The following is a 230,686-nucleotide window of genomic DNA, read 5'->3' as shown; positions in this document are numbered from 1 at the left end:
AGTGCCAACCACCAATACAGCCAACAACATCAAACCCACAATCAACAACAACATGGGGCTCCAGCGCTGCCAAGTCTGCATCTCTACTCTTAGCACAAATGCCGCAATGAATAAGCAACCCACTAAATAACCCACATGGCGAGTCATAAAATAAAATGGGTTCCCCGTGAGCGTTTGCGCTTCAGGCATAGAGGCTGACATCACCATTACAAAGCCGAAGCTAATCAAAGACAACACAGCCGCGAGCAAAGCACGGTCGTACAATTGCACGCCCGGGACTTCGGTATCACGTTGCCAATTGGGTATTGCTAAACGCAAACGCCCAAATAGGCTAAGTTGTCTTGCATCACTCGCCATTAAGTTGTCCCACGAGGTTTCTAAAATCATCACCTCGAGCCATGAAGTTACTGTACATATCTAAACTGGCGCAGGCTGGCGATAATAAAACGATATCACCAGAGGTTGCCAATTCAGCGGCTTTCGCTACCGCAGCAGCCATAGTGTCGACTCTTATCGAGCCGTCTTTCAATGCAGCAATCTTTTTACCATCGCGGCCTAAGGTGATGAGGTGCGTCACTTTAGCTAAAGCCACAGCTAAAGGCTTAAAATCAGCCCCTTTACCATCACCGCCAGCAATCAAAATAATATCGCCTAAGTGGTCACTCAAGCCATCGAGCGCGGCGACTGTAGCACCGACGTTTGTCGCTTTAGAGTCATTGACATAGGTCACGCCATTCTTAACACCAACCACTTCACAGCGATGGGATAAGCCAGTAAAAGTACGCGCCACTTTTGCCATAACGTGCTTATCGACACCCACGACATCCACAAGCGCCATCGCCGCAAGTAGGTTGGCATGGTTATGGCTGCCAATCAGCGACACTTCAGTGATCGGCATTATTTCGCTGCTGCCGTGATAAATCTTGCTGTCGCTGATGCCCCATTCGTCCGCTTCTGGCGCCGCTAAACCAAAACTGTTTTGGTTCATTGGTTCTGGCGGTACGGTCAGTTTATCGTCACGATTAAAGAGTACGGCACGGGTTTGTTTGTATAAACGTAATTTAGCCTCGCGGTAGGCATCAATGTCACTGTATCTGTCCATGTGGTCTTCGCTGATATTCAAACAGGTCGCCACCACACACTTAAGACTGTGGGTGGTTTCCAATTGAAAACTCGACAACTCAAGCACAAATAAGTCCGCATTTTCATGCAGCAAATCCAGCGCAGGTACACCGATATTACCTCCGACGGCAACGGCAATACCCGCTTCCCTTGCCATCTCGCCCACCAGCGTAGTGACTGTCGATTTACCGTTAGAGCCAGTAATGCCAATCACACAAGGTTTACGGTCAGCAATCTCACGGGCAAATAGCTCAACATCACCAATCACTTCGATACCCATATCCACAGCGGCACGCACCTCTGGGGTATAAGTAGCAATGCCGGGACTGATAATGATCTGCGTCGCTTGCACAAGATAACGGCAATCGAACCCGCCAGAAATCAGCTTCACATCAGGAAAAGACGTCGCTAACGTTTCGGCACCCGGAGGCTGCCGACGACTATCCATCACCAATGGCGTAATGCCCTTTCCACACAAATAGCGCACCACGGACAAGCCCGTGGCCCCCAAACCTAACACTATGTGTGAATACTGATTTTGCATAACCAATTACCTTAACTTCAACGTGGCTAAGCCAAGTAAGACGAGGAATATCGAGATAATCCAAAAACGCACTATCACTCGAGGTTCAGGCCAGCCTTTTAACTCATAGTGATGGTGGATCGGCGCCATGCGGAAAATACGCTGGCCGCGTAACTTGTACGAACCCACCTGCAGGATCACCGACAGAGTTTCCATCACAAACACGCCGCCCATGATCACTAACAAAATTTCTTGTCGAACGAGGACCGCAATAGTGCCAAGTGCAGCACCTAATGACAGTGAACCCACATCGCCCATGAAGACTTGCGCAGGGTAAGTGTTGAACCACAAAAAGCCCAGACCCGCACCGACAATGGCGGTACAGACAATCACAAGCTCACCAGAACCGGGTAAATGCGGAATATGTAAGTAGTTCGCAAACTGAGCGTGACCCGACAAATAAGCGATCAACGCAAACGCCGCCGCGACCATTACCGTCGGCATAATCGCCAAACCGTCGAGGCCGTCGGTTAAGTTCACCGCATTGCTCGAACCCACAATGGTGAAGTACGCCAATACGATAAATACGGCGCCGAGTTGCGGCATCACGTCTTTAAAGAAAGGCACCACTAATTGGGTTTCGCCTGGATTGGCCGCCGTGGCATACAGAAAAAAAGCAATAAGCAGCGCAGCCAAAGATTGCAGAATGTACTTCCAGCGCGCGATCAAGCCTTTAGTGTCTTTACGTACCACTTTGCGATAATCGTCGATAAAACCGATCAAACCGAAACTGCCGAGCACAAACAGCATGACCCACACATAGCGGCTACCGAGATCGCCCCACAGCAACACGCTGATGAAAATAGCAGCCAATATCAGCAAGCCACCCATAGTCGGCGTGCCACGCTTACTAAAATGTGATTCTGGACCATCGTTACGCACAACCTGACCAATTTGCAGTAATTGCAAACGTTCAATCAGTTTAGGGCCAAACCATAAGCTAAAAACCAATGCGGTCAATAAGCCTAAAATGGCTCGAAATGTCACATAGGAAAACACGTTAAACCCGGTATGAAAACGGGTTAAATACTCGGCCAGATATACCAGCATTTACACTAACTCCCCACGCCCGAAGGCTACTGTTAGGCCATCCACGACCCGCTCCATGGCGGCGCTACGTGAACCTTTAACGAGAACCGTTACCTGTCCCGGCAACTGGTTTATATGCTTTATAAGTTTTTCTACTAACGTCGCCACACTGTCATAGTGCTCCGCACCGAAAGCTTGGCTCGTGTGCTGACTTAAAGTTCCGGTACAAAACAAGGCATCAATCCCCTGTTGCTTGGCCAGTTGCCCTAGTTCAGCGTGTAAAAGGGGCGCATTGTCGCCTAATTCTCCTAAATCTCCCAGTACCAGACAGCGATTTTCAGAAATTTCCTTTAACCAAGCGATAGCAGCGCCAACGGACACAGGATTTGCGTTATAGCTATCGTCGATTAGACGCACGCGTCCCAATTGACTCGGCTGCATACGTCCTTTCACTGGCGTTAATTGGCTCAAGCCTTCAGATATTTCAGTCAAACTCAATCCCAAAGCAATACAAACACTTGCAGCGGCGAGTGCATTACTCACTTGATGACGACCCGCCAACGGCAATACCACTTGGCAAGATTCACCTAAATAATTGAGCATAAAACGATAGCAACCATCCGCATTAGTCTTATGGCCTGTCGCTATCACGTCGATATGACGTTTAGCGGCGCCATCTTGCTGGGAGAAGCTCAGTTGCTTATAAGGTCTTGCCTTAACGCTCATAAAATCAGCGAAGGCATCATCGGCGTTAATGATGGCAGTGCCATCGGCCTGCAGATGATTAAAAATCTCTGACTTCGCCTGTGCGACACCTGCTTGTGATCCAAATCCTTCTAAATGGGCGCTGCCGACGTTATTCACCAGCGCGACGTTTGGACGCACGAGTCCCGAGGTGTAATCGATTTCACCTTTATGGTTAGCGCCGAGCTCGAATATCCCAAACTCATCCGCTGGCGTTAAACGCAGCAAAGTGAGCGGCACACCAATCTCATTATTAAAATTGCCAGCGGTATAGAGGATTTGATGCTTTGCCGACAGAATGGTCGCGATCATTTCCTTCACGCTGGTTTTGCCGTTTGAGCCAGTCAAAGCAACACAAATCGGATTGATCTGGTCACGAACATAAGCACCAATCGCGCCCATAGCTTTTTGGCAATCGGGCACAATCAGCTGCGGAATATCAAAGGCTAACTCGCGCTCAACCATTAACGCCGCTGCGCCGTTCGCAATAGCTGTAGCTGCAAAATCATGGCCGTCAAAGCGCTCACCCTTTAAGGCAACAAACAGGGTTGCAGCGCCGATTTTGCGGCTATCACTGCTTAAATCTTGGATGGTGACGTCGTCACCGACTCGATGCACGCCTAAGTGTTGACTTAGAGTCTCGAGAGAAAGAGGGATCATCTTGATTGCTCCAATGACCGATGTGCCAATACACATCCATCATAGTGTTGACTTAGAGTCTCGAGTGAAAGAGGGATCATCTTGATTGCTCCAATGACCGGTGTGCCAATACACATCCATCATAATGTTGACTTAGGGTCCCGAGAGAAAGAGGGATCATCTTGATTGCTCCGCTAACAGGCGTGCCAGGGCGCGTTCATCATAGTCATGACGCACACCTGCCGCCTCTTGGTAAGTTTCGTGGCCTTTGCCCGCAAGCAAGATCACATCGCCAGGTTTAGCCAATGCCACAACCTCTTTAATTGCTGCGATACGGTCAACCTGAGTCAATGCCTGCTGAGGGTGGGTTAGCCCTTGGATAATATCGGTAATAATTTGCGCGGGGTCTTCACTGCGCGCATTGTCGCTGGTCACCATAATGCGGTCAGCATATTGCTCTGCAGCTTGGCCCATCAAAGGACGCTTGCCCTTATCACGGTCGCCACCACAGCCAAATACGCACCATAAATCACCGGCACAATGGCGACGTAGCGCGTTTAACGCTTGTTCAATCGCATCGGGTGTATGGGCATAATCGACCACTAAGGTGATGTTATCCGCAGTAGTGAAACGCTCCATACGACCTGCAACGGGCGTTAAATATTGCACCTGCTCGGCTAACGCTTTCATATCAAAACCTTGCAGATACAAGGCCGATAACGCCGCGAGTAAATTAGAGAGATTAAAGGCACCAAGAAGTGGCGAGTGGATTTGAGTCTCACCCTCGGGCCACACTAAGGTTGCCCTGACACCTTGATCGTCAAACTTGGCATTTTTGGTATAAAAAGCCGCACCTTGATGACCTTCAATACTAAAACCCCAAATCTGCGCAGGCGCAGGCTTAAGCTCAGTCAACCAAGACGCGCCAACTGCATCGTCGAGATTCAATAAACCGTGACCTAAAGTGCTGAAACGAAATAGGCTTTGTTTAGCGGCGGCATAGCTTTCCATATCGCCGTGGTAATCGAGGTGATCGCGTGTCAGATTAGTGAACACGGCAACATCAAATGGTACTGCGTCGACGCGGCCTTGCACTAAGCCGTGACTTGACACTTCCATGGCGCAGACACTCGCGCCTTGGGCTTCAAACTCATTCAACTGACGCATTAAGGTAATCGCATCGGCTGTGGTGTTACCACTATCAACAAGCTCGCCCCAGAGACCATTGCCAAGGGTGCCCATGACGGCGGCTTTGCGCCCCAATGAAGTCACCAGTTGTGCAATGAGTTGACTCGTAGAGGTTTTACCGTTAGTTCCAGTAATACCGATAACACCAAGGGATGGCATAACGGCAGACTTGTGCGCTAAGGGATAACGCTGGGCGGCAATTGCCGATACCTGACGACTTAACTGAAAGAAATAAATCTGCACACCGTGCTCGGCATCATCACCCAGCAACACTTTGCCATGTTGGTCAGCATCATCCGTGTGAACTAATACGCCTGCGGCACCTAAATCTAAGGCTTTTTCAATAAACTGTCTGCCATCGACCTTATGTCCTGGCAGCGCCAAAAACACATCGCCGCGACGTATTGCACGGCTATCTAAGGTCAGATCATTGAAGGACTGCGCGCCAGCATAATGTAGCCAAGGCGCTAGCAAATCCCGTAATAACATCATTCTGCTCTCCCAGCGGCGATTCCCGCCAATTGCACTTGTTCTTTATCGGTAATGGGTTCAACGTTTAACATTTGCAGTGCGCCAGACATGACTTTGGCAAATGCAGGCCCCGCCACTGAACCACCATAATAGAGATCCCCCTTAGGCTCATTCACTACCACCACTATCGCTAATCTAGGATTATTCGCAGGAGCAACACCCGCAAATAAAGCAACATAATCATCACCATAACCACCAGCAACTGCCTTACGACTTGTGCCAGACTTACCTGCAACTGGATAACCGTCGATGTGTGCTAAGGTGCCAGTGCCACCTTTTTCCGTTACACCGACCAGCATTTGCATCACATCGTGGGCCACATTTTCAGAAATGACTCGCTCACCGACAGGTGGCTTTTTCAGTTTCATTATCGAGACTGGGAACAAAGTACCGCCATTGCCTAAGGTGGCGTACATACGCGCAAGTTGAAGTGTTGTTGCCGTTAAGCCGTAACCAAACGACAAGGTGGCACGTTCAAAGTCTGACCAACGGTGGCGATCTTGAATCAAGCCAGCGCTTTCACCCGTGAGGTTAATTCCCGAAAAACTGCCAAGTCCCATGGATTGATAAGTACCGAGCAGTTGCTGCACCGGAATAGACAAAGCCAATTTACTGATGCCGACGTTACTAGATTTAGCCAAAATACGCGCCAAACTCATATCGCCGTAGTTTGCGGGGTCACGTACTTGGCGACCACCTAAACGCATCCAACCCGGTGAAGTGGCAATAATATCGGTCGATTTAACTGTGCCAGCTTCAAGCGCTGCGGCTACCACAAATGGCTTAATGGTCGAACCCGGCTCAAAGGTATCTGTCATAGCACGGTTACGCATTCTGAAGGTTTGCAGATTGTCGCGCGCATTGGGGTTATACGAAGGCGTATTCACCATAGCCAAGACTTCACCCGTGTGAATGTCGAGGACGACAATCGAACCCGAAGTCGCTTGGTTCATCTCAGTGGTGCGTTTTAATTCGCGATAGGCTAATTGTTGGATCCTATGATCGATACTCAGCACGAGATCATTTGGACTCTCGCCTTCCTGCACTATATCGAGACGCTCGACGACATGACCATCGCGTGACTTACGCACTTTTTGTTTGGAAGGCGTACCTGTTAACCAACTATTATAAGCATTTTCAACACCTTCAATCCCAACATCATCTATGTTAGTGATGCCGATTAATTGAGCTGTGATTTCACCACCAGGATAATAGCGGCGAGATTCGGACTTTAGAAATACACCGGGTAATTTAAGCTGAGTAATATAGTCCGCAACCGCAGGGGTAATTTGGCGTTTCAAGTAGGTGAAGCGTTTGGTGGGGTTACTGCGCACTCGCTCTAACAAATCTTCGAGGGGCTCATGCAACACATCGGCTAAGGCTTGCCAGCGGCGCATATCGGCAAAACCATTACTATCATTGACTTGTTTTGGATCAGCCCAGACGGCTCGTACAGGTACGCTCACGGCCAGCATGTCGCCATTACGGTCAGTGATCAAGCCACGCTGCACTTCACGACTAGTGGTCCGCAATGTTCGCATGTCACTTTCGTGACGTAATTTGTCGGGCTCGATAATTTGAATGTAAGCTGCGCGTCCCACTAGGCTGCAAAACAACGCACACACAAACCCGACCACTACGTATAAACGCCAGTGGATCAATTGAGGTTTTTGCGGTTTGCTTACCCGTTTGATTTTCGCTTGCCTAGTCATATCTTCCCTATACTCACGGCACCTTTACCACAACTTCTTCGCTGGGTAACGGACGACTCATGTTGAGTTCCTTAGAGGCAATACGCGTAATACGACTGTGCTCAGTCTGCGATTGCTCTTCTAATAATAAATTGCGCCACTCAATATCTAATCTATCTCGCTCCTGCAGTAACTGGTCCCACTGGGTTGTCAGTTGACGGCTAACATGGCTGCTATAAACCACGGCAACCGCATTACTCAGCACAAGCAAGGCTAATAACAAGATCCATTTGTGCAGCCATAAATCATGTAAAACGATCCGTGGCAGATTAATCGAGGGCTTACTCACAGTGCGCCCCTTAGTAATCTAAACGCTCGGCAATGCGTAACACTGAGCTGCGAGCTCTGGCATTGCGTTCGATTTCTTCGTCGGATGGCATAATCGCCTTGCCCACGGCACGTAACTTACGCGACTTGTTAATTTGATCTTCAGTAACCGGAAAACCGTGCGGTACACTTTCGCCTTGGCTATGACGACGAATAAAACGCTTCACGATACGATCTTCTAAAGAATGGAAACTGATGACCGACAAACGTCCTTGGGGAGCGAGCACATTGACGGCTCCTTCAAGTGCCTGATCAATTTGATCTAATTCACTATTGATATAAATGCGGATCGCTTGAAACACCCGAGTCGCAGGGTGCTTATTGCGTTCTTTATTTTTAGTGATACGCGCAATTAAATCGGCTAAATCTTTGGTACGTAAAAACGGCGTTTTCTCACGATCGGCAGCAATACAACGGGCAATATGGCGAGCATTTTTCTCTTCACCGTAGGTTTTAAATACCCAAGCCATATCTTCAATTTCGGCACGAGCCAACCATTGCGCAGCCGTTTGGCCTTGGCTGTTATCCATACGCATATCGAGTGGACCATCGCGCAAAAAACTAAAACCGCGTTCAGCATCGTCGAGCTGGGGTGAAGACACACCTAAATCGAGTAATACGCCATCAATTTTGCCCACAAGCCCAAGCTCTTCGACATAATCGGCTAATTGGCCAAAACCACCATGCACGATTTGAAAGCGTGGATCATCGCTAAATTGTTTCGCCGCTTCAATCGCTTGAGGATCACGATCGATGGCGATCAATCGACCATGTTCACCGAGTTGTTGTAATACTTGTCTTGAATGACCACCGCGGCCAAACGTGCCATCGATATAGATGCCATCGTCTTTGATGTTTAAACCGCCAACCGTTTCTGCTAGCAGTACGGATAAATGGGCAAATTCTTGACTCATTACTCTCTTCTTATTTAGTTATCACGACTCGTTAAAGTGAAAAATCCGCGAGGCGCTCATTATTAACGAGATCCTCACTTCGAATCGTTTCCTGACATTCATCAATTTGCTGCAGCCAAGATTGCTCATCCCACAGCTCAAATTTATTCAATTGCCCCACCAGCATGATGCGCTTATCTAAATTGGCATATTGCCTTAACGGTGGCGGCAGTAATATGCGCCCATTACCGTCGAGCTCCACTTCGTGGGCGTAGCCGAGTAACAGGCGTTTTAAAGATCTCTGGGTTTTATCAGTATCTGAAAGCTTCAACAACTTAGCTTCGATCAATTCCCATTCGTGAATGGGATACAAGAGTAAACAGGCGGATTGGATATCGACGGTAATCACGATGCGGCCTTGGTGCTCAAGCTGCAAAGGTTCGCGGTATCGCACTGGAATAGCGATCCGTCCCTTTGTATCTAAGTTGATAGCACTGGCTCCACGAAACACGCTAATTCATCCTATCCTTTGATTTTTGATCCACAAATATCCACTATTTCCCACAACTGCTAAGTTTAGGGACAGTCGACAAGCATTGTCAAGGGATGGGATCCTTTTATAAATCCAGTCGGCAAGCGGGTTAGCCGCATGTTGAGCACTTAACCTCGCGACAAACTTTTGACAAGAAAAACCATTAGAGATTGACTAAACAGAGGAAACAACAGGAATAAATAGCGCCGATATATTCAGCAACCTTTTGCTTTCAGGTGCTTGCGATGAAAAAAATGGGGAATTATTTCTGTATTTGTGGGATTTTACGGGTCGAGAAATAACGTCAAACTCAAAAACGCAACAAAACAAACTTACGTCCATCCTTATTCGACAGTCAAAAAAGAGTTGAAATCAGCATAAAAATCTAAATTTTTATTCCAAATAAAGACGTTCATCTTTTTACTAATGGCTGAATATTAATGTCGCGATTGCGAGAAAGATCAAAAGTCCCACGTAAAATCCACCAAAAGAACCACTTTCTCCCTATACATTCACCTTATACCCGCACTAGCTACCTAATGGCTCGCCTTATTCGCCTTAACAAGTTAAACGGCGTATAGTCTAAATATTGACCTACTTCAGCCGATATCATATTAAGAGGTGTAATAACAAGGAGGCGTTATGAGTGGATTGGATAGCATTTATGCCATGCTGGCACAGCCAGTAAAAGCCGTGTTTCACCCTAAACGGGTTGTTGACCAAGTCAGCAGCGCAAGCGCAAATGCCCCCGATAGCCATGAAACACCGCAGTCGCAGTTACCTCCAGCGTTAGAAAGCCGCAATACTAAAGTCAGGGAAAGACGCAAAGAATCAGATAACAATAAAAATAAGAAACGCCGTGCATCGGATGAAACCGAAACGCTAAAACTAAAAGAAGGTGTCGTACTTGAAGTGACCGATGATTCCGCAGAAATCAAGAAGCCACCGAGCCAACATATCATTGATGTAGAAGTATAAATCCGTACTGATATAAAACGGAAAAGGCGCAATCCCATTGGATTAGCGCCTTTTTATTAGCCTCTTTTTAGCAGCACTATCGAGCATGCCTGAAATCAGGCCAAATTTCGAATCATGCGATACCTCAAATTAAGTTTTATCTCAAACCAATGCCGCCTCAAGGCGTATTGTTTAAGTTCGAGTTCTGGCCACCGCGTCCTGCCAACCTGCGTATAACTGTACTCGAGTCTGGGCATCGATATTAGGGATAAAATGCTTATCGATACAGGCTTTGTGCTCAAGCTCTATCACACTCTCCCAAAAGCCCACTGCCAACCCAGCTAAAAATGCCGCACCCAAAGCGGTTGTCTCACAAACGCTTGGCCTTAACACTTCGACATCGGTAATGTCGGCTTGAAATTGCATCAAAAAATCATTAGCGACCGCGCCGCCATCCACCTTTAAACGCTTAAGGCTGACGCCACTGTCTTTGGTCATGGCATCAAGTAAATCTTTACTCTGATAAGCGATGGATTCTAACGCCGCCCGAATAATATGATTACGATTCGCCCCGCGTGTCAGACCAAATAGCGCACCACGGGCATTGGGATCCCAATAAGGTGCACCCAATCCCACAAAAGCGGGCACCAGATACACGCCATTAGTATCGGCGACCTTAGAGGCAAAGTACTCAGTATCACTGGCGTCACGAATAAGCCCCAGTTCATCCCGCAGCCATTGAATGGTCGCGCCGCCCATAAAGACTGAACCTTCGAGGGCATAGTTCACTTCACCCTTAGGCCCCACGGCAACTGTGGTCAATAAGCCATGGTTTGAGCGCACCGCTTTTGTCCCTGTATTCATCAACAAAAAACAACCAGTACCGTAGGTATTCTTCGCCATGCCGGGCTCGACACATAACTGACCAAAAAGCGCAGCCTGTTGATCGCCCGCCATTCCTGCAACTTGGATTTCACTGCCTTCGCCAGCAATCCGTGTTGTACCATACACGCTGCAGGAAGGTTTAACTTCTGGCAACATAGACGCCGGAATATCTAAGGCTTCGAGTAACTTATTATCCCAAGTCAGGCTATGGATATTGAATAGTAGAGTGCGGGCAGCATTGGTGGGATCGGTGACATGCACCTTGCCCTCGGTTAACTTCCACACGAGCCAAGTATCGATAGTGCCGAACAACAACTCACCACGCTCGGCTTGCTCACGGGCATTGGGCACATTATCTAGAATCCATTTGATCTTAGTGCCTGAAAAATAAGGGTCGAGTAATAAACCGGTATTCTCACGCACATATTCTTCTAACCCTTGAGCTTTGAGTTGCTCACAAATCTCAGCGCTGCGACGGCACTGCCACACTATCGCGTTATAAATAGGTTTACCTGTGGCCTTCTCCCATATAACAGTGGTTTCCCGCTGATTGGTAATGCCAATGGCGGCCACTTCATCGCTGTGAATACCCGCACGCGCCAATACTTCAATTAACACTGAACTTTGGCTTGCCCAAATCTCCATGGGATCATGCTCGACCCAACCCGGATTAGGGTACAACTGGGTAAATTCCCGCTGGGACACGCTGACAATGTTTGCGTCGTGATCGAACACTATCGCCCTTGAGCTGGTCGTGCCTTGATCTAAGGCCACCACGTATTTTTTCTGCACGCTACTATCCTATCTGAACTCTCCGCCGCCTTTTTATGCTAGGGAGAATTAACATGATCCACCGACTTATGCAGTGAATATATTCGGAATTTACCGCCGTGACCAGCAAGCAAGCCGTAAAACAAGATAACGCCACCATGCTATAGCTATAAAAAAGCCCTGAAGATTCAGGGCTTTTTTTAACATACTGAACTTACATCTTGTAGCTCATTTGGATACCCGCAAGCCATACATCGCCGCTTGCTTCGCCGTTAAAGTTAACAGTCGCTAGGTTCAATAGGTTTTGCTGTTCATTGATTGGCGCATCGCCAGTCGCTTTAATATAAGTCACAGCAAAATCAACGTTCAGGTTCTTAGTTGCCTGATAACCTGCGCCCACAGAGAACCACAGACGGTCAGAGTCTGGAATTGTGGTTGTGCGCCACTCGTCATTTGCCGCCGTTTTATCTAAAGCAACACCGGCACGCACTAACCAGTCGTTATTCACTTGATAAGTCGTCCCTAGCGCGAAGCGCCAGTTATCTTCGAAGTGCTCTTCTTTAACTAAATCAGACTCTAAGCCGCCCTTAGGCTTAACTTCACCAGGGAAATAAGCCACTAGTTGATCGAATACACTCCAATCGGTCCAGTTCACACTCGCATGCATGGCCCAGTTATCGGTCAATTGGTGATGGGAAGCTATCTCTGCAAAAGCGGGCAATTCAAGCGGTAAATAACCTTCAATAGACACATCTTGGCCGCCAGTGTACAGCACACCTGAGGCATGGCCATCTAAATCCAGCTGCACGCCGCTGTGATACGCAAAGCCTAAACGGTGAGCAGGATTAATTTGCCAGCTTGCACCTAACTGCCAGCCGTAACCCACATCATCACCCTTCATGCTTTTCAGCTCAGTGCCACCTGGAGGTAACATAGCCTGCACAGGAGCCGGCAGAGCAGGTTTGATACCATCAACCCAACCTGGTAATGAGGCACCAATTTCGCCTTCACCATAAACGATACGTACACCAGCACCTACGCTAACTGCATCATTGATGCGGTACGCAATATTTGGATTAAACTCAACGGTTGTAACCGAAGTCTTGTTACCAAAAATAGCCGCAGCGTGAGTCGCAGGTAATTCAGTGGCTAGACCATAGTTAGAATTTACCGCTAGACCCCAAGTCCATTGATCATTTAACTGATTTGAGTAGTAAAAGTTTGGCACGAGTGCGTCATCGGCCACGTCCAGTGCATCACCAGCTATCACTTTAGGATTTGGGCCAATTAACGGCGAGCTAAGGCTGACATCACCAGTCACATCGACGTTTGGCATAACGTAAATGCCACCCGCGGACAACTGACGTCCTTCTAAATAAGTCAGCATTGCAGGATTTCGACCTTGAGCCGAAGCGTTATCCGCCATAGCTGCTTCACCCGCAAAGGCGCGACCTAAACCTGTAGCAGAGTATTCCGCAAGTTGAAAACCCGCGGCATGGAGTTGAGTCGTTGAACTTAACAAGGCTGCAGTGACAGCCAAAGTCAGAAGACGTTTTTGCATTGTTATTCTCTAATCATATTATTGTTATCTGTACTACTTAGATGAGTACTGCGGCGTTCAGGCAAAATAGAGCAAACACTCCATATTGAATGCGCAGCAGTTTACTTATGCAGAAGATGTTTGCAACCAAAGGAGATAAAACAGACAGAAACTCTAAAAAAATGAGTCTTTAAAACAGATTTAGTGACATACATCACCATTAAAACAAAAAACCACCTTTAAACACTCAAAAATCATTCACGACAGTCGTGAGATTTAAATTAAGAACTCAACAAATACCAATATTAAACAACAAGATAAAAAATTAAAACTTTGGAACACCTGTAAATCATTTAAACTCGACAAATTCAGCATAAATCACTGTGGAGAATAAAATTTTCTAGTATCAAAACGACAATAAAAATTTATGCTTTAAAATACAACTGATTAAATTAAGAGTGTATTGAGATTCAAAACAAAAACGCCTAGGTATTAACCTAGGCGCTTAAATATAGACTCAACACGAGTACAAATGTGCGCTGAAAGTTTAGCGGCGCCAACCTTGGATTTGAGTTTCGTACTGACTGATTTGCACAGCATGGGACAAGGTCAGCCCAATAGCATCTAACCCATTGAGTAACTTATGTCTCGCCGACTCTGCCAGCGTAAAACTAAACTCAGCACCTGACGGTGCAATCACTTTACAGCTTGTGAGATCAACCGTGATTTGCGCGCCTTCTTCTGCCGCCACTTCGTCCATCAACTGACGCACCTGCGCATGGGTTAACGCCACAGGCAATAGGCCATTATTGATTGAGTTGCCGTAAAAAATATCGGCAAAACTCGGCGCTATAATGGCGCGCAAACCAAAGTCCGCCAGCGCCCAAGGCGCATGCTCGCGGCTTGAACCACAACCAAAGTTTTCCTGCGACAAAAGAATTGAAGCGCCTTTATAACGAGGCTGGTTCAATGAAAACTCAGGATTAGGCACATCGCCCGCATCATCTAAATAACGCCAGTCATGAAATAAGTGCACCCCAAAACCATCGCGCGTCACCTTAGACAAAAACTGTTTCGGAATGATCTGATCCGTATCGATATTGGTGCTGTCGATCATGACCGCAAGCCCGGTATGGGTCGTAAAAGGTTGCATTAACTTCTCCTCTTGGGTTTACGGTAATTAGTAAGGTTTACGAATATCGACAAAATGCCCAGCCACCGCAGCGGCGGCGGCCATTGCAGGGCTCACTAAATGGGTACGACTGCCGCGGCCTTGACGACCTTCGAAATTACGATTACTGGTCGAAGCACAGCGATCGCCCGCCTCTAATCTGTCATCGTTCATCGCCAAACACATAGAACAACCCGGTAAACGCCACTCAAATCCCGCTTCAATAAAGATTTTATCTAAGCCTTCGGCTTCGGCTTGGGCTTTCACTTGACCAGAACCAGGTACTACAATCGCGGTGACGCCACTCGCGACTTTACGGCCTTTGGCATGTACTGCGGCGCTGCGTAAATCTTCAATCCGTGAGTTAGTACATGAACCGATAAATACTTTGTTGATGTTGATATCTGTCATTGGCGTACCCGCACTCAGGCCAATGTATTCTAGGGCCTTTTCCATACTAGCTCGGGTACTTGGGTTTGCTTCATCAAGAGGATCAGGCACTTTGCCATCGATTGCTACGACTTGGCCTGGGTTAGTGCCCCAAGTCAATTGTGGTGCGATATCGGCGGCATCGAGTACCACAGTCGCATCAAACACGGCGCCATCATCGGTTTTTATGGCTTGCCAATAAGCGACAGCCTCTGCCCAATCTTCGCCCTTGGGTGCAAACTCACGGCCTGCTAAATAGTCGAAAGTGGTTTGATCCGGCGCGACCATGCCCGCCTTAGCGCCCATCTCAATCGCCATGTTGCACACTGTCATGCGGCCTTCCATCGACAGGGCTTCAATCGCCTCTCCGCAGAACTCCACCACGTAACCCGTGCCGCCATCCATGCCGATTTTGCCAATAATAGCGAGGACGATATCTTTAGCGGTCACGCCATCGGTGACATGGCCACGCACTTCAATCTTCATGGTCTTAGCTTTTAACTGACGCAAAGTTTGCGTCGCTAAAACGTGCTCTACCTCGGACGTACCAATGCCAAACGCCAATGCCCCAAAGGCGCCATGGGTCGCGGTATGGGAATCACCACAGACAATCACAGTGCAGGGTAAGGTAATACCCAACTCAGGACCCATTACATGCACAATCCCTTGATTAGGATGATGAATGTCGTATAAACGCACGCCAAAGTCTTTACAGTTTTGCGCTAGGGTTTCAACCTGTGCGCGCGCCATTGGGCTTAGCGCATCCAAGCTGGCGCTACGGGTCGAAGTGTTGTGATCCATAGTGGCAAAGGTTTTTTCCGGTGCACGCAGTTTGCGGCTCGCCACTTTTAAGCCACTGAATGCTTGGGGGGAAGTCACTTCATGGACTAAATGTCTGTCGACATAAATGATCGGCGCTTCACCTTCAGGAGTCGCTACAACGTGGGCATCCCATACTTTTTGATACAGCGTTTTTGCCACCGCGTTTTTTGGCACAGTCGTCATTACACACCTTCCTTTATAGCATTGGCGATAAAGTCACCCATCTCGGCGGTTGATTTAGCTTGGCTACGCTTGTCGCTGCTCAATAGCTCACCAGTTAAGTAGCCAGAATTTAATGCTTTGCTTACGGCACGCTCAATCGCACAGGCGGCTTCTTCTTGCTTTAAGCTGTGACGCAACATTAATGCCGCCGACAGAATTTGGGCGATAGGGTTTGCAATGCCTTTGCCCGCGATATCTGGCGCACTGCCACCCGCTGGTTCAAATAAACCAAAGCCAGTGCTGTTCATGCTCGCCGATGACAACAAGCCCATAGAGCCCGTTAACATGGCGATTTCGTCGGATAAAATGTCGCCGAACAGGTTAGAACATAGCATCACATCGAACTCATCGGGACGACGTAGCAACTGCATGGTCGCATTATCGATATAAATGTGTTCAAGCTCGACATCGGGGAAGTCCACCGCCACTTCTTCGACCACTTGGCGCCATAACACTGAACAGGCGAGCACGTTGGCTTTATCCACTGAGGTCACTTTTTTACGGCGACCACGGGCGGCTTCAAAGGCGATACGGGCGATACGGCTAATTTCACGGCGGCTATAACGCATAGTATCGAAGGCTTCTTCATTCTCGCCTTCACCTTGGCGACCCTTTGGCTTACCAAAATAAATACCGCCGGTTAACTCGCGTACACATAAAACATCAAAGCCACGGGCGGAAATATCGCTGCGCAGCGGTGACATATGCTCTAGGCCGTCGTGCAATTTAGCGGGGCGCAGATTACAAAACAGTTCGAAGTGACCACGCAGAGGCAATAGCGCACCGCGCTCAGGTTGTTCATTTGGCGGTAACTTTTCCCACTTAGGGCCACCGACTGAACCAAATAGAATCGCATCGGCCGCTTCACAGCCCTTTAGCGTGGCATCGGGTAAGGGACAACCGTGGTTATCAATGGCAATACCGCCAACATCGAATTCAGTGTATTCGATATTCAAATCGAAACGTGCTTCAACCTCACGCAGCACTTTACGCGCCTCAGCCATCACTTCAGGACCGATCCCATCCCCTGCTAATACTGCTATTTGATAACTCATACGCCAGCCAACTCCTTTAAATGTAAATGCTTTATGCTCGACCTTGCTATTCTTTGGATGCTTTTAGCGACTAGACGCCGCCTAGCTCTCGATTTTTTTGCATGCTTTGTTTGTAATCGGCAACCTTGTCTGCGCGACACGTTAAGTTCATCACATGCACTAAAGCGCGTGCCGAGGCTTCAACCACATCGGTTGCCAAACCTACGCCGTGAAAGTTTTGCTCGTGGTAAACCGCAGTAATATCCACTTGGCCTAAGGCATTTTGACCTACGCCCTTAGCGCCTAGCTTGTAGCTGATGATATCGATTCGACGATCGGTTGCGCGAGCAATCGCGTTATAGGCAGCATCAACAGGACCATTACCCGTTGCGGCTTCGGTTTTAATTTCGCCGCCCACTTCGATACGCACAGTCGCCGTAGCAACGCCTTCAGTTGAGTCAGACTGCACCACTAATTGCTGCAATTGATAGTGATTGTCTTCTTCGGCCTGCGCTTCCATAAAGGCTAAGGCTTCTAAATCATAATCAAATACTTGGCCTTTTTTATCTGCCAATTTTAGAAACTCTTCATACAGAGTATCCATATTGTAATCGTGCTCGCTATAGCCCATTTCTTCCATGCGATGCTTGATCACATGGCGACCCGAGCGCGAGGTCATATTCAAGTTGTTGCGATTCAAACCTATGCTTTCTGGCGTCATGATTTCATAGGTATTTTGTGCTTTTAACATGCCATCCTGATGGATGCCCGACGAATGGGTAAAGGCATTCGCACCGACAATCGCCTTGTTCGCCTGCACTGGCATATTGCATAACTGGCTGACTAAATTAGAAGTACGGTGAATTTCTTTGGCATTAATGCCAGTTTCTAGCCCTAACATGCCCTTACGCGTCGCTAAAATCATAGCGATCTCTTCCAGTGAACAGTTACCCGCACGCTCACCTATGCCATTGATCGTACATTCAATTTGACGCGCTCCGTGCTGTACAGCGGTAATCGAGTTTGCCACAGATAAACCTAAGTCATCGTGGCAATGCACTGAGATCACTGCTTGGTCTATATTCGGCACCCGATTAAACAAAGTCTGAATGATATTGCCAAACTCGCTTGGCACTGTGTAACCGACCGTATCGGGAATATTAATGGTGCGTGCGCCCGCACGAATGGCGGCTTCTACCATACGACATAGATTATCGATGGGCGTACGCCCCGCATCCTCACAGGAAAACTCCACATCGTCGGTAAAACGGCGGGCATACTTCACCGCGCCTACGGCCATCTCTAACACTTGATCGAAGGAGCGCTTCAACTTGCTCTCAACGTGAATCGTTGAGGTCGAGATAAACGTATGGATACGGAATTGATCTGCGACAGACAAGGCCTGCGCCGCTGCATCTATGTCCTTTTCCAATGCACGGGATAAGGCACAAACACGGCTATTTTTGATGGTACGCGCTATGGTCTGCACTGACTCAAAATCACCGGGTGAAGAAACCGGAAAACCCACTTCCATCACATCCACACCGAGACGTTCCAGCGCCATAGCGATCTGTAGTTTTTCTTTGACCGACAAACTTGCGGCTAACGCCTGCTCACCATCACGCAAGGTAGTATCAAATATTATGACTCTGTTAGACATCTCGCTTCTCCATGGAACGTCACCGTTCGTTAGTTAATTTTTGCCGTATTCAGATACAAAAAACCCCGCAACATCGGTGCGGGGTTTGTGAATGCTTTGCCTCTTTATCGAGCGTGCAACACTAAGACCTCCGCGTATAAACCGCGAGAGAGAGAAGGAGGAGGTCGAGTTTGCGGCTAATAATATTCATTTAATCTGTATATTTATTCTGTTTGAATTATTAAGGACGGTTAATATTTAACTTGCCTAGCCGATAGTGTCAACCCTAATTTTTTCATGTTCCACTCATTCAACCTGTCTTAAGGCTAATAACGGTGAGTTTCATCCCCAAATTAGTGATCGATTCCACAGAATTAACCAGCTGTTTGGATTCAGAAATCACTGGGATGTGTTAACTTATTCCCCTTAGAAAAAAATAGTTTTTTATGCAAAAAACGATTAAGAAAAGTTATAATCCCGCCTTAGTGATTAAGGATATTAGAACTTACGCATTTTATATGGAGCACAAAATGGATTTTCGCGTCTTGGTACTGAGCCTGTTGTTATGGCTGTTTCCCTTTGGGGCCAGTGCTATAGACCAATTAGATGAACTCACTGAACTCGTCTACCAATATCCCAGTAAAGCACTCACTCAAATAACAGCGTTAGAAAAACAATTTGCGACCAGTGCAAGCTCAGATATCAATCGACTCAGATTAAGTGTATTGAAATGCCAAAACCTACTACAAATAGGGGAAAATGAAGCCGCTATCAACGTCGCTCAATTAGGCGAAGCAAACGCTAAACAACTTAAGCTAGATCAAGTACGACCTTACTTTTTGATTTGCCAAGCCGACGCCAACCTTAGCTATAACAATGTTCAAAATGCCCTACCTTTGCTTGATTCAGCCATTAACCTAGCGCGACGTTACCAGCAACCACAAGCCTTAGTCGATGCTTTACGCTTACGTGGCCAACTCGATACTGACACTGATAACTTCTCCTCTGCTATCGAAGATTTACGCCTCGCGATTGATATTTATCCGGATATTCATGCTCAAACCCAAAATTGGATTTGGCCACCACAGGCCTATGTGTATGCCGCGATGGGAAATTTACTTTATGCCACCCATGATTTCCCCCAAGCCATGTATTACACCAACTTAGGTATACAAAGTGCCGATGCAAAAGGGAAAGTTTTACACTTTATTTTACGCAATGCAGCTCGAATAGCGCTTGATAATCAAGAGTTTGATTACAGTGATAAACTCGAACAACAAGCTAAAGCGCTTTTACCTGAGCTCGGTTCGCCACTTGAACTCGCCTACAGTTATGCCATTTTGGCCTCAATCGCGCTCGATAAAGGCCGCATTGATAATGCCGAAGAGTACATTTCTATCGCGATTAATACGTTTAAAAAACAAAATCAACAATTAGCGACAATGCGTTCAACTCGCCTACTCGCCCAAATTCGTTTTGCTCAGCATCAAGAAGATGCCGCTTTAATTCTCATGAATCACGCAATTGAGCAAGCTGAAAATCTAAAACAGTATTCTGATCTCAAAGGATTTTACGGGATCATGAGCGATCACTACTTAGAAAAAGGGGATTTTAAACAGGCCTATTCTTTCTTACTCAAACGTTATCGAGCGGCCGAGCTCACCAATCAAGCGATGAATAATGCTCGGATATTGCAGTTTAAGGCCCGTCTAAATCAACAAGATCTACAGCAGGAGCCAAATAGCACTGCGCTAGAAAAAGATTCAATCCTACAAGAGCTAAATGTCGATTGGGCCTATAGCACACTGTTCTTAATCGCAATGGCATTATTGGGCGGAGCTATTTGGTATTTGATTGATAAACAGAATAATCGTGCCCCACATATTGAAGGTAATGAACCTGCGGAAACGCTGCTCCAACAAGTCACATCAGCATTAAACAGTGCCAAACAAGGTAATTACCCACTGTCTTTATTATTGTTTAATGCGAGTCAGATCCGTCAAGTTGACCTACCTCTCTTACAGGATGAGCTACAACACAGACTACGGGAGCAAGATAAGTTAATCCGATATTCGATGGATGAAATTGTCATTATCCTGCCGCATACCTCGGCAACTGGTGCTAAAAGAGTCGTTAGTCAGTTAGTTGCTTGCATTCAGCCTTGGCAGGGTTCAAGTAAGGTCAATATTGGTATAGCGGCGATGCAACAGTTTGATACCTTAGAGTCTTTAATTAAGCGAGCCAGCATAAATCAATTGGGCAAGGTTAAAGTCAATGAGAATAATCCAAACTATTATTCTCCCGCTAAATAAGCCGCGATTTCATCGAGAAAAGCGTCACCGAAACGGCTCAGTTTACGCTCGCCCACTCCGTTGACTGCGAGCATTTCCCCCGCGCTCGTTGGCATCATGGCTGCCATTTCTGCGAGGGTTGCGTCGTTAAAGACTAAATACGGCGGCACATCCTGCTGCTCAGCTATGGTTCTTCGCAGTAACTTGAGTCGTGCGAACAGCTTACGATCGTAGTTCAGCGGTGCCTTAGACTGGCTCGCCTTACGTTTTGTGGTTGTTAACTGAATACGCGGTTCAGCAAGCATTAGCGCCACTTCCCCTTTGAGCACAGGCCGTGCCGATGGGTTTAGGGTAATAGATGAACCGCGAGTCACATCTTGACTTGCCAGTCCCAGATGAATGAGTTGACGGATCACACTCAACCAATATTCATGGCTCTTGTCTTTACCAATCCCCCAAGTCGTGAGTTTGTCATGCCCTCGATCGACTATCGGCGCACCTTTCGAACCGCGCAACACTTCAATTAAATGATTGATACCAAAACGCTGGCCTAAACGGAAAATACATGACAGCACCTTCTGCGCATCTTCGGTGCCGTTATAACGCTTAGGCGGGTCGAGGCAAATGTCGCAGTTACCACAGGGCTCTAATGCACTCTCATCAAAGTAATGCAGCAACACTTGGCGGCGACAGGTCTGCGCCTCAGCAAAGGCAGCCATAGTATTAAGTTTGTGGAATTCGACCTGTTGCTGCGGTCCTGGCTCGGACTGTTCAATCAAATGTCGCACCCGACCAATATCGGCGGGATCGAACAACATAAAAGCTTCTGCATCGAGCCCATCACGTCCTGCTCGGCCCGTTTCCTGATAATAGGCTTCGATACTTTTCGGGATATCGTAATGCACTACAAAGCGCACATTCGACTTATTAATCCCCATACCAAAAGCCACAGTGGCAACCACAATATCAATTTGATCTTTAAGGAAACTATCCTGCACTGCACCACGGTCTTCCTGCGTCATTCCCGCATGATAGGCCTTGGCCTTAAAACCTTGCAGGCATAAACGGTCGGCCACTTCATCGACACGACGGCGACTGCTGCAATAAATAATGCCGTTAGTGCCATTCTGCTGTGTTAAAAAATGTCGTAACTGATTAGCTGCATTAAGCTTTTCGGCGACTGTATAGCGAATATTGGGCCTGTCGAAACTCGAGAGTAAACGGAACGGGTCAATCCCAAGTCGCTCGCAAATACTCTGCCGAGTCGCCTGATCCGCCGTTGCTGTCAGCGCCATCATAGGCACATAGGGGAAGAGTTGCTTTAACTGGCCGAGCGCCGCATATTCAGGGCGAAAATCATGACCCCATTGACTGATACAATGCGCCTCATCGATGGCAAACATCGCCAGCTGGAGCGACTGCATTCGCTCAATAAAATCAGCGCTTAATAAGCGCTCTGGTGACACATAAAGCAGTTTTAACTCACCGTGGCGCAGCTGCCTTAATACTTCGGCGCTCTGCTCTCGCGGCAATGAAGAATTGAGATAAGCCGCCGCAACACCGGTTTGCAACAAGCTATCGACTTGATCTTTCATCAAAGAAATCAATGGAGATACGACAATCGTAATGCCATCCATCAGCAACGCGGGGAGTTGATAGCACAGACTCTTACCGCCGCCCGTTGGCATGATCACTAAGCAATCTTGCCCGCCGCAGACACGTTCTATCACCTCCCGCTGACCGTCCCTAAAGTCACGGTAACCAAACACCTGTGCGAGGCGTTGCGAGAGCGGATCATCATGCGTGTCGAGTACGAGCTTTTCCATGGATCTTCTATGTCAAAAGTGAGGGGGCCTATTCTATACCCAAACTAGTTCAAAATGCAGGATTCAACGGTAATTTAAAGCGCTTTAGACGAGGCAATTCACCACGATTGCAGCTATTTTAACCCTAGTGGGCTAAGCCAAAAATAACGAACGCGGGGTAAAATACTTTAAAAACTGCCGAAACGGTGTCGTCATTTTAGCGACGGAGTTGCATTAGCCGTAAGCTTCACTGTAGATTAATTGCTCTAAGCCGCACTTTGTTTATCTCAGTGTTGATAACAAATCCAATTACGCCTAATACCGTCACTCAGTGACAAGGACCCCAAAATGACCAGCCCAATCCAAGCCGAGATATTAAGCCGAGTGGCAGAAGTCTTTGATCAACATGTCCCTTTTCATAATCTGCTCGGGCTCGATATTAAACGCTATGATGTCGATGGTGTCGAAGTGGTCATCAATATGAAACCAGAACTTATTGGCAATATTCATCAACAGATCCTCCACGGCGGTGTCACAGCTACAGTACTGGATGTGGTCGGCGGACTTACCGCATTTGCAGGACTGGTCGCAAGCCGTGAAGATTGGACGATTGAAGAATTACAACAACGCCTCCAAACTTTAGGGACGATTGATATGCGCGTCGATTATCTGCGGCCGGGACGCGGCCTCACCTTTACGGGGACGGGCAGCGTCATTCGTGCGGGTAATAGAGTTTCAGTATGCCGCATGGAACTACATAATGAGCAAGGCACGCATATCGCTTTTGGAACAGGGACTTATATGGTGGGTTAGGCGGTTAAATTTAGATGTGTATTACTGCCTTAGGGCTCAAAACTGACTAAGGTAAACGTCTTGATTAACAGGATGTTTACTGACTTTAATTGTCCATTCAATCTTTTGCGGAGATATTCTGTAACGAAAAGAACACGGCGATGCCCTTGAGTCAGCGGTCAGACACACCTACAATCGCCACCTTGTTGTTCTTCGAAGATGTCTCATGCCAGATCTTGAATACCGCAAAGGGATCCTACTTGCCGTCAGTGCTTACTGTATGTGGGGTTTTGCGCCTTTATATTTCAAATTACTCAACCATGTTTCCGCCACCGAAATTTTGCTCCATCGAGTGATTTGGTCATTCGTGTTTATGCTGATCATTATGCAGTTTATCGGCGGTTTTTCTCGCTTACGCTTACTGTTTAAACAGCCTAAACAGTTGATGGTTCTCACCATTACTTCCATATTGATCGCGGGAAACTGGCTACTATTTATCTGGGCGGTAAATAACGATCACATGCTCGATGCCAGCCTAGGTTACTTCATCAATCCTTTACTCAACGTCTTACTCGGTATGTTATTTCTAGGCGAAAGATTGCGTAAACTGCAATGGTTTGCGGTTTCACTCGCCAGCGCTGGCGTATTGATCCAGTTAATCTCTTTTGGCTCTATTCCCATCGTCTCACTGGCACTCGCGGGCACCTTTGGCTTTTATGCACTGCTGCGAAAAAAGGTCAATGTAGATGCCAAAGCAGGCTTATTAGTCGAAACTGCAGTGCTATTACCGGTTGCACTGGTTTATCTCATCGCAACCTTAGACACAGCCACGGCGAGCATGCTGACTAACGATTGGCAATTGAATCTGATGTTAATGGCGGCTGGGATAGTGACTACCATTCCTTTGCTGTGTTTTGCAGGGGCAGCGGTACGTATTCCATTGTCTATGCTCGGCTTTTTCCAATATATTGGCCCGAGTATTATGTTTATCCTCGCGGTGAGTCTATTCAATGAGCCCTTCGATGCCGAAAAAGGCGTGACCTTCGGATTTATCTGGAGCGCGCTGCTCGTCTTTACCTTAGATATGGCCTATAAACGCAAAACGGCGTGAGCATTATCACGCCGATAAACACAGTGGCAGAAGTGATGACATATGATGATTACTTCTGTAACTGTGCTAAAAACTCACTCCCTTGCGGTACTGTCAGTAATAAACTGTAGCCTTTAGTCGTTGGCACTAACACTAACTGCGATTTATCTGTTATCGCCAAAAATGCCCTGCCTTTCCCCTGCAACTTAAACCAGCCTAATTGAAACCCTGGCATGCCTATACCGTTGGTTTTAAAGCTCGGCGTTAAATCTACCTCTTGTTGCAAATCGACTATGCGTGCCTCGGCGGGCAATAAATCCGCGCGGGATAACTGCACTTTATAGAAGGGAACATCCACTGTGAGCTCTGTATCGGTTAACACTAATTCGGCGCTATTCGATTGATAGAAGACCCAAGAAAATCCGCCCATCATCACCAGTAATATACCTAAACTCGCCGACTTCGCTATCTTAGGCATATTTTTTAACCATAACATCAGCAAGATACCCGCTAAACCGAGCAATAAGACGATAAAACTGAAGATAGAGGTTTGGGTTAAAGGGGCGAGTTCAAAAAATTGAGGACTCATTGGCAGTATCTCCCGTACAGTGAAGTCTTAATCTGCCAACAAAGACATATTATGTCAATAAAAATGCCAGCGCTAATATGAGTACTAGGCTGGCATTGATTGGATTGATTTAGAACGGCTTAAAGATCGAGCGCGAGAATTTTTGAGCGGCGTTGATAGTTATACAACTGCTTCTTCTTCTGTGGCAGTGCTTCAACATCTTCAATCACAAAACCATGCTCGAGGAACCAGTGAATGCTCCGAGTTGTCAATGCAAACAAGCGTGAATAACCACGGTTTCTAGCCTGATTGATAATGTTCTTCAGCAGTAAGCTCCCTCTGTCGGCATCGCGATAATCGGGATGCACCACTAAACAAGCAAACTCACCCGCATTGTCCTCTTCAAAAGGATAGAGCGCAGCGCAACCAATCACTAAACCGTCGCGCTCAATCAACATGAACTGTTCGATTTCAATCTCAAGCTGCTCACGACTACGACGCACCAGAATGCCTTGTTCCTCCAATGGACGGATAAGGTTCAACACACCGCCAATATCGGCGATCGACGCACAGCGTAAACGCTCAGCACTCTCAGTGACGATTTGTGTACCAATCCCTTCGCGGGAAAACAGCTCTTGTAGTAAAGCACCATCTTCAAGGTAGCTAACTAAATGACAACGTGGCACACCATTGCGGCAAGCATCGATACTGGCTTTGAGAAACGCCATAGTGCCAACACAAGCAGAACCTTGCTCGGCCAGCTTGTTCATGATGTTTTGCGCATCATTTGGCATCAACTCGGCAATTACATCGCCATTACGATCGAGAATACCGTTCTGTGAGCTAAAGCCGATCATCTTGTCTGCTTTAAGCTTAATTGCCACTTGAGTCGCGATTTCCTCAGCGGTGAGATTAAAACTTTCACCAGTAACCGAAGCCGCAATCGGCCCCATCAATACGATACAGTGATTATCTAACTGACGTTTTAAGCCTTGCACATCAATACGACGCACTTTGCCACTCAGACAAAAGTCCACACCATTATCCACACCCAGTGGTTGAGCAATCACAAAGTTGCCGCTCACTAAGTTAATTTGCGCACCTTGCATCGGCGTATTACTTAAACTCATGGATAAACGCGCTGTGATATCAAATTGCAGTGCACCCGCAACTTGCTTAATCACTTTGAGCGAATCTTCATCCGTGATACGCACACCGTCGTGGTAGGCAGGCGCAATACCGTTGGCGGCTAATGCAGCATCAATCTGCGGCCTAGCGCCATATACCAACACCACTTTGATCCCTAAACTGTGCAGCAGGGCGACATCATTTAAGATGGCGCGGAATTGATTTTGAGCCAAAGCTTCACCACCCAGCATGACCACAAAAGTTTTACCTCTGTGAGCATTAACATAGGGGGCAGAATGACGAAATCCATCAACCAGTTCAGTGGTACGCACGCGTTATTTACACCTCATTTTTGAGCTGGCAGCGTCACTATGACACACCAGGAATGAATCGCTAACTTTCGCGTATGGTATTGCATTTTAATTCACATATAAAGAATTTATTCTCACTAAAGTGCAGATTTGATGATTTAAAGTGCTTAGAACAGCACTATTTTATATTTTCAGCAAGTGTTCACACTTTTTTAACTTCACAGGGGATGATTCAGCGGCATCAGTTTGCGAGGCAATTATCTCAACTTGATGACTAGCCACTAAAAAAATGCAAAAAAAAGCCCCTTAAATAAGGGGCTTTTCTCGAAACACTAACCAAGGATTACTTGATTTTGGCTTCTTTGTAGATAACGTGCTGACGAATAACTGGATCAAATTTTTTGATTTCCATTTTTTCAGGCATGTTACGCTTGTTTTTTTCAGTTGTGTAGAAGTGACCAGTCTTAGCTGTAGAAACTAATTTGATCTTCTCACGATTACCTTTAGCTTTAGCCATGATCTATTATACCTTCTCGCCACGGGCACGAAGTTCAGCAACAACAACTTCGATACCTTTTTTGTCGATCAGACGGATACCTTTAGTAGATACACGTAACTGTACGAAACGCTTTTCTTCTTCTAACCAAAAACGGTGGTTTTGTAGGTTAGGTAAAAAACGACGACGGGTCGCGTTTTTTGCATGCGAACGGTTGTTACCAACCATCGGCTTCTTGCCAGTAACTTGGCATACTCTTGACATGTCAATCTTCTCCAAAAACAATTTTAACGCTCGAGCATTAATGTGCCTCGTATGGCCGTCGCCCGAGGCACAAAGAGGGCGCATTTTATACACGATCACAGAGTGAAGATCAAGTGTTAGATTAATTAATCCAGCCTCGTTCTGCAAAAGAAACTATCTCTCGATCACCTACAACCATATGGTCCAACAAGGATACGTCTATGGTTGCTAACGCATTTTTTAATCGCTCAGTTATTCGTCGGTCAGCCTGACTGGGCTCGGCAATACCAGACGGATGATTATGACAAACTATAACTGCTGCGGCCTTTTTCTCCAGCACTAAGCTCACCACTTCACGTGGATACACTGAGGCTGAGTCTATTGTGCCGCGGAATAATTCGACAAATTGAATCACTCTATGCTGGCTATCCAGCAGTAAAACTGCGAACACTTCATAGGAGCGATCGGCCAATTGTCGCATTAAATAGTCCCGAGTTAAATCGGGATTTGTCAAAACCTGACCTCTTTGCAGATTTTCCTGCGCTACACGCCGCGCTAATTCGGCCGCAGCTTGAAGCTGGGCGTATTTTACAGGTCCTACGCCCGGAAGTCGACACACCTGATTTCTTGGGGCACAGAGCAGGTTTCTGAGGCCGCCAAACTCGCAAATAAGCGACCTAGCAAGGTCAACCGCGTTTAATCCAGCTAAACCGTTACGCAGCAATACTGCCAGTAATTCAGCATCCGAGAGATGCGCAGCTCCTTTTTGTAACAGTTTATCTCTGGGACCTTCACCCTCAGGCCAATCTTTAATCCCCATGTGACCTCCCTGTCATCTCACATATTTTCACTTTACTGAGTATGGACGAGATTTTTTGAACTGGGATAGTCACTAAAATTCACCACTTTGTGATATTGTTGCCGGCATTATTTCTATCTCGGATGATGTCTGTGAGTCTGACAAATAAAAACGTCCTGCTGGGCATTGGCGGCGGTATTGCGGCCTATAAAAGTGCTGATTTAGTACGTCGCTTGAAAGAACGTGGTTTTGATGTGCGCGTGGTGATGAGCCAAAGTGCGATGGAATTTATCACGCCTCTGACGCTGCAAGCGTTGTCTGGACATCCAGTGGCATCTAGCCTGCTCGACCCCGCAGCAGAAGCAGCCATGGGCCATATAGAACTTGCTCGTTGGGCAGATCTCGTCATCATAGCCCCTGCAACCGCAAACCTATTGGCGCGGATTAATGCAGGCATGGCCGATGAGCTAATCACCACCACGTGTCTTGCCACTGAGGCGCCAATTGCCCTGTGTCCAGCAATGAATCAGCAGATGTACCGTAATCTGGCTACGCAAGCGAATTTAACTAGCCTAGCATCACGTGGTTTTACCCTTTGGGGACCCGCCAGTGGCAGTCAGGCCTGTGGTGAAGTGGGTCCTGGACGCATGCTCGAACCGCTAGAAATTGCCGAGCTAGCCAGTGATTTTTTTGCAACAAAAGAAGTCTCTGCGCAGCCTCTTGCTGGCCAGTCGGTGCTGATTACCGCCGGACCAACCCGTGAAGCAATTGATCCCGTCAGATACATTTCAAATCACAGTTCTGGAAAAATGGGCTTTGCACTAGCCAAAGCCGCGGCAGATATGGGGGCAACAGTCACCTTAGTCTCAGGCCCCGTAAATCTCAACACCCCAGAAGGCGTAACACGCATTGATGTTGAATCGGCGCAAAATATGCTCGATGCTGTTATGGATAACGTTGATAAAAAAGATATTTTTATTGGCTGCGCCGCCGTTGCAGACTACCGCATTAGCGATATTGCTACCTGTAAGATCAAAAAATCGACCGAAGAAATGCAACTTGCGCTGGTGAGGAATCCTGATATCTTAGCCACGGTTGCGAGCTTACCTAACCGTCCTTTTGTGGTGGGATTTGCCGCCGAAACCCATGATGTAGAAGCCTATGCGCGCGATAAGCTCAAACGTAAAAACTTGAACATGATCGCCGCAAACGACGTTTCTATTGCTGGCCTAGGCTTTAATGCCGATGCTAATGCCCTGCGTGTTTTCTGGCCGCACGGCAGTCAAGATTTGCCTGCTACTGACAAACTCACGTTGGCACGGCAATTACTTTCGTTGATAGTGAAAGAAAAAACAAATACATGAAAACACCGATTGAATTAAAAATTCTCGACTCCCGTATCGGCTCAGAATTTCCCTTGCCCGCTTACGCCACCGCAGGCAGTGCAGGCATGGATCTTCGCGCCATGATAGACACGGCTTTAACCATTACACCGGGTGAAACTGTGCTCATTCCCACGGGGATTGCCATTCATGTGGCCGACCCAGGACTTGCAGCGGTGATTTTACCGCGCTCAGGCCTGGGCCATAAACACGGTATCGTACTGGGGAATCTAGTCGGACTCATAGATTCAGATTACCAAGGCCCCTTAATGGTATCTTGTTGGAATCGTGGTGACAGTCCATTCACCTTAGAAATGGGCGATCGTCTCGCGCAACTGGTGTTTGTTCCTGTGGTACAAGCACAATTCAAACTCGTTGATGAGTTCGACAGCTCAGACCGTGGTGAAGGCGGATTTGGCCATTCAGGCACTAAATAATCCCCTAAGTCGTTATTGAGCCAAGGATACTGCAATGGCTGTAAGCCCAAAAATTAATCGTCGTGAACACATTCTGCAATGTCTAGCGCAGATGCTAGAAACCAACCCAGGACAAAGGATCACCACAGCGAAACTGGCCTCAGAAGTCGGTGTATCGGAAGCCGCCCTGTATCGCCACTTCCCGAGTAAAGCGCGGATGTTCGAAGGCTTAATCGAATTTATCGAAGAGTCGTTATTGTCGCGCATCAATTTAATCATGGATGACGAAAAAGACACCATGAAGCGCTGCCAGTTGGTACTGCAACTGCTGCTGATCTTTGCAGAACGTAACCCAGGAATTTCCCGCGTTCTCAACGGTGATGCTCTACTCGGTGAAAATGAACGCCTGCGAAGCCGTATTGGTAACTTATTTGCCAAAATTGAAACCCAGTTAAAGCAAATTTTACGGGAAAAAACCCTGCGAGAAGGTAAAGGCTTCAACTTAGACGAAGCCATATTAGCCAATTTACTGTTAGCCTTTGCCGAAGGCCGCATCGCCCAATTTGTACGAAGTGAATTCAAACTCAAACCGACGACACACTTCGATGAACAGTGGCGTTTTATCCAGCACCAACTTTTACAAAGCTAATGATTTTTCAACATAAAGGACGGTAACTATCGTCCTTTATGTTCGGTATTCCTTCCTTGTTTCGCTCCATCTTTTGTTTTATCCTCAAAAAACATTTTAAAAACAAAAAACACAATGATTTTACAAGGATGTCAGATGAAACTCTTCCGATTAGCCATGTTGGCGACACTTTGCTTACCAATACTTCCAATATCTACCTTTGCAGCCAATAGCTCCAACGCGAATGCGTTATCGCAAGCACAGTTATTCAGCAAAGGTGATGAGTACTCGGATGTAAAAATATCGCCTACTGGTAAATACTTAAGCGCTATCACAAGTGTCGAAGGTAAAAACGTTCTCTTAGTCTTAGATGCCCAAACCAAAAAACTCCTCAATGCGATACGTTTTCCCGATAATGCTCAAGTCGGCGACTATGAATGGGCCAACAGTGAGCGACTGGTACTGGCAAAAGAATACCTAAAAGGCTGGCAAGACACACCTATCTACTACGGTGAATTGATGGCGGTAAATGCCGATGGTTCACGAAAAGCGTATTTATTCGGCTTCGAGAGTGGTGAGCAACAAACAGGTTCAAATATCAAGAAAAACACCCCTATGCGGGCGAGCGCTTTTATCCTCGATCCTCTGCCAGATGATGAACGCTACATGTTAGTCAATGCTATTCCATGGAATGATAGGATCAATCTTGACTTTGAACTATCACAAGATGTCTATCGCGTAGACTTGTTCAATGGCACACGTAAACGCATCACAGGCTCACCTATCGGCAGAGCCCGTTTTATGACAGATCATGATGGAGAGGTTCGCTTCGTTGCCGGTGAGGACAGTAAAAACATCACTAAAGTCTTCTACCGCAAAGATGGTGACTGGATAAATACTGACAAACTCAACCTAGGTCTTGCTGATTTTAAACCACTCTCCTTTGCCGATGATAAAAATACGATTTATGCCGCCGGTCGCTCCCAAGGTGAAACCTTAGGGGTTTACAAAATTAATCTCGAAACGGGCGATAAAACTGAAATCATTCAGGATGAAAACGTTGACCCTAGCAACTTTTGGATTAACGGCACCAATAAACAACTTTACGCCGTCGAGTTTGAAAATGGTTACCCAAGTTATGCCTTTGTCGATAATGAGGATTCGCACGCTAAATTACTAAAAGATCTGCTTGGTGCTCTCCCAGGTCACCAAGTACGAATTGTTAGCGAAACCCGAGATGCAGCAAAACTCGTCGTACTTGCGTTTAACGATCGAAACCCTGGCGATTACTACATATTTGATACGAAAACACTAAAACTTGAATATCTAGCCGCCGCTAAAAAATGGCTCGACCCAGAGCAAATGGCTGATGTTAAACCCATCAGTTTCACCAGTCGTGATGGTAAACAACTCCATGGATATCTAACGCTCCCCTTTGGTAAAGAAGCTAAAAACCTACCCTTAGTCGTCAATCCACACGGTGGTCCACACGGTATCCGTGACTGGTGGGGCTTTGACCCACAAAACCAATATCTAGCAAGCCAAGGCATAGCCGTTCTACAGGTCAACTTCCGTGGCTCAGGTGGATATGGCGATCAATTTGAACGCGCAGGCTATCAAAAATGGGGCTCAGATATTCAGCACGACATTATCGACGCAACCCAGTACGTTATTGACCAAGGTTTTGCCGATAAGGAACGCATCTGTATTGTTGGCGGCAGTTTTGGTGGGTACAGCGCCTTGCAGAGCGCTGTGCTTGCGCCAGATATGTTTAAATGCGCCATAGGTGTAGCTGGCGTATATGATCTTGAATTGATGTTTAATGAAGGCGATGTCGCCAACAGCCGTTCTGGTACTAGCTATCTCAAGGATGTGCTTGGCCAAGATAAAGCGGTACTTAAAGCAATGTCTCCTTCTGAAAACGTCGATAAACTCAAAGCAAACATACTATTGGTGCATGGTGGTGAAGATGAGCGAGCGCCAATTGAACAACTCGAATCCCTCGAAAAAGGCCTAAAAGCTCACAATTATCCTTACCAAAAACTGGTGATGGACAATGAAGGCCACGGTTTTTATAACGATGAGCATAGAGCGAAATACTATGAACAAATGCTCAGTTTCCTAAAAACCAATCTGAAACTTTAGAATTGACTCAAACTTGCCGACACTACTAGGCTAAACTCGATTGGCAGTGGCAGATTTAAAGCCAATATCCGATAAGGACTATCGGCTTTTTCATGTGGCCTATGCGCGTTTTTCGGTATGAATTGTCTGCAATTCGCGCTATCCTCGTCCCCCTATTCTTGCCCTAGCGAGAATAACAATAATTTGTATCTGATGCTGAACAGCCCTAGTACCACGCGATGATCAGCATAGGTTTTCTGTTATAGCCGCTACGACGTAGTGGAGGATAAGATGGCATTAAGTGAAGCAGCAGTAAAAGTACAAGCCGCGTTATTAGAACGTGGACTTGAAACCCCAATGCTCCCAAGCGTTTACAGCAGTGAAGAACGTAAAGACAAGATTGAACATCATATGAAAGAAATCCTGACATTAATGTCATTGGATCTGTCAGACGATAGCCTTGCCGATACGCCGCGCCGCATTGCTAAAATGTACGTCGATGAAATCTTCTCCGGCTTAGATTATGCGAACTTCCCTAAGATCACGGTTATCGACAATAAGATGGGCTTCGATGAAATGGTGCGAGTGCAAGACATTAGCCTTACCAGCACCTGCGAACATCATTTAGTGACGATCGATGGCACTGCCACCATAGCTTATCTGCCACGCAAAAAAATCATTGGTTTATCAAAGATTAACCGTATAGTACGTTTCTTCGCCCAACGTCCACAGGTGCAAGAGCGTTTGACTCAGCAAGTGTTAGTCGCGCTACAAACCTTGCTCGAAACCAAAGACGTTGCCGTTAAAATGGATGCCGTGCATTACTGTGTAAAATCCCGTGGCGTGATGGACTCCACCAGTTCGACCACTACCACAGCGCTGGGCGGTATTTTCAAATCCAACCCCGCAACCCGCGCCGAGTTTTTGCACCAGTCTAAATAAATGTATTGAAACTTAACGCTATTTAAAATGTGTCGAAATCAATAGCAATCAATACAGCTCAATAAAAAACGCTGCGATTCCTTCTATAGAATCGCAGCGTTTTTTGTTTTTATACCCACTCAATAAAACCCTTCTCAACCTAGCTAAGATCAATGCTGGCTGATTAACTAATTTCACCAAGCCAGCAATAGCCGCTTGCTCAATACAAGCTGCCAAACACTAGACTTAAATCCCGTATTGCTCGCGGTACTGGCTCACGGCGGCAAGTTGCACTTCCATCCCTGGTTTTTCAGACAAATAACTGATTAGGTCGGCGAGTTTAATAATTGCTACTATTCCGCAGCCAAAATCACGCTCAACTTCTTGGATGGCCGATAACTCGCCCTTGCCTTTCTCTTGCCTGTCTAAAGCAATCAACACACCCGCTAATTGTGCCTTATGGGCTTCGATGATTTCCATCGACTCACGAATCGCAGTACCCGCAGTGATCACGTCATCGACGAGCATCACGCGGCCTTTCAGCTCGCTACCGACTAAGCTGCCACCTTCACCGTGATCTTTTTTCTCTTTACGATTAAAGCAGTAAGGAATGTCAATATCGTGATGCTCACACAGGGCAACGGCCGTAGTCGTAGCAATCGGAATACCTTTGTAAGCAGGGCCAAACAGTAAGTCGTAATCAATGCCAGAGTCCACTAACGCAGCGGCATAAAAACGGCCTAAACGTGCTAAATCACGGCCAGTATTGAACAAACCCGCATTGAAGAAATAAGGACTGATACGGCCCGATTTAAGGGTAAATTCGCCAAATCGCAACACCTGACGTTCTAGGGCAAATTCAATAAACTCACGTTGATAGGCTTTCACAATATCTCCTTACGACTTTGTATTTTATTGGTTTTTTATTATGGGGAATTTTTATTCGGTACAAGGCTTGCACTACACTAGCATCTTGCTGCAGATAAAAAGCTGCAGTTAATAAAAAGCCCCGCACTCTATAACATGACGGGGCTTTTCATCACCACAATATTAGTTCAGTGCGGCTTTTTGCACATCGACGATTTCACGAATACTGTTCTTCGCCAATGCCAACAGTTCGAGTAATTCTTCGTGGCTGAATGGCTCGCCTTCGGCGGTGCCTTGAATTTCGATGATCTTGCCCGTTTCTGTCATCACCACGTTCATGTCAGTTTCTGCGGCGCTGTCTTCGATATATTCTAGATCGCTTATCGCTTCACCCTTGTAAATACCGACGCTGACAGCAGCGATAAGGAATTTCAGCGGGTTAGATTTAATGATGCCTTTACCACGCGCCCAGTTCAACGCATCCACTAAGGCCACACAGGCGCCAGTGATAGAGGCAGTGCGTGTGCCACCGTCAGCTTGGATCACATCACAGTCGATCACGATAGTGTTTTCGCCTAGGGCTTTCATATCCACACAGGCGCGTAGGGCACGACCGATAAGACGTTGAATTTCTTGCGTACGGCCTGATTGCTTACCGCGAGCGGCTTCACGATCCATACGGCTATGGGTCGAACGTGGCAACATGCCGTATTCCGCAGTCACCCAGCCTTGACCCTGACCTTTAAGGAAACGTGGCACACCTTCAGTAAAACTGGCGGTACAAAGCACTTTCGTTTCGCCAAATTCCACTAACACAGAACCTTCGGCATGGGCCGTAAACTGGCGAGTGATAGTGATGGGACGAGTTTGTGCTGGCGTTCTGTTACTTGGACGCATGCGAGATTCCTGTATTCTGAGTCATTGACCGATTTTGGCTGCATATTATAAGGGCTTGAGCCTTAGGATGCCATGCTTAGGGTGATTCTCTGGCAAACTCATCACACTCAAACGCCTAATCCGTGTCGCTATTGGCGGTATGCCTTTAATCCTAAAGCCATTGACTCTATAATCGCCTCTCATTATGACGATTAAACCATTAGGACAACCCATGATCCAAAGCATGACAGCCTACGCTCGCATCGAGCACAAAGCACAATGGGGCACTGCCTCCTGGGAAATTCGCTCAGTCAATCAACGCTATCTCGAAACTTACCTACGTTTACCCGAGCAATTCCGCAGCTTCGAACCCGTACTGCGCGACCGCCTACGTAAACGCTTAAGCCGCGGCAAAGTTGAAGTCAATTTGCGCTACGAACTGGCAGACAACAGCAATAACGAGCTGCAATTAAATCAAGCGCTAGCAAAACAACTATTAGGCGCCGCCACTTGGCTCAAGCAAGAAGCGGGACAAGGCGATGTCAATCTGACCGACATCCTACGCTGGCCGGGCGTACTAGCGAGCGGCGAACAAGATATGGATGCGATCGGCGCCGATCTGATGACAGCCTTCGATTCAGCCATAGATCAATTCATCGAAGCCCGTGGCCGTGAAGGCGAAGCCATCAAAGACATGCTGTTAAGCCGCTTAGACGGCGTAAGCGAGCAAATCGCCGTCGTACGCGAGCACATGCCAACTGTGATGCTGTATCAACGCGAAAAGCTCACCAACCGCCTTGCAGAAATCAAAGGTGAACTCGACCCTGCCCGCATCGAGCAAGAAATGGTGCTTCTGGCTCAGAAACAAGATGTCGCCGAAGAAATGGACAGACTCGAAGCCCATGTAGCCGAAGCTCGCCGCATCCTCAAAAAAGGCGGCAGCGAAGGTCGCCGTTTAGATTTTATGATGCAAGAATTTAACCGCGAATCGAACACGCTCGCCTCTAAATCTATCAGCACTGAAATCACCTCAGCCGCAGTGGAGCTTAAAGTCTTAATCGAGCAAATGCGTGAGCAGATCCAAAATGTTGAGTAATGATAGTTAACGCGTTTTAGATACCAAAAAGCCCTTAATGTAAGGGCTTTTTTGTATTTTATGGCACTGAGGGAATATCAGTTAAAGCACTCACTCTTAGCCAAAAATATCGAGTGCGAAGTGCTGAACTAGGCTCAGTGATAAGCCGTTTACGGTAACAGGATTTTTTGCAGCTCTTGGTGCGAGCTCACTTGATAGTGCGGGGCGATACCGGCGGGCACATCGTGGCCGTGGACGTTATACCAACAAGTATGAATACCTGCGTTGATACCGCCTTGGATATCTGAATGCGGGTTATCACCGACCATGAGCACAGTTTCGCGCTCAGGATGGCCCATGAGTTCGAAGGCATGTTCGAAGATACCCACATCAGGTTTGGCTATGCCGACTTTTTCTGAAATCACTAAAATATCAAAATGATGCTGTAATCCTGTACGCTCTAATCGCACGGTTTGTAGCTCAGTGAAACCGTTAGTGATGATACCTAATTTGGCTTTGCCTTGGAGCGCGGCTAATAACTCGCGGGCACCGGGTAGCGGCGAACAAATTTCGGCCATTGCTGATAAAAAGGCACTATTGAGCGTCATGGCCGTGACAGATAATTTGGCAGCCCAAGGTTCGAAACGTATGGTTTGCAACTCGGCGGCAGTTATCTTGCCATCTTGATAATCAACCCAAAGTGGTTTGTTAACTAACTGATACTCGTCAAAATCGGCTTGGGTAAAATCGACCCCAAACTCACTAAACATCAACTTAAGCCCTTTTAAGGCATCGAAATAAAATAGGGTTTCATCGGCATCGAACAAAATCCATTGGTAAGGCAAGGACATAGGAACTCTCTTTCTGACAAAATAGCTAAGACCCATCCCATGCCGTTCAGTGGCATCGAGAATGGTACATCGGCGATTGCGGCAACACTGTGGCTAACTGCCTAGCAGTAATCAAGATAAGCGATAAACATGAGCGATGAGCGCGAAAATAACTAGGCTTCACAGTCGACACCCGCAATCAGCAAGTGCATTAGTCTACCTTGCATCAAGGGCGATGATAACCACGATAATAAAAACTGACTGTTGAGGTATCATCAACAATAATGGCAGGGGAACGCAATAATCGAAGGACACCATGGAACACTTTTCAGCACTACCTATCTTTGTCACTGTAGTGGAATGCGGTAGCTTTTCGCTGGCAAGTCAAAAGTTTGGGCTGAGTAAATCGGCGGTGAGTAAACGCATTACCCTATTAGAACAAAGTCTGGGTATTCAACTTTTGCACCGTACCACTCGCAGCTTAAGTCTTACCGAAGCGGGCGCCCGCTATTTTGACTATGTTCGTCCTGCCGTTAAACTTGCAGAGGAAGGGTTAGACGCCATTTCTGAGCTACAACAAGCGCCTCAGGGCAATCTGCGTATCGCCGTCCCTATGGTATTTGGTCGTCTGTATATCGCCCCTTTGATCCCCGAATTTCTGCGCCGCTATCCAAAAATACAGCTGCAAATGCAGATGGATGATAAGACAACCGATTTAATTGCTGGCGGATTTGATCTGGCAATTCGCATCGGCGATCTGCCAGATTCAAGCCTTATTGCCCGTAAAATCGCCCCTTGTTTAAGTGTGATTTGCGCCTCACCCGAATATCTTGCTCGCCACGCTGCACCACACACGCCGCAGCAACTCAGCCAACATAACTGTTTGTTCTACTCATACTTTCGTGATGGTGTTGAATGGACCTTCTTAAGCCCGCAGGGCCCCACTCGTATCCAGCCGAACGGTAACTATCAAGTCAACAATAGTGATGCCATCCACCAAGCCACACTCGATGGTTTAGGCATAGCCAACCTGCCCCGTTTCATGATCGACGCCGACTTACAAACAGGCCGCCTACAAGCCTTGCTCACAGACCATCCCCTCCCAGAACATGGCATCTACGCGGTTTATCCGCAGCGGAAATATTTGCCGACTAAGGTGAGTGTATTGATTGAATTTTTGATGGAGCAGTTAGCAGAAAGACTGGGGAAGTAGTACCTAGCCCACTGCCAGTTTAGCCGCGTCATGCCACATTACATCAGGGATTGGCTGTTCTAATCGCCATGTGACATTCATGGGTTGTGAACCGTTATGGCTGACATAATGCACTTTGCCAAAATTCACGAATCCCATAGTGCGGCCATTTTCATCTTTTGATTGCTCTCGAACAAACAACAGCACGGTTTTCCCCAGCTTTTGTTGCTCAATATAACTTAAACCCCTACCTCGTTCTGGCCGTGCGCTATTTTGCGATTGCCAGTGGAATAGATGTTCGCTAATGGCATAGTCGTGATACATGGTTGTCGGTGAAAACTGCTTCTCCGATTTATTTAATGTGACAAATAAACACTCAAGGTTTTGCTCATTAATCGCAAGCACACCCTCCCGAGAAGGCGATTTAGCTGTAAATGTGCTTGCTCCTATCGCCGCTAAAATTTGCTCACGGGTATAACGAGAGTGCACTTTCAACGCTGTGGGTTGGAGTAATTCCAAATCCATTTCTTGATGGTGTATCCGGTTGATCAGTATCGCCAATACAGCCAATAACTCTTCCTGTAATGGCTTGTTGCGTAGCATCAGCAAGCTAGCTGTTAAACTTTTAACGTTTAAAGCCGTACCTGATTTATCCCAAAAGTTGTAGTGGCACATCAAAGCAAACTGATTTTGAATAGGATCTAGTCCGTCAAATACAAAATTATTTTGGCATAACTGTTTGATAAAGATTAAATAGGATAGTGAAGTACAACTGAGTAAATGAAAGTTTATCGCACGATAATAAGCCTTGGCTAAATCGGACTGCGCAGTAGGTTCAGCAATTTGATTACCCTGAACAGCCTCGACTAATAAAGTCCATCCACATTGGCCATTAATCTTTATTCGATAAACATCTTCCAAGGTCACTTGCGGGTTAAGGTGTAAAAAATTACCTAGCGTGAGCGGCAAGTTAGTCTGATGTTTAAAGCTTGCTATTAGACTGGTTAATCGATTGGCATTGAGCGTTGCGCGGCTAATATTACGCAAAATCATTGACTGCGCTTTTTCCTCAAGCTCAATTCGACACCCTAGCGGTAGATGCGGAAAGTCATTGAGAATTTCATCTTTTATCGACTGATTCGTTTTACCGACTAATGCTCTAAATTTTTGCGAGAAATCATATTCATCACGTGAATTTCCGACAAAATCTAATATTGTGCAGCACTGCTTATCATCGGTGAGACGCAAGCCACGGCCAAGTTGCTGCAGGAATATGGTCAAGCTTTCCGTTGGCCGTAAAAACAACAAGGTATCCACTTCTGGAATGTCGACACCTTCGTTAAAAATATCCACCACACACAAAATGGATAATTTGCCACTGACCAAGCTCTGCCGCTTTTGTTGCCGTTCAGAGCTATTATCACTGGTCAGCACATCGGCGCTGATCCCAGCCAAATTGAACTTCTTCGCCATGTATTCGGCGTGTTCCTTGGTTACACAAAAGGCTAACGCCTTGATATTGTCTATATCAGTTACGGTTTCAGCTAGGCTGCGAATAATGCGCGTCACGCGCTGTTCATTGTGAGTATATAAATTGCTCAGCTCAGCGATGTCATAACGACCACGGCTCCAATTTAACTTGCTAAGGTCGGTGTTATCGTCGATCGCAAAATATTGAAATGGACATAAATGCCTTTGATTAATAGCTTCGGGTAAACGTATTTCAGCGGCAATGACACCGCAGAAGTCAGCCAGAATATCGACACCATCATGCCGTTCAGGGGTTGCCGTGAGCCCAAGTAAAATAGTCGGCTCAAAATGAGCTAATAGCCCACGATAACTGCTCGCAGCAACATGATGGACTTCATCAATCACAATATAATCATAAAAATCAGCCGCTAATGGCAGGTTATCAAGTTGCAGATTCAAGCTTTGGATTGATGCAAATAAGTGTTTGTAACTATTAGGTTGATGCTCTGCCACCCATAGCTCGCCAAATTGATTATTCTTTAACACACCGCGATAAGCACTGAGGGCTTGCTGTAAAATTTCTTGCCTATGGGCAACAAATAGAAAATTGGCTTCTGGATACTGCTTATAAAACTGCGCGAAATCGAACGCAGATATAATCGTCTTACCCGTGCCTGTTGCCGCGACGATGAGATTTTTAAAACGGCCATGAACGCTTCGCTCTACTGCAAGCTGTTCGAGGATTTCTCGCTGATGCGCAAACGGCTTAATGTCAAAATGAAATGAGCTCGATTCAGTACCACTGCCTTTCGCTTCTTTCAACGCATTGTTTAACTTTTCTTTACTGTTCGCATCACCGCTAAAAAGCTCAAATTCGTTCGATTCCCAGTAAGTTTCAAATGTACTGAGTGATTTCTCAATGATGTGGGGAATTTCTTGGGTGGTGATCTTAAGGTTCCACTCAAGCCCACTGGTCAATGCCGAATGCGATAAATTTGAAGAACCGATATAGCCGGTATGAAAACCCGTATTTCGTAGAAATAAATAGGACTTTGCATGCAGCCTTTCACGCTTAGTGTTGTAACTTAATTTAACTTGGGTATTAGGTAAACCAGCTAGAAACTCGACGGCTTTAGCATCAGTCGCGCCCATATAAGATGTCGTGATGATGCGTAACTCTTTACCACTGCGTGTAAATTCCTCAAGTTCATGCTTGAAGATGCGAATCCCCGCCCACTTGATAAATGACACCAGCCAATAGATTTTATCCGAAGAGCGGATCTCACGCTTAAGCTCACTTTCAAGTGATAATCCCGCATTACTCCCGCAAAAAAGCTCGCTCTGAGTCAGCCCCGTTAATGGAAATATGGCGGCCGTATATTTAGGTAAGTCAGTCGCTATCGGGTTTTGTTTGTTAAAAAGAGCCTTGAGTATTCGACCTTGGCTATCGATAAGATTTTCATTAATAAAATCATCATCGTTAATGTGCTCTTTGAGCCACATCACTAACCGGTTAGCCAAACTGATTTGATTGAAGATTTGGTTTTCATCGGCGGGAACTGAATTAATCACATATTCAATTACTTTAGTCAGAAAACGCGAGAGCCAAATACTTGCCTCAGCAACTTCTAGCTTCCTTTCTCCAACAAAAAATATGTCCTTATCTAAGCGCTGCTCAACGAGTTGAGTAATAAGCTTTTCATAAATCCCGACCTGTTCCATAGCCAGATATGCCCCAAGACTAACAATCAAAGTTGTAGCGAATATATCACATAACAATTTGATTCAAATTGCGATTTGTGTGATGGCTTTATCCTTTGCGATAGTACGTTAATACAGCCTAGGCTTTAAACTAATCGATTACTTACGATAAAGGCCGTCATTACACACGGGAAAGATGTTCGGCAAGTGATCATTGAGCACCACCACAAAGGTAAACTTGCCTCTATTTTCCACTCTGCAATAAGTACCTCGTACTGCGGCCGCCAGCGGCGGCTTTAGCTAAAAAGCCTTGCTCGACCATTTGCGCAAGATGACGGGTGGCGGTGGCGCGGCTCACCTTTGCGACTTTTTGATACTGGCTACTATTAATCCCTAATTCAAAATCGCCATCTAACATCCGATTGAGCACTTTAGCTTGCTCCTGACTCAATAAAGATTGGTCGACACTTTGCCAATACTGAGTTTTCGACAGTGTTCTGCTCACATCTGCCATCGCATTGAGTAAGCAGCCATTGAGGGTTTCAAAAAACCAGACTAACCAAGGAGTAATATCGACATCACCCCTTTGAGTGGACTCTAAAATGTCATAGTAGGCTTGGCGACGGGCAAGAATACTGACCGACATAGCGTAAAAACGAATCGAGCGTTTCTCCGCTTGTGCCAAGGCCAAATCGGTCAATAGGCGAGTGATGCGCCCATTGCCATCATCAAGCGGATGCAGCGTCACAAACCAAAGGTGAGTTATCGCCGCGCGGATAAGCGGATCTAAACCCAGCTCTTGCCGTGATGCATTAAACCATTCGATAAACTGCGAGAGTTCAGCATCCAATGACGCTCTAGAGGGTACTTCAAAATGTACCGTTGGTTTATCAATCCGGCCTGAGACAACCTGCATAGGTGTATCGCCAAGCAGTGTTCCGCCAATAACGGGGTTAAACAGTGTATAACCCTGCGGAAATAACTGCTTGTGCCAGCCCAATATCCGTTCGAGGGTTAATTCAGTCTCTAAATTTTTTAAGGCATCGAGCATAATGTCAGCTAAACCATCGGTTTGTGCTGTTGTCGGATACGGTTTGTCTTCAGTCACGCCGAGTTTTTTAGCTAAGGATGAGCGCACCGAAGCCGCATTGAGCGTTTCACCTTCGATGGCACTGGAATGGATAATGTTAGCGAGTAAGGTGTCGAGTGCAGCGTCTGAAGTTAATAAGCTATCGTCGTGACTTAGCATTTGCTTGCCAAGCAACTGGCCCTGATTGAAATAGACCTGACGCAGCAAGGCATCAATGCTGCTGGTGTTCCAATGAAACTTAGGCCAATCGGCTTGCTGCCAAATCCACATATCTACCCCATGAGTCGAATAACAAGCCCATTCTACTCACATAATGAGGCGATTAACAAACCTATTCGCCTCATTTTATGAGTCGAATAGCACTAATAATCGCCTCATCAATACCAATATGGCTATCCAATGCAGGAAAATGAGCCTTGTTGGTAATCCGGGAGCTCTGTTTCTAAGCCTTGCGGTCAGCCACTTGCTATTATTGTGCAGCTACAGTGCAGCTATCATACAACTTAGTGGCGCCTTTACTGTGGTGCATTGGCGTTGCGCGTGACTTTTATGTATAGCCACCGACAAATATGTATAGCCACCGACAAAACCTTCGCGCTGAGATATACTGCCGCCGCTGATTTGACACGCCAATATGAAACGCCGAGGTGATAACTTACGGCTTTACCGCACCACTGATACACATTCTGAGCCTAACCTATGCCTGATAACACCAACAATTCACCAACCTCTACTCACGTACAATGTACTGCTAATGCACAGCGTATCGGCAATGTTCAACCTACTGGTAATTCACAGATTGCTACGCCAGATACAATGCATCCAGCCCAGTCGAATGCGCTCAGTGACGAACAGATAAAGGTGAAAAAGCAGAAGGTCTTTATCATAGGTTTGCCACGCACGGGCACCACGAGTGTGAGTGTGGCGCTATTGGAGCAAGGGCTAAAAGTGGCGCACATGGCCTTTACTAAACAGGCATTTATGCTGGCCGATGCAGTGTCTGACACACCTTGTTTCAGCGATTATCAGCAGTTGGATTTATTATTTCCCGAGGCTGTGTTTGTCTATCTCGACCGCGATATCAATACTTGGTTGCCTTCGATGCAGATGTTATTTGGTAAAATGGCGCCCCATTTGGATGAAAAAACGGGCCGCTTCCATCCAATATTAAAGCGCAGTTTTAGGCATACTTTCGCCATAGATAAAGTGGCGGAACCTGCCAGCAGTGAGCACTTAATTGCTTGTTATCAAAAGCATCAGCAAGAAGTGTTCGCTTACTTTAGTGGGCGGGAAGACTTTATTTCAATCGATGTTAGCCATGCGGGAAGCTTGAGTCAGTTACTGCAATTTTTGGGAATGGAAGCAAACGCGAAGAATAGCGATGTTACATTAGGTTTAAGCGAGCCACTGAGTTTCCCTAAACTTAACGTGGGCCGCAACGTGGCAAGTTGGGGCGAATATAAACACCCCAACAAGGTCAACACCAATAGCGCAGGCCCACAAAGCCGTAAGTTTTTCGACTACACGCTTTAACATTGGATCAGTACACAGATACCAATACACAGATATCCAAGCGCTGAATTAGAAATTAGCTTTAAGCACAGTCTCTTGGTCGAGCAAGCTTTGGTACAGGGTAAACTGATTGGCGGCGCGGTCCAGATTGTGGCCTTCGCGGTGAATATGGAAATACACATCACCGTTAAGATAATCCGTTAAAAAACGCACGCCTATCATCAAACAAATCACCCGCGCGCCGAGCCATAGACTACGTTTTTCGTCTTCCGTTAAAACGTCACCCAACTCGCTCAAGTAGCCACGGCAAATCGCGGCGAAGATGTCTTGGCGCACTTGGACTTTATCCAAGGCCGTAGAGTCTTCCTCCTCTGGCGAGCAGAAAGTGCGTACCATGTCGCCAAAGTCATACATCAGATGACCTTTCATGCAGGTATCTAAATCGATAATCGCCATGCTGGACATGTCGCGTTTATCAAAAAGCATGTTATTGATTTTAGTGTCGTTATGACAAATTCGTAGCGGCAGCTTTGGCGATATTTCTGCAAGTTCATCCAGCAAAGCCTGCTGAGATAACGCGTAATCAACCCAATGACGGCAGAGCGCTAAGCGATGTTGACTATCGAGTTCAGCGGCATGCTTTAGTAAGGCCATGCGTCCCGGTAGATGGTGAAATTGAGGGATCACATCTTCAAGCTCTGTCGCATCAAAATCACTCAAGGCTGAGGCAAAATGCCCAAAGGCCTTAGCCGCCATTTCCGCTTCTTGTTCCGACTTAACCACTTCAATGCTGAGACTATGAGGCAAGTAACTGATCGCGCGCCAAAATCCTTGCTCGCCTAAATCGATAGCCAGCTCACCCTCTTGGGTTAAACATGGGCTAACAACTTTAAGGCCGTATTGTTGCTGCAATGACTTAGCGCATAAATGATGGCTAATTTTATCGGCATTGCAGACCAAAGCGTTGGGTGTTTTAAATACCTCAGTGTTAATTCGCTGCAATACCAATTCGCCCGCAGGCCAGCGCACTAAAAGGGTGTCATTAATGTGGCCATTACCGAGGGCAGAAATTTTCGCCTCGGCAGATTCAATACCAAAATGAGGCAACACTGACTGCCTGATGAGTTTAATCACTCAATAACTCCGTTAATTTTTGTTTTACCCAGACAGTGTCCTGCGGATAAGTCACGCCAAGCCATGGCTCACAGGCAACATCGACATACACAGGCAAACCTTGCTCAATTCCCGCTTGTACTATGGCGGGTAAATAGCATTCAGACTTAGGTTGTTGACCCTGTTGCCCGATAAATTCGGTTAATTCACGTTTAATAACATCAAATATGTTTGGGGAGAAGCCCCAGCATGTCATAGAGACCAAGGACTGCGCCGGCAAATTAGCATGACCCTGCGGGCCATCACCCATTAAGTGGCCTGCTTGCTCGGCGATATTAAGCCATTCGGCGACCGATTTAAGCAGACCATTTTCAACCTGACACAAACCACGGTTAACGCCACCGTACTCCGACAACGTGAGTTCTATGGGATAGGCCACCATCATCCACTCAGTTGGCCTCGTGCTTAAGCCTTTGGCTAAGGAAGCAAAAGCACTATCACCATAAAAATCATCGGCATTGATAACGGCCATTGGCCCTTTAACGAGATGGCGCGCACTCCAGAGTGCATGGGCCGTGCCCCAAGGTTTAAGCCTGTGGCTAAGATCCGCCAACTGCGCCGTTTCGGGTAAATCCGTTAAGACTTGATAGCAAAAATGATATTCAAAATCGGCTGGCAAAAATCGTGTCAGGATCTCAGTTAATTCACTTTCTAACTCTGGGCGGATCACCAGCACAGCACGCTGAAAACCACTGCGAATGGCCGACATGATTGATAGCACCAACATGGGTTCACCCGCGGGGCCGAGTGCCGCCAATTGCTTATCGCCGCCGAAACGACTACCTAGCCCCGCAGCCATAATGACTAAGGTCAATTCTGTATTCATGCTGGATTGATATATTCAGTTCAAATTTAAAGGTGTTTCCCCAAACCGCAGCGACCTAAACAACCTAAAGTACGGTTTGAGAAAAAGAGGAGCAAAAGTGTAATCTACCCCTCTAATTGTGACTAGCATTTAAGCAGAATTTTTATCGACTTAGCTGCAGACTTTTTTAACGAGCAATATAATCGCCAAAGGTGCGATTTTGTTCCAATATCGCTTGGCTGCCCTTAAGACTGAACTTATAACCACACAGGCTAATATTACCTCGACGGGCGAGATCAATAATGATGGCCTGAGTGTCGAGTGGTGAGAATCGCGCCTCTGAAGCGGAATCCGCTTTCAGATCCACAGTCACAGGGCGATAGTCAGTGCCATTGTTAAAGGATAAGACGCTGCAAGTTTTATCTCCCTTTGCCGTCGCTAAGGACCACAGGTTTTGTGCTTTACCTTTCTCACCGAGCCAACGCATGATCAAGATGTCATCCTCCAGCGCCACAGAAAAACCGTCGGGTAACGCGAGCGTCACCCGCTCACCCGCATAGGGCGCAATCGCGTTAACTGTTACAACTTCTGCACCATCACCTGTCTCAGAGTCGCCATTTGGCCAAAGGCCCCACACCAAGGCAATCAAGAGCACCACACCACAGCCAATTCCTGCTGGGCGCCAATAACGGCGTTCCACTTTCGGCAGTTTAATCTTAGGCAACACCAAGAAACGCTTTAGTGGCGCCAAAAACTCAAATAAACCGCGAAATAGCTCAGTCATCGAACCAGAATCTTTTGCTTCGGCGCGGCGCTGACGCACTTCTTCGGCATGATCTCTATCGTTAAAGCTGTCAGGCTCGTCATCTTCTTCGGCGGTAAAACGCCAACCGGGTTCAGCACTACGCTCGGCAGGATCTAATTGCGCCGCAGTAAAGTCGACATGTTTCAAATCAACATTGTCCACATCGACATCGACCAACTCAATGTGGGTCTGTTCAACGCGGCTAGTATTAGCAGGACGGAAATCTGCATGGCTGTCTGGTATCACAAAATCGGCAGGATTCTGCGTCATTCGAGTTAACGCATCAAAGCGCAGCTCATCTTGACGCAACGCTTCTCGCTCTGCCTCCGCCGCGCTAACACTCGGCTCAACCCTCGGCGATGTTAAAACAGATTCAACATGGGTCGATAAATCGACCTCTGGCTCAGACACAGTCTCAGCACTAATGGTTTGGGCATGAAGCTGCTCAACATGTGGTTCATGCCTTTCAGCTTGAGGTTGTGCTTGAATATGAGAGGTAGATTTTGCCGATTGTCTTACGGCAACGTCTTGAGCAACAATAGGTTTAGGGTCAATGATGTTAGGATCTATGGCAGTTTTAGATGCCATGGCTTTAGGGTCTATAGTTTTAGGATCTACGATTTTAGGATCTATGGTTTTAGGTGCAATGGTTTTAGGAACGATAGTCGGTTCCACACGGCGCCTAGGCATTGCCTGTGATGTTGGTGCATCCAGCTCAGGACCGAAATAACCGTAGCGATAATCCACTATCGTTGGTGCAGGAAAGCGCCAGCCCCAAAATGTCAGTCCCGCGGCTAACACTAAACTCAATCCAATTAAGGCAATATGCACATCGGCCGCTAACAGGCCGATGAAAATTATTAACGGCAATAGAAATACGCCAATCAAGCCTTTTGACTTATCGGCATCGGCCAAACGACGCAAGCTGGTGAGCCCTAATAAAGGTAGACCCAACAATGCCAGCAAATACATCAGAAAATTAGCCCCAAAAGCAGCGGCGGCAAATGCAATACAGACGTAAACGCCAACACTGATTGCGACAAAACGGGGACGAGAATCACGCCCGTGAAGGCAGAAAAGAGATTTTAACAGCACGACCCTTCCTTTATTGTTGTAAAAACGAGATACAAAAAGACACTCATTGCCTTATTCGCACGAGCGTAACCAATTTACCCGCAATTGTCAGTGCCTACGACCCAAGTCGGATAAAAATGCACATAATATCGAAGTAAATCTAAAATAGGCTTAAATTGCCAGCCAACAAGCCCTAGTATTTCTATGGTCAAAATCGGTATAATACTCGGCTTTCTGGGCCCTTCTTGCGTTAACCCATTGGATATTTAGCTCATGACCGCACGCGGAAATTTATTTATTGTGTCGGCGCCAAGTGGCGCAGGTAAATCCTCGTTGATTTCAGCCTTGCTTAAAGACAAGCCAGCCGACATGCAGGTTTCGGTATCTCATACCACCCGCGCACCACGCCCAGGTGAAGTTGATGGTCAACACTATCACTTCGTTAATGTTGAGCAATTCAAAGCCTTAATTGCTGAAAATGCCTTTTTTGAATGGGCAGAAGTGTTTGGCAATTACTATGGTACCTCGCGCCATGTGATCGAGCATACGCTCACCCAAGGTATCGATGTTTTCCTCGATATCGACTGGCAAGGTGCCGAACAAGTTAAAGCCGTGATGCCAGAAGCCGTTGGTGTGTTTATTCTACCACCCTCTAAAGCCGAGCTAGAGCGCCGCCTCACAGGTCGCGGACAAGACAGTAGCGATGTTATCGCCAGCCGTATGGCACAAGCCGTATCGGAAATGTCCCACTATAAAGAATATGATTTTATTATCGTCAACGACGATTTTGACACTGCCTTAGCCGATTTGCGTGCCATCATTCGCAGTCAGCGCTTAACAGGTGCTAGTCAGATCCACGCGCAAAATGATATGCTTCACGATCTGTTGGCAGGATAGCTGTCATAGTGTACAATTTTGCGTCATTTTTTCCCTAGATAAACTGGAGTTTCAACACATGGCTCGCGTAACTGTAGAAGACGCCGTAGAACAAATCGGCAACCGTTTTGATATGATCTTGGTTGCGGCGCGTCGTGCTCGCCAAATCGCCGTGCAGGGTAAAGACCCTATGGTTGAAGAGATGAACGACAAACCCACGGTTATCGCCCTGCGTGAAATCGAACTAGGTTTAGTTAATGCTCACACCTTAGATGCCGATGAACGTCAAACGGTACGTGAACGTGAAGCCGCTGAAATTGCAGCGGTTGCAGCCATTGCTGAAGGTCGTTCATTATAGTTTTTGAGTAAAAACCTATTTAGGTAAAAGGAGAGCTGCCACTTGTATCTGTTTGAAGGTCTAAAGGAGTCTGCTTCCGGTTACTTAGAACCTGAACAGGTAGAATTGCTCAAGCAGGCGTACCAGATTGCGCGCGATGCCCACGAAGGGCAAATGCGCACGAGTGGCGAACCTTATATTACTCATCCGGTTGCGGTTGCCCGCATCCTTGCTGACATGCGTCTTGATCATGAGACGCTGATGGCAGCACTGCTCCATGACACCATCGAAGATACCCATGTCACCAAAGACGATTTAGCCGAACTATTCGGTGTCGCGGTGGCCGAACTCGTCGAAGGCGTATCAAAACTCGATAAGCTTAAATTTCGCGACAAGAAAGAAGCCCAGGCTGAAAACTTCCGTAAAATGATGATGGCGATGACGCAGGATATCCGCGTTATCCTCATCAAGCTTGCCGATAGAACCCACAACATGCGTACCTTAGGCGCACTGCGTCCCGACAAACGTCGCCGTATCGCCCGCGAAACCTTAGAAATCTACGCGCCCATCGCTAACCGTCTCGGTATCCATAACATCAAGACAGAGTTAGAAGACTTAGGTTTCCAAGCTTATTATCCAATGCGATATCGGGTGCTTAAAGAAGTCGTTAAAGCCGCCCGTGGCAATCGCAAAGAATTGATCCAAGGCATTGAAGCCGCTGTGTATACGCGCTTAAACGATGCAGGTATTCCAGGGAAAGTTAAAGGTCGCGAGAAAAACCTCTACTCCATCTATAACAAGATGCAGAGTAAAGAGCTGCAATTCCAAGAAGTGATGGATATTTACGCCTTTAGGGTGATAGTCGATTCCATCGACACTTGTTATCGCGTACTCGGCGCCATGCACGGACTGTACAAACCTCGTCCCGGTCGTTTCAAAGATTATATCGCTATCCCTAAAGCCAACGGTTATCAGTCACTCCATACCTCTTTATTTGGTCCACACGGCGTGCCCGTTGAGATCCAAATTCGTACCGAAGATATGGACCAGATGGCCGACAAAGGGGTTGCCGCACACTGGGCCTACAAAGGCGGTGCGCAAACAGGCCAAGGCACGACGACTCAAGTGCGTGCCCGTAAGTGGATGCAAAGCTTGTTGGAGTTACAACAAAGCGCTAGTACCTCATTCGAATTCGTTGAAAACGTGAAGACTGAACTCTTCCCTGAAGAGATTTATGTGTTCACCCCTGAAGGTCGCATTCTGGAATTACCCGTCAATGCCACCGCGGTAGACTTTGCCTACGAAGTGCATACGGACGTGGGTAATACTTGCGTCGGCGCCCGTGTTAACCGCCAAGCGTATCCGCTTAGCCAACCGTTAATTTCAGGCCAAACCGTTGAAATCATTACGGCTAAAGGCGCACGTCCTAATGCCGCTTGGCTGAACTTTGTGGTAACCGGTAAAGCTCGCGCTAAAATCCGCCAAGTGCTGAAAAGCCTTAAAGGTGATGATGCGATTGCACTCGGTCGCCGCCTGCTCAACCATGCGCTAGGCAAAACTAAACTCGACAGCATTGCGCCTGAGCAGATTGAAAAAGTGATCCGCGATACTAAACATACGACGCTCGATTCGCTGCTCGCCGACATCGGCCTTGGCAATGCCATGAGTATTGTTATCGCCCAGCGTTTGATTGGCGATAATCTTGAGAATCAAGAAAGTCGCGACGGCCACATGATGCCAATTCGTGGCGCCGAAGGCATGCTCGTTACCTTCGCTAACTGTTGCCGCCCCATCCCAGGTGATGCCGTGATAGCGCACGTGAGCCAAGGTAAGGGCTTAGTGGTACACATGGAAAACTGCGCCAATATTCGTGGTTATCAAGGCGAGCCAGACAAATATATTCCCGTACAATGGGATAATGTTGAAGGCGTTGATTACCAAGCCAATCTGCGGGTGGAAATTGTTAACCACCAAGGTGCACTGGCGAAGATCACCTCGATCATTGCCGCCGAAGGTTCAAACATTCACAACCTCAGTACTGAAGAACGTGATGGTCGCGTGTATTTGATCAACCTGCGGATTTCAGTGAAAGACAGGATCCATTTAGCCAACGTGATGCGCCGAATTAGGGTACTGCCCGAAGTACTGCGCACATCCCGTAATCGTTAATTAACTCAACACTAAAGAGAGCGTCATGGCAGAAAAAATCATCATAGCAACCGAAAACGCCCCAGCGGCCATAGGCACGTATTCACAAGCGGTTAAAGTCGGCAGCACAGTGTATTTATCTGGCCAGATCCCGCTCGTGCCAAGCACAATGCAAATTGTCAGCGATGATTTTGAAGCGCAAGTCGTGCAAATATTTGAAAACCTGACGGCGGTTTGTACTGCTGCGGGTGGTTCAATCAACGATATCGTTAAGCTCAACATCTTCCTGATTGATTTAAGCCACTTCGCTAAAGTGAATGAAATCATGAGCCGTTACTTCAGCCAGCCATACCCAGCCCGTGCTGCTATCGGCGTGAAGCAATTGCCGAAGGATTCTCAAGTTGAAATGGACGGCGTGATGGAGCTGTAAGCGCTAGCATTTCACCTTCTATAAACGAAAAGGCGCTACGGCGCCTTTTTGTTACCACCACAATCCTACACCCTACTTGCCACTCTCTTCATCTTGCTTTCATACCAATCACATTAAATATCTAATCAGTTCAGAGCCTCACAGGCATTTCAATCCAAGGCGCATTGACGCAGAAATGGTCATTCCCTTTTAAGTCAATGCAACACCGGAGTGGGATGCCTGTGTGGCTCCCGAAGGGCGGCTGATGTTCACTACATGGCAACGTGCTTTATACTGCGTTTAAGGCTTTCGGCAGAGCACCACTATGCCTTCAAGCCTTCGCCTTGTCTAAAGCGCGTTGAACTCCCGCTGAATGAACAGATATTTAATACGATTGGTATAACACTCAACTTGTAGGCTTTGCGCTCCATTCTCATATTTTACAATCTTGTAAACTATTTGCGCGAGCTCACAAAACTCGCCATACTGGGTACAGCCAAAAGAACAATAAATAACAGGGAATTGCCAATGGATACAGCGATTAAGACGCCAATTGAAATGCTGGCGCACTGGGCTAATACTCAGGGGGACCAAGTCTATTTACGCCAACCGATCAAGGGTCAATTCCTTGATTTTACTTGGGCTGAAGTTCAAGAAAAAGTTCAACAACTTGCCGGAGCCTTACATCACTTAGGCTTAGAGCGTGGTGATAAAATTGCCGTTCTCTCTAAAAACTGTGCCGAATGGTTTATCACCGACCTCGCGTTGATGCACGGCGGCTATGTCAGCGTACCTATTTACCCTACCGCCAACACAGATACTATTCGCTATGTGCTGCAACACAGTGGCGCAAAAGCCATTTTTCTCGGCAAGCTTGACCATTGGGCTGACCAAGAGGCTGGTGTCGGCGGCGAGCTACTACGCCTTGCCATGCCCTATGATACGATGCCAGCACAATATCAATGGGAACAATTGCTTAAGCTAGGCTATCCCTTAGTTAACGCCCCGCTGCCTACTCCAGATCAAGTGATGACACTCATCTATACCTCTGGCTCGACTGGCCAACCTAAGGGCGCGATTCAAACCTTCGCCAGCTATGGCTGGACTTGCCAAGCGGTAGTCCGTGACCTGCGCACCGATGGCGACGATAGACTTTTATCCTATTTACCCTTAGCCCACATCACAGAGCGCGTTGCGATTGAAGGATCATCCTTCTACTCAGGTAGTGTGGTGGCTTTCGTTGAAAGTCTCGACTCCTTCGTTGTCGATGTTCAACGGGCAAAACCAACGGTATTCTTCTCGGTACCACGGTTATGGAGCCTGTTTCAGAAAAACATTATCGACAAAATTGGGGTCAGTAAACTTAATCTATTGTTGAAAATCCCACTGCTTAGCAGCTTTGTGAAATACAAAATCCATAAAGGTTTAGGCTTGAACCATTGTCGTCTACTCGGCTCTGGCTCGGCGCCTATTCCGCCATCACTGATCCACTGGTATCACAGTATTGGTCTTAATATCTGCGAAGCTTGGGGTATGACAGAAAACTGTGCCTATTCGATCATCAACTATCCTTTTGATGCGCGTAAAATTGGTACTGTTGGCCGCCCAGTTGAGGATTGCCAGATCCGCCAAGGCGAGGATGGTGAGCTACTGCTCAAGAGCCCGGGATTAATGACAGCTTATTATCTGCAGCCTGAAGCTACTGCAGCGGCATTCGATGCTGATGGTTTCTTCCACACAGGCGATCTGTGCTCAATTGATGCCGATGGTTGTGTCACTATTACTGGCCGTGTAAAAGACAACTTTAAAACCGCCAAGGGCAAATATGTAGCGCCCGTGCCTATCGAACGTAAATTGGCGCAGGATCCCCATGTTGAACTGATTTGTGTGATTGGCTCTGGTCTGCCACATCCCGTCGCACTAGTGCAGTTATCCGAAGGGGCAAATCTACAAGCCCGCGAAGAAGTCCGCACCTCACTCAAAGCGACACTCGATAGCGTTAATCCGCACTTAGAGTCACACGAACATGTCGATGCGATTGTCGTGGTCAGTGATCCTTGGACGATTGAAAATGATGCGCTCACGCCTACCCTCAAAATCAAACGCCATGTGCTTGAAAAAGCCTTTAGCGAACGAGTTGACGGCATTCGTGGCGCCCAAGTCCGCTGGGAAGATGAATTAACTCAAAAATAACTAGGCCAAACAATCAGTTGGCGAGTATGGTCATCAGCTAGAACTAAGCACGCCTAGGGTGTGCTTTTTTATGACATATTCTGTCAAAATCCGATAAAACCACGTATCATGTGCGCCAGTCGGCCAAGGGGCAATTCCCTTGTACTTTTCCATTCAATATTAGGTTTAACAGAGTCTAACGATGCTAATTACACTATCGATTATTGGCGGTTTTATTATTTTAACCTTAGGCGCAGAAGCCCTAGTTCGTGGCGCGAGTTCAATCGCTCTACGTTTAGGTATTACGCCACTTATCATAGGCTTAACTATTGTAGCCTTTGGTACTAGCGCACCAGAACTGGCTGTGAGTGTAAAATCTGCTCTAGCAGGAAACAGCGGTATCGCCTTAGGTAACGTTATTGGCTCTAACATTGCTAACATAGGTTTGATTTTAGCCATCACGGCACTTATCCGCCCTATTCAAGTGCAATCTCAAGTCGTAAAGCGTGATATCCCTTTGATGATATTGGCTTCCATGTTGTTCTGGGCACTCTTGTTAGATGGCGAGCTCAGCCTAATTGACGGTGTGATATTGCTGTCACTACTGTTCGGTTATTTAGCCTTTAGTTACATCAGCTCGAAAAATGGTAATGAAGAGGAAGAGATTGAAGCAGGTCCAAATAATCCGCTACTTTCAGCCCTATTTATCTTAGTCGGTATTGGTATGTTAGTCGGTGGCGGTATTTTGTTTGTCAACGGCGCAGTAGATTTAGCCAAGACCTTCGGTATCAGTGAAGTCATTATCGGCCTAACGATCGTGGCGATTGGTACCAGTATGCCAGAGTTAGTAACTTCTGTTCTCGCGGCACTGAAAGGTCAGAGTGACATAGCCATAGGTAACGTTGTCGGTTCTAACATATTCAATATTTTGGGTATTTTAGGTATTACTGCAATAGTACAGCCGGTATCATCACTTGGCTTCCAACCCTTTGATTTCATAGTGATGTTGGCATTTGCTATCATGATTTTACCTTTCGCTTGGACAGGATTTCGTATTGGCCGCCGCGAAGGTTCAGTATTACTACTGTGCTACTTAGGTTACTTGGGCTACCTAATAAACCAAGCGAGCACTCAAGCTGTGGTATAACACTTAGCTGATCATTTGCGATAAAAAAACACCGGGGCCTCTCCTAATGCCGTTCACTTAAGAGTGAACGGCATTTTTCTTTGGTCTAACCGGGAACTTGTTTTTGCTCATTTTAAGAACTCGTGGATATGCCCTTTCCCGTTTACCATCCAGCTTAAATTGCCGTGCATTTCGTTCTATATCCAATACGTCTCTCGGGACATTCCCCGGTGTTTGTGATGACAGTTGTGTCAACTTGAAGATGATATAACTCGCCGCATCTCGAAAACTCAGTTGATTGGGGTGGACCGATGGCAAGCTTTTAGCCATCAGCAACATCTTATATCTAATGAGATTATAGGCCAGTAGCACGCCCCATAACTCTTGAGTCACCAGCTCCGGTAGTTGACTACGGAGCGTAAAACGGCTCTCCAGTAGATGTTGCTTCATCTCTCTGTAGCCCAGTTCTATTTCCCATCGATGGGCATATAAGTCGACGATGTCTTCGCTGGGGTAACGCATCGGGTCTGTCAACGAGGTCAAAATGGCGACTGGCTTACCTTTCACTGTCTTAGTCAATAAACGCGCTTCAAGAGTTTCAGGCAGCTGCGGCCATTTCTTTCTGGCCTGAGGTGTAGTGGTGAGTTTCACCCACTGATCATGCTTTCCTAGCGTTCGCACCACCTCATATTGAGTGCCTTTCTTCAATGGCAACAACCAGTGGCTATCAGGTTGCGCTTGCTGCCAAGCTGTAACAGGCCGAGCGAGTAAAATCCTCGGTCAAATAGGGTTAGGCTGTAATTGGGAATGCTAGGAATGAGCTGGGATGCTAAGTTCATTTCATTTTCGGCAACCGAATCAAAGGCGCTGTTGACCAACAAATGGCTGCTTAATTCCATCAAGCAAACCATGCGAATTTGCGGATAAGCAGCTTCGCCTGAAGCGTTTGCGGTACGCGCAAAGGCGGCTTGATTTTGGACACTATCGGGTGTCCGCCACACTACACCGTCAACACCATACAAGTTAAGGCCGCACCAATGAGGATGTTCAGCTCTCGCGTGCCAGGTATTGGCGCTGCGACTAAATACTTCTCTAATAACCTCACTGCCCAATCGTTTACGCGCCTGAGTCACGGCGCTGCGTGCAACATAATCAATCTCTTGCGGCAAAACAATGTCGAGTTTGTTGATGAGTGACCGAACAGATTCCCCTCGGAACAAAGCCATTCCGATAACGGCCCAAATCATCGCGTCCATCGGCAATTTACGCCGTCTTAACGTCGCAACGCCCTGAGAGTCTAGGCAAGATTGAATTAACTCAGGTTCTAACACATCTGCTAAGCAGGTGAATTCGGTTAGGCGGGTAATATGAGTACGGGCGAGTGCTTCTGAGAGTTGCATAAAAAAATCCGATGACATGAGGTCATCGGATTTTGATCTTTTCAGCGAGATCGTCAAGCGATCTGTCTTAACTGATCGGCATTAGGGGCCTCTCCGGTGTTTTGCTCTCTAGGTATTGCTGTCCTTTATTCATCACGCACTTTCTTTAAAGCACACCTCATAAAAAATATAAGCAAATAACTCAACTGATGACATTTGTCATGCCAAAGCCATGACCTTTGTGTCTGCACTTCTTCTATCGAATTTCTGATAATGAGCCCGTACCCAAACATTGGGAAGCTCACTCAATAAGGAAATACCATGAAAACATTACTCCTCGCCTCCAGCTTTTTGCTTATCAGTACTCACTCGTTTGCAGCAACGCTATCAAACACTAACATCACCAATGTAGACGCGGCCTCGAATGCGATGAATCTAACACAATTAAAACAACTGAGCGGTAGCACTCAAGATTATGATAAAGCCTATGCGAACTATCGCTTAGCCATCAGTGCCAATGTAATGGGGCAGAAAACACTCGCTAGCAGCGCACTGACTACAGCGCAAACCACATTAGAAGCACTCGAAACCAGCCAAGCGAATGCAGAATCCCTTGCCCTGTTATCGTCGGTTTATGGCATGCAAGTCGCCTTAGATAATAGTAAAGGTGCAACGCTCGGCATGAAATCCGCCAAGGCGATTGCCAGTGCCGAACAATTAGAACCACAAAATCCACGGGTAGCGCTGGTTAAAGCCATCGCCGCCTATAACACGCCAGCCATATTTGGCGGCAGCATGCAAAATGCTAAGACCTTAGCCACTACAGCCATAGAAAGATTCGCCCAGCCTTGCGACAACATTTGCTGGGGTGAAGCCGAAGCCTACACGTGGCGCGGGCTCGCTAAACAGGAATTAGGCGATAGCCAAGGCGCGATTGAAGATTGGCAACAAGCGATCAAAGTACAAGCAGATTACGGTTGGGCAAAATTTTTGCTTCAACAAAATCAGCAATTAAGTGCAAAATAGACAAAGTTGTTAACGGGGATCTATGGCGCTGACGATAGCGCCAATCCCTAAAAAGAATAAATTAAAACAGATGCCATCGGTGGGCATTCAACAACCAAATCAGTGACACAGAGGCATCATGATAAGCACTCCCCTTCAGCTCGAACGAAAACTTGCTTGGGTGTATTTGATAAACTTAGTGTTTTATCTGATCCCACTTGCCATTAATCCCTACCCAAGCTGGAAAATCGCCCTCAGTTTTGCCGTGTTAATCCCTTTTATTGCCAGTTATTTTTGGACCTATAAGTGCAATAGCCGTAGCGCCTATCTGCCCATTCTCATTATGGTGGCCATAGCAATAGCGATCACACCAATCAACCCAGGCTCTATCTCGCTATTTACCTTTGCCGCCTTCTTCATTGGCTTTTTTTATCCTCTCCGGACCTGTCTGTTGGCTATTGCAGCACTCATCGGCCTGTTGTTTGCCCTCAATGAGATTTACCACTTTAACAGTTACTACTTTCCGCTTTACGGCTCGGGATTAGTGCTCGGCGTGGGCATGTTTGGTGTCGCCGAACGCAGACGTTATCGGCATAAATTGAAAGAACAGCAAAGTGCCCAAGAAATTACCACCTTGGCCACTATGCTTGAGCGTGAACGTATCGCGCGGGATCTACACGACATTATGGGGCATAGCCTATCTTCCATCGCCCTTAAGGCTGAGCTAGCCGAAAAGCTTATCGCAAAACAAGAATATGAACTCGCATCAACCCAATTGACTGAACTAGGACAAATTGCGAGGGAAAGTTTAAGCCAGATCCGCCACACAGTGTCAGACTACAAACACAAGGGCCTAGAGAGTTGCGTGACGCAGCTTTGTAAATCCTTAAGGGATAAAGGCTTAAGTGTCGAGCTCAGTGGTGAGCTACCCAAGCTAGGTGCAACCACAGAAAGCCAACTGAGTTTGATCCTCACCGAACTCATTAATAATATTCTTCGCCATAGCGGTGCAAGTGAATGCTCTATCCACTTTTCTAAGCAATCAGACCGCCTGCTGCTCGAAGTCAAAGACAATGCCGCGGCCAAACCTTTTATAGAGGGTAATGGCCTCACTGGTATACGCGAGCGTCTCGACAGTTTAGGCGGCAGCTTGAGCTATAATCTCGAACAGGGATATACCTTTACCGTCAGTTTACCTTTGCAGGGAGCAACACATTAATGAAGATTTTATTGGCGGAAGATCAAGCTATGGTGCGAGGAGCACTCGCCGCACTCCTTACGCTTGCAGGGGGTTTTAGTATCACCCAAGCAAGTGACGGCGACGAAGCTCTAAGCTTACTCAAACAGCAAAGCTTTGATCTCTTGCTAACGGATATCGAAATGCCCGGCCGCACAGGCTTAGAGCTAGCTACATGGTTAAAGGAGCAACATAGCCAAACTAAGGTTGTGGTCATTACCACCTTCGGCCGTGCGGGCTATATTAAACGTGCCATCGAAGCGGGTGTGGGCGGCTTTCTGCTTAAAGATGCGCCCTCGGAAACCTTAGTCAACGCGATTCAACAAGTGATGGCGGGAAAACGAGTGATCGATCCTGAACTTGCCATGATGGCGATTGGCGATGTCGACCCGCTCAACGACAAAGAACGCCGCGCTCTTCGCCTCGCTAGCGAAGGCAAATCCACCTCCGACATCGCCGAAACTCTTTTTATCGCCGAAGGGACTGTTCGCAACTACCTCTCAGAAGCCATAGCCAAACTCAATGCCAGTAATCGAATCGATGCAGCCCGCATTGCCAAGCAAAAAGGCTGGTTGTAATAACACTCACAGTTAACCACGCTTTCAGCCTAACGATATCTTATCAACAATTTTGTGGTCTTAAGGCCACAGAAGGATATTAGCAATGCTTCCAACAAAATTTGATAACACCCTAATTCCCCTTGAGATTGCCTTACGCTTATTCTCTGTTAATATATGTATAAATTCACAGTGATTGAGTGCTAACGACTTGCAGCAATTGGATCTTGTTCCGATCACCGACCTCAAAGGCGTCGCCAAAAAGGTCGCGGAGAAACTCTCAAAGCTCGGCATCACAACAGTACAAGATCTGCTGTTTCACTTACCCCTGCGCTACGAAGACAGAACCCAAATCTATCCCATTGCCGCCCTCAGCCTAGGCGGTTACGGCACTATAGAAGCTGAAATCCAATCGACACAAATCATCCAAGGCCGCAAGCGCATGCTGGTCTGCAATGTGCGCGACGATACGGGCAGCTTAAGCCTGCGCTTCTTTAACTTTTCCGTTGCTCAGCGTAATGCCATGCAAAATGGTTTGATGATCCGCGCCTACGGTGAAGTGCGCCGTGGTAGTCATCAAGCTGAGATAGTGCATCCAGAATATAAAGTGGTGTATCCCGGTGAAGATGTTCACCTGAGTGATACCCTAACGCCGATTTATCCCACGACTGAGGGCTTAAAACAGGCGAGTTGGCTAAAGCTGACCGAGCAAGCCTTGGTATTGCTGGAAGAGGGTGGCTTAACTGAGCTGCTGCCACCACAATTGCAACCTAACAACATCAGCCTTAAACAAGCGCTGCAGACGCTACATCGTCCTCCTGCGGGGATCTCTCAGTTCGATTTAGAGCTAGGCCAACACCCAGCCCAGCAACGACTCGTGCAGGAAGAATTACTCGCCCACAATCTCAGTATGTTACGCCTAAGGCAGCGCAGTAATTTAGATGCCGCTGTCACCATGCAGGCCACGGGGCAGTTGCTCAATCCCTTCCTCTCGGCTCTGCCCTTTAAGCCGACTGGCGCCCAGCAAAGAGTCGTGGCTGATATAGGCAAAGATTTAGAAAAACCGCACCCTATGATGCGCTTAGTGCAAGGGGATGTTGGCTCGGGCAAAACCTTAGTCGCGGCGATGGCGGCATTACAAGCGATTGAAAACGGGTATCAAGTTGCCATGATGGCACCGACCGAGTTATTGGCCGAGCAACATGCAACTAACTTTGCCGCTTGGTTTGAGCCACTCGGACTTAAAGTCGGTTGGCTGGCGGGAAAACTTAAAGGCAAGGCCAGAACCCAATCCCTTGCGGATATTGAATCTGGCGCAGCCCAAATGGTGATTGGCACCCATGCCATCTTCCAGCAGCATGTGGTCTTTAGCAAACTCGCGTTAATTATTATCGATGAGCAACACAGATTCGGCGTACACCAACGCTTAGGCCTGCGGGAAAAGGGCGTGAGCCAAGGTTTCCACCCGCATCAATTGATCATGACAGCCACACCTATTCCCCGCACGCTGGCGATGACGGCCTATGCAGATCTCGACACGTCCATTATCGATGAACTGCCGCCGGGGCGAACTCCAGTGACCACAGTGGCGATTGCTGATTTACGCCGTAACGAAGTGCTTGAACGGGTCCGCAACGCTGTCATTAGCGACCAACGTCAGGCCTATTGGGTGTGTACTCTGATTGAAGAATCCGAAGTGCTCGAATGCCAAGCCGCCGAAGACACAGCCGAAGAACTGCGCCTCGCCCTGCCCGAGCTCAATATTGGCCTAGTGCATGGCAGATTAAAGAGCGCCGAGAAACAGCAAATCATGGCCGACTTTAAGGCAGGCATTATTCATCTACTGGTAGCGACAACCGTGATTGAAGTGGGCGTCGACGTGCCCAATGCCAGCCTGATGATCATTGAAAACCCTGAACGTTTAGGTCTAGCACAACTACATCAACTGCGCGGACGAGTCGGTCGAGGCGCCATCGCAAGCCATTGTGTGTTACTCTACAAGGCGCCGTTGAGCCATACCGCCACCCAAAGACTGAGTGTACTCAGACAAAGCAATGATGGTTTCATCATAGCGCAGAAAGATTTAGAAATTCGTGGTCCGGGTGAAGTGCTTGGCACTAAGCAGACGGGACTGGCTGAGCTCAAAATTGCCGATCTGGTGCGCGATCAAGCTTTGATCCCACACATTCAGAAATTAGCGAGCCATGTAATGGCGCAAGCTCCCGAAAAAGTCGATGCAATTATTTTACGTTGGCTCGGGCACAGACAGCACTATGTGCAGGCTTAAGCCGTAAATATTAAAGGGTAAAGAACGAGGCGTAACATCTGCCTTTACTCGAAATAAATTGTTTATGTTCAGCTAAGCGCTATAGACAAGCGCATGGAAACTTGCAAAATGAACCTGCGGCCTTCAAATAGCCCGCTCTTGCACTTTAATGTTAGCTGCATGTATTCACCAAGTTACCTTGACACTCAAGCGAAGGATGTAAAATGCAAGTTAATCAAGATGATAGAATAACACCTCAAGAGACTTCTTCTAGCAGCAATCGCTTTGCGCTTTTTGCGATAGTGCTCGTCGTGCTACTTTCTGCCGGAGGATATTATTACTACAGCGGTGATTCTGACTCACCTAAACTCATTCCTAACGCCCCTATTGTATTGCCTGAAACACCGCCATCTGAACCTATGACGCTCGAAAGTGCGCCAGAGCCTGAAACCACAGAGACGACGCCTGCCGTTACAGAAACGAACATCAATAGCACTGAAACCACTGCAGTGGCAGAGCCTGAAGTTGTCGTAGAACCTGTGCCTGTGCTGGCTGAAAGTGATGCATTTGTGCAACAAAAAGCTCTCGCCATGATCAATAACAATGTGCTGAGTTCTTCGTTAGTGCAGCAAGATCTCGTCCGCCAATTTGTGGTATTCGTGGATAACCTAGCTCAGGGTGAATTAACCCGTAAAGTTAGCCCACTTAAAGGACCAGAGAAGCTGTTCTCAGTCTCAGAAATCACCAACAAAGTGTATTTAAATCCTGAGGGGTTCCACAGATACGACGCCTATGTTGACTCGATTGCCAAAATGGACGAACAGAGCTTAATCACAACTTACAAGCAACTGACGCCGCTCCTAGAGGAAGCTTTTACCGAACTCGGCTACAGCAACGCCAAATTTAACGACAGAATGCTGCAAGCAATTAAAATGTTACTCGCAGCACCTATTATTGAAGATCCGATTGAGCTGAATTCAATTAGCGTTAACTATCAATTCGTTGACCCTAACTTAGAGGCACTACCCAGTGCACAAAAACTGTTGATCCGTATGGGTCCAGAAAATACTCGCAAGTTGAAAGTAGCGCTGCGTAAAATCGAGAGTCAATTGTCGCAATAGGTTATCAAGCTCATGCCAAAAGGCGCTCAGTGCGCCTTTTTTCATTTTAACCTGTAAGTTAAAGTGTCTGCACAATCAGATAGCCACTGCGATATTTGTTATTCAATGTCAAATAAGCGCTGCAAATCACAGCACTTGATCCCATTCCGTTAACCCGCACAATGCAAATGGCTTCATAAAAAGAAGGGGCATAGTGTAGAATGACCACGCTGTAGAGGGCATTTCGAGCGTCATTCTTCTAACGCGTATACTCCTCACTATGGTATGACAATCCATTAATGTTCTAACTTAGTTAGGGATAACTAAGACAGCTTAAATTTAGTGTCGAGGCAAAGTAGTGCAACTAACATTCAGCATTCTCTCTTGGGGCGCTTGGGCCCCCCAATATCAGCACCATCAAAGTTGGCAAACTTGGTGCGAGAGTTCGGCTGAGCTCAATCTCGATACGCCACCACAGTCGGATACCACCGCTCCCGCACTCAAACAAATTCCCGCCATGCAGCGCCGCCGTTTTAGTCGCTTGACTAAGATGATGTTAGAGGTGAGTTTTCAGTGCGAAATGCCTGCAAATTGTCGCTCTATTTTTGCCTCGCGCCATGGAGAGTTGCAGCGCACCATTGGCCTACTCGAAGACATTATCGCCAAACAACCCTTATCGCCCTTAGGTTTTAGTCAGTCGGTGCACAACACCGCCAGCGGCATTTTTGGCATATTGGCGGCCAATACCGCGCCTTCAACCTCTGTTGCGGCGGGCACAGAAACCCTGTCCCAAGCTATGGTCGAAGCCTTCGCCCAATTACATCAATCGCCAGAACCATTGCTATTGGTGTTCGGTGATGACCCAGTGCCTCCGGTGTACGATGAGTTTACCCAAGAATTTGAATTACCTTTGGCCCTAGGCCTACAGCTCGCACCCTTCGATACACCCGCTTCGGCCAAGCTCACGGTGAGCCGCATTTCTAAGGCAACAGCTTTAAATCCGCTGACCTATGGTGCATTTATCCACGCCCTAGCGACGGCGCAAAATATTTCAGGCTGCTTATCCCAATGGCATTGGAGACTTGAGCATGTTTGATGCAGCCCACAGCCATGACGCCGCTAAGGGCCATGAAGATTCAATGCTCAATGCCGCTTATACCTTGCCGGAAACTCGCCGCGAAGGGCTGAATTATGTGCCACGTTGGCTAGGCGGTGTAAGTTGTTATATCGCCTTTGGCTTAGGCGGCTTATTAAGCTCCTTGACCATTTTGCCTTTGCTGCGTTTTTGGCCAGGCACACCAGAGGCGCGGATTATTCGGGTACAAAAGGCCGTGCATTTAATGTTCAAAGGCTTTGTCGCCATGCTCACTTGGGCAGGTGTGATTAAGGTCAGCAGCCACGATGCCCAAAAATTACATGATGCCAAAGGCGTTATCGTCATTGCCAATCACCCCAGTTTAGTGGATGTGGTGGTATTGATAAGTCTCATGCCCAATGCGGGCTGTATAGTCAAACAAGCTTTGTGGCGGAATCCATTTTTGCGTGGTGTGGTGTCCTGCGCAGGTTATATTCCCAATCGCGGCGCCGAACTCATGCTAGAGGATTGCCGCGAAGTGCTCGCAAGAGGCACCAATTTAATTATCTTCCCCGAGGGCACGCGTACGGTGGTCGGTGCGACCATTAACAACTTTGCCCGCGGCGCTGCCAATATCGCCTTAAGGGCCGAAGCGGATATTTTACCTGTGGTGCTACGTACCAATGTGCGTGGTTTGACAAAGGAGCAACCTTGGTATGAAATCCCAAGGCAAACCATGGGAATGGCCGTTGAAATTGGCACAATCGTTTCTTACCAGAAGTACCAAGCGGCTTTAGGTGAGCATGCAAAAATGGCCCGGCAGCTGACGCGGGATCTTGAACATTACTATAAACAACAACTCGAAAATAATTATGAACTTAAACAATGAAATAAAGCAGTTAATCATCGACTGTCTCGATCTAGAAGACGTCAGCATTGATGATATTGAAACCGATGCGCCGCTATTTGGCGAAGGTTTAGGCTTAGATTCTATCGACGCCCTCGAGCTCGGCTTAGCCATCAAGAAAAAATTTGATGTCAAAATCGAAGCCAATTCGGATGCCACTAAGGCCCATTTCCACAGTGTTGCCAGCTTAGCTCGCTTTATCGAATCACAGCGTCCATAGGAGAGGAATATGCAAAATCGTGAACAAATCCTCGCTATGCTGACCACTATTTTAGTGGACGAATTCGAAATTGATGCCGAGGCGATTACGCCTGAGGCTAACCTGTATGAAGAGCTCGATCTCGACAGTATTGATGCAGTCGACTTAGTGATAAAACTGCAGCAACTGACAGGTAAAAAGATCCAACCCGATGAATTTAAATCAGTTCGCACAATCAATGATGTGATTAATGCTATCGAAGGTTTAGTTAAAACCTAATGCGAGCCTTGCTACAGGTCTTAACCGCCCTAACTTTGCTGGCCTACCCCGTTGCCGTGTATTTAGGGCTCAATTACTTACCTGCTGGCACCATAGCGCTCGTGCTGTGTTTATTGCTGATAATGCGGCTAATGCTACAAAAGCAAAAGGTTAAGACATTAGTTTTACCACTATTGGTGGGGATTATGCTCACGGCAGGCAGTTATCTTGCCAAGCGCAGTGATTGGCTGCTGTATTACCCAGTAGTGATAAATCTCACTATGCTGGCGCTGTTCAGTTATTCACTGCACACTGGCCCTAGCATGATCGAACGTTTAGCCCGTTTGAAAGAACCCGATTTACCGGATGAAGCCACTGGGTATCTTAAAAAAGTCACTCTACTTTGGTGCGGCTTATTTATCTTCAATGGCACTATGGCGGCTTACACCGCTGGCTTTACTAGCTTAGCAACCTGGACCTTGTATAACGGTTTGATTGCATACGTACTCATGGGACTGCTCCTCGGTGGGGAGTGGTTATATCGCAGCTTTTGGTTGAAGAAAACATGACACAGCTACTCAAAAACTGGTTAACCCAAGGGCCCTTTGCCCAACAACTGATCAGCTTTAATCACCACGACATAGTCACAGGTGCATTATTTACCAATCAGGTGGCGTATTTTTATGAGCAACTGCTGGCGGCGCCAGAGAAAAAATGGCTGCTCGCGAGTGATACCAGCGATCTGTTTGCTGTCGGTTTATGTGCGGCGCTGTTAGCAGGCAAGGAAATTATCTTACCAGCCAACACCCAAACGGGCACGCTGAGCGAGTTAACCCACCAGTTTGAAGGCATATTGTCGGACAAGCCATTGTGTGAAAGTCAGGCCTTTATTCTACTGAGAAAAGAACTAAGCCTGCCGAGTAAACCTTGGCCGGCGAGCGAGGCTATCGGTGAACTTGTGCTATTTACCTCCGGCAGCAGTGGCGAACCTAAGGCGATCCGTAAAACACTTCAGCAATTAGACGTTGAAGTCTCAGTGCTCGAACATACCTTTGCCGAACATTTACCCCATTGCAGTGTGGTTTCAACGGTTTCCCACCAGCATATCTATGGCCTGTTATTCAAGATTTTGTGGCCACTCGCCGCCAGTCGGCCGTTTTTAAGCGAGCAGATTGAATACCCAGAAACCTTAAGCTATTACACTGCCTTACTGCCAAACCTGTGTTTGATCAGTAGCCCTGCCCAGTTATCGCGTTTACCTAAGGCCTTAGAGCACGAGCGGCAGCTGCGCTCACCTAGCTTAGTGTTTAGCTCTGGCGGGCCCTTAAGTTTTGCGGCGGCTCAAGGGATCAGCCAATGCTATGGTCACTTGCCCATCGAAATTTTTGGTAGCACAGAAACGGGCGGCATCGCCTATCGCCGTCAGCATGAGGCCGATGAACCTTGGCAAGTGTTTGACAGAATATCGATAGATCAAGATCCTAGCGATGGAGCCTTGCTACTTAAATCACCCTATTTGGCCGACGATGAATGGCTGCGCTGCGAAGATAAAATCGAACCAACCAAAAATGGCCAGTTTAGACTCAAGGGCCGACTCGATCGCATTGTTAAGATTGAAGAAAAACGTCTATCACTGGCACAAATGGAAACGCTGTTAGGCAGCCATGCCTATGTTGAGCAAGCCGCACTTGTGGTATTGCCGCAGTTTAAATCCCAACTGGGCGCGGTCGTGACCCTATCCGCACTTGGCCGCAGCGTGCATCAAGAGCAGGGAAAACTCAGTATCAACAATGCGTTAAAAGCACATTTACTGACGCAATTTGAGCGAGTCACCCTGCCACGCCGCTGGCGTTATCCCGATATTTTACCGCTTAACACTCAGGGTAAGCGTGTCACGGCCCAGTTAGTCGAGTTATTTGATCATGATTAAATCGAGTTTACCGCCGATCCTGCATTCCAATATCGGCATGGATAATATTGAATTACGTTTGTTAGTGGCGGCCGACCTTGAATCTTTTAAGGGACATTTTCCCGAGCAAGCCGTGCTACCGGGCGTGACACAATTAGATTGGGCGGTGCGTTTAGGCTGCCAATATTTTGGTTATTCAGAGGCGGTTGCTAACTTAGAAGTGCTTAAGTTTCAGCAACTCATACTGCCGGGGCAAGAAGTCACCTTAAGCATTAGCAACAATGCGACTAAGGGAAAACTCACCTTCGCCTATAGCGATGGTGAAAACCGCTACGCGTCAGGTCGTATCGCCTTCGATATCTCGCCCGTTAACAGCAAGCCTTCTGATACCAACAGCAGCGATGGGGCGAGCCAGTGCTAACACCTCCCAGCGACTTAGTTGAGTCGGCGCCCATTAAGCTCGCCTTAGTGATCCCCAATTACAATCACAGTGCCGCAATTGCCCAGACCTTGGCCGAACTCGCCCAATTTAATCTGCCCTGTTATTTGATTGATGATGGCAGCAATGACGAAACCCGTTATCTACTGCAATCCTTAGCCCAAACCTATCCTTGGGTGACTTTGCTGCTGCATCCTTACAACCGTGGTAAAGGCGCTGCTGTGATGACGGGCCTACGCCGAGCCTACCGCGATGGCTATAGTCATGCACTGCAGGTCGATGCCGATGGTCAACACAATCTAGCCGATATTCCAGCTATGGTAGCAAGGGCGCAGGCTAAACCCGATGCACTGATTTCAGGCAAACCCGAGTACGATGAATCCGTGCCTAAGGGCAGGCTTTATGGCCGTTATATCACCCATTTTTGGGTGTGGGTCGAAACCTTAAGCTTTGATATTCAAGATTCTATGTGTGGCTTTCGCGTTTATCCCCTCGCCGCCACCGAGCGATTACTGTGCCAGCAAGCATTAACGGAACGAATGGATTTTGATATTGAAATCCTCGTCAAACTCTACTGGCAAGGGGTGGAGATTTTATTCCAGCCGACTAAGGTGATTTATCCCGAAGGTGGTGTTAGTCACTTTCAAGGTGTGGCCGACAATGTGCGCATCACTAAACTGCATACCAAGTTATTTTTCGGCATGCTCAAACGCCTGCCTTGGCTATTGAAGCGTAAATCACAGCAACAAGCCGCGCAAAACTCCCATTGCTCGTCAGCAACACAATCGACTTCAGCAACATCATCAACTTCAGCCACCCATTGGTCGGGCATGAAGGAGCGCGGCAGTTACTGGGGCATCAAACTGTTAGCCGAGAGCTATCGTATTGGCGGCCATTGGTTGTGCCGCGCCATTATGTATCCGGTGATTTGCTATTTCTTTCTCACGGGCAAAGTCACCCGCGAAGCCTCATTAGATTTCCTGCGCCGCGTGCAAATGCTTGAGCCGCAACATCCTAAGCTCAATCAGCCCATAGGCTGGCGCGATAGCCTGAATCACTTTTTAGCCTTTGGAAATGCCGCACTCGATAGAATCGATGCCTGGTGCGATCGCATCCAATTGAGCCAAGTGGATTTCCCCGATCGCCAAGTGCTGGCCGACCAGCTCGAAAGCGGCAAAGGCGCCGTCTTATTAGTGTCGCACCTTGGCAATTTAGAGCTCTGCCGCGCCATTTCAATCCACCAACGCAAAGTTAAAGTGAATGTCATGGTGTTAACGAGCCATGCAGAAAATTTCAATAAGGTACTCAAGCAGTTAAACCCTGATAGCACGCTTAATCTTATTCAAGTGACCGAGCTTAACCCCGCGACGTCTATGCTGTTGCAACAAAAGATAGAAGACGGTGAACTGGTGGTGATCGCGGGCGATAGAACCTCGCCGAATACCCAAGGTCGCGTCCTGTACGCGCCCTTTATGGGGCAAGATGCGGCGTTTCCCCAAGGGCCATTTATTTTGGCAGGTTTACTCGATTGCCCTGTGTTTTTAATGTTTTGCCTGCGGGAACAGGGCCGTTATCGGGTGCATTTAGAGCACTTCGCCGAAACACTTAAAGGCCCAAGGGCGGGCAGAATGGACAGATTACAGCAGGCGGTAAATCGCTACAGCGAGCGCTTAGAATACTTTGCCAGACGCGAGCCTTTGCAATGGTTTAACTTCTTCGATTTTTGGCGTAAAGACAGCGAGTTAGAACGCGCATCAACCAATTCAGTACAAGCAGATACTGTAACAACAGAATCAGCATCACAGCAGATCCCAGAGCAGGATCATAAGACAGACAGGACAAGTCATTCATGAGCCACACCCAAGCCGACGACTCAAAGAATCAATCAGACTTAAAGACTGTTGAGTTCGGCCGTCAATTTCTTACATTAGAACAAGTGGTTGCCGTCGCCAAGGGCGCACCAGTCAAGCTCTGTGATGATGCGGATTATCAAGAATATATCCAAAAAGGTGCGCGCTTTATCGATAGTCTGCTGCACGAAGAAGGCGTGGTTTATGGTGTAACAACTGGTTATGGCGACTCTTGCACAGTCAATGTGAGCTTAGATCTGGTCCACGAATTGCCACTGCATTTAACCCGCTTCCACGGCTGCGGTTTAGGCGAGACCTTAAGCATAATGCAGGCCCGCGCTGTGATGGCTTGCCGTTTAAACTCCTTAGCCATTGGCAAATCTGGCGTGACCTATGAGCTATTAAAGCGCATCGAAACCTTGCTGAATCTCAACATAGTGCCAGTGATCCCAGAGGAAGGCTCGGTCGGCGCCAGTGGTGATTTAACGCCGCTGTCGTATTTGGCCGCCGTGTTAGTCGGCGAGCGCGAAGTGATTTACCAAGGTGAGCGCCAAGCGACTCAAGCTGTGTACGCTAAGCTCAACATTATCCCGCACGTATTGCGCCCCAAAGAAGGCTTAGCCCTGATGAACGGCACGGCTGTGATGACGGCCTTGGCCTGTTTAGCCTTCGATCGCGCCCAATATCTTGCCCGCTTAAGTAGCCGCATTACCGCTATGGCTTCGTTAACGCTAAAAGGCAACTCGAACCATTTTGATGAAATCTTATTTGCCGCCAAACCGCATCCGGGACAAAACCAAATCGCCACTTGGATACGGGAAGATTTAAATCACCACGAACATCCGCGCAATTCGGACAGGCTGCAGGACAGATATTCCATCCGCTGCGCACCGCACATTATCGGCGTGTTGCAGGATGCGCTGCCGTTTATGCGTCAGTTTATCGAAACCGAAGTCAACAGCGCCAACGATAACCCAATTGTCGACGGCGAAGGCGAGCATATTCTCCACGGTGGCCATTTTTACGGCGGCCATATCGCCTTTGCGATGGATTCACTGAAAAATACTGTGGCTAACTTAGCCGATCTTATCGATCGCCAAATGGCACTGGTAATGGATCCTAAGTTTAATAATGGCTTACCCGCTAACTTATCCGGCTCAACCGGCCCGCGCCGCGCGATTAATCATGGCTTTAAAGCGGTGCAAATTGGGGTATCGGCGTGGACAGCAGAAGCGCTCAAGCACACTATGCCCGCCAGCGTATTCTCGCGCTCGACCGAATGCCACAACCAAGACAAGGTGAGCATGGGCACTATTGCCGCCCGCGACTGTATGCGCGTGCTGCAATTGACCGAACAAGTCGCGGCGGCAGCCTTGCTCGCCATGACTCAAGGTATTGGTCTGCGTATCGTCCAAAATGAGCTGGACGAAGCCTCGCTCACCCCTTCATTGGCGAAAACACTCGCCCAAGTACGCGCCGATTTTGAGACATTAATCGAAGACCGACCGCTTGAAGCCGTGCTGCGCCAAACCATAGCTAAAATCCAAGCAGGCGAATGGGAAGTGTGCCGATGAAATCATTGCTCACTATCGATATGGAAATGCAAATCCCCTTCCACGATGTGGATTCCATGGGGATCACTTGGCATGGTAATTACCTGCGTTATTTCGAGATTGCTCGCTGCAAACTGCTCGATGAGCTGGGCTATAACTACCGCCAAATGCAAGCATCTAACTATGCGTGGCCAATTATCGATTTGCAGATTAAATACGTCAAAGCCAGCACCTTCGAGCAAAAAATCACAGTCCGCGCCGAGTTAGTCGAGTGGGAAAACCGCTTAAAGATCAATTATCAAATTCGCGATGTCGAAACCGGTGCGCGCATCACTAAGGGTTATACCATTCAAGCGGCGGTCGATATGTGCACCCAAGAATTGTGTTTTGTCACCCCAGAGGTGTTCCGTGACAAAATCGCCACCCTGCTCGCTAAGGTGGAAGACTAATGAACTCAGTACTCGCCAAGAGCTCTGCGCTGACGAAGAATCCTGTGCTGACAAAGTGTGCATTATTTCTCTGCTTAGCTTTTGCTTTGATAAGCCTGCCACTCAAGGCTGAGACTTTAGCCGCGCCCGACGCTTATCAAACACTCTTTAGCCAAAGTGCAGATACCGCGCAGCTTGTCGCCTTAAGCCAAAAACTTAACTTGGGCGAAACGGTGAGAGGTCAGTTTGTGCAATCTCGGCAGTTAAAGGTGCTCAAAAAGCCGTTAATCAGCCAAGGTCAGTTTATCTTCGATCAAACCCAAGGGCTGATCTGGCAACAGATAAAACCCTTCGAATCCCTACTGATTTTAAAGGATAAGCAACTGATCCAGCGTGATAGTCAAGGTCGAGTGCAGGTCAGCAAGGCCGATGCCTCGGCAAGCGCTGCCGCTATGGGCGATTTATTACCCAGCCTAGTGCGCGCTATGCTGGGCGGGGATATTTCCGGTTTAAGCGAAAACTTCGAGCTGCACTTTCTCATCACAGACAGGTTAAGCCCAGACGGCCAATGGCAATTAGGGCTAACGCCCAAAGATCCCTTAATGAAAAAAGCCATCGCCAATATGGTGTTAGAGGGGAGCGATGTGTTGCAATCCTTAGTGCTGCTGAGCGCAGCGCCGAGTGTGAGCCCACAGGATATGACCCGCATCGACTTTAGTGCGCTTTCCCAAGGTAAACTCAGCGAAACCGAATTGACGCAGTATGCTGTGGCGATAGAGGCGAATAAACCTTAACCATGGCCGCCAACTTCACCGCGCGCGCCAATCAAGCGCTAATACAATCATCCCCTAAATGGCGCCTCGCCATTTGGTTGCTATTGATGCTGTCTGCCAGTCTGTGGACTTTGCAACTCTGGCAAAACGGCGCAAGGGTGCAGAGCGATATTCTCGCCATGCTGCCCCATTTACAGCAGGACAAACTCACAGAGCGCGCCCTTAACCAAGTAGAAGCCACGCTCGCCGATCAAGTCTATATTGCGCTCGTCGCCAAGGATGAAACTACGGCAATCGCTGCAGCTAAGCTGTTGATGCAAAAGCTTGAAACTGACCTTGTTGCTACTGGAACAAATGCCGCACTTACAGATATTCGCAGCGCCGATATGCGGCTCGGTGAAGCCTTGGGGCAATACTATTTCCCCCACAGATTTAAATTACTGACAGCGCCACAAGCTGAGGCGTTAGCAACGAAAGACATTGGAAATCTGATTGAAGCGGCCACCGCACAGCTTTACAACGCCTTTAGTTACGCCAATAGCAACTTGCTTGCCCAAGATCCACTACTGTTATTCCCCGCCAATTTACTCGCCCTCGCGCCGAGTTCAAAAGTCAGAGCCAGCCAAGGTATTCTGCTGGCTAATCAAGGCGATAATGTCGCTGCGGTTGTTATGGCAAAGGGCCAAGAAAGTGCTTTTAATCCCAATGCGCAATTGGCGCAGATGACGGCATTAACAGTAGCTTTGGATGCCGTTGAAAAAAACTATCCCGATATTACCTTGCTTAAGGCTGGCGCCCTGTTTCACGCGATTGCGGCGACCCAAACGGCTAAGAGTGAAATCTCGATCCTCGGTCTTGCATCCTTACTTGGGGTAATAGCCCTAGTCTGGCTGGCGTTTCGCTCAGTGATGCCGCTACTGTTGGCAATCGTTACCATTTCCAGCGGGCTGTTGCTGGCAGTGACTTTTACCTTAAGCGTGTTTGGCGAGCTGCATTTACTCACCTTAGTGTTTGGTACTAGCTTGATTGGCATTGCCATCGACTACAGCTTTCATTTTTACTGCGAGCGCTTAAGCGATACCGAACGCAACGCAAAGGCGACGGTCGCGTATATATTTCCCACAGTGACGCTTGCCTTTATCACCAGTGCCTTAGCTTATGTGGGCATAGGTTTAGCGCCGTTTCCAGGAATGCAGCAAGTGGCGATTTTCTGCGCCGCGGGGCTGCTCGGGGCCTATCTCACCCTCATTCTCGCCTACCCACTGTTAGCGGGAAGTCGTTTGCCATCTGGCTCCCGCCCATTAGCGTTAGCGGGGAAGTACCTTGCCAACCTCACTCAGTTATCCAACAGATTGACCACGCCTTTAGGCATGGGCATGTTTGCTTTAGTGATAGTAATGTGGTGTCTGGTTGGCGTAACCAAGTTAACCGTCGATGACGATATTCGCCATTTACAGCAAAGCCCCGCGAGCGTGACTGAACCTGAAAATAAGCTCAGGCAGCTACTCAGCGGCGGCACAGATAATCAATTCTTACTGGTACGCGCCGCGAATGAAGAAGCACTACTACAACAGCTTGAGCGAGTGTCGCCACTACTCGATGCCGCTATTGCGAATCAAGAGTTAGGCAACTACGTCAGCCTCAGCCGATATCTTCCCAGCCATCAAAGGCAAGACACGGCTTATCGCTTACAGGGTGAAATCTATCAAACTCAGATAGATACTGTGCTCACAAGCCTTGGGTTGGATGAGAACTTAAAGCCAGAGCTGCAAGCAAGCTACTTAGCAGCTAAAGAGCAATATATCAGTCCAGCAGATTTCTTTACGCAAGAGGCAGGCAAGCAACTCGCACCGCTGTGGCTAGCACCAAATGGCAAGGCCACCGACTATAACGTTCTAAATGATGGGGCGAGCGCTGAGTATGGTGCAATTGTCTTGCTTGGCGGCATTAAACAGATCGACGCGATCAAGGCGCGCTTTGCCAATGATCAAAGCGTACAACTTATCGATAAAGTCGCGGATATCTCCGCCGTCATGGGCCATTACCGACTGTTAACCCTAAAGCTGTTAGCGCTCGCACTCGGTATCGCACTCTTGTTGTTTAGCCTGAATTTTGGCATTAAAAAAGCCGCGGTTGTCGTTGCCGTTCCAGCCCTTGCGGCCTTGCTAACGCTTGCAACCTTAGGCTTAACGGGCTCGCCACTGAGTCTGTTCCATGCACTCGCGCTCATTTTAGTTTTCGGGATTGGGATAGACTACAGCTTGTTCTTTGCCTCTGCTCAAAACCACGGCAAGGCAGTGATGATGGCGGTATTCATGTCCGCCTGCTCGACCCTATTAGCCTTTGGTTTACTCGCCTTTAGCCAGACCCAAGCGATTCATTATTTTGGTTTAACCCTGTCACTAGGTATAGGTTTAACCTTTTTACTTTCGCCACTGATTTTAACGACTAAAAAGTCCTGATAACGACAAGGAACGTACTTTACATGCCTACACCCGCTCACGATTTATCGGCTATGCCAAATTCACTTGCCGTCGATGTGGCTATTATCGGCGCAGGACCTTCAGGCGCCATCGCCGCCAGCTTGCTACACCAACAAGGTAAGCGCGTGCTGGTGTTAGAAAAACAACATTTCCCCCGTTTTTCCATCGGTGAAAGTTTACTGCCCTGCTGCATGCAATTTATCGAAGAAGCTGGCATGCTAGATGCGCTCAATGCCGCCGGATTCCAGCATAAAAATGGCGCCGCCTTTCGTCGCAATGGCACTTACACTACCTTCGATTTTACCGATAAATTTACCCCAGGGCCGGGCACCACATTCCAAGTGCAGCGCGCCAGTTTTGATAAACTGTTAGCCGATACAGCCCAAAGCCAAGGGGTCAAAATCCGCTACGGCGAAACCGTCGAGGCGATAGATTTAACCGAGAACCCATGCTTAATGGTGCGCAATGAACAGGGCGAGCTTTATCAAATCAGCGCCCAATATGTACTTGATGCCAGTGGTTTTGGCCGTGTGTTGCCACGCTTACTCGACTTGGAAAGCCCTTCTTGTCTGCCACCGCGAAGCGCCATCTTCACCCATGTGGAAGATAACATCAGCGATCCCTGTTTCGATCGTAATAAGATTTTAATCAGCGTCCACCCTGAGCATAAGGACATTTGGTATTGGCTCATTCCCTTTAGCAATGGCCGTTGTTCACTCGGCGTAGTGGCAGAACCGCAATTACTTGCGCGTTTACAAGGTTCGCTTGAGCAACAATTGATGAGCATAGTCAATGAAGAACCAGGACTAAAAGCCCTACTGGCAAACGCTAAGGTGGTGCAAGAATGCGCCACGCTCAAGGGCTATTCAGCCAATGTGTCACGCCTTGCGACCGACAAGTTCGCCCTACTGGGTAATGCCGGCGAGTTCCTTGATCCGGTATTTTCCTCCGGCGTCACTATCGCCATGCAATCGGCATCGATGGCGGCAAAATGTGTGACTAAACAACTCAATGGCGAAACGGTTGACTGGCAAGCCGATTACTCAGCGCCTTTAATGCAGGGGGTGAATACCTTCCGCACCTATGTGCAAGCTTGGTATGATGGCCGCTTTCAGGATGTGATCTTCTATGAAGAACCGAATCCACGCATCAAGCAAATGATTTGCTCGATTCTGGCGGGCTACGCTTGGGACATCAATAATCCCTTCGTTAAAGACTCGGAGCGCCGCCTGAACATGGTGGTCGAATTGTGCCAAAACCAAGTTGCCATTCCTGAATTTGCAGAGGCGTAGCCGCATGTTGCTCAACTTTAACGCGAAATGGCGAGTGTTCCCCGCGCTACTGATCATAAGTCTAGGGCTGACGGGATGTAGCGAACTGCTGTTCAGGCAAACCTGTGTCGGCCTCGCTAAAGACATGCGTTATTGCTTGGCGCCACTGCCCCATGATTTTGCCCCCGCAGCCGATAAGCCTCTGATTAAACCGACGGCCAAACCCGCCGACATTAGCAGCCAGCAAACCGAGAGCAAAACGGGCGTATCCTCACCCCAGTCCTTTAGCCAAAAGGTCAGCATTAAAGTGGGTGATAAGTCCCACGAGTTGCTCACTCAATTAGAGTTAGAGGATGAGCGCATGACGCTCGTTGGCTTAGCGCCACTCGGACAGGCTTTGTTTACCTTAGTTTATGATGGTAATACACTCAGCAGTGAACAAAGCGTGCTGCTAGGGGACAGTTTTAAAGCTGAGTATTTAATGGCGATGATGCAACTGATCTATTGGCCTGAGCAGAGTATTCGCGCCCATTTAGAAGGTGGTCATTTAGTCACAGGCCTTTGCGATACGGTTGAGAGAAATCAGGGCGATACGCTTGAAGGCACCCGAGTGAATACAATCCCCTGTCGCCAGATCTATGGTCAAGACACCTTGATCAGTAAAAGCGGCCAGCAAACCCATGTGGTGCAAATCCGTTATCAACAAAATATCGGCGATGCTCTTTGGCAAGCCCACATCAGCTTAACTATGCCACAAGCTAAATTTGAGCTAGAAATCGAACCTATTTAATCTGTTAGCATCCGCACTTAACTGTGCCATGGTAAAAAGACACACAATGATGAACAGAGTAGCTATTACACAGATTGGATTGTGTACCCCGCTAGGGCAAGATCCCCAGCAGGTTTTAGACCGCCTGATCGCCGGTGATACCAGTGCGATGCTGCGCAGTGACACTCTCCTGTTCGAGCACCCAACCTTAGTTGCCCCCGTGACGGCAGCACTACCAACCATTCCCGAAAAACTCATTCAGTTCGATTGCCGTAACAACCAATTACTGCTGTGCGCCGCACTGCAAATTGCGACCACAGTTGAACAAGCGAAACGGGATTTTGGTCATGCCCGTATTGGTGTAGTGCTAGGCACGAGCACGTCAGGGATTTCAAAAGGTGAAGCCGCGCTGAGCTACCGCAATCAACACGGATACTTTCCGGCGGATTACCACTATTTCCAGCAAGAGCTCGGCAGCACCAGCGACTTTTTACGCCAATATTTTGAGCTAGACGGTCCTTGCTACACGATTTCAACCGCCTGCTCATCCAGCGCCAAAGTCTTTGCCAGTGCCAAACGCCTATTACAGGCTAACCTCTGCGATATGGTGATCGTCGGCGGTGTCGACAGTTTATGCCAACTCACAGTCAATGGTTTTCACGCCTTAGAATCTGTCTCGAAAGGCCACTGCAATCCCTTTAGCATCAACCGTGATGGTATCAATATCGGCGAAGGCGCGGCGCTTTTCGTCCTGACGTTGGGCGAGTCAGAGGTCATGCTAGCGGGTATTGGCGAGTCGAGCGATGCGCACCATATGTCGGCGCCACACCCCGAAGGTGCAGGTGCCATCGCAGCCATGCACGCGGCATTGCAAGATGCACACATTGCAGCAAAAGATATTGGTTACATAAACTTGCACGGCACTGCCACACCTAAAAATGATGCGATGGAAAGCCGCGCCCTGGTTGAAGTGTTTGGCGTTAACACACCGCCCTGTAGCTCGACCAAGCCCTTAGTCGGTCATACCTTAGGTGCCGCAGGCGCAATTGAAGCCGCCTTCTGTTATTTATTACTTTCAGCACATAATCACGGCCAAGCCCTGCCGCCCCATCAATGGGACGGACAAGTCGATCCACAGGATCCGCCCATTGCATTGGTCGAGCGCCATCAAGTCGCCGCTAAGGGCGCGCTTAATTATGTGATGAGCAATTCCTTCGCCTTTGGCGGCAGTAATGCCAGCCTGATTTTCTGCCGTAACGAGGCCTAGTACCATGCAGTTACTTAAGATTAACCAACCCTTTGCCGAACAGGATATTGCCGATTTTATTCCCCATAGGGCACCAATGATTTTGCTCGATAAAATCATTGGTTATCGGCGCGATAACCTAGAGACCGAAGTCACTATCACGGCCAAGAGCCCTTATTTCGATGATAAATATCAAGCCGTACCCAATTATGTGGGTATCGAATATATGGCTCAAAGTATTGCCGCCCTTGCTGGGGTTGAGGCAAAGCTTCGCAATGATAAAATCCGCGTCGGTTTTCTATTGGGATCGCGCAAATTAACCTTGTATGCAAAGCAATATGAGCTCGGGCGCACCTATCGCACCCAAGTCAGCCGCCTCTATCAAGAGGAATCGGGATTAGCGGTATTCGATTGCCAAATTTATCTGCTGCCCGAAGCCGGCACTGAGCTAGAAAAGAGCTTAGTGGCCCAAGCCAATGTAAATGTGTTCCAGCCTCAGGACACACAAGCCTATCTTGCAGGCAATCAAGACGCGGCAAATAGAAGCCTTGGGCACTAAAGCAATGATGTAGATAAAAAGCGTTAAAGCGCCTTAACAAGCGACCTTTTTACCATAAATACATGAAACCCCATACCGACACATAACGATAAAATGGGGTGGAGAAAACAGATGAATAACAGAGTATTAGTTACCGGTTCGAGCCGCGGCATTGGTAAAGCCATCGCCCTAAAACTCGCCGCTGCGGGTTTCGATATCGCCCTGCATTACCACAGTAACCAAGCAGCTGCCGATGACACTGCCGCGCAAATCCGCGCGCTTGGGGTGAATGTGAGCCTGCTGAAATTTGATGTCGCCGACCGCGCAACCGTCAGAGCCGCCATTGAAGCCGATATCGAGGCCAATGGTGCCTATTATGGCGTGATCCTCAATGCTGGTATCAACCGCGACACCGCCTTTCCCGCCATGACAGAAAGCGAGTGGGACAGCGTCATCCACACTAACTTAGACGGTTTTTATAATGTCATCCACCCCTGCGTCATGCCTATGGTACAAGGCCGCAAGGGCGGGCGCATCATCACCTTAGCCTCAGTTTCTGGGATTGCGGGCAACCGTGGCCAAGTCAATTACAGCGCCTCAAAAGCGGGTATTATCGGTGCGACTAAGGCATTGTCATTAGAGCTGGCAAAACGCAAAATCACCGTCAACTGTATCGCCCCCGGCTTGATTGAAACCGACATGGTGGCCGATATTCCTAAGGATATGGTCGAGCAATTAGTGCCGATGCGCCGCATGGGTAAACCGAGTGAAATCGCCGCCTTAGCCGCATTTTTAATGTCTGACGATGCCGCCTATATCACTCGCCAAGTGATATCGGTCAATGGAGGCATGATCTAAATGAGCGAAGCGACAAATCAAATCCGCTTAGGGAAACGAGTGGTTGTCACTGGCATTGGCGGCATTACCGCCCTAGGCCATGATTGGGAGGCGATAGCAGCGAGCCTTAAGGCGCAGAAAAACTGTGTTGTCACTATGGGCGAATGGGATAAATACGATGGCCTCAATACCCGCTTAGCCGCGCCCATTAGCGACTTTGAAGTGCCAAGCCATTATTCACGCAAGAAAATTCGTTCTATGGGTCGGGTTTCTATCATGGCGACCCGCGCCAGCGAGCTTGCTCTTATTGATGCAGGATTATTGGACGATCCTATCGTGTTCTCGGGTGAAATGGGTATCGCCTATGGCTCGTCCACTGGCAGTACCGATGCCATCATCGCCTTTGGTGATATGTTGAAAACCGGTGATATGTCGGGCGTCACCGCCACGAGTTATATCCGCATGATGGCACACACCACAGCGGTGAATGTGGGGGTATTTTTCGGCTTAAAGGGCCGAATTCACACCACGAGCAGCGCCTGTACCTCGGGGAGCCAAGGCATAGGTTACGCCTATGAAGCCATCAAATACGGTCATCAAACCTTAATGTTGGCGGGCGGCGGCGAAGAACTCTGCCCCACTGAGGCCGTCGTGTTCGATACCCTGTTTGCCACTAGCACTAAAAACAGCACTCCCGAACTCACGCCACGCCCCTTCGATGCGAGCCGTGATGGCCTCGTGATTGGCGAAGGTGCTTGTACGCTGGTGCTCGAAGAGCTCGAACACGCCAAGGCGCGCGGCGCCAAGATTTACGCTGAGTTAGTCGGTTTTGGCACGAATTCAGATGGCCAACATGTTACCCAACCAAACGCGCAGACCATGGAAATCGCTATCAGGTTGGCGCTCAAAGATGCCCAGCTTGAGCCTAGCGCCATAGGTTATGTGAACGCCCACGGCACGGCAACGGATCGCGGTGACATCGCCGAAAGCCACGCGACCCACGCAGTATTTGGTGCTGGTATGCCGATTTCATCCCTTAAAAGCTACACGGGCCACACCTTAGGCGCATGCGGCGCGTTAGAAGCTTGGGTGAGTATTGAGATGATGAATGCGGGCTGGTTTGCGCCGACACTCAATCTTGAAAGTATCGACCCACAATGTGCCGATTTGGACTATATCCGTAACGAACTGCGCCCAATCGATACAGATTATGTCATGAGTAATAATTTCGCCTTTGGCGGCATTAATACCTCGCTGATTTTTAAACGCTGGAAAGATTAACAACAGATACAAACCCTATAAGGACATCACCATGAAACCACTATTTGCAGGTATTTTGCTTAGCATCGGCTTTTTCAGTTCACCCACATTTGCCCAAGATTACACTGTTGAAACCTATCAAGAAATTTTCAAGGGTGATAACCAATTCAAGCAAAAAGAAGCCATTGAATCACTCACCATCGCTGGTTTAACCGATCCGGCCATTTTTGATGCGCTCGAAGCAAAGCTACTCGCATCTTTGCCCCAAGCCACTGAAAAAAATGCCATTGACTACAGTGCTTGGTTAGTCAAAGGCTTAGCTTATTCAGGCAATGATAAGTACAGCGAAACCATCAACAAGATTGTTAATGGTGATTATCCTAAAAAACTCAAAAAATACGCAGGTCAAGCTTTAGAAAACATAACAATATATAAAAAATGGAATGCGATTCTTGCGGATAAAAGCCAATATACTGCCGATCAAAGTCAGCAAAATAATGCCTTTGCCAATGCCCTACGCAGCAATGATTTAGAATTAATGCGTCTCGCGGCTAAACGCATCATGGATGACCGCCAGTACGATGATTTTATTCTGGCCGTGCTCAGTAACGAATTGAAAACACCACGCTTAATGGCCAATGACAAACTCGCCATCGATACCTATGCCAACATGGCAAAAGCGCTAGCTAGTTCGGAGAATACCGCTTACCGCGATGTGATTGAAAATATGGCAACCACGAGCTCAAACAAAAAACTCAAAAACTACGCCGAGAGTTATTTGAAGAAATACTACTAAACCTACCCGTTTTACGCTTAATCGAGTAAATCATGGCCGAGCTTATCCTCGGCCATTTTTATATTTGCCTATACAGGCTAATCACTCACTACACTGTGAAAGAACCTAGAGGCTCTAAGTTGATAAACGAGAGTTACCGAAGGCGAAGAGGCTATTAAACATAGATATTGTTCAGGGTGAGGCCAACCATGTTACTGGCTCTACGACACGCAGCAAGTCCATCCTTGGATGCTCGACCGCCCCGTCCATGGGGCGGACGGTCGTCTCAACAATCACCATGGCCGGCCTTTCGTGCATTAGCGTAATCTGTAGACTTAAAAGACTAGAGTCAGGTTGACACTTTAAAAATTTGCTATTTACAACTAAATATCTAGAAAATTTAACAATAAGTGGCTTGTTAAATTTTAAATAACTACTTCTACAGAAATAATGGCACTTTCTGGTATGCTGCCAAAATCATCAGCAACCAATATATGTTCGTCATCTTCAGGGATTGCCGGATATGGCACTAACTCATTTACCTTGTAGATAGAAACGCCAGCTTGATAAAGTCGTTCTACAGATAATTTGAAGATATATCCTTTCTTCAGCTTAAATTCATTAAGTGCATAGATTCGTGCTCGTTCAATTGAAGGGGTTGTTGATACTCCAGATGTTGGAATTCCAGCTTGCGCCCATTGATGGCGTACCACCGAGTTTATATTCGATTCACCGAACACGATACCAGAACCAAAAACTGCTGGCGATTCACCAAAGTGAGCATGAGATGCAAACTGCTGGTTTGAAATTTTAGGTTTCAATTTCCCATTCAGCTTCAGATACAACTCTTCGCTTACCCCTCTGTAGAGAAAAGACACTGAACCTCCTTGATCCTTAATAAAAATAGATTTCTAAAAAATATGATAGTAATTTCCTCCAGATTTAACGGTTCTTTTAAATAACAAGGCCAGTTCACTAGAATCGTTTGTACATACTGCCGCCAAAGTCAATCGCCTGACAATAATCATTTGAAACCTTTAATAATCCCTGCGATACAAGCAACAACCCACGCTGTAAGGCTAACTTCATAATATCCTCACTATATTTATCTCCAGTTAGTGACTTCACATACTTTAAAATATCTTTTTCATAATTGAGTGATGCTTTAGAAGATGTCATCTTCAACTCCGCGCAACTGAAATTTATAGCTCGATCATATCCAGATTGCTCAAACACACGATTGGCAAAATTATCTGATTGTCGATACAATCCTTCTTCACTTTTATTTTTTATTTCCTCTTCGATTTCATCTTTGATAGTATTATTTTTATATTTCAAAAATTTCACCACACTTTCATTATTTATTTCACACTTATACTTTGCCTCATAAGCTATATTCACATTATTGTCTTGACTAAATATTAGTACATTACCGAAACCTATGTTCCATTGTTCTCCTTTACAATCACTCAAAAATCCATCAGAGATTTTCCCTTGTATATAAATTCCAGATAGTTTTAACATTGGATATTCATCCAAACTCCCCACACGATACGATGCAAGCTTTTTTATACTTTTTATTGACCCATATCCAACATCTTGTTCAATTATCTCAGCACCATTATGTTGAATTATGGTGGAGCATGCTATCTGAAATATGATCAATATTATTACCAATGTATTTTTCATTTTTTTAACTCAGAGATCGGAAAAGCAATTTAACGCATTAGTATTTATACGTTGAGCTGTTTGCAGGACATAAATCGCTTGTTGGCTCAATCTCAAATATGCCCGCAGCTACATCCATGTAAATGAGTATGAATGATGCTATAGGAATTTGCTTTTTTGGGGTAGCTGTTTTTTATACTGCCAAGACCGTAATCACTTGATATTGTTTTAGCTTTACTATTCTTCCGCGCTAAATTTAGGTAAATACATGACGTTGATTTACTGCATTCCAGCCCTAAGTTCAGATTAAAACGCGTACAACGACAGAAACAGGTCAACAACTCTTTTATGATTTAAGGACGATCAGACAACTCTAAAGTCAAAAGAATACACCATCCCCTCGGAGTTGCCGCAGGGCGAATAGACAAATTGCGTGAGTTCGGTCATGGATGACCGACTAGCTTTCGCAGGTGCAGGGACGCATCCTTCGGAAGCGATAGCAAATTTGTCAATGAGCACAAGGGGCTTTCAACTCCGTTAGGGGCGTCTTGGAGCATCCAAGGAGGATAGGACGAGCAGTCCTCCTTGGTCGGGTGTGGGGTGAAGCCCCACGACTTTGATTTTAGCTATAGCTAAAGCAAAGCGTTGGTGGCCTAGCATTTGCTTATCCACCACCGTGTTTTTACCCCCAAAAGACCAAACACTATGATGGATAAGCAACAACAGAGGGAGTTTCAATCTTGAGAAAGACGATGAAAATTATACTAGATGATCTAAAAGGGCCTGAAATTGCAGCACTTTTAACAGAACACCTCAACGATATGCGAGCAACCTCACCGCCCGAAAGCGTTCACGCATTAGATCTTGATGGCCTGCGTCAGCCCAATATTCGCTTTTGGACCCTGTGGGATGGCAACAATTTAGCGGGCTGCGGTGCACTAAAATGGTTAGATACCGAGCACGCCGAGATCAAATCAATGCGCACCGCCGCGCCCTATAAACAGCAAGGTATAGCGTCTAAAATATTGCAGCACTTAATTAACGATGCCAAAAGCGCTGGCGTCAAACGCCTGAGTCTAGAGACAGGCTCGATGGACTTCTTTAATCCCGCTCGCTTGCTCTACTGCAAATTTGGTTTTGAAATCTGCGGCCCCTTCGACGGCTACCAACTCGATCCCAATAGCGTGTTTATGACGAAGAAAATCTAAAACACATGCGCCTTAGTGTTTGAAATTCATCTCTAAGGCGCTTTGCTGCAGTTAAGTATTCGCTCGCTTAACTACTGATGCAGTTCTGTGCCCGTTCCACCAATGGATGATAAACCCAAGCAACAACCCCCAAAATGCGCTGCCGATGCCCAGCACACTAAAACCCGATGCCGTGACCAAGAAAGTGATAATTGCTACTTCGCGATCTTCCGTTTTAGCTAATGCAGCGGTCAGACTATTGGCAATAGTGCCGAGCAGGGCTAATCCGGCGATGGCTAGTACTAATTCCTTAGGGAAAGCGGAAAACAGGCCGACCACAGTGGCGCCGAGTAACCCAGTGATAAAGTAAAATACGCCGCCCCACACTGCCGCCCAGTAGCGAGTCGCGGGATTCGGGTCAGCTTCTTTACCCATACAAATCGCCGCTGTGATGGCGGATAAGTTAAAGGCAAAACCGCCAAAGGGTGCGAGAATGACCCCTATTAACCCTGTGCTCGTGATCAAAGGTGAAATGGGTGGCCTGTAACCATTACCGTGCAGCGCAGCAACGCCCGGCATATTTTGCGAGGCCATAGTCACCACAAACAGCGGTAGCGCCACGCCAATCACACTCGCCAACGAAAACTCAGGTGTAGTCCACACGGGCATCGCCAGTTGCAACTGAACTGCATCTAGCTTGAGTAAATCTAATTGAAAACTCATACCTATACCCACCAACAAGGTCAGTAAGATGATGTAACGCGGCGCAAAAGGCTTAACCACAACAAACACCAACAGCATAATCAATATGAGGCTCAGCTGGGTTTGCATCGCCTGAAATAGCCCTAGGCCAAATTGCAACAGTATCCCCGCCAACATGGCTGAAGCGACTGACTGCGGCATGATGCGGATAAGCTTATCCATCCAGCCCGCCACCCCGCAAAGGGTAATTAATATCGAACTAACCAGAAACGCGCCTATGGCTTGGTTTACGCTCAACCCTGCAAGGCTGGTCACCATCAGCGCTGCGCCCGGTGTCGACCAAGCCGTAAGAATAGGATTCTTGTAGTAAAGCGATAACCCTATGCTGGTCACGCCCATGCCCACACCTAAAGCCCACAGCCATGAACTGATCTGTGCCGGTGTCGCACCCACAGCCTCCGCCGCTTGAAAGATGATCACAGCAGAGCTGCTATAACCCACTAATACCGCAATAAATCCCGCTGATATTTTTGATAAACTCCCTGCATCTCGCCACATATCCACTCCCTTTCTCTGCAATTGATGTCGCCATTACTTTGTGCGCTATAACTTATAAAATGAACAAGATAGCTTTTTGTGCGCTATAACGTACGAGATGGACAAGATAACACCTGTGCGTTATAACGTACAAACTAAATTTTCATAAAAATGATGGGGCCATTGTGCAAACGATAAACAGCTATCTCGCCAGCACGCTTAAAGCACTTCGCAACCAAAAGGGATGGAGTTTAGATAAAGCCGCTCAAGAGACGGGCGTTAGTAAGGCCATGATAGGACAAATCGAGCGCGGTGAATCAAGCCCAACCATTGCGACGCTGTGGAAAATTGCCAGTGGATTCAATATCTCGCTGTCGACCTTTCTCGAACCCACGCCCCAGAGCCAAGGCGCAGTATTCCGTAAGCCCGACGAGTTACGCCAACAACCCGCCACCGACGGCATGCTAGTCGCCTCACTCTTCCCCTTTGAAGAGCGCTTCGGTTTTGAGATGTTTGAACTCACCCTGCTGCCAAACTATGAGCGGCTTTCTGAGCCCCATGAAACGGGTGTCACTGAGCATGTCATTGTCTTGAGCGGTACTATGGAAGTGCTAGTTGATGGCGAATGGCAAACACTCAAGCAAGGTGAAGCAGTACGATTTTCGGCCGACAAACCCCATGGCTATCGCAATCTAAACGACCAAGCCGTGGTATTCCACGACATCATTCACTATCAACGAGCTAATGTGTCTAGCCTCTAACTACTTGTCTAGTGCCAGTAATGCCAAAAACCATTCACTGCCGATAATCTGCAGTGCTTGCACTCACCAATCCATTAGAATAAACTTATTGAAAATTCTCTAATGGTAGGGGCAATGCTATGTTTCAATCTTTACTGGCTAAGTTATCCGGCAGCCACTCGGGCGAAAAATGTTGGCAATTGATTGAGCAAGGCGCACGGGTGATTGATGTGCGTTCACCAGAGGAATTTGCCTCCGGTCATTTGCCCCAAGCCATTAATGTGCCGCTGCCAACACTCGACCAATGGTTACACCAAGTCGACAATAAACAGCATCCCTTCGTGCTCTATTGTGGCGCGGGTATTCGAGCGCAAAAAGGCTGCGACATTCTCAAGGCCAATGGCTTTAGCTGCGTGGTAAATGGCGGTTCGCTTAAAGATTTAGTCTGCTGCCAGCCGAGCTAATTTAAGCCTTGGTTGTGCGGCGCTAATCAGGCCAGTCTGTACATTGTGATGACTTAAATATCTGCGAGGTGGTGTATGCATAAAACAAATCATGCCAAAGCGTTACAGTTTGAAGCCACACAGGGTAACACTGCTGAAAAGCCGCTTGAAACTGAACACCATACACGCTTTAGCATCAGTCGTAATCGCGACCAAGCCAGCACTAAGGTGCGTTATGTTGAGACTAGCACCCTCACCAAAGGCTGCAGCCTTTGCGAATAAACAGCTTAGCGTGCCACTTAAACCTAGCCGCTCGAGTCTAGTTGCTCAAACCTAGCCACTTAAGCAAAGCGTGCTTAGCTTAAATGGACATACAAAAATACCAGCCTATTAAGGGCTGGCATTTTTTATTCAGCTAAATCAAATGACTCAGCTAATCAACGGAACAATTAAGCCTGCAGCAGATCTATGCTGTGTTTCGCTTCGCCCATGCCTTTATCGTGTGCTTCAGGGCCCATATTCAGTGCTTCGGCGTAAACCACTTCAACATTGGTGATACCCATAAAGCCTAAAACCGTTTTCAAGTAAGGTACAACGTGATCTGTTGGGCCATCTTTATGAGCGCCGCCACGGGTCGTCACTAACACAGCGCGTTTACCTTCCACTAATCCTTTTGGACCCGTTTCAGTATAAGTAAAAGTCACACCGGCACGGGCGACAAAATCGATCCAGTTTTTAAGTTGAACCGGAATAGTAAAGTTGTACATAGGTGCAGCGATAACAATCGTATCGTTCGCTTTTAATTCAGCGACTAAGGTATCTGATAAGGCGAGCATTTCTTGCTGACGTGCCGATAATTCTGCACCACCGCGTAACCCAGAAGCGATTTCACCGTCCACCATAGGCAGTACGTCTTTACCGCCTAAATCACGCACTGTAATAGCGGCGCCTTGGGTTTCCCAGTGACTCGCTAAGTGATCAATTAACACGGCAGATTGTGAATAACCGCCAAGAATGCTTGATTTTAAAATTAAGACTTTAGACATAATCTGCTCCGAAAATAGGTAAATGACTCAGAGTCAGATGGAATATCTCAACTCTATGACGCTAGTGTATTAGCCCATAAAAAAGAAATAAAGCGGATAAAATCTGAGATTAGCTTCGATTTTTTAGAAAGGTTATACGTCATCTTCGACGTACAGATACACTAAGCCACTTTCGATGCATTCATACTTTCGACGTACTAACATACAGGCCTTCAAAAACCGCACACAGTGAATCCATACAATACAATTGCACTTCCAGCTTCACCTTAACCCTGCGCCCCCTTTGTAACGGGCTGAGATCCACATCTGGCCATTGTACTTTTACCACAGGGTCACAAGTCACAGGAGCAAGATAACGAATATGGGCATCGGCGAGCACAATATCACCCGCCACGCCCACTAACTGTTGATTTAGCCACACGGCACCCCAGCCCGTTAAGGTCATCAAGGTATAAATACTGCCCGCAAACATGGTCTGATGCAGATTAATATTGGGCATCATCGGCGCTGTGACTCGAAATTCTCCCTCGCTGTAATCGAGTGGCATTATCTGCATAAACTCGCTAACGGGGATCGTACTGTGCCAAGTCTGGCGTAATTTAATGAGTAATTGATCCATGTGCATTCCCTTAATACTCCCTCTTGGTACAAGCGACACTGATTATGCCTAGCCCCCCATCACCTAGACCCCTAGATAAACATCACGGAAGCTACACCTGCAGATTAAAGGTCACTGGGCCATCATTGACTAAGGACACTTGCATATCGGCGCCGAACTGTCCTGTTTCTGTGTGAACGCCCTTAGCGCGGCAGAATGCGACAAACTCTTCATACAAGCCTAAGGCTTGTTCCGGCGTACCCGCCCCTGAAAAACTCGGCCTCAAGCCTCGGCCTGTATCAGCGGCCAAGGTAAATTGTGACACGACTAATAAAGACCCGCCGACTTGTTCTAGATTGAGATTCATCTTGCCATTTTCATCGGAAAAAACGCGATAACTCATGACTTTAGTCGCCAACTTTTCCATCTTCTCGCGGGTATCTTCTTGCTCGACACCGAGCAGAACCAACAAGCCTTTATTGATTTCACCTAGGGTTTGGTTATCAACCACCACACTGGCGCGACTCACTCTTTGAATTAAAGCAATCACAACTTTTCCTTTTAGATTAAGGCTTAACGGGAACCATTTGCGGCATTAGCGGTAACGGGCGGATATATTGCTCTACGCCATCAGGCAAAGATTGTACGACCTGCGCTAAGCCGCCGTTCGTCCACAGCATAAAGCGACGTAATTCTTCTATTTCAATACGGTCGGCAAAGGTCACTGTACCTTGCACTTGAATCACTGCGCCTTGGTCCAACAACACAAACTTGGCAAAATTAAGCTTCTGATTCAAGGTGCCAATCACGGCAGGCAACTCTTGGCTAGCCTGCAATTGCGGGTGCACAGCATAGAAGCGATTCATTAAAATACGGTCAATTCCCGCTGAATTGATACTCGGCTCAAGCAAGAATTGGTTATTGCCAAACTGCACAGCAACTTTAGTCGGCGCAACTTGGGTGGCCAGATAATTTGCGTTAATCAGTGCTTGGTACAAGCGATCAGCGGCAGTTTCATTGGTCAACCCACCGAGTTCAACAACTTTGGGCGCGACAGGGGCACTCACGACCTCCTGAGTCGCCACTGGGTCAATCGCGCTGGTTTGCGAGGGCGCCGTAGCGGCACAGGCGGTTAATCCGAGTAAACTGGCACTGATGAGCAATGTTTTCATTGTATTTCCCTTTGATGTATCCACGACCACATAGCATGGATTTCTGCTGTGACCGCCAAAAATAGAGACTCACTATTGAGCATATGTCCGCCATCGACAACAGATTGAATTGTAATAGCATGCTCCAACCCAGCCAAAAAATCGCGTAATAGCGTCGCTGGGCAAATCGCATCCTGCATTCCTTGCAATAACACACTACGCGCCTTCACTCTAGGCGTCACGCGCTGTAACACATTCATGGCATTGAAGTAATTATGTCGAGCAAAGTGTAACTCGATATTGGCTAATGCTAATACGGATTCGGGTAACAGCCTTGGTAGCACTAACCTCGCCCCCGCAAGCTGCAACTCCCACTGTACCCAACGCCGCGCAAAATGGTATCGCACATATTCATCTGCCGATGCCAAACCTTGATGGTACGAATCCAGCAGTTCAGTCAGCGATAACTGAACCGGAAAAATGTCATTGAAGAGTCGATAAGCCGCAGGTTGCAATTTTGCAGCGCCGTCAGCGCCATAGAGCCAGTCGAGACCTTCTTTGGATGGAATAAATAACGCCCACAGTACCTGTGCAATCACCCGCTCTGGGAATAATCCGCTGTAAATTAAGCCTAATGTGGCCCCAAAAGAGCCGCCTGCTAAACACCAACGCTCAATACCCAATGCAAGGCGAATCGCCTCAATATCGCTAATCAAACCCGTGAGATGGTTATTTGCTAAATCACCAAAGGGTAAAGATTGTCCAGACCCGCGTTGATCTAAAAGCAAAATCCAATATTGAGCGCCATTAAATAAAGCTAAATCACTGATATCACAACCCGCTCCCGGACCGCCGTGCAAATACAGCAGTGGGATACCTTGTGGATTACCGTATTGCGCCAGATGCAATTGCTGACCATTGCCAACGTTAAACCAGTCGCGACGGATAAAAGATGGGAAGGATTCAGGCATTCAGTGTCATCGCCATTAATAATCCTCTAATGGGGTCATTCAGATTTAGCCACCGCCTTGAGTGCCGTCACCTCAGCCGAAGTTAACACCGCAGCGGAATTATCTTGGGAGGCATTTTCTAGAGGCTTAGCATTCAGAGCTGTTTCGTCATCATCTGAGCTCGACTCATAATCTAAATATTCAGGCATCGCGGCGGTAATTTCCGCGCCGAGTAATACTATCATCCACGATAAATACACCCAGACAAAGATAATGGGGATCACGGCTAAAGCACCATAAATCGCTTCATAACTCGGAAACTGAGTGACATACAAAGCAAAGGCTTTTTTACCTAACTCAAACAAGATTGCGGCAACAATCGCCCCTAATAGTGCATGTAGAAACTTCACTTTTTGATTAGGCACCACCATATACAACAGCAAGAATGCCGCAACTGAGAACAGCATGGGCAAACGCTCAAGAAACACGGGCACCACACCCGACAACTGACCATCAAAAACCTTCAATGACACCACGTAGGAAGTGGCAACCAAACTGGCCCCCACCAATACCGGGCCCAAAGTGATGACCATCCAATACATAGAAAAAGCCACCACCACTGAACGCTTCTCTTTAGTACGCCAAATGTTATTGAGCGATTTATCAATGGCAGAAATCAGCAAAATGGCAACCACAACTAAGGCCGCAATCCCAACCGCAGTCCCCTTAGAGGCATTGGCCACAAACTCATTGATATACACTTGCACAGTATCGCCAGCGGCGGGTAAAAAATTCTGATAAACGAAACCTTCTATCTGTCCACGTATCCCCTTAAATACCGGAAAAGCTGACAGCATAGACATAGTCACCGCCACCATAGGCACGAGTGACAACAGTGTGACATAGGCTAAATGTCCGGCGCGGATATTGATTTGATCTTCAACTAAACGCCGTCTCAAATGCAGCAGGAAGTGCCAGATCCCGAGGAATAAGGCGCGAATTTGTGCCAGTTCTATCTTCTTAGTCACGGGTTTCTCTTGATTCTGTTGGTATAGACTCGTTATCTTCGTACAATAAACACTTAATTTACAAGTCTAAGGAGTGAATTGATGTCTCAACAAGGATCTGCAGGTAACGTTATTTCCGCTATTGCTAGCCTATTTTTTCCTGGGCTAGGCCAATTATTGCAAGGCCGAATAATGGCCGCACTGTTATTTTTCATTATCACAGTGGTGGGTTATGCCCTCTGGTGGCTGATTGTGCCTGCGGTAATAGGTGCTATCTTTCATCTGTGGAGCATTATCGATGCGGCGCGATTTAAAGCCGATTAATTAATTTCATTCAGCGACGGAACACCCAATGAAAAGACTGATAGCTTCAGGGCTGATTGCCACAAGTCTCCTGCTTAGTGGTTGCCAGAGTGCCTACTACGGCGCAATGGAAAAGGTCGGTTACCATAAACGCGATATTATGGTCGACAGAGTTAAAGATGCGAAAAAATCCCAACAGGATGCTCAAAAAGAGTTCAGCTCAGCCCTAGAAGAAATGCAAGCACTGCTCAATTACAGTGATGGCAACTTAGAAAAAGCCTATAGCAGAGCCAAAGATGAATACGAATCGGCTCAAAGTGCCGCCGATAACGTCAGCAACCGCATCAATAAAGTCGAAGATGTAGCCGAAGCCCTATTCGATGAGTGGCAAAATGAAATTAGCGAGATCAGTAAAGCTAATCTACGCCGCAACAGTGAAGCTAAACTCAAAGAAACGCGCCGCGCCTATGAACAATTGATTAAAAGTATGCGCCGTGCCGAGTCGAAAATGCCGCCGATACTCACCGCTATGAAAGACAATATGCTGTATCTCAAGCATAACTTGAACGCCCAAGCCATTGGTGCGATTAAAAGCGAATTTGCGAGTCTGCAAACCGATATTTCGGCCCTGATTAAAGAGATGAACACCTCGATTAACGAATCGAGCAAATTTATCGAAGCACTCGAAAAATCAAAAAATTAATCCAAATGCCCCACTGAACGCCTAAGCCCTAGCAAAATAAATTGCTGGGGCTTTTTATTCTTTGTGTGACCTCGCACGCTGTCCCTGCAAGCCATACTTTATTTGTGCAAGACTAAAACACTTAGCTTTGTGAGCTATGGCGCGCTTTAATTGATTGATAGCGCGAATCTTAGATCTGACGCACAATTTCACTTATTACTCAAAAACTTATCCTCAGTTCACCACTCAGAGCCTGTACTTGTAACTTATTAGCTGTATTCATCACTATGACTTTTATCGAATCACTCACGCTGATGTTGGCACTCATGTATCTCGCCTCCCTCAGCTATTGGAGCGGCCAGAAATGGGGCGCTGTCGCCACTCTGTTGCTCAGTATCGGTGCGGTGGCAATGAGTCTTTATTGGCCACTGGCTCTCGGGCTTCTTATTGCACTACCACTGATGCTACTTGGGCATAAATTTGCGCCTGATGCACTCAAGGGTGAAATTAAAATCAATACCCTTCGTGAAGGGACTCAACATGTCTTAGCGCTATCGCTCTTACTGGTTGCCATACAATACACAATCAATACCGTACTGCTTAAGCAAGGAATCACACCTTGGCTAATGCGCCCAGACGTAGTCGATGCCTTTTTACCGATTGCGGGTGGCATTGAGCTTAAGGCCATTATCAGCCTCAATTTGTGGGATCAAACCCATCCTGCGGCAGCAGTCATGCTAGCGGCGGTATTACTCACAGGTTTACTCTGCAAGCGGGCATTTTGCGGTTGGGCTTGCCCATTAGGTCTGGCAGGGGAATATCTGTATTCCTTTAGAAAACGCTTTATTAAATCAGAGCTTGCACCACCCGCTTGGCTAGATTGGCCACTGCGAATGTTGAAATATCTATTACTCCTAGCACTTTGCTACATAGTCATTGGTATGCCAGCACAATCCATCCCCCATTATCTTGAAGGTAATTATCATAAGATTGCCGACTTGAAGATGGCATTGTTCTTCCTAACACCCAGCCTAATCACGCTACTGGTATTTGCGCTGATCCTCGCTTTAGCTGCATGGCGTCGTCAGGGATTCTGCCGTTACTTGTGTCCCTATGGCGCTATGCTTGGGATCTTAAGCTTTGCGAGCCCATTAAAAATCCGCCGCAATACCCAGCACTGCCTTATCGAAGCAAAAGGGATGAAATGCGACAAGTGTACCCGCGCTTGCCCAGCAAACATCATAGTGCACACTAAAACCACGGTTCGCAGTGACGAGTGCCAAGCCTGCATGCGCTGTGTCGCGGCTTGCCCTAAATCTGCCGCCCTCGGCCTTGGGCTGAAATCCGGCCATAGACTCGGTCATAAGGGATTGCTCGCATTAGTGCTCATTGCATTATTTATCCTACCGCTGGGCGCTTACTTAGCGGGGTTCTGGCATAGCCAAACACCAGACAACATCCGCATGGAATTGATCCAAGTGATTAATAGAATTGGGCACTAGAATACGCGACATCACTAGAACACCTAAAATGACACATATAATGGGATCCAATTGCGATGGAATAAAACACTAACGAAATTGGAAAACAGCAGCAGATAAGACTAGAAAACCTCAAAATGGAAACCTTTATGTACAACTAAAGGTTGACCCACTTAGTAGGAGCAATCTGAAAGGATTAAAATAAAATCATATAGAACAGATGCTTAATTGACACAAAATCTAATTACTGGTCTAATTCGCGCGCATTTAATAAAGGAATGTATTAACCAAAGGAATTATTGTGTGAAAAAATCATTATTGATCGCTCTTACTGCTCTGCCATTATTTGCTTATGCTGGCCCATTCGATTCAATCGTTAAATCAGCAACTCAATCTGTCACTGACACAGTGAATGATACGGCAACCAATGCGTTAGACAGCGCAACGAATGAAGCGATTAAAAATACATTCGGCATTAAAGAAGGCTCAACCAAGCAAACAATCACTGAAAAATTAGGTGCGCCTGCTAGCACTTATAATGAAGCGGATCTAGAAGTTTGGGCCTATGATCTTAGTGCGTTAAATGCAGCTTCTCCAATGCTGGCAGAAACCACTAAGACTTTGCTCAAAGATAATGAAGTCGCTCAGAAAAATGTGACTATCAGCTTCAAAGGTGAAAGTGTCAATGCGGTAAAATTGGCAGATAAAGCTAAGTCATAAGCTTGACGCTCACTCGATAGGGCTCTAAGTCCTATCGAGTATCCCGACGTCCTCGGCCGCACCACAGCGAGATAGGCGTTAGCAATAAAGCAACTGCCAAATACTATCCAGAAAAGACCTCACGTGCCGCCTAGTGACACACTCAGCTAACGCAATCCAGTAACCTCTCATCAGCAGTCCCTGCTAAGCAATACCAACAAGCTTTGCCTGATTTTGAATAATCCCAACAGGCTGTGTTAAATAATACTTGGGCTAAATGATACATTAAGTGAATACAAAACAATTTTGTCTCACAGACCATACTGCAGATACTGGCTTACATCACCCTCTGCAGTATTTTTAATATATATGTCATAAAATTGATTACAATCAGGCAACAGCTAGACTTTATCGCAGATAATATTCCTATACGGATATTAGGAAAATGGTTTTATGTTCCCCAACGGAGCTAACCTATGCGACCCGACCGACAGCAATTGATCCATTCGTTATTTGACGAATATATTGAGATGTATGCCTCCCGTGATGACAGGCTAACTCGTCGCTTTAGTGATAACTTTAGCGGCTATGCAGGGAGCAGTGACCAGCTTGTCACCAGCAGGGAAGAATGGGTGCGAATCACTCGTCAAGACTTTGCACAAGTGCCTGAGCGAATCCACATCGAAATGTTAGATCTTTCTTTACAAGATCTTGCCGACAACCTCGTGGTTGTGACTGCCTTTTTCCATATCCACTTACCTATCCCTAATCCTATGCTTTCCCGCGAGACAGCACGGCTAGTGTTGATATTTCACCGAGAAAACAACGACTGGATGATTGTCCACAGTGGCATATCCATCCCCTACGGCTTAGCCCACAAAGGGGAAATTTACCCGATCGCGCGATTAGAGGAACGTAACGTCGAACTTGAATCCATGATCACAGCTCGAACCAGTGAACTGGCAGAAGCCAATAGGCAACTTGAAATACTCAGCAATACCGACGGTTTAACCAATATAGGCAATCGCCGCCTATTTGACATGATGTTACAAACAGAGTGGAGTCGAGGACAAAGGAGTAATTCCTCACTGGCCCTCATCATGCTCGATATTGACCACTTTAAACAATTTAACGATCACTATGGCCACCTCGCCGGAGATGATTGCCTTAAACAATTAGCGAGTACACTATCCCAGTCCGGTCGCAGAGCGGGCGAATTAGTCGCTCGCTACGGCGGCGAAGAATTTGTCATTCTATTACCTAATGTAGATAATCAAACCGTACTTGAGACAGCGCAGCATATACATCAGTTGATCCAAGCCATTGCCATTCCGCATGCAAATACCGACCTTGGGATTGTGACAGTGAGCGCAGGCGTCGCCTATCTGCAACCCTCTAACAAACAAAATGCTTTAGAACTCGTTCGCCAAGCGGACGCCGCGCTCTACCGCGCAAAATCCGCTGGCCGCAATTGCATACGGGTGATGGATGAGGACTACTAATACCCATTACTCAATTTATCCCAACAAAAAGCCCCGCACAGTTTCCTATGCAGGGCTTTTTAAACCGATTGACTCACCTTAAGGGCGTGTCACCTGAGTTAACAGGTGGCATTAACCGCGGTTAAAGCGCTTACGATCGTTTTCAGTCAAGTGTCTCTTACGAACACGAATGTTCTTAGGCGTTACTTCAACTAATTCATCATCATCGATGAACTCAAGCGCTTGCTCAAGTGTCATTGTGATTGGCGTAGTCAACACTTGGGCTTCGTCAGTACCAGAAGCACGCATGTTGGTCAGCTGCTTACCTTTCAAACAGTTAACAGTCAGATCGTTTGAGCGAGCGTGAATACCAACCACTTGGCCTTCGTATACTTCAGCGGCGTGGCCGATAAAGAGACGACCGCGATCTTGCAGACCGAACAGTGCGAAGGTCAGAGCCTTACCCGTTGCGTTAGAGATCAATACGCCGTTAGCGCGTTGACCGATATCGCCACCTTTGTGCGGACCATAATGGTCGAATGAGTGATAAATTAGACCAGTACCAGAAGTCGCTGTCATAAACTCAGTTTGGAACCCGATTAAACCACGGCTTGGGATGATGAAGTCGATACGTACACGACCTTTACCATCAAGCTGCATGTCTTTCATTTCAGCTTTACGGGTACCTAATTTCTCGATTACTGTGCCTTGATCTTCTTCTTCAACGTCAACAGTCAACGTTTCAAATGGTTCACACAGTTCACCGTCGATAGTTTTCAGAATAACTTCTGGACGTGATACGGCTAACTCGTAACCTTCACGACGCATGTTTTCAATCAAGATTGATAAATGCAATTCACCACGGCCAGATACACGGAAGCGATCTGGACTTTCTGTTTCTTCAACACGCAGTGCCACGTTGTGGACTAATTCTGTTTGCAGACGCTCCAGAATGTTACGTGAAGTCACATACTTACCTTCTTTACCTGCAAAAGGTGAAGTATTAACTTGGAAAGTCATGGTCAGAGTAGGTTCATCAACAGTCAAAGGTGGCATAGCTTCTACTGCACCAACGGCACAGATAGTGTCAGAAATTTTCAGCTCGCCTAAACCAGTGATAGCAACGATGTCGCCAGCGTTAGCAATTTCAACTTCAGTACGGTCTAGACCCATGTAACCTAATACTTGGCCCATTTTACCGTTACGAGTTTTGCCATCAGCGCCAATAATAGTCACTTGTTGGTTCGTTTTAACGCTACCACGCTTGATGCGGCCAATACCGATAACACCCACGTATGAGTTGTAGTCGATTTGCGAAATTTGCATCTGGAACGCGCCTTCGGCGTCAGCATCTGGGAAAGATACTTTTTCAACGATAGTTTGGAACAGCGGCGTCATATCATCGCTCGCTACATCCGGATCTAAAGTTGCAAAACCGTTTAACGCAGAAGCGTAAACGATTGGGAAATCTAGCTGCTCGTCAGTTGCACCTAAGTTATCGAACAGGTCGAATACTTGGTCAATAACCCAATCTGGGCGTGCACCTGGACGGTCAATTTTGTTGATAACAACGATTGGCTTTAGGCCTTGAGCAAACGCTTTCTTCGTTACGAAGCGAGTTTGTGGCATTGGACCGTCAACGGCATCAACTAGCAATAATACTGAGTCAACCATAGACAGAACACGCTCAACCTCACCACCGAAATCGGCGTGGCCTGGGGTATCAACGATGTTAATACGGTAGTCGTTCCACTTGATGGCAGTATTCTTTGCCAGAATCGTGATCCCACGTTCCTTTTCAAGATCGTTGGAGTCCATCACCCGCTCAGTGGCTTCTCCTCGGGTTGCAAGGGTGCCTGACTGTGACAGCAACTTGTCTACCAGGGTCGTTTTGCCATGGTCAACGTGTGCAATAATGGCGATGTTACGTAAATTCTCTAGCACGGATAAACCTCTTACCATCAAACAAAAATAGGGATATTTCAGTAATTCGTTATGGTGATCGAGCTCGATCTACCACAATAAAAAGCGTGCCATTCTACTCCAGAGCGGCCTTGGCGCACAGGATTATTTTTGAACACTTATAAAACAATTCGCCAATCCTTGGGTAATTTCCGCCAATCATCCACTGAATGAAATCCTCTATAGCCAGAGTTAACGCTCTGTTTAATTGCCATATTCGTAGGAAAAATCCGAGTTAAGCAGCTGAATTTGCTATTTTTCGTATTCAATGTTAGCACTGCTAATGTCGATTTAAGCATCAGTAAAATCGACTTAGATACAGAGAAATTACCACGTGAACACACTGCAATAAATTCTGCGGCACACTTAATCTAACGTTCATGTTGGCGTTTACACCCGATGGCATTAAGACTCACTTCATTGTCACGGGATACCTTTTTACGCATCACTGATTTCACTTGGCCTGTGAACAGCAAAGACATTTCGCACATGAGAACGAACTCTTTCCTAATAATATGATAATAAACCACTATTGGATTGATAATGCGTGGCATAGTTGGACAGACTAGCGTGGTTTTATGACAATTATGCGGCGGTTATGGTGGTGATAAATAGTCTCGTGCAGTGCTGCAAGTATGTGTGAGCTTCACAGAGGCGGTACTTACTGAGATAGTGAAAGCCAAAGCGTTATTGCCATCTCAGTGCCATATAAGCGGTGCATGTTATCGCTGTGCATCCCAGCTTAAGGTTTGCATGAATCAATTCAGTGCGCACCAAAATGGAGTAATGCACCAAAATGCCACAGACAAAAGCACTATTATGGTGCACACGCGAATCCAATTAAGTGCAACAAAGATTTTAAACCATGTTAATCAGTAAGTTAAATTATTGGCATGGATATCGCTTTATAGCTCGTAAGTTTGGCTCAAGATAAATCACTTGAGTTAAAAGATTATAGAAGGGGCATCCCTTTACCCTACCGGAGGCTTGAGAATGTCAGTTGAATCAGTTTTAAAGCAACTTGAAGAATTAGAAGTTAAGTTCGTTGATTTACGTTTTACCGACACTAAAGGTAAAGAGCAGCACGTATCTATTCCTTCTCATCAGGTAGATGCTGATTTCTTCGAAGACGGCAAAATGTTTGACGGTTCTTCTATCGCAGGTTGGAAGGGCATTAACGAATCAGACATGGTACTGATGCCAGATCCAACGACATTCGTACTGGATCCTTTCACCGAAGAAACCACAGCGCTGATCCGTTGTGACATTCTTGAACCCGGTACTATGACAGGTTACGACCGTGACCCACGCTCAATTGCTAAAAAAGCAGAAGCTTACCTGATCTCTACTGGTATCGCTGATACTGTATTGATTGGACCAGAACCAGAATTCTTCCTATTTGACGATGTCCGTTTCGGTACTGACATGTCAGGTTGTTTCGTTAAGATCGACGCTAAAGAAGCGGCTTGGAACTCAGGCACTAGCTACGAAGGCGGCAACACAGGTCACCGTCCATTTGTTAAAGGCGGTTACTTCCCAGTTGCACCGGTTGATTCATCACAAGACCTACGTAGCGCTATGTGTTTAGTGCTCGAAGAAATGGGCCAAGTGGTTGAAGCGCATCACCACGAAGTGGCGACTGCAGGTCAAAACGAAATCGCCACTCGCTTCAACACCTTGACTAAGAAAGCGGATGAAATCCAAATTCTGAAGTACGTAGTGCACAACATGGCACACGCTTACGGTAAGACGGCGACTTTCATGCCTAAACCCATCGTTGGTGACAACGGTAGCGGCATGCACGTTCACCAATCTCTGGCGAAAGACGGTGTTAACTTGTTCGCTGGCGACAAATACGCAGGTTTAAGTGAAACGGCTCTGTACTACATAGGTGGTATCATCAAGCACGCTCGCGCGCTGAACGCTTTCACTAACCCAAGCACTAACTCTTACAAGCGTTTAGTGCCACACTTTGAAGCACCTGTTATGTTGGCCTACTCTGCCCGTAACCGCTCTGCATCAATCCGTATTCCAGTGGTACCAAGCCCTAAAGGCCGTCGTATCGAAGCACGCTTCCCTGATCCACATGCAAACCCATACTTAGGTTTCGCAGCGCTGCTGATGGCGGGTCTTGACGGTATCCAAAACAAGATCCACCCAGGTGAAGCGATGGACAAAGATCTGTACGATCTGCCTCCAGAAGAAGCGGCTGAAATCCCACAAGTGGCAACGTCATTAGAAAACGCCCTTGAAAATCTGCAAGCTGACCATGAGTTCCTGACAAAAGGCGGCGTGTTCAGTGAAGATTTCATCCAATCTTATATCGTACTGAAAACAGCAGAAGCTGAGCGCGTAGCACGTACAACTCACCCACTTGAGTTTGAAATGTACTACAGCCTGTAATGGCTAGCGCTATACAACCGGCTCGCTTTATGTAATTGATACAGAAAATATAAAAGCCTCGATAGCAACGCTATCGGGGCTTTTTGTATTTTGAAGGTATATACAACTTTGATTCTGATTCAATCATCGCGTTGTTCTCTAAATAGGCATCATCGCCAACCACTCTTTTATCATTCATAGAAGGCACGCCAGACACCGCGGCAACAGCAGCAACAATAGAGATAGATGGTTAAAAACCGATTTAAACTATACGAGGGTGCGGCATAAAACCACCCATATAGTCGGAAGTTAACTACCGCGCCATTATTGTTAAGTGTCCAAGCTTTATTCAACTAGGCTGGGGATTGTCAGGGGTAAAATCTGCCAGTTGGGCAGGTTCGCCTGACTCAAATGACGCAAATGTTACGCCATCTAACACGCGCTCATTTTTAAATACACGGATTTCAGAATCAGGTAACTGCGTCATTAGCAATGACAAGATAGTGTGCATCTTATCCAATGGGCAATGAAGACGAATGCTTGCGCGTAAGCCCATTGTTCGTACATCCGATTGGCAGGCAATAAATGGACGATTCCGCGTTACCTTAATCAAATGACGATGCCCATTTTTTATAGGACTCTCGTAAGTAGTCTCTATATTTTTAAAACCGGTGAAGAAAAATGCCATCACAGCAAAACCACCCGCGCCGACCAAGGCGGCCGGGCCTAAAAAGGCCACCCCGACAATACAAACCACCCCCCCAAACCAAGCCAGCCCCCGCACTACCGCGTAGGCAGCATCCGGTATAACGTCATGATAGGTGGTAACTAACCCCTCGGTGGTAAGCCGATAATTGTACTGTTTGTCAGCCAACCAGAGGTAGCGCATAAATGGCCCAAAAATCATCGCTATGATGAGAAAATAATACCATTGCTCAAATCCATACCAGTATGTCACCAACCCAACTAGAGCCGTAATCCCGCACGGAATAAGGACCATGATCCACCCAATGCCATACACAGTCGCTACCTTAATATCCCACTCATAGAGGGTGGGCGCCTCACGCACCCGCTGCTGACGCAGCTTATTGAGCCGGTCTTGCTCCTCTTGGGGTAATTGCAGGTACTCACTGCGCGGCAGGTCTTCATACCGACTGTCGTCCAACGGTTGTGTCTCTTGCTCTGTCGACGCCAACTGCTGCGGCGCTGCTCTCTTATTCATATAGCTATTCCTTTGCTGTACCCACGGACTGCACGGTCATCGTTAACCTACCCACACAGCTCGTACTTAATGTTTTCTCACCCTTGACGACCTTGCCGCTAAAAAGTCTGTTAGCATCTTGGTGGCAAAGCTGTCACTGATGGACACCGAGTCTCGCGCCAATAACAGGCGCGAGAAAAAACGTTAACTGGGCTGGGTATTGTCAGGGGCAAAATCTGATAGTTGGGCTGGTTTGCCTGACTCAAATGACGCAAATGGTACGCCATCTAACACGCGCTCATTTTTAAATACACGGATTTCAGAATCAGGTAACTGCGTCATCAGCAATGACAAGATAATGTGCATCTTATCCAATGGGCAATGAAGACGAATGCTTGCGCGTAAGCCCATTGTTCGTATATCCGATTGGCAGGCAATAAATGGACGATTCCGCGTTACCTTAATCAAATGACGATGCCCATTTTTTATAGGACTCTCGTAAGTAGTCTCTACATTTTTAAAACCAGTAAAGAAAAATGCCATCACGGCAAAACTTCCTGCACCGACCAAGGCGGCCGGGCCTAAAAAGGCCACCCCGACAATACAAACCACCACTCCAAACCAAGCCAGACCCCGTACTACCGCGTAGGCGGCATCCGGAATAGCGTCATGATAAGTGGTGACCAGCCCCTCGGTGGTGAGCCGATAATGGTACTGTTTGTCTGCAAACCAGAGGTAACGAGCAGATAGGCACATAATTAGAGCCATGATGATTAACCCTATACCCAAGCTAGTATCGCCAGATAGCAAATAGCTCCCTATAAGTGCTAAACAGCCACACGGGATCAGGAAGGTTAACCAAAATAGACCATAGACAGTCGCCACCCGAATATCCCACTCATAAAGGGTGGGCGCCTCACGCACGCGCTGCTGACGTAGCTTATTGAGCTGGTCTTGCTCCTCTTTGGGTAATTGCAGGTACTCACTGCGCGGCAGGTCTTCATACCGACTGTCGTCCAACAGCTTTGTCTCTTGCTCTGTCGACGCCAACTGCTGCGGCGCTGCTCTCTTATTCATATAGCTATTCCTTTGCTGTGCCCACAGTACTGCATGGTCATCTTTAACCTACCCACACGGCTTGTACTTAATGTCTTCTCACCCTTGACGACCTCGCCGCTAAAGGTCTGTTAGCCTGCATCCAGATAATGGTCGTAATTAGCGCCAGTAACAGGCGCGAGAAAAAACGTTAACTGGGCTGGGTATTATCAGGGGTAAAATCTGACAATTGGACTGGTTCGCCTGACTCAAATGACGCAAATGGTACGCCATCTAACACGCGCTCATTTTTAAATACACGGATTTCAGAATCAGGTAACTGCGTCATCAGCAATGACAAGATAATGTGTATCTTATCCAATGGGCAATGAAGACGAATACTTGCGCGTAAGCCCATTGTTCGTACATCCGATTGGCAGGCAATAAATGGACGATTCCGCGTTACCTTAATCAAATGACGATGCCCATTTTTTATAGGACTCTCGTAAGTAGTCTCTATATTTTTAAAACCAGTAAAGAAAAATGCCATCACGGCAAAACCACCCGCGCCGACCAAGGCGGCCGGGCCTAAAAAGGCCACCCCGACAATACAAACCACCACCCCAAACCAAGCCAACCCACGCACTACCGCATAGGCTGCATCCGGAATCGCATCATGATAGGTGGTAACTAACCCCTCGGTGGTGAGTCGATAGTGGTACTGTTTGTCGGCCAACCAGAGGTAGCGGATAAATGGCGCAAAAATCAGTGCCATGAAAAAAAAACCATACCATTGGTCAGACTCATACCAGTACGCCACCAAGCCAATCAGCACCATTATCCCGCAGGGAATAATGACAACGAGCCACCCCATGCCATACACGGTCGCTACCCTAATATCCCACTCATAGAGGGTGGGCGCCTCACGCACCCGCTGCAGACGTAGCTTATTGAGCCGGTCTTGCTCCTCTTGGGGTAATTGCAGGTACTCACTGCGCGGCAGATCTTCATACCGGCTGTCGTTCAACGGTTGTGTGTCTTGCTCTGTCGACGCCGACTGCTGCGGCGCTGCTTTATTGTTCATCCTGTTACCTCTCGGTAGACTCTACTTGTAGCGTGGTCATCGCTAAGCAGTAAATCCAGCCATCCATTTTAAATCAGCAACATAATATGCTCTCGGCCTACCCTCAAGCGAATATTTACTGAAGCAGTTTTAAGGAAAGTAATAAAAGTAGCTAGATGGCCAGTGAGGGAAGTGGAGACTGATTTTAAAGAGTATGTTCAAAACTCATCTGAGTTCTGCGAGGGCACGGCATACAAACCTCCATGATTAATACCAATCCAAAACAATAGTCGCCGTTAACAACTAGGTTATTGAGGTTGGTTGTATCTCGTTTCTGTTGATGAATAATTGACAGATATAATCATATAGTTAGAATGCCAAGCTGTTGAAACAGAACAGGTTGGCGTCAAATGAAACCTGATCTGGTTCCACATCACTAACGCTCTCAGTTGATCAAGTGAGTAGATCATACCGAAGCAATGCAGTTTTTCACATATAAACAATGGAGTGGTTATGCGTTGGTTGACTTGGTTGGTCGTGTGCTGTTCTCTCACGGGATGCGCAACGATAACGTCGAGGATGGGAGAAGATTCAACTTGGGGCCACTCTTTCTCAAGTGTGCAAACGGCTGTTGATAATGGCGAGGAGTGTATGATGATCTCCGCGTTAGCGGCCCCACCCTTGCTGCTCTTTACCATCCCGCTGACACTCGTTGATATGAGCAGTGCGTTGATCATCGATACTGTTATGCTACCTGCAGATTTAGCGATCACGCCCAGCGATCCCAAGCTCCACACCCCGCGACCTATGGTCTGCCGCTATGACTATAAGATTTAAGCATGATCGCACCCAATAAATAACCTCAAGTTGCCCGTGTGGCGGTGAATTAACGCCGGCATACGGGAACGACCATGTCGCGGTTTGCCTCCCAGAGTGTTGTGCCTTGTTAGCTGTAATTACGTGGTACAACTTAGCCTAGCAAGCCATTTTAAATCATTTAAGTTAGCGATTTGCTTTAATCACATCAAGTAACAACTTGATATCAGCCATATTGTTATAAATATGCGGAGAAATCCGGATCCCCATACTGCGGGCGTCGACACTAATATTCGCGTTCGCCAATGCCGTCATCATTTGATGTTGCTGTTTACCAAACTGCAGAATAAGCGTGCCGCTGCGCTTTTCAGTATCCCGCGGCGACACAAACTCATGGTCGAGCTCTTGTGCCACGGCATCAATCAATTGCTGATTGTATTTACGCAGCAACGGAGTACCTAAACCAGCAAGATAATGAATGCTATGGGTGGCAATGGCATAAGGCGCGATTGATGGTGTCCCTCCCCAAAAGCGCAGTGCGGAATGCTGGTAACGAAAATCATGGATATCAAATTCGAACGGATTCTCGTGGCTAAACCAACCCACATCTTTAGGCTGACAACTCTCCAATATGGCGGGATTAACCCAAAGATAAGCAGCACCAGGGCCGCCGCAGAGCCATTTCACACTCGAACCGATTAAAAAATCGGGTTGTAGGCGCGCGAGATCCAGCGGAATAATCCCCGCCGATTGCGCGACATCCACTAAGCTCAAACAACCTCGCTCACGGGCTATAGTGAAAATATTGGCTAATGGCGCCTGCTGCCCCGTATTCGAGTAAGCATGGCTGACAAACACCAGATCCACATCGCGGCTGATATGCGTATCCCACACATTAGGGTCGGTGATATCGAGCCCTTTAGGAATAAAGCGTACTTCGCAACTGGCAGGCAGCGCTTTTTTAAGGGCAAAACCCATGCTGGGGAAATCAATCTCACTCATTAACACAACGGCGTGTTCGCGGTTCAATCTGTCGAGGGACATGACAATTTTAGTCAGCGCACTGGAAAGATTGACCTGAGGGCAAAAATCCTTTTGGTGGCCGTTAAATAGTTTAGATAAAGCAAAGGTAAAATCATCAATCACACCCAGCCACTGGCCCCAAGGTTCACGCCCCGACTCCTGCCAAGGCGCAAAAAAGGCTTCTTTAAAGACCTGCTCGGTCGATTTTAATGGCCGGCCAACGGAATGGTTTAATAGATATCCTGGACCTGCTAGGTAAAAGTCCTTTTTAAAATCTTCAAACATAGTGTTATCTCAAACTCTCTTTTAGTTTTTTAATATCACAATAACGAGTCCGAATATCGCTGCGCTGAGCGGCGGCGCGTCTGTCTCTGAGTCGCTCCAATGAGCCGAGTAGCACATGCAGTGGCGGACCACTGGCGGTGACTTTAGCTAAATGCTGCTGCTCCATACTTGTCGAAGGCTCAGCAATATATTTAGTCACTAACTCATTATGGTGCTGAATCGCAGTCTCGCCATGTAATTCGCAGACTTCGATGAAGAGTCGCAAGTTTTCTTGATACCAATCTTGGGTTGAGCAGTCTTTTGCCTGCAGGAAGTCATCCATCAAATTCGGCCGACGCATGCACTCGCGCAATATCTGCTGATCCTCTGGCATCATGTATAAAAACTTGTCCACCAGCATTTGCGAATAAGAAGCTTCGTTTGCAAAACAGAGACCTAGCGTTAAATCGATGACATTAATCCCAGCAAAATCCCCTGCATTGGCGCCGCGATAAATGACCGAGCCCACCCGATAAGGTTTGTAGTAAGGGCGAACACAGTAAAAGAAACGGTCAGTATCTAATCGGTTAAATAATTGAGTATTCGACTCAATCACATCTTGCAAGGCCTGTTTAGCGACTCGCAGTAAATCGTGGCTGATGGGATGGGAAATGCCCAAAGGCTGGATCTTCAATAGGGCATCGGCGGCGCGTTTATAGGCCAAAATGCCTTTAGTATTGTAATCCACAAACAGCTTTTCGGCGCTCAGATCGGTAAAGCGCTTATAAATGCCATTGTGGGCACGATTGTGCGTGGTTAAATGTGCGGTGGCAAAGCGCGGCGTGACGCCTATTGAAGCGCCAATATGCATGGCGAGCGCAGAAGCCTCAGCTAATGGCGATGTCGTTTCCCGCGAGGGCTCGGTAATTTCATGGCGCCGACAGGCCGCCATATACAAGCCCACATTGCCGAGTAAATCGAAGGCACTGTCGAAACCTTCATCAGTATTCCCCTCATCGAGCAAGGTCTTAATCAACTCTCGCCCTTCGCTCTCCAGCGCCAACTTAGCTTCTGCGCCGATATCGAGCACATTGGCCCGATCTGTTTGTTGGTAGTAAAGCTGTTCTAGCTCGGAATTGAGTTCCACAAAGCGGCTGCGGATCCAATCATCAAAGGCTTCGGTATTAAAGGTGGCAGGTTTCACGGGCTTATCCTTGAGTATTGTTATCGTTCTTTTAAACGGAGTGAGCTCAAAGCGTTAGCCCAATCCGTAAAACTCGTAACCAGAATGCAACTTATCGCCACGTGTTTCTAGCGTTAGGTCAAATTTCCGAAAAAACTAATGCCATTTTTTATTTACACCATGCGCCAGCGCAATTTTTCAAACACTTTTACTCCGCAGAATGTTCCTGAAGACACTCATCACTCAACTAATAGCTAAGCGGTAAGTTCCGCAGAGGTAAATCGGATGATTTTAATGGAATTTATAGTAGTGCTTAGCTGCCTACTGCTAGGTACCCGCTACGGCGGCATGGGACTAGGCCTCATCAGCGGTATTGGCTTATTTTTACTGATTTTTGTTTTCGGTTTAGCGCCGGGGCAACCGCCAGTGCAAGTTATGCTAACCATACTTGCAGTCATTGGCTGTGCAGCCGTATTGCAAACCGCGGGTGGATTAGATGTGATGATGCAGTATGCCGAGCGCTTACTGCGCCGTCATCCACAATACATCACGATTCTAGCGCCGCTGACCACGTGGACGCTGACCTTCCTTTGCGGTACTGGCCATGTGGTTTACACCATGTTCCCGATTATTTCCGATATCGCGCTGAAGAAAAATATTCGCCCAGAGCGCCCAATGGCGGTGGCATCTGTCGCTTCACAAATGGCGATTTGTGCTTCGCCCGTATCGGTGGCAGTGGTGTCTATGGTGTCGATTCTGGCATCACAACAGGGTGTAGGCCGCGCTTACAATCTGCTCGAAATTTTAATGGTGTCAGTGCCAGCATCGCTTTGCGGTGTCATGGCGGCTGCACTTTGGAGTCTGCGTCGTGGTAAAGATTTAGATAAAGATGAAGAATTTCAAGAACGCATAAAAGATCCAGTCCAAAGAGCCTTTATCTATGACAAGAGCGAAACCCTGTTAAATCAAAAATATCCGAAGGAAGCTTACTGGGCAACGGGGATTTTCTTCACCGCTATCGCTGCTGTGGTACTGTTAGGTTCATTTAGTGAATTGCGTCCCGCCTTTGACGTTAAAGGTAAGTCGACCTTACTCTCGATGAACTTAGTGATCCAGATGATGATGTTAATTGCAGGTGCTTTTATTCTGATGACCTGTAAAGTCAAACCGACCAACATCTCTAATGGCCCCGTTTTTAAAGCGGGCATGGTAGCAATTTTCTCAGTATTTGGTGTGGCTTGGATGAGTGATACTTTCTTCATCAGCCATATGGATGTACTGCAGGAAAACCTGTCCCATGTAGTACAAAGCCAGCCTTGGACCTATGCCTTAGTGCTGTTTCTCATCTCTAAGCTTGTAAATAGCCAAGCGGCAGCACTCACTGCAATCGCACCTATGGGACTCGCCTTAGGGGTCGATCCAAAACTCTTAATCGCCTTCCTCCCTGCAAGCTACGGTTATTTCGTGCTACCAACCTATCCAAGTGATCTAGCCTGTATCGGCTTTGACCGTTCAGGTACGACTAAAATAGGTAAGTTCATTATTAACCACAGCTTTATCATTCCAGGCTTTATCGGTGTAGCGACAGCATCGGCTGTCGGTTATCTACTCGCAACCGCTTTACTCTAACCGCCAAAATAACAAAGGCCGCTGATGCGGCCTTTGTTTTAGATAACCTTAGATCACCCAAAAGTATTAACCTGTGCCAATATAAAACCCATACCCTAGACGTCCATGTTCTTCAGAACATAAAATACGCAGCCCGAAAGTGAGATAAGTATCTTACTCAACAACTCTTTTTAGCTTGCCGTACTAAAGATGATTAGACGCTTATCCATTCTATTAGCATTTTTCACGATACTGATGGGGCTCGTATACTGTGCCTACAGTCTGATAACTCGGATTAACTTTAATTCCCACCATCAAGTAGGAGAAGTCATCGACACTCTAAACGGGGTTAATATCTATTATAACGGAGGAGTTAATACCCATTCAGGACGCAACCTATCTATAGATGGTTATAACTTAGGTATTCAATATCAATGTGTTGAATTTGTTAAGCGCTACTTTTACCAACGCTACCAGCATAAAATGCCTGACGCTTTAGGCCATGCTAGAGACTTTTTTGATAACAAGTTAAGCGATGGCATGTGGAATGAAAAACGCGCTATGCGGCAATACACTAATGCGAGTCAGACCAAACCTATGCAGGATGATCTACTCGTGTTTTCTCCATGGATATTTAACCCCTATGGTCACGTTGCGATCATTGCCTCAGTTACCGATAGCAGTATTGAAATTGCTCAACAAAATCCCGGCCCCTTTGGCCCATCACGCGAACGGTTGGCATTAATTCAACAAAACGGTCTCTGGTATATTGATGCGCCTCGAGTAAAAGGTTGGTTAAGATGGCAGGCCCCAGAAATCACGGCATCCCCGATAGCAGAATCCGCAAATACGCCATTCACCAGTAAAGTTCACTGAGAAATAACAATAATGTCAGTATTAACTTGGATTAAACAACGCCTTGCGCGTAATAGTGATAGCCTCGAGCAATCTAGGCCACAAACTGAGTTACACACTGTTTTTCATCAAACCCAGATGCCCAATATCAGCTTGCCAATCATACAAACCTATCCACTCGTTGTACCTATGGACAGAGCAGATATTTTTGCTTATCAATTGCATTGCTTGCTGACTTACCAAGGGAAAGAGGCCTTAAACACTTTACTTAGCCAGGCAGGCTTTAACATATTGCCCGAGCAAACGGTCAACTTTAACGGTTTTATCGAACATCCAACCCAAGCGACCTGCGTATTACTGAACCAATATGACGATTTTGCGGGTGTGTGCATAACCTTAGTGACCAATGACAAACCCTTGCTAGAAGCATTAATCAGATTCAAATCCACCCCGCCCAATCCATGGGAAAGCTTTCCTAATATCGATCCCGATACCCTCGGCAGTCTTCAAGGTAATATCGACTTTTGGTGCAGCTATTTTTGGCGCCCCTATTGGCTATCACTCTCAGAAACTGAGCGCTTGCAATATCCTGAAAATTGGCGGGAATTTAGCGAGTTTCATTAAAACTTAAGGTACGCAAACACTTAATGCAGGATAAAAAATGAAATTGAAATATGTTGGATTAGCACTGACGTTACTGCTACTTGGTGGTTATCTGATCCCTGAGTCACCCGCGATCCCAGTAAAAGGTGCCAGCAGTAAAGATTGGAACAGCCAAACCTTTTGGTATGAACCTTGGGGTCCATCGGGCGTTCACAAGGGGATAGATATTTTCGCCGCCAAAAACACCGCAGTGATTGCGCCAACGCCTATGCTGATCTTGTATCGAGGTGACTTCTTCAAAGGAGGAAATGTGGTGGTTGGTTTAGGTCCTAAATGGCAAATTCATTACTTTGCCCATTTAGCCCAAATTGAATCAGCCACAGGATTGATTACCTACCAAGGTGACACTTTGGGCACTGTCGGCGATACGGGCAATGCACAAGGTAAACCGCCCCATTTGCACTATTCCATTTTGAGCTTATTGCCTAAACCTTGGCTGATGGATACTTCAACCCAAGGTTATAAAAAGGCCTTTTATCAAAACCCTATCGAGTATTTAACTGCACTATAGGCTTAACTACTTACTTTAATCAGCTTATTGGCAGTGCAATATCAAGCTGAGGTTCTGCGGTTTTTGATGGGGTCTTATGCTCAACTGCCGCAGCTAATGCTTCTCTCTCTGCCTTCGCAATATATTTAGGTTTATTGCTAGATTGCAGTTTGGCATTGGCCTTTTTTGCCTTGCTCTTCAAGGTTTGATTAATCTTCTTTTTACGGTTCATCAGAGTACCAATGCGAGATACGGTATAAAGGGGCGCGATTATAGCCTTCCATCAACACGCCAGACAATCGAAAGCACTAAGGCAAACGCGTGATCCAATCAAATAATCAAACCTGCGACTAAAGCATAGGTCAGCCTAAATCAAAGACAAATGCCAAACAAGGTAATGCCTTACCGACATGAACTCGCACTATATGCATGGCCTTTAGGGTAAAATCTATCTATACCGAGTGCTGTGTCGCAATTTATTCATACTGTCGTCAAATCATGCAATTTCCTGTATGGCGTGACTAGACAAGCTGTAATTCCTCCCCTAAAATCGCGAATAATAAAAATCGTTATCATTTGTAATACAGTTTAATGGAATATTAACCTATGCCAAGGGAGCCGGTGTAACAAACTCATTCGCCCTTAGCTGGAAGTTATATGACATTCAAAACCTCGTTTGTTGCTTTAGCCGTATTCGCAGCGTTAACCCAATCCGCTGCGGCCCAAGATGCCACCGACAACAGTCCAAACAACAAAAATAAAGACATAGAAAAAATCACTGTCACCGCAAGTCGAATGGATAAATCCCCCAGCTCGATCCCCAATACTGTCACTATCATTGACCGTGCCCAATTAGAAGAACAGTTCCGCACCACTAAAGATTTATCGACTATTATCGGTAACTTAGCGCCTAGCTTTTCACCGAGCCGCCAGAAGATGAGTAACACAGGTGAAACCCTGCGTGGTCGTCCGCCATTGATTATGATCGACGGCGTGCCTCAATCGAACCCACTTCGCAGTGGTGGTAGAGAAGGACAAACCATAGATCCTGCCATGATTGAGCGCATCGAAATCATTCACGGCGCCAATGCAATGCACGGTCTCGGTGCCCAAGGCGGCATCATCAACTACATCACTAAAAAGCCAACAGGCGACAGCGAACAAGTTGCTAGTTTCGATGTCACAGTGCCTGATTCAATGAAATCCAATGGCTTAAGCTTTGGTGCTAGCTATGCGTTTTCTGGCGAGTCAGAATTTATCGACATGATAGGTTCGGTTAGCTACCGCAATAATGGCGTCTATTACGATGCTAACCATAACGTAGTGGGTGTCGACACGACTCAAGGCGAGTCGATGGACAGTCAAAGCAAAGACTTCTTCATCAAGCTTGGCCATAACTTCGATGAGTCTCGCCTTGAATTAATGGTTAACCATTACAATGCAGACAACAATGGCGATTGGATGCCCGTTGCAGGTGACAAGCCCAATGGTGTACCCACAGGTGCAGTTAAAGAAACTCAGCCATGGGAAGCCGCCAACAACCAAGTGACCACCACAAGTTTGACTTACACCCATGCCAACATTGGTGGCCAACAACTTAACCTACAACTCTTTAATCAAGATTTTAAAGCGGTTTATGGTGGCGGCTGTTTCGACAGTTTCTACGATCCATCCTTCGAAGGTAGCGACCAAGTGATCCAGTGCGGTGTCGGCAGTAAAGGCGAAAGCTTATACTACGAGCAATCGCGTAATGCTTCAGTTAAATGGGGTTTAAAAAGCTCATTGATTGCTAAAGATATTGCGGGTTCAGGGATTGATGCGGCCTACGGTGTCGACCTTTTCCGCGATACCACAGAGCAAGACTTAGTAAAAACTGGCTTTTCATGGGTTCCCGAAAGTACCTATGACAACGTTGCGCCATACTTGCAGTTAGATTATGACTTAATTGAAAATTTAACCTTATCGACTGGTGTTCGTTACGAACATGCCGAGTTAAGTGTCGATGACTACAAAACCCTATGGGGTGCAGGCAATAAGCAAATTGCGGGCGGTTCAGCCACCTTCGATGAAACCTTATTTAACGTCGGTATCTCTTATAAAATCACTCCTGACATTCGCGTTTATACCAGCTATAACCAAGGTTTTGGCATGCCGGATATCGGCCGAATTCTGCGTGATGGTAAAAGCTTCCCCGGCGATAATCCCAGCATAGATGGCTCACTGGCGCTCACACCGATCGTCACAGATAACGTTGAAGTCGGCGCCGATTACCAAGGTAAATACTTAAGCGCTAAGCTAGCTTACTATCGTTCCGCTACTGATTTTGGCTCACGTTTGGCCTTAAATAGTGATGGTTTCTACGACGTGAAGCGCGAAAAGAGTGTGATCGATGGTATTGAAGCCAATGTCACCGCCTACATTACCAGCAATGATGATCTCGGCATGAATATCGCCTTCCAGCAGGGCGAATACGATTCAAATGGTGATAGCCAAGTCGATACCGATACCGATACCGATCTCGATGGTGCAAATATTTCACCAAACCGTATCAACCTGTTCTGGACCCATAACTTCGATAATGAAATGTCGACCCGCGTTCAAGCCAATTACTACATGGACCGCGATTTTAAAAACGCGGCGGGCAATAAGTATGCAGAGTTTGATGGCTACACGACAGTCGATGCTTCCTTCTCAATGCCGCTTTACACTGGCACCCTGAGCCTAGGTTTGCAAAATCTATTTAATAAGGATTATTTCAATTATTACTCACAAACCATGGGTACAAATGATCGTTATTTCAAAGGGATGGGACGTACTGCAGCAATAGGCTACACCTTGCCTTTCTAAGTGAAAGGCCCATTTTGTGTCTAGTCCTGAAATAAGTTGACACTTATTTCCACCTAAAACGCCTGATGAACCTCATCGGGCGTTTTGTATTTTAAGGCCAAATGGGGCCGTCGTTGATTATAGATGGCGACCGCTTCTGCCACCATCTGTCGTGCCTCCTTCAGCGTTGCTGGCTTATGTGTTAAAAACTCCTGCTTCAATATGCCATTTACTCGCTCTGCTAACGCATTTTGATAGCAGTCATATCCGTCTGTCATTGAGCATGTCACACCATGATGAGTGTGAACCGCTTGATAAGCGTTTGAGCAGTATTGTATTCCTCGGTCTGAGTGGTGTATCAGCGGTTTACCTTTGTCTTGCCGCTGCCTCAGTGCCTGTTTGTACGCTGTTAGCACACCATCTGTTTTGAGATTATCATCAACATGATAGCCCACGATTTTTCGTGACCAGGCATCGGTCACCAGGCTTCAGTAGGCTTCATTATCTTGCAGTGGCAGATAGGTAATATCAGCCACCCAGACTTGTTCTGAGCGAGTGATGTCCACTGTTGCTCACTGGGCTTAAGCCAGTTGGGATGACACCTAAATCGATGATGACTGTGAGTCGTTTTATGGTACGCCCGTTTAGGCGCGACCAACAAACGATGCGCTCTGAGGCTGCTAAATAACCGGTCTCGCCCAATCACTATTTGATGCGATTTATTCAGTAAATACTGTAACTTGCGTGTACCTATTCGAGGTTGAAACAAGCGTTCATATTGCACCGTTTGCAATACATGTTGCTCCCTCTGCTCTGATATTTTTTGCCGCTGACATTGCTGATAATACGCCTGACGCTAATCCCGAGGTAGCGGCAGCATTGGGTGACGCGATACCCTATGGCCGTTTTTTCTTGGAGCGTTTCGCGCGTGGCTTTTTTACGACAGAAATCCCGTAGTCAGTGCTAAGTTTTTCGACAATGGCTTCGAAGAACGCGGCTTTCATGCGGGTATCCTCAAGTTCGGCTTCGAGTGCTTTTATCTTTTGCTCGGGAGTGAGAGTGGTGGGCTCAGTCATTAAATATCCTCGCATTGATGTAGACGGTGTCCCTTGGGAGCAATCCAGTTTTCCATGTTTGCGAAGCCAAACTAACACGGTGGAACAACCTGGAATACCGTACTTGTCTTGGGCCTGCTTATAGGTCAGCTCGCCTTTTTCAACTTGGTCGACAACGGCCAATTTAAAAGCGAGGGAATAATCACGTTGAGTTCGTTTAATTGTTGAAGTCATCACACTCTCCAAAATGAGTTTGAAAAGTGTCAACGCTATTTAGGACGGGTCAATTGCATTTAAAAAGAGCCTAAGGGCTCTTTTTTATTGTGGCGGTTGGCAACAACAAAGCAAATAAAGCTTTGATAGGGGTCTTAACGTACTGAGTGGGCTTCTGTAGGCTAGGCGTTTGAACTTATTGAATAAAGACGAGGCAAAAAATGGGCAAAAAAAACCGTACTTCTTGTAAAAGAAAGTACGGACTTGAGCCAGAGGACTCATTTTTACCCTGAGTAACGCTAATAATTTAGCAGAGTGTCAAAAAATTGGCAAGTGACATTGTTATGGCGCTCTTCTTTTTTGCTCACAGGGTGACATATTCATAGTTTAACTAAATCAAACGATTAAGTATTTTTGGTGATAAAAGATGAAAAATACCACTCTAACGATGAAACTCAAGTGGCAAAGCTTCTGTCAAACAACTGTAATCAATAACAACAAGAATGCTTGTAGGTGGTCATATGAGAGTTTTTCCTGTCTACGCACCTAAGCTTATCGTTAAGCACGCGCGTATTTTTCTCACTGGTGTTATTTGGGTTAAAGATTTAGGACGATTGGAATTTGAGAAGGGACGGTTTTTACTGCCAAGAAAAAGCCTGCCAAAAGTGAAGCAGGCTATTTTAGAATTGAACGAACTGATCGAAGCGCAGCATCATCAAACTAATGCAGTTTAGATTTCGCTGTTTAACAAGCCAACAAGGCCAGTCACTTTTTCGTTCCAAGAAGTGAGTTCTTCTTGTAGTTGCTGGTTTTGCGCATTCAATTGTTGATTGTGCTCACTCAGCGTAGACGCTTTTTGCTTCTCTTCTTCAAGCTCCATTTTTAGAAGCTCGATAGTTTCGAGTGCAGCCTGGATTTTGGTTTCCAGTTTGGACAGTAATTCAAGGCTCATCTGGAGAGTCCTATGGTTTCTGGATGGGACTGTGATTCTAGCAGTGCCTAGAACTTAAGGAATAGCGATTCTTGCCGTTTGGTTAAAAAACACCCTATTACTGGGTTCTAAATTAAGTTTTTTTGCATTTGTTATTAACTCGTTAGTATTCTTGGTTTTATTTTTTATCGGAATGGTCCATGTCGCCTAGTTTGCTCGCCATACTCCCGCTACTGTTGACCTTAACCTTAGCCCTATTTTTACGCCGCACGCTGGTGGCGTTAGGTGTAGGTATTGTCTCTGGTGCCCTATTAATCGCCCAATTTGATCCTCTGCAAACTGGGTTGTATTTGCTTGATATCGGTGCAAAACAATTTTATGCCCAAGGCGCGTGGCAAGCGTGGCATCTCAATGTGCTGTTCGCCATGTTATTGCTCGGTAGCATGACGCAATTGTTAGCACGTGGCGGTGCCGTGGGTCAGTTTGGCGATTGGCTGTATAGCCGTATTCGTACTGAGCGTCAGGCGCGTCTTGGGGTCGTATTTCTTGGTTGGTTAGTGTTTATCGATGGGATTTTCAGTTGTCTTGCTGTCGGCCATGTGTGTCAGCCGCTCAGCCAGCGTTATGGTATTCGCCATGAGCAGCTCGCCTATTTAGTTGATTCCAATGCTTCGCCTTTATGCGCGCTATTGCCTTTCTCCAGTTGGGGCCCCTATGTGATGGCGCTTATCGCGGGGATCAGCTTTTTGCCCGTGTCGCCGCTGGAAGCCTTTATTGAGGTGGCCTTATTTAACTTTTACGCCATCGTGACCTTAGGCTTGTCCGTACTCGTCGCTTGGTATGGCGTAGGTTTTCACTCTTTTGTTGCTGTTACTGCTGTGGAATCCTCCAATACGGTCGAGGTTAAGGGAAATCCTTGGCTGCTCGCAATCCCTATGCTGACTCTGCTGTCTGCTTCAGTGGGATTAACTTTGTGGTCTGGGGCTCAGCAGGTCTCTTCTTGGGATGTGTCACTCTGGCTTGCTAAGGCTGATATTGGCGCTTCTATGCGCGATGCTTGTTTGTTGGCAACCTTAGTCACTCTTGCCATGTTAGGCTTGTCTGGGCGACGTTTAACGGCATTAGTGGGGGATTTGAGCCACGGAGTTCGCATGATCGCCTTCGCCATTGCGATTTTACTCTGCACTTGGATGATTGGCGCTGTGATCCAAGATCTTGGCGTCGCTAAATTGTTGGCTGCTTGGGCTAAGGCTTATCTTTCTCCGCACCTGCTGGTAGCGGGAATGTTTTTACTCTGCGCGATAATGGCTTTTGCGACGGGTTCAAGCTGGGGAACATTTGCAATTATGATCCCTATTGGCGCAGAGATTGCCCATAGCTTGGATCCTCATTTGTTGTTACCTGTACTGAGCGCTGTGATGGCTGGGTCGGTTTTTGGCGACCACTGCTCGCCCATTTCAGATACCAGCGTGCTCAGTGCGACCAGTTCTGGTTGCGCTCCCCATGACCATGTGGTGACTCAGTTGCCCTTTGCTTTGATCGCGGCATGCGCAGCCTTAGTCGGATTTCAATTAGTCAATTTAGCCGTGGTGACACCGTTAGTGTGGCTGGCCGTGGTGAGCTGTAGCCTAGGATTATTTGCCTTGATGGCACGTTTTTATTCACCTTTGCCTAGATTCGTGGCGCAGACATAAAGCCAGTTTATCGCTAAAATGGCCGATTCGGTTCTTGCTGAGCCATTTATTTAAGTGCATCTGATTTAAGAGATTATCAATATGAGTATTACCCGTTTAGATGTAGGTACCCGTATGAGCAGTATAGTGATCCACCAAGGTACTGTGTATCTGTGTGGCCAAGTGGCGAAGGACAAGTATCAAGGCATCACCGAGCAAACTGTCACTATGCTTGAGGAGGTCGATACCTTGTTAGCGCAGGCGGGAAGTTCGCGTGAGCATTTACTGTCAGCGACTATTTATCTGAAAGATATGGGGGATTATGATGCGATGAATGCGGTATGGGATGCTTGGGTGCCTAAAGGCCATGCGCCAGCCCGCGCTTGTGTGCAAGCCGCTATTGCCGAGCCAGAATATTTGGTTGAAGTTTCTGTGATTGCGGCGGTTGCGGTTTAAGCGCTAAGCTATTTTTCGTACCGTTTAGAAGCCTGTTTCGATCCCTATTTCGAATCCTGTCACCGAGTGTCATGACTCGGTGAAGCTTTTCCGCAATACACCTCGTTAACTAAACCTGTATTGTTCAGCAGGTCCACTCTCTTCTAACAAAACCCTTTAGCTTAAACCTAATAAGTATTCCATTAAATGTGCAGGGACAAGCGGCGGATGATCCCCATATTGTTCTGAGAGTGCGCTGGCGATAGTCTCAATATCTTGTTGGGCTAAGCCTTGTTCGATAATGGCAAACGCCCAAGGAGCCTCGGTTTTGAGTTTGAGGAAATAAGGCGTTTCGACAAATTGTGCGAGTGAGTAAGCGGAGCCTCCTAAACCATGCCCCCAACCTTCGCTGACCTGAAAGGGTCTATCCAGGTGTGCCATATCAAATTCAATGAGATGAGGGTATTGGCCGTTATGCCCACCGATCCAGTGACCGATTTCAACCGATAAAATCATAGTTGCCATGTTATATCCTTTGCTAGGGTTGCTTGGCCGCAATGAGTACTCGGCTAAATTCAGCATTAGGCTCGAGGGGTGTGATGGCGGCGATATGGTCGAGTCTAAGGGATTGTTTAGTTTGTTGCAGTTGGATGATAAGCCACTCAGTTTTGTCGGCTCTTGTCTGCGTGGTGATAGCTTTACCTTGGCATTGGGTGCCATCAATAAGCTCAATGTTGAGTTGATAACCACGCAGACAGGCGAGTTCGAGATAGTCGTAGTGGGCGCAGGGGATCATTTTATAATCTGACATTGGATCATCTCATTGGGAGTTCGACCCTATTGTGGCAAAAATACTTGCCATTGGCATTATTGTGGATTGTTTTATCCTGTCTCTGAGGCTGTGTGAAAAGTTGAACCAAGCGTGTTAGCGAGTTTTTTTATTTGCTTAGACCTTTAGATATGCGCGCCCCTCTTGACTTTATTCCTGTCGCTCCCTAGTCTGCTTGTTCAGTAATCAAGGTGGTATGCGATGGAAATAACTTACAATTTAAAACCTGCGTCCGAGCGCCGTACTGAGCAATTCAAGCCCGAGGGGAATGTGGGCTTTGGTAGCCTCAGAACCGATCATATGTTTTTGATGGATTATCATGATGGACAATGGTGCGATCCGCGCATCGTTCCTTATGGTCCATTTGAAATGGCACCGGGTGCAATGGCGTTGCATTATGGCCAGTCGATCTTCGAAGGCGCGAAAGCCTTTATGCACGAAGATGGAGAGATTTATACTTTCCGCATTAATAAGAATGCCGAGCGGATGAATCGCTCCGCCGATATCGTCTGTATTCCCAATATCGATGAACAAATGCAGATGGATGCGATCAATGCGTTGATTGATGTCGATCGCCTCTGGTTCCCGATGCAAGAAGGCGCGTGTCTGTATATTCGTCCTTTTATTTTTGCGACCGAAGACCGCCTCTCTGTGAGTCCAAGTTCGCGTTATACCTTCTGTGTCGTGTTAAGCCCAAGTGGCGCTTATTATGCGGCTGGCGTGAACAAAGGCATACGCTTGCTGATCAGCAAAACTTTCCATCGTGCTGTATCGGGTGGCACTGGCGCCTCAAAAGCCGCGGGTAACTATGCGGCTTCGTTGCGTGCGGGTAAAGCGGCGGCAGCCTTTGGTGCATCGCAAGTGTTATATCTCGATTCGACCAATCAACAGATTGAAGAAGCGGGCGCGATGAACCATTTCCACATCTTAAAAGATGGCACTGTGATTATTCCAACTTTCACAGATACCATTCTTAAGTCGATTACCTCGCAATCCATCATGGAATTGGGTGAGATGCTCGGTTGTGAAGTGCGCCAAGAGACTGTCATGCTTGATAAATTTATCGCTGATATTGAATCAGGTGAAATTATCGAGGCGGGTGGTTTTGGGACGGCGGCCGTGGTTTCTGCTGTGGGCTCCTACATTTTTGAAGATGGCCATGTTGTCACTGTCGGTAATGGTGAAGTGGGCGAGCATGTTCAGCGCATCTATAAACTGTATACCGAAATCCAAAAGGGCCATATTAAAGGTCCTGAAGGCTGGGTTAAGCGTGTTGAACGTTTAGCAAAGTAAGGAATTTGTGGTGATGTTTAAAGGCTCCTAGGAGCCTTTTTTATATTTCAAGGCAAATTATGCCTTGGTCACGACCCAGAGTGCGTGTAATAAACCAGGGAACCAGAACAGTAAACATAACACTATGTTTATTAGCAGATCTTTACCCGCTCCCGCCTTCAAAAATACAGCAACTGGGGGCAATAAAATCGCAATAATGACTAAAAGTAGTTTATTTGTATCCATAACAGAACATCCTCAAAACGGAGATTGTAGGCAAATCAACAAGATCTAACTTCGCAGGAAGACTCAGAATTTGCAAACCTTTTAGTTTGCAAGGCGTAAATAATCCCAGCCGCAGCCTAAATGAAGGCCCTTACCATTTCCTAAAATGAAAAAGGATATTCAACCCATTATCTGTCCAGAGTAGACTAAGATATCCAGTAAACTCCAACCGAAAATCCCTAAAAGCATCTATAGTTAAAGAAAAATATGAAGTAAAAGAATGATATTTGATCCCCAAGCCTTATTACTCATCAAGTTTATTTGCCTGCTTACTAGGGTCTGTTGATCTTTCGAGAGTAATTTTTAGACAGCATGGCAAGACGTTATAATTTGCTTCGCCAAAAGTAACCATAACCTCAAGCCATGCCAAGACTTATGCTAACCGATGCACGCTGGGAAAAGCTATTTCATTTAATGAAAAGCACAGGCCGTGTTTATGACAAACCTGAACATAGACAAACATTCGAAGGTATTCTTTACCGCCTTAGAACAGGTATCCCTTGGCGAGATTTACCTAAAGAGTTCGGTCATTGGAGCACGGTCTTTAGACGGTTTCATTTATGGTCTAAGAAAGGCGTTCTAGCACATTTATTCAAGGCCTTAGCCAACCTTGCTGATATAGAATGGGTCTTTATTGATGGCTCGATAGTGCGGGCTCACCAGCACAGTGCAGGTGCCGCGACGCTAAGTAATGAGAGTATTGGTAAAAGTCGAGGCGGTAATTCAACCAAAATTCACTTAGCCGTCGACAGCGGAGGATTACCGATTTATTTCGAATTATCAGAAGGCCAAAAACACGATATTACACACGCCCCCAGCTTAATTGAGCACCTGAAGCAGGTTGATACCGTCATTGCAGATAAAGGTTATGACAGCGATGCTTTTCGTGAACTTATCGCAAATAAAGGCGGGAAATCTGTTATTCCAAGGCGCCGCTATAAGAATACACCTCAAGAAAGAGTCGATTGGTGCTTATATCGGTATCGACATTTAGTGGAGAATGCTTTTGGAAGAATTAAGCACTATCGAGCAATATCAACAAGATATGACAAGCTAGCAAGAAATTACGCCAGTATGGTGTCACTGGCGTTTATGTTAATGTGGCTGCCGATGTATTGCTGAACAACATTTGTACAGCAAAGATCAACAGACCCTAGCACGGCTGCCGTCGCATGGGGACTCATTGCACAACCTTTAAAAATTGCCACTCAAGCCAGTATGCGCTTTTCTCTGGCGAACTTGTTCGTCCTCCTTGGCATCATACTCAACAGCCAACGCACCGAAGCCTCCAGTTACTTTTTTTGGTTCTGCTCGGATATGGCGATTTTATTTGGCTTCATTCTAGCGCGTTGGGGAACGAAGGCGCTTTTCAGACTCAAGCCCAGCGTAAAATCAGATCTTATTCTTTTAGCACTCACCGCTGGTGTGATGCTCTTGGTTCCACCTAATTTCAGCTCCGAACGCATTTTGGCCATCGTATTCTCAGCCTGCGCCGCGCTCATTTTCGCCATGTTAACTCGAGATAACTATCTTGCCATCAAACGCGATACGGGAAATCGAGTTGCCATCGCTATGGTCATGCCCTTAGTCGCCATGGTGGGTATTTTTATCATTCGTATCTTTATCGCCTTACTCTCTCCCGAAGAAAGTCCGATGTTTATCGCCATGCACACGCAAGAAGCCATACCTGTGCTTTGGTTCTATGTCTTTCTGGCCCTATTGATCAATATCGTGATGATAGGTAATGCCATGACGCGGCTTGTCAGTAAAATCCGCATGTTAGCGGAGCGGGACCAACTTACAGGCCTGTGGAATCGCCGTGCTATGTATAAGTTTTTAAACAATATCCATCAACGCTGGCTGCGGGATAAAGTACCTTACAGTATGATTTTATTGGATCTTGATCATTTTAAAGATATCAACGATCAATACGGGCACGATGCGGGCGATCTCGCCCTGCTGACGGCGGCGAGACTGTTTGGATCGGTATTGCGAGAAAATGACGCCCTATGTCGTCACGGTGGAGAGGAGTTTCTGGTGATTTTACCTGCGACCGATGCTCCCGCGGCCAGAGTCGTCGCCGAGAAATTGCATCAAGTACTTAAGGACAATTCATTTATCTGGCAAGGTGTTACGATAAAAATCCATGCCAGTTTAGGTTACGCCACGATTTATCAAGGATGCGAACCTGACAAACTACTCATTCAAGCAGACCAAGCTATGTACCGCGCAAAATCTGAAGGCCGAGACCGTATTTGCCAAGCTTGCTAGACTTTTGCAACATAACGCTGCAAAGATTAATCCCCTTTCGCTGGCCAAGCCAAAGTATCGGGCTCACGCCATAAAACTAGCGCCTCAGTGACACCTTCAGCGCCAAAATGCTCACCTTGAGTCGGCAAATCCCGATAAGCGTAATCATGCCAACCTGTCACTTCATCACCATAGCGAAAATGCAGACAATAGGCATGCAGATAACACCGATCCGCAGCCTCTCCGCCATATAAATCATCCCCTAAAATGGGTACACCTAAGCTCGCCAAGGCGACTCTTAATTGATGGGTTTTACCTGAGTGGGGTTTAAGCAAATATAAACGCAATCCCTCACCAACACTCAAGGAGAAAAACTGCGTAATCGCTGGATTCTCTTTAGTCCGTAGTAACTTAAACATGCTACGACGCGACTTTGCCATGTCACCAATCACCCAGCCTTGCTTCTTCTTCGGCTTGCCTTTCGCGAGGGCGAGGTAATATTTCTGCACTTTATGGGCGGTAAACAGCTCAGTAAATTGCTTGGCGGCGACCGCGCTCTTAGCCAGAATCAACAGACCGGACGTGGGCGTATCGAGTCGATGAACAGCAAAAAGCTTAATCCCTAAATCTTGCTCAGCCTGCGCCACCACGCCTGCAGTCCCATCCTGACTGTGGAAATGCACTTTGGCTGATTTGGAAATAACAATAAAATCAGCTTCATCGGCTATGATTCGATACATGGAGTACTCGGCGTTGTAATGCGGATTATCGACTTAAAACTGAATAGTGACGACTAAGCCAGGATGATTATCCGTGAGATTAATTTTGGCATTGTGCCGTGAGAGAATCGCTTTGACCATAGATAATCCTAAACCAGTGCCCTGTAAATGTCGGCTAGGGTCGAGGCGCACTAAGCGTTCGAATACTCTTTCTTTACTCTCATCTGGAATACCAGGTCCATTATCGCGGATCTGAATTTGTGGGCCTGACTGAATAATCTCAATCCGCGCACCTTGGCCAGAATACTTCATCGCATTATCGGCAAGATTATATAAAGCTTGGAATAATAAGTATTTATCACCAAAAACCTTATGATCTGTCAGTAACGATAAACTCAAGGTTTGCTCGTTAGATTCAGCCACAGCATCGGCCATATCCAATAAGTCGGTACACAGTTGAGCTAGGCTTAGCTCCTGCAAATCGAGTGTCTGCTGACCTTCTTCGATACGCGTGAGCGACAACATGGCATCAAACGTCGCTAAACAATGATCGAGCTCCTCGGTCAAAATGGCGCAACCTTCGCTAATCTCATTGCTCGGCTTACTCGCCAACTCTTCAATACCAATACGGATATGTGACAGTGGAGTACGTAAATCATGGGCAATATTATCGGTCGCACCACGCACTGCCATCAGGTTATTTTCGAGAATATCCAGCACATTATTAAACTGCAGCGCCAACATATCGAACTCATCCTGACGCCAACTCAAGGGTAAGCGGGTGTCATAGTGACCACGTTCAATCTGTTCACTCAAACGGTTGTATTGCACTAACCTCCGCAAAATAGCCTTAGAAAACAGATAGCCGAGCGCTAAAGTCAACACTACGGTAAGCATGACAGCCGTCGCGGCGGCACTGATAAACTTATCTATTAACGTCGCTAAGTTATCGGTACGGGTCGCAATCAACACTGGGCCGTAGCGGGTCATCACCAGACCGCCGGTAAGAATATGCAGCTTATCTGGACCACCGGTTAAGATAGGAAAATCCCGCGTTTGCGGCAGCATAGGCATGCCTTCTGGCATAAAACTCAAGGCACCGACCATATCGTAGCTATTACGCCAAGCGATCAGGGCCGTTTGTGGATCGGCGGCGCGGATTTGAGCGGCAAAACTACGGCGATCAACCGTTAGGGCAAGTTGCTGATAACGTTGGGTCTCTGACTCTAAATATTGAGTCACTTGATACTGCTGCTCAATAATCAACTGCCGATAGAGGGCAAATAGCAACGCCCCGATGATCACTATCACTAAGGTCGAAAAAACGATTGTGATGCGCCAGGCGCTGCTTTGGTAAGGCTTAATGCCTTTGTCGTAAGCGATAACCCGCTCCCCTCACGGTTTCGATAAGCTCGCCATGGCCTAACTCTTCAAATTTACGGCGTAATTTTGCGATATGCACATCGATGACGTTCGTGCGCGGGTCGAAGTGATAATCCCACACTGCTTCGAACAATAAGGTGCGGCTAATAACTTGATTAGCATGTTCCATGAGATACTTAAGTAGCTGAAACTCTTTCGGCTGTAGCATCAACTCCTGCCCGTCTAAAGTGACATTACGGGTCAGTAACTCCATCTTCAAACCACCAACAACGAGATCAGTTGTCACAGGCACAGATTGCCCACGGTGCATCAGTTTTTCAGCGCGGACTAATAACTCGGAGAAAGCAAACGGCTTAGTCATATAGTCGTCGCCACCTGCCCGCAAGCCTTTTACTCGCTCATCGACGTGCGCTAAAGCGGATAAAATCAGTACTGGTGTTTGATTACCCGTTGCCCTTAAGGCGGCCAGCAATTTTAAGCCATCGAGCTGAGGTAACATGCGGTCGAGGATCACGAGATCGTACTGACTACTCGTCGCGAGTGACAGGCCTTGATGACCATCGCTCGCTGTTTCGATATTGTGGCCCTGCTCAAGAAATCCTTTGACGATGTAATCAATCGTCGTCGCATCATCTTCAACTAAAAGTATTTTCATCTGTATGTTGCGCTCCTCAATCTTAAGCACTCGTGTGAGCACTCGATTGACTTAGATATTTCAATCCCACTTGAGTAAAGGTAACGGTCGTAAATTTTCGACATCAAAGGCCAACTTAAACTTACCCGTATCGTCTAGCAGCTTAAGTTCTAAGTAACTGATACCTAAGTCGTGGTCTAATTTTGCTTCGGTTAAAAAGGCTTTATGATCTTTAGTGGCCTTAATGATTAGACCTGAAAAGGTTTGATCTTTTGCCGCGATCATACGCGTTGCCTCAACCTCACCCATATCATCGGCGCTTACTTTACTCGCCTTTTGTTTCAGTAACTTACCATCACGGGCACGATATTCAAACCGCGTTATAGAGTTTGCTAAAGGATTAATCAACTCAAATTGATAGACTAATTCACCCTCTTGCTCTTCCATATGAAATTCGGCAATCACACCGGAGAACCCTTTTTCAATCTGCTGCATAACGCTCAACGGCGGTACATAGTCTCCACCCGCAAACATCGAATACATGCTCTGAGCCGCCGTTGCGACACCAGATACCAACATGAATCCTAGCAACCATAGTCTCATGGCCCCTCCATATAAATCAGCTAAGTTTGTATCTTATGAGACAATCAGTTAGAAGTCGATGGACCTATTGCGCCTGTATGCAATTCCAAGCTAATCCCTCACAATTTACCACTGGATATAGCATCACACTGTGTCAGCGTTAACTCAGGTTCGGCCATCAATTGATCTAAAATCCAACGTCAACAGAACCTAAATCGCTGATAAGCCAAACACTCAATCATTTTGTGGCTAATGTGTTAAGTCTACCTAATACCAGCTTAAACACCGATGGAAACAAGATTAAGCTTTGATCATCTGAGGATTTTTAAACATGACATTTTCAGTGATAACCCTCAATTTCGCCATTTAGAATCAAGAGGATTGAATTTTAGTGGTTATTTTAGTCTATCTGTGTCATTAAAAAGTGGAATTGGCAAATAAATCGCCCTCGACTAAAGTCAGATAACTTAGTGTCAGGTAACGGTATTTTTAAATCGGAGCGAAAATGAAACCAGTCATACGATGGATAAGCTTAAGCTTGTTATTAATAGCAGCATTAAGCGCTTATGCCTATGGCAGCGCCACCAGTGCATTGGTGTTCATCATCTTAGGTATGCTATTGGAAGGGACATTTTGGATTGGATTACTCGGTAAGCGAAAAACGAAATAAACAGCCTCAGTTAATTTGCAGCTAATGCGTGATTCGCCCTAACGAGCCCAGTGCGAAATCGGCGCAGGCATAGCATGGGCATACCCCTGTTGATAATCGCATCCCAATAAAGTTGCCACATCAATGTGCGTCAAAGTCTCCACACCTTCACAAACAACCTGCATTCCTAATCGCTGTAAATACTCAACTAAGCTCGTCAACATACGCATTGAATGTGAAGAGCGACAAGCTTGCAGCAAAAGGGAACGGTCTAACTTGATGACATCATAGGGCAATACCATCATACGCAAGAAATTACATTCTTGGGTGCCAAAATCATCCAGTACGATGCTGGCTCCTCGTGCCCGTAACATTTCAATCAATTCATGCTGTTTATCATCTAATAAAGTGTGTTCTAACACTTCAAACCAAATTTTGATGCACAGCACTTTTGCTTGAAGCAACAGCATTTGTAATAAATTTTGGTAAGTCACACTGTATGGCATGGGATTTAAATTAATGGACAGTATGCCAACGCCTTGATCGGCCAATCGAGGTAAGTCTTTGATAATCGACCTCAACATCCATATATCAATGTGCAAAGCAGCATTTTTATCTAATAATAAAAAATCAATACCTGTATATGCATGACGCTTGGCATCCCAACGGCGTGCAAGTGCTTCATATCCTATAACGGTTTTATCAACCCCGATAATAGGCTGATAAAAAGGCATAACCACATCAGACATAATGCAGCTTGCAATATCTTCACTCACTTTTTTACGCTTAACTGACAGCATAGATACCTACAGAATATTAATATATCTGACTTATTTTTAACTAAATTGGCACTCGCTTCTATCAGATAAATCCTAAAAACAAAAAATCACTGCACTTTATTATAGGACTATTCCTATTAACGCATAAAAATCACCCATATAAAATACAGCTAAAATGTTGTTCCAATCGAACAGCAACATCAACCCAAAATGAAATCAAGGCAATTCAATACAAGGTAACTCAATAATAATGCGATTATATTTAGCGCTTTTTGGTATTATTTTTTATAGCTCTCAAGTTTATGCTGCGGCAGAAATAAGCATAGGAACCTTATTTGACTATATGCCTAGCAATAAAACCACTTATTTGAAAAAAATAATGAACATAGGCGATTCAACCGCATTTATTAAAATATCGATTAACGAAATAAAATATGATGAAAATGGTCTGCCATACGAAGTACCTGAACAAGAGACAGAAAACCGCGCCTTGATAGCTAGCCCGTCTCGCTTAATTATTCCAGCCAAGGGAGTACAAGCAACGAGATTGTTATTCTTAGATAAAAAAGACACAGAACGTTACTTTAGAGTTCGCTTTGTACCAGTTCAGCCAAAAAACAATGATGGATTTGATGCGCAAAAAACTGAACAAACGCGTGAAGAACTCACTGCTGGAATACAAATACTAACAGGTTACGGGGCATTTTTATTTATCACCCCAGAAGAACCTAAATACTCAACTGAAATAACGGAAGACACAAATAGCGCAGAAATACAAAATAACGGGAATACGACTATCATTTTAGATTTTTTTGAATCATGTAACAAAAAAACCAAAGAGTGTTCCACTGCGACAAAATTGCATATTTTACCCGGTTCAAAAAAACAACTGGTAAAAAATAGTAACGAAAGCTATCACTTCCAATTGATTGAAGGTGATAAAACCAAAAGCATAGTTATTGGTAACTAATGCATCCTAAAGGAGACTGTAATGAAAATATGGAAAGCGGCCCCAATAACCTTATTAGTGGCCATGAACTCATTTGCGGCTGAAAAGATTGAACATCAAGTCACTGTGATTGCACAAATTCCGTCAGAGAACTTTTTTGTGCAACCAACAGGCAATGATAACTGGATCAACAGCCAGCAAAAGTTAGCATATAACGCCCATACAAAAAAGCTAGATCAATTAAATAAGCAACTAGAAGTTAAAAGTACTATTGGTGCTATTACGGGTTACTTATCAAACCCAGCCATTATCGCCAGTGGCAATGATAATATTGCACTAACAGTTAAAGTGGGCGGTATTGAACTGAAGACATCTGCGACTGAATTAGTCGATGTCGACAATGCTAAAACGGGTAAAACCCTTGCACTAGAGATCATTCCTACTGCGCCAGCAAGCGGCTATGTAGCAGGTAACTACCAAGGCATGGTCAATATGATTTTCGAATCGGAAGCGCCAATTAAAAAACCATAGAGATTTATTAAGTTAAATTTCAAAAAAGCTCCCGCGAAGGGAGCTTTATTAATTTTCAAGTTAACGACTCATGCTTTTCATTTTTTCGATATGAGGCAACACACTTGTCATCTTTGATCCTGACGATTCTGATCGCAACGCTAATCTTTAGCTCTTGCTCTTTGGCGAATAACACGCCATCGGACTCGCTCAAGCTGCTAAAGCAATATCAAGACTTGCCTGATGGATTTTCTGAGCATTTTTTCAATGCCCCATTAACAGTAAGAATCACCATTGATAATAAATTGCTTGGCGAAGGTGAAATAGTGTTAGGACTCGATACCAGTGTACAACTATTAAAACTTATTGACGTGAGCGAAAGCGATCTTGACGAACGTCAGCAACAATTATGGGTAACACAATTAAACCAAAAACATAAGTTGGGTTTGTGCCCAAAAGGCTGTCAGGGCGGCATATTAGCGATTGAATATAATTTGGAGAACTCTCAATTATCTATTTTAACGGCCAATATCGAAAAACAACCATCAAGCTCGCACTACTATGCCTTGCCTGAACAGGGAAGCTACGGCGCGCTATTTCGACAACAACTCAATTGGAGTCAATCCAATGAGAGCGATTACGCAGGCCGTTATAATTTGCAAGCCCAAGCAAGTTTAGGCCAGTGGACCACACTACTTGAAGGTGAAGTCACTCAAAATAATGAAGAGACACTCAACTCGACTATTCAACAGTTGTATACAGAACGTCAAAACGAAGGACGCTTCTATCGACTCGGGTATTTCTCCCCTTATGCCCAAGGTTTAATTCGTCAGCCCATCATTTATAGCGGCAGCTCACAAGCAGTGATGGGCGTGATGTTGGGTGACTCTAATCAGTTATTGGTCGATCAAGCCTATGCCAGTGCCACACCCATTTATGTCACTCCGAATCGTGCAGGTGTGGTAGAAATCTACCAAAATGGGCAATTGATCAACTCGCAACAGATTAACGCAGGCTTACAAGCCATTGATACTAAAGTATTACCATCTGGCATATATGAAGTTGAAATTCGGATTCTAGAAGATGGCCAAGTCACTGAACGTCGTCGAGAAATCATTAACAAACCCATTCAATGGCAAAACACTGAAGAGCCCTTTCGGGTGAACTTGTTTGCTGGAGAAAAGTTACAAGAAATAACGAATTGGGATGATGAAAGCAGACGCGGACTCAGCACGGGGGCACTCGCAAACTACTTATTAACACCGGCGATCATCCTTGGCGCTGCAGCTCAATTTATGGATAAAGGTTGGCACTACAGCATTTCGGCTGATTGGGACTGGAACCAACAACTGCGCTTTTTTGGTAATTGGGTGATGAATGAACAACAGGGCAGCGATTTTGATTTGCAAGCAGTTTATAGCTACAGGCAAGGTAGTTTTGTACTCAGCCATCAGCAACAACTCAGCCAATCGCAAAGCAGTGATATTACGAACTCTAATCCCAAAAAGACGAGTGCATCTCTGCAACATAACTTAGGAAGAGGTCACTCTATTTCCGCCTATTTGTCACATCAATCCGAGCAAGGTCAAGGTATTGACTTAGGTTGGCAGTACAACGGCAAACTCTGGGGACGCCAAATGAGCTGGAGTTTAAATGCGTTCGATCGTCCCGGCAGCATTAACACTTCAGGCCAGCGCGACCAAGGCGGAGCACTTTATTTCAGTATGAACTTAGGCGATCAAACGCGTCGAATGGGTGGTGGCTTAGGCAGCAGAACTTCACGTTCTGGCGGGCAAGAACAGCATGCCTATGTTGATTACCAACAGCAACTAGACTGGCGTGGCATTGAAACCATAGGGATGGGACTAAACACGGATAGCTATGGTGTTGGCGCAACCGCCAATAGCCGCTTTAGCAACAATATTGTTAGCGGGGATGCCTATGCACAGTCATCGTCCTATAACAGCAGCATCACAGGCGGCATAAACCTCGATAGTATGGTTGCACTAGGGCAACAAGGTGAACTCAGCATCTCAGGCCAAAGCCAAAACCACGATGCAGGCATGATAATCGATGTCATGGCTGATACCCCAGACATCCTTTTACAAGCAGAAGATGAGCACGGTGGCAGTGTCACCTTAAAGCCTGGGCGCAACTTAGTGCCAGTGACCGCCTATCGCAGTGGTAGCGTACAACTCGCCATACAGGACTTTGATGACACACCTTCAGTCATCCAACCGAGCGTATTGCATTACCACCTCAATAAGGGAGGCGTCAGTTACCAACAAATCAGAGTCATGAAGACTGTCACTGTGATTGGCCGCTTAGTGAATCAACAGGGATTGCCGCTTAAAGGCGCGCTCATAGCCAACCATGCGGGGCGCAGCTTGAGTGAGGCCGATGGCTTTTTTGCCGTCGAAATGAGTGAACACCATCCGAGCTTGCAAGTGGAGTATCAAGGTATACAAGAGTGCAACCTTGAACTCGATTTACACCGAGTGAAACGTGAACAGAACCTATTGCTATTAGGCAATATCACTTGTAATGCCCAAACATGGGCACAACAAACATTAACAGAGAACCTAGCCAAGTGAATTATCGTTACGCTTTATATACTTTGATGGGATATCTACTACTCAGCCAATTAACAGAAGCGGCTACCATTCAAGTCACCGCTGAATATAAACCTGCGCCCTATGATATTAATGGTAGTAAGTTTATTAATACCACCCCTTGCTCAGTACCTGAAGATTATACTGGTGATTTTTGGTGTAAAGGAACTGCTTCTCTAGAGAAAGAACAAGCCATCAGTATACCGACAAACATCACCTCAAAACTCATTAGTAATGATGGTAAATTAGAACATGCGATAACATATCAAAAATTTACCGGAGAGAAAACTATTGAATTAACTAAGGTAGGAAGTGGCAATGTCCATAAAATGAAGTTTCAATTAACGCAAATAGGAGCAGCTCAAACACCAAATATAATAAAAGAGGCTGGTACGACTGGAACGTACTGGACTGAATTTAATGTGCAAGGTGATTGTAATTATAGATTAGGAATGTGGGCAGGTGCTTGGGCATTTGATTATTTCTACGACATAAAAAATGCCAATCAAAAATCTGGTGGCGTGTGTTATTACAATAAATTCAAATCATCTTTCTCTTCAGACAAAATCACTCTTAGAAGAGTTTATATTGGCTATAAACTGCAACCACCAGACCCTTTAAAAATGGAAAATGGCACTTATAAGGGTAGCTTAACATTGAACCTTGGACGCAATAAAGATCTCGACTTTGGTGACGCTACTTATTCAGACTCGACAGTTACCATAGAATTTACCTTAAGAGTAACACATCAACTTAAGGTAGAATTCCCTGCTGGCAGCAATAAAGTGATATTGCAACCGCCCAAGGGCTGGGCACCATGGATAAACAGCGGTAAAACTCCACCTAACTTAAAGGCTGAATTGCCATTTAGACTCTGGAGTAGCGCAATATTTTATGTATCATTGAGTTATTGCCAATATCAAAACGATGGCCAGTGCCAACTTAAAAATATTAAAAACAGTCACAAAACAAATATTGAAATCAGTTATATCAATGGTGAAGGAAAATCAATACCTCTATCAACAACAAAGTACAAGTTTATAAATACTGATGGAAAATATATCAATGTTGCAAGAAAATTTTTATTTGAAATTAGCAAAACCAACTTAACTGAAATGATGAAATATCCAGGAAGCACTTACCAAGGGGATGTGACGATTATGTTCGAGGCTGAAATTCCTCCATTTTTAAATTAAAACAAGCCCTGCTGCTGTGCATAATGAAACAACTCACTGTCACTCTTTAACCCGAGCTTTTGCATCGCACTGGTTTTTTGGGTGCTAATGGTTTTTACACTGCGGTGTAAATAACTGGCAACTTGCGTAACCGACATGCCATTTGCCAGTAAACGTACCACTTCTATTTCTTTCAGTGAAAGTTCAACTGGGATGGCATATTGATTAATACCTTGTTCATTTAATAATTCACGAACGGTTTCGCCAATGTAAACAGAGCCTAACAATACTTTTTTAACTGTTTTTTCTAATTCGGCAATGACTGATTTTTTTAATAATAAGCCTTGTATTCCAATCTGTAACAGCGCTTGTAATACACCTAAATTATGCACTTGCGTTAACACTATTATGGGTAAGTTTGGATATTTTCGTCTTAGCAGTTTAATCATGGCCATACCATCGACATTGTCATCATTAGGCATACTAAAGTCTGTGATCAATAAGTCACATTCATGTTGTTCTAATGTACGCCATAATTCAGAAACATTATTTGCTTCAGCAACAATGTTACAACTTGGCTGCATTTCAGCCATCAAACTACGCACGCCAGTGAGTATAATAGGGTGATCGTCGGCAAGGATGATCTTAAAAGCCATATATAACTCCTCGTGATAATGTGAACTTATGGATGCCTTATCTATACTACTTGGCATCGGTGTTTTTTTCGAGACTTAATACACTTTGGTCATAGAGATGAGTGCTACTCAAAAAATGCGTTACCAACTTCTTTGCATCTTCAGTTGCTTATCCCTGCTATGCATGACTTTTATCACTCATGCCGAACAGCCCAAAACCACAACAATTAGAGTAGGCGTACTCGCCAATGGCTGGGGACCTTTTCAACAAATTAATGACCAGATAACAACGGGATTTAGTGTCGAACTCATACAACTGCTCGCCAAAAATCTTAATTACCAAATAGACTGGAAGGTTTATCCCAATTGGATGAGCCTCTATTCTGCTGGCTGTAATGGGGAAGTCGATGTCTTGCTTGACGCTTTTCGCACTGTTGAACGTACTCAATGCCTTATGTTTAGCCGCTCATACTACACCTCCCCTACTGTTGTCGTTATTCGTTACGACAGCCGATTTTTTCGCGATGTGAGTGAATTTGGCCAAGCTCGGATTGCCGTTGAAAAAGGATTCTCGACGGAGAAATTAGTCAAATTGCATTATCCAACCGTAACAGAAGTAACATTTTCTAATACAGAACAAGCACTTTCCTCCGTCATTGATAAAACGACCGATGCCTATATCGGTAATCTTCATGTTGCTAACCAATACATTAGCGCACACCCTGAACTTCTTATCGTTGCCCAAGCCCCCCTGATGATGGAAAACTTACATTTAGGGATCACGAAGAACAATAGCCTGCTTGTAACACAACTCGATAACGCCTTAATGGCTCTGAGTGTAGAAGAGCGCAATGCTCTCGAAGTGACTTGGCTAGGTATGGGCGATCTTCATTTTTTAGGCCACAGTAATTTTCTACTTAGACCCAATGAACGCGAATGGCTGGCAGGTTTACCTTCACTCAGAGTCGGATTTGTAAGTCATTGGATGCCATTCTCTTCGGTTAACAATAAAGGCATCTTGGTTGGTTTACTTGCTGATTATCTTGAACAGTTCAGAGAAAAACTAGGGCTTGATTATGCGGCACAAAAAACCAGAACGTGGGATGAAATCCAAAGCGCACTCGTTAATCATGAGATTGATCTCGCCATTATTCCAACACGATTGAAAGCACAATATCCAGACTGGCACATGAGCGAAGTGTTTACGTCTTTCCCTATTGTTATAGCCACTGCCCGCAACAGTCCGCGAATCGCGGGGCTGTCAGAACTGAACTTTCAACGCGTGGTCATCACAGATAATCTACTGCTGCCAAGCATTAAAAAAGCCTATCCGAATATCGATGTTGTAGTTTCAGCCAATCCTGACGAAGGTCTGACCTTAGTCGCAAAGGGCAAAGCAGCGGCTTACATAGGTAATTTGGCCGTTGTGACTATGCTTATCGACGACAAATTTGACGATGAATTACGAGTAGCGGCACCAACGCCTTATAAAGATGAACTCGCTGTTGCCGTTCGTGAACCTTATTGGCCACTTATCCCATTAATTAACCGTGTTTTCTCCAGTATGAGTGAGAAAGAAAAACAGCAGATCCGCAATACTTGGCTAGCCGTAAATTACAGCGAAGGCATCTCTTGGCACACTTTACTTAAAACACTACTGCCGATTGCGATAGGTTTACTGCTTTTCATTGGCGGCTTAACCATAGCCTATTTAAAACTCAGGCAAGAAATCAATAAACGGCGTATCGTCGAAAATGCTCTAGCCATCGCAAAAGAAAACGCCGAGCAAGCCACTAAAAGAAAAGCTGAATTTCTCGCAGCCATGAGCCATGAGATCCGCACGCCCATGAATGGACTCGTGGGTATGGCAGAGCAACTCAGCTTTACCCCTCTTGGTATAGAACAAAAACAAATGGTGCAAATCATTAGTAATGGCGCGGAAGAAATCCTCCAAATCATTAATAATATTCTCGATTTCTCTAAAATAGACATGGGGAAAATGCGCTTAGAATCAACCCCTATTCTATTGCGTGAAGTTCTCGATAGTACGCTTAATATGGTCATGAATGATTTACGCACTAAAGGCTTAAGCCTCTACTTACACGTTGACCAAGGCGTAGCAGCACGGGTAACAGGAGACAGTCTTCGCATAAAGCAAATCCTATTCAACTGGGTAAATAACGCCATTAAATTCACTGAACGCGGGTTTATTGAAGTCTCAGTCAAACTTGAAGCCGAACAAGAAGGTCAACAATTACTGCTCATTGGCGTACAAGATACGGGTATCGGTATGAATACTGAGACTCAAGCGCGAATATTCAATATTTTTGAGCAAGCTGATGTCTCGACAACACGTAGCTATGGTGGTGCAGGTTTGGGCCTTGCCATTAGCCATACACTCGCCGAAATGATGGGCGGCGACATCATCCTGAATAGCGCCCCTCATTTAGGCACATTTATTGGTTTACGCATTCGGTTACCTGTGGTGGCTCAGAATGAATTTGATGAGCAATTACAGGAATTAAAAGCATATATCGCCATCGGCGATATAAAACTACGTCACACTTTATCTTGGCATTTAGCTTCATTAGGCATTGTATTAACAGAGAATAAAGCCAATGCAGACCTGTTGTTTACTGATAATGCTTCGGATGATCGGCAACATATACTCTGCACTCACTTTAATGAAGCACTGGGTTATAGATATCAAAATGAGCAATGTTTATTGAATGCAAATCCCTTAACATCGCAAGCTGTGAAGGATGTTTGTTACATCAACATGGGGTGGATTGATACTATTGTCTCAACCCCGCAAAGGGATATTCAATTTAAGTTTAACTGGCCAGAATGCAAAATATTATTAGTTGAAGATCATCAACTTAATCAGATATTGGTGCAGCGACAGCTGAAACAGTTACGCCTAACATGCGATATCGCAGATAACGGTGCCCAAGCGCTCGCCCTCATGCAAAAGACTCAATATGACTTAGTGTTATGCGATTGCCGCATGCCAGTGATGGATGGCTACACTTTTTGCCAACAAGTGAGATCGCAGGAAATCGAGGGGCAACATATTCCCATCATCGCACTCACGGCCAACGTGTTAAATGAACAGAAACAAAGGTGCATCGCAGTTGGGATGGATGACTTACTAGCAAAACCACTGCACTTAGATGAGCTGTATGAAATGCTTTTGAAATGGCTACCGTCTGCAAAACCAGCACTTATCGATATAAAAATATTAGAGGATGCCTTTGGTCGGGAAGAGACATTAAGCAAAATGCTATTAATGTTTAAAACTGAGCTCGAAACCTCACTTCAGGATATTCAACTTAAAACACCTCAACTTGCGGATAAGATCCATAGATGTGCTGGAACTATCAGTATGTTAGGGCTCACATCAATAGCAGAGCACGCTTGGATACTCGAAGAAAAAATGAGGCAACAGGGAAATAATAATGCTGAAGCGGAATTGGCTCAATTTCAAACGACAATAGCCCAATTGATAACTGAGCTAGACGCGATAATGCGAAATCGCACCTAAATGGTGGCTGGTTTACTCAGAGTTATCATGGTGGACTAAGCTATTCCAAAATATGAATTTGTTCGGATTTGAGTGCCACCGTAGTTTGCATCCCCTTAGTAAGAGCAAGCTTTTGGGCAAAATGCAGCGAGACTTCAGTGTTAAGTTGTAATGGGGTGCCAGTGACGTAGCAGATAAGCCGAACAGATTCGCCCATCACCAGCATAGCGTCGATCGTGACATCTAATTTATTAAAACTGCGGCATAAACGCCCTTTGGAAATCGAATTAAAACGAATACCTTGATTGGGGATAACCCAACGGACTCGACTTCCCACAGGGCGATCTTTGCCATAGTCGCAGGCAATTAGCTGCTCACCAAATTTAAGCCAAGTGAGATTTTTAGTGCTGTCTTGAAATACCACTTCACCATCAAAAATATTTCTTAGCCCCATCTGCCTAGCCACAGCTTCATTTCGTGGCCGCGATAACACCTCGAAAGGTGCACCTTGCTGTAGCATCTTGCCTTGGCTGATCAAAATCATCGAATCAGCCAGCAGTAAGGCTTCATTTAAGTCGTGGGTGACCATAATCACTGGGCAAAGTAACTGCTCTTTGAGGCGCGCAAGTTCAAGGTATAAACGCTCGCGAGTTTCCCTGTCCACCGCAGAAAAAGGCTCATCCAGCAACAAAACCGACGGTTCGCGAGCAAGCGCTCTGGCAAGCGCAACGCGCTGGCGCTGGCCGCCCGATAAATGCGCCGGTAATCGATCGGGTAATCCCTGTAGATTGACCCGTTCGAGCCAATCTTTCGCGCGCGGTATGCGTTCCGCCTTGGGAATATGATCAAGCCCAGCGACTACATTTTCTAAGGCAGTGAGATTCGGAAATAGCCCAAAATGCTGCGGCATATAACCGATATGGCGTTGCTGCGGGCTTAAGGCGATACGCGCTTTATCATCAAACCAAGGCCGATCGCCAAAGTGGATTTGTCCCGTATCGGGATGATTCAACCCAGCGATCATCCGTAGCAGCGTGGTTTTTCCACCGCCAGACGGCCCGACCACAGCAAGTACTTCACCCGCTTTACAGCGAAAATCGGCGTTGAGTTTAATGTGTTTATGATTTTGGATCTGACACTGCAGATCAGCGATGATTTGCGCCACGCTGACCTCCTAAACGCCGCGATAGACTGGTTGTTAGTGCTAACGCCGTCACGGCAAACAGCAATAAGACTAATGACATAGTGCCAGCGGCATTAAAATCGAATGATTGCACACTGTCATAAATTGCAATCGAAATCGTCTTGGTCTCGCCAGCAATATTGCCGCCCATCATCAGCACAACGCCAAACTCCCCAAGCACATGGGAGAAGCACAGAACTAATGCCGTTAGCACACCCGGCCACACCATAGGCAATTCAATTTTAAGTAGAATTTTAAGTCGACTCATGCCGCAACAAGCGGCTGCGTCGCGAACATCATTCGGCACAGCTTCGAAGGCGCGTTGTATCGGCTGCACAGCGAAGGGAATATTGACTAAAACGGAGGCAATAACCAAACCAGAAAAGTGAAACACGAGTTGCTGACCAATGACTTGTTCAATCCATTGTCCGAGCCAACTTTGACTACCTAGCCCCACCAGCAAGTAATAACCAATCACAGTTGGCGGTAATACTAAGGGCACCATGATCAGCGCCTCGACCCAAGATTTGCCGACAAATTGACGATAGGCTAATGCCCGTCCAGCCAAAATAGCTAAAGGAATCAACACTAAAACTGTGATGCCACTCAGCTTGACCGATAACCAAAGTGCCTGCCAATCCATCATGGTTGCTCTGGCAATGAAAAACCATAATCGGCCAAAACACGACGGGCACTATCGGCTCTTAAATAATCGTAAAAATGCTGAGCTGTTTCACCCGCCTTGGTCATTAATGCCATACGCTGAAACAGTGGACTATGCATTTTTGCTGGCACTATGGCGTAATCGCTATGTTTGGCAAATGTAGGAGACATAGCTAAAGAGAGCGCAATAATCCCGCCCTGGGTTGAACCACTAATCGCAAACTGCCCTGCTTGGGACACATTTTCCCCAAGGATCAATTTAGGTTGAATCACATCCCACAACTGCACAAACTGCAATGCTTCTTTGGCCTTTTCGCCATAGGGAGCGTGATCAGGATTAGCAATAGCAAAACGGGTAATTTTTCCTGCAGCGAGTGCTTCGGCTAACCCCTTAAGTTCAGGATCAACGGACAAACAACCAGTTTTAGGTACAACAATAGCGAGTTGCCCTTGGGCATAAAGCACACCAGCATCGCGGGCAACGCCAGCACTATGCAATTGTTGAATATATTTTTCATCCGCAGATAAAAATAATTCATAGGGCGCACCGTTTTGGATTTGAGTAGCAAAATTGCCCGATGACCCATAGGATATTTTTACTTTTAGCCCAGTTTCATTGGTAAATTTTTGGCTAATATCATCGAGGGCAAAACGTAAATCTGAGGCAGCGGCAATTGCGGGAATCGCTGTATTATCCGCCGCTCGACTGAACGATGGCGCGACCGCCAAGCACCAGAGTAATGCAAAAACACAGGTATGGAAGAAACGGGTCAAACTCTGCATTGGGTCACCTTAGTGCAATATTCGCGCGGGTCTTAAACTGGCAAGCTGCGTTGCGACTACGAGTATCTCTGCCACGCGACTAGTCTTTGTGTTGCCATAGCTTAGCCGCTTGTTCATCGGCATCTTTCGCTTCAACCCAACTTTTACCTTGCTCGCCCGCTTCTAATTTCCAGAATGGCGCTTTGGTTTTTAAAAAGTCGATTAAGAATTCACAGGCAGCAAAAGCGGCCTTGCGATGGGCGCTGGTTACGCCGATAAACACAATCTGCTCACCCAGAGCCATAGTACCGACACGGTGAATAACCGTCACTTTATTGAGCGGCCAGCGGCTACGCGCCTCGGCAACGATTTGTTCTAACACGGCTTCGGTCATACCCGGATAGTGCTCTAAGGTTAAGTCTGTCACCGCGGTCCCATCGTTAAAATCACGCACTTTGCCGACAAAAGTGACTACGGCACCATCGCTATCATCTTGAGCTAGCTGGCGATATTCGTCAGAAACACTAAAATCGACCTCTTGCACTCGAACTGCGGGTAATAAACGCATATTAACCTCCTGTAACCGGTGGGAAAAAGGCGACTTCATCACCATCGTTTACAGGCGTATCCCATTGACTAATGGTCTGATTTACCGCCACCAGCAATTTGTCAGAGGTTAATACTTTAGCCCATTTGTCGTCGGTTGCCGCCAGCGTTGCCCGTAACGCTTCGGCAGTTTGAGTCTGCTCGCTCGCCTCTAGACTTAATTTAGCTGTGCCCAATAATTCTCGAACTTGAGCAAAAAACAACACGTTAATCATAGTCTTATCTCGTTTTTGATCCGCTAAACCTTAAAGTGTCCCGACTTGCCGCCACGCTTTTCCAACAGACGGACTTGGGAGATCACCATATCTTTTTGCACGGCCTTGCACATGTCATAGATAGTTAACGCCGCCACTGAAGCTGCTGTTAACGCTTCCATCTCTACGCCCGTTTTGCCGGATAACTTGCACAGGCTAGTAATACGCACGCGGTTATGTTCAGGTTGTGCCTCTAAATCGACTTCAACTTTCGTTAGCATCAGCGGATGGCAGAGAGGGATAAGGTCTGAGGTTTTTTTCGCGGCTTGAATGCCCGCAATACGCGCGGTCGCAAACACATCACCCTTGTGGTGGCTACCACTCATGATCATCTCGAGTGTTGTGCTCGCCATCTCGATAAAAGCTTCTGCACGGGCTTCGCGCTCGGTAACGGCTTTTTCAGTTACATCGACCATATGGGCATTGCCATCGGCATTAATATGGGTAAATACATTGCTCATCGGAGCGATCCTTTAATTGAGGTCAAAACAGGGTACAAGGGAAATTGAGCTTATACTCGCGCTAAATTGGCTATGGCAACAGACCTAAAATCAGGTCTAGCCGCCAATAGAGGCAAGATGCTGAGTGACACCTGTGATGCCTTGATGCAAGTAATGGGTTTCTTTCTTCTGGGCTAATTGACCGTGCAGACGCTCAATTAATTCCGCTTGCTGGTTAGAATGCTGTAGCAGATCACGTAAATCGACACCGGATTCCGTAAAGAGGCACAAGTGCAATTTACCCTTAGCAGATACCCGTAAACGGTTACAGGTAGCACAAAAATTATTGGCATAGGGCATGATCAAGCCGATACGGCCCTGATAATCGCTGCGGCTGAAATTTTGGGCTGGACCATCGGAGGCACTTGGCGTATCTAATTGCCAGCCATCTGCCAGTAACTGTGCTTTGATGTCGGCGCCCGCTAGGTGATGTGCTTCAAAATACTCACGACCAAGACCCGTTTCCATCAGCTCGATAAAACGCAGGTCGATTGGCGTGTGTTTAATCCAGTGTAAAAAACGTGGCAAATCTTTATCGTTTAAACCTTTAAGCAGTACGGCGTTGATTTTTACTCGCTCGAAACCTGCCGACAAAGCGGCATCAATCCCCCGCATCACTTCGTCAAACTTATTTTCGCCGGTGATCTGGTAAAACATTTTGGGATCTAAACTATCCACGGACACATTGATACGACGCAAGCCAGCATCGAACCATTCTTTGGCATGCTTTTCGAGTCGATATCCATTAGTGGTCGTCGCAATAGTATGAATACGCGGGTTATCGGCGACGACACGAATGATGTCGGTAAAGTCTTTACGCAGGGTAGGTTCACCGCCTGTAATGCGGATTTTTTGGGTGCCGACTTGGCTAAATGCGGAGACTAAGTTTTCTATCTCATTGAGAGATAAGAATTTTGGTTTACCTTCAGGATGATAACCATCAGGAAGGCAGTAACTGCATTTGAAGTTACAAACGTCAGTGACTGACATCCGTAAATAGTGAAATTTTCGACCAAAGCTGTCTTGTAATTGAGACATGATCACCTTTCCAAGTGTGGGAGGTGAGAGCATTTCTTATCCCACCCCGGTGGCATTATTACCACGGCTACACCTCCATATCTTTCGACTTAGGCAGGCAAGCTCGGAGAACCGTCGTCGGTGATTATAGGCCGAAAGTACTCACTAGCTATACCCCTAAACAGGTATTTATTAACCTAGATCACGCTAGCGTGAATAATCTGTGACAGTCCTCACCTAAAGATTTGTATTGAATTAGACTAAACAGCAGCTTAATCCACTGTGACCTTATCTTATTTTCAGGTAAGGTGGTGCAAGCAATAAAACGCCCGTTTACAAACTACAACACTCGATAAAAATCGGGGAAACGTGAAGGAAGAGGTGAACTGATGGAACGCGAATCAATGGAATTCGATGTTGTTATCGTCGGTGCTGGTCCAGCTGGCTTGGCCACGGCATGTCGATTAATGCAAATATCACAGGATTCAGGCAAAGAAATTACCGTCTGTGTGGTAGAAAAAGGCTCAGAAGTGGGCGCGCATATTCTGTCAGGCGCAGTGTTCGAGACAAAAGTGCTAGACGAGCTATTCAGCGACTGGCGCGAAAAAGATGCCCCAATAAAAACCGCTGTCACCCACGACGAAATCTACCTACTCAGCTCAGCCATCGACGGCCGAGTCATGCCTAATGCTTTTGTGCCAAAAACCATGCACAACGACGGCAATTTTATTATCAGCGTCGGTAATCTGTCCCGCTGGCTTGCCAATCGCGCAGAAGAACTCGGTGTCGAAATATTCCCCGGCTTTGCCGCCAGTGAACTGCTATTTAACGCCGATAACAGCGTTAAAGGTATTTTGATTGGCGATATGGGAGTGGGTGCCGATGGCGAACCCAAAGACAGCTTTATGCCAGGCATGGAGTTGCATGCTAAATATACCGTTTTCTCCGAGGGTTGCCGCGGCCACTTAGGCAAGCAACTTATCGAAAAATACCATTTAGATAATGGTAAAACACCACAGCATTACGGTTTAGGCTTCAAAGAAATTTGGAAAGTCCCCGCCGAGCAACACGAACAAGGCAAAGTCGTTCACACAGGTGGCTGGCCATTAACCGAGGGCGCATCGGGTGGCGGCTTCCTTTATCACATGGAAGATAACCAAATTGCGGTCGGCCTTATTATTGATTTGAACTACAAAAATCCGCATCTGAGCCCATTTGACGAATTCCAGCGCTATAAAACCCACCCTGTGATTGCTAAGTATTTAACGGGTGGCGAACGCCTTAGTTATGGCGCCCGCGCGATTACTAAAGGCGGCTTAAACTCGCTACCTAAGATGAGTTTTCCTGGCGGTCTTATCATAGGCTGCAACGCGGGTACGTTGAACTTTGCGAAAATCAAAGGCACTCACACTGCGATGAAGAGCGGAATTGTTGCAGCAGAAACCTTAGGTAAAGCCATGATGGCTGGGGTTGAAGGCGGTAAAGATCTCGACTGTTACCAAACCCACCTTGAAGAAAGCTGGCTATACGAAGAATTGCATAAATCCCGCAACTTTGGTCCAGCAATGCACAAATTTGGTACCTATTTAGGCGGCGCATTCAACTATATAGATCAAAACTGGTTTGGCGGAAAGTTCCCTATCACACTGCGTGATGAGCACCCAGACTATGCGCAAATGGCACCTGTGAGCGCTTACAGCAAGATTGATTATCCAAAACCCGATGGCAAGCTTAGCTTCGATAAACTGTCCTCAGTGTATCTGTCGAGCACTTATCATGAGGAAGATCAGCCCTGCCATTTACGTCTCAAGGACAGCAGTATTCCACTGGGCATTAACTTGACTCAGTTTAATGAGCCAGCACAGCGTTACTGCCCAGCCGGCGTGTATGAAATCGTCGAAGAGGCGGGTCAACCCAAGTTTGTAATCAATGCGCAAAACTGCATTCATTGCAAAACCTGCGACATTAAAGATCCGAGCCAAAACATCACTTGGGTTACACCGGAAGGCGGTGGTGGTCCAAACTACCCCAACATGTAACATTTGGATGATAAATGTAAATAATGGCGCTCAATGGAGCGCCTTTTTTTCACCTTTTACACGAATAGTTCACTTTTTTTGCTTGCCCTTACTCGCGACATTGGCCACAATTGCCACACAAAAAAGAGTTCGTTTTCAATCACCATCTCATTTCCATCTATACTCTACATAATTAGATCTACAGCAAGACCAACAGGTTAGGCCAAATAAGTGTTCTATACGCTGTTTTATTCGGCAACCGGCCTAGACTAAGGTTAACTTTTAACATTTCTGTCCGATAATCTTTTACCGTACAAGAGTGTGTTGACCGATAACTCAAAATAGTCCAACACAGGCATATTGATATTTATGATATTTAATAACCTCACCATTAAGCAGAAAATTCTGTTAACAGTGACATTTGCAGTACTGTTGTCGACCATACTCGTCGGCGTATTAAGCCAACGTAGCGCGAAAAATGTCGTACAACAAAGGATGTTAGGCTCGGAATTACCGAGCTTAATGATGCAAATTCGCAATAAGATCGATCTCGACATTTCCACTTTGATGAATGCTGCAGAGCAATTGGCCAGTAGCCGCATGTTACTGCAATGGCTCGAAGACGGTAGACCACAGGCCCAAGAAACCCAAGTCGTAGCCCAACTCAAAGACATCACTCGTCAGTATAAGCTAGCGCAAGCTTCCTACGCTGATAGACAAACTGCCGCCTACTACACTCAGGATGGTTTTCTGCGAGTGCTCACTCCTGCGCAGGATGGCTGGTTTTTTGGTTACCGAGACAGTGGCCAAGAACGTATGTTGAACGTATTTACTGAGGCCAACGGCGAAGTCAAACTCTTCATTAACTACCAACAACCCAATGGTCGCGGCTTAGTCGGGCTCGCTAAATCACTCGATGACATGGTGCGTTTGCTGAGCTCGTTTAAAATTGAAGAAACCGGTTTAGTCTACTTAGTGGATGCTAAAGGTGAGGTAAAACTCCACCCAGATACGAGCCAAATTGGTAAGAGCAGCCTAAGCAACTTATACAAGGATGCGAGTTCAAGCTCATTATTAAACCGCAGTGATTTCAATCTGATCAATACCAAAATCAATGGCGAAAACATGCTGGTTGCCAGTAGTTATATCGCATCTATGGATTGGTACTTAGTCGCACAGGTGCCAGAGGCCGAAGTATTCGCACTATTAACCGAAGCGGCTTATCAGATCTTAATCTGGACGCTAATCATTGCAGCGGGCTTTATTGTACTCGCCATCGTGGTGGCTGGTTCAGTGAGTCGTCCAATCGCCCAAGTTGCCGCCATGTTCCACGACATAGGCGAAGGTGAAGGTGACTTACGCCAACGTCTACCTGTCAATGGTGAAGATGAAATTGCACAGCTCGCTAAGGGATTTAACAGCTTTATCAGTAAGATACAGGAATCTGTCATCGAAGTGGCACAAACCAGCGAACAGCTCGGTTTCTCGGCTAAGGATGTGTCGAATCAGGCACAGCAAACCTTAGAAGACAGCCACGAGCAGAAAGATCGCACTATGATGGTGGTAACGGCCATTAATGAAATGGGCGCGACGGTTAACGAAATTGCCAGTAATGCCGCCCAAGCTGCGGTTGCCGCCAGAGATGCAGATACTGAAGCCAGCAGCGGCCAAGTTGTGGTAACCCGTGCCCGCGATACCATTAACCAATTGTCGAAAGACGTTGGCCAAGTGGGTGAAGTGATTGAGTCCCTCGCAACCCACACTAAATCCATCGGTGGTATTTTAGATGTGATCCGCGCTATCTCTGAGCAGACTAACTTGTTAGCACTTAACGCGGCCATTGAAGCAGCACGTGCCGGCGAAGCTGGACGCGGATTTGCTGTCGTGGCCGATGAAGTACGTAACTTAGCCTCACGCACAGCAGCATCGACCAATGAAGTGCAAGGCATGATCGACAAGCTGCAATCGGAAGCCAGCCGCGCGGTTAATGCGATGGCCCAGAGTCGTACCCGCTCCCACGAAGGCGTTGTGGCCGTCGATGAAGCCAGCAAATCGTTAATTGGCATTAGCGATCGCATTGGTCTTATCAGCGACATGAACATCCAAGTTGCTGCGGCAACGGAAGAACAATCTACAGTTGTGGAGGACATCAACCGTAACGTCACTGAAATCAATGACATTACTCAACGTACTGCCAATACTGCACAAGCGGCGGCACAGGCGAGTTTAGCCTTGAATCAACTGTCACACCGCTTAGATACCTTAGTGGCCAAGTTTAAGGTGTAAGACCTTAAAACTTACGCCATAAAAAACGCCTTAGATGTTTCCATCTAAGGCGTTTTTCTTTAACTCGCAGAGACAATTAATCCATAGCAATAAATTTAATCGTTAATGGATAGCGATACACTTTACCTTCGCTGGCCTTAATAATCGCCAGCACAGTACACACCAGATCGAATATGCCGAGTATGGCTAAAAAGATGAAACCTATTCCGACCAAAGCTAATACGGCACTGATGATCACATAAATCAACAGGCTCAATTTAAAGTTCAAACAACTACGGCCACATTGATCGACAAATGCGGACTCTTCACGCTTCATCAGCCAAATGATCAAAGGACCAAGAATAGAGCCCAACGGCACTAAGTATCCAATAAAACTTGAGGCGTATACCAGTAAGCCAAAATCTTTATCACTTTTTGTAACGGGTTCAATCATAGGTCATCCCTGTTTTATCATTTTGAATATAAAGCCTTATTTTCCACTCGGCCCATATAAACGCATTTGCCAATCTTCTACTGTCTGTAATGCTAAGCGGCGTTGTAGGCTATTAACCCAACTCAGCGCTAATCCCTCACAGGAAGCTAAACGATCATAGGCACTGGTATTAAACGTTGGCGAGAAATAGAGTGACATGGCCTCGGCAACACTGATATCAGTACGACGCTCAACTAATTCAATCCTATCGTTTAACTGAATAATCCCTGGGGTTAAGATTCTATAAAACCAACCACATAATTGGCTTTGCTGCATGGCGAGGGCGAATTCTTTGTGACCAAATTGCAGATTCAATTTAAAACAAGGTGAACGCGGCTGAGTCACTTGCACTTTTACTGCGCCAATTTGCAAGATATCGCCAATATTGACTTGAGTTTCGTTCAGTCCAACTGTGCTAATGTTCTCTCCCATGCTGGGCGCATCTTCGAGCTGGGTGATTAAGTCCCAACGACGATATTGGCCGTAGTGCTCGCGGGGGAAATGATGTAGCACGCGATCAAGGCCGCCATGGTGTTTTGGATCGGCCTGCGCGTCCCCTTCAACATGGTCGATATGCACTAACAGTTGTTGAGCCGCTTGCTTACCATCAATCCCCGTAGCAACACCGGACATTTCTTGAAGATGGGTTCCTAAGTACAATCCAGACAATTTATTAATCAACAACTTTGACATCTGCAACTCCAAATCAATGACCTATCGCGCATTACTGTCAGAGTGTAAACCGCGATACGCCAATAACACAATCAACCCGCGCCATAACCCACAAAGGTAGGCTAAACATTGCTGCCAAGAAGAACCGAGTAGAGTCTATGAATGATTTAACACCACTTGATTTCGGCCCGCTTCTTTTGCCTGATACAAGGCCAGATCGGCACGTTTGATAAGGTCCTCCGCAGGCTCTTGCACTTGATGCTCAGCAACACCAATACTGGCAGTAATAGAAATGTGTAATCCATTCACTTTAATTTCCCGCTGGGAAATGAGGTCACGGATCTGTTCTGCCAATTCTGCCGCTCGGGATAAATCCATCTCAGGAAGTAAAATTAAAAACTCCTCACCGCCCCAGCGACATAAAATATCCTGTTGTTGTAGTAAACCACGCAGCATATTAGTCATGGTTTTTAATACTAAGTCACCAATCCCATGCCCATAACTGTCGTTCACTTTTTTAAAGTGGTCGATATCCAGCAAGAGTATTGAAATCGGCGATTGTGTCAGCTTGGCTTTATCTAACGCCTGCCTAAAGTACTCATCAAATACCTGACGGTTAGCGGCGCCAGTGAGCTTATCGGTAGACGCCATAATTTCTAGTTTGCGCTGATAACGACCTAAGGTCATGTTGGAGATGAATAAAATACCTAGGGTCACCATTAGGCTTAACGCCAAATTACCCCAAAACGTATTTAACAGTTCCCGCTCTTGTGGCGCATCCTCCTGCTCAACAATCAAATACCACTTAAACTCAGGAACTAAGCGACTATTGAGATAAACCGTTTTCCCGTTTTTCTGATAGCTGAAGGCGGCACTTGGGCTGGTTAAAATACGCGTAGCCAAATTATCAAGCCCTACGTTCGTTTGCAGCGAATCCGTACCGTCATATTGATCGCCATGCAAAGTGACATTACCTTGCCGATCGGTAAAGAACACTCGGCGGTTATAACGCTTTTGATATAACTCAATTAAGGCTTTAACCTTTTCAACCGCCAACCCCACACCAGTAACACCAATAAATTTTCCTTCAAAATCAAAAACCTTATAATTCACAAATACGGTTGTCTTACTGCGATCTGCCGTATCGGCATCAATATTGACCTCATAATGTTCAGATTCGGGTAAAGAGCGCACTCGAAAATACCAAGCATCGTCAGGCTCTACATCTTGAATTTGTTTTAAAATGCCCGTGGAATGGTAATAATTTCGACTTTTCTCAGACACAAAAAAGCTAGTGACTGTACCGTATTTCTCTTGGATTTCCTTAAGGTAACGAATGAGTTTTTCGGGCTCTTGCTCATGACTTAAGGTCCAATCCCGAACAAAGGTATCCTGCGCCATCAAGGATGAAATAAAGATGGGTCGTAACAAATCCTGTTGAATTTCTGAATAAATATTGTCACTTGTGAGCGGTAAGGTATTGCTCTCTATTTGCTGGCTCAGTGAATCATGAGCCACTTTGTAACTGATACCGCTGGTCACTAAAAAGGCGACCAAAAGCAAAACAGACAGAAGCCAAATAAATTTATTTTTATCATTCCAAGCGTTATTGCCCATTCTCAACTCCAAAGACTACAGAACACCTTGAGTGGCTTATTATTTTAATTTAACGATAACTATTTTAGTTGAATAAATGTTAACGCAATTGCGCCATGGCCGCACAAGATTTCTGTCGTATTGGCGTTCTACGATGGAATAACTTTATTTTGAGCAAAAAAAATGCCTCGTTGGGGAAACGAGGCAAAAACATACTAACCAATAAATGGGAGAAAAGTACAAGAAAACGTTAAGGGACAAGCTATGCGCCACAAGACATACTCTAGCAAGGACGTATGACAAAAAGATGACTCAAACTGCTCGCCCGCAGATTTTCATGCGATTTGCTTCGCCTCTAAATACTGTTTTAGTGCCTCACCCGGAATAGAACTATCAGTTGCCACCGCAAATGCCGCCCAAATCGCCCCTTCTGCCATGGCCTCAGTAATCGACTGGCCGATGCAGAGACTGTGGATCAACCCTGACGCATAGGCATCACCCGCGCCAGTGGTATCAACAACTGTGGCAGGGATAGCGGCAACATGCTGCACTTGATCGTGCGTGTAAACCTTAGCCCCATTGATACCATCGGTGACAATAAAGTAACGCAGACAATCGCCGCCAATACTTTTGCCATATTCCCAAGATGCGCCATCACAACGCCCCTGAATATCACTCATGGAGGCCAATAAAATATGACAAGGTCTCTGTCTGTCGTCCTTGGCTAATTGCGCGACCACAAGACAATGTTCTAAAGCTGTTTTTGCCCAGCTGACAGAGCCTTCAGCGGAAGTATTAAAATACAACGCATCCCATGACTGCCATTTCGGCGGTACAGATAATTCAAATATGGGTCTTTGTGGCCGAATAATGGTGCGCTCGCCATCTGGCGTCATTACAAGCAGCATTTCGCATGTATTGCCGGCGCGGCGCTGCACTAAACGACAATCGAGACCTTGCGTACTGGCTTCTGCAATGAGCCAATCCCCCATGTCATCACGGCCCACTTGACTCACCAACGCGACGCTATGCCCTGCCCAGACTAAACCTAATCCGGTATTTGCCCCACCGCCGCCGAGCCTTTGGCCGCCATCTTGATAATGGAAACGTCCACCCGTTTTTAAAGGTTTATCAAGCAGTAAGATTCGATCACAGTTGAGATTGGCAACTAACAGAATATTAGCCATTACACGGCTCCAAAGGGCAAAAAAGCATCAAGGCCAGAAGATAAAAACAAAGAAATATCAATCTAGAGCAAAATGCTCACAGGCACAATCCAATCATCGAGATAGAAACACTATAAGGATATGGCAGCGCCTTGATGTAAGCATTTGTCCCGAAGAAGACGAGGAAAACAGTTATACACTCATACGGTATAACATAGATGTTAACTCTAACACTTTGTTTAAAATAGATTTATAGAAAAGATAACGTCTCAGGACAAAATGAAGCGTAACCATTTTGAAGCCGACTCGATTAATTATCAGTAGACATAGTTAAAATGCATGCTGGATACATATATTAAATTTATGAATGGAATCAAACGCTATGCTAATGGAAATATGGGATACCGCCGAAGAAAAATCTGAGCAGCTACGCCGTTATCAGCTCTGTATAGATGAATTTAATGAATTGAATTTTCACGATGTTTATATTGCAGAAATCAAACAAGAATACCAACAACTTGCTGAACAAGTAAAAGTGCAGTCAACCTCGGATCCCGAGCGCTAACTGCACTTTGCCATCTAGTTACTCACGATAAACCTTCAATTACTTTATTGGCGTCAATGGTGATAAAGACGCAAATTGTACTGCTAATGTCCAATCTGTAATGACCATATCTGAAGGCTGCCAACTGTCATCAACCCACTCATAAACCAAGCCAGGGTTTTCTTCTGCGTTGACTAACAAACGCCGTCCATCTTGCAACACAAGCGTATAATCGAGCCCCTGCGCATCGACACTTTCAATGTCCCCCAAGACATTGTGCTTAATGGCCGAAATAGTTCCGGTTGCCTTAACGGCATCGTTTTCCTTTGCACCGCTGTAAAACTTTAACGCCTCGTTTGCGGCAGTCTTGTGAAAAACAAACTCCTCAGTCACACCCACTACGATCGACGGATCAAGCTCATACCAGGCGGGTATCCATAATGCGTTAATTGTCATCCCGTTATATCCTGCATAATAATTTTACGGACGGGATCATTCTGCCTTAACCCCGACAGAGAAAATACTCTTCAGGGATAAAATAATTTTAATTCCTGTAAGGAGTAGCATCACTAAATTGAGCGCATCACTTTCTTTGTAAGATAATCCCAAACCAAAGGGTCATACCTGAGATGCTTTAAGCTCCAGCACTGATGTTGGACTCAATTGGTCTTTCTGTTAGTTTGTAAAACACTTTGCCTCAAACCGACACATTAAGCTGACAAAGTGATCCTGAGCTCAGTAATCGCGTATAGAGTCACACACGATAGATTAATCTTCCCATGCTTGCACCGCAGGCCGATAAATACGGAGTTTACTTGTCTATGGATAAGCCCATAACGCAACCCCCTCAAACCCTTAAGCTCATCGGTGAAACTGAGGCCGGAAAGCGTCAAGAGCTTAAGCAATACTTTAATCAGACATGGGCTTTATACGAGTCTCTGTATGATTTGATCCAAGAAGATAGCGCCTATTACCTCAAAGCCGAGCCGCTACGCCATCCGTTAATCTTTTACTTTGGCCATACGGCCACTTTCTATATCAACAAACTCAAACTCGGTAAATTTCTCGATGAACGGGTAAACGACAACTTCGAATCCATGTTCGCCATTGGTGTCGATGAGATGTCTTGGGATGATTTGAACGAACAACATTATCCGTGGCCGGATGTGGCAGAGGTGCGAAGCTATCGCCAACAAGTTAATGCTGTCATCAATCGTGTTATCGATGAAATGCCTCTAGCGTTACCTATCACTCAAAATAGTCCAGCTTGGATCATTTTGATGGGCATTGAACATGAGCGTATTCATTTAGAAACCTCATCGGTGATCATCCGCCAACTGCCGCTGGAATATGTCGCGCCCAACCACCTCTGGCCTGCGTGCCAAGACACCGCCCCTGCCGAGGCCAACAGTTTATTGGCTGTAAAAGGGCAAAAAGTGACCTTAGGCAAAACAGAACAAGACCAAACCTACGGCTGGGACAATGAATACGGCCATAAAATATTTAACGTTAACGACTTTAAGGCTGCTAAATTCTTAGTCTCGAATCAAGAGTATCTAGCATTCGTCGAAGCTGGCGGCTATCGCTCACCCCAATTTTGGAATGAAGAAGGCCAAGCTTGGCTTGCCTATACCCAAGCACAAATGCCGCGTTTTTGGCGCTTAAGACAAGATAAATGGTGGCAACGTAACTTAGCGGAAGAAATCCCGCTGCCATTAAACTGGCCTGTTGAAGTGAATCAGCTCGAAGCTAAGGCCTTCTGTAATTGGAAAGCCGAACAAAAGCAAAGCAATATACGTCTATTAACTGAAGCTGAGTGGTACATCTTACGCGAGAATGTGCCCGCCGATGCGCCCGATTGGCATGAAGTGCCGGGCAATATTGCTTTGGCTTATTACGCCTCTTCTTGCCCAGTGAATCGCTTCGAACATAATGGCTTTTTCGATATTGTCGGTAATGTTTGGCAATGGACAGAAACCGCAATCGACGGTTTTGACGGCTTCGCCGTACACCCACTTTACGATGATTTCTCCACCCCAACCTTCGATGGCAAACATAATCTCATCAAAGGCGGCTCGTGGATCTCTACGGGTAATGAGGCAATAGCTTCATCACGCTATGCGTTTCGTCGACATTTTTATCAACACGCGGGCTTTCGCTATGTGGAATCCACCCAAAATCCAGCTCAAATGGCCGAGGTCAATGTGTACGAAACGGATGAACTGATTTCCCAATACCTTGAATTCCACTATGGCGCCGAATATTTCGGAGTTGCTAACTTCTGCGTCAATGGTGTGCAGCAAGCGCTGAGTGAAATTCAATTGACTCATACAGCTAAAGCCCTTGATATCGGCTGCTCCGTTGGTCGCGCGAGTTTCGAACTGGCAAAAGTGTTTGATCATGTTGATGGTATCGACTTCTCGGCGCGCTTTATTCAACAGGCCTATGCGCTGACAGAACAAGGTGAAAAACGTTACACCATACGTACCGAAGGCGACTTACAGGAATTTAAGAGCGCGAGTCTCGCGAAACTGGGATATGAACTTGAGGCTAAAAAGGTCAACTTTATGCAAGGTGATGCCTGTAATTTAAAGCCCATCTACACAGATTATGATTTGGTTTATGCCTCAAATCTTATCGACAGGTTAAACGAGCCTAAGCACTTTTTAACCAGTATTGCCCAGCGGATTAATCAAGGTGGATACCTTGTGATTGCCTCGCCATACACTTGGCTTGAAGATTATACGCCCAAGGATAAATGGTTAGGTGGCGTTAAAGTCAAAGGAGAGAACTTCACCACCTTAGATGGTTTGACCGAAACCTTGATCGGCCAATTTGAGCTGGTCGCAGTGAAGGAAATTCCCTTCGTGATCCGCGAGACTAAACGTAAATTCCAACATTCCATCTCAGAAATGACAATTTGGCGTAAACGTTAATGCTCACTCATGGGATAACCAACTGAAGTCCTGATAAAAATATCCGCCAGAAATCCATTTCTGGCGGATGTGTAACATCCAGCTCAGTCACATTTACAGCACCAACTAAGGTGAGAACACTGTAAATGCAGCGAAAAATATCTACACCTTAAACTGTGCCGTTGTTAAACCAAGCTGATTTGCTAACCCCAACAGACTCCGCGTACTCGCTGCTACTTGGCTGATAGCCGCACTATTTTCCTCCGCCGCCACGCTTAAGCCCGCAATCCCCTGCGCAATCGTCGCCGAAACCGTTGTTTGTTCTTCCGCAGCGGTTGCGGTTTGAATCATTAATGCCTTTAAGGTTTCTAAGCGCAAAGCAATATCATCCACCGCGGTCTGCATTCCATCCGCATCTTCTGCGGTTTTAGAGGCTTCAGTGGAACAAGTCACACTATGCAACGCCAGCACACCTGACTGTTGCTGAATACCTTTTAACACTTGCCCAATATCCTGAGTTGCTAACTGAACCTTCACCGCTAACTGACGCACCTCATCGGCAACCACAGCAAATCCACGACCATGCTCGCCAGCTCTCGCTGCTTCAATCGCCGCATTAAGAGACAAGAGATTAGTTTGTTCCGCAATCGCATTTATCACAGCTAATACTGAGCCGATTTTCTGACTATCCGCCTCAAGACTGCCCACCTGTTGATGAATAGTTGCAAAACTGCTCAAGGTCACTTTTAAGCTTTTACGAGTACTAGCCAAGTTTTGCGAAAGAATTTCACTCGAATGGGTACAGGCGGACACTTCATCGGAGGATCTCATCGTATTCGTGCTGATTTCAGCTGCGGCATAACTCATTTCTTCAACTGCAGTGGCCAACATATCAGTTTCTTTAGCCTGCATCTGAATACTGCAATCGGCTTGGGTCATGGCAGCAGAGTTTTGTTCGGCGGCAGATTCAAGTTCATGCCCAACGCCCACCAGCTGACTGATGATTTCTTTGAGCTTAGTTTGCATCCGCGCCAACCAACTCATCAGGTGATTATCCGTTTGAACATGCGGTAAATTATGAGTTAAATCGCCAGAGGCGATCATACTGGTCAAATTACACATGTCCTCAGGCTCACCGCCGAGCGGCTTTAATACAAACCCTGTAACTAACTTAGCAGCAGCGAATGCCAACACTAAGGCGGCTGCACAAACAGATAAGCCGATAAACATCATACGGTAGGCGGGAGCAGCAATTTCACTCACATCAATTTCAGCCATCAAACCCCAACGTAAACCGAGCTCAACGACAGGAGAATAAGCGGATAATACGGGATTATTGTTATAGTCATTCACTTGCATCACACCCGATTTACCAGCCAGCGCCTCCTTTACAGCCAGCGTATCAACACCATTCTGAGCTACCGTTCCCGCAAACGAAGCCGTAACAGTTCGATTAATGGGATCGAGAAAAGAATCAGAACGCATACGATTATTTGGGCCAATGAGATAAGTTTCACCACTTTGCCCCATACCCTCACGAATTTGCATAACTCTGTTTATGCGATCGATTGATACTTGAGCCGCCACCACCAATCTTTGCTGATTGAACTGAATCGACTGGCCAATAAATGCCGCAGGTTGACCATTTGAAGGCGCGTATGCGGAAAAATCTTGTAGTAATACTGTGCCCGCCGATCCCAATGCCTTATTAAATAACTGTGCTAATCCCGAATCATGGAAGGGTCCAGTACGCAAATTGGTGCCGAAATCAGACTCCTTCGCCACTGTATATAAAACGGTGCCATCGTCACTAATAATAAATAGGTCATAAAAACCGAGGGATTTATTTAATGACTGCAAGGTTTGATCTATGTCAGTAAGAGTATCGAGGCTTTTTTGGCTGGCAATTACGGCGCTGACGGCCTGCAGGTTATCGGAAAAGTCCTGAAACATGCCAACAATCTGCCGTTGCTTGATCTCACGCACAGCCACTAAACGAGACTGAGCCTCGGCAAACAATTCATCGCGAGCAATGTAAGTCACTATTGCGGTGGCAAATATGAGGGGTAATAGGACAATCAATAAACTGATAAGCTGAATTTTACGAGTAAAACCCATGGTGAGACTCCTTGTCGCGCGTCGAATTCCATTCCTTCAATCTTTGCAGAATCAAACCTGCCTTAAAACTATAGGAGAAGAATCTCAGCTAAACAAAGCGGTGCCGACTATTTTCATCAAAAGTTCACTAAAATGCCGACAACTCATTATTTTTAAGTAAAAAAATGATTAACAACTTTAAATGACAGCCACGCCATACCGACCATTTCAAATAAAATGATATAGTGGGAAATAAGCGATAAACCGAACGTTAGCATCAACTGATATTGAATGCGCACATCCATGCGACAATGATGCATTGAAATTTATTAAATATGCATATAAATTCATATCAAGCCAATTTATAGAGGATTAATAATGAGTTTACTCGAGCAAGTGTCAGTATCTAAAAAAGCCAACATCTACTTTGATGGCAAAGTGGCTAGCCGTAGCGTATTTTTTGCCGATGGCAGCAAGCAAACCTTAGGTGTTGTATTACCAGGGGAATATGAGTTCTCAACCTCCCAAGGCGAAATCATGGAAGTGACTAGCGGCCGTTTTGAGGTGTTACTTCCAGAAACAACGACTTGGCAAGAATTTAGCGAAGGAACTCAGTTTGAGCTGGCTGCAAATGTTAGCTTTAAAATTCGTAACACAGCCATTGCCGAATATTGCTGTAGCTACCTCTAATCATCTCGATTGAGTGGCAGTACGATTAATATTTCACATCAATCGTGAATCGAATGCTCACAGTGACGGTTTATCTCAGCACTGTGAGTATGTTGTCCACCCGACCATTTCACCATTTCACCATTTCACCATTTCACCATTTCACCATTTCACCATTTCACCATTTCACCATTTCACCATTTCACCATCAGAATGCCTTATCCGTCTAACATTTATCAATTTGGCAATTTTATTAACTTGGCTCAAGGCAGCGCAAAAGTCACAATGCAAAGCATACTAAATCGAATATGTTGAAATCGTCGATAAAAACAACACTAGACGACCGGTCTAATTTGATTTATCCTAACCCCCATGAAAATTGAAACTCAATCCACTCGCCAGCATATTCTCGACATCGGCTACAAGCTGATCGTACGCAAAGGCTTCTCCAGCGTCGGCTTATCCCTACTGCTGCAGGCGGCCGAAGTGCCAAAAGGCTCGTTTTATCACTACTTCAAATCCAAAGAACAATTTGGCGAAGCGCTTATTACTGATTATTTTGAAAAATATCAATTAGATTTAGACGCATTATTCAATGACTCGACACTAACAGGCCATCAACGCTTGATGCAATACTGGCAACAATGGTTGCACGTACAAGCCGATGGCTGCGTAGATCAAAAGTGTCTGGTCGTGAAACTCAGCGCCGAAGTGGCCGATTTATCGGAAGCTATGCGTGTTGCCTTACTTAAAGGCTCCGCCGGCATCATAGAGAGGTTAACGACTTGCGTTCAAGTGGGCATAACCGATAGATCAATCGCCCAGCAAGATCCGCAATCGACCGCAGAAATGTTGTATCACATGTGGTTAGGCGCCAGCTTAATGAACAAGTTGGGCCACAGCCCTGCGGCACTCGAACGTGCACTCGTAACGACTAAAGCCATTTTAACGCCTAAAACGGCCCTTTAACCTAATACCGACTCAAAACTAATACTGGCTGATATCGATCAGCCAAAGATTTTTTAAAGAATACATTTTCACGCCCCAACATTAGACGACTGGTCTACTAATTTAACGGGCGATTAATAAATGCGGCTCAATTAACGCTGCTCATTTAAAGTAATAATAGGAATAACATCATCCATGCTAAATTTTAACTATTACAACCCGACCCGCATCCGTTTTGGTAAAGACACTATCGCCGAAATTGATTCCCTAGTACCGAGCGATGTTAAAGTGATGATCCTCTTTGGCGGCAGCAGTGCTAGAAAAACAGGCACGTTAGACGAAGTTAAACAATCATTGGGTAATCGTTTCGTTGTCGAGTTCGATGGCATTGAGCCAAACCCAACCTATGAAACCTTAATGAAAGCCGTCGCCCAAGTGCGTGAGCAGAATATCGACTTCCTCCTCGCGGTTGGCGGTGGTTCGGTTATCGATGGCACTAAATTTGTTGCCGCTGCAGCGGTATTCGAAGGTGAACCTTGGGACATTCTCACTAGCTGGGGCGCCAATGTGACTCAAGCTATGCCTTTTGGCTCAGTCTTAACCTTACCTGCGACCGGTTCCGAAATGAACAACGCCAGCGTAGTGACCCGTAAATCACTACAGGCTAAACTGCCATTCCGTAATGATTTGGTTTATCCACAATTCTCAATACTTGATCCGACGAAAACCTTCACTCTGCCAGAACGCCAAGTGGCCAACGGTGTTGTCGATGCTTTTGTACATATCACAGAGCAATACCTCACTTACCCAGTTAACGCCGCCGTGCAGGACAGATTTGCCGAAGGTCTGTTACAAACCTTGATTGAGCTTGGTCCACAGGTACTAGTTCAACCCGAAGACTACGACATTCGCGCGAACTTAATGTGGGTTGCCACTATGGCACTCAACGGCACAATTGGCGTCGGCGTTCCCCACGACTGGGCAACCCATATGATTGGCCATGAACTAACTGCACTTTACGATATCGACCATGCGCGCACATTGGCAATCATACTGCCTGCCCTGCTGCAATGTACAAAAGAGGCTAAACGCGACAAGTTACTCCAGTACGCCGACCGTGTGTGGCACATCAACACAGGTACAGATGACGAGCGTATCGACGCCGCTATCGCAAAAACCAAGGCTTTCTTCGAAGCCATGGGCATACCGACACATTTATCTGCCTATGATCTCGATGCCAGCCACGTTGATGCTGTAGTGAAACAGCTTGAACTGCACGGCATGGTGGCACTAGGCGAACATGGCAATATTGACCCAACCATGAGCCGTGACATTTTGACCTTAGCCCTATAACGTCAAATGAACTAAACCCAAAGCTCACACATATTGATGTGAGCAACTTAGGTAATGGTATGAAAATGAATATATTAATGGTAATCACGTCACACGATAAACTCGGTGATACGGGTTTAAAAACCGGCTTTTGGCTAGAAGAATTCGCCTCACCTTTTTATGTTTTTAAAGATAAAGGTTTTGACATTACCTTAGCCTCGCCACTGGGCGGTCAACCACCACTCGATCCAAAAAGTGATGAGCCAGACTTTCAGACCGAAGCTACTGCGCGCTTTAGCAAAGATCCTGAGGCTCAAGCACTGCTAGCGAATACCACTCGCTTAAGTGAAATCAATGCAGCCGATTATGATGCGATTTTTTATCCGGGCGGCCACGGTCCACTGTGGGATCTTGCCGAAGATAAACATTCTATCGTCTTGATTGAACAGTTTTATCAAGCCAATAAACCCCTAGGGCTCGTATGTCATGCGCCTGCTGCATTGCTGCACCCTAAAACCAGTGATGGCAAGCCATTGGTCGGCGGCAAGCGTGTTACCGGTTTCAGCAACTCTGAAGAAGAAACCGTGCAACTCACTCATGTCGTGCCATTTTTGGTTGAAGACATGCTGAAGAAAAATGGTGGCAATTATGTCAAAGGTGATGACTGGACAAGCTTTGTCGTCGCAGATGGCCATTTGATCACAGGCCAAAATCCGGGATCATCCGAAGCCGTAGCCGAAACCATAGTTGCGCAATTGAACGCGAGAGGCTAAGCGATAAATACGCGACGCTCAGCTTGAAATGAACAAAGACAGGCGCGCAAGTGTGCTAAATGCGTTAAAAAGAGCTGTCGCACCACAATGGTGCGACAGCTAAAATGTACTCTCACTGTCCAAAGGAAAGCCCATGATCACCTTGCACCATCTCAATAAATCACGCTCTAAACGTATCATCTGGTTGCTAGAGGAACTCGGTCAACCCTATGAAATTAAGAGTTATCAACGTGATAGCCAGACTTTTCTCGCGCCACCCGAACTTAAGCAAATTCATCCGTTAGGCAAATCACCCGTTATCGAAATGGACGGTCAAGTGATAGCCGAATCGGGTGCGATCACCGAATATCTTATTGAAAAATATGCGGCGGATTCCTTAGCCCCCGCCAGAGACAGCGCAGACTATGTCAGTTATCTGCAATGGCTACACTTTGCCGAAAGCTCAGCCATGCTGCCTTTGTTACTGCGTATGTTCGTGCAAAAGGACGGTTGTAAAACCAATTTCCTTGAAGGTTATGCCGCGACGGAAGTCAGTAAGATTAGTCATTACTTCAATGATATGTTGGCTGATAAAACCTATCTTGTTGCAGACAAGCTCACGGGTGCGGATATCATGATGTCCTTCGTGGTGGAGCTACTGGCTAACAGTGGCGATCTCGCGAAATTTGAACACATTGAACGCTATGCCACTCAATTATCCCAACATGCCGCTTGGGTCAAAGCGAGTGAGATCGAGAAACAACTCGATGCAAGCCTGTAATTGATGGATCGAATTCGGGCACATGTTAGTGTCCGAGCTTAACCCACTTTAACTAACCCCTGTTTCTGCCTCCCCATTTTCTGTCGACTTTATACCTTCTCAGTGGTGACGTCCTTAACCACTTAGCGCAACAAACACCATGATTTTTGATGTAAAAGAGACTAATCTTGATTAACTCTATCTCAAGGCTACAGGGACTTTAGCATGCGTTCACTCACACTCATCGGCTTAGTGCTATTTAGCATGTTAGCGCAAGCGACTGTTTATAAATGGGTCGATAAAGATGGCAAAGTCCATTACTCCGATGAGCCGCAGCCAAATGCCCAAGTCGTTGAGCTAAAAGATAAGACCTTAAATCAAATTGCCCTTCCTCTGCCCAAAACAGACTTAAACAGCTCAAATCAAGCAATTGAATCTATTAAATATCAAGTCAATATTACCTCTCCGACCGAAGAGGAAACCGTCAGAGATAACAATGGCGATTTCGACGTCGTTGCGACTATCACCCCAGAGCTAAAAAGTCAGTATTTGATGGCCCTCAAGCTCGATGGCAACCCCATAGGCCAGCCGCAAATTGGTGGTACCTTTAAACTCAAAAACATCGACCGAGGTGAACATACCTTAGTCGTTGACGCTTTGACTCAAAACGGCAAAGTCTTTGCATCAAGTTCACCAAGAAAGATATTTCTTCATCAAGCAGCTAAGCGTTAATGCCACTCATTGCATAGATAAAGTTAGTATAAAAACTTTAAATACATAGAGTTAGATTAACCGCACCAGACTAAACCGTTTGATGAAGACAAGTTGCAGCTTGCACCAGATTGGTGCACCATAGTGGTGCAACCCTATTTCTAGGAACGGTCGATGGATAAAGAGACACTGCTCAATCATTTAGTTACCGCTGTACTTGTCATCGATAAGGATCTTAAGCCTTGTTATGCCAACGCAGCAGCAGAGCAATTATTAGGTGTTGGTAGCCATAGACTCGTAGAACAAACTTTGCCTGAGCATTATCAAATCCTCGGTGTCGAAGCCCAGTTATTGATGGATGCGGTAAAGGCTGGCCAAGGTTTAACGGTCAATACAGCGGCCCTAGTCACGCTCGATGGTCAGCACCATACCGTTGATTTAACGCTTATTCCCCTCGATGATGAGGCTGAACTCAGCCTGCTCGAACTGCGCCAAGTCGACCAACAAAGACGCATTCACCAGCAGCTGAGCCAAGATGCCCAGCAACAAGCGGCGCAATTTTTGGTGCGCAACTTAGCCCATGAAATCAAAAATCCTTTAGGCGGCCTGCGTGGTGCGGCGCAGTTGTTATCGCGGGAGCTGGATGATCCGGCGCTGAAGGAATTCACTACCCTCATCATAGAGCAGGCCGATCGGCTGCGTAATTTAGTGGACCGTCTGCTCGGCCCCCAAAGGCCGACACAGCACAGTCTGCACAACATCCATCAAGTGGTGCAAAAGGTCTATAAGTTAGTTGAAATGGCGCTGCCCGCTAACATCCAGCTTAAACGGGATTACGATCCATCCATTCCCGATATCGAGATGGATCCTGACCAAATGCAGCAAGCCGTGCTGAACATTTTACAAAATGCGGTGCAGGCGCTTGAGCATACGGGTGGCGAGATTTTGATCCGCACTCGTACTCAGCACCAAGTCACCATAGGTTCACAGCGCCACAAGCTAGTGTTAACCCTATCGATTATCGACAACGGCCCCGGCATACCGCCAGAGCTGATGGACACATTATTTTATCCAATGGTGACAGGTCGTGAGCAAGGTTCAGGTTTAGGCCTCTCAATTGCCCATAATATTGCCCGTTTACACTCGGGAAGAATCGATTGCCTCTCCAGCGCTGGGCACACCGAATTCATCATTTCATTACCGATTTTAGGCGCGAAATAATTTCGACATACCGTATGAGGAAGCAAGATGCGAATTAGTGAACAAGTGTGGATCCTCGACGATGACAGCTCGATACGTTGGGTACTCGAAAAGGCACTTCAAGGTGCCAAGCTCAGTACCGCCAGCTTTGCCGCCGCCGAATCCCTGTGGCAAGCCTTAGAAATATCGCAACCGCACGTGATAGTGTCGGACATACGTATGCCCGGCACAGACGGGTTAAGCCTGCTCGAACGATTGCAGGTGCATTATCCCCATATTCCCGTGATCATTATGACGGCGCACTCAGACTTAGACAGCGCAGTCAGTGCCTATCAAGCGGGCGCATTTGAGTATCTGCCTAAACCCTTCGATATCGATGAGGCTATCTCTCTGGTCGAGCGCGCACTGACACACGCCACTGAACAAAGCCCAGCACCCGCGCAGGAAGCCCAAGTAAAAACACCCGAAATCATAGGTGAAGCGCCAGCGATGCAGGAAGTGTTTCGCGCCATAGGCAGGCTTTCACGCTCGTCGATCAGCGTGCTGATTAATGGTCAATCGGGGACAGGTAAAGAATTGGTGGCTGGCGCGTTACACAAGCACAGCCCACGTAAAGATAAGCCGTTTATCGCGCTGAACATGGCAGCGATCCCTAAGGATTTGATCGAATCTGAGTTATTCGGCCACGAAAAAGGTGCCTTCACTGGCGCAGCCAATGTCCGCCAAGGTCGCTTCGAGCAAGCAAACGGTGGCACGCTCTTTTTAGATGAAATCGGCGATATGCCGTTAGATGTACAAACACGGTTACTCAGAGTACTTGCCGATGGCCAGTTCTACCGCGTCGGTGGTCATAATGCGGTGCAAGTGGATGTGCGCATCATAGCGGCGACCCACCAAGATCTTGAATTATTAGTACAAAAAGGTGGCTTTAGAGAGGACTTGTTCCATCGCCTCAACGTGATCCGCGTGCACTTGCCGCCACTATCACAAAGACGAGAAGACATTCCCCAGCTCGCTACCCATTTCCTCGCCTCTGCAGCAAAGGAAATTGGCGTGGAAACTAAGATCATGACCAAGGAGACTGCGGTAAAACTCTCCCAATTACCTTGGCCCGGTAATGTCCGACAACTCGAAAACACCTGTCGTTGGTTAACCGTAATGGCATCGGGGCAAGAAATTTTACCCCAAGATTTACCGCCAGAATTACTGAAAGACCCTGTGAGTGTCACCCACACGGCGAAAGGCAGCCAAGATTGGCAATCGGCACTGACTGAGTGGATAGACCAAAAACTCTCGGAAGGCAACAGCGATCTGTTAACTGAGGTGCAGCCCGCATTCGAGCGCATACTGCTAGAAACTGCGCTGCGCCATACTCAAGGCCATAAACAGGAAGCGGCGAAACGTTTAGGCTGGGGACGAAATACCTTAACGCGGAAATTAAAAGAACTGTCGATGGATTGAGTAGATAAAATAACGTTCTCATCAAGGCTAACTATACAAACGCATTAACCTTAAGCAACAAAAAAGGGATATTCACATATCCCTTTTTTATATCTAGATTGTGCTAACTAACATGACGACCACTAGCCCAAGCAGAATTAGAACTGATAATGCAGACCCACAGCAAACTGTTTAATATCAGTATCGATATCTATAGAGTTGTGACGATCTGCTTCTAGATCACCCGTAGTCACATCGTAGCTTACGCGGATATTTAAGTGCTCTGTTACCGCAGCATTAACGCCAACACCATAGGTCCAACCGAAACCGGTGAAGTCTTCATCATCGGAGCCGTCATCAATCACCAGCGCCATAGAAGCGATGCCCACTTTCGCATAAGCAGAGAAGATATCATTGATTTGTGCGGTAAATTTAGGCGTGAAGCTTAATGCGCCGGCACCTATATCAACATCTCTGTCGCCAAGATCTCCAGTGGCGAACAGGTTGGCTTCTAAACCAAACCACTCATTGAAGTTGTAACCACCGTAAACGCCAAAGCCAGTACCCGACTCTGATTCATCTAAAACATCGACAGTCACTTTATTGAGGGCTCCGCCCACATAAAAGCCAGTAGTGTCGGTTGCAGCAGAGACTTGAGTCGCCACAAATGCAGACAATAAAGCAGCGGCAACAATTGATAATTTTTTCATCATAATTCCCTAATGATTTAACGAAAGTATTAAACGGCGTGGATATTACAATAAGCAGATCTGGGGTGTCATCGTTTAAATGAGCAAAACACTAGCCGTACAGCATTTATTCAGCTTGAGTCAAAAACGAAAGCTATAGTTGATATTTATAGAGGGAAATCATACTCACTTTAGACATTATCTTTTTATATCTAAAATCATTAACGGCTTTAACTTAGCACCCGCAACAATCCTATAAAACTTGCATATAGCCAACGGATGAGGAAACGACGCCTTCTCACATCCAAACATTCGGATACGACAACTCTGCCAGTCGCCACACAAGTAATACGGGTGCACCAAAGGAATAATGGCCAGATATGGACTCGATAAGCTTGGTTAGATATTTCGAAATCAATTTTCTGCGGTAGGTAATAAAGATGTTTACGCAGGACTAACTGACTCCAAGCTCCCGCTATCACAGGAGATACGGTACTATCTGCTTGATTTACTATCTAAGATTTCTGTTCCATCAGGAGCGTGATTTCTGCATTCATAGGAATGCTAACGTCAGAAACCACAGATTCGGCTATCAACTCAAAGCGAGTTGATAGCCTATGATAGCGGCATATCAATCGAGTGGAATGATCCCATCTGTGACTTTGCTTCTGCATCCATGCCATAGCTTGCCCTTAATTTATGTTTCGTTTACATCAGGTTTAACCGGATCTTGGTGAATAATCACCTCAGCATCTTCGAAGGCGGCTTTGACTCTTATCCCTGTTGTATCAGCAATACTGTGGGCTTCATTCAAACTCAAATTACCATCGAGTTCTAAATGAAATTGAATAAAAACAGTTTTGCCTGCTTGACGAGTGCGTAAATCATGCAGCCCTTGCACCCGTGGATCTTCCATCGCGATTTGCGTGATTTGCTGGCGAGTTTCTTCGTCTAGCTCTCTGTCTAACAAGGCTTGAATTGAGCGATAACCTAAGCCAAAGGCTTGATGACCAATATAAAATGCAATCATTACCGCAAATAAACCGTCAGCCCACCACCAACCGTATTGCGCTAATACTAATGCCAACAATACCGCACCATTAAGGAATAAATCTGATTTATAGTGCAGCGAATCAGCTTCAACCACAGTACTTTTTGTCGCCGCTAATGCGCGTTTCTGCAACATGACTAAAGCTAACGTCATCACAATCGCTATGATAGAAACAACTACACCTATGGTGGCATTTTCAACCGGAACAGGTGTTAATAGACGCTCGCCACCATAGAACAGTAATAAAAATGCGGAGCCCATAATAAAGGCGGATTGCGCTAGAGATGCTAACGGCTCAGCCTTACCATGACCATATCTGTGGTCATGATCCGGCGGCACAAGCGCGTAACGAATGGCAATAAAATTGATAATAGAAGCGAGAGCATCGGCAAAGGAATCCGTCAAAGATGCCAACATACTGGCAGAGCCGGAATAAAGCCAAGCGAACATCTTGATAAGAATAAGGATCAAAGCGGTAGCCACGGAAGCGCGGCTAGCCAGTTTGACCCAAAAATCGTATTGGGAAGTTTGAGTCATAAGGGATCTATCTTGGGAAGCTATGACCCTATTGTATATCAGCTAAGACGCTTAACCGCGAGGTTCTTTACCAGCTTGTGCTTCAAATCGCGCTTTAAACTTAGCTTGCTGCTCTGGTGTCAGCAGATTAAATATTTGATTATGCAGCTTCATACGTTCAATGGCTTGAGTTTGACGCTGCTCTTGCTGCGCACTCATCAGTGCCTTTGCTTGTGTTTCATCAAAACTTGGCGCGGTAATTAAGGCCTGCATCTCTGTGCGATGTGCCAAGCGTTCCTCTTTTGTTGGACGATTATCAGCGCGCGTAGCTTTCTGATCGGCAAACAACTTTTTGACGTCAGCTTTCTGGGCATCCGTTAAATCGAGCCCTTCAAACATACGATGCATGCCACCGTGCCCCATATGTCGGCCGCCATGTTCCATGCGGTCGCCTTTGTGGAATTCAGATTTAGAGAAGTCGCAGCCAGCATCCTTAGGTGCAGCATTAACTGCCGTCGCGAAAACCGCAGAACTCGCTAGAATGGCAAACAGGCTCGCTTTCAAAGGTGATAATGTTTTCATAGTGTTAACCTCGATGGTTCAACTTTAATATGGCAAGTAATAAGACACAGTGACGACCCTTTTAAGCCGAGTCACTTTCGACCCTTCCAGTCTAACCCCCTATATGTAAGTGAGGGCGTTGCCTGAGTAAATCACTGTAAAGTTGCGGCAATAACTCTATTCTTTACTTTGGCTTACATTGCTACACAGCAATTGACATCAAAACAGGTATACTCAGCCAAAGCGCTAAAAGTGCCTATGATAAACAGGCACATGAGGCCACATTACAGAGATTAAGGAACAGTATGAGTCGGATATTATTAATCGATGACGATCTGGGGTTATCTGAGCTACTAGGGCAACTGCTCGAATTAGAAGGGTTTCAATTAACCTTGGCCTACGACGGTAAACAAGGTTTAGATCTGGCACTGACCGCAGATTACGATCTGATCCTACTCGATGTCATGCTGCCTAAATTAAACGGTTTTGAAGTGCTACGCGCACTGCGCCAACATAAACAAACCCCAGTATTAATGTTGACCGCCCGCGGCGATGAAATCGATCGCGTGGTTGGGCTTGAGATAGGCGCCGACGATTACCTGCCAAAACCATTTAATGACAGAGAATTAATTGCCCGTATCCGCGCCATTATTCGTCGTTCAAACTTAACAACCCAAGAAATCCATGCCGCCCCCGCCCAAGAGTTTGGCGATCTACGCTTAGATCCATCGCGCCAAGAAGCTTACTGTAATGAGCAATTAATCATACTCACAGGCACCGAATTCACTCTGCTGCACACCCTAGCACTGCACGCTGGAGAGTTGATGAACAAGGAAGAGTTAAACGAGAAAGTGCTCGGCAAAAAACTCATGCCCTTCGATCGCAGCTTAGACATGCATTTATCGAATCTACGTAAAAAACTCCCCGAGCGTAGCGATGGTCGGCCAAGGGTGAAAACCATCCGTGGCAAAGGTTATATTTGGCTCCCATAACGGCGGTATCGACTGTGCCTAATCGTTTATTTATCAAATTATTGCTCGGATTTTGGCTTTGCAGCTCGCTAATCATTGCCTTAGTGGGTCTGTTACCATTGCTGCAACAAAATCACGACCGTGCGCCACTGCCACCTCACCTTGAAAAAGTCCTATCGACGATAGCTAAGCGCATTCAAGAAAACCCCGCCTTACTGGAATCCGATTTTCTTCGGCGCTGGGAAAGACACAGAGACATGGAAGGCAAACCTCTGCGGGTCTATCTTGTCAACAGCCAAGGCCAAGTGATCAACACCCACAGGGTGAGTCGCGGTGTGCGCAGCTTTATGCTGATGGCTGATGAAGAAAAACAACCGATTAGCCATCAGTTTAAAGATGAGCTGGTGTTTGGCCCCTTTCAATTCAATCTGGGCGCTGAAACCTATTCACTTTATGGTCGCCTACCAGATAACCATCCACGGCCTTGGTTCTTCTTCTTCGCCGAAAATAAGTTATTAACCTTAAGCCTGGCGATTTTCCTTTCGGGATTATTATGTGGCTTGCTCGCGTGGCATTTAGGTAAAGCATTAAATTCACTAAAAAAAAGTGCGAATGCTCTCGCCGAAGGTGACTTAAGTCACCGTGTCGATAAGTCCACCACACAGCGTAAAGATGAAATAGGCCAATTAGCCAAGGCCTTCAATAGCATGGCCGACTCCATCGAAGCTATGGTTAATAATCAGCAGCGGCTCATGGGGGATATTTCCCATGAACTACGCACCCCATTGACGCGGCTACAGTTATCCCTTGCCCTCGCCCGTAAAAAAGGTCAGCAGACCACCGAAACGGAACGCATAGGTTATGAAGCTGAGCAACTCGAAAAGCTTATCAGTGAATTGTTAGAGCTCTCGCGGGTCAAGCTCAGTACTAACGAAACTAAAGTACATTTAGGCTTGGCAGAATCCCTGAGCCAAGTTTTAGACGATGCGGAATTTGAAGCAGAACAGCAAGGTAAAAGCATTACTATCGATATCGATGAAGAAATTGAGTTAGCGCATTTTCCTAAATCACTTTCCCGCGCGATTGAAAATCTGCTGCGTAACGCGATCCGCTATGCCGCAAGCGACATACACCTACAGGCGAGTGCGACGGCTGATCAAGTACAAATTACCATAAAAGACGATGGTCCAGGCATAGATGCCGCCGAACTCGATGCCATTTTTAAACCTTTCTACCGTCCCGACTCGGCACGGCAAAGAGAAAGCGGTGGCTGGGGACTTGGGCTGGCAATCACTGAAGCGGCGATTACCGCCCACAAAGGTAAGATTAAAGCCGAGAACCGTATACCAACGGGCCTTAAAGTGACGATTACACTGCCGAAATAGCCGATATGAAGAACAAGTACAGGAGGCTCAACTAATGGTTTAGTCGTAATTGGCAACACCTCAGTGTTGCCATCGTGTTAAAACGTAGGAAACGGGATTACAGCTTAACTAATACACGTCCTGTGACTTGACCTTGGATAATTTTATTCGCGAAATCAGGCACCTCTGCCAATGATATCTGCTGACAAGCTTGCTGATAAAAATGTTCGGGTAGTGCTTTAATCACAGCTTCCCACGCCGCTTTTCGCTTCTCAAATGGACAAGAAACAGAGTCGATTCCCAGTAAACTCACACCCCGTAAAATAAACGGCATAACGGTTGTTGGTAATGCAAAACCGCCCGCTAAACCACAGATAGCGGCTGCACCACCGTATTGCATTTGCGCTAATGCTTTGGCGAGGATCTTGTTGCCAACGGTATCGACCACACCCGCCCAGCGCTGCGCCTCAAGCGGCTTAGCATCTTGTTCAAGTTCACTGCGATCAATCACTTCTGCGGCGCCAAGCTCCTTCAATAAAGGCGCATTCTGTTCAACTCGACCACTGCAGGCGACCACACGATAGCCTGCATTGGCGAGCAAAGTCACCGCCACAGAACCCACACCACCACTGGCACCTGTGACAAGAATATCCCCACTTTGCGGTGTTATCCCAGCCTGCTGCAGCGCTTGCACGCACAACATCGCCGTAAGCCCGGCCGTGCCTATCATCATTGCTTTAGCGGCATCACAACCTTGCGGCATGGGCACCAGCCAGTCGGCTTTAACTCGCGCTTTTTGCGCCATACCACCCCAGTGGTTTTCGCCCACACCCCAGCCCGTCAAAATCACCTGATCGCCAACTTGGTATCTTGCATCCGTCGATTCGCGCACCACGCCCGCAAAATCGATGCCTGGTACCATAGGAAACTGACGAATGATTTTGCCAGCACCGGTCACAGCTAAACCATCTTTATAATTCAGCGAGGAATAGGCGACATCAACCAAGACTTCCCCTTCTGGCAAATCAGCTTCTGTGATTTGTGAAACTTGAGCAAACGTACGTTTATCTTCTTGCGTCAGTAGTAAGGCATCAAACATAAATCGCTCTCCGAAGGCCAAACCGTATTAAACGATATTCAAAAAGTTACCATAAAAGGCATAGACATCATTAACAAGCAGACTTATTGCTAATAGTAAATGCTGAGATCTAAACAGATTAAAGATAATGACCCAGAGTGATCGAGCGCAAGAGATGGCAAGATCTAGCGTCTTTATTGCTTTAAACTCGCCTGCTGTAAAGCGCCACTTTGACCCCAGTAACGGGCAAACTCAGTCAAGGTCATTCCGGCATTATTCGTTAGGTTCGCATCGCATTCTTTCGCGTATAGCCGCTTTACGATAGTGAATTCGGCCTTAATCACAGCGCCCATCATTGCCGTATTACCACGCTTATCTTGCAAACAAGCATTAGCACCATGCTCAAGCAATAAATCCGTTGCAGCCTCTTGGCCGTTATAAGCCGCCACCATTAGCGCGGTATAGGTTTGACTATTTCTCTGGTCAATAGGGAAGCCAGCATCGAGAAAATGCTCAAGCACTGTGATATCGCCGGTACGCGCTGCAGCAAAAAAATAGTCCACCAGCAATTGTACTTGTGCGGTATCGGGCTCGTCCGTTTGACTGACAGTTGTGGATGTAACCAATGGCGCTTGAAGCGAACCCGCCCCCATTGCCACCGACATACTCAGGGCCACAATAATCAATAATAAGATAGCAATAGTGTGTTTCATCAATGGCTCCCAGCACAGCTAAAATAGAGATTTAAACAATGAGACGTGACGAAATGCCCGCAAGACGCCCTCTTAAACTGGGCAGAAAAGAGCTTGTTTACGTCTTGCGGGACTTACTAGGTTCGGACTGTTAACGCGCAAATCTCTTCGACCAAAACAGTCCTAAAAATAACAACATCAGATTGAACGCTGTTTAACGTCAGCCAGATCACCCTTTACGGCCTTGGTTAAACGCTCACCAAACTCTGGGTCTGCACGATAAAAGTGACTGAGCATCTGATGCTTCACATTGGTATCGTTCACTTTGCCTAAGTCTCCGGCCAAGTTAGTGATCAGATCTGCTCTATCTTGCTTGCTCAAGCTGCGATAAAAGACGCCCGCTTGGCTAAAGTTATCCTGCTTGCTAATAGCCGTTTGTTGCACAGTCCCCGTCAGCGCAGTCGTTACCGCACGATAACGATTATCTTCGGCCAAGGCTAAATGTACGCTCGGTTGATAGTTCACATCGGACTGGGTATGCCCCATATTGCCCGCACCTTCTTGGTTGTGGTTTGCCACCGCCACTAAGGGTTTATTAATCGGCAATTGCGACAAATTCGCGCCGAGTCGATACAGCTGAGTATCGGCGTAGGAGAACATACGGCCTTGCAGTAATCTGTCTTCCGAAGGCTCAATCCCAGGGATCAAATTCGATGGCGCAAATGCCGCTTGCTCAGTCTCTTGGAAGAAGTTTGCAGGCATGCGGTTCAGCGTCATAGTGCCCACTTTTTGTTCTGGCACATCTAGCCACACCTTAGTGGCGTCTAGTGGGTTGTAATCAAACTTATTAAGCTCAGTCGGGTCGAGTAATTGAACGTAAAGATCCCACTTAGGATAGTTACCCTTGTTGATCTCACTATAAAGATCATCGGTTAAATGGTTAAAGTTTTGCCCTTGGACTTTAACCACTTCATCGGGACGTAAGCCTTTAACACCTTGCAGACTCTTCCAGTTAAATTTCACGTATTTAACTTGGTTATCTCGATTCACAAATTTGTACGCATGCACACCGAAACCGTCCATTTCACGATAACTGGCAGGTACACCTAAGTTACTGTAAACCTGAGTCAACATATGGGTTGAACCCGCTTCGTGACTGAAAAAATCGAAGAAACGATTCGGATCTTGCATATTGGTCACTGGCGATGGTTTGAGTGAATGCACCATGTCAGGAAACTTGATCGCATCGCGAATGAAGAATACGGGTAAGTTATTACCTACTAAGTCCCAGTTACCTTGGTCCGAATAAAATTTGGTCGCAAACCCTCGGGGATCACGCAGCGTTTCTGGCGAACCTTTTGAGTGGATCACGGTAGAAAAGCGCACAAATACGGGTGTCACTTTACCTTTTTGTGCAAAGGGTGCCGCTTGGGTTAGGTTACTAAAATCGCCACTCGACACAAACTCACCATGGACACCTGTGCCTCTGGCGTGGACGACACGCTCAGGAATACGTTCACGGGCAAAGCGTTGTAGCTTCTGGATAAGCTGCACATCTTGCAATAACACGCTGCCATTACTGCCCGCTGTGGTCGAGTTTTGGTTATCACCCACAGGTGCACCATTGTCACGTGTCAGGGTATTTGTTGGTAAAGTTTGAGCCTGTACATTCAATGTCAGACCCATAGAAATAATTAAAAGGCTTTTAGTAAGATGCATAACAGTTCCTCTTCTATGCATAACGCCAAGCTCTTTTCTGCCTGCCCGCAGTATAGTTCTGAATTTGTAATTAGAAGAAACGATCTTTATCGATTATATGAATCAACAAAACCTATTAGACATAAATTGGCAACAACAAAAAATCACATTGTCAGATACTGAAGCTAGAGATTGTAGACTAAAACCTCTCGGTTTTAGTCTATTGCGAAGTGGATAAACGTGGGTGATTAAGAGATATTTAGCGATTAATTGAGCTTCACAACAAGAGCCATAAGCTAATATTAATCCTTAAGCCCCATCTGTTTTAATCGCCGGTACAAGGCATTACGGCTGATCCCTAAACGCTTAGCGCATTGGCTCACATTGCCATTACAGGCTTGGTATGCCTGCAGCACATTGCTATAAATCGCCTCATTTAGGGAATCCGATTGAACCTTTGTGGCATTCGGCTCCACAGCGAACTTACCACTTTGCAGCGGTGATGCAGAAGGTTGACCACTTACCTCCTTAAATTCATCACATAAAGATTCAGCTTGTAACAGGCCTACTTTTAACGGCTCGCATGTGAGTTTGGCCGCCAGATAATCGGGTAAATGTTGCCAATTGAGGGTACTGTCTCCTTCTGCCATCAAGCAAGCGACTTGCATGAGGTTATCCAGCTCACGCAAATTCCCCGGCCAGTCGTATTGCATCATTTTCCCTAACAGTTCTGGGCAGATATCCTGCGCGGCGATACGATGTTTACGATGCAATTTATGGATAATACGCTCGATATCCAGCCGCTCCCGCAGCGCAGGCAAGCGCACTTGCAAGCCATTGAGTCGGTAGAACAGATCCTGCCGAAACAGCCCTTGAGTCACCTGTTGTTCTAAATCCATATGGGTTGCGGCAATGATTTGGATATCGACTTTAAAACTTTGATTACTGCCAACGGGCACCACTTCGCGCTCCTGCAATACCCTGAGTAAACGACTCTGGGCCGCCAGCGGCATTTCACCAATCTCATCTAAAAACAAAAAGCCGCCGTGGGCTTGGCGAATTTTACCGATAAATCCAGTGCGGTTTGCCCCAGTAAAAGCGCCAGCCTGATAACCAAAAAGTTCAGATTCGACTAATTCAGCGGGCAATGCGGCGCAGTTCACTGCCACTAAGGGCTCGGTGCGACGTGCACTCTGGGCATGGAGCTTTTTAACAAACTGCTCTTTACCGACGCCCGTTTCTCCGAGCACTAGCAGCGGAATTTGCTTGGTGATCACCTTATTGGCATGTTGCCAAGCGCGCTCAAGTTGAGGATCGCGAAACCGAACCCCCAATTGATTGAGCGATTTATTGCTAATCGCAACTCGACCCTTAGCGCTGGGAATATTTAAGGATTGAGTCTGTAAATGCAAAGCTAAATGTTGATTAAAGCCACCCGCACGGCTCCAATTATCGCCTAAGTACTGTTCGACGGCATCGCCCACCTTGGCATGATTAAGCAATTGTTTCGCCATGGGATTACAACCCACGATGCGACCATCACTATCGGCAATCACTATGCCCTGCCAACCCGAATTCAACAGATTTGGCTGCGCCGCTAAATCGATTCGATAATGACTATCGGGCAGATGGCACAAAAGCGCGGTCTCGACCTGCTGCGCCAAACTGGACACTAACATCAGCGTCTGCTGGGTGTGCCTTTGCTGCTCGCTGGTGATATCAATCACCCCGAGCATCTCACCTTGGGGGGAAAATATCGGGCAAGCAGTGCAACTCATAAAACGGTTCTGGCGAATAAAATGCTGCTCACCCACCACAGATACCGCTTGTTTGGCCGTAAGCGCCGTCCCTATCGCATTAGTGCCCTTATGCTGCTCAAGCCAATTCACCCCAATATCCAGAGCTACATCCGCCAGTTTTGTGGAGTAACGGCTCACGCCCCAATGCCTAAGTACATAACCCTCGGCATCGGAGAGCAAGAGTCGGCTATTAGAATGCGCCATCAACTGATTAAACAAAGGCAAGGCGTGGGATTGCACTAATGCAATGAGCATTTGATATTGCTCATGTTTCTGCTTTAGTTCGCAGGCATCGAGCCTGAGCTCCTGGGGTAACTGAAATTCTGACAAGCCAGCGCCAATGCTGCGCTGCCACGAATCGGCCAACCACGCCTGTGTCGATGGTAAATGCGGTTTAACTGCCATAGCCGTGCTCCCCCGAGCTGTGTTCCGTTTCGGCACAATTGCTGTGTGCCACTCAATGACAAAGTAACCACAGGACACACTTCTCTCCCTGAGTGCCCATACTTATTCAAATCTGCAAAATTAGCTTTTCATCATACTGTTAGCACAACAAGTGTACAACTCCTGCCAGTTTGGCACTCTCCTTGCGATGCACCCTTGGTATGCAAGCCTCAGGTGTTGCATAAGAGAACACTAAGCCAATCAATAGGATTGGCTTAAAGCAAAACGAAAAATATTTAAAAAGGCATCCAGCAGAGATGCATCAACAAGACTCCCTTGCTGAAGCCAAGAGCGTAAAAATCGCCAACGCCCAGCATGCCATCCACAAGAAGGAATGATTCTATGATTTATGCTCAACCCGGAACCGCAGGCGCAATCGTTAACTTCAAAGAAAAATACGCCAACTTTATCGGCGGAAAATGGGTCGCCCCAGTCAATGGCAAATACTTCGACAATCGCTCACCCGTGAATGGCCAAAATTTTTGCCAAATCCCACGCTCCGACGCCCAAGATATTGAATTAGCATTAGATGCTGCCCACGCAGCCAAAGACGCTTGGGGTAAAACCTCAGTCACCGAGCGCTCAAACCTGTTACTGCGCATTGCCGATCGCGTCGAGCAAAATCTCGAATACTTAGCCGTTGCCGAAACCTGGGAAAACGGTAAAGCGGTGCGTGAAACCTTAAATGCCGACTTGCCCTTATTCGTCGATCACTTCCGCTACTTTGCCGGTTGTATCCGCGCGCAGGAAGGCAGTGCCGCCGATATCGATGGCAACACAGTCAGTTATCACTTCCCAGAGCCTTTAGGCGTGGTCGGCCAGATCATTCCTTGGAACTTCCCACTCTTGATGGCGGCATGGAAAATCGCCCCTGCGCTAGCGGCGGGTAACTGTGTAGTACTCAAGCCTGCGGAGCAGACGCCGGTATCGATTCTGGTCTTGCTCGAACTGATTGAAGACCTATTACCCGCGGGTATTCTTAACGTAGTCAACGGCTTTGGTGCCGAAGCGGGACAAGCACTGGCCACCAGCAAACGCATCGCTAAATTGGCCTTTACGGGCTCCACCGAAATTGGCTATCACATTTTAAAATGCGCCGCCGAATCCTTAATTCCATCGACCGTTGAGCTTGGCGGTAAGTCGCCTAACGTGTTTTTTGCCGATGTGATGGACCATGAGGACGAATATTTAAATAAAGCCGTCGAAGGTATGTTGCTGGCCTTCTTTAACCAAGGTGAAGTCTGTACTTGCCCATCTCGGGTGCTAGTCCAAGAATCGATTTTCGATCGCTTTATCGAAAAAGTGCTCGCCCGCGCGCAAACCATTAAACAAGGCGATCCCTTAGATACCGACACTCAAGTCGGCGCTCAAGCCTCTAAAGAGCAATTCGATAAAATCTTAAGTTACTTAGCCATAGGTAAGGCTGAAGGTGCAGAAGTACTATTGGGCGGCACACTTTGCCAACTCGATGGCGGTCAAAGCGAAGGTTATTATATCAGCCCGACGATTATGAAAGGCCACAATAAGATGCGTATCTTCCAAGAAGAGATCTTCGGCCCCGTCATTTCGGTCACCACTTTTAAAGATGAAGCCGAAGCCTTAGCGATCGCGAACGATACTGAGTACGGCCTAGGCGCTGGTGTGTGGACACGGGACATGAACACGGCTCAACGCATGGGACGTGGCATTCAAGCGGGCCGCGTGTGGATTAACTGTTATCACGCCTATCCAGCCCATGCCGCCTTTGGTGGATACAAAAAATCCGGCATCGGCCGCGAAACCCATAAGATGATGCTCAACCACTATCAAAATACCAAGAATCTCTTGGTGAGTTACGATGTGAATCCTTTAGGTTTCTTCTAAGGTTTTTGGGGCTCAAACAAGCTGATGTGAGGAAGCTTTTATTTCGGTTTTTAAACGTCTTTGCAAGCAAGCTTATTAAACTTTCCGCATGAGTAATCGATACAAGTGATAAACATGAAAGGGCGAATAGCCCTTTCTTTTTTAACTGAATTTAATTCAAACCTCACTCAGTTTATATTATCAATCCGCGCTAAACGCTGGGCTAATTCAGCAAGAGAGGAGGCTGTTTGTGGATCGCTTTGGGGATCGACAACTTCAACCAGTTTAAGTTTTGGCTGAAAAGGTAACCAAGAACTGCCCGTTGTCATCACTAAATCCAGCACAAACTGACCGTAATAGTGCAACCTCAGTCGGTTATCTGTCATAGGCCAATGGGCATAAAGCAGAAAAGAATCGTACATTTGCGCCAAAGAGGTTGTCGCAATGAGCTTAAACCCTTCATCAAGCAGACTAAACTCGGTCGATTCTTCGAAGGGACAATCGAAAGAAGTGATGACCAAATACCCCAAGGTTTTATTGGATAAAACGCAGCGATATTGGCCTTCAATCACTAAGCCAGCAATAAAGGTATGAGTAGGTTGACCATTGAAATACAGAGGCATTTTCAGTGGATTAGGCTCAAACCCATCGGCATGCTCTGTTAGCAGTGAAAACCCCGTTATCGGCTGCATCCCTTACCCCACTTATCTCGCCTACCTATCTCGCCTACCCGCGAACACACACATCACGCGGCTCTTGCAAATTCAAATCACTAGAACTGACGGCTTTTCCAATAACAGCCCAGTAAGATCAAATAACCGACAAAATACGCCACGAGATCAAGTGGATCAAAATGGCTGCCTATCACTATTCGCGCCAAGCGATTTCCGCCCAAGCCTAGCTTGTCGACTAAACCCCAATACTGACCAAACTCGATAGCAAAGGCAAACAGCAATACCGAAAACGCCAACCAAGGAGTTTGAAAAAAACGCTTCATGCCCTCGCCTGTGTTTTGTGCTAGGGACTTTTCTGCTGGGCTGTCAACCGGAACGACAGCCCGCACCATACAAAACAGTAAGATCACTACTAGTACATCGCCCACAAAACCACGAATAAAACCCGCAGGTGCATATAAAGCGATTAAGACTTCAGTCAAAAATAATAAAACGGCATAAATACAAAAGGATTTACGACTCGGATTGCGGCTGATAAAAGCGCGAATAACGGCGGTAGACATAAATAAGTTAATCCCTTCACTCGATTGAGGTGGCAGAATCTACCGTAATACCAATAGGTTAACAAGTGAGTTTTCGTTGACATTTAAGGCTCACCACCCGAGCAACCGCGCCACTCAAGCCTATCAATTCGAATAAATGTTCGCGCCTCAAAATTTAAGCGAGGTTTAAGTTTGGGTTAAGTAGCCTACACCTAAACCCACTTAGGAGCGTCACATCATGTCATCAAACACACTGCAAACCATCAAAGTCTGGGACCTGTTGATCCGCATATTCCATTGGTCACTCGTCGGCTTTTTTGCCTTAGCCTACCTCACTGAAGGCGAAGACGAGTGGATGACCATCCACAGTTACGCAGGTTATAGCATCTTAATTTTACTGGTGTTTCGCCTGCTCTGGGGCGTGATGGGTACCCACAATGCGCGCTTTAGCAACTTTATCACTCGCCCTAAAGAAGTGCTGGTGTACCTCAAAGGACTCGTCACGGGCAAAGCCAAAGACTACATAGGCCATAACCCCGCTGGGGCAATGATGATAGTGGCCTTGATTGCCAGCATAGCCATCACGGGATTCTCAGGCATGGCGCTGTACGCAACCGACGGGCACGGCCCATTAGCTACGAGCTTTTTCGCCACTTGGCCTGAAGGCGCCATAAAAGAAGTCCATGAATTCTTTGCCAACTTCACAGTGTTCCTTGTGGTCATCCATGTTGGCGGCGTCATCGTCAGCAGCCTGTTACACAAAGAAAACTTAGTCAGAGCTATGGTCACGGGCAAGAAACAACGCCCTGCGGAACAAAAAGATTAATCCATTAGCCATTTTGCTTAGCAATAAGACATCCAGCCCAAAAGGAATGCTCTATGAACAGATTAACCAGACATACGAATAAAAGTCGCCTTGCCATTGTCGCGATTTCCACCTTGCTGCTGACTAGCCTTAGCGTTAGCGCCGCCAACAGTAAAGTGCAAAGCCTGCCACTTAGCGCCGAGCGTATTGGCACGCAGCTGCAAAGCTATCAAGCCCAAGGCGCTGGACCTTTTACCGCCGCCGCAGGACAAAAGCTTTGGCTACAGGACATGGACGGCCGCAGCTGCGCCAGTTGCCATACCGCCAAAGTCACCGACATGGGGATGCACCAAAATACCCGCAAACCCATTGACCCTATGGCGCCGTCGATTACCGCAGATCGGTTAACCGACTCAGCCAAAATTGAGAAATGGTTTAGCCGTAACTGTAACTGGACCTTTAAGCGCGACTGCACACCGCAGGAAAAAGGCGATGCCTTACTCTGGTTAAGCCTGCAATAACCGCCAAATGTCGACCATATTACTCATTCAATAACTCATTTAATTAGATCGATTAATTTCAATACCTTCCACAGAAGGTAACGGCACAAAAAGGAAGATGTCATGACTCAACAAGCACACCCTATTAGCAGGCTCCTCGGCTCATCACTCACAGCCGCGGCATTGGCCATTGGCGTTATCGGTGTCAGCCTAACCTTAACCGGCACAGGCTATGCGGACGATGGCCGCGAGCTCAGCCGCGCTGTTCCACAAAATGCGGAATATACGGCAGAATGTGGCAGCTGCCACATGGCTTATCCAGCCAATTTACTCCCCGCCGACAAGTGGCGAGCCATTACCGCAAATCTTGAGAATCACTTTGGTGACAACGCCAGCGTAGAGCCTCAAGTCACTGCCAAAATTGAGGAATATCTGGTCCAACATGCCGCGCAAAATGGTAAGGTGATGAAAAACAGCACGCCGCTGCTCGTAGGTTCTGGGCCGCAGAAGATCACAGAACAGGCATTTTTTATTCGCAAACACGATGAGATCCCCAGACGTATGGTGCAAGATAACCCCAAAGTCAGCTCATTCAGTCAATGCAGCAATTGTCACAACCTCGCAGAGAAGGGCATATTCGATGAAGATACCGTTAATATTCCTGGCTTTGGCCGTTGGGATGATTAGCAGCCCCAGCTGCAATGCCCACGACGATGATCTTTCAAACAAGGTGGTCGAGTGGGTTAAGGAGGGCAAGGTTTTGCCCTTCGACACCATAATGCAACGCTATGAATCACGGCTAAAGGGACGATTGCTCGATCTCGAAGTCGAGCAAAAACATGGAAGGATCATTTACGAGCTCGAAATACTCCGCGATGATGGCATAGTGTATGAAATCAAAATTGACGCCAAAACCGGCGAGTGGCTAAAGGAAAAGGTCGACTGATGCGTTTGCTATTGATTGAAGATGATACCGATCTGGTCGCGCGCCTGATTCCCGCACTCAACAAGGCGGGTTATACCGTCGAGCACGCCGATAACGGTATCGATGGTGCCTTTTTAGGCGAAGAAGAAAACTTCGAAGCCGTTATCCTCGATCTCGGTTTACCCGGCAAACCCGGTTTACAAGTCCTTGGCCAATGGCGACAAAAAGGCTTGGCTATGCCAGTGCTTATTCTCACCGCCCGTGATGCGTGGCACGAACGGGTCGACGGCCTCAAGGCGGGTGCGGATGATTACCTCGGCAAGCCTTTTCACATTGAAGAACTACTCGCAAGGCTCGAAGTGTTGATCCGCCGCCACTTTGGCCGTGCCGACAATATGTTGCAGCATGCAGGCGTCTCCCTCGATGTCGACAAACAAGCCGTCACCAATGTTGATGGTGAAGTGATAGAACTGACTAAGATTGAATATCGTCTGCTGCATTACTTAATGGTCAATCCCAGCAAGATCGTCTCTAAGTCAGAGCTCAGTGAACGCATTTACGAAGAAGATCAAATCAAAGACAGCAATGTCATCGAAGTGTACGTCAACCGCCTGCGCCAGCGCTTAGGCAAGGATTATATCGAAAACCGCCGCGGCCAAGGTTATCGACTCAAGGAGTAAAGGCGTGTATTCACTCAAGGGTTATCTGACGCGCAATCTGCTGATCACGCTCACCTTTGCCATGGTGCTGTTATTATATTTTCTATACCAAGGCATCCAAATATTAACCCAAGACTTTGTCGCTTCGCGTCTACAACACGATGCCGACAGCCTGATCTCCGCCCTGAATCATAATCCCGATGGCACATGGGCGCTCACCACCGACCGCTTGCCCAATGTGTACCACAGGGTTAATTCTGGGCATTATTTTGCGATTCAAATCGGCGAGCAAACTCTGCGTTCACGCTCCCTTTTCGACCATAACGTGAACATGCCAAAACTGACCGCTGGTGAGCAACACCAAGCCACTGAGTTTGTCAGCAAAGAGCATTGGCTGATGTTCAGTCAGGCCGTTATCAAAGATGATCAATTAGTTACTCTGTGGGTGACAGAAGATATTAGCTCGCTTGAACAAACCCAAGTACAGTTTTTAGCCTTTGCCAGCGCAGCCGTGTTGCTCACGATTGTCATTCTATTAATAACCCAGTATCAATTACTTAAACGCGGTTTTAAACCCTTAGAGCAGATGCCAGAAGCTATCCGGCAAATGCGCACCCAAGGGCAAGAAATCAATCCTGACCAAGTGCCAAGCGAGATAGTCCCACTGATCGAAGAGATAGATCGTTTAGTCAATCAATTGGGCCAGCGAGTACAACGCTCCCGTAATGCCTTGGGTAACTTAGCCCACGAAATGAAACGTCCGTTACAAGGGCTGCAGTCCTACCTAGAAAGCCTTCCACCAGAACAGCGGAGTGAGGGCAGCAAGGTGCTCGCAAACCTGCACCACATCATCGAGAGAGAGCTTAAGCGCACTAAGATTGTCGGCCTGTCCACTCCAGGGCGTTATACTGTGCTCGATGACGATCTAGCGCCACTGATTCAAGTGATGCAGCGCATTTACCCAGACCGCATTATTCATAGCCATTACACGAGCGGCTTAGTGATGCCGTTTGATCGGGATGACTTACTCGAACTCTTAGGCAACTTGCTGGATAATGCCTGCAAGCATGGCCGCAAGAACATTGAGATCCGTATTAGTCAGCAGGACGTGCCAACCACAGGCTATGGGATAGAAGTGAGTGATGATGGCGAAGGTGTCTCCGATGCCGCGCTGTCCGTTATCATTGAGCGCGGCATTCGGCTAGATGAAAGCATCCAGGGCCATGGTTTAGGATTGTCTATCTGCAAGGATATTGTCGACAGCTATCAAGGCGAGCTCAGCTTTAGCAACGCTAAACAAGGCGGACTTAACGCCAGCGTATTTCTGCCGATCCCGAATTAAGCGGTATACTCACTCGGCCTGTGTCCACTAAGTTCATGCAAGCCAATAGAGGGTATAAGTTGCCCATTCAAACCCCTTTCACCAATCAATCTAGAGATTTATATGAAAGTTATCGACCTAAAATCTGCCCCGCAGCACATTCCACAATTGGCGGAGTGGCATCATCAAGCATGGGCACATTTGAGTTCTGCGGATGCTTCAGTCACTACATTGATTGAGGAAATGAACGAGTATTTAACTGACGCCGCCATCCCCAAGATGTTTATCTGCGAACAGGCAAATCAAGTGATGGGATCATCTTCATTAATCATCGCAGATATGGACAGCCGAACTGACTTAAGCCCGTGGCTCGCCAATGTGTATGTGAATGCAAACCATCGAAATAAAGGATTAGGTAAGTTGCTCGTCAATGCCGTCATTGAGCATGCTAGAGCGATTGGTTTACAGAAAATCTATTTGTTTACTGCAGATAAAGCCGATTTTTATCGAGCGCTGGGTTGGTCAATAATTTCACTGGAAGATTATAAAGGCGAGATGGTCACGATAATGGAATATGAATTTAAGAAGTGAATGCTTAAGGAGAGTGAGCAAGCTCCACGACGGACGTCGTGAAGCTGTACATGCGGGCTAAATATCTAAATGTGATATCCAATACTTAGCGACAAGCCGATGGCTTTAGTCAATTTCAATATCCACACCGAAACGATTGGATAGTTGGCGTTGCTCGTGCAGAATTTCAATTCGGCGGCGAGTGTCTTGGGTCAACTTGTCTTTGAGACGCAAACCACTGGTAATGGCGGCTTTTTTGGCTTTCTTGCTCTTCATCGGTAAATCAGTTGTCGTTGCATCCGTAGGACTCTCGACGGCTTGAGATTCGATAGACATAGCTAACTCCTTTAATTAGAACCTTAAATAGGCTCTTCCAGTAAATCCCTGCTCTAGACGAAAAAACAGGTCATCTATAATGAGTCAATTCGCCATTCACTATTTAAGTAACAGATAATTTGGCGACTCATAGACTTACGGTCCATATCATTCATCTAAGCCAACAAGATTAAATACATGCTGATAGGATGAAGACGATCGAGACATAAGGTCGAAATGAAAAACTGAGTATTGATTGACTTCATCGACGCAACAGAACCCTAACGAGTCCTAAATTTCACGGCGACAAAGCGGCATAACATAGGTAGAGAAAGAACAGGTAGTAATGCAGAAAGGTTGGTAAGCTCGAGCGGCAAAGCGCTGCTGCGCAACAATTAGGCTACGCAACAGTACTACATCTAGCCTAGATTTACGACTTATATGGCATAGCGCCGAGGTAATCTTTCTTGCCAATTTCAACACCGTTGTGGCGCAAAATCGCGTAGGCTGTTGTTACATGGAAGTAAATGTTCGGAATAGCGTGCTCAATGGCAAACTCATAACCTGTAAGATATTTTCCTTCCCATCGTGGTTGTGAGACATGGATCGTGGCCGCATTAGCAAAATCATCCGCTTTAAACGTTGCTAAATAATCCAAAACCGAGCTAATACGCGCTTGCAACTCAGCCAGCGTCGTCTCGCTATCATCATGCTTTGGCACTGTATCTAAGTTATCAGTCAAACGTGCTACGCCAATTTTGGCAGTATCGCAGGCAATTTGAACTTGGCGAATAAGATTGAATTGATCCGGCGCTAAACGTGAGTTTAAAAGAACCGCCATATCAACTTTCTTGAGGTTTGCGAAGCATTCGCCTTTTTCAAGAATAACGCTTAAATTTTTCAGCATCTTGCTAAATTGTACAACCGTTAAATCATAAAGCATGGCATAGACCTCATTGATGGACGCTACAAAACTGCAGCACTTAAGACGATCTTGGGGCAAATTACTCAATTTCAATCATTCTTGGAATTTAAGTATCTGCTTAATAATAAATACTTCAATATAAACGATATTAAGTCAATTAGGACGAGAAAAAAATAGACGTTACCAGTAGGGATAGAGCGTCAGCTACAAGCCAAGAGATTAAAATTATCTCGGACTGATCCGAATAACAATAACGTACACTCGTAGGAATTGGGATGGCCGGCTATGACGATAACCACATGCTTCGAGCCCGAAGCATGTGCGTCACGGGACATGAATTATCCGCGACGCCATAACGAAAAAAGCCCCATCTTTCGATGAGGCTTATCTCTTAATGTTGGCGGAGCGGACGGGACTCGAACCCGCGACCCCCGGCGTGACAGGCCGGTATTCTAACCAACTGAACTACCGCTCCTTTAGCTTAACGTCTACACGTTAACCTAAATTAGGCGCTTGGCGATGACCTACTCTCACATGGGGAGACCCCACACTACCATCGGCGCGTTTGCGTTTCACTTCTGAGTTCGGGATGGGATCAGGTGGTTCCACAAGGCTATTGTCACCAAGCAAATTCTGTTTATTACCGTGTCCATCTCTGGACCACGTTAATAATAATTCGGAAAGCTGATTTTCTTTGAGTCTTTAACTTTATCAAGCATCTGTATTCTGTCTAAGGCTTTTCGTACGACCTCCATGGAAGGAGGAAGTGCTAGAAAATGTCTGGAACATTTTCAGTAAAACCCATCTGGGTTGTATGGTTAAGCCTCTCGAGTCATTAGTACATGTTAGCTCAACGCCTCACAACGCTTACACACCATGCCTATCAACGTCCTAGTCTCGAACGGCTCTTTAGAGGAATTAAATTCCTAGGGATGACTCATCTTAGGGCTCGCTTCCCGCTTAGATGCTTTCAGCGGTTATCGATTCCGAACGTAGCTACCGGGCAATGCCATTGGCATGACAACCCGAACACCAGCGGTTCGTCCACTCCGGTCCTCTCGTACTAGGAGCAGCTCCCTTCAATCATCCAACGCCCACGGCAGATAGGGACCGAACTGTCTCACGACGTTCTGAACCCAGCTCGCGTACCACTTTAAATGGCGAACAGCCATACCCTTGGGACCGACTTCAGCCCCAGGATGTGATGAGCCGACATCGAGGTGCCAAACACCGCCGTCGATATGAACTCTTGGGCGGTATCAGCCTGTTATCCCCGGAGTACCTTTTATCCGTTGAGCGATGGCCCTTCCATTCAGAACCACCGGATCACTATGACCTACTTTCGTACCTGCTCGACGTGTATGTCTCGCAGTTAAGCTGGCTTATGCCATTGCACTAACCGTACGATGTCCGACCGTACTTAGCCAACCTTCGTGCTCCTCCGTTACTCTTTGGGAGGAGACCGCCCCAGTCAAACTACCCACCAGGCACTGTCCCTAATCCCGATAAGGGACCTAGGTTAGAACATCAAAACTACAAGGGTGGTATTTCAAGGACGACTCCATCATGACTAGCGTCACAACTTCATAGTCTCCCACCTATCCTACACATGTAGGTTCAATGTTCAGTGCCAAGCTATAGTAAAGGTTCACGGGGTCTTTCCGTCTAGCCGCGGGTATACGGCATCTTCACCGCAATTTCAACTTCACTGAGTCTCGGCTGGAGACAGCGTGGCCATCATTACGCCATTCGTGCAGGTCGGAACTTACCCGACAAGGAATTTCGCTACCTTAGGACCGTTATAGTTACGGCCGCCGTTTACCGGGGCTTCGATCATGAGCTTCTCTTGCGATAACCCAATCAATTAACCTTCCGGCACCGGGCAGGCGTCACACCGTATACTTCCTCTTGCGAGTTTGCACAGTGCTGTGTTTTTGATAAACAGTTGCAGCCACCTGGTATCTGCGACTCCCGTCAGCTTAGAGAGCAAGTCTCATCACCAACAGGAGCGTACCTTCTCCCGAAGTTACGGTACCATTTTGCCTAGTTCCTTCAGCCGAGTTCTCTCAAGCGCCTTGGTATTCTCTACCCGACCACCTGTGTCGGTTTGGGGTACGATTCCCACTAACCTGAAGCTTAGAAGATTTTCCTGGAAGCATGGCATCAACTACTTCAGTCCCTTAGGACCTCGTCATCAGCTCTCAGTGTGTACATTTAAGTACGTGTCCCCGGATTTGCCTAAGAACACCACCTACCACCTTAAACGCGGACTACCAACGCCGCGCTAGCCTAGCCTTCTCCGTCTCTCCATCGCAGTTAGCGGAAGTACAGAAATATTAATCTGTTTCCCATCGATTACGCCTTTCGGCCTCACCTTAGGGGTCGACTCACCCTGCCCCGATTAACGTTGGACAGGAACCCTTGGTCTTTCGGCGAGGGGGTTTTTCACCCCCTTTATCGTTACTCATGTCAGCATTCGCACTTCTGATACCTCCAGCGTGGGTTACCCCTTCACCTTCAACGGCTTACAGAACGCTCCTCTACCGCGCACAGTAAACTGTGCACCCGTAGCTTCGGTGACTAGCTTAGCCCCGTTACATCTTCCGCGCAGGCCGACTCGACTAGTGAGCTATTACGCTTTCTTTAAATGATGGCTGCTTCTAAGCCAACATCCTAGCTGTCTAAGCCTTCCCACATCGTTTCCCACTTAGCTAGTACTTTGGGACCTTAGCTGACGGTCTGGGTTGTTTCCCTTTTGACGACGGACGTTAGCACCCGCCGTCTGTCTCCCGAGTAGTACTCATTGGTATTCGGAGTTTGCAAAGGGTTGGTAAGTCGGGATGACCCCCTAGCCTTAACAGTGCTCTACCCCCAATGGTATTCGCTCGAGGCGCTACCTAAATAGCTTTCGAGGAGAACCAGATATCTCCCGGTTTGATTGGCCTTTCACCCCCAGCCACAAGTCATCCGCTAATTTTTCAACATTAGTCGGTTCGGTCCTCCAGTTGATGTTACTCAACCTTCAACCTGCCCATGGCTAGATCACCGGGTTTCGGGTCTACACCTTGCAACTAAACGCGCAGTTAACACTCGGTTTCCCTACGGCTCCGCTATTCGCTTAACCTCGCTACAAAATGTAAGTCGCTGACCCATTATACAAAAGGTACGCAGTCACGGTCTCAAGAACCGCTCCCACTGCTTGTACGTATACGGTTTCAGGTTCTATTTCACTCCCCTCACAGGGGTTCTTTTCGCCTTTCCCTCACGGTACTGGTTCACTATCGGTCAGTCAGGAGTATTTAGCCTTGGAGGATGGTCCCCCCATATTCAAACAGGATGTCACGTGTCCCGCCTTACTCGTTTTCATCAATGGTTAGTTTTCATGTACGGGGCTATCACCCTGTGCCGCTGCGCTTTCCAACGCATTCCACTAACACCCCACTGACTTAAGGGCTAATCCCCGTTCGCTCGCCGCTACTAGGGGAATCTCGGTTGATTTCTTTTCCTAAGGGTACTTAGATGTTTCAGTTCCCCTCGTTCGCCTCGCAACACTATGTATTCATGTTGCGATAACAGCTTATGCTGCTGGGTTCCCCCATTCGGACATCGTTAGCTCAAATGCTTGTTACTAGCTCGCCAACGCTTTTCGCAAGTTACTACGTCCTTCATCGCCTCTGACTGCCAAGGCATCCACCGTATACGCTTAGTCGCTTAACCATACAACCCAAATGAGTTTCACTCATCTGCGTCGCATTGCGACCAGCTTGGTTTTACTTGTCTCACTTCTGACCAAAGAAGTGGACGCGCCTTAGACGTAAACTATCCAATAAAGAATAATTTACTATTGAATATTCAAGACACTTAATAAAGTGTTTGAGAACTCATGTTCAATGCTTTCGCATTAAACGTTTTGTAATTAATTACATGACAGACTCATGCAATTAAATACTATCAGCTTTCCAAATTGTTAAAGAACAATGCGTACCGGCTAGCGGCGCATTTAGCTCTGACTTCTCCTAAGAGAAGCTAAACAAGCAATCTGTGTGAACACTCAACAAACATTAAGTTAGTCGTATAGGTAAGGAGGTGATCCAGCCCCAGGTTCCCCTAGGGCTACCTTGTTACGACTTCACCCCAGTCATGAACCACAAAGTGGTGAGCGCCCCCCCGAAGGTTAAGCTACCCACTTCTTTTGCAGCCCACTCCCATGGTGTGACGGGCGGTGTGTACAAGGCCCGGGAACGTATTCACCGTGGCATTCTGATCCACGATTACTAGCGATTCCGACTTCATGGAGTCGAGTTGCAGACTCCAATCCGGACTACGACGAGCTTTGTGAGATTAGCTCCACCTCGCGGCTTTGCAACCCTCTGTACTCGCCATTGTAGCACGTGTGTAGCCCTACTCGTAAGGGCCATGATGACTTGACGTCGTCCCCACCTTCCTCCGGTTTATCACCGGCAGTCTCCCTAGAGTTCCCACCATTACGTGCTGGCAAATAAGGATAGGGGTTGCGCTCGTTGCGGGACTTAACCCAACATTTCACAACACGAGCTGACGACAGCCATGCAGCACCTGTCTCACGGTTCCCGAAGGCACTAAGCTATCTCTAGCGAATTCCGTGGATGTCAAGAGTAGGTAAGGTTCTTCGCGTTGCATCGAATTAAACCACATGCTCCACCGCTTGTGCGGGCCCCCGTCAATTCATTTGAGTTTTAACCTTGCGGCCGTACTCCCCAGGCGGTCTACTTAATGCGTTAGCTTGAGAGCCCAGTGTTCAAGACACCAAACTCCGAGTAGACATCGTTTACGGCGTGGACTACCAGGGTATCTAATCCTGTTTGCTCCCCACGCTTTCGTGCATGAGCGTCAGTCTTTGTCCAGGGGGCCGCCTTCGCCACCGGTATTCCTCCAGATCTCTACGCATTTCACCGCTACACCTGGAATTCTACCCCCCTCTACAAGACTCTAGTTCGCCAGTTCGAAATGCTATTCCTAGGTTGAGCCCAGGGCTTTCACATCTCGCTTAACAAACCGCCTGCGCACGCTTTACGCCCAGTAATTCCGATTAACGCTCGGACCCTCCGTATTACCGCGGCTGCTGGCACGGAGTTAGCCGGTCCTTCTTCTGTAGGTAACGTCACAGATATAGCGTATTAAACTACACCCTTTCCTCCCTACTGAAAGTGCTTTACAACCCGAAGGCCTTCTTCACACACGCGGCATGGCTGCATCAGGGTTTCCCCCATTGTGCAATATTCCCCACTGCTGCCTCCCGTAGGAGTCTGGGCCGTGTCTCAGTCCCAGTGTGGCTGATCATCCTCTCAGAACAGCTAGGGATCGTCGCCTTGGTGAGCCATTACCTCACCAACTAGCTAATCCCACCTAGGTTCATCCAATCGCGGAAGGCCCGAAGGTCCCCTCCTTTCCCCCGTAGGGCGTATGCGGTATTAGCAGTCGTTTCCAACTGTTATCCCCCTCGACTGGGCAGATCCCTAGGCATTACTCACCCGTCCGCCGCTCGCCGCCTCAGGAGTAAACTCCCTTGCGCTGCCGCTCGACTTGCATGTGTTAGGCCTGCCGCCAGCGTTCAATCTGAGCCATGATCAAACTCTTCAATTAAAGTTTTGTTGTTTGACTTTCGTCAAACGGCTCAATGAATTCTGATTTTTTGTTTCTAACTAAAGAAACAAACTGTACATATTGCTATGAACACTCATTGTTACATTGATTTAAATTTTTGACTGCCAACCCGAAGGTTAAGCAGTTTCGATTAACTCAACACCTGTGAGTGTCCACACAGATTTCTTGTTTTATCTTGTTAAAGAGCAACTCAATATCCGTAAGAGAACTTGAGTACCACACTGAGCGCCGAACGCTTCCAGTTGGCTAGGGCTGCGTATTCTACGCATTTCCCGTTTCGCGTCAAGGAGTTTTTTTAACTTCTTGCTGCGGTTGAATTAAGTGCTTAAAAGCGACTCAATTTAACCTAACTCGTCAGCCTGCTTTCGCTGTCTGCCGTGTCAGTGGATGCGCATTATAGGCAGTGAAACTTTTTGTGCAAGGGCTTTTTAAATGAAAAAAGATCGCATGGCGATCTTTTAAACGATGGCGATTATTTTACATGCAAAGTGCCCATTAATTGGGCTTTTTGCTGCCTTTATCGATAAAACCTTGGATTAGCGAGACGGCTTTTACGTCATCCCAATCAACATAGGATCGAACAAAGGCAATTAATTGACCCTGTTGATCAAGAATAAAGGTCGCAGGAATCGTGTCGAGCGGAAAAACGTTCCCAAGACTTTGTGGTTGATCGTAGTAAGAGTTGAAATTCGCCATACCCAATGAACTTAAGAACGGCTGAACCTGCTGCTTACCTTCTGCATCAATAGAGATAGGCAGTACGACAAAATCTTCAGTCTTGAACTTAGTAGCTAACCTTTCGATTGCAGGCAACTCTCTAACACATGGCGGACACCAAGTCGCCCACATGTTAACCATAATGATCTTGCCTTTAAATTGGCTGAAGTCGATAGCTTTACCATCAACATCATTAAAGGCAACAGGCTCAATAGGAAAAGTCTTTGGCAGTACATTGATCAAATCAACCGTTGATTCCATCGGTTTAGCCGTTTGCTGCATACCAGGGTACGCATGCGCGACCCCAGCAACAAATACCGAAAGAATGGATGACAACATGAATGCCGTTATGACTTTATGCTTCATTTTGTATTGCGCTTTAGCAAGGTATCTAACTCGCGCTGATCTTCTGCGCTAATTTCGTTCGGCACATTACCGCCAATACGTTGCTTACGAATGAAGATAAATCCAATCACTAGACCCAGAAGTAATAAACCAATAGGACCTAACCAGAGAATGTAGGTCTTGGTTTCCATCTTAGGTTTATAGAGAACAAACTCACCATAACGACTGGTCATAAACTCGATGATCTCATCATCCCCTTTTCCTTCGTCAACCATCTTGAATACCTCAAGACGCAGATCTCGAGCAACGGGTGAATTGGAGTCAATCAAATTTTGGTTTTGACACTGTGGACAACGTAGTTCATGGGCCAAAGACAAACCGCGCTTTTGATTTTCAGGTGACTTGAATTCGTAAGTATCAACTGGTGTTGCCATGACAGCGGTCGTCATGCTGAACATCAGCACTAGACCACCTATGATTTTTATCAGCGTTCTCATGCTGCGCCATCCTTCGCTGCTTCAGCTTGTAATTGTTGGATCATAGGGTAAAGGGTTTCACTCCATACACGTTGGTCAATTGGACCTGCATAACGGAAACGGATAATACCGTTGTGATCAACAATAAAACTCTCTGGAGCACCATAAACGCCAAGATCTAATCCTAAACGCCCATCTTTATCATAAATATTAACGTTGTAGGGATCGCCCTGACGTTTTAACTCTTCTAACGCAGGAACACGCTCATCACGATAGTTGATCCCGTAAATTGGCAGAAGATTTTTACGTTTTAGCATCACTAAGAAAGGATGCTCATATTTACAAGATGGACACCACGTCGCCCATACGTTAAGTAATGATACCTTACCTTTTAATTGCTCATTCGTTATGATCTCAGCCGGTGTTTCTAGTCGTTCCAGTTGGAAAGCCGGAATAGGCTTCCCTTCCAGTGCTGAATCCAATTGCTGCGGATTCAGAAATAACCCTTTATAGAGAAACACCCCCATGGCGAGAAATATGACCAATGGGATAAACAGAACCAACTTCTTCATACATTCCCCAATTATTGAGCCGTTGCCAATTTTGCCTTTTCGGCCAAAGGCGCGACGGCTGCAGTGACTTTCGCACGGTAACGTTTATCCGATGCAGCGAAGAATCCACCTATCATCATGAAAATTGCCCCAAACCACAACCAACGCACGAACGGCTTATAGTTTAAACGAACCGCAAATTCAGTGCTGGTAATAGGGTCACCCATAGTTACGTACAAGTCACGGAATAGACCCCAGTCAATACCGGCTTCTGTCATATCCATAGTTCGCACATTATATTGACGACGATCTGGTTTTAGTAATGTCAGTAGCTCATCGCCCTTGTAGATCTCTATCTGTCCCTGCTGTGCAGTGTAGTTAGGACCCACTACGTTTTTGGTCTCGAGATACTTAAAAGTATAACCGGCAAGTTCTTGGCTTACACCAGGTCCCATACGAACACTTTTCTCAATCGAGTAATTTGACACCATAGTGGCACCAATCACAGAAACGGCAATACCGAGATGCGCAAAGATCATACCAAGCTGACTACGGCCCATGCGGCTGATGCTGATATCACCTTCTTTCGACTTGACCATGTTATAGGCCGCTCTTGCGGTAGCCAGAATAATCCAAGCCGCGGCAGCAATACCAAAGGCAACCCAAATATTGAATGCACCATCGACGATAAAAGGAGTCACAATACCGATAGCAGCAGCAATCATTGCTGGGATCAATAGCTGACGCTTAAGCTCGCCCGCTTTCGATTTTTTCCAACGAATAATTGGACCAATACCCATAAAGCCAAATAGCACTAATACGATAGGCACGAACACCGCATTAAAGTATGGGGGTCCAACAGAGATCTTACCCATGCCAAGCGCGTCGATGAGCAATGGATATAATGTACCCAATAGTACCGTACCTGCGGCAACCGTCAGTAGCACATTACACACTAAGAGCATAGTTTCTTTAGACTTAAGTTCGAAACGGGCTGGACTACTCATTTCACTAGCACGTAAAGCAAACAGTGTTAATGAACCGCCAACCGCTAAACCAAGTAACAACAGAATGAACATACCGCGGCTTGGATCGGCTGCGAATGAATGCACTGAGGTTAATACACCTGAGCGAACAATAAAGGTACCAAGCAAACTTAAAGAGAAAGCAAAAATAGACAGTAATACAGTCCAGTTACGGAAGGCGCCGCGTTTCTCAGTCACAATTAAAGAGTGAACAAGCGCAGTACCCACTAACCAAGGCATAAAAGAGGCGTTCTCAACAGGATCCCAGAACCACCAACCGCCCCAGCCTAATTCATAATAAGCCCACCAAGATCCTAGTGCGATACCGCCCGTAAGGAAGGTCCAAGCAGCCAATGTCCATGGACGAGTCCAACGAGCCCATGCAGAATCGAGACGGCCGCTCATCAGCGCAGCAATCGCAAATGCAAAGCTTACAGAGAAGCCCACATAACCCAAGTACAACATAGGAGGATGGAAGATTAATCCCACGTCCTGCAGCATTGGATTTAAGTCACGACCTTCGGCTGGGATCGGGAATAAACGTTCAAATGGGCTAGATGTGAGTAGCATAAACAAACTAAAGCCAATCACAATAAGAGCCAATACTGCCAGCACACGGGCAGTAAACACTTCTTCTAAACCTTTGCTAAACAAGGCAACCGCAGCCGCCCAAGTTGATAAAGCAAACACCCAAAATAACAGTGACCCTTCATGACCGCCCCATACGGCCGAGATCTTAAAGAAGATAGGTAACTGAGAATTTGAATGATGTGCCACATAGGCGACCGAGAAATCATCGACGGCAAAACTATAAGCCAGCACGACAACAGATAAGGTAATAAAAAAGAACATTCCGTACGTTAATGGCCAAGCGTACCTAACAAGGTATTGGTCTTTTCTGGCAACACCTATTAGGGGGACGCTGATTAATAAGAAGGCAAAAGCCACCCCTATTATCAACGCAAAGTGTCCAAGTTCTGGGATCATGGGTTTTCCTCAGTCTTCAATAATATGTTGATTTAGAAAGACTCTATCTCAACGCACAACATGCTATTCACGCAAATGCACGAAATTTTGCTCATTTTAGTATTTGCTATTGTTCCTGTCTGCCTCTTTCGTACAAAACTGGGTTACTTGTCTCATTCTCAATTTTAGAGGTCGATGAAAGTCACGGAAGAGGCTCAGTTCTGCATGTGACCGACAAATGACACTTAAGTTTCATACAAAATTTACAAGAAGAATCAATTTGTGAACCAGTGCCCAACTATAAGCTTTCAGCACTGGGATTACCTTATATTACTGTTCAATGAACAATCTTTACGTATAATCTTGCTTCCAAGCCTAGCGGTTACTCCGCTTTCTGCAAACTAAAGTGAATATAGAAACAATGACGACATTTTGGATTTTTATTGCGCTTGTTATGTTAGTCGGCCTGATGCTGATTTGGATCCCGCACTTCAGACAGCAAAAATTGCTGAAAACGGAAGAAGCTGGAGTTCGTAAACAAACGAACCTTGAATTGTTCAATGAGCGCTTAGGCGTTCTTGAAAAAGAATTAAGTGAAGAGCTACTCGATCAAGCCGAATTTGATGCATTGAAGAAAGAACTGGAAATCAGTCTACTCCAAGACATCAAACAAGCGAACGACGATTCACTGGTCAACCAAATAAAGCCAAAGACGATTCTGTGGCCGTCGATCATGTCAGTTTGTTTGATTGTTATCTCAGGCTATCTCTATCAACACTTAGGCGCCTTCGAGAATATTGATAGTGCTCAACAACCTGCAAATCCACATGCGGGAATGGATACGGCTCAAATCATGATGCAACGCGTGCAGATGATGGAAGCTCAAGTTAAAGCCGAGCCAGAAAACAGCCAACTGTGGTTTAGCTTAGGTCATGCTTATGTATCAGCAAACCAATACGATAAAGCGATTGTGGCTTTCGATAAAGTAATCGAATTAGTCGGAAAGCATGCAGAATTGCTCGGTCCAAAAGCAACGGCGATGTATTACAAAGCGGGTCAACAAATGACACCGCAAATCCAAGCTCTTATCGATGAGTCCTTAGCTATGGATGCCCAAGATCCTTCAACGCTACTGCTCGTGGGTATGGATGCTTTCTTTACTGCTGACTACAAGAAAGCCATCACCTCTTGGCAAACGATTTTAGATAGCGGTCGTGCCGACGTTGATCGTGCAGCTCTTATGAATGCAATCGAAACCGCTAACTTACGCATGCAGTCGGAAACCGCTGGCATGCCAAATGATGATGCACATAAGCAAGTCAAAGCGAGTGCTAAATCGGTCAATGTCACTATATCTATCTCTGCAGAACTTGCGGCTAAAGCCAGTCCAGAAGACACCATTTTCATCTTTGCCCGTGCAACTGAAGGACCTAAAGTCCCATTAGCTGCAACCAAAGTCAGTGCTAAGTCTTTCCCGATTACAGTGACATTAGATGACAGCAGCGGTATGGGTGGTGATGTGAAGTTAAGCGATGCAGCCAATGTGGAAGTGATTGCTGTGCTGTCTAAACAAGGTAATATCAAACCGCAAACGGGTGATATTCAAGGCAAGATCAGTAAAGTCGCCGTAGGCGATACAGCGAACCTAGTACTTGATACTCAAGTGCAATAAATCGCAGTTAATTGCAGATATAAAAAAACCGGCTTTCGCCGGTTTTTTTATATCTGAAGAATTACTTAGCTGTAGACATAAATTTGATAGCAGCTTTGTAATCATCATCAGTACAATCAGTACACATACCGCCTGGTGGCATAGCATTCAGACCGGTTTTCACACTCTTCACTAGAGCGTCAACACCCTTAGCTAAGCGTGGTTCCCATTCTGCAGCGTTGTGCACTTTTGGAGCACCAGCAACACCCATGCTGTGGCATACGGTACATGCCTTATTATAAATAGCCTCAGCATCTTGAGCTGAAGCGTTAACTGACATAGTCAAAGCAGCGACAGCAGTCATTGCTAACAGTTTTTTCATGTTCAATGTTCCTAATGCAAATACGTACAAAGCTCGGCGCCGCCCTTACTTAGGCAGACTCATTATAGCCGACTAAGATTACTACAAACTTCAAGAAATCTCATCTTTTTGTGATTAGAATCTCAACACAAAATGAATCAGGCGACAAGGATGACAAATTCGTTAATATATTAGCAAGTCGTAAAAAAGTTCGATAAATATTGCGGTTATTGGAACCACATCATATTGCTGACATCTAGTGCAAACCAAGAGTAAACCCCCAATAACGTTTGTGTTAGAATGACTTGTGTTTCCTTCCGGCTTGAGATAGAGGGTTCAGTGACAAATATAACTAAAGAAACCACATTAGTGTCAGCCAGCAAGCTGACCTGTATCCGCGAAGAACGTATCCTTTTTGATGAGTTAAGTTTTGATATAAATGCCGGTGACATTGTTCAGATTGAAGGCCCTAACGGCGCAGGCAAGACCAGTTTATTACGCATATTGGCGGGCCTTTCTCGCCCCTATGCCGGACAAACTTTTTACATTAATGAAGACATAAACCGTTGCCGCGATGAATACAATGAAGACCTCTTGTATTTAGGCCATTTAGCTGGCGTGAAATGCGAGCTGACTGCCGAAGAAAACCTTAATTTCAATTTAAGAATCAGTGGTTATGATGACTTTGATACGTTAGAGATTTTAGCCAAAGTCAATTTAACGGGCTTTGAAGAAGCTCTCGCGGGGCATTTATCCGCAGGCCAGCATCGCAGAACAGCGCTATCAAGATTGTGGCATAGCAACTGTAAAATTTGGATCCTTGACGAACCTTTTACTGCAATCGATAAAAAAGGCGTCGAAGAACTGGAGCAGTTATTTATTCAGCATGCGGATAATGGTGGCTGTGTGATCCTCACAACTCACCAAGATATGGGCATTATCACAGATGATAGGCTTCGTAAAATTCGTCTCGATTATCGCTTCATATAAGGTCAGGCTCAATGAAAAGAGGCATCAGTTTTACCCAAGCATTTTTCACCTTGCTGCAGCGAGATCTTAAAATTGCTATTCGCCACCGCGGCGACATTTTTAACCCACTGCTATTTTTTATTATGGTCGTTACCTTGTTTCCGCTGGGAATTGGACCAGAGCCGCAAATGTTAGCACGTGTGGCACCGGGGATTATTTGGGTCGCCGCATTATTAGCATCAATGTTGTCACTTGAAAGGCTTTTCAAAGCCGACTTTAATGATGGTAGCTTAGAACAAATGCTATTAAGTCCACAGCCATTAGCCATTCTCGTATTAGCTAAAGTGTTAGCCCACTGGATTTTAACTGGTGTGCCACTGATTATTATCGCACCACTGTTAGCGGTATTACTCAATCTAGACGGCAACAGCTACGGTGCGTTAATTTCGACGCTTGCGCTAGGCACGCCAGTATTGTCGCTGTTAGGTGCTATTGGTGTGGCATTAACCGTCGGTCTAAGGAAAGGCGGCGTATTACTCAGCTTACTTATTTTGCCCCTATATATCCCAGTACTCATTTTTGCAACGAGTGCCATAGACGCGGCAGGAATGAATTTACCCTATGATGGTCAGCTCGCTATAATAGGCGCTATGCTGGTCGGATCGTTAACCTTAGCACCTTTTGCAATTGGTGCATCTCTGCGAGTGAGTACTAACTAAAATGTGGAAATGGTTACACCCTTACGCGGATCCTGAACGCGCATATAAATTATCAGGAACGTTATTTCCATGGTTTGCGATCTTAGCCGGTCTATTGATTGCTGTTGGCACTACATGGGGACTCGTCTTCGCGCCGACGGATTACCAGCAGGGTGATAGCTACCGTATTATCTTTATCCATGTTCCTGCCGCGTCTATGTCAATGGCGGCTTATATGGGTATGGCAACAGCGGCCTTTATCGGTCTAGTTTGGCAAATAAAACTTGCCGACTGGGCTGCAGCATCTATTGCTCCCATTGGTGCAGTAATAACCTTTATCGCACTCTTTACTGGAGCGGCATGGGGCAAACCTATGTGGGGTGCTTGGTGGGTATGGGATGCACGCTTAACTTCTGAGCTGGTATTACTATTCCTATATCTAGGTGTGATCTCGCTCTATGCCTCATTTGAGGATAAAGTGCTCGCAGCTCGTGCAGCAGGGATCTTAGCGATCGTCGGTGTGATCAACATTCCTATCATCAAATACTCTGTTGAATGGTGGAGCTCATTACATCAACCGTCGACAATACGCATTACCGAGAAATCGACAATGTCGACGGAAATGCTCTATCCACTGTTAATTAACATACTGGGCTTCGGTCTTATGATTGGCGCCATCACTATTGTTCGTTTTAGAGCAGAAATTTTAGCAAGAAATGGCATGCGCCCTTGGGTCCGTGAACTAGCTAAAGCGGAGGAGGTCAAATGATGCAATTCGATTCAATCAGTGATTTTTTTAATATGGGCGGCTATGCATTCTATGTATGGCTATCCTACGGAGTGACCTTCTTCTGCCTCTCTACGCTCATCATTACCAGCGCACGCCAAAAGCGTAAGGTGTTAATTGATATCGCGAAGAAGATGGATAGAGAAGAACGCCTAAAAGAAACCAGGAGTACTAAATCGTGAACCCAAGACGCAAAAAAAGACTGACATTAGCTGTAGCATTAATCGGTGGCGTTGCTGCAATTACTTCGCTTTTGCTCTATGCGCTGAACTCCAACTTGAACTTATTCTATACTCCGTCTGAAATTGTCCACGGCAAGACAGACACTGGCGTAAAACCTGAAATTGGCCAACGTATTCGTGTCGGCGGAATGGTGACGGTAGGTTCTATGGTGCGAGATCCCAAAAGCTTGCATGTCGAATTTGCAGTGCATGACTCCCTCGGCGGCGAAGTACTGGTCACTTATGACGACCTATTGCCCGATCTTTTCCGTGAAGGACAAGGCATTGTTGCTCAGGGTGTACTGGGTGCTGATGGCAAACTAGAAGCAACTGAAGTACTCGCTAAGCATGATGAAAACTACATGCCACCAGAAGTCGCTGAAGCCATGGGCCAAAAGCACGAAAAGTTAGATTATAGCCAGCAAAAGGCACCTGATACTAAGTAGGTTATTGATGGATCAGCAATAGCGTACAAACTAAGCCTCCTAGCTTAATAACTAGTGAGGCTTTTTTATTATCTCAATATGCACAATTAAAGGTGGACTATACTCTAGGCAGCGCCAATACCTAAGACTGTATATGATTCAAATAAGACAACTAAACTCTAGTTTGCAACACATTCTAAGCTTCCTAATTATCTGCTTGGTAGGCCTCTCTCAGGAAGCCAATGCTGCTAAAGTTGTTGTTATCGAAAGCTACCATCATAGCTATCAATGGGACCAAGAATACTATCAAGCGATTTATGACACGCTCAGCCCTCACCACGATGTTAGTTATTTCGAGATGGATACCAAACGCTTACCCCAAGCGCAATTTGCTGAACGGGCTGACTTAGCATGGAAATATATTCAACAACAAGCACCTCAATTGGTTATTCTCGCCGATGATAATGCGGTTAATCTCTTACACCAGCGCCTAAATGGCAGCCTAATCCCAGTAGTCTATTTAGGGGTGAACATGAATCCTAGAGAATATCATCTCAATGAACACAAACGCTTCACAGGCGTCATTGAGAGACCACTACTACGACGTTCACTACTGCTCATTCAACGTTTACTACCGCAAACTGTGCATAGAAAAATCTTAGTTCTATTCGACCAAGGAGTCACCTCTGACTCAGCGGCTGAATACATCAGTAAACAACACTCAAGCATGTTAGGCGATATAGAAGTCAATTTGGTGCAATTGTCACAGCTAACGGATTGGCAGCGGAATGTATTGACCGCGAAGGAACAGGGTTATAACGCTATAGTCGTGGCGCTATACCACACAGTTAGAGATGCAGATAACAGCTCAGTAGATGCAGATCAGCTCCTAAAATGGATATCTGAACATACTCCGGTACCGAATTTTGGGTTTTGGGGATTTAGTGTCTCTGCTGAAGGCAATATTGGTGGCTATGTTCTCGATGGCTATCATCATGGCAAGATTGCAGCGAATATGGCGACAAAAATACTCGGCGGCGAGAAACCCGAAAATATTTTCCCAGTAACAGATGATCTTGGAAAATACATGTTTAGCCAGAAAGGCTTAGCTCAATGGAATATCGTCCTCCCAAAAGAAATCGAGAAAACCACACTTTGGGTAAAATAGTAAAAAAGGCATAAAAAAGCCGGGCTAATGCCCGGCTTTTTAAAAGTGTAACCTTAATTACTCAGCAGCTTCAACATCAACAGCTTGAGCAGCTTCTGGGCGACCAACTAGCTCGATGTAAGCCATAGGGGCTTTATCACCAGCACGTAAACCGCACTTAAGGATACGGGTATAGCCACCAGGACGTTCCTGGTAACGTGGACCCAACTCAGTAAATAACTTACCAACGACTTCAGCGTCGCGAGTACGTGCAAACGCTAAACGACGGTTTGCAACGCTGTCACTCTTAGCAAGTGTTATCAGAGGCTCAACTACGCGACGCAGTTCTTTCGCTTTAGCCACAGTTGTCTTGATGATCTCATGACGAACTAGTGAACCGGCCATGTTGCGAAACATGGCTTGGCGATGACTGCTGTTACGGTTTAGTTGACGACCACTCTTACGATGGCGCATGACCTAATCCTTATAACCTAAATCTGTACAAACCTGAGACTTATAGGTCGTCTGCTAAACTAGCTGGAGGCCAGTTTTCCAAACGCATACCTAACGACAGTCCGCGAGAAGCTAAAACATCCTTAATTTCAGTAAGAGATTTCTTACCTAAGTTCGGGGTTTTCAGCAACTCAACTTCAGTGCGCTGTACCAGATCTCCGATGTAATGAATCGCTTCGGCTTTCAAGCAGTTAGCCGAACGTACAGTTAGCTCTAAATCGTCGACAGGACGCAGCAGAATCGGATCGAATTCCGGTTTCTCTTCTTTCAGCTCTGGCTCAGTCACGTCACGTAACTCTACAAACGCATCTAGCTGTTCAGCCAGAATAGTTGCAGAACGACGGATAGCTTCCTCAGGATCGATAGTACCGTTTGTGGTCATATCGATAACGAGTTTATCTAAGTCAGTACGCTGTTCTACACGTGCTGCTTCTACATTGTAGGCAATACGTGCAACTGGCGAGAAAGAAGCATCAACCAGCAAGCGGCCGATTGGGCGATCATCGTCTTCGGTCTGTGCACGAGCAGATGCTGGTACATAACCACGACCACGCTCAACGCGAATACGCATGCTGATATCATTGTTACCTGTCAGATGACAGATAATATGATCAGGATTCACGATAGTGACATCACCATCATGCGTGATATCTGCTGCGATGACAGGGCCTGCGCCGGACTTGCTCAACGTAAGCATAGCCTCGTCTTTACCCTCGATGGTCACTGCTAACCCTTTCAGGTTTAACAAGATCTCAAGGATATCTTCTTGAACGCCTTCCTTACTGCTGTATTCGTGCAGTACACCGTCAATCTCGACTTCGGTAACCGCGCAGCCGGGCATAGACGACAATAGGATGCGACGCAACGCGTTACCTAAAGTGTGGCCGAAACCACGCTCAAGTGGTTCCAATGTAACCTTGGCACGTGTTGAGTTAACCTGCTCGATATCAACGAGACGCGGTTTAAGAAATTCTGTAACAGAACCCTGCATTGTGTCCTCTCTTGTTTGTTAGCCTTACTTAGAGTAAAGCTCGACGATCAGCTGTTCGTTAATTTCCGCAGACAAATCGCTACGTTCTGGAACGCGCTTGAAAGCACCTTCCATTTTCGCGTTGTCGACTTCAACCCATGTAGGCTTCTCGCGTTGAGCTGCCACTTCTAAAGCCGCTTTAATACGAGCTTGAGTACGTGACTTCTCGCGGATGCTCACAACATCATTCGCAGACACTTTGAATGATGGAATGTTAACAACACGACCGTTAACCATAATAGATTTATGGCTTACTAGCTGACGTGATTCTGCACGAGTTGCACCGAAGCCCATACGATAAACAACGTTATCAAGACGGGTTTCTAAAAGCTGAAGCAGGTTTTCACCTGTGTTGCCTTTAGTACGTGCAGCATCTTTGTAATAGTTACGGAATTGTTTTTCTAACACACCGTAAATACGACGAACTTTTTGTTTTTCGCGTAACTGAGTACCGTACTCTGACAAACGTGGCTTACGAGCGCCATGTTGTCCAGGTGCAGTTTCCAGTTTACACTTTGAATCGATTGCTCTCACACCGCTTTTTAAGAAAAGGTCTGTACCTTCTCGGCGGCTGAGCTTGAGCTTGGGACCCAAGTATCTTGCCATGATCTTTCTCCAACTATCCTAATGAAACGGCGTTATACACGACGCTTTTTAGGAGGACGACAACCATTATGAGGGATCGGCGTCACATCGGTAATGTTGGTAATTTTATAACCAACAGCGTTCAGCGCACGAATGGCTGACTCACGACCTGGACCTGGACCCTTCACAAACACTTCAAGGTTTTTTAAACCGTAGTCTTGAGCAGCAGCACCTGCACGCTCAGCAGCCACCTGTGCAGCAAATGGAGTAGATTTACGTGAACCACGGAAACCTGAACCACCTGAAGTAGCCCATGACAACGCATTACCTTGACGATCTGTAATGGTGACAATAGTGTTGTTGAAAGAAGCATGGATATGAGCCATGCCATCTGCAACCTGTTTACGTACGCGCTTACGCGGAGAACGTGACGGAACTTTAGCCATTGCTTTACCTTCCCGTTACTTTCTAATAGGTTTACGTGGACCTTTACGCGTACGCGCATTGGTCTTAGTACGTTGCCCACGGAGAGGCAGGCTACGGCGATGGCGGAGACCACGATAACAACCAAGATCCATAAGACGCTTGATGTTCATTGAAATCTCACGACGTAAGTCACCTTCTACTAGGTATTTGGCGACTTCTTCGCGTAGTGTGTCTATTTGAGCTTCGCTCAATTCCTTGATCTTAGCAGTTTCAGCGATTGCTGTAGCCGCGCAGATTGCTCTAGCGCGAGTACGGCCGATGCCGAAAATTGCAGTCAATGCGATGACTGTATGCTTTTGATCAGGAATGTTAATGCCAGCGATACGGGCCACTATGCACTCCTTAAAGTTAAAGGCCAACTGCGAAAAGCCCGAAAGGATACTCGACAGTCGACAGATTTGCAAACAAAATTTTGTTCAGCCCAATTGATGGGCTGAACAAATTACTTTTTAGCCTTGACGCTGTTTGTGTTTTGGTTCAACACAGATAACGCGTACAACGCCACTACGCTTGACGATCTTGCAGTTACGGCAGATCTTCTTCACGGAAGCTCGAACTTTCATTTCATCACTCCGTAAAGCTACTTAGCGACCAAAGCGATCTAAATTCGCTTTGTTAACTAGGTTAGCTTTCTTCATCACAGACTCATACTGATGAGACATCATATGCGTCTGAACCTGAGCCATGAAGTCCATGATTACGACTACCATAATTAGTAGTGAAGTACCGCCGAAATAGAACTGTACTTTCCACGCAATTAACATGAACTCCGGAATTAAGCAGATAAAGGTTATGTATAACGCGCCTGCCAATGTCAAACGGGTCATAACTTTATCAATGTAACGCGAAGTCTGTTCTCCAGGACGGATCCCAGGGATGAATGCACCACTCTTCTTCAAGTTATCTGCTGTTTCACGTGGGTTAAACACCAACGCAGTATAGAAGAAACAGAAAAAGATAATCGCTGTTGCATATAATAATGAGTAAAGCGGTTGTCCAGGTGACACAGCCAGTGAAAAATCACTTAACCATGACATGGACTCATTTTGACCGAACCACTGAGCCAGTGTTCCAGGAAACAAAATGATGCTTGACGCAAAAATTGGCGGAATAACACCTGCCATGTTTATTTTCAGCGGTAGATGGGTACTTTGCGCAGCGAACACCTTACGGCCTTGCTGGCGCTTAGCATAGTTAACGACAATTCGACGCTGACCACGTTCCACAAACACTACAAAATAAGTCACTGCAAACACAATTACCGCGAGCAACAACAATACTAACACATTCAAGTCACCTTGACGCGCCTGCTCAGCCGTTTGGCCGATAGCGGAAGGTAATCCAGCAACAATACCTGCGAAAATCAAAATCGAGATACCATTACCTATACCACGTTCGGTAATTTGTTCACCTAGCCACATAAGGAACATAGTTCCTGTCACTAAGCTCACAACCGCAACAAAGTAGAATCCAAATCCAATGTTGACCACAAGGCCTGGCACTAAGTTTGGTAACCCGGTTGCAATACCGACCGACTGGAATGTACCCAGCACTAAGGTACCCCATCTGGTATATTGACTGATTTTCTTACGTCCTGATTCGCCTTCTTTTTTCAATTCAGCGAGTGCAGGATGTACGACAGTCAACAGTTGCATGATAATCGATGCCGAAATGTACGGCATAATACCTAATGCAAAGATAGAGGCACGCTCAAGGGCACCACCCGAGAACATGTTAAACATGCCAAGGATGGTTCCACTTTGCTGAGCAAACAGCTCTGCTAATACAGCTGCGTCAATACCAGGAATTGGCACAAACGAACCGGCTCTAAAGACGATAATCGCACCAATCACGAACAGGAGGCGAGCTTTCAATTCTGAAAGTCCACCTTTCGCGCTTTTTAAATCAAGTCCTGGTTTTGCCATCGACGTATTATTCCTCGATCTTACCGCCGGCAGCTTCAATAGCTGCACGTGCACCTTTGGTTACCTTCAGACCTTTAACAGTCACAGGGCGCTCAATGGTACCTGAAAGAACAATTTTCGCAAACTGGATGTTGCGAGTTATTACGTTCGCATCTTTCAGAGCGTTTAAGTCGATAACATCACCGTTAACTTTTGCCAGTTCGAGTACACGAACTTCAGCTGTTACCATAGCGCGACGCGAGGTAAAACCAAATTTAGGTAAACGGATTTTCAGTGGCATTTGACCACCTTCGAATCCTGGGCGTACACCGCCACCAGAACGAGACTTTTGGCCTTTATGACCACGACCCGCTGTTTTACCTAGACCTGAGCCCATACCACGGCCTACACGCTTTGGTGCATGCTTAGAGCCTGCAGCTGGAGATAGAGTATTTAAACGCATCTATTAATCCTCCACCTTAACCATGTAGTAGACCTTGTTGATCATACCGCGAACAGAAGGAGTATCTTCTAATTCAACAGTGTGACCAATGCGACGCAAACCAAGACCCGTTAGGGTTGCACGGTGCTTCGGTAAACGACCGATACCGCTTTTAGTTTGAGTAACTTTTACAGTTTTAGTTGCCATGGTGCATTACCCCCGAATTTCGTCAACATTCAGGCCACGCTTAGCTGCGATTTGCGAAGGTGACTTCATGTGCACCAAAGCATCGACAGTCGCGCGAACGATGTTGATCGGGTTAGTAGAACCGTATGCTTTTGACAGAACGTTATGCACGCCTGCTACTTCCAATACGGCACGCATTGCGCCACCGGCAATAATACCAGTACCTTGTGATGCAGGTTGCATGTACACAAGAGAACCAGTATGACGACCTTTAACTGGGTGATGCAGAGTACCTGCATTCAACTCAACGGTCACAATGTTACGACGAGCTTTTTCCATCGCTTTTTGAATCGCGGCTGGAACTTCACGTGCTTTGCCATAGCCATAGCCAATCTTACCGTTACCGTCACCCACTACTGTCAGTGCTGTGAAGCTAAAGATACGACCGCCCTTAACTACTTTAGAAACACGATTAACTGCAATTAATTTCTCTTGCAGATCGTCTTTTTGCTGAGCTTCTAATTTAGCCATTTTATAACCCCTTAGAACTTCAGGCCAGCTTCACGAGCTGCATCTGCTAAAGCAGCTACACGACCGTGATACTTGAAACCAGAACGATCGAACGCAACTGAAGTTACGCCTTTTTCGATCGCGCGCTCAGCAACAAATTTACCTACTGCTTTCGCTGCGTCTACGTTACCGGTACTCTTCAGTAGCTCTTTAACCGCTTTTTCTACGGTTGAAGCAGCTGCCAACACCTGAGCTTCAGGATTGATCACCTGAGCATAAATGTGACGCGGTGTACGATGTACAACCAGACGGTTCACGCCCAGCTCTTGGATCTTCTTACGAGCGCGAGTAGCGCGACGTAAGCGAGATGTTTTCTTATCCATATCGCGTTACCTACTTCTTCTTAGCCTCTTTACGGCGTACTACTTCGTCGTCATAGCGAACACCTTTGCCTTTGTATGGCTCTGGTGGACGGTATCCGCGAATCTCAGCAGCGACTTGGCCAATTAACTGTTTATCAACGCCACGTAGGACGATGTCAGTTTGGCTAGGGCACTCTGCAGTAACGCCTGCGGGCAGTTTGTGTACTAACGGATGAGAGAAACCTAAAGTAAGGTCGATATCAGCACCGACGAGTTTCGCACGGTAACCAACGCCAACTAACTTTAACTTACGCTCAAAACCTTGAGATACACCAACAACCATGTTGTTTACTAATGCACGAGTTGTACCAGCCTGTGCCCAAGCGTTAACAACGCCTTCAACAGGGAGGAACTTAACTACGCCGGCTTCAATAACAACATTGACCGCATTGTTGATCACTCGAGTCAGACTACCTTTTCCGCCTTTGACGGTAAGGGTCTGTTCGTTCAAGGTCACCTCTACGCCAGCTGGAATAGATACTGGTGCTTTTGCTACACGAGACATTCCTAGCTCCTTAAGCTACGTAGCAGATAACCTCGCCACCCATGCCTGCAAGGCGGGCGGCACGATCAGTCATCAAGCCTTTAGAAGTGGACACAATTGCGACACCCAGACCGCCCATCACCTTTGGAAGTTCGTTTTTACCTTTGTAAATACGAAGACCAGGGCGACTTACACGCTGGATAGTCTCAACGACTGGTTGGCCTTGGAAATACTTTAAAGTAACTTCCAGTTCAGGCTTGGCTTCATCTGCTACGGCGTAATCAGCAATATAACCTTCATCTTTAAGTAGTTTCGCAATTGCGACTTTCAACTTAGCTGAAGGCATCTTCACTGATACGTGGTTAGCAGCTTGGCCGTTACGAATACGGGTTAACATATCCGCAATAGGATCTTGCATGCTCATATTAGCTTACTCCGTGACAAGTGCTTACCAGCTGGCCTTACGCAGGCCAGGAACTTCACCACGCATGGTTGCTTCACGTAATTTGATACGGCTTAAGCCGAATTTACGTAAGAAGCCATGAGGGCGACCAGTTTGATTACAACGATTGCGTTGACGCGCAGCGCTGGAATCACGTGGTAGAGCTTGCAGCTTAAGAACCGCATCCCAACGATCTTCGTCAGAAGAAGCTGGACTTGCAATGATAGTCTTAAGAGCCGCACGCTTTTCAGCGTACTTGGCCACGAGCTGTGCACGTTTAGCTTCACGTGCTTTCATTGATGTTTTTGCCATTACGCTACCCTTATTTCTTGAATGGGAAGTTAAAAGCGTCTAACAAAGCACGACCTTCTTCATCATTCTTCGCAGTAGTAGTGATAACAATATCCATACCACGAATCTTATCGATTTTATCGTAATCGATTTCTGGGAAGATGATCTGCTCACGCACGCCCATTGCGTAGTTACCACGGCCGTCAAACGCTTTAGCGCTTAAGCCACGGAAGTCACGAATACGTGGGATTGCGATATCGACTAAACGCTCTAAGAATTCCCACATACGCTCACCGCGTAGGGTCACTTTACAGCCAATAGGGTAGCCTTCACGGATTTTAAAACCAGCAACTGACTTACGAGCTACAGTCACAACTGGCTTTTGACCAGCGATTGCAGTCATATCACGGACAGCATGGTCCATGATTTTCTTGTCTGCAACAGCTTCGCCAACACCCATGTTCAGGGTGATTTTCTCAATCCGAGGGACTTGCATGACACTGGTATAACCGAACTTTTTAGCAAGTTCAGCGACAACAGTCTCTTGGTATTTATCATGCAGTTTCGCCATCGTTTACTCCAATTACTTAACGAGTTCACTGTTCGATTTGAAGAAACGAACTTTTTTGCCGTCTTCAAAGCGGAAACCAACGCGATCAGCTTTGCCAGTGGCAGAGTTGAAAATCGCTACATTTGATGCTTGTATCGGTGCTTCTTTCTCAACAATACCGCCAGCTACGCCCAATTGTGGGTTTGGCTTTTGGTGTTTTTTGACAAGATTGATGCCTTCAACAATCAATTTACCAGTAGGAAGGACTTGAGAAACTTTTGCACGTTTACCCTTGTCTTTACCTGCTAATACAATCACTTCGTCTTCACGACGTATTTTAGCTGCCATTTTGAAGCTCCTTACAGTACTTCTGGTGCCAGCGAGACAATTTTCATAAATTGCTCATTACGCAATTCACGTGTCACTGGTCCAAAGATACGAGTACCAATCGGCTGCAGGTTGTTGTTCAAAAGAACAGCTGCATTCCGATCGAAGCGAATGACAGAACCGTCTGGACGACGTACGCCTTTCTTAGTACGGACTACCACCGCGTTATACACATCGCCTTTCTTCGCTTTAGCGCGAGGAATCGCTTCTTTAACAGAAACTTTGATGATGTCGCCGATACCGGCATAACGACGATGAGAGCCACCCAAGACCTTAATACACTGAACTCTGCGTGCGCCGCTGTTACAAGCAACGTCAAGAGTCGATTGCATTTGGATCATTTTAAGTGCTCCGCTATCGTTACTACACAATTCCCACTATGGGACAATAAAAACACTCATTTTTGCTATTAATTTAGTCAAAAATGGCGCGCAAATATAACACCATAAAAGTGGAATGTATAGTATTAAAAAACAAACGGCCCCACATTCTGGAGCCGTTTACCTAAATACCTAATTAACTTAGGCCTTTGATACTACTTCAACCAGGGTCCAAGACTTAGTCTTAGACAAAGGACGACATTCGCGAATCGCTACTAAATCGCCTTCATTGCACTGATTCGTTTCGTCATGTGCATGGATCTTTGTCGTACGCTTAATGTATTTCCCATAAATTGGGTGTTTCACTTGGCGTTCGATAGCAACAGTAATGGACTTGTCCATTTTGTTGCTAGTTACACGACCCTGCAAAGTACGGATTTTATCAGACATTATGCACCCGCCTTAGAAGTAATAATGGTCTTAACGCGCGCAATGTTACGGCGCACCAATTTCAGTTGATTAGTCTGAGTCAACTGACCAGTGGCGTGTTGCATACGCAGGTTGAACTGCTCACGCAGCAGACCAAGTAGTTCAGCGTTCAGTTCTTCAACGCTCTTTTCTCTCAGTTCGCTCGCTTTCATTACATCACCGTCTTAGTTACGAAGGTAGTCTTAATTGGAAGCTTGGCAGCAGCCAAAGCAAACGCTTCACGAGCGATCACTTCAGAAACACCATTCATCTCATAAAGAACCTTACCAGGTTGAATCTGACATACCCAGTATTCAACGTTACCTTTACCTTTACCCATACGCACTTCAAGAGGCTTAGAGGTAATCGGCTTGTCCGGGAAAACTCGAATCCAAATTTGTCCCTGACGCTTAATGTGACGTGTCATGGCACGACGTGCAGATTCGATCTGACGTGCAGTTAAACGGCCACGGCCGACTGCTTTCAGACCAAAAGTACCAAAGCTAACTTCGGTACCGTTCGCTAGACCGCGGTTGCGGCCTTTGAACATCTTGCGAAACTTCATACGTTTAGGTTGCAGCATTGCCGGCTCTCCTATTTACCACGAGGCTTGCGCTTAGGTTGCTGCTGCTTCGGCTCTTCAATCTGTGGCAGCATTCCGTCTAGAACTTCACCTTTGAAGATCCAAACTTTAACGCCAATCACACCGTATTGGGTGTGACTTTCAGATGTAGAATAGTCGATATCAGCACGCAAAGTATGTAAAGGTACACGACCTTCACGATACCACTCATCGCGCGCAATCTCAGCTCCGCCTAAACGGCCACTAACTTGTACTTTGATACCTTGAGCACCAATACGCATTGCGTTTTGAACTGCGCGCTTCATAGCACGACGGAACATTACGCGACGCTCTAATTGCTGTGCAATAGAGTCAGCAACTAACTTGGCATCTAGCTCAGGTTTACGGATCTCAGCGATGTTAATTTGAGCAGGAGTGCCAGCAAGTTTTGACACTGCAGCACGCAATACTTCAACGTCTTCACCTTTCTTACCGATCACAACACCTGGACGGGCAGTGTGAATGGTAACGCGGATGCTTTTCGCTGGACGCTCGATAACAATCTTAGATACTGAAGCAGCTTGTAATTTCTCTACAAGAAACTTACGCACTTCCCAGTCGCTGTTCAGGTTACTTGCGTAATCTGATTTATCTGCGTACCAGGTAGAGATCCAAGGCTTGGTGATACCCAGACGGATACCATTAGGATGTACTTTCTGTCCCATTGCTCTCTCCTAGCGATCTGATACAACCACAGTAATGTGGCTGGTACGCTTCATGATACGATCAGCGCGGCCTTTAGCACGTGGCATGATACGCTTCATAGTTGGGCCTTCATCTACGAAGACGGCTCCGACTTTAAGCTCATCAATATCCGCGCCTTCGTTGTGTTCGGCGTTTGCGATAGCTGAGTCAAGTACTTTTTTAACCAGTACGGCGGCTTTCTTGGGGCTGAAAGTCAAAATTTCGAGGGCCTTAGCAACAGGCAATCCACGAATTTGATCAGCAACCAGACGGGCCTTCTGCGCAGACGTACGGGCAAAACGATGTTTAGCTAAAACTTCCATCTTATTCCTCCCGTATTAACGCTTCTTCGCTTTCTTATCTGCAGCATGGCCGCGATAAGTGCGAGTTGGTGAAAATTCACCAAGTTTGTGGCCGATCATTTCGTCAGTTACGAACACAGGAACGTGCTGACGACCATTATGGACAGCGATGGTCAAACCAATCATATTTGGAATGATCATAGAGCGACGTGACCAAGTCTTAATAGGCTTTTTGTCACCGGCTTCCATCGCTTTCTCTACCTTCTTCAGCAAGTGCAGGTCAATGAAGGGACCTTTCTTGAGAGAACGTGGCATGGCGAATCCTCTTACTATTTATTACGACGACGTACGATGTACTTGTCAGTGCGCTTGTTACTACGAGTTTTATAACCCTTAGTTGGCACACCCCATGGAGTCACTGGGTGACGACCACCAGAAGTACGGCCTTCACCACCACCGTGTGGATGGTCTACTGGGTTCATTGCAACACCACGCACTGTAGGACGTATGCCTCTCCAGCGCTTAGCACCTGCTTTACCTAACTGGCGTAGCATGTGTTCGGCATTACCAACTTCACCAAATGTCGCGCGGCAATCAACTGGCACTTTACGCATTTCGCCAGAGCGAAGACGTAGAGTGGCATATGCGCCATCACGAGCAACAACTTGTACATAAGCACCTGCAGAACGAGCGATCTGAGCACCTTTACCAGGTTTCATTTCAACTGCGTGAACTACAGAACCTACTGGGATGTTGCGCAGTGGCATAGCGTTACCGGTTTTGATCTCGGCAGCAACACCAGACTGGATCTTATCGCCAGCTTGCATGCCTTTGGCAGCAAGAATATAACGACGCTCACCATCCGCATACAATACTAACGCGATGTTAGCAGTACGGTTTGGATCGTATTCCAGACGCTCAATCTTTGCAGGGATACCATCTTTATCGCGTTTGAAGTCGATTAGACGATAATGCTGCTTATGACCACCACCTACGTGACGGACAGTGATACGGCCAGTATTGTTACGGCCACCACTTTTAGATTTTTTCGCCAACAAGCCAGCAAAAGGTTTACCCTTGTGCAGGTCAGTGTTCACCACTTTAACTACGTGGCGACGACCTGGAGAGGTTGGCTTACACTTAATAACTGCCATGATAATTCTCCTTTGCTTACTCAGCGCCGCCGACGAAATCGATGTCAGCACCAGCAGCTAGAGTCACATAGGCTTTTTTCCAATCGCTACGACGACCAGTACGGCCACCAGTGCGTTTAGTTTTGCCTTTGCTCACTAAAGTGCGAACTGAATCAACTTCAACTTCAAATAGCTTAGCAACAGCAGCTTTAATTTCAGCTTTAGTTGCATCGATAGCTACGCGGAAAACAACAGTGTTGTGCTTCTCAGCGTTCACAGTGCTCTTTTCAGAGATATGTGGAGCGAGAATAACTTTTAGCAAACGTTCTTCGCGGATCATCATGCTAGCATCTCCTCGATTTGCTTCACTGCGTCAGCAGTCACAAGCACAGTGTTGAAGGCGATCAGACTCACTGGGTCTAGACCCGCTACATCACGAACGTCAACCTTGTACAGGTTACGAGCTGCTAAGAATAAGTTCTCATCAACTTCTGCAGTCACAATCAGAACGTCTTCAAGGTTCATTGCTTTCAATTTAGCTTTCAGCTCTTTAGTTTTAGGAGCTTCAACACCGAAAGATTCAACAATAACCAAACGCTCTTGACGTACCAATTCAGACAGAATGCTTCTCAGCGCGCCGCGGTACATCTTTTTGTTAACTTTTTGGCTGTGATCTTGGGTTTTAGCAGCGAATGTTACGCCACCGCCACGCCAGATTGGGCCTTTAACAGAACCAGCACGAGCACGGCCAGTTCCTTTTTGGCGCCAAGGCTTTTTGCCTGAGCCAGTTACTTCCGCACGAGTCTTTTGAGCACGAGTGCCCTGACGCGCGTTTGCAGCGTATGCTACAACTACCTGATGAACCAGTGCCTCGTTAAAGTCACGGCCGAAGGTAGTTTCGGAAACTTCAAGAGCGCTTTGCGCGTCTTTCAATACCAATTCCATTACTATCTCCTCAGACCTTAAGCTTTAACGGCAGGCTTGATAATCAAGTCGCCATTGGTAGCGCCAGGAACAGCGCCACGGACTAGTAGCAGGTTACGCTCAACATCTACACGAACAACAACTAGATTTTGAGTAGTAACACGCTCGGCACCCATATGGCCTGACATTTTTTTGCCTTTGAATACGCGACCAGGCGTTTGGTTCTGACCGATAGAACCATTCGAGCGGTGCGACAAAGAGTTACCGTGAGTCATATCTTGAGTACGGAAGTTCCAACGCTTAACGCCGCCTTGGAAGCCTTTACCTTTTGATTGACCAGTAACATCAACTTTCGCTACGTCTGCGAAAATATCAACATTTAGCTCAGCACCAACTTCAATGCCCTCGCCTTCACCGTCTACCAAACGCATTTCCCACAAACCACGACCGGCTTCAACGCCGCTCTTGGCAAAGTGACCTGCTTCTGGTTTAGTGATGCGATTGGCTTTTTTGGTGCCAGTTGTAACTTGAAGTGCACGGTAGCCGTCAGTTTCTAAAGTTTTCACTTGAGTAACACGGTTTCCTGCAACTTCAATTACAGTAACTGGTATTGAAACACCATCTTCAGTGAAGATGCGAGTCATACCAACTTTACGACCAATAAGACCGATAGCCATCTCTCAAACCTCTTCTTACTAGGATCTCAATTAACCCAAGCTAATCTGTACGTCGACACCAGCCGCAAGATCTAAACGCATTAACGCGTCAACAGTCTTTTCAGTTGGCTCTACGATGTCAACCAGGCGCTTGTGTGTACGTAATTCGTACTGGTCACGAGCATCTTTATTAACGTGCGGAGAGATCAAAATGGTATAACGCTCTTTGCGAGTAGGTAGTGGAATTGGACCACGAACCTGCGCGCCTGTACGCTTAGCAGTTTCAACGATTTCCGCTGTAGACTGATCAATTAAGCGATGATCAAATCCCTTTAAGCGGATACGGATTCTTTGGTTCTGCATTGACCAGAGCTCCTAAAATGGACATATAAAAAATCACCCTCTAGCTTCTTCAATATAGAAAAGCAGAGCGAGATGATTTAACCGTTCGACTCCCAATCGGAGCCGCTATGATAATGATTAACTTCAGCGACTAATCATTTAATTCGTCAACCTAAGTCGACGAGGGGGCCATTATACCTATCTAAATCCGGATATCAAGCCCGCTGTGTAAATAGTCATCAAATAACTATTTAACTTCAGAGTGGCGAGCATTTTACACAAATTTGTAAATAAAACCAGCCCTTAAATAAAAAAGGAAGCCGAAGCTTCCTTTTCAAACTAATTTCTATCGCAATTAAGCGATGATTTTAGCTACTACACCAGCACCAACTGTACGACCACCTTCACGGATTGCGAAGCGTAAACCTTCGTCCATCGCGATTGGGCAAATCAGAGTCACTACCATTTTGATGTTGTCGCCAGGCATTACCATCTCTACGCCTTCTGGCAGTTCGATAGTACCGGTTACGTCAGTTGTACGGAAGTAGAACTGTGGACGGTAGCCTTTGAAGAATGGAGTGTGACGTCCGCCTTCTTCTTTTGACAGAACATAAACTTCTGATTCAAAAGTCGTGTGTGGGTTGATTGAACCTGGTTTAGCCAATACTTGACCACGTTCTACGTCATCACGCTTAGTACCACGTAATAACACACCACAGTTCTCGCCTGCACGACCTTCGTCAAGCAGTTTACGGAACATTTCTACACCAGTACACGTTGTTTTAGTCGTTGTGCGAACACCAACGATTTCAACTTCGTCACCCACTTTAACAATACCACGCTCAACACGACCAGTAACTACTGTACCACGGCCTGAAATTGAGAATACGTCTTCGATTGGCAGTAGGAACGGCTTATCGATGTCACGTTGTGGTTCTGGAATGTAAGAATCCAGTGCTGCGGCTAATTCAAGGATCTTAGCTTCCCACTCTGGTTGACCTTCTAGGGCCTTCAGAGCTGAACCTTGGATTACTGGTAAATCATCACCTGGGAAATCGTATTCTGACAGAAGTTCACGCACTTCCATTTCAACCAATTCCAGTAACTCTTCGTCATCTACCATGTCACATTTGTTCATGAACACGATGATGAAAGGTACGCCAACCTGACGAGAAAGCAGGATGTGCTCACGAGTCTGTGGCATTGGACCGTCTGTAGAGGCAACTACTAGAATCGCGCCGTCCATCTGTGCAGCACCAGTGATCATGTTTTTAACATAGTCAGCGTGGCCTGGGCAGTCTACGTGTGCGTAGTGACGTGAAGGCGTGTCATATTCGATGTGAGAGGTATTGATCGTAATACCGCGCTCACGCTCTTCTGGAGCGTTATCGATTTGAGAGAAGTCTTTAGCTTCGCCACCGTAGGTCTTAGCCAGTACGTGAGAGATAGCTGCAGTCAGTGTGGTTTTACCATGGTCAACGTGACCAATGGTGCCCACGTTTACGTGAGGCTTAATACGTTCAAATTTAGCTTTTGCCACGATATATTCCTTTCTTTTCAGAATAGTCCAGTCAGTGCTGGACCATAATAACATTTATGTCGTAACTGGATATTAGCTACGAGATTCAATAATCGCTTTTGCAATGTTTTGCGGTGCATCAGAGTACTTCAAGAACTCCATAGAGTATGAAGCGCGACCCTGTGTAGCAGAGCGCAAATCAGTTGCATAACCAAACATTTCAGAAAGAGGCACTACAGCATGGACTATTTTGATGCCACCAAAGCCATCATCCATCCCTTCAATCAAGCCACGACGACGGTTCAAATCACCAACGACGTCACCCATATAATTTTCAGGGGTAGTTACTTCTACTTTCATGCAAGGTTCGAGCAACGCCGGATTCGCTTCAAGCGCACCCTTTTTGAAGCCCATAGAACCTGCAATTTTGAACGCCATCTCGTTCGAGTCCACATCATGATATGAACCATCGAACAGAGTGACCTTCACGTCCAACACAGGGAAGCCAGCGAGAACGCCATTCTTCATCTGTTCTTGGATACCTTTATCAACCGCAGGAATGAATTCACGAGGAATCACACCTCCCACAACAGCATTGACAAATTCGTAACCAGCGCCTTCTTCATTAGGCTCTAGTTTTAACCAAACGTGACCGAATTGTCCACGACCACCTGATTGGCGTACAAATTTACCTTCAGCTTCTACTGAAGCTCGGATAGTTTCGCGGTAGGCCACTTGTGGCTTACCTACGTTACATTCAACACCGAATTCGCGACGCATACGGTCGACGATGATGTCTAAGTGTAACTCACCCATACCCGAAATCAGAGTTTGTGATGATTCTTCGTCAGTTTCAACTCGGAATGATGGATCTTCCGCTGCAAGCTTTTGCAACGCGATACCCATTTTGTCCTGGTCGGCTTTTGACTTAGGCTCAACGGCAATGGTAATTACTGGCTCAGGGAACTCCATACGTTCCAAGATCACTCTATGATCGTTATCACAAAGCGTATCACCCGTAGTCACTTCTTTTAGGCCAATCGCCGCTGCGATATCACCAGCACGGACTTCTTTCAGTTCAGTACGATCGTTTGCGTGCATTTGCACCATGCGACCTACGCGTTCACGCTTCTGTTTGACAGAGTTGTAAACGCCCGAACCTGATTCGAGTACGCCAGAGTACACGCGAATAAAGGTCAAAGTTCCTACGAATGGATCTGTAGCAATCTTAAATGCCAATGCAGCAAAAGGCGCATTGTCATCTGATGGGCGTTCTACTTCTTGGTCGTTCTCATCGATGCCCTTAATTGGAGGCACATCAATTGGCGCTGGCAAGAATTCAATAACCGCATCAAGTACCGCTTGAACGCCTTTGTTCTTAAATGCAGAACCACAAGTCGCTAAAACGATTTCATTATTTATAGTACGCTGACGTAGCGCCTTTTTAATTTCGTCTTCTGATAGCGTGCCTTCTTCAAGGTACTTATCCATCAGTTCATCCGAAGATTCGGCTGCCACTTCAACCAGATACTCATGCATTTCAGCCGCTTTAGCTGCTAACTCTGCAGGGATCTCCTCATAAGTGAAAGTCATACCCTGGTCTGATTCATTCCAGTTAATTGCTTTCATCTTGATTAAGTCGATCACGCCTTTGAAGTTTTCTTCTGCACCGATATTCAATTGAATAGGCACACAAGTGGCTCCAAGACGAGTTCTAATTTGCTTCACTACACGTTCAAAGTCTGCACCTGCACGGTCCATCTTGTTGATAAATACCAAACGTGGAACGCGGTATTTATCAGCTTGACGCCACACTGTTTCTGACTGAGGTTCAACACCAGATGAACCACAGAAAACGACAACAGCACCGTCGAGGACGCGCAGAGACCGTTCAACTTCAATAGTAAAGTCAACGTGACCAGGGGTATCGATGATATTGATGCGGTGTTCAGTGAATTGAGCATCCATACCACGCCAGAATGTGGTTACCGCAGCCGAGGTGATAGTGATACCACGCTCTTGCTCTTGAACCATCCAGTCTGTGGTAGCGGCGCCGTCATGCACCTCACCGATTTTATGAGACAAACCGGTATAGAACAGAACACGTTCTGTTGTGGTAGTTTTACCTGCGTCAACATGAGCACAAATACCGATATTACGATAACGCTCAATTGGGGTTGTACGAGCCACGATTATACCCTCTCCACCAAGACCTAAGTCTTGGCAATATCAACAACTATGGTGTGGGCCTAAGCCCACACCATCATATTACCAACGGTAATGAGCAAAGGCTTTGTTAGCTTCAGCCATGCGATGCACGTCTTCACGCTTCTTAACAGCAGTACCTTTGTTTTCAGACGCATCCAGCATTTCACCTGCCAGACGTAAAGCCATAGATTTTTCACCACGCTTACGAGCAGCTTCAACTAACCAGCGCATCGCCAGTGCGTTACGACGCACAGGACGAACTTCACATGGTACCTGGTACGTAGAACCACCAACGCGACGAGATTTAACTTCGACTGATGGGCGAACGTTGTCCAGGGCTGCTTCAAGGATAACTAAATGGTTTTCGCTTTTCTTTTCAGCGACAACATCTAGTGCCTTGTAAATAATTTTTTCTGCAGTCGACTTTTTGCCGTCTTGCATAATGACGTTGATGAACTTAGCCAGCAACTCACTGTGAAACTTTGGATCTGGTAGGATTTTACGTTGTCCTACAACGCGACGTCTTGGCATAACAATTCTCCGTATGCTTCAGGGATTTCCAAAACTGGAATTCTCAAAATAAAACTAGCTTGGCCTTACTTAACGGATAAGTTAAGACTTAGGACGCTTAGCACCGTATTTAGAACGGCTTTGGCGACGTGAAGTCACGCCTGCACAGTCTAATGCGCCACGAATAGTGTGATAACGCACACCTGGTAAGTCTTTAACACGACCACCACGGATTAAGATCACGCTATGTTCCTGCAGGTTGTGGCCTTCACCGCCGATGTACGAAGTTACTTCGAAACCGTTAGTTAGACGCACACGAGCTACTTTACGTAGTGCAGAGTTAGGTTTTTTAGGGGTAGTAGTGTACACACGTGTACAAACACCACGTTTTTGCGGGCACGCATTCAACGCAGGCACGTTAGTCTTGTCGACTTTTGGCGCGCGTGGCTTACGTACCAACTGGTTTACAGTTGCCATGTATAGCTCCGAGTCAGTTGAATCAAACTCAACGATAAGGTGTGAAAAATCTATATCCCACAATGGTGGGACGCGGAATTTTAGAAAGGTAATGCCTGACTGTCAAGAAATAGCCAACTTTTGCGGCATATTACAAGAAAAAAGGCGCCATAGGCGCCTTTTTATAACAAACTTATTACTTAATCTTGGCTACCAGCCAAGTTTAAGAGATCGGCCAAGTTCTGTTCGGCTTCACTTGCAGTGATCTTGTTCACTACTACAGGTTCGTTTTTCTTCGCACGCGCTTCATTACGAGTCTTGTGATAAGCGTAACCAGTACCGGCTGGGATCAGTCGGCCAACGATAACGTTTTCTTTCAGACCACGTAATTGATCGCTCTTACCACCTACGGCGGCTTCGGTCAGTACGCGCGTAGTTTCTTGGAACGATGCTGCTGAGATAAAGGATTCTGTTGCCAGAGATGCTTTAGTAATACCCAGTAGTTCACGTTCAAAGGTCGCAGGCACTTTACCTTGGGCGATCAGTTCGCGGTTAGCGATCTTCACGCGTGACACTTCAGCTTGTTCCCCTTCGAGGAAGTCAGTGTCACCGGCAGAAGTGATAAGACACTTACGCAGCATCTGACGGATGATCACTTCGATATGCTTATCGTTGATCTTCACGCCTTGCAGACGGTAAACGTCCTGTACTTCGTTCACAATGTAGTTTGCTACGTTGTGGATACCACGAAGACGCAGAATGTCGTGTGCCGCTTCTGGACCGTCAGCGATAACTTCACCACGTTCGACTTTTTCACCTTCGAACACGTTTAAGTTACGCCACTTAGGGATCATCTCTTCATAATGATCGCCGCCATCAGCAGGTGTAATCACCAAACGACGCTTACCTTTGGTCTCTTTACCAAACGAGATGGTACCAGAGATTTCCGCCAGAATAGCAGGCTCTTTTGGCTTACGCGCTTCGAACAAGTCAGCAACGCGTGGCAGACCACCGGTGATGTCGCGAGTTTTGGACGATTCCTGAGGAATACGAGCTAATGCGTCACCCACGTTGATTTGCGCGTTATCTTCTAAGTTAACGATCGCACTACCTGGTAAGAAGTATTGTGCTGGTACTTCAGTACCTGGGATCATCAAGTCAGCACCATTAGCGCCAAGCAGACGGATCATTGGACGCATTTCTTTACCCGCAGTACCACGCTGACCAACGTCAAGGATCACGATTGATGACAGACCCGTTAGTTCGTCTGTTTGACGTGTCATAGTGACACCATCAATCATGTCGACGAACTTGATACTACCCGCCACTTCAGAAATGATTGGGTGAGTATGTGGATCCCAGTTAGCGATAACATCGCCCGCTTCAACAGCCGCTTCTTCTAGTTTCTCGAGCACAGTACCGTATGGCACTTTATAACGCTCTTTCTCACGACCCAGCTCGTCAATAACAGCCAGTTCAGAAGAACGAGAAACGATAACCAGTTTGCCGTCACTGTTAGTCACATGCTTAGCATTATGCAGTTTCAATGAACCCGAGTTTTTCACTTGGACATTGTTTTCTGCAGACGCTCTAGATGCCGCACCACCGATGTGGAACGTACGCATCGTTAACTGTGTACCTGGTTCACCGATAGATTGTGCTGCCACAACACCGATGGCTTCACCGTGGTTAATAATATGACCACGAGCCAAGTCACGACCGTAACAAGCTGCACACACACCGAAATCGGTATCACAAGAAATAACAGAACGTACAATCACTTCGTCGATTGAATGCTCTTCTAACTTGTCACACCATGCTTCGTCGAGTAGCGTGTTACGTGGTGCTAATACGTCTTCAGTGCCTGGATAGAACACATCAATCGCAACCACACGACCCAGTACGCGTTCACGTAACGGCTCAACCACATCACCACCTTCAATCAGCGGTTTCATGGTTAGACCTTCGTGAGTACCACAATCGTCTTCGATAACCACTAAATCTTGTGCAACGTCTACAAGACGACGAGTCAGGTAACCCGAGTTCGCTGTCTTCAATGCCGTATCGGCTAGACCTTTACGCGCACCGTGAGTAGAAATAAAGTACTGGAGTACGTTTAGACCTTCACGGAAGTTAGCGGTAATTGGCGTTTCGATGATTGAGCCGTCTGGCTTAGCCATCAGACCACGCATACCCGCCAACTGACGGATCTGTGCGGCACTACCACGAGCGCCTGAGTCAGCCATCATATAGATGCTGTTAAACGAGGCTTGTTTCTCTTCAACACCATCACGGTTAATCACTGTCTCAGTTGACAGGTTTTCCATCATCGCTTTAGAAACTTTTTCGTTGGCACTAGCCCAGATATCGATAACTTTGTTGTAACGCTCACCGGCTGTGACTAGACCAGATTGGAACTGCTCTTGAATTTCAAGAACTTCCGCTTCTGCATCAGCAACTAAGGTGTATTTCTCGTCTGGAATAACCATGTCATCGATACCTACAGAGGCACCAGAGATGGTTGCAAAACGGAAACCGGTATACATCAATTGGTCAGCGAAGATAACAGTATCTTTCAGACCCAGTTGACGATAACAGGTGTTCAACAGTTTAGAGATCTGCTTTTTGCCCATGTTCTGGTTAACCAGATCAAATGACAAACCTGCTGGCAGAATAAGTGACAGCAAAGCACGACCCACAGTCGTATCAACGATACGGCGTTGTTCAGTGCGCTCACCATCGTCACCAATAATGGTTTCAGTGATACGAACTTTAACGCGGGCATGCAGTTCAGCAGCGCCAGTTGCGTAAGCTTTTTCAACTTCAGCAACAGACATAAATGCCATACCTTCACCACGGCCGTTAATACGCTCACGGCTGGTGTAGTACAGACCCAATACCACGTCTTGAGACGGGGTGATAACAGGCTCGCCGTTGGCTGGTGACAGGATGTTGTTGGTAGACATCATCAGGGCACGGGCTTCAAGCTGCGCTTCCAGTGTTAACGGTACGTGTACCGCCATTTGGTCACCGTCGAAGTCGGCGTTGTATGCCGCACAAACGAGTGGGTGTAACTGGATCGCTTTACCTTCAATCAGTACAGGTTCGAACGCTTGGATACCCAGTCTGTGCAGTGTTGGTGCACGGTTGAGCATCACTGGATGTTCGCGGATCACTTCATCCAGAACGTCCCATACTTCTGCCACTTCACGCTCAACCATCTTCTTAGCCGCTTTGATGGTAGTAGCTAAGCCACGACCTTCTAGCTTGCCATAGATGAATGGCTTGAACAGTTCCAGTGCCATCTTCTTAGGAAGACCACATTGGTGCAGACGTAGAGTAGGACCTACGGTAATTACCGAACGACCAGAATAGTCGACGCGCTTACCCAACAAGTTCTGACGGAAACGACCTTGCTTACCTTTGATCATATCAGCCAAAGATTTCAGAGGACGCTTGTTAGAACCGGTAATAGCACGACCACGACGACCGTTATCTAATAGCGCATCAACAGACTCTTGTAACATACGCTTTTCGTTGCGTACGATAATGTCTGGCGCAGCTAAATCTAACAGACGCTTCAAACGGTTGTTACGGTTGATCACGCGGCGATACAGGTCGTTAAGATCTGAAGTCGCGAAGCGGCCGCCATCGAGCGGAACCAACGGACGTAAGTCAGGTGGTAACACAGGCAGTACTTTTAAGATCATCCACTCAGGCTTGTTGCCTGAAGTGTAGAATGCTTCCATCAACTTAAGACGTTTAGTCACTTTCTTGCGACGAGTCTCAGAGTTGATTGAAGGCAATTCTTCACGCATTTGTTCGATTTCTTTCGCTAAATCGATAGCACGTAACAGTTCAAGTACTGCTTCGGCACCCATTTTAGCTTCGAACTCATCACCGTATTCTTCTAATGCATCCAGATAAGTTTCTTCTGTCAGCATTTGGCCACGTTCAAGGCTGGTCATGCCAGGCTCGATCACGACAAATGATTCAAAATACAGTACGCGTTCGATATCACGCAGCGTCATATCCAGCATTAAGCCAATACGTGACGGCAGTGATTTTAAGAACCAAATGTGCGCAACTGGGCTAGCCAGTTCGATGTGACCCATACGCTCACGACGTACTTTCGTTTGGGTTACTTCAACGCCACACTTTTCACAAATAACACCACGGTGCTTCAAACGTTTGTACTTACCGCACAAACATTCGTAATCTTTGACTGGGCCAAAGATACGCGCACAGAACAGACCTTCACGCTCAGGCTTGAAGGTACGGTAGTTGATGGTTTCTGGCTTCTTAACTTCACCAAAAGACCAAGAACGGATCAGATCAGGCGATGCCAGACCAATTTTGATGCCGTTAAATTCTTCAGTCTTGCTTTGCTGTTTCAGAAACTTTAATAAGTCTTTCACGTTTCTCTCCTGAAGGAGTTAAACCGGGTGCTCCGCTTGCACGGAGCACCATTCTGTTTGCCAAACGCGGCTAAAGGCCTGCGCTTATGCCTGATCCAACTCGATATTAATACCGAGTGAACGGATCTCCTTCAGTAACACGTTGAAGGACTCTGGCATGCCAGGTTGCATCTGATGGTTACCGTCGACGATGTTCTTATACATCTGAGTACGACCGTTAACGTCATCCGATTTAACAGTGAGCATTTCTTGAAGCGTATAAGCGGCACCGTATGCTTCTAGTGCCCACACTTCCATCTCACCGAAACGCTGACCACCAAACTGAGCTTTACCGCCCAGTGGTTGTTGAGTCACTAAGCTGTACGAACCGGTAGAACGGGCGTGCATCTTGTCATCAACTAAGTGGTTCAGTTTGAGCATGTACATGTAACCTACCGTTACTTGACGCTCAAATTCGTTACCGGTACGACCATCAAACAACTTCAACTGACCAGAGGTTGGCAAACCTGCAAGTTCAAGCATCTGCTTGATCTCTTTCTCTTTAGCACCGTCGAATGCAGGAGTTGCAATCGGGATACCGCCTTTCAGGTTAGTCGCAAGACGTAATACTTCATCATCAGTGAATGAATCGATATCGACGCGCTGCTGCACTTCGTCACCTAATTCATAAACTTGCTTGATGTAACCACGAACTTCAGCCAGCTCACGCTGTTCTTCAAGCATCGCAGTGATCTTGTTACCAATGCCTTTGGCAGCGGCGCCCATATGGACTTCAAGTACCTGACCAATGTTCATACGTGATGGAACACCTAGCGGGTTCAATACGATGTCTACTGGGTTACCTTGTTCGTCATATGGCATGTCTTCGATTGGGCAAATCTTAGAGATAACACCCTTGTTACCGTGACGACCCGCCATCTTGTCACCAGGTTGGATAGTACGCTTAACCGCTAAGTAAACCTTAACGATTTTGAGTACGCCTGGCGCCAAGTCATCACCTTGGGTGATCTTGCGACGTTTGATTTCAAACTTCTTATCGAAGTCAGCTTTCAGCTCTTCATGCTGTTCAGCTAATTGCTCAAGTTCAGTTTGTTTTGCTTCATCGTCAATGACTTGAACCAATACATCTTTACGTGGCAACGCAGCAATTTGCGCTTCAGTGAAACCAGCACCGATTAACAGGTTACGCGCACGGCTCAATACACCTTCTTCAAGGATCTTGAACTCTTCACCTAAGTCTTTACGAGCTTGGGCAATGTGCATCTCTTCGATTTCAACTGCACGCTTGTCTTTTTCAACGCCGTCACGGGTAAATACCTGAACGTCGATGATAGTACCCTTAACAGAGTTAGGTACACGCAGTGAACTGTCTTTAACGTCAGACGCTTTCTCACCGAAGATAGCACGGAGTAACTTCTCTTCTGGCGTTAGCTGTGTTTCGCCTTTTGGCGTCACTTTACCAACCAGAATATCGCCGCCCTTCACTTCTGCACCAATGTAAACGATACCTGACTCGTCGAGTTTCGACAGAGCAGATTCACCTACGTTTGGAATATCAGCCGTGATTTCTTCGCTACCCAGTTTGGTATCACGAGCAATACAAGACAGCTCCTGAATGTGGATAGTGGTGAAACGGTCTTCTTGCGCTACGCGCTCAGAAATTAAGATCGAGTCTTCGAAGTTGTAACCGTTCCAAGGCATGAATGCGATACGCATGTTCTGGCCAAGGGCTAAGTCACCTAAGTCAGTAGACGGACCGTCTGCTAACACGTCACCACGAACGACTGGCTCACCAACAGCACAACAAGGGCGTTGGTTGATACAAGTGTTTTGGTTAGAACGGGTGTATTTAGTCAGGTTATAAATGTCGATACCGGCTTCGCCTGGACGCAGCTCATCTTCATTTACTTTAACAACGATGCGGCTCGCATCAACGTAGTCTACAAAACCACCACGTTTAGCAACAACCACAACACCAGAGTCAACAGCCAAAGTACGTTCAATACCAGTACCTACTAGCGGCTTTTCAGAGCGCAGTGTGGGTACGGCTTGACGTTGCATGTTCGCACCCATCAAGGCACGGTTAGCATCGTCGTGTTCTAAGAATGGGATCAGCGACGCAGCAACAGAAATAATCTGTTGTGGCGAAACGTCCATATACTGGATGTCAGCAGCGCGCATAAAGGTCGATTCACCTTTATGACGACAAGCAATTTGCTCTTCTGCCATACGACCGCTAGCGTCAACTTCGATGTTCGCCTGTGCAATCACATAACGACCTTCTTCGATTGCTGACAAGTATTCCACTTCGTCAGTAATCACGCCGTCGATAACCTTGCGGTATGGCGTTTCTAGGAAGCCGTAAGAGTTAGTACGGGCAAAACTTGCTAATGAGTTGATTAGACCAATGTTTGGACCTTCAGGGGTCTCAATTGGACATAAACGACCATAATGCGTTGGATGTACGTCGCGGACTTCGAAGCCTGCACGTTCACGAGTCAAACCACCTGGGCCAAGAGCAGAAATACGACGCTTATGCGTTACTTCTGACAGCGGGTTGTTTTGGTCCATGAATTGTGACAGCTGAGAAGAACCGAAGAACTCTTTCACTGCAGCAGAAATTGGCTTAGCGTTGATCAAGTCTTGTGGCATCAGCTCATTCAGATCGCCTAAAGACAGACGTTCACGCACGGCGCGCTCAACACGGACTAAACCAACACGGAATTGGTTTTCAGCCATTTCACCGACGCTACGAATACGACGGTTACCTAAGTGATCGATGTCATCGACTTCGTCGAAACCGTTACGGATATGAATGATGTTCTTCATTACCGCGACGATGTCTTCTTTAGACAATACACCGCTACCTTCGTCATCAGGAATGCTGAGACGACGGTTGAACTTCATACGACCTACTTTAGACAGGTCATAACGCTCTTCACTGAAGAACAAGTTCTGGAATAGCGCTTCGGCAGCATCTTTGGTTGGTGGCTCGCCAGGACGCATCATACGATAGATCTCAACCAGCGCTTCTAAGCGGTTAGTGGTTGAATCGATACGCAGCGTATCTGAAATATAAGCACCATGATCTAGCTCGTTGATATACAACGTGCTGATATCTTTAATACCGGCCAATGATAGTTTAGCCAGATCTTCTAAGCTAATTTCACTGTTGGCAGAGACTAAAACTTCACCCGTGTCCGGATCGATATAATCTTGAGCAGCATATTTGCCCACGATATATTCAACTGGCACTTCAAGCTCAGTGGTATTAGTCTTTTCTAACTGACGAATGTGACGCGCAGTAATACGACGTCCCGCTTCAACCAGTACAGAACCTTCAGCATCCTTGATGTCATAGCTGGCAGTTTCGCCACGCAGACGTTCAGGCACCAAAGACATGACCAGAGTATCTTTCTTGATCTTGAACTCAACGCGTTCGAAGAACAGATCGAGGATCTCTTGAGTAGAATATTCTAATGCACGTAACATGATGGTCGCAGGCAATTTACGGCGACGGTCAATACGCACAAATAGTGCATCTTTAGGATCGAATTCAAAGTCAAGCCATGAACCACGGTAAGGAATAATACGTGCGTTATACAGCACCTTACCTGATGAGTGGGTTTTACCACGGTCATGATCAAAGAACACGCCTGGAGAACGGTGTAATTGAGATACGATTACACGCTCAGTACCGTTGATAACAAAAGTACCGTTATCCGTCATCAATGGGATATCACCCATGTAGACTTCTTGTTCTTTAATATCTTTTACTGTGCCCGCCGCAGCTTCACGGTCATACAACACCATGCGTAATTTAACGCGTAGTGGAGCTGAATACGTAACACCACGGATCTGACACTCTTTCACATCAAAAACAGGCTCGCCAAGCTTATAGCTGACGTATTGCAGTTCTGAGTTACCAGAAAAGCTCTTGATGGGAAAAACGCTACGGAAGGCGGCTTCTAAACCGCGCTCACCGGTAGGATCTTGATCGGTGAACTTCTTAAAAGAGTCTAGCTGGATAGACAATAAATAAGGGATATCCAAAACTTTTGGACGCTTACCAAAGTCTTTGCGAATACGCTTCTTTTCAGAATAGGAGTAAACCATGGGTTTCCTCTGCTTACGAGATGTGACCAAGACTGAATAAATAACTTAAGTTATTAGAATTCAGCACGTTTGCCCATCACCGTTGATGGCAAGAACCTAACCAGTAATCTCTGCTAGGGACTGCAAAATTTGGCGACAAACGGTGAAAAAAAATCGCCAGCGCATATAGCGCAAAAAAGGCCGACGGTTAAAAAACCGCCAGCCTCCACCCAAGTGGCTTGGGTGAGCAAGCTAAATAATAGCTTACTTAATTTCTACAGAAGCACCAGCTTCAGTAAGTTCTTTCTTCAGAGCTTCAGCTTCTTCTTTAGAAACGCCTTCTTTAACTGCTACTGGAGCAGCTTCAGACATAGCTTTAGCTTCTTTCAGGCCTAAACCAGTTGCGCCACGGATGGCTTTAATAACTGCAACTTTGTTGTCGCCGTGAGCAGTCAGAACTACGTTGAATTCTGTTTGTTCTTCAACAACAACTGCTTCTGCACCGCCAGAAACAACAGCAGCAGCGGCAGAAACGCCGAACTTCTCTTCCATAGCTTCGATCAGTTCAACAACTTCCATTACAGACATAGCTGCAAAGGCTTCTAAGATTTGGTCTTTAGTGATAGACATAACAAATGTTTCCTATTGTTCTGAATTCAATTTTATTAAGCAGCCAGCTTGAAATTAAGCGGCTTCTTGTTTTTGATCGCGCAGGGCGGCCAGTGTACGAACGAACTTGCCAGCAGATGCTTCTTTCATAGTCATCATTAACTGAGCTAGTGCTTCTTCGTATGTTGGCAGTTTCGCCAAACGATCAATTTCAGCTGCAGGGATGAAATTCCCTTCAAAGGCTGCGCCTTTAACTTCGAAGTTAGCTTGTTCTTTAGCAAAGTCTTTTAACAGACGTGCTGCAGCACCTGGGTGCTCTAAAGAAAAAGCAATCAAAGTTGGGCCAGTGAACGTTTCTGCTAGGCACTCAAAAGCAGTACCTTCAACAGCACGACGAGCTAGCGTGTTACGTACTACACGTACATATACACCAGCTTCGCGAGCTTTTTTACGCAGACCGGTCATAGCACCTACAGTCACACCGCGAGAATCAGCGGCAACTGCAGATAGCGCACCTTTGGCAGCTTCGTTGACTTCAGCAACAATCGCTTTTTTGTCTTCGAGTCTTAATGCCATTGGCTTTACTCCTGGATTCTACCTAGGGTATTCCCTAGTATTTACCATACTAAATACTTATGTATTTAGTGACTTACGGTGCAGATTATCCAGTAAAAAATTTTAGCTGGGGCCTGACACCGTCTACGCAGGAAATTAAGTTATTTTTACAAAAAACACCTGCGGTCTTGGACGGAAACCTGAGTTAAACTCCGCCTAAACGAGAGATAAAACAGGCTTCAACCCACAAAGTGCGCGCATTATAGACTAATGCACCCGCTTTGTAAAATTATAGAGTTGTTTCAAGCGTAGCTTGATCAACTGCAACACCTGCACCCATAGTGGTAGAGATGCTGATCTTTTTCACGAAAATGCCTTTAGCAACTGCTGGCTTAGCCTTTTTCAGTGCTGACACTAACGCTTCCAAGTTTTCTTTCAATTGAACTGGTGTGAAATCCACTTTACCGATAGTAGTGTGGATAATACCGTTCTTGTCGTTACGGTAACGAACTTGACCCGCTTTGGCGTTCTTAACAGCTTCAGCAACGTTTGGCGTTACTGTACCTGTTTTAGGGTTAGGCATTAAACCACGTGGGCCTAAGATTTGACCTAACATACCAACAACGCGCATTGCATCTGGAGATGCGATAACTACGTCAAAGTTCATTTCACCGGCTTTGATTTTCTCAGCCAGATCATCCATACCAACTAGCTCAGCGCCAGCAGCTTTAGCAGCTTCAGCATTTGCACCTTGTGTAAATACTGCAACGCGAACGTCACGACCTGTACCGTGTGGCAACACTGTTGCACCACGAACGTTTTGGTCAGATTTACGTGGGTCAATACCCAGGTTAACTGCTACGTCTACACTTTCAACGAATTTTGCAGTTGCTAATTCTTTTAACAGAGCAACAGCTTCGTTGATATCGTAGCTTTTAGTACCGTCAACTTTTTCGCGAATTACGCGCATGCGTTTAGTTAGCTTTGCCATTATATTAATCCTCTACAACCAAACCCATTGAACGCGCAGTACCTTCGATTGAGCGAGTCATCGCTTCAATGTCAGCACCAGTCATATCGGCAGCTTTCAGTTCAGCAATTTCTTGAACTTTAGCGCGAGCGATAGTACCCACTTTCTGAGTGTTTGGACGTGGAGAACCTGATTTCAGGCCTGCAGCAGTCTTCAGTAAGTAAGACGCTGGAGAAGTCTTAGTTTCAAAAGTGAATGAACGGTCACTGTAAACAGTGATCACGACTGGAATAGGCATGCCTTTTTCCATTTTTTCTGTACGGGCGTTAAACGCTTTACAGAATTCCATGATGTTCACACCTTTTTGACCCAAAGCTGGACCAACTGGTGGTGATGGGTTCGCAGAACCGGATTTTACTTGTAGCTTAATATAAGCATCAATCTTCTTTGCCATCTGACATTTCCTCAGTTTGGGTTCAAACGCGCATCAGCGACATGCTGACATGCTCCCCCGAAAACAACGGGTGCGAATTATATAGAAATTCGCACCCGTTGCCAAACGGATTTTGTAGTTTATTTAATCAGCCTTTTTCAACTTGACTAAAATCAAGTTCAACAGGCGTAGAACGACCAAAGATCATCACTGATACTTTCACGCGGCTCTTGTCATAATCCACTTCTTCAACGGTACCGTTAAAATCAGCAAATGGACCATCACACACACGTACCACTTCACCAGGCTCAAATATGGTTCTATGAGTCGGTGACGCTGTCGTTTCTTGTAAGCGACGCAGAATTGCATCAGCTTCTTTATCTGAAATTGGGGCAGGACGATCAGACGTTCCGCCAATAAAGCCTAAAACACGCGGGATGCTTTTGACTAAATGCCAGCTGTCATCGTTCATTTCCATCTGGACTAACACATAGCCAGGGAAAAACTTACGTTCGCTCTTGCGACGCTGACCTGCACGCATTTCGATGACTTCTTCAGTCGGAACCAATACTTCACCGAAGTATGCTTCCATGCCATGCATTTTAATATATTCAATCAGTGACTTACAAACTCGGCCTTCATAGCCTGAGAATGCCTGCACTACATACCATCTTTTTTTAGCTTCTTTAGCTTCAGTCATTCGAGGTGCCTATACGCCAGTGATAAAATTGACAATTCGCATTAACACAGCATCCATACCCCAAAGGATAAGGGCTAAGATACCTGTTGCTGCAAGGACAATAAAAGTGGTGTTTAGCGCTTCTTGACGCGTCGGCCATACAACCTTGCGCACTTCGATATGCGCTTCACGGGCAAAAGCTAACGCTTTTTTACCTTTTACAGTCTGAAGCGCAATAAAACCAGCAATAGCGAATGCAACGATAACACTAAGCGCACGTATGACGGCACTGGCTTCGCTATACATTTGATTGCCAATAACAGCAGCGGCTAGCAATACAATCACTAAACCCCACTTCACGATATCCAGAGAATTGTTCTGGTTTTCAGTATTTGTTGTCATCGGTTTTTCCGTTACTCAATACGGCCTGAGCTTAGAGCACATTAATTGACGGGCATAATCCCACATCACTCTGCATTTCCGAACACCCTTAGAAACGCAAAATAGCATAAGCTCAGGGTCAAAAATCGGCCATAGATTGTATTCTTATTCGACTTTGTAAGCAAGGATGCGAATCCCATGCAAACCACAAAACCTATGAAATAATCCACTTAAACAAAAAAGGAAGCCGAAGCTTCCTTTTCAAACTAATTTCTATCGCAATTAAGCGATGATTTTAGCTACTACACCAGCACCAACTGTACGACCACCTTCACGGATTGCGAAGCGTAAACCTTCGTCCATCGCGATTGGGCAAATCAGAGTCACTACCATTTTGATGTTGTCGCCAGGCATTACCATCTCTACGCCTTCTGGCAGTTCGATAGTACCGGTTACGTCAGTTGTACGGAAGTAGAACTGTGGACGGTAGCCTTTGAAGAATGGAGTGTGACGTCCGCCTTCTTCTTTTGACAGAACATAAACTTCTGATTCAAAAGTGGTGTGTGGGTTGATTGAACCTGGTTTAGCCAATACTTGACCACGTTCTACGTCATCACGCTTAGTACCACGTAATAACACACCACAGTTCTCACCTGCACGACCTTCGTCAAGCAGTTTACGGAACATTTCTACACCAGTACACGTTGTTTTAGTCGTTGTGCGAACACCAACGATTTCAACTTCGTCACCCACTTTAACAATACCACGCTCAACACGACCAGTAACTACTGTACCACGGCCTGAAATTGAGAATACGTCTTCGATTGGCAGTAGGAACGGCTTATCGATATCACGTTGTGGTTCTGGAATGTAAGAATCCAGTGCTGCGGCTAATTCAAGGATCTTAGCTTCCCACTCTGGTTGACCTTCTAGGGCCTTCAGAGCTGAACCTTGGATTACTGGTAAATCATCACCTGGGAAATCGTATTCTGACAGAAGTTCACGCACTTCCATTTCGACCAATTCCAGTAACTCTTCGTCATCTACCATGTCACATTTGTTCATGAATACGATGATGAAAGGTACGCCA

224 protein-coding genes, 1 tRNA gene, 3 rRNA genes, 2 pseudogenes and 1 riboswitch (2 of these 231 only partly in view) are annotated in these 230,686 nt (G+C 46.5%); of the genes and pseudogenes, 99 read left to right on the top strand and 131 right to left on the bottom strand.

The genetic code is table 11. The features are described 5' to 3' along the window. From ftsW to mraZ, 9 genes are all read right to left on the bottom strand, one after another. Nucleotides 1–357, bottom strand: the 5' portion of a protein-coding gene (ftsW, locus tag RA178_RS02175; RefSeq protein WP_113941076.1) for a cell division protein FtsW. It extends 855 nt beyond the left edge of the window; only the first 357 of its 1,212 coding nucleotides appear in the window; its start codon is at nt 355–357; the stop codon falls past the left edge of the window. Then, on the bottom strand, nt 347–1,666 hold the full coding sequence (murD, locus tag RA178_RS02170; RefSeq protein WP_131525724.1) for a UDP-N-acetylmuramoyl-L-alanine--D-glutamate ligase: 1,320 nt from the start codon (nt 1,664–1,666) through the stop codon (nt 347–349). Before murD ends, ftsW begins: the two co-directional genes overlap by 11 nt. Before the next feature lie 6 nt (nt 1,667–1,672). Then, entirely contained in the window at nt 1,673–2,755 is a 1,083-nt protein-coding gene (mraY, locus tag RA178_RS02165; RefSeq protein ID WP_006079891.1) for a phospho-N-acetylmuramoyl-pentapeptide-transferase, read from the bottom strand. After that, nucleotides 2,756–4,138 (bottom strand): UDP-N-acetylmuramoyl-tripeptide--D-alanyl-D-alanine ligase, encoded by a 1,383-nt coding sequence (locus RA178_RS02160; protein WP_131525723.1) that lies wholly within the window; start codon nt 4,136–4,138, stop codon nt 2,756–2,758. Between the two features lie 156 nt (nt 4,139–4,294). Continuing rightward, entirely contained in the window at nt 4,295–5,797 is a 1,503-nt protein-coding gene (murE, locus tag RA178_RS02155) for a UDP-N-acetylmuramoyl-L-alanyl-D-glutamate--2,6-diaminopimelate ligase (protein WP_306684319.1), read from the bottom strand. Next, a complete protein-coding gene (locus tag RA178_RS02150; RefSeq protein WP_105251191.1) occupies nt 5,794–7,548 on the bottom strand; it encodes a penicillin-binding transpeptidase domain-containing protein in 1,755 nt (584 codons plus the stop codon). Before RA178_RS02150 ends, murE begins: the two co-directional genes overlap by 4 nt. Before the next feature lie 13 nt (nt 7,549–7,561). Further along, nucleotides 7,562–7,876 carry a cell division protein FtsL gene (gene ftsL / locus RA178_RS02145; RefSeq protein WP_263140609.1) on the bottom strand — a complete coding sequence of 105 codons (315 nt, stop codon included), beginning with the start codon at nt 7,874–7,876 and terminating at the stop codon, nt 7,562–7,564. Nucleotides 7,877–7,886: 10 nt separating this feature from the next. Next, on the bottom strand, nt 7,887–8,828 hold the full coding sequence (gene rsmH, locus RA178_RS02140; protein ID WP_131525721.1) for a 16S rRNA (cytosine(1402)-N(4))-methyltransferase RsmH: 942 nt from the start codon (nt 8,826–8,828) through the stop codon (nt 7,887–7,889). A 31-nt stretch (nt 8,829–8,859) separates the two neighbouring features. Continuing rightward, nucleotides 8,860–9,318 (bottom strand): division/cell wall cluster transcriptional repressor MraZ, encoded by a 459-nt coding sequence (gene mraZ / locus RA178_RS02135; RefSeq protein WP_263174359.1) that lies wholly within the window; start codon nt 9,316–9,318, stop codon nt 8,860–8,862. Nucleotides 9,319–9,981: 663 nt separating this feature from the next. Here mraZ and RA178_RS02130 point away from each other — a divergent pair. Further along, on the top strand, nt 9,982–10,317 hold the full coding sequence (locus tag RA178_RS02130) for a hypothetical protein (RefSeq protein ID WP_168826581.1): 336 nt from the start codon (nt 9,982–9,984) through the stop codon (nt 10,315–10,317). Between the two features lie 171 nt (nt 10,318–10,488). Here the strand turns inward: RA178_RS02130 and glpK are convergent, their stop codons facing one another. From glpK to leuA, 6 genes are all read right to left on the bottom strand, one after another. Continuing rightward, nucleotides 10,489–11,973: a glycerol kinase GlpK gene (gene glpK, locus RA178_RS02125; RefSeq protein WP_173497386.1), complete on the bottom strand. Its 1,485-nt coding sequence runs from the start codon at nt 11,971–11,973 to the stop codon at nt 10,489–10,491. A 193-nt stretch (nt 11,974–12,166) separates the two neighbouring features. After that, nucleotides 12,167–13,513: an outer membrane protein transport protein gene (locus RA178_RS02120; protein ID WP_212601184.1), complete on the bottom strand. Its 1,347-nt coding sequence runs from the start codon at nt 13,511–13,513 to the stop codon at nt 12,167–12,169. A gap of 526 nt (nt 13,514–14,039) precedes the next feature. Then, on the bottom strand, nt 14,040–14,645 hold the full coding sequence (gene leuD, locus RA178_RS02115) for a 3-isopropylmalate dehydratase small subunit (protein ID WP_113941084.1): 606 nt from the start codon (nt 14,643–14,645) through the stop codon (nt 14,040–14,042). 27 nt (nt 14,646–14,672) lie between these two features. Further along, nucleotides 14,673–16,073 carry a 3-isopropylmalate dehydratase large subunit gene (gene leuC / locus RA178_RS02110; protein WP_212601191.1) on the bottom strand — a complete coding sequence of 467 codons (1,401 nt, stop codon included), beginning with the start codon at nt 16,071–16,073 and terminating at the stop codon, nt 14,673–14,675. A gap of 23 nt (nt 16,074–16,096) precedes the next feature. After that, nucleotides 16,097–17,191 carry a 3-isopropylmalate dehydrogenase gene (gene leuB, locus RA178_RS02105; protein ID WP_198572574.1) on the bottom strand — a complete coding sequence of 365 codons (1,095 nt, stop codon included), beginning with the start codon at nt 17,189–17,191 and terminating at the stop codon, nt 16,097–16,099. Between the two features lie 70 nt (nt 17,192–17,261). Then, the gene (gene leuA / locus RA178_RS02100) at nt 17,262–18,830 is read right to left on the bottom strand and encodes a 2-isopropylmalate synthase (protein ID WP_113941087.1); all 1,569 of its coding nucleotides are present in this window, start codon (nt 18,828–18,830) and stop codon (nt 17,262–17,264) included. 509 nt (nt 18,831–19,339) lie between these two features. On the opposite strand from leuA, the gene RA178_RS02095 reads away from it, so the two are divergent. Then, nucleotides 19,340–21,121 carry a diguanylate cyclase domain-containing protein gene (locus RA178_RS02095; RefSeq protein ID WP_306684316.1) on the top strand — a complete coding sequence of 594 codons (1,782 nt, stop codon included), beginning with the start codon at nt 19,340–19,342 and terminating at the stop codon, nt 21,119–21,121. Here the strand turns inward: RA178_RS02095 and recQ are convergent. Beyond that, nucleotides 21,103–22,926, bottom strand: a complete 1,824-nt coding sequence (gene recQ, locus RA178_RS02090; RefSeq protein WP_306684315.1) for a DNA helicase RecQ — start codon at nt 22,924–22,926, stop codon at nt 21,103–21,105. The two genes, RA178_RS02095 and recQ, sit on opposite strands and share 19 nt — an antisense overlap. 327 nt (nt 22,927–23,253) lie before the next feature. Here recQ and RA178_RS02085 point away from each other — a divergent pair, with 327 nt between their 5' ends. Both RA178_RS02085 and rarD read left to right on the top strand, forming a co-directional pair. Further along, nucleotides 23,254–23,718: a thioesterase family protein gene (locus RA178_RS02085; RefSeq protein ID WP_248069031.1), complete on the top strand. Its 465-nt coding sequence runs from the start codon at nt 23,254–23,256 to the stop codon at nt 23,716–23,718. Nucleotides 23,719–23,923: 205 nt separating this feature from the next. Further along, a complete protein-coding gene (gene rarD / locus RA178_RS02080) occupies nt 23,924–24,808 on the top strand; it encodes an EamA family transporter RarD (protein ID WP_263168662.1) in 885 nt (294 codons plus the stop codon). A 49-nt stretch (nt 24,809–24,857) separates the two neighbouring features. Here the strand turns inward: rarD and RA178_RS02075 are convergent, their stop codons facing one another. The 5 genes from RA178_RS02075 to radC all read right to left on the bottom strand — a co-directional run bounded on the left by RA178_RS02075 (nt 24,858) and on the right by radC (nt 28,353). Continuing rightward, on the bottom strand, nt 24,858–25,376 hold the full coding sequence (locus tag RA178_RS02075; RefSeq protein ID WP_306684314.1) for a PH domain-containing protein: 519 nt from the start codon (nt 25,374–25,376) through the stop codon (nt 24,858–24,860). A gap of 119 nt (nt 25,377–25,495) precedes the next feature. Then, the gene (argA, locus tag RA178_RS02070; RefSeq protein ID WP_105251176.1) at nt 25,496–26,815 is read right to left on the bottom strand and encodes an amino-acid N-acetyltransferase; all 1,320 of its coding nucleotides are present in this window, start codon (nt 26,813–26,815) and stop codon (nt 25,496–25,498) included. 322 nt (nt 26,816–27,137) lie between these two features. Beyond that, nucleotides 27,138–27,311 (bottom strand): 50S ribosomal protein L33, encoded by a 174-nt coding sequence (gene rpmG, locus RA178_RS02065; RefSeq protein WP_006079871.1) that lies wholly within the window; start codon nt 27,309–27,311, stop codon nt 27,138–27,140. 6 nt (nt 27,312–27,317) lie between these two features. Beyond that, the gene (gene rpmB / locus RA178_RS02060; protein ID WP_006079870.1) at nt 27,318–27,554 is read right to left on the bottom strand and encodes a 50S ribosomal protein L28; all 237 of its coding nucleotides are present in this window, start codon (nt 27,552–27,554) and stop codon (nt 27,318–27,320) included. Between the two features lie 121 nt (nt 27,555–27,675). Then, nucleotides 27,676–28,353 carry a RadC family protein gene (gene radC / locus RA178_RS02055; protein ID WP_113941095.1) on the bottom strand — a complete coding sequence of 226 codons (678 nt, stop codon included), beginning with the start codon at nt 28,351–28,353 and terminating at the stop codon, nt 27,676–27,678. A 122-nt stretch (nt 28,354–28,475) separates the two neighbouring features. Between radC and coaBC the strand changes: the two genes are divergently transcribed. The 5 genes from coaBC to folE all read left to right on the top strand — a co-directional run bounded on the left by coaBC (nt 28,476) and on the right by folE (nt 33,824). Continuing rightward, on the top strand, nt 28,476–29,696 hold the full coding sequence (gene coaBC, locus RA178_RS02050; protein ID WP_173248718.1) for a bifunctional phosphopantothenoylcysteine decarboxylase/phosphopantothenate--cysteine ligase CoaBC: 1,221 nt from the start codon (nt 28,476–28,478) through the stop codon (nt 29,694–29,696). After that, nucleotides 29,693–30,151 carry a dUTP diphosphatase gene (dut, locus tag RA178_RS02045; RefSeq protein ID WP_173247374.1) on the top strand — a complete coding sequence of 153 codons (459 nt, stop codon included), beginning with the start codon at nt 29,693–29,695 and terminating at the stop codon, nt 30,149–30,151. The genes coaBC and dut overlap by 4 nt, the downstream gene beginning before the upstream one ends. Before the next feature lie 34 nt (nt 30,152–30,185). Continuing rightward, complete coding sequence (gene slmA / locus RA178_RS02040) at nt 30,186–30,779, top strand: nucleoid occlusion factor SlmA (protein WP_113941097.1); 594 nt, start codon at nt 30,186–30,188, stop codon at nt 30,777–30,779. A 135-nt stretch (nt 30,780–30,914) separates the two neighbouring features. Continuing rightward, a complete protein-coding gene (locus RA178_RS02035) occupies nt 30,915–32,903 on the top strand; it encodes an alpha/beta hydrolase family protein (RefSeq protein ID WP_306684311.1) in 1,989 nt (662 codons plus the stop codon). Nucleotides 32,904–33,173: 270 nt separating this feature from the next. Continuing rightward, entirely contained in the window at nt 33,174–33,824 is a 651-nt protein-coding gene (gene folE / locus RA178_RS02030) for a GTP cyclohydrolase I FolE (RefSeq protein ID WP_006079864.1), read from the top strand. A gap of 225 nt (nt 33,825–34,049) precedes the next feature. On the opposite strand, the gene pyrE is transcribed toward folE, so the two are convergent. Beyond that, the gene (gene pyrE / locus RA178_RS02025; RefSeq protein WP_006079863.1) at nt 34,050–34,691 is read right to left on the bottom strand and encodes an orotate phosphoribosyltransferase; all 642 of its coding nucleotides are present in this window, start codon (nt 34,689–34,691) and stop codon (nt 34,050–34,052) included. Nucleotides 34,692–34,853: 162 nt separating this feature from the next. Further along, nucleotides 34,854–35,567 carry a ribonuclease PH gene (gene rph / locus RA178_RS02020; RefSeq protein WP_006079862.1) on the bottom strand — a complete coding sequence of 238 codons (714 nt, stop codon included), beginning with the start codon at nt 35,565–35,567 and terminating at the stop codon, nt 34,854–34,856. Nucleotides 35,568–35,778: 211 nt separating this feature from the next. On the opposite strand from rph, the gene RA178_RS02015 reads away from it, so the two are divergent. Further along, the gene (locus RA178_RS02015) at nt 35,779–36,642 is read left to right on the top strand and encodes a YicC/YloC family endoribonuclease (protein ID WP_006086670.1); all 864 of its coding nucleotides are present in this window, start codon (nt 35,779–35,781) and stop codon (nt 36,640–36,642) included. A 149-nt stretch (nt 36,643–36,791) separates the two neighbouring features. Here the strand turns inward: RA178_RS02015 and yjjG are convergent, their stop codons facing one another. Further along, nucleotides 36,792–37,472, bottom strand: a complete 681-nt coding sequence (gene yjjG, locus RA178_RS02010; RefSeq protein ID WP_306684310.1) for a pyrimidine 5'-nucleotidase — start codon at nt 37,470–37,472, stop codon at nt 36,792–36,794. A 295-nt stretch (nt 37,473–37,767) separates the two neighbouring features. Between yjjG and RA178_RS02005 the strand changes: the two genes are divergently transcribed. Continuing rightward, nucleotides 37,768–38,664: a LysR family transcriptional regulator gene (locus RA178_RS02005; protein WP_306684309.1), complete on the top strand. Its 897-nt coding sequence runs from the start codon at nt 37,768–37,770 to the stop codon at nt 38,662–38,664. A gap of 3 nt (nt 38,665–38,667) precedes the next feature. Here the strand turns inward: RA178_RS02005 and RA178_RS02000 are convergent, their stop codons facing one another. Beyond that, a complete protein-coding gene (locus RA178_RS02000; protein WP_131523990.1) occupies nt 38,668–41,835 on the bottom strand; it encodes a DUF3427 domain-containing protein in 3,168 nt (1,055 codons plus the stop codon). Nucleotides 41,836–42,058: 223 nt separating this feature from the next. Then, nucleotides 42,059–43,174, bottom strand: a complete 1,116-nt coding sequence (locus tag RA178_RS01995; RefSeq protein ID WP_306684308.1) for a Fic family protein — start codon at nt 43,172–43,174, stop codon at nt 42,059–42,061. 429 nt (nt 43,175–43,603) lie between these two features. Between RA178_RS01995 and RA178_RS01990 the strand changes: the two genes are divergently transcribed. Next, on the top strand, nt 43,604–44,437 hold the full coding sequence (locus RA178_RS01990; protein ID WP_286992986.1) for a sulfotransferase: 834 nt from the start codon (nt 43,604–43,606) through the stop codon (nt 44,435–44,437). A gap of 48 nt (nt 44,438–44,485) precedes the next feature. Here RA178_RS01990 and RA178_RS01985 read toward each other — a convergent pair whose 3' ends face one another. The 3 genes from RA178_RS01985 to RA178_RS01975 form a co-directional block, all read right to left on the bottom strand. Next, entirely contained in the window at nt 44,486–45,550 is a 1,065-nt protein-coding gene (locus RA178_RS01985; RefSeq protein ID WP_306684307.1) for a phosphotransferase enzyme family protein, read from the bottom strand. After that, nucleotides 45,543–46,415 carry a nucleotidyltransferase family protein gene (locus tag RA178_RS01980; protein WP_306684306.1) on the bottom strand — a complete coding sequence of 291 codons (873 nt, stop codon included), beginning with the start codon at nt 46,413–46,415 and terminating at the stop codon, nt 45,543–45,545. Before RA178_RS01980 ends, RA178_RS01985 begins: the two co-directional genes overlap by 8 nt. A 166-nt stretch (nt 46,416–46,581) precedes the next feature. Further along, entirely contained in the window at nt 46,582–48,294 is a 1,713-nt protein-coding gene (locus tag RA178_RS01975; protein WP_306684305.1) for a hypothetical protein, read from the bottom strand. 252 nt (nt 48,295–48,546) lie between these two features. Here RA178_RS01975 and gmk point away from each other — a divergent pair, with 252 nt between their 5' ends. The 6 genes from gmk to RA178_RS01945 all read left to right on the top strand — a co-directional run bounded on the left by gmk (nt 48,547) and on the right by RA178_RS01945 (nt 55,362). Beyond that, nucleotides 48,547–49,170, top strand: coding sequence for a guanylate kinase (gene gmk, locus RA178_RS01970; RefSeq protein WP_105251162.1), 624 nt, complete (start codon nt 48,547–48,549; stop codon nt 49,168–49,170). A gap of 58 nt (nt 49,171–49,228) precedes the next feature. Continuing rightward, on the top strand, nt 49,229–49,507 hold the full coding sequence (gene rpoZ / locus RA178_RS01965) for a DNA-directed RNA polymerase subunit omega (protein ID WP_007651394.1): 279 nt from the start codon (nt 49,229–49,231) through the stop codon (nt 49,505–49,507). A gap of 42 nt (nt 49,508–49,549) precedes the next feature. Further along, nucleotides 49,550–51,655 carry a bifunctional GTP diphosphokinase/guanosine-3',5'-bis pyrophosphate 3'-pyrophosphohydrolase gene (gene spoT, locus RA178_RS01960; RefSeq protein WP_105251161.1) on the top strand — a complete coding sequence of 702 codons (2,106 nt, stop codon included), beginning with the start codon at nt 49,550–49,552 and terminating at the stop codon, nt 51,653–51,655. A 25-nt stretch (nt 51,656–51,680) separates the two neighbouring features. After that, complete coding sequence (gene ridA / locus RA178_RS01955) at nt 51,681–52,064, top strand: deaminase RidA (protein ID WP_306684304.1); 384 nt, start codon at nt 51,681–51,683, stop codon at nt 52,062–52,064. Nucleotides 52,065–52,571: 507 nt separating this feature from the next. Then, complete coding sequence (locus tag RA178_RS01950; protein ID WP_212600293.1) at nt 52,572–54,236, top strand: AMP-binding protein; 1,665 nt, start codon at nt 52,572–52,574, stop codon at nt 54,234–54,236. 181 nt (nt 54,237–54,417) lie between these two features. Further along, entirely contained in the window at nt 54,418–55,362 is a 945-nt protein-coding gene (locus tag RA178_RS01945; protein WP_105251158.1) for a calcium/sodium antiporter, read from the top strand. 57 nt (nt 55,363–55,419) lie between these two features. On the opposite strand, the pseudogene RA178_RS01940 reads toward RA178_RS01945, so the two are convergent. Continuing rightward, nucleotides 55,420–56,741: pseudogene (locus tag RA178_RS01940) on the bottom strand (IS4-like element ISSba6 family transposase). A gap of 300 nt (nt 56,742–57,041) precedes the next feature. Here RA178_RS01940 and RA178_RS01935 point away from each other — a divergent pair. From RA178_RS01935 to RA178_RS01820, 24 genes are all read left to right on the top strand, one after another. After that, a complete protein-coding gene (locus RA178_RS01935) occupies nt 57,042–57,746 on the top strand; it encodes a tetratricopeptide repeat protein (RefSeq protein ID WP_306684302.1) in 705 nt (234 codons plus the stop codon). Between the two features lie 118 nt (nt 57,747–57,864). Continuing rightward, a complete protein-coding gene (locus tag RA178_RS01930) occupies nt 57,865–58,944 on the top strand; it encodes a sensor histidine kinase (RefSeq protein ID WP_263174325.1) in 1,080 nt (359 codons plus the stop codon). Then, nucleotides 58,944–59,540, top strand: coding sequence for a response regulator transcription factor (locus tag RA178_RS01925; protein WP_198572537.1), 597 nt, complete (start codon nt 58,944–58,946; stop codon nt 59,538–59,540). The genes RA178_RS01930 and RA178_RS01925 overlap by 1 nt, the downstream gene beginning before the upstream one ends. Nucleotides 59,541–59,730: 190 nt before the next feature. After that, the gene (gene recG / locus RA178_RS01920; protein WP_306684301.1) at nt 59,731–61,806 is read left to right on the top strand and encodes an ATP-dependent DNA helicase RecG; all 2,076 of its coding nucleotides are present in this window, start codon (nt 59,731–59,733) and stop codon (nt 61,804–61,806) included. Nucleotides 61,807–62,009: 203 nt separating this feature from the next. Continuing rightward, a complete protein-coding gene (locus tag RA178_RS01915) occupies nt 62,010–62,906 on the top strand; it encodes a DUF3014 domain-containing protein (protein WP_198572535.1) in 897 nt (298 codons plus the stop codon). 337 nt (nt 62,907–63,243) lie between these two features. Beyond that, on the top strand, nt 63,244–63,981 hold the full coding sequence (locus RA178_RS01910) for a beta-ketoacyl synthase chain length factor (RefSeq protein ID WP_212600288.1): 738 nt from the start codon (nt 63,244–63,246) through the stop codon (nt 63,979–63,981). Beyond that, nucleotides 63,974–64,849, top strand: coding sequence for a lysophospholipid acyltransferase family protein (locus tag RA178_RS01905; protein WP_306684300.1), 876 nt, complete (start codon nt 63,974–63,976; stop codon nt 64,847–64,849). Before RA178_RS01910 ends, RA178_RS01905 begins: the two co-directional genes overlap by 8 nt. Next, nucleotides 64,833–65,087 carry a phosphopantetheine-binding protein gene (locus RA178_RS01900; RefSeq protein WP_011787697.1) on the top strand — a complete coding sequence of 85 codons (255 nt, stop codon included), beginning with the start codon at nt 64,833–64,835 and terminating at the stop codon, nt 65,085–65,087. Before RA178_RS01905 ends, RA178_RS01900 begins: the two co-directional genes overlap by 17 nt. Before the next feature lie 9 nt (nt 65,088–65,096). Next, a complete protein-coding gene (locus RA178_RS01895; RefSeq protein ID WP_011787696.1) occupies nt 65,097–65,345 on the top strand; it encodes an acyl carrier protein in 249 nt (82 codons plus the stop codon). Then, nucleotides 65,345–65,893, top strand: coding sequence for a COG4648 family protein (locus RA178_RS01890; RefSeq protein ID WP_219251361.1), 549 nt, complete (start codon nt 65,345–65,347; stop codon nt 65,891–65,893). Before RA178_RS01895 ends, RA178_RS01890 begins: the two co-directional genes overlap by 1 nt. Next, complete coding sequence (locus RA178_RS01885; RefSeq protein WP_306684299.1) at nt 65,890–67,254, top strand: AMP-binding protein; 1,365 nt, start codon at nt 65,890–65,892, stop codon at nt 67,252–67,254. Before RA178_RS01890 ends, RA178_RS01885 begins: the two co-directional genes overlap by 4 nt. Beyond that, a complete protein-coding gene (locus RA178_RS01880) occupies nt 67,247–67,654 on the top strand; it encodes an ApeI family dehydratase (RefSeq protein WP_306684298.1) in 408 nt (135 codons plus the stop codon). Before RA178_RS01885 ends, RA178_RS01880 begins: the two co-directional genes overlap by 8 nt. Then, nucleotides 67,648–69,525, top strand: a complete 1,878-nt coding sequence (locus RA178_RS01875) for a glycosyltransferase family 2 protein (RefSeq protein ID WP_306684297.1) — start codon at nt 67,648–67,650, stop codon at nt 69,523–69,525. Before RA178_RS01880 ends, RA178_RS01875 begins: the two co-directional genes overlap by 7 nt. After that, on the top strand, nt 69,522–71,096 hold the full coding sequence (locus tag RA178_RS01870; RefSeq protein WP_306684296.1) for an HAL/PAL/TAL family ammonia-lyase: 1,575 nt from the start codon (nt 69,522–69,524) through the stop codon (nt 71,094–71,096). The genes RA178_RS01875 and RA178_RS01870 overlap by 4 nt, the downstream gene beginning before the upstream one ends. Continuing rightward, the gene (locus RA178_RS01865; RefSeq protein WP_212600283.1) at nt 71,093–71,524 is read left to right on the top strand and encodes an acyl-CoA thioesterase; all 432 of its coding nucleotides are present in this window, start codon (nt 71,093–71,095) and stop codon (nt 71,522–71,524) included. Before RA178_RS01870 ends, RA178_RS01865 begins: the two co-directional genes overlap by 4 nt. Then, entirely contained in the window at nt 71,524–72,297 is a 774-nt protein-coding gene (locus RA178_RS01860; protein ID WP_306684294.1) for an outer membrane lipoprotein carrier protein LolA, read from the top strand. Before RA178_RS01865 ends, RA178_RS01860 begins: the two co-directional genes overlap by 1 nt. A 2-nt stretch (nt 72,298–72,299) precedes the next feature. Further along, the gene (locus tag RA178_RS01855) at nt 72,300–74,738 is read left to right on the top strand and encodes an MMPL family transporter (RefSeq protein ID WP_306684293.1); all 2,439 of its coding nucleotides are present in this window, start codon (nt 72,300–72,302) and stop codon (nt 74,736–74,738) included. 23 nt (nt 74,739–74,761) lie between these two features. Continuing rightward, the gene (locus RA178_RS01850; protein ID WP_306684292.1) at nt 74,762–76,051 is read left to right on the top strand and encodes an NAD(P)/FAD-dependent oxidoreductase; all 1,290 of its coding nucleotides are present in this window, start codon (nt 74,762–74,764) and stop codon (nt 76,049–76,051) included. A gap of 4 nt (nt 76,052–76,055) precedes the next feature. Further along, on the top strand, nt 76,056–76,820 hold the full coding sequence (locus RA178_RS01845; protein WP_306684291.1) for a DUF3261 domain-containing protein: 765 nt from the start codon (nt 76,056–76,058) through the stop codon (nt 76,818–76,820). Nucleotides 76,821–76,866: 46 nt separating this feature from the next. Further along, the gene (locus tag RA178_RS01840; RefSeq protein ID WP_306684290.1) at nt 76,867–78,066 is read left to right on the top strand and encodes a beta-ketoacyl-[acyl-carrier-protein] synthase family protein; all 1,200 of its coding nucleotides are present in this window, start codon (nt 76,867–76,869) and stop codon (nt 78,064–78,066) included. A gap of 4 nt (nt 78,067–78,070) precedes the next feature. Then, nucleotides 78,071–78,604, top strand: a complete 534-nt coding sequence (locus RA178_RS01835) for a hotdog family protein (RefSeq protein WP_168826494.1) — start codon at nt 78,071–78,073, stop codon at nt 78,602–78,604. Nucleotides 78,605–78,715: 111 nt separating this feature from the next. Continuing rightward, on the top strand, nt 78,716–79,441 hold the full coding sequence (locus tag RA178_RS01830; protein WP_105251139.1) for a 3-ketoacyl-ACP reductase FabG2: 726 nt from the start codon (nt 78,716–78,718) through the stop codon (nt 79,439–79,441). After that, nucleotides 79,442–80,701, top strand: a complete 1,260-nt coding sequence (locus tag RA178_RS01825) for a beta-ketoacyl-ACP synthase (RefSeq protein WP_306684287.1) — start codon at nt 79,442–79,444, stop codon at nt 80,699–80,701. It abuts the gene before it with no gap. A 31-nt stretch (nt 80,702–80,732) separates the two neighbouring features. Next, complete coding sequence (locus RA178_RS01820) at nt 80,733–81,476, top strand: hypothetical protein (RefSeq protein WP_306684285.1); 744 nt, start codon at nt 80,733–80,735, stop codon at nt 81,474–81,476. Between the two features lie 404 nt (nt 81,477–81,880). Here the strand turns inward: RA178_RS01820 and RA178_RS01815 are convergent, their stop codons facing one another. Both RA178_RS01815 and RA178_RS01810 read right to left on the bottom strand, forming a co-directional pair. Next, the gene (locus RA178_RS01815) at nt 81,881–82,333 is read right to left on the bottom strand and encodes a hypothetical protein (RefSeq protein WP_306684283.1); all 453 of its coding nucleotides are present in this window, start codon (nt 82,331–82,333) and stop codon (nt 81,881–81,883) included. A gap of 97 nt (nt 82,334–82,430) precedes the next feature. Beyond that, a complete protein-coding gene (locus RA178_RS01810) occupies nt 82,431–83,144 on the bottom strand; it encodes a hypothetical protein (protein WP_306684282.1) in 714 nt (237 codons plus the stop codon). A gap of 731 nt (nt 83,145–83,875) precedes the next feature. On the opposite strand from RA178_RS01810, the gene RA178_RS01805 reads away from it, so the two are divergent. Then, nucleotides 83,876–84,331, top strand: a complete 456-nt coding sequence (locus tag RA178_RS01805; RefSeq protein ID WP_306684281.1) for a GNAT family N-acetyltransferase — start codon at nt 83,876–83,878, stop codon at nt 84,329–84,331. A gap of 51 nt (nt 84,332–84,382) precedes the next feature. Here RA178_RS01805 and RA178_RS01800 read toward each other — a convergent pair whose 3' ends face one another. Then, a complete protein-coding gene (locus tag RA178_RS01800; RefSeq protein ID WP_011787676.1) occupies nt 84,383–85,570 on the bottom strand; it encodes a benzoate/H(+) symporter BenE family transporter in 1,188 nt (395 codons plus the stop codon). Nucleotides 85,571–85,734: 164 nt separating this feature from the next. Between RA178_RS01800 and RA178_RS01795 the strand changes: the two genes are divergently transcribed. From RA178_RS01795 to RA178_RS01785, 3 genes are all read left to right on the top strand, one after another. Further along, on the top strand, nt 85,735–86,310 hold the full coding sequence (locus tag RA178_RS01795) for a helix-turn-helix domain-containing protein (protein ID WP_263140774.1): 576 nt from the start codon (nt 85,735–85,737) through the stop codon (nt 86,308–86,310). A 119-nt stretch (nt 86,311–86,429) separates the two neighbouring features. Further along, complete coding sequence (locus tag RA178_RS01790) at nt 86,430–86,753, top strand: rhodanese-like domain-containing protein (RefSeq protein ID WP_105251132.1); 324 nt, start codon at nt 86,430–86,432, stop codon at nt 86,751–86,753. 75 nt (nt 86,754–86,828) lie between these two features. Continuing rightward, nucleotides 86,829–87,014 carry a hypothetical protein gene (locus tag RA178_RS01785; RefSeq protein WP_263201441.1) on the top strand — a complete coding sequence of 62 codons (186 nt, stop codon included), beginning with the start codon at nt 86,829–86,831 and terminating at the stop codon, nt 87,012–87,014. Between the two features lie 167 nt (nt 87,015–87,181). On the opposite strand, the gene azoR is transcribed toward RA178_RS01785, so the two are convergent. The 6 genes from azoR to RA178_RS01755 all read right to left on the bottom strand — a co-directional run bounded on the left by azoR (nt 87,182) and on the right by RA178_RS01755 (nt 91,505). Continuing rightward, nucleotides 87,182–87,778 carry an FMN-dependent NADH-azoreductase gene (gene azoR, locus RA178_RS01780; RefSeq protein WP_173242729.1) on the bottom strand — a complete coding sequence of 199 codons (597 nt, stop codon included), beginning with the start codon at nt 87,776–87,778 and terminating at the stop codon, nt 87,182–87,184. A 181-nt stretch (nt 87,779–87,959) separates the two neighbouring features. After that, on the bottom strand, nt 87,960–88,397 hold the full coding sequence (locus RA178_RS01775) for a thioesterase domain-containing protein (RefSeq protein ID WP_212600267.1): 438 nt from the start codon (nt 88,395–88,397) through the stop codon (nt 87,960–87,962). Nucleotides 88,398–88,488: 91 nt separating this feature from the next. After that, nucleotides 88,489–88,926 (bottom strand): D-aminoacyl-tRNA deacylase, encoded by a 438-nt coding sequence (dtd, locus tag RA178_RS01770; protein WP_131524019.1) that lies wholly within the window; start codon nt 88,924–88,926, stop codon nt 88,489–88,491. Between the two features lie 16 nt (nt 88,927–88,942). Further along, on the bottom strand, nt 88,943–89,548 hold the full coding sequence (locus tag RA178_RS01765) for a hypothetical protein (protein WP_219234718.1): 606 nt from the start codon (nt 89,546–89,548) through the stop codon (nt 88,943–88,945). After that, the gene (locus tag RA178_RS01760; protein WP_263140785.1) at nt 89,545–90,498 is read right to left on the bottom strand and encodes an alpha/beta fold hydrolase; all 954 of its coding nucleotides are present in this window, start codon (nt 90,496–90,498) and stop codon (nt 89,545–89,547) included. Before RA178_RS01760 ends, RA178_RS01765 begins: the two co-directional genes overlap by 4 nt. Nucleotides 90,499–90,533: 35 nt before the next feature. Continuing rightward, nucleotides 90,534–91,505, bottom strand: coding sequence for a virulence factor BrkB family protein (locus tag RA178_RS01755; protein ID WP_212600263.1), 972 nt, complete (start codon nt 91,503–91,505; stop codon nt 90,534–90,536). An 81-nt stretch (nt 91,506–91,586) separates the two neighbouring features. On the opposite strand from RA178_RS01755, the gene RA178_RS01750 reads away from it, so the two are divergent. The 5 genes from RA178_RS01750 (at nt 91,587) to RA178_RS01730 (ending at nt 96,151) form a co-directional block, all read left to right on the top strand. After that, complete coding sequence (locus RA178_RS01750; RefSeq protein WP_006079786.1) at nt 91,587–91,808, top strand: hypothetical protein; 222 nt, start codon at nt 91,587–91,589, stop codon at nt 91,806–91,808. A gap of 28 nt (nt 91,809–91,836) precedes the next feature. Further along, nucleotides 91,837–92,490, top strand: coding sequence for a DUF2959 domain-containing protein (locus RA178_RS01745; RefSeq protein ID WP_105251124.1), 654 nt, complete (start codon nt 91,837–91,839; stop codon nt 92,488–92,490). Nucleotides 92,491–92,756: 266 nt separating this feature from the next. After that, nucleotides 92,757–93,971, top strand: coding sequence for a 4Fe-4S binding protein (locus RA178_RS01740; protein ID WP_113941332.1), 1,215 nt, complete (start codon nt 92,757–92,759; stop codon nt 93,969–93,971). A gap of 282 nt (nt 93,972–94,253) precedes the next feature. Continuing rightward, nucleotides 94,254–94,670: a hypothetical protein gene (locus tag RA178_RS01735; RefSeq protein ID WP_105251122.1), complete on the top strand. Its 417-nt coding sequence runs from the start codon at nt 94,254–94,256 to the stop codon at nt 94,668–94,670. Between the two features lie 455 nt (nt 94,671–95,125). Then, nucleotides 95,126–96,151 carry a GGDEF domain-containing protein gene (locus RA178_RS01730; RefSeq protein ID WP_198572511.1) on the top strand — a complete coding sequence of 342 codons (1,026 nt, stop codon included), beginning with the start codon at nt 95,126–95,128 and terminating at the stop codon, nt 96,149–96,151. Nucleotides 96,152–96,262: 111 nt separating this feature from the next. Here the strand turns inward: RA178_RS01730 and typA are convergent, their stop codons facing one another. Further along, the gene (typA, locus tag RA178_RS01725) at nt 96,263–98,074 is read right to left on the bottom strand and encodes a translational GTPase TypA (RefSeq protein WP_105251119.1); all 1,812 of its coding nucleotides are present in this window, start codon (nt 98,072–98,074) and stop codon (nt 96,263–96,265) included. Nucleotides 98,075–99,085: 1,011 nt separating this feature from the next. Between typA and glnA the strand changes: the two genes are divergently transcribed. Next, nucleotides 99,086–100,495 (top strand): glutamate--ammonia ligase, encoded by a 1,410-nt coding sequence (gene glnA / locus RA178_RS01720; RefSeq protein ID WP_113941334.1) that lies wholly within the window; start codon nt 99,086–99,088, stop codon nt 100,493–100,495. A gap of 328 nt (nt 100,496–100,823) precedes the next feature. On the opposite strand, the gene RA178_RS01715 is transcribed toward glnA, so the two are convergent. The 3 genes from RA178_RS01715 to RA178_RS01705 form a co-directional block, all read right to left on the bottom strand. Continuing rightward, the gene (locus tag RA178_RS01715; protein WP_306684272.1) at nt 100,824–101,696 is read right to left on the bottom strand and encodes an immunity protein TsiV2 protein; all 873 of its coding nucleotides are present in this window, start codon (nt 101,694–101,696) and stop codon (nt 100,824–100,826) included. A gap of 183 nt (nt 101,697–101,879) precedes the next feature. Beyond that, the gene (locus RA178_RS01710) at nt 101,880–102,752 is read right to left on the bottom strand and encodes an immunity protein TsiV2 protein (protein WP_306684270.1); all 873 of its coding nucleotides are present in this window, start codon (nt 102,750–102,752) and stop codon (nt 101,880–101,882) included. Between the two features lie 169 nt (nt 102,753–102,921). Next, entirely contained in the window at nt 102,922–103,794 is an 873-nt protein-coding gene (locus RA178_RS01705) for an immunity protein TsiV2 protein (protein WP_306684269.1), read from the bottom strand. Between the two features lie 492 nt (nt 103,795–104,286). On the opposite strand from RA178_RS01705, the gene RA178_RS22130 reads away from it, so the two are divergent. Beyond that, on the top strand, nt 104,287–104,610 hold the full coding sequence (locus RA178_RS22130) for a YceK/YidQ family lipoprotein (RefSeq protein ID WP_212600259.1): 324 nt from the start codon (nt 104,287–104,289) through the stop codon (nt 104,608–104,610). A 165-nt stretch (nt 104,611–104,775) separates the two neighbouring features. Here the strand turns inward: RA178_RS22130 and RA178_RS01695 are convergent, their stop codons facing one another. Together RA178_RS01695 and RA178_RS01690 are read right to left on the bottom strand one after the other, a co-directional pair. Next, nucleotides 104,776–105,897, bottom strand: a complete 1,122-nt coding sequence (locus tag RA178_RS01695) for an aminotransferase class V-fold PLP-dependent enzyme (protein ID WP_105251112.1) — start codon at nt 105,895–105,897, stop codon at nt 104,776–104,778. A gap of 4 nt (nt 105,898–105,901) precedes the next feature. Then, nucleotides 105,902–107,080 (bottom strand): PrnB family protein, encoded by a 1,179-nt coding sequence (locus RA178_RS01690; RefSeq protein ID WP_105251111.1) that lies wholly within the window; start codon nt 107,078–107,080, stop codon nt 105,902–105,904. Nucleotides 107,081–107,344: 264 nt separating this feature from the next. Here RA178_RS01690 and RA178_RS01685 point away from each other — a divergent pair, with 264 nt between their 5' ends. From RA178_RS01685 to RA178_RS01670, 4 genes are all read left to right on the top strand, one after another. Continuing rightward, nucleotides 107,345–108,688 carry an anaerobic C4-dicarboxylate transporter gene (locus RA178_RS01685; RefSeq protein WP_105251110.1) on the top strand — a complete coding sequence of 448 codons (1,344 nt, stop codon included), beginning with the start codon at nt 107,345–107,347 and terminating at the stop codon, nt 108,686–108,688. Between the two features lie 189 nt (nt 108,689–108,877). Beyond that, complete coding sequence (locus RA178_RS01680; protein WP_306684266.1) at nt 108,878–109,543, top strand: CHAP domain-containing protein; 666 nt, start codon at nt 108,878–108,880, stop codon at nt 109,541–109,543. Nucleotides 109,544–109,555: 12 nt separating this feature from the next. Then, nucleotides 109,556–110,146, top strand: a complete 591-nt coding sequence (locus RA178_RS01675) for a hypothetical protein (protein ID WP_306684265.1) — start codon at nt 109,556–109,558, stop codon at nt 110,144–110,146. A gap of 37 nt (nt 110,147–110,183) precedes the next feature. Next, complete coding sequence (locus tag RA178_RS01670; RefSeq protein WP_105251107.1) at nt 110,184–110,696, top strand: M23 family metallopeptidase; 513 nt, start codon at nt 110,184–110,186, stop codon at nt 110,694–110,696. A 19-nt stretch (nt 110,697–110,715) separates the two neighbouring features. Here RA178_RS01670 and RA178_RS01665 read toward each other — a convergent pair whose 3' ends face one another. Continuing rightward, nucleotides 110,716–110,907: a DUF2986 domain-containing protein gene (locus tag RA178_RS01665; RefSeq protein WP_131524038.1), complete on the bottom strand. Its 192-nt coding sequence runs from the start codon at nt 110,905–110,907 to the stop codon at nt 110,716–110,718. 425 nt (nt 110,908–111,332) lie between these two features. Here RA178_RS01665 and RA178_RS01660 point away from each other — a divergent pair, with 425 nt between their 5' ends. Continuing rightward, nucleotides 111,333–113,522, top strand: coding sequence for a TonB-dependent receptor (locus RA178_RS01660; RefSeq protein ID WP_306684262.1), 2,190 nt, complete (start codon nt 111,333–111,335; stop codon nt 113,520–113,522). A gap of 53 nt (nt 113,523–113,575) precedes the next feature. Here the strand turns inward: RA178_RS01660 and RA178_RS01655 are convergent. After that, nucleotides 113,576–114,790 (bottom strand): annotated as a pseudogene (locus tag RA178_RS01655) (IS3 family transposase). Between the two features lie 500 nt (nt 114,791–115,290). On the opposite strand from RA178_RS01655, the gene RA178_RS01650 reads away from it, so the two are divergent. Further along, nucleotides 115,291–115,503: a DUF1107 domain-containing protein gene (locus tag RA178_RS01650; protein ID WP_006083486.1), complete on the top strand. Its 213-nt coding sequence runs from the start codon at nt 115,291–115,293 to the stop codon at nt 115,501–115,503. Here RA178_RS01650 and RA178_RS01645 read toward each other — a convergent pair. Then, entirely contained in the window at nt 115,500–115,721 is a 222-nt protein-coding gene (locus RA178_RS01645) for a cell division protein ZapB (protein ID WP_006083484.1), read from the bottom strand. The two genes, RA178_RS01650 and RA178_RS01645, sit on opposite strands and share 4 nt — an antisense overlap. Nucleotides 115,722–115,900: 179 nt before the next feature. On the opposite strand from RA178_RS01645, the gene RA178_RS01640 reads away from it, so the two are divergent. Together RA178_RS01640 and RA178_RS01635 are read left to right on the top strand one after the other, a co-directional pair. Then, nucleotides 115,901–117,394 (top strand): Na+/H+ antiporter NhaC family protein, encoded by a 1,494-nt coding sequence (locus RA178_RS01640; protein WP_306684260.1) that lies wholly within the window; start codon nt 115,901–115,903, stop codon nt 117,392–117,394. Nucleotides 117,395–117,475: 81 nt separating this feature from the next. Continuing rightward, on the top strand, nt 117,476–117,829 hold the full coding sequence (locus tag RA178_RS01635) for a RidA family protein (RefSeq protein WP_173248029.1): 354 nt from the start codon (nt 117,476–117,478) through the stop codon (nt 117,827–117,829). A gap of 156 nt (nt 117,830–117,985) precedes the next feature. On the opposite strand, the gene RA178_RS01630 is transcribed toward RA178_RS01635, so the two are convergent. Further along, nucleotides 117,986–118,333 (bottom strand): hypothetical protein, encoded by a 348-nt coding sequence (locus RA178_RS01630; protein WP_173248027.1) that lies wholly within the window; start codon nt 118,331–118,333, stop codon nt 117,986–117,988. Nucleotides 118,334–118,346: 13 nt separating this feature from the next. Further along, nucleotides 118,347–118,619 (bottom strand): Rho-binding antiterminator, encoded by a 273-nt coding sequence (locus RA178_RS01625; RefSeq protein WP_105251101.1) that lies wholly within the window; start codon nt 118,617–118,619, stop codon nt 118,347–118,349. A gap of 219 nt (nt 118,620–118,838) precedes the next feature. Between RA178_RS01625 and RA178_RS01620 the strand changes: the two genes are divergently transcribed. Further along, entirely contained in the window at nt 118,839–119,930 is a 1,092-nt protein-coding gene (locus RA178_RS01620) for a branched-chain amino acid aminotransferase (RefSeq protein ID WP_131524942.1), read from the top strand. A gap of 57 nt (nt 119,931–119,987) precedes the next feature. Here the strand turns inward: RA178_RS01620 and RA178_RS01615 are convergent, their stop codons facing one another. Next, a complete protein-coding gene (locus RA178_RS01615; RefSeq protein WP_006079767.1) occupies nt 119,988–120,155 on the bottom strand; it encodes a YqaE/Pmp3 family membrane protein in 168 nt (55 codons plus the stop codon). A 402-nt stretch (nt 120,156–120,557) separates the two neighbouring features. On the opposite strand from RA178_RS01615, the gene RA178_RS01610 reads away from it, so the two are divergent. Together RA178_RS01610 and RA178_RS01605 are read left to right on the top strand one after the other, a co-directional pair. Further along, nucleotides 120,558–121,316, top strand: coding sequence for an IS5-like element ISSod6 family transposase (locus tag RA178_RS01610; RefSeq protein WP_011071076.1), 759 nt, complete (start codon nt 120,558–120,560; stop codon nt 121,314–121,316). 96 nt (nt 121,317–121,412) lie between these two features. Further along, nucleotides 121,413–122,465 carry a GGDEF domain-containing protein gene (locus tag RA178_RS01605; protein ID WP_306684258.1) on the top strand — a complete coding sequence of 351 codons (1,053 nt, stop codon included), beginning with the start codon at nt 121,413–121,415 and terminating at the stop codon, nt 122,463–122,465. Nucleotides 122,466–122,491: 26 nt separating this feature from the next. Here RA178_RS01605 and RA178_RS01600 read toward each other — a convergent pair whose 3' ends face one another. The 4 genes from RA178_RS01600 to RA178_RS01585 are packed head-to-tail and all read right to left on the bottom strand — an operon-like array spanning nt 122,492 to nt 125,783. Further along, nucleotides 122,492–123,184, bottom strand: a complete 693-nt coding sequence (locus RA178_RS01600) for a TIGR01621 family pseudouridine synthase (protein ID WP_263266938.1) — start codon at nt 123,182–123,184, stop codon at nt 122,492–122,494. Between the two features lie 33 nt (nt 123,185–123,217). Beyond that, on the bottom strand, nt 123,218–124,474 hold the full coding sequence (locus RA178_RS01595) for a sensor histidine kinase (RefSeq protein ID WP_286991544.1): 1,257 nt from the start codon (nt 124,472–124,474) through the stop codon (nt 123,218–123,220). Between the two features lie 49 nt (nt 124,475–124,523). Next, nucleotides 124,524–125,201 (bottom strand): response regulator transcription factor, encoded by a 678-nt coding sequence (locus RA178_RS01590; protein ID WP_006079763.1) that lies wholly within the window; start codon nt 125,199–125,201, stop codon nt 124,524–124,526. Between the two features lie 60 nt (nt 125,202–125,261). Beyond that, complete coding sequence (locus tag RA178_RS01585; RefSeq protein ID WP_263266939.1) at nt 125,262–125,783, bottom strand: tudor domain-containing protein; 522 nt, start codon at nt 125,781–125,783, stop codon at nt 125,262–125,264. Nucleotides 125,784–126,267: 484 nt separating this feature from the next. Between RA178_RS01585 and RA178_RS01580 the strand changes: the two genes are divergently transcribed. Further along, nucleotides 126,268–126,432: a hypothetical protein gene (locus RA178_RS01580; RefSeq protein ID WP_105251095.1), complete on the top strand. Its 165-nt coding sequence runs from the start codon at nt 126,268–126,270 to the stop codon at nt 126,430–126,432. A 38-nt stretch (nt 126,433–126,470) separates the two neighbouring features. Here RA178_RS01580 and RA178_RS01575 read toward each other — a convergent pair whose 3' ends face one another. Continuing rightward, nucleotides 126,471–127,187 carry an EAL domain-containing protein gene (locus tag RA178_RS01575; protein ID WP_306684255.1) on the bottom strand — a complete coding sequence of 239 codons (717 nt, stop codon included), beginning with the start codon at nt 127,185–127,187 and terminating at the stop codon, nt 126,471–126,473. Between the two features lie 253 nt (nt 127,188–127,440). Between RA178_RS01575 and RA178_RS01570 the strand changes: the two genes are divergently transcribed. The 4 genes from RA178_RS01570 (at nt 127,441) to RA178_RS01555 (ending at nt 132,457) form a co-directional block, all read left to right on the top strand. Then, on the top strand, nt 127,441–128,160 hold the full coding sequence (locus RA178_RS01570) for a fimbrial biogenesis chaperone (RefSeq protein WP_306684254.1): 720 nt from the start codon (nt 127,441–127,443) through the stop codon (nt 128,158–128,160). 21 nt (nt 128,161–128,181) lie between these two features. Continuing rightward, a complete protein-coding gene (locus tag RA178_RS01565; RefSeq protein WP_168826436.1) occupies nt 128,182–128,670 on the top strand; it encodes a CS1 type fimbrial major subunit in 489 nt (162 codons plus the stop codon). A 104-nt stretch (nt 128,671–128,774) separates the two neighbouring features. After that, nucleotides 128,775–131,243, top strand: coding sequence for a fimbrial biogenesis outer membrane usher protein (locus RA178_RS01560; protein ID WP_306684253.1), 2,469 nt, complete (start codon nt 128,775–128,777; stop codon nt 131,241–131,243). Further along, the gene (locus RA178_RS01555) at nt 131,204–132,457 is read left to right on the top strand and encodes a hypothetical protein (RefSeq protein WP_306684251.1); all 1,254 of its coding nucleotides are present in this window, start codon (nt 131,204–131,206) and stop codon (nt 132,455–132,457) included. Before RA178_RS01560 ends, RA178_RS01555 begins: the two co-directional genes overlap by 40 nt. On the opposite strand, the gene RA178_RS01550 is transcribed toward RA178_RS01555, so the two are convergent. Then, a complete protein-coding gene (locus tag RA178_RS01550; RefSeq protein ID WP_306684249.1) occupies nt 132,454–133,092 on the bottom strand; it encodes a response regulator in 639 nt (212 codons plus the stop codon). The two genes, RA178_RS01555 and RA178_RS01550, sit on opposite strands and share 4 nt — an antisense overlap. A gap of 163 nt (nt 133,093–133,255) precedes the next feature. On the opposite strand from RA178_RS01550, the gene RA178_RS01545 reads away from it, so the two are divergent. Then, nucleotides 133,256–136,615: a response regulator gene (locus tag RA178_RS01545; RefSeq protein ID WP_306684247.1), complete on the top strand. Its 3,360-nt coding sequence runs from the start codon at nt 133,256–133,258 to the stop codon at nt 136,613–136,615. A 40-nt stretch (nt 136,616–136,655) separates the two neighbouring features. On the opposite strand, the gene RA178_RS01540 is transcribed toward RA178_RS01545, so the two are convergent. The 7 genes from RA178_RS01540 to moaA all read right to left on the bottom strand — a co-directional run bounded on the left by RA178_RS01540 (nt 136,656) and on the right by moaA (nt 141,600). Further along, nucleotides 136,656–137,759 carry an ABC transporter ATP-binding protein gene (locus RA178_RS01540; RefSeq protein ID WP_173497784.1) on the bottom strand — a complete coding sequence of 368 codons (1,104 nt, stop codon included), beginning with the start codon at nt 137,757–137,759 and terminating at the stop codon, nt 136,656–136,658. Then, the gene (gene modB, locus RA178_RS01535; RefSeq protein ID WP_306685385.1) at nt 137,740–138,420 is read right to left on the bottom strand and encodes a molybdate ABC transporter permease subunit; all 681 of its coding nucleotides are present in this window, start codon (nt 138,418–138,420) and stop codon (nt 137,740–137,742) included. The genes RA178_RS01540 and modB overlap by 20 nt, the downstream gene beginning before the upstream one ends. After that, a complete protein-coding gene (modA, locus tag RA178_RS01530; protein WP_306684244.1) occupies nt 138,420–139,223 on the bottom strand; it encodes a molybdate ABC transporter substrate-binding protein in 804 nt (267 codons plus the stop codon). The genes modB and modA overlap by 1 nt, the downstream gene beginning before the upstream one ends. A gap of 79 nt (nt 139,224–139,302) precedes the next feature. Continuing rightward, entirely contained in the window at nt 139,303–139,770 is a 468-nt protein-coding gene (moaE, locus tag RA178_RS01525; protein WP_168826423.1) for a molybdopterin synthase catalytic subunit MoaE, read from the bottom strand. A gap of 1 nt (nt 139,771) precedes the next feature. Further along, nucleotides 139,772–140,023 carry a molybdopterin synthase sulfur carrier subunit gene (gene moaD, locus RA178_RS01520; protein ID WP_006079756.1) on the bottom strand — a complete coding sequence of 84 codons (252 nt, stop codon included), beginning with the start codon at nt 140,021–140,023 and terminating at the stop codon, nt 139,772–139,774. A 23-nt stretch (nt 140,024–140,046) separates the two neighbouring features. Then, on the bottom strand, nt 140,047–140,523 hold the full coding sequence (gene moaC / locus RA178_RS01515) for a cyclic pyranopterin monophosphate synthase MoaC (RefSeq protein WP_006079755.1): 477 nt from the start codon (nt 140,521–140,523) through the stop codon (nt 140,047–140,049). 96 nt (nt 140,524–140,619) lie between these two features. Beyond that, a complete protein-coding gene (moaA, locus tag RA178_RS01510; protein WP_105251082.1) occupies nt 140,620–141,600 on the bottom strand; it encodes a GTP 3',8-cyclase MoaA in 981 nt (326 codons plus the stop codon). Next, a riboswitch (molybdenum cofactor riboswitch) is annotated at nt 141,588–141,721 on the bottom strand. Its footprint overlaps the gene before it by 13 nt. A 247-nt stretch (nt 141,722–141,968) precedes the next feature. Here moaA and RA178_RS01505 point away from each other — a divergent pair. Together RA178_RS01505 and RA178_RS01500 are read left to right on the top strand one after the other, a co-directional pair. After that, a complete protein-coding gene (locus tag RA178_RS01505; RefSeq protein ID WP_306684240.1) occupies nt 141,969–143,618 on the top strand; it encodes an electron transfer flavoprotein-ubiquinone oxidoreductase in 1,650 nt (549 codons plus the stop codon). A 348-nt stretch (nt 143,619–143,966) separates the two neighbouring features. After that, nucleotides 143,967–145,883 carry a methyl-accepting chemotaxis protein gene (locus RA178_RS01500; RefSeq protein ID WP_105251080.1) on the top strand — a complete coding sequence of 639 codons (1,917 nt, stop codon included), beginning with the start codon at nt 143,967–143,969 and terminating at the stop codon, nt 145,881–145,883. A 76-nt stretch (nt 145,884–145,959) separates the two neighbouring features. Here RA178_RS01500 and RA178_RS01495 read toward each other — a convergent pair whose 3' ends face one another. The 4 genes from RA178_RS01495 to RA178_RS01480 all read right to left on the bottom strand — a co-directional run bounded on the left by RA178_RS01495 (nt 145,960) and on the right by RA178_RS01480 (nt 149,810). Beyond that, on the bottom strand, nt 145,960–146,316 hold the full coding sequence (locus RA178_RS01495; RefSeq protein ID WP_263256966.1) for a DUF4870 domain-containing protein: 357 nt from the start codon (nt 146,314–146,316) through the stop codon (nt 145,960–145,962). A gap of 36 nt (nt 146,317–146,352) precedes the next feature. Next, the gene (locus RA178_RS01490) at nt 146,353–147,048 is read right to left on the bottom strand and encodes an MOSC domain-containing protein (RefSeq protein WP_173242672.1); all 696 of its coding nucleotides are present in this window, start codon (nt 147,046–147,048) and stop codon (nt 146,353–146,355) included. A 135-nt stretch (nt 147,049–147,183) separates the two neighbouring features. Continuing rightward, nucleotides 147,184–148,644 carry a sensor domain-containing diguanylate cyclase gene (locus tag RA178_RS01485; protein WP_105251077.1) on the bottom strand — a complete coding sequence of 487 codons (1,461 nt, stop codon included), beginning with the start codon at nt 148,642–148,644 and terminating at the stop codon, nt 147,184–147,186. Between the two features lie 314 nt (nt 148,645–148,958). Then, nucleotides 148,959–149,810, bottom strand: a complete 852-nt coding sequence (locus tag RA178_RS01480; protein ID WP_263201468.1) for a PfkB family carbohydrate kinase — start codon at nt 149,808–149,810, stop codon at nt 148,959–148,961. Nucleotides 149,811–150,171: 361 nt separating this feature from the next. Here RA178_RS01480 and RA178_RS01475 point away from each other — a divergent pair, with 361 nt between their 5' ends. After that, entirely contained in the window at nt 150,172–150,354 is a 183-nt protein-coding gene (locus RA178_RS01475; protein ID WP_113941356.1) for a hypothetical protein, read from the top strand. Between the two features lie 39 nt (nt 150,355–150,393). Here RA178_RS01475 and RA178_RS01470 read toward each other — a convergent pair whose 3' ends face one another. After that, complete coding sequence (locus tag RA178_RS01470) at nt 150,394–150,789, bottom strand: hypothetical protein (RefSeq protein WP_105251074.1); 396 nt, start codon at nt 150,787–150,789, stop codon at nt 150,394–150,396. Between the two features lie 365 nt (nt 150,790–151,154). Here RA178_RS01470 and ovoA point away from each other — a divergent pair, with 365 nt between their 5' ends. Continuing rightward, nucleotides 151,155–153,269 (top strand): 5-histidylcysteine sulfoxide synthase, encoded by a 2,115-nt coding sequence (gene ovoA / locus RA178_RS01465; RefSeq protein ID WP_263201469.1) that lies wholly within the window; start codon nt 151,155–151,157, stop codon nt 153,267–153,269. A 141-nt stretch (nt 153,270–153,410) separates the two neighbouring features. Here ovoA and RA178_RS01460 read toward each other — a convergent pair whose 3' ends face one another. Beyond that, nucleotides 153,411–155,366: a methyl-accepting chemotaxis protein gene (locus RA178_RS01460; RefSeq protein ID WP_105251072.1), complete on the bottom strand. Its 1,956-nt coding sequence runs from the start codon at nt 155,364–155,366 to the stop codon at nt 153,411–153,413. A 357-nt stretch (nt 155,367–155,723) separates the two neighbouring features. Between RA178_RS01460 and ppnP the strand changes: the two genes are divergently transcribed. The 8 genes from ppnP to glnG all read left to right on the top strand — a co-directional run bounded on the left by ppnP (nt 155,724) and on the right by glnG (nt 163,178). After that, on the top strand, nt 155,724–156,035 hold the full coding sequence (ppnP, locus tag RA178_RS01455; RefSeq protein WP_063884943.1) for a pyrimidine/purine nucleoside phosphorylase: 312 nt from the start codon (nt 155,724–155,726) through the stop codon (nt 156,033–156,035). A gap of 351 nt (nt 156,036–156,386) precedes the next feature. Next, on the top strand, nt 156,387–156,983 hold the full coding sequence (locus RA178_RS01450) for a TetR/AcrR family transcriptional regulator (RefSeq protein WP_263140859.1): 597 nt from the start codon (nt 156,387–156,389) through the stop codon (nt 156,981–156,983). Between the two features lie 174 nt (nt 156,984–157,157). After that, complete coding sequence (locus RA178_RS01445) at nt 157,158–158,315, top strand: iron-containing alcohol dehydrogenase (RefSeq protein WP_306684236.1); 1,158 nt, start codon at nt 157,158–157,160, stop codon at nt 158,313–158,315. Between the two features lie 59 nt (nt 158,316–158,374). Beyond that, nucleotides 158,375–159,067 carry a type 1 glutamine amidotransferase domain-containing protein gene (locus RA178_RS01440; RefSeq protein ID WP_212600234.1) on the top strand — a complete coding sequence of 231 codons (693 nt, stop codon included), beginning with the start codon at nt 158,375–158,377 and terminating at the stop codon, nt 159,065–159,067. A gap of 133 nt (nt 159,068–159,200) precedes the next feature. Next, complete coding sequence (locus RA178_RS01435; protein ID WP_198572486.1) at nt 159,201–159,827, top strand: glutathione S-transferase family protein; 627 nt, start codon at nt 159,201–159,203, stop codon at nt 159,825–159,827. 204 nt (nt 159,828–160,031) lie between these two features. Beyond that, nucleotides 160,032–160,538 (top strand): DUF4124 domain-containing protein, encoded by a 507-nt coding sequence (locus tag RA178_RS01430; RefSeq protein ID WP_263140863.1) that lies wholly within the window; start codon nt 160,032–160,034, stop codon nt 160,536–160,538. 153 nt (nt 160,539–160,691) lie between these two features. After that, on the top strand, nt 160,692–161,738 hold the full coding sequence (glnL, locus tag RA178_RS01425) for a nitrogen regulation protein NR(II) (protein WP_306684233.1): 1,047 nt from the start codon (nt 160,692–160,694) through the stop codon (nt 161,736–161,738). 27 nt (nt 161,739–161,765) lie between these two features. Continuing rightward, complete coding sequence (gene glnG, locus RA178_RS01420; RefSeq protein WP_006079736.1) at nt 161,766–163,178, top strand: nitrogen regulation protein NR(I); 1,413 nt, start codon at nt 161,766–161,768, stop codon at nt 163,176–163,178. A 137-nt stretch (nt 163,179–163,315) separates the two neighbouring features. On the opposite strand, the gene RA178_RS01415 is transcribed toward glnG, so the two are convergent. The 3 genes from RA178_RS01415 to RA178_RS01400 form a co-directional block, all read right to left on the bottom strand. After that, nucleotides 163,316–163,867, bottom strand: a complete 552-nt coding sequence (locus RA178_RS01415) for a porin family protein (protein WP_219251316.1) — start codon at nt 163,865–163,867, stop codon at nt 163,316–163,318. Nucleotides 163,868–164,543: 676 nt separating this feature from the next. Further along, on the bottom strand, nt 164,544–165,434 hold the full coding sequence (gene fieF / locus RA178_RS01405; RefSeq protein WP_212600228.1) for a cation efflux pump FieF: 891 nt from the start codon (nt 165,432–165,434) through the stop codon (nt 164,544–164,546). A gap of 51 nt (nt 165,435–165,485) precedes the next feature. Further along, nucleotides 165,486–165,995, bottom strand: a complete 510-nt coding sequence (locus RA178_RS01400) for a Spy/CpxP family protein refolding chaperone (protein ID WP_105251062.1) — start codon at nt 165,993–165,995, stop codon at nt 165,486–165,488. 284 nt (nt 165,996–166,279) lie between these two features. Here RA178_RS01400 and RA178_RS01395 point away from each other — a divergent pair, with 284 nt between their 5' ends. Beyond that, entirely contained in the window at nt 166,280–166,966 is a 687-nt protein-coding gene (locus tag RA178_RS01395; RefSeq protein ID WP_105251061.1) for a response regulator, read from the top strand. Beyond that, nucleotides 166,954–168,330, top strand: a complete 1,377-nt coding sequence (locus tag RA178_RS01390; RefSeq protein ID WP_371134971.1) for an ATP-binding protein — start codon at nt 166,954–166,956, stop codon at nt 168,328–168,330. Before RA178_RS01395 ends, RA178_RS01390 begins: the two co-directional genes overlap by 13 nt. Nucleotides 168,331–168,427: 97 nt before the next feature. Here the strand turns inward: RA178_RS01390 and acuI are convergent, their stop codons facing one another. From acuI to RA178_RS01370, 4 genes are all read right to left on the bottom strand, one after another. Next, nucleotides 168,428–169,408 (bottom strand): acrylyl-CoA reductase (NADPH), encoded by a 981-nt coding sequence (acuI, locus tag RA178_RS01385; protein ID WP_306684226.1) that lies wholly within the window; start codon nt 169,406–169,408, stop codon nt 168,428–168,430. Between the two features lie 173 nt (nt 169,409–169,581). Then, nucleotides 169,582–170,100 (bottom strand): ankyrin repeat domain-containing protein, encoded by a 519-nt coding sequence (locus RA178_RS01380; RefSeq protein ID WP_306684225.1) that lies wholly within the window; start codon nt 170,098–170,100, stop codon nt 169,582–169,584. Nucleotides 170,101–170,277: 177 nt separating this feature from the next. Next, nucleotides 170,278–171,798 (bottom strand): catalase KatE1, encoded by a 1,521-nt coding sequence (gene katE1, locus RA178_RS01375; protein WP_113941374.1) that lies wholly within the window; start codon nt 171,796–171,798, stop codon nt 170,278–170,280. A gap of 281 nt (nt 171,799–172,079) precedes the next feature. Then, nucleotides 172,080–173,981: a sigma-54-dependent Fis family transcriptional regulator gene (locus RA178_RS01370; protein ID WP_306684223.1), complete on the bottom strand. Its 1,902-nt coding sequence runs from the start codon at nt 173,979–173,981 to the stop codon at nt 172,080–172,082. Nucleotides 173,982–174,362: 381 nt separating this feature from the next. Between RA178_RS01370 and exaC the strand changes: the two genes are divergently transcribed. Beyond that, entirely contained in the window at nt 174,363–175,883 is a 1,521-nt protein-coding gene (gene exaC, locus RA178_RS01365; protein ID WP_263201478.1) for an acetaldehyde dehydrogenase ExaC, read from the top strand. A 167-nt stretch (nt 175,884–176,050) separates the two neighbouring features. On the opposite strand, the gene RA178_RS01360 is transcribed toward exaC, so the two are convergent. Together RA178_RS01360 and RA178_RS01355 are read right to left on the bottom strand one after the other, a co-directional pair. After that, nucleotides 176,051–176,554 (bottom strand): hypothetical protein, encoded by a 504-nt coding sequence (locus RA178_RS01360; RefSeq protein WP_173242649.1) that lies wholly within the window; start codon nt 176,552–176,554, stop codon nt 176,051–176,053. An 80-nt stretch (nt 176,555–176,634) separates the two neighbouring features. Next, a complete protein-coding gene (locus tag RA178_RS01355) occupies nt 176,635–177,099 on the bottom strand; it encodes a ribosomal maturation YjgA family protein (RefSeq protein ID WP_219234744.1) in 465 nt (154 codons plus the stop codon). Between the two features lie 217 nt (nt 177,100–177,316). Here RA178_RS01355 and RA178_RS01350 point away from each other — a divergent pair, with 217 nt between their 5' ends. The 7 genes from RA178_RS01350 to RA178_RS01320 all read left to right on the top strand — a co-directional run bounded on the left by RA178_RS01350 (nt 177,317) and on the right by RA178_RS01320 (nt 181,879). After that, nucleotides 177,317–177,904: a cytochrome b/b6 domain-containing protein gene (locus RA178_RS01350; protein WP_306684220.1), complete on the top strand. Its 588-nt coding sequence runs from the start codon at nt 177,317–177,319 to the stop codon at nt 177,902–177,904. A 53-nt stretch (nt 177,905–177,957) separates the two neighbouring features. Next, nucleotides 177,958–178,404: a DUF1924 domain-containing protein gene (locus RA178_RS01345; RefSeq protein WP_306684218.1), complete on the top strand. Its 447-nt coding sequence runs from the start codon at nt 177,958–177,960 to the stop codon at nt 178,402–178,404. A gap of 102 nt (nt 178,405–178,506) precedes the next feature. Then, nucleotides 178,507–179,070 (top strand): diacylglycerol kinase, encoded by a 564-nt coding sequence (locus tag RA178_RS01340; RefSeq protein WP_306684216.1) that lies wholly within the window; start codon nt 178,507–178,509, stop codon nt 179,068–179,070. Then, nucleotides 179,063–179,329, top strand: a complete 267-nt coding sequence (locus RA178_RS01335) for a PepSY domain-containing protein (protein WP_012196525.1) — start codon at nt 179,063–179,065, stop codon at nt 179,327–179,329. Before RA178_RS01340 ends, RA178_RS01335 begins: the two co-directional genes overlap by 8 nt. After that, the gene (locus RA178_RS01330) at nt 179,329–179,988 is read left to right on the top strand and encodes a response regulator (RefSeq protein ID WP_306684215.1); all 660 of its coding nucleotides are present in this window, start codon (nt 179,329–179,331) and stop codon (nt 179,986–179,988) included. The genes RA178_RS01335 and RA178_RS01330 overlap by 1 nt, the downstream gene beginning before the upstream one ends. A 4-nt stretch (nt 179,989–179,992) precedes the next feature. Continuing rightward, nucleotides 179,993–181,309: a sensor histidine kinase gene (locus tag RA178_RS01325; RefSeq protein ID WP_306684213.1), complete on the top strand. Its 1,317-nt coding sequence runs from the start codon at nt 179,993–179,995 to the stop codon at nt 181,307–181,309. 102 nt (nt 181,310–181,411) lie between these two features. Continuing rightward, the gene (locus RA178_RS01320) at nt 181,412–181,879 is read left to right on the top strand and encodes a GNAT family N-acetyltransferase (protein WP_306684211.1); all 468 of its coding nucleotides are present in this window, start codon (nt 181,412–181,414) and stop codon (nt 181,877–181,879) included. A gap of 105 nt (nt 181,880–181,984) precedes the next feature. Here the strand turns inward: RA178_RS01320 and RA178_RS01315 are convergent, their stop codons facing one another. From RA178_RS01315 to RA178_RS01270, 10 genes are all read right to left on the bottom strand, one after another. Then, nucleotides 181,985–182,194 (bottom strand): hypothetical protein, encoded by a 210-nt coding sequence (locus tag RA178_RS01315; RefSeq protein WP_105251048.1) that lies wholly within the window; start codon nt 182,192–182,194, stop codon nt 181,985–181,987. Between the two features lie 409 nt (nt 182,195–182,603). Next, nucleotides 182,604–183,116 carry a DUF1993 domain-containing protein gene (locus tag RA178_RS01310; protein ID WP_063885021.1) on the bottom strand — a complete coding sequence of 171 codons (513 nt, stop codon included), beginning with the start codon at nt 183,114–183,116 and terminating at the stop codon, nt 182,604–182,606. 380 nt (nt 183,117–183,496) lie between these two features. Then, nucleotides 183,497–183,573 (bottom strand) — tRNA-Asp (locus RA178_RS01305). A gap of 36 nt (nt 183,574–183,609) precedes the next feature. Next, nucleotides 183,610–183,725 (bottom strand): 5S ribosomal RNA (rrf, locus tag RA178_RS01300). 187 nt (nt 183,726–183,912) lie between these two features. Continuing rightward, nucleotides 183,913–186,815, bottom strand: a 23S ribosomal RNA gene (locus tag RA178_RS01295). Nucleotides 186,816–187,177: 362 nt separating this feature from the next. Next, nucleotides 187,178–188,720, bottom strand: a 16S ribosomal RNA gene (locus tag RA178_RS01290). Together the 16S, 23S and 5S rRNA genes with 1 tRNA gene alongside form the textbook arrangement of a ribosomal RNA operon. Before the next feature lie 516 nt (nt 188,721–189,236). After that, on the bottom strand, nt 189,237–189,824 hold the full coding sequence (locus tag RA178_RS01285; protein WP_113941593.1) for a TlpA family protein disulfide reductase: 588 nt from the start codon (nt 189,822–189,824) through the stop codon (nt 189,237–189,239). Further along, complete coding sequence (gene nrfF, locus RA178_RS01280) at nt 189,821–190,300, bottom strand: heme lyase NrfEFG subunit NrfF (protein WP_105251045.1); 480 nt, start codon at nt 190,298–190,300, stop codon at nt 189,821–189,823. Before nrfF ends, RA178_RS01285 begins: the two co-directional genes overlap by 4 nt. After that, nucleotides 190,297–190,851: a DsbE family thiol:disulfide interchange protein gene (locus tag RA178_RS01275; protein ID WP_105251044.1), complete on the bottom strand. Its 555-nt coding sequence runs from the start codon at nt 190,849–190,851 to the stop codon at nt 190,297–190,299. The genes nrfF and RA178_RS01275 overlap by 4 nt, the downstream gene beginning before the upstream one ends. An 11-nt stretch (nt 190,852–190,862) precedes the next feature. Then, nucleotides 190,863–192,842 carry a heme lyase CcmF/NrfE family subunit gene (locus tag RA178_RS01270; protein WP_113941594.1) on the bottom strand — a complete coding sequence of 660 codons (1,980 nt, stop codon included), beginning with the start codon at nt 192,840–192,842 and terminating at the stop codon, nt 190,863–190,865. Between the two features lie 400 nt (nt 192,843–193,242). Between RA178_RS01270 and ccmI the strand changes: the two genes are divergently transcribed. Further along, the gene (gene ccmI / locus RA178_RS01265) at nt 193,243–194,493 is read left to right on the top strand and encodes a c-type cytochrome biogenesis protein CcmI (protein WP_306685383.1); all 1,251 of its coding nucleotides are present in this window, start codon (nt 193,243–193,245) and stop codon (nt 194,491–194,493) included. Between the two features lie 61 nt (nt 194,494–194,554). On the opposite strand, the gene RA178_RS01260 is transcribed toward ccmI, so the two are convergent. Further along, nucleotides 194,555–194,854, bottom strand: a complete 300-nt coding sequence (locus tag RA178_RS01260; protein WP_105251041.1) for a c-type cytochrome — start codon at nt 194,852–194,854, stop codon at nt 194,555–194,557. A gap of 318 nt (nt 194,855–195,172) precedes the next feature. Here RA178_RS01260 and ccmA point away from each other — a divergent pair, with 318 nt between their 5' ends. The 6 genes from ccmA to RA178_RS01230 all read left to right on the top strand — a co-directional run bounded on the left by ccmA (nt 195,173) and on the right by RA178_RS01230 (nt 199,101). Continuing rightward, nucleotides 195,173–195,823 carry a cytochrome c biogenesis heme-transporting ATPase CcmA gene (ccmA, locus tag RA178_RS01255; RefSeq protein ID WP_306684209.1) on the top strand — a complete coding sequence of 217 codons (651 nt, stop codon included), beginning with the start codon at nt 195,173–195,175 and terminating at the stop codon, nt 195,821–195,823. Nucleotides 195,824–195,834: 11 nt separating this feature from the next. Beyond that, a complete protein-coding gene (gene ccmB / locus RA178_RS01250; RefSeq protein ID WP_306684208.1) occupies nt 195,835–196,521 on the top strand; it encodes a heme exporter protein CcmB in 687 nt (228 codons plus the stop codon). Between the two features lies 1 nt (nt 196,522). Beyond that, on the top strand, nt 196,523–197,269 hold the full coding sequence (locus tag RA178_RS01245) for a heme ABC transporter permease (protein WP_105251039.1): 747 nt from the start codon (nt 196,523–196,525) through the stop codon (nt 197,267–197,269). Beyond that, nucleotides 197,269–197,469, top strand: coding sequence for a heme exporter protein CcmD (ccmD, locus tag RA178_RS01240; protein WP_105253042.1), 201 nt, complete (start codon nt 197,269–197,271; stop codon nt 197,467–197,469). Before RA178_RS01245 ends, ccmD begins: the two co-directional genes overlap by 1 nt. Next, nucleotides 197,466–197,954: a cytochrome c maturation protein CcmE gene (gene ccmE, locus RA178_RS01235; protein ID WP_105251038.1), complete on the top strand. Its 489-nt coding sequence runs from the start codon at nt 197,466–197,468 to the stop codon at nt 197,952–197,954. The genes ccmD and ccmE overlap by 4 nt, the downstream gene beginning before the upstream one ends. A 196-nt stretch (nt 197,955–198,150) precedes the next feature. Beyond that, nucleotides 198,151–199,101, top strand: a complete 951-nt coding sequence (locus tag RA178_RS01230; RefSeq protein WP_306684207.1) for an ABC transporter substrate-binding protein — start codon at nt 198,151–198,153, stop codon at nt 199,099–199,101. 57 nt (nt 199,102–199,158) lie between these two features. Here the strand turns inward: RA178_RS01230 and rplQ are convergent, their stop codons facing one another. From rplQ to tuf (RA178_RS01025), 41 genes are all read right to left on the bottom strand, one after another. Continuing rightward, nucleotides 199,159–199,554 carry a 50S ribosomal protein L17 gene (gene rplQ, locus RA178_RS01225; RefSeq protein WP_006083573.1) on the bottom strand — a complete coding sequence of 132 codons (396 nt, stop codon included), beginning with the start codon at nt 199,552–199,554 and terminating at the stop codon, nt 199,159–199,161. A 40-nt stretch (nt 199,555–199,594) separates the two neighbouring features. Continuing rightward, a complete protein-coding gene (locus RA178_RS01220) occupies nt 199,595–200,584 on the bottom strand; it encodes a DNA-directed RNA polymerase subunit alpha (RefSeq protein ID WP_006083574.1) in 990 nt (329 codons plus the stop codon). A gap of 24 nt (nt 200,585–200,608) precedes the next feature. Continuing rightward, nucleotides 200,609–201,229: a 30S ribosomal protein S4 gene (gene rpsD / locus RA178_RS01215; protein ID WP_006083575.1), complete on the bottom strand. Its 621-nt coding sequence runs from the start codon at nt 201,227–201,229 to the stop codon at nt 200,609–200,611. 32 nt (nt 201,230–201,261) lie between these two features. Then, complete coding sequence (gene rpsK, locus RA178_RS01210; RefSeq protein ID WP_006083577.1) at nt 201,262–201,654, bottom strand: 30S ribosomal protein S11; 393 nt, start codon at nt 201,652–201,654, stop codon at nt 201,262–201,264. 15 nt (nt 201,655–201,669) lie between these two features. Continuing rightward, nucleotides 201,670–202,026, bottom strand: a complete 357-nt coding sequence (gene rpsM, locus RA178_RS01205; protein ID WP_011787581.1) for a 30S ribosomal protein S13 — start codon at nt 202,024–202,026, stop codon at nt 201,670–201,672. A gap of 117 nt (nt 202,027–202,143) precedes the next feature. Further along, on the bottom strand, nt 202,144–202,257 hold the full coding sequence (gene rpmJ, locus RA178_RS01200; RefSeq protein ID WP_006083579.1) for a 50S ribosomal protein L36: 114 nt from the start codon (nt 202,255–202,257) through the stop codon (nt 202,144–202,146). Between the two features lie 21 nt (nt 202,258–202,278). Further along, nucleotides 202,279–203,619 (bottom strand): preprotein translocase subunit SecY, encoded by a 1,341-nt coding sequence (gene secY / locus RA178_RS01195; RefSeq protein ID WP_007644459.1) that lies wholly within the window; start codon nt 203,617–203,619, stop codon nt 202,279–202,281. 7 nt (nt 203,620–203,626) lie between these two features. After that, nucleotides 203,627–204,061: a 50S ribosomal protein L15 gene (rplO, locus tag RA178_RS01190; protein ID WP_006083581.1), complete on the bottom strand. Its 435-nt coding sequence runs from the start codon at nt 204,059–204,061 to the stop codon at nt 203,627–203,629. Nucleotides 204,062–204,064: 3 nt separating this feature from the next. Then, complete coding sequence (rpmD, locus tag RA178_RS01185) at nt 204,065–204,247, bottom strand: 50S ribosomal protein L30 (RefSeq protein ID WP_006083582.1); 183 nt, start codon at nt 204,245–204,247, stop codon at nt 204,065–204,067. Nucleotides 204,248–204,253: 6 nt separating this feature from the next. Beyond that, nucleotides 204,254–204,757, bottom strand: a complete 504-nt coding sequence (gene rpsE / locus RA178_RS01180; RefSeq protein ID WP_006083583.1) for a 30S ribosomal protein S5 — start codon at nt 204,755–204,757, stop codon at nt 204,254–204,256. An 11-nt stretch (nt 204,758–204,768) separates the two neighbouring features. Continuing rightward, a complete protein-coding gene (gene rplR, locus RA178_RS01175) occupies nt 204,769–205,119 on the bottom strand; it encodes a 50S ribosomal protein L18 (protein ID WP_006083584.1) in 351 nt (116 codons plus the stop codon). Nucleotides 205,120–205,129: 10 nt separating this feature from the next. Beyond that, on the bottom strand, nt 205,130–205,663 hold the full coding sequence (rplF, locus tag RA178_RS01170) for a 50S ribosomal protein L6 (RefSeq protein ID WP_105251036.1): 534 nt from the start codon (nt 205,661–205,663) through the stop codon (nt 205,130–205,132). Between the two features lie 10 nt (nt 205,664–205,673). Beyond that, the gene (gene rpsH / locus RA178_RS01165; RefSeq protein ID WP_006083586.1) at nt 205,674–206,066 is read right to left on the bottom strand and encodes a 30S ribosomal protein S8; all 393 of its coding nucleotides are present in this window, start codon (nt 206,064–206,066) and stop codon (nt 205,674–205,676) included. Between the two features lie 24 nt (nt 206,067–206,090). Further along, the gene (gene rpsN, locus RA178_RS01160; RefSeq protein ID WP_006083587.1) at nt 206,091–206,396 is read right to left on the bottom strand and encodes a 30S ribosomal protein S14; all 306 of its coding nucleotides are present in this window, start codon (nt 206,394–206,396) and stop codon (nt 206,091–206,093) included. 10 nt (nt 206,397–206,406) lie between these two features. Continuing rightward, the gene (gene rplE, locus RA178_RS01155) at nt 206,407–206,946 is read right to left on the bottom strand and encodes a 50S ribosomal protein L5 (RefSeq protein ID WP_006083588.1); all 540 of its coding nucleotides are present in this window, start codon (nt 206,944–206,946) and stop codon (nt 206,407–206,409) included. Between the two features lie 12 nt (nt 206,947–206,958). Next, nucleotides 206,959–207,273 (bottom strand): 50S ribosomal protein L24, encoded by a 315-nt coding sequence (gene rplX / locus RA178_RS01150; protein WP_006083589.1) that lies wholly within the window; start codon nt 207,271–207,273, stop codon nt 206,959–206,961. An 11-nt stretch (nt 207,274–207,284) separates the two neighbouring features. Further along, nucleotides 207,285–207,653, bottom strand: coding sequence for a 50S ribosomal protein L14 (rplN, locus tag RA178_RS01145; RefSeq protein WP_006083590.1), 369 nt, complete (start codon nt 207,651–207,653; stop codon nt 207,285–207,287). Nucleotides 207,654–207,833: 180 nt separating this feature from the next. Next, nucleotides 207,834–208,082, bottom strand: coding sequence for a 30S ribosomal protein S17 (gene rpsQ / locus RA178_RS01140; RefSeq protein WP_006083591.1), 249 nt, complete (start codon nt 208,080–208,082; stop codon nt 207,834–207,836). Continuing rightward, entirely contained in the window at nt 208,082–208,273 is a 192-nt protein-coding gene (gene rpmC / locus RA178_RS01135) for a 50S ribosomal protein L29 (protein WP_006083592.1), read from the bottom strand. Before rpmC ends, rpsQ begins: the two co-directional genes overlap by 1 nt. After that, nucleotides 208,273–208,683 carry a 50S ribosomal protein L16 gene (rplP, locus tag RA178_RS01130; RefSeq protein WP_006083593.1) on the bottom strand — a complete coding sequence of 137 codons (411 nt, stop codon included), beginning with the start codon at nt 208,681–208,683 and terminating at the stop codon, nt 208,273–208,275. The genes rpmC and rplP overlap by 1 nt, the downstream gene beginning before the upstream one ends. A gap of 11 nt (nt 208,684–208,694) precedes the next feature. Beyond that, nucleotides 208,695–209,387 (bottom strand): 30S ribosomal protein S3, encoded by a 693-nt coding sequence (gene rpsC, locus RA178_RS01125; protein ID WP_006083594.1) that lies wholly within the window; start codon nt 209,385–209,387, stop codon nt 208,695–208,697. A gap of 9 nt (nt 209,388–209,396) precedes the next feature. After that, nucleotides 209,397–209,729 (bottom strand): 50S ribosomal protein L22, encoded by a 333-nt coding sequence (gene rplV / locus RA178_RS01120; protein ID WP_006083595.1) that lies wholly within the window; start codon nt 209,727–209,729, stop codon nt 209,397–209,399. A gap of 15 nt (nt 209,730–209,744) precedes the next feature. Continuing rightward, nucleotides 209,745–210,023, bottom strand: coding sequence for a 30S ribosomal protein S19 (gene rpsS, locus RA178_RS01115; protein WP_006083596.1), 279 nt, complete (start codon nt 210,021–210,023; stop codon nt 209,745–209,747). 14 nt (nt 210,024–210,037) lie between these two features. Further along, the gene (gene rplB / locus RA178_RS01110) at nt 210,038–210,862 is read right to left on the bottom strand and encodes a 50S ribosomal protein L2 (RefSeq protein ID WP_006083597.1); all 825 of its coding nucleotides are present in this window, start codon (nt 210,860–210,862) and stop codon (nt 210,038–210,040) included. Between the two features lie 16 nt (nt 210,863–210,878). Then, on the bottom strand, nt 210,879–211,181 hold the full coding sequence (gene rplW, locus RA178_RS01105) for a 50S ribosomal protein L23 (protein WP_025008843.1): 303 nt from the start codon (nt 211,179–211,181) through the stop codon (nt 210,879–210,881). Beyond that, complete coding sequence (rplD, locus tag RA178_RS01100; RefSeq protein WP_113941598.1) at nt 211,181–211,786, bottom strand: 50S ribosomal protein L4; 606 nt, start codon at nt 211,784–211,786, stop codon at nt 211,181–211,183. Before rplD ends, rplW begins: the two co-directional genes overlap by 1 nt. Before the next feature lie 17 nt (nt 211,787–211,803). Continuing rightward, nucleotides 211,804–212,442 carry a 50S ribosomal protein L3 gene (gene rplC, locus RA178_RS01095; RefSeq protein ID WP_006083600.1) on the bottom strand — a complete coding sequence of 213 codons (639 nt, stop codon included), beginning with the start codon at nt 212,440–212,442 and terminating at the stop codon, nt 211,804–211,806. A 30-nt stretch (nt 212,443–212,472) separates the two neighbouring features. Beyond that, nucleotides 212,473–212,784: a 30S ribosomal protein S10 gene (gene rpsJ / locus RA178_RS01090; protein WP_006083601.1), complete on the bottom strand. Its 312-nt coding sequence runs from the start codon at nt 212,782–212,784 to the stop codon at nt 212,473–212,475. A gap of 334 nt (nt 212,785–213,118) precedes the next feature. Then, nucleotides 213,119–214,303, bottom strand: a complete 1,185-nt coding sequence (gene tuf / locus RA178_RS01085) for an elongation factor Tu (RefSeq protein WP_105251028.1) — start codon at nt 214,301–214,303, stop codon at nt 213,119–213,121. A 72-nt stretch (nt 214,304–214,375) separates the two neighbouring features. Further along, entirely contained in the window at nt 214,376–216,472 is a 2,097-nt protein-coding gene (gene fusA / locus RA178_RS01080; RefSeq protein ID WP_006083603.1) for an elongation factor G, read from the bottom strand. Between the two features lie 78 nt (nt 216,473–216,550). Next, nucleotides 216,551–217,021 (bottom strand): 30S ribosomal protein S7, encoded by a 471-nt coding sequence (gene rpsG / locus RA178_RS01075; RefSeq protein WP_011787570.1) that lies wholly within the window; start codon nt 217,019–217,021, stop codon nt 216,551–216,553. A gap of 81 nt (nt 217,022–217,102) precedes the next feature. Beyond that, nucleotides 217,103–217,477 carry a 30S ribosomal protein S12 gene (gene rpsL, locus RA178_RS01070; protein ID WP_006083605.1) on the bottom strand — a complete coding sequence of 125 codons (375 nt, stop codon included), beginning with the start codon at nt 217,475–217,477 and terminating at the stop codon, nt 217,103–217,105. A gap of 179 nt (nt 217,478–217,656) precedes the next feature. After that, entirely contained in the window at nt 217,657–221,874 is a 4,218-nt protein-coding gene (rpoC, locus tag RA178_RS01065; protein WP_105251033.1) for a DNA-directed RNA polymerase subunit beta', read from the bottom strand. Between the two features lie 84 nt (nt 221,875–221,958). Next, complete coding sequence (gene rpoB / locus RA178_RS01060) at nt 221,959–225,990, bottom strand: DNA-directed RNA polymerase subunit beta (protein ID WP_105251032.1); 4,032 nt, start codon at nt 225,988–225,990, stop codon at nt 221,959–221,961. Nucleotides 225,991–226,233: 243 nt separating this feature from the next. Next, nucleotides 226,234–226,599, bottom strand: coding sequence for a 50S ribosomal protein L7/L12 (rplL, locus tag RA178_RS01055; RefSeq protein ID WP_105251031.1), 366 nt, complete (start codon nt 226,597–226,599; stop codon nt 226,234–226,236). A gap of 54 nt (nt 226,600–226,653) precedes the next feature. Next, nucleotides 226,654–227,154 carry a 50S ribosomal protein L10 gene (gene rplJ, locus RA178_RS01050; protein ID WP_006083609.1) on the bottom strand — a complete coding sequence of 167 codons (501 nt, stop codon included), beginning with the start codon at nt 227,152–227,154 and terminating at the stop codon, nt 226,654–226,656. Nucleotides 227,155–227,422: 268 nt separating this feature from the next. Then, nucleotides 227,423–228,124 carry a 50S ribosomal protein L1 gene (rplA, locus tag RA178_RS01045; protein ID WP_105251030.1) on the bottom strand — a complete coding sequence of 234 codons (702 nt, stop codon included), beginning with the start codon at nt 228,122–228,124 and terminating at the stop codon, nt 227,423–227,425. Nucleotides 228,125–228,128: 4 nt separating this feature from the next. Further along, entirely contained in the window at nt 228,129–228,557 is a 429-nt protein-coding gene (gene rplK / locus RA178_RS01040; RefSeq protein WP_006083611.1) for a 50S ribosomal protein L11, read from the bottom strand. 127 nt (nt 228,558–228,684) lie between these two features. After that, nucleotides 228,685–229,236: a transcription termination/antitermination protein NusG gene (gene nusG, locus RA178_RS01035; protein WP_105251029.1), complete on the bottom strand. Its 552-nt coding sequence runs from the start codon at nt 229,234–229,236 to the stop codon at nt 228,685–228,687. Nucleotides 229,237–229,245: 9 nt separating this feature from the next. Beyond that, entirely contained in the window at nt 229,246–229,617 is a 372-nt protein-coding gene (gene secE / locus RA178_RS01030; protein ID WP_006083613.1) for a preprotein translocase subunit SecE, read from the bottom strand. Between the two features lie 261 nt (nt 229,618–229,878). After that, nucleotides 229,879–230,686 carry the 3' portion of an elongation factor Tu gene (gene tuf / locus RA178_RS01025; protein WP_105251028.1) on the bottom strand. The gene runs 377 nt beyond the window's last position, so 808 of the gene's 1,185 nt are visible here — the last part of the coding sequence; its start codon lies off the right edge, out of view; the stop codon is at nt 229,879–229,881.

Origin of the sequence: Shewanella oncorhynchi (genome assembly GCF_030848765.1) — a bacterium.
GTDB lineage: Bacteria > Pseudomonadota > Gammaproteobacteria > Enterobacterales > Shewanellaceae > Shewanella > Shewanella oncorhynchi.
Note: the sequence above shows the minus strand (reverse complement) of the source record. Positions and strands in the feature narration are given on the sequence as shown.

Bases quoted from the DNA above. Each gene is read 5' to 3' on its own strand.
- murD (WP_131525724.1), bottom strand. From the start codon at position 1,666: ATGCAAAATCAGTATTCACACATAGTGTTAGGTTTGGGGGCCACGGGC.
- mraY (WP_006079891.1), bottom strand. From the start codon at position 2,755: ATGCTGGTATATCTGGCCGAGTATTTAACCCGTTTTCATACCGGGTTT.
- RA178_RS02160 (WP_131525723.1), bottom strand. From the start codon at position 4,138: ATGATCCCTCTTTCTCTCGAGACTCTAAGTCAACACTTAGGCGTGCAT.
- murE (WP_306684319.1), bottom strand. From the start codon at position 5,797: ATGATGTTATTACGGGATTTGCTAGCGCCTTGGCTACATTATGCTGGC.
- RA178_RS02150 (WP_105251191.1), bottom strand. From the start codon at position 7,548: ATGACTAGGCAAGCGAAAATCAAACGGGTAAGCAAACCGCAAAAACCT.
- rsmH (WP_131525721.1), bottom strand. From the start codon at position 8,828: ATGAGTCAAGAATTTGCCCATTTATCCGTACTGCTAGCAGAAACGGTT.
- RA178_RS02130 (WP_168826581.1), top strand. From the start codon at position 9,982: ATGAGTGGATTGGATAGCATTTATGCCATGCTGGCACAGCCAGTAAAA.
- RA178_RS02120 (WP_212601184.1), bottom strand. From the start codon at position 13,513: ATGCAAAAACGTCTTCTGACTTTGGCTGTCACTGCAGCCTTGTTAAGT.
- leuD (WP_113941084.1), bottom strand. From the start codon at position 14,645: ATGCAACCTTTTACGACCCATACCGGGCTTGCGGTCATGATCGACAGC.
- leuB (WP_198572574.1), bottom strand. From the start codon at position 17,191: ATGAGTTATCAAATAGCAGTATTAGCAGGGGATGGGATCGGTCCTGAA.
- leuA (WP_113941087.1), bottom strand. From the start codon at position 18,830: ATGTCTAACAGAGTCATAATATTTGATACTACCTTGCGTGATGGTGAG.
- RA178_RS02095 (WP_306684316.1), top strand. From the start codon at position 19,340: ATGGATTTTCGCGTCTTGGTACTGAGCCTGTTGTTATGGCTGTTTCCC.
- recQ (WP_306684315.1), bottom strand. From the start codon at position 22,926: ATGGAAAAGCTCGTACTCGACACGCATGATGATCCGCTCTCGCAACGC.
- RA178_RS02085 (WP_248069031.1), top strand. From the start codon at position 23,254: ATGACCAGCCCAATCCAAGCCGAGATATTAAGCCGAGTGGCAGAAGTC.
- rarD (WP_263168662.1), top strand. From the start codon at position 23,924: ATGCCAGATCTTGAATACCGCAAAGGGATCCTACTTGCCGTCAGTGCT.
- RA178_RS02075 (WP_306684314.1), bottom strand. From the start codon at position 25,376: ATGAGTCCTCAATTTTTTGAACTCGCCCCTTTAACCCAAACCTCTATC.
- rpmG (WP_006079871.1), bottom strand. From the start codon at position 27,311: ATGGCTAAAGCTAAAGGTAATCGTGAGAAGATCAAATTAGTTTCTACA.
- rpmB (WP_006079870.1), bottom strand. From the start codon at position 27,554: ATGTCAAGAGTATGCCAAGTTACTGGCAAGAAGCCGATGGTTGGTAAC.
- radC (WP_113941095.1), bottom strand. From the start codon at position 28,353: ATGGGGATTAAAGATTGGCCTGAGGGTGAAGGTCCCAGAGATAAACTG.
- coaBC (WP_173248718.1), top strand. From the start codon at position 28,476: ATGATGTCTGTGAGTCTGACAAATAAAAACGTCCTGCTGGGCATTGGC.
- dut (WP_173247374.1), top strand. From the start codon at position 29,693: ATGAAAACACCGATTGAATTAAAAATTCTCGACTCCCGTATCGGCTCA.
- slmA (WP_113941097.1), top strand. From the start codon at position 30,186: ATGGCTGTAAGCCCAAAAATTAATCGTCGTGAACACATTCTGCAATGT.
- RA178_RS02035 (WP_306684311.1), top strand. From the start codon at position 30,915: ATGAAACTCTTCCGATTAGCCATGTTGGCGACACTTTGCTTACCAATA.
- folE (WP_006079864.1), top strand. From the start codon at position 33,174: ATGGCATTAAGTGAAGCAGCAGTAAAAGTACAAGCCGCGTTATTAGAA.
- rph (WP_006079862.1), bottom strand. From the start codon at position 35,567: ATGCGTCCAAGTAACAGAACGCCAGCACAAACTCGTCCCATCACTATC.
- RA178_RS02015 (WP_006086670.1), top strand. From the start codon at position 35,779: ATGATCCAAAGCATGACAGCCTACGCTCGCATCGAGCACAAAGCACAA.
- yjjG (WP_306684310.1), bottom strand. From the start codon at position 37,472: ATGTCCTTGCCTTACCAATGGATTTTGTTCGATGCCGATGAAACCCTA.
- RA178_RS02005 (WP_306684309.1), top strand. From the start codon at position 37,768: ATGGAACACTTTTCAGCACTACCTATCTTTGTCACTGTAGTGGAATGC.
- RA178_RS02000 (WP_131523990.1), bottom strand. From the start codon at position 41,835: ATGGAACAGGTCGGGATTTATGAAAAGCTTATTACTCAACTCGTTGAG.
- RA178_RS01995 (WP_306684308.1), bottom strand. From the start codon at position 43,174: ATGTGGATTTGGCAGCAAGCCGATTGGCCTAAGTTTCATTGGAACACC.
- RA178_RS01990 (WP_286992986.1), top strand. From the start codon at position 43,604: ATGCCTGATAACACCAACAATTCACCAACCTCTACTCACGTACAATGT.
- RA178_RS01980 (WP_306684306.1), bottom strand. From the start codon at position 46,415: ATGAATACAGAATTGACCTTAGTCATTATGGCTGCGGGGCTAGGTAGT.
- gmk (WP_105251162.1), top strand. From the start codon at position 48,547: ATGACCGCACGCGGAAATTTATTTATTGTGTCGGCGCCAAGTGGCGCA.
- rpoZ (WP_007651394.1), top strand. From the start codon at position 49,229: ATGGCTCGCGTAACTGTAGAAGACGCCGTAGAACAAATCGGCAACCGT.
- ridA (WP_306684304.1), top strand. From the start codon at position 51,681: ATGGCAGAAAAAATCATCATAGCAACCGAAAACGCCCCAGCGGCCATA.
- RA178_RS01950 (WP_212600293.1), top strand. From the start codon at position 52,572: ATGGATACAGCGATTAAGACGCCAATTGAAATGCTGGCGCACTGGGCT.
- RA178_RS01945 (WP_105251158.1), top strand. From the start codon at position 54,418: ATGCTAATTACACTATCGATTATTGGCGGTTTTATTATTTTAACCTTA.
- RA178_RS01935 (WP_306684302.1), top strand. From the start codon at position 57,042: ATGAAAACATTACTCCTCGCCTCCAGCTTTTTGCTTATCAGTACTCAC.
- RA178_RS01930 (WP_263174325.1), top strand. From the start codon at position 57,865: ATGATAAGCACTCCCCTTCAGCTCGAACGAAAACTTGCTTGGGTGTAT.
- RA178_RS01925 (WP_198572537.1), top strand. From the start codon at position 58,944: ATGAAGATTTTATTGGCGGAAGATCAAGCTATGGTGCGAGGAGCACTC.
- RA178_RS01915 (WP_198572535.1), top strand. From the start codon at position 62,010: ATGCAAGTTAATCAAGATGATAGAATAACACCTCAAGAGACTTCTTCT.
- RA178_RS01905 (WP_306684300.1), top strand. From the start codon at position 63,974: ATGTTTGATGCAGCCCACAGCCATGACGCCGCTAAGGGCCATGAAGAT.
- RA178_RS01900 (WP_011787697.1), top strand. From the start codon at position 64,833: ATGAACTTAAACAATGAAATAAAGCAGTTAATCATCGACTGTCTCGAT.
- RA178_RS01895 (WP_011787696.1), top strand. From the start codon at position 65,097: ATGCAAAATCGTGAACAAATCCTCGCTATGCTGACCACTATTTTAGTG.
- RA178_RS01890 (WP_219251361.1), top strand. From the start codon at position 65,345: ATGCGAGCCTTGCTACAGGTCTTAACCGCCCTAACTTTGCTGGCCTAC.
- RA178_RS01885 (WP_306684299.1), top strand. From the start codon at position 65,890: ATGACACAGCTACTCAAAAACTGGTTAACCCAAGGGCCCTTTGCCCAA.
- RA178_RS01880 (WP_306684298.1), top strand. From the start codon at position 67,247: ATGATTAAATCGAGTTTACCGCCGATCCTGCATTCCAATATCGGCATG.
- RA178_RS01870 (WP_306684296.1), top strand. From the start codon at position 69,522: ATGAGCCACACCCAAGCCGACGACTCAAAGAATCAATCAGACTTAAAG.
- RA178_RS01865 (WP_212600283.1), top strand. From the start codon at position 71,093: ATGAAATCATTGCTCACTATCGATATGGAAATGCAAATCCCCTTCCAC.
- RA178_RS01860 (WP_306684294.1), top strand. From the start codon at position 71,524: ATGAACTCAGTACTCGCCAAGAGCTCTGCGCTGACGAAGAATCCTGTG.
- RA178_RS01855 (WP_306684293.1), top strand. From the start codon at position 72,300: ATGGCCGCCAACTTCACCGCGCGCGCCAATCAAGCGCTAATACAATCA.
- RA178_RS01850 (WP_306684292.1), top strand. From the start codon at position 74,762: ATGCCTACACCCGCTCACGATTTATCGGCTATGCCAAATTCACTTGCC.
- RA178_RS01845 (WP_306684291.1), top strand. From the start codon at position 76,056: ATGTTGCTCAACTTTAACGCGAAATGGCGAGTGTTCCCCGCGCTACTG.
- RA178_RS01840 (WP_306684290.1), top strand. From the start codon at position 76,867: ATGATGAACAGAGTAGCTATTACACAGATTGGATTGTGTACCCCGCTA.
- RA178_RS01835 (WP_168826494.1), top strand. From the start codon at position 78,071: ATGCAGTTACTTAAGATTAACCAACCCTTTGCCGAACAGGATATTGCC.
- RA178_RS01830 (WP_105251139.1), top strand. From the start codon at position 78,716: ATGAATAACAGAGTATTAGTTACCGGTTCGAGCCGCGGCATTGGTAAA.
- RA178_RS01825 (WP_306684287.1), top strand. From the start codon at position 79,442: ATGAGCGAAGCGACAAATCAAATCCGCTTAGGGAAACGAGTGGTTGTC.
- RA178_RS01820 (WP_306684285.1), top strand. From the start codon at position 80,733: ATGAAACCACTATTTGCAGGTATTTTGCTTAGCATCGGCTTTTTCAGT.
- RA178_RS01810 (WP_306684282.1), bottom strand. From the start codon at position 83,144: ATGAAAAATACATTGGTAATAATATTGATCATATTTCAGATAGCATGC.
- RA178_RS01805 (WP_306684281.1), top strand. From the start codon at position 83,876: ATGAAAATTATACTAGATGATCTAAAAGGGCCTGAAATTGCAGCACTT.
- RA178_RS01800 (WP_011787676.1), bottom strand. From the start codon at position 85,570: ATGTGGCGAGATGCAGGGAGTTTATCAAAAATATCAGCGGGATTTATT.
- RA178_RS01790 (WP_105251132.1), top strand. From the start codon at position 86,430: ATGTTTCAATCTTTACTGGCTAAGTTATCCGGCAGCCACTCGGGCGAA.
- RA178_RS01785 (WP_263201441.1), top strand. From the start codon at position 86,829: ATGCATAAAACAAATCATGCCAAAGCGTTACAGTTTGAAGCCACACAG.
- azoR (WP_173242729.1), bottom strand. From the start codon at position 87,778: ATGTCTAAAGTCTTAATTTTAAAATCAAGCATTCTTGGCGGTTATTCA.
- RA178_RS01775 (WP_212600267.1), bottom strand. From the start codon at position 88,397: ATGGATCAATTACTCATTAAATTACGCCAGACTTGGCACAGTACGATC.
- RA178_RS01765 (WP_219234718.1), bottom strand. From the start codon at position 89,548: ATGAAAACATTGCTCATCAGTGCCAGTTTACTCGGATTAACCGCCTGT.
- RA178_RS01760 (WP_263140785.1), bottom strand. From the start codon at position 90,498: ATGCCTGAATCCTTCCCATCTTTTATCCGTCGCGACTGGTTTAACGTT.
- RA178_RS01750 (WP_006079786.1), top strand. From the start codon at position 91,587: ATGTCTCAACAAGGATCTGCAGGTAACGTTATTTCCGCTATTGCTAGC.
- RA178_RS01745 (WP_105251124.1), top strand. From the start codon at position 91,837: ATGAAAAGACTGATAGCTTCAGGGCTGATTGCCACAAGTCTCCTGCTT.
- RA178_RS01740 (WP_113941332.1), top strand. From the start codon at position 92,757: ATGACTTTTATCGAATCACTCACGCTGATGTTGGCACTCATGTATCTC.
- RA178_RS01730 (WP_198572511.1), top strand. From the start codon at position 95,126: ATGCGACCCGACCGACAGCAATTGATCCATTCGTTATTTGACGAATAT.
- glnA (WP_113941334.1), top strand. From the start codon at position 99,086: ATGTCAGTTGAATCAGTTTTAAAGCAACTTGAAGAATTAGAAGTTAAG.
- RA178_RS01715 (WP_306684272.1), bottom strand. From the start codon at position 101,696: ATGAATAAGAGAGCAGCGCCGCAGCAGTTGGCGTCGACAGAGCAAGAG.
- RA178_RS01710 (WP_306684270.1), bottom strand. From the start codon at position 102,752: ATGAATAAGAGAGCAGCGCCGCAGCAGTTGGCGTCGACAGAGCAAGAG.
- RA178_RS01705 (WP_306684269.1), bottom strand. From the start codon at position 103,794: ATGAACAATAAAGCAGCGCCGCAGCAGTCGGCGTCGACAGAGCAAGAC.
- RA178_RS22130 (WP_212600259.1), top strand. From the start codon at position 104,287: ATGCGTTGGTTGACTTGGTTGGTCGTGTGCTGTTCTCTCACGGGATGC.
- RA178_RS01695 (WP_105251112.1), bottom strand. From the start codon at position 105,897: ATGTTTGAAGATTTTAAAAAGGACTTTTACCTAGCAGGTCCAGGATAT.
- RA178_RS01685 (WP_105251110.1), top strand. From the start codon at position 107,345: ATGATTTTAATGGAATTTATAGTAGTGCTTAGCTGCCTACTGCTAGGT.
- RA178_RS01680 (WP_306684266.1), top strand. From the start codon at position 108,878: ATGATTAGACGCTTATCCATTCTATTAGCATTTTTCACGATACTGATG.
- RA178_RS01675 (WP_306684265.1), top strand. From the start codon at position 109,556: ATGTCAGTATTAACTTGGATTAAACAACGCCTTGCGCGTAATAGTGAT.
- RA178_RS01670 (WP_105251107.1), top strand. From the start codon at position 110,184: ATGAAATTGAAATATGTTGGATTAGCACTGACGTTACTGCTACTTGGT.
- RA178_RS01665 (WP_131524038.1), bottom strand. From the start codon at position 110,907: ATGAACCGTAAAAAGAAGATTAATCAAACCTTGAAGAGCAAGGCAAAA.
- RA178_RS01660 (WP_306684262.1), top strand. From the start codon at position 111,333: ATGACATTCAAAACCTCGTTTGTTGCTTTAGCCGTATTCGCAGCGTTA.
- RA178_RS01650 (WP_006083486.1), top strand. From the start codon at position 115,291: ATGAGAGTTTTTCCTGTCTACGCACCTAAGCTTATCGTTAAGCACGCG.
- RA178_RS01645 (WP_006083484.1), bottom strand. From the start codon at position 115,721: ATGAGCCTTGAATTACTGTCCAAACTGGAAACCAAAATCCAGGCTGCA.
- RA178_RS01640 (WP_306684260.1), top strand. From the start codon at position 115,901: ATGTCGCCTAGTTTGCTCGCCATACTCCCGCTACTGTTGACCTTAACC.
- RA178_RS01635 (WP_173248029.1), top strand. From the start codon at position 117,476: ATGAGTATTACCCGTTTAGATGTAGGTACCCGTATGAGCAGTATAGTG.
- RA178_RS01630 (WP_173248027.1), bottom strand. From the start codon at position 118,333: ATGGCAACTATGATTTTATCGGTTGAAATCGGTCACTGGATCGGTGGG.
- RA178_RS01625 (WP_105251101.1), bottom strand. From the start codon at position 118,619: ATGTCAGATTATAAAATGATCCCCTGCGCCCACTACGACTATCTCGAA.
- RA178_RS01620 (WP_131524942.1), top strand. From the start codon at position 118,839: ATGGAAATAACTTACAATTTAAAACCTGCGTCCGAGCGCCGTACTGAG.
- RA178_RS01615 (WP_006079767.1), bottom strand. From the start codon at position 120,155: ATGGATACAAATAAACTACTTTTAGTCATTATTGCGATTTTATTGCCC.
- RA178_RS01610 (WP_011071076.1), top strand. From the start codon at position 120,558: ATGCCAAGACTTATGCTAACCGATGCACGCTGGGAAAAGCTATTTCAT.
- RA178_RS01605 (WP_306684258.1), top strand. From the start codon at position 121,413: ATGCGCTTTTCTCTGGCGAACTTGTTCGTCCTCCTTGGCATCATACTC.
- RA178_RS01600 (WP_263266938.1), bottom strand. From the start codon at position 123,184: ATGTATCGAATCATAGCCGATGAAGCTGATTTTATTGTTATTTCCAAA.
- RA178_RS01590 (WP_006079763.1), bottom strand. From the start codon at position 125,201: ATGAAAATACTTTTAGTTGAAGATGATGCGACGACGATTGATTACATC.
- RA178_RS01585 (WP_263266939.1), bottom strand. From the start codon at position 125,783: ATGAGACTATGGTTGCTAGGATTCATGTTGGTATCTGGTGTCGCAACG.
- RA178_RS01580 (WP_105251095.1), top strand. From the start codon at position 126,268: ATGAAACCAGTCATACGATGGATAAGCTTAAGCTTGTTATTAATAGCA.
- RA178_RS01570 (WP_306684254.1), top strand. From the start codon at position 127,441: ATGCGATTATATTTAGCGCTTTTTGGTATTATTTTTTATAGCTCTCAA.
- RA178_RS01565 (WP_168826436.1), top strand. From the start codon at position 128,182: ATGAAAATATGGAAAGCGGCCCCAATAACCTTATTAGTGGCCATGAAC.
- RA178_RS01555 (WP_306684251.1), top strand. From the start codon at position 131,204: ATGGGCACAACAAACATTAACAGAGAACCTAGCCAAGTGAATTATCGT.
- RA178_RS01550 (WP_306684249.1), bottom strand. From the start codon at position 133,092: ATGGCTTTTAAGATCATCCTTGCCGACGATCACCCTATTATACTCACT.
- RA178_RS01545 (WP_306684247.1), top strand. From the start codon at position 133,256: ATGACTTTTATCACTCATGCCGAACAGCCCAAAACCACAACAATTAGA.
- modB (WP_306685385.1), bottom strand. From the start codon at position 138,420: ATGGATTGGCAGGCACTTTGGTTATCGGTCAAGCTGAGTGGCATCACA.
- modA (WP_306684244.1), bottom strand. From the start codon at position 139,223: ATGCAGAGTTTGACCCGTTTCTTCCATACCTGTGTTTTTGCATTACTC.
- moaE (WP_168826423.1), bottom strand. From the start codon at position 139,770: ATGCGTTTATTACCCGCAGTTCGAGTGCAAGAGGTCGATTTTAGTGTT.
- moaD (WP_006079756.1), bottom strand. From the start codon at position 140,023: ATGATTAACGTGTTGTTTTTTGCTCAAGTTCGAGAATTATTGGGCACA.
- moaC (WP_006079755.1), bottom strand. From the start codon at position 140,523: ATGAGCAATGTATTTACCCATATTAATGCCGATGGCAATGCCCATATG.
- moaA (WP_105251082.1), bottom strand. From the start codon at position 141,600: ATGTCTCAATTACAAGACAGCTTTGGTCGAAAATTTCACTATTTACGG.
- RA178_RS01505 (WP_306684240.1), top strand. From the start codon at position 141,969: ATGGAACGCGAATCAATGGAATTCGATGTTGTTATCGTCGGTGCTGGT.
- RA178_RS01500 (WP_105251080.1), top strand. From the start codon at position 143,967: ATGATATTTAATAACCTCACCATTAAGCAGAAAATTCTGTTAACAGTG.
- RA178_RS01495 (WP_263256966.1), bottom strand. From the start codon at position 146,316: ATGATTGAACCCGTTACAAAAAGTGATAAAGATTTTGGCTTACTGGTA.
- RA178_RS01490 (WP_173242672.1), bottom strand. From the start codon at position 147,048: ATGTCAAAGTTGTTGATTAATAAATTGTCTGGATTGTACTTAGGAACC.
- RA178_RS01485 (WP_105251077.1), bottom strand. From the start codon at position 148,644: ATGGGCAATAACGCTTGGAATGATAAAAATAAATTTATTTGGCTTCTG.
- RA178_RS01480 (WP_263201468.1), bottom strand. From the start codon at position 149,810: ATGGCTAATATTCTGTTAGTTGCCAATCTCAACTGTGATCGAATCTTA.
- RA178_RS01475 (WP_113941356.1), top strand. From the start codon at position 150,172: ATGCTAATGGAAATATGGGATACCGCCGAAGAAAAATCTGAGCAGCTA.
- RA178_RS01470 (WP_105251074.1), bottom strand. From the start codon at position 150,789: ATGACAATTAACGCATTATGGATACCCGCCTGGTATGAGCTTGATCCG.
- ovoA (WP_263201469.1), top strand. From the start codon at position 151,155: ATGGATAAGCCCATAACGCAACCCCCTCAAACCCTTAAGCTCATCGGT.
- RA178_RS01460 (WP_105251072.1), bottom strand. From the start codon at position 155,366: ATGGGTTTTACTCGTAAAATTCAGCTTATCAGTTTATTGATTGTCCTA.
- ppnP (WP_063884943.1), top strand. From the start codon at position 155,724: ATGAGTTTACTCGAGCAAGTGTCAGTATCTAAAAAAGCCAACATCTAC.
- RA178_RS01450 (WP_263140859.1), top strand. From the start codon at position 156,387: ATGAAAATTGAAACTCAATCCACTCGCCAGCATATTCTCGACATCGGC.
- RA178_RS01445 (WP_306684236.1), top strand. From the start codon at position 157,158: ATGCTAAATTTTAACTATTACAACCCGACCCGCATCCGTTTTGGTAAA.
- RA178_RS01440 (WP_212600234.1), top strand. From the start codon at position 158,375: ATGAAAATGAATATATTAATGGTAATCACGTCACACGATAAACTCGGT.
- RA178_RS01435 (WP_198572486.1), top strand. From the start codon at position 159,201: ATGATCACCTTGCACCATCTCAATAAATCACGCTCTAAACGTATCATC.
- RA178_RS01430 (WP_263140863.1), top strand. From the start codon at position 160,032: ATGCGTTCACTCACACTCATCGGCTTAGTGCTATTTAGCATGTTAGCG.
- glnL (WP_306684233.1), top strand. From the start codon at position 160,692: ATGGATAAAGAGACACTGCTCAATCATTTAGTTACCGCTGTACTTGTC.
- glnG (WP_006079736.1), top strand. From the start codon at position 161,766: ATGCGAATTAGTGAACAAGTGTGGATCCTCGACGATGACAGCTCGATA.
- RA178_RS01415 (WP_219251316.1), bottom strand. From the start codon at position 163,867: ATGAAAAAATTATCAATTGTTGCCGCTGCTTTATTGTCTGCATTTGTG.
- fieF (WP_212600228.1), bottom strand. From the start codon at position 165,434: ATGACTCAAACTTCCCAATACGATTTTTGGGTCAAACTGGCTAGCCGC.
- RA178_RS01400 (WP_105251062.1), bottom strand. From the start codon at position 165,995: ATGAAAACATTATCACCTTTGAAAGCGAGCCTGTTTGCCATTCTAGCG.
- RA178_RS01395 (WP_105251061.1), top strand. From the start codon at position 166,280: ATGAGTCGGATATTATTAATCGATGACGATCTGGGGTTATCTGAGCTA.
- acuI (WP_306684226.1), bottom strand. From the start codon at position 169,408: ATGTTTGATGCCTTACTACTGACGCAAGAAGATAAACGTACGTTTGCT.
- RA178_RS01380 (WP_306684225.1), bottom strand. From the start codon at position 170,100: ATGAAACACACTATTGCTATCTTATTATTGATTATTGTGGCCCTGAGT.
- katE1 (WP_113941374.1), bottom strand. From the start codon at position 171,798: ATGCATCTTACTAAAAGCCTTTTAATTATTTCTATGGGTCTGACATTG.
- RA178_RS01370 (WP_306684223.1), bottom strand. From the start codon at position 173,981: ATGGCAGTTAAACCGCATTTACCATCGACACAGGCGTGGTTGGCCGAT.
- exaC (WP_263201478.1), top strand. From the start codon at position 174,363: ATGATTTATGCTCAACCCGGAACCGCAGGCGCAATCGTTAACTTCAAA.
- RA178_RS01360 (WP_173242649.1), bottom strand. From the start codon at position 176,554: ATGCAGCCGATAACGGGGTTTTCACTGCTAACAGAGCATGCCGATGGG.
- RA178_RS01355 (WP_219234744.1), bottom strand. From the start codon at position 177,099: ATGTCTACCGCCGTTATTCGCGCTTTTATCAGCCGCAATCCGAGTCGT.
- RA178_RS01350 (WP_306684220.1), top strand. From the start codon at position 177,317: ATGTCATCAAACACACTGCAAACCATCAAAGTCTGGGACCTGTTGATC.
- RA178_RS01345 (WP_306684218.1), top strand. From the start codon at position 177,958: ATGAACAGATTAACCAGACATACGAATAAAAGTCGCCTTGCCATTGTC.
- RA178_RS01340 (WP_306684216.1), top strand. From the start codon at position 178,507: ATGACTCAACAAGCACACCCTATTAGCAGGCTCCTCGGCTCATCACTC.
- RA178_RS01335 (WP_012196525.1), top strand. From the start codon at position 179,063: ATGATTAGCAGCCCCAGCTGCAATGCCCACGACGATGATCTTTCAAAC.
- RA178_RS01330 (WP_306684215.1), top strand. From the start codon at position 179,329: ATGCGTTTGCTATTGATTGAAGATGATACCGATCTGGTCGCGCGCCTG.
- RA178_RS01320 (WP_306684211.1), top strand. From the start codon at position 181,412: ATGAAAGTTATCGACCTAAAATCTGCCCCGCAGCACATTCCACAATTG.
- RA178_RS01315 (WP_105251048.1), bottom strand. From the start codon at position 182,194: ATGTCTATCGAATCTCAAGCCGTCGAGAGTCCTACGGATGCAACGACA.
- RA178_RS01310 (WP_063885021.1), bottom strand. From the start codon at position 183,116: ATGCTTTATGATTTAACGGTTGTACAATTTAGCAAGATGCTGAAAAAT.
- RA178_RS01285 (WP_113941593.1), bottom strand. From the start codon at position 189,824: ATGAAGCATAAAGTCATAACGGCATTCATGTTGTCATCCATTCTTTCG.
- nrfF (WP_105251045.1), bottom strand. From the start codon at position 190,300: ATGAGAACGCTGATAAAAATCATAGGTGGTCTAGTGCTGATGTTCAGC.
- RA178_RS01275 (WP_105251044.1), bottom strand. From the start codon at position 190,851: ATGAAGAAGTTGGTTCTGTTTATCCCATTGGTCATATTTCTCGCCATG.
- RA178_RS01270 (WP_113941594.1), bottom strand. From the start codon at position 192,842: ATGATCCCAGAACTTGGACACTTTGCGTTGATAATAGGGGTGGCTTTT.
- ccmI (WP_306685383.1), top strand. From the start codon at position 193,243: ATGACGACATTTTGGATTTTTATTGCGCTTGTTATGTTAGTCGGCCTG.
- RA178_RS01260 (WP_105251041.1), bottom strand. From the start codon at position 194,854: ATGAAAAAACTGTTAGCAATGACTGCTGTCGCTGCTTTGACTATGTCA.
- ccmB (WP_306684208.1), top strand. From the start codon at position 195,835: ATGAAAAGAGGCATCAGTTTTACCCAAGCATTTTTCACCTTGCTGCAG.
- RA178_RS01245 (WP_105251039.1), top strand. From the start codon at position 196,523: ATGTGGAAATGGTTACACCCTTACGCGGATCCTGAACGCGCATATAAA.
- ccmD (WP_105253042.1), top strand. From the start codon at position 197,269: ATGCAATTCGATTCAATCAGTGATTTTTTTAATATGGGCGGCTATGCA.
- rplQ (WP_006083573.1), bottom strand. From the start codon at position 199,554: ATGCGCCATCGTAAGAGTGGTCGTCAACTAAACCGTAACAGCAGTCAT.
- RA178_RS01220 (WP_006083574.1), bottom strand. From the start codon at position 200,584: ATGCAGGGTTCTGTTACAGAATTTCTTAAACCGCGTCTCGTTGATATC.
- rpsD (WP_006083575.1), bottom strand. From the start codon at position 201,229: ATGGCAAGATACTTGGGTCCCAAGCTCAAGCTCAGCCGCCGAGAAGGT.
- rpsK (WP_006083577.1), bottom strand. From the start codon at position 201,654: ATGGCTAAAGTTCCGTCACGTTCTCCGCGTAAGCGCGTACGTAAACAG.
- rpmJ (WP_006083579.1), bottom strand. From the start codon at position 202,257: ATGAAAGTTCGAGCTTCCGTGAAGAAGATCTGCCGTAACTGCAAGATC.
- secY (WP_007644459.1), bottom strand. From the start codon at position 203,619: ATGGCAAAACCAGGACTTGATTTAAAAAGCGCGAAAGGTGGACTTTCA.
- rplO (WP_006083581.1), bottom strand. From the start codon at position 204,061: ATGCGTTTAAATACTCTATCTCCAGCTGCAGGCTCTAAGCATGCACCA.
- rpmD (WP_006083582.1), bottom strand. From the start codon at position 204,247: ATGGCAACTAAAACTGTAAAAGTTACTCAAACTAAAAGCGGTATCGGT.
- rpsE (WP_006083583.1), bottom strand. From the start codon at position 204,757: ATGGCTAAATTAGAAGCTCAGCAAAAAGACGATCTGCAAGAGAAATTA.
- rplR (WP_006083584.1), bottom strand. From the start codon at position 205,119: ATGGATAAGAAAACATCTCGCTTACGTCGCGCTACTCGCGCTCGTAAG.
- rplF (WP_105251036.1), bottom strand. From the start codon at position 205,663: ATGTCTCGTGTAGCAAAAGCACCAGTATCTATTCCAGCTGGCGTAGAG.
- rpsH (WP_006083586.1), bottom strand. From the start codon at position 206,066: ATGAGCATGCAAGATCCTATTGCGGATATGTTAACCCGTATTCGTAAC.
- rpsN (WP_006083587.1), bottom strand. From the start codon at position 206,396: ATGGCAAAAACATCAATGAAAGCACGTGAAGCTAAACGTGCACAGCTC.
- rplE (WP_006083588.1), bottom strand. From the start codon at position 206,946: ATGGCGAAACTGCATGATAAATACCAAGAGACTGTTGTCGCTGAACTT.
- rplX (WP_006083589.1), bottom strand. From the start codon at position 207,273: ATGGCAGCTAAAATACGTCGTGAAGACGAAGTGATTGTATTAGCAGGT.
- rplN (WP_006083590.1), bottom strand. From the start codon at position 207,653: ATGATCCAAATGCAATCGACTCTTGACGTTGCTTGTAACAGCGGCGCA.
- rpsQ (WP_006083591.1), bottom strand. From the start codon at position 208,082: ATGTCTGATAAAATCCGTACTTTGCAGGGTCGTGTAACTAGCAACAAA.
- rpmC (WP_006083592.1), bottom strand. From the start codon at position 208,273: ATGAAAGCGAGCGAACTGAGAGAAAAGAGCGTTGAAGAACTGAACGCT.
- rplP (WP_006083593.1), bottom strand. From the start codon at position 208,683: ATGCTGCAACCTAAACGTATGAAGTTTCGCAAGATGTTCAAAGGCCGC.
- rpsC (WP_006083594.1), bottom strand. From the start codon at position 209,387: ATGGGACAGAAAGTACATCCTAATGGTATCCGTCTGGGTATCACCAAG.
- rplV (WP_006083595.1), bottom strand. From the start codon at position 209,729: ATGGAAGTTTTAGCTAAACATCGTTTTGCCCGTACGTCTGCGCAGAAG.
- rpsS (WP_006083596.1), bottom strand. From the start codon at position 210,023: ATGCCACGTTCTCTCAAGAAAGGTCCCTTCATTGACCTGCACTTGCTG.
- rplB (WP_006083597.1), bottom strand. From the start codon at position 210,862: ATGGCAGTTATTAAGTGTAAGCCAACCTCTCCAGGTCGTCGCCACGTA.
- rplW (WP_025008843.1), bottom strand. From the start codon at position 211,181: ATGATCCGCGAAGAACGTTTGCTAAAAGTTATTCTCGCTCCACATATC.
- rplD (WP_113941598.1), bottom strand. From the start codon at position 211,786: ATGGAATTGGTATTGAAAGACGCGCAAAGCGCTCTTGAAGTTTCCGAA.
- rplC (WP_006083600.1), bottom strand. From the start codon at position 212,442: ATGGCTATCGGTCTTATTGGTCGTAAAGTTGGTATGACTCGCATCTTC.
- rpsJ (WP_006083601.1), bottom strand. From the start codon at position 212,784: ATGCAGAACCAAAGAATCCGTATCCGCTTAAAGGGATTTGATCATCGC.
- rpsG (WP_011787570.1), bottom strand. From the start codon at position 217,021: ATGCCAAGACGTCGCGTTGTAGGACAACGTAAAATCCTACCAGATCCA.
- rpsL (WP_006083605.1), bottom strand. From the start codon at position 217,477: ATGGCAACTGTAAACCAGTTGGTACGTAAGCCACGCGCGCCAAAAGTC.
- rpoB (WP_105251032.1), bottom strand. From the start codon at position 225,990: ATGGTTTACTCCTATTCTGAAAAGAAGCGTATTCGCAAAGACTTTGGT.
- rplL (WP_105251031.1), bottom strand. From the start codon at position 226,599: ATGTCTATCACTAAAGACCAAATCTTAGAAGCCTTTGCAGCTATGTCT.
- rplJ (WP_006083609.1), bottom strand. From the start codon at position 227,154: ATGGCATTAAGACTCGAAGACAAAAAAGCGATTGTTGCTGAAGTCAAC.
- rplA (WP_105251030.1), bottom strand. From the start codon at position 228,124: ATGGCAAAGCTAACTAAACGCATGCGCGTAATTCGCGAAAAAGTTGAC.
- rplK (WP_006083611.1), bottom strand. From the start codon at position 228,557: ATGGCAAAGAAGATTGATGCTTATATTAAGCTACAAGTAAAATCCGGT.
- nusG (WP_105251029.1), bottom strand. From the start codon at position 229,236: ATGACTGAAGCTAAAGAAGCTAAAAAAAGATGGTATGTAGTGCAGGCA.
- secE (WP_006083613.1), bottom strand. From the start codon at position 229,617: ATGACAACAAATACTGAAAACCAGAACAATTCTCTGGATATCGTGAAG.